The organism is Streptomyces sp. NPDC001194 (assembly GCF_042896985.1).
Lineage (GTDB): Bacteria > Actinomycetota > Actinomycetes > Streptomycetales > Streptomycetaceae > Streptomyces.
In genome coordinates, this window is the sequence record NZ_JBIAXU010000003.1 from 278,026 (window position 1) to 505,408 (window position 227,383).

Annotated in this window: 207 protein-coding genes, 3 tRNA genes, 2 pseudogenes and 1 riboswitch (2 of these 213 running past the window's edge); of the genes and pseudogenes, 104 read left to right on the forward strand and 108 right to left on the reverse strand. The window is 71.4% G+C overall.

What is annotated here, in order from left to right; all coding sequences use genetic code 11:
• Nucleotides 1-195: the 5' end (the start) of a TetR/AcrR family transcriptional regulator gene (locus ACFY1T_RS09305; RefSeq protein WP_390787652.1), read on the reverse strand. 441 nt of this gene lie to the left of the window's left edge; the window shows 195 of its 636 coding nt (coding positions 1-195); the start codon lies at nt 193-195; its stop codon lies beyond the left edge, outside the window.
• Between the two features lie 127 nt (nt 196-322).
• Between ACFY1T_RS09305 and ACFY1T_RS09310 the strand changes: the two genes are divergently transcribed.
• Entirely contained in the window at nt 323-1,261 is a 939-nt protein-coding gene (locus tag ACFY1T_RS09310; RefSeq protein WP_390787653.1) for an alpha/beta fold hydrolase, read from the forward strand.
• 58 nt (nt 1,262-1,319) lie between these two features.
• Here ACFY1T_RS09310 and ACFY1T_RS09315 read toward each other — a convergent pair whose 3' ends face one another.
• Complete coding sequence (locus ACFY1T_RS09315; RefSeq protein WP_390787654.1) at nt 1,320-2,888, reverse strand: MFS transporter; 1,569 nt, start codon at nt 2,886-2,888, stop codon at nt 1,320-1,322.
• A 106-nt stretch (nt 2,889-2,994) separates the two neighbouring features.
• Here ACFY1T_RS09315 and ACFY1T_RS09320 point away from each other — a divergent pair, with 106 nt between their 5' ends.
• Together ACFY1T_RS09320 and ACFY1T_RS09325 are read left to right on the forward strand one after the other, a co-directional pair.
• A complete protein-coding gene (locus ACFY1T_RS09320; protein WP_390787655.1) occupies nt 2,995-3,714 on the forward strand; it encodes a TetR/AcrR family transcriptional regulator in 720 nt (239 codons plus the stop codon).
• Complete coding sequence (locus tag ACFY1T_RS09325; RefSeq protein ID WP_390787656.1) at nt 3,707-4,039, forward strand: DUF6204 family protein; 333 nt, start codon at nt 3,707-3,709, stop codon at nt 4,037-4,039. The genes ACFY1T_RS09320 and ACFY1T_RS09325 overlap by 8 nt, the downstream gene beginning before the upstream one ends.
• An 85-nt stretch (nt 4,040-4,124) precedes the next feature.
• Here ACFY1T_RS09325 and ACFY1T_RS09330 read toward each other — a convergent pair whose 3' ends face one another.
• Entirely contained in the window at nt 4,125-5,495 is a 1,371-nt protein-coding gene (locus ACFY1T_RS09330) for an FAD-binding oxidoreductase (protein ID WP_390787657.1), read from the reverse strand.
• A gap of 271 nt (nt 5,496-5,766) precedes the next feature.
• On the opposite strand from ACFY1T_RS09330, the gene sigJ reads away from it, so the two are divergent.
• Together sigJ and ACFY1T_RS09340 are read left to right on the forward strand one after the other, a co-directional pair.
• Nucleotides 5,767-6,723: an RNA polymerase sigma factor SigJ gene (sigJ, locus tag ACFY1T_RS09335; RefSeq protein ID WP_390787658.1), complete on the forward strand. Its 957-nt coding sequence runs from the start codon at nt 5,767-5,769 to the stop codon at nt 6,721-6,723.
• A gap of 85 nt (nt 6,724-6,808) precedes the next feature.
• Complete coding sequence (locus ACFY1T_RS09340; RefSeq protein ID WP_390787659.1) at nt 6,809-8,020, forward strand: NAD(P)/FAD-dependent oxidoreductase; 1,212 nt, start codon at nt 6,809-6,811, stop codon at nt 8,018-8,020.
• Here ACFY1T_RS09340 and ACFY1T_RS09345 read toward each other — a convergent pair.
• Nucleotides 8,010-8,888, reverse strand: a complete 879-nt coding sequence (locus ACFY1T_RS09345) for a sigma-70 family RNA polymerase sigma factor (RefSeq protein ID WP_390787660.1) — start codon at nt 8,886-8,888, stop codon at nt 8,010-8,012. The genes ACFY1T_RS09340 and ACFY1T_RS09345 overlap by 11 nt on opposite strands.
• Nucleotides 8,889-9,024: 136 nt before the next feature.
• On the opposite strand from ACFY1T_RS09345, the gene ACFY1T_RS09350 reads away from it, so the two are divergent.
• Nucleotides 9,025-10,377: an aspartate aminotransferase family protein gene (locus tag ACFY1T_RS09350; RefSeq protein WP_390787661.1), complete on the forward strand. Its 1,353-nt coding sequence runs from the start codon at nt 9,025-9,027 to the stop codon at nt 10,375-10,377.
• 230 nt (nt 10,378-10,607) lie between these two features.
• A complete protein-coding gene (gene pucL, locus ACFY1T_RS09355) occupies nt 10,608-11,525 on the forward strand; it encodes a factor-independent urate hydroxylase (RefSeq protein WP_030857495.1) in 918 nt (305 codons plus the stop codon).
• On the opposite strand, the gene ACFY1T_RS09360 is transcribed toward pucL, so the two are convergent.
• Nucleotides 11,526-11,981, reverse strand: coding sequence for a histidine phosphatase family protein (locus tag ACFY1T_RS09360; RefSeq protein ID WP_390787662.1), 456 nt, complete (start codon nt 11,979-11,981; stop codon nt 11,526-11,528).
• Between the two features lie 190 nt (nt 11,982-12,171).
• On the opposite strand from ACFY1T_RS09360, the gene ACFY1T_RS09365 reads away from it, so the two are divergent.
• The 5 genes from ACFY1T_RS09365 to ACFY1T_RS09385 all read left to right on the forward strand — a co-directional run bounded on the left by ACFY1T_RS09365 (nt 12,172) and on the right by ACFY1T_RS09385 (nt 14,815).
• Nucleotides 12,172-12,384: a CbtB-domain containing protein gene (locus ACFY1T_RS09365; RefSeq protein WP_030857499.1), complete on the forward strand. Its 213-nt coding sequence runs from the start codon at nt 12,172-12,174 to the stop codon at nt 12,382-12,384.
• A gap of 30 nt (nt 12,385-12,414) precedes the next feature.
• The gene (locus tag ACFY1T_RS09370; protein WP_390787663.1) at nt 12,415-13,170 is read left to right on the forward strand and encodes a CbtA family protein; all 756 of its coding nucleotides are present in this window, start codon (nt 12,415-12,417) and stop codon (nt 13,168-13,170) included.
• A gap of 279 nt (nt 13,171-13,449) precedes the next feature.
• Entirely contained in the window at nt 13,450-14,031 is a 582-nt protein-coding gene (locus tag ACFY1T_RS09375; RefSeq protein ID WP_390787664.1) for a hypothetical protein, read from the forward strand.
• A 161-nt stretch (nt 14,032-14,192) separates the two neighbouring features.
• Nucleotides 14,193-14,567: a hypothetical protein gene (locus tag ACFY1T_RS09380; RefSeq protein WP_158734253.1), complete on the forward strand. Its 375-nt coding sequence runs from the start codon at nt 14,193-14,195 to the stop codon at nt 14,565-14,567.
• 59 nt (nt 14,568-14,626) lie between these two features.
• Nucleotides 14,627-14,815, forward strand: a complete 189-nt coding sequence (locus ACFY1T_RS09385; protein ID WP_390787665.1) for a hypothetical protein — start codon at nt 14,627-14,629, stop codon at nt 14,813-14,815.
• A gap of 62 nt (nt 14,816-14,877) precedes the next feature.
• Here ACFY1T_RS09385 and ACFY1T_RS09390 read toward each other — a convergent pair whose 3' ends face one another.
• On the reverse strand, nt 14,878-15,294 hold the full coding sequence (locus ACFY1T_RS09390) for a hypothetical protein (RefSeq protein WP_390787666.1): 417 nt from the start codon (nt 15,292-15,294) through the stop codon (nt 14,878-14,880).
• A gap of 139 nt (nt 15,295-15,433) precedes the next feature.
• Here ACFY1T_RS09390 and ACFY1T_RS09395 point away from each other — a divergent pair, with 139 nt between their 5' ends.
• The 4 genes from ACFY1T_RS09395 (at nt 15,434) to ACFY1T_RS09410 (ending at nt 20,530) form a co-directional block, all read left to right on the forward strand.
• Nucleotides 15,434-16,261, forward strand: a complete 828-nt coding sequence (locus ACFY1T_RS09395; RefSeq protein WP_390787667.1) for a hypothetical protein — start codon at nt 15,434-15,436, stop codon at nt 16,259-16,261.
• Nucleotides 16,262-16,381: 120 nt separating this feature from the next.
• Nucleotides 16,382-18,379, forward strand: coding sequence for an FUSC family protein (locus tag ACFY1T_RS09400; protein ID WP_390787668.1), 1,998 nt, complete (start codon nt 16,382-16,384; stop codon nt 18,377-18,379).
• Nucleotides 18,380-18,471: 92 nt separating this feature from the next.
• Nucleotides 18,472-19,194: a hypothetical protein gene (locus tag ACFY1T_RS09405; RefSeq protein ID WP_390787669.1), complete on the forward strand. Its 723-nt coding sequence runs from the start codon at nt 18,472-18,474 to the stop codon at nt 19,192-19,194.
• A 16-nt stretch (nt 19,195-19,210) separates the two neighbouring features.
• The gene (locus ACFY1T_RS09410) at nt 19,211-20,530 is read left to right on the forward strand and encodes a sensor histidine kinase (RefSeq protein WP_390787670.1); all 1,320 of its coding nucleotides are present in this window, start codon (nt 19,211-19,213) and stop codon (nt 20,528-20,530) included.
• Nucleotides 20,531-20,627: 97 nt separating this feature from the next.
• Here ACFY1T_RS09410 and ACFY1T_RS09415 read toward each other — a convergent pair whose 3' ends face one another.
• On the reverse strand, nt 20,628-22,721 hold the full coding sequence (locus tag ACFY1T_RS09415; protein ID WP_390787671.1) for a PhoX family protein: 2,094 nt from the start codon (nt 22,719-22,721) through the stop codon (nt 20,628-20,630).
• A gap of 353 nt (nt 22,722-23,074) precedes the next feature.
• Here ACFY1T_RS09415 and ACFY1T_RS09420 point away from each other — a divergent pair, with 353 nt between their 5' ends.
• Nucleotides 23,075-24,601, forward strand: coding sequence for a VWA domain-containing protein (locus tag ACFY1T_RS09420; RefSeq protein ID WP_390787672.1), 1,527 nt, complete (start codon nt 23,075-23,077; stop codon nt 24,599-24,601).
• A 78-nt stretch (nt 24,602-24,679) separates the two neighbouring features.
• Here ACFY1T_RS09420 and aspS read toward each other — a convergent pair whose 3' ends face one another.
• Nucleotides 24,680-26,497 carry an aspartate--tRNA ligase gene (gene aspS / locus ACFY1T_RS09425; RefSeq protein WP_390787673.1) on the reverse strand — a complete coding sequence of 606 codons (1,818 nt, stop codon included), beginning with the start codon at nt 26,495-26,497 and terminating at the stop codon, nt 24,680-24,682.
• A gap of 136 nt (nt 26,498-26,633) precedes the next feature.
• Here aspS and ACFY1T_RS09430 point away from each other — a divergent pair, with 136 nt between their 5' ends.
• From ACFY1T_RS09430 to ACFY1T_RS09465, 8 genes are all read left to right on the forward strand, one after another.
• Entirely contained in the window at nt 26,634-28,778 is a 2,145-nt protein-coding gene (locus ACFY1T_RS09430; protein WP_390787895.1) for a SpoIIE family protein phosphatase, read from the forward strand.
• Between the two features lie 73 nt (nt 28,779-28,851).
• Entirely contained in the window at nt 28,852-29,895 is a 1,044-nt protein-coding gene (locus tag ACFY1T_RS09435; RefSeq protein WP_390787896.1) for an AI-2E family transporter, read from the forward strand.
• A 322-nt stretch (nt 29,896-30,217) separates the two neighbouring features.
• Nucleotides 30,218-30,529 carry a hypothetical protein gene (locus ACFY1T_RS09440; RefSeq protein ID WP_390787674.1) on the forward strand — a complete coding sequence of 104 codons (312 nt, stop codon included), beginning with the start codon at nt 30,218-30,220 and terminating at the stop codon, nt 30,527-30,529.
• Nucleotides 30,530-30,650: 121 nt separating this feature from the next.
• On the forward strand, nt 30,651-31,595 hold the full coding sequence (locus tag ACFY1T_RS09445) for a hypothetical protein (RefSeq protein WP_390787675.1): 945 nt from the start codon (nt 30,651-30,653) through the stop codon (nt 31,593-31,595).
• Nucleotides 31,592-32,164, forward strand: coding sequence for a hypothetical protein (locus ACFY1T_RS09450; protein WP_390787676.1), 573 nt, complete (start codon nt 31,592-31,594; stop codon nt 32,162-32,164). The genes ACFY1T_RS09445 and ACFY1T_RS09450 overlap by 4 nt, the downstream gene beginning before the upstream one ends.
• A gap of 45 nt (nt 32,165-32,209) precedes the next feature.
• Nucleotides 32,210-33,709, forward strand: a complete 1,500-nt coding sequence (locus tag ACFY1T_RS09455) for a peptidoglycan-binding protein (RefSeq protein WP_390787677.1) — start codon at nt 32,210-32,212, stop codon at nt 33,707-33,709.
• On the forward strand, nt 33,706-34,413 hold the full coding sequence (locus ACFY1T_RS09460) for an ABC transporter ATP-binding protein (RefSeq protein ID WP_390787678.1): 708 nt from the start codon (nt 33,706-33,708) through the stop codon (nt 34,411-34,413). The genes ACFY1T_RS09455 and ACFY1T_RS09460 overlap by 4 nt, the downstream gene beginning before the upstream one ends.
• Nucleotides 34,410-35,681: an ABC transporter permease gene (locus ACFY1T_RS09465; RefSeq protein WP_390787679.1), complete on the forward strand. Its 1,272-nt coding sequence runs from the start codon at nt 34,410-34,412 to the stop codon at nt 35,679-35,681. Before ACFY1T_RS09460 ends, ACFY1T_RS09465 begins: the two co-directional genes overlap by 4 nt.
• Nucleotides 35,682-35,762: 81 nt before the next feature.
• On the opposite strand, the gene ACFY1T_RS09470 is transcribed toward ACFY1T_RS09465, so the two are convergent.
• The 4 genes from ACFY1T_RS09470 to ACFY1T_RS09485 all read right to left on the reverse strand — a co-directional run bounded on the left by ACFY1T_RS09470 (nt 35,763) and on the right by ACFY1T_RS09485 (nt 38,804).
• The gene (locus tag ACFY1T_RS09470) at nt 35,763-36,749 is read right to left on the reverse strand and encodes a pirin family protein (RefSeq protein WP_030857541.1); all 987 of its coding nucleotides are present in this window, start codon (nt 36,747-36,749) and stop codon (nt 35,763-35,765) included.
• Nucleotides 36,750-36,874: 125 nt separating this feature from the next.
• A complete protein-coding gene (locus tag ACFY1T_RS09475) occupies nt 36,875-37,252 on the reverse strand; it encodes a hypothetical protein (RefSeq protein ID WP_390787680.1) in 378 nt (125 codons plus the stop codon).
• 105 nt (nt 37,253-37,357) lie between these two features.
• Nucleotides 37,358-38,317 (reverse strand): DUF5937 family protein, encoded by a 960-nt coding sequence (locus tag ACFY1T_RS09480; protein WP_390787681.1) that lies wholly within the window; start codon nt 38,315-38,317, stop codon nt 37,358-37,360.
• A gap of 28 nt (nt 38,318-38,345) precedes the next feature.
• A complete protein-coding gene (locus tag ACFY1T_RS09485; protein WP_030153025.1) occupies nt 38,346-38,804 on the reverse strand; it encodes an SseB family protein in 459 nt (152 codons plus the stop codon).
• A gap of 206 nt (nt 38,805-39,010) precedes the next feature.
• Between ACFY1T_RS09485 and ACFY1T_RS09490 the strand changes: the two genes are divergently transcribed.
• The 4 genes from ACFY1T_RS09490 (at nt 39,011) to ACFY1T_RS09505 (ending at nt 44,304) form a co-directional block, all read left to right on the forward strand.
• Nucleotides 39,011-40,840, forward strand: coding sequence for an acyl-CoA dehydrogenase (locus ACFY1T_RS09490; protein ID WP_390787897.1), 1,830 nt, complete (start codon nt 39,011-39,013; stop codon nt 40,838-40,840).
• A gap of 95 nt (nt 40,841-40,935) precedes the next feature.
• Entirely contained in the window at nt 40,936-41,685 is a 750-nt protein-coding gene (locus ACFY1T_RS09495) for a hypothetical protein (RefSeq protein ID WP_390787682.1), read from the forward strand.
• Nucleotides 41,686-41,786: 101 nt separating this feature from the next.
• Nucleotides 41,787-43,079: a M18 family aminopeptidase gene (locus ACFY1T_RS09500; protein ID WP_384711733.1), complete on the forward strand. Its 1,293-nt coding sequence runs from the start codon at nt 41,787-41,789 to the stop codon at nt 43,077-43,079.
• A gap of 193 nt (nt 43,080-43,272) precedes the next feature.
• Nucleotides 43,273-44,304 carry an SMP-30/gluconolactonase/LRE family protein gene (locus ACFY1T_RS09505; protein WP_390787683.1) on the forward strand — a complete coding sequence of 344 codons (1,032 nt, stop codon included), beginning with the start codon at nt 43,273-43,275 and terminating at the stop codon, nt 44,302-44,304.
• 12 nt (nt 44,305-44,316) lie between these two features.
• Here ACFY1T_RS09505 and ACFY1T_RS09510 read toward each other — a convergent pair whose 3' ends face one another.
• Genes ACFY1T_RS09510 through ACFY1T_RS09520 form a run of 3 tightly spaced genes read right to left on the reverse strand, consistent with a single transcriptional unit; the run spans nt 44,317 to nt 47,579 of the window.
• The gene (locus tag ACFY1T_RS09510) at nt 44,317-46,155 is read right to left on the reverse strand and encodes an NHL domain-containing thioredoxin family protein (RefSeq protein WP_390787684.1); all 1,839 of its coding nucleotides are present in this window, start codon (nt 46,153-46,155) and stop codon (nt 44,317-44,319) included.
• 46 nt (nt 46,156-46,201) lie between these two features.
• Nucleotides 46,202-46,735 (reverse strand): DUF4240 domain-containing protein, encoded by a 534-nt coding sequence (locus tag ACFY1T_RS09515; protein ID WP_390787685.1) that lies wholly within the window; start codon nt 46,733-46,735, stop codon nt 46,202-46,204.
• A gap of 40 nt (nt 46,736-46,775) precedes the next feature.
• Nucleotides 46,776-47,579 (reverse strand): hypothetical protein, encoded by an 804-nt coding sequence (locus tag ACFY1T_RS09520; protein ID WP_390787686.1) that lies wholly within the window; start codon nt 47,577-47,579, stop codon nt 46,776-46,778.
• Nucleotides 47,580-47,611: 32 nt separating this feature from the next.
• Between ACFY1T_RS09520 and ACFY1T_RS09525 the strand changes: the two genes are divergently transcribed.
• On the forward strand, nt 47,612-48,133 hold the full coding sequence (locus ACFY1T_RS09525; RefSeq protein WP_390787687.1) for an LURP-one-related/scramblase family protein: 522 nt from the start codon (nt 47,612-47,614) through the stop codon (nt 48,131-48,133).
• Here the strand turns inward: ACFY1T_RS09525 and ACFY1T_RS09530 are convergent.
• Together ACFY1T_RS09530 and ACFY1T_RS09535 are read right to left on the reverse strand one after the other, a co-directional pair.
• Nucleotides 48,069-48,416, reverse strand: coding sequence for a hypothetical protein (locus ACFY1T_RS09530; RefSeq protein WP_390787688.1), 348 nt, complete (start codon nt 48,414-48,416; stop codon nt 48,069-48,071). The two genes, ACFY1T_RS09525 and ACFY1T_RS09530, sit on opposite strands and share 65 nt — an antisense overlap.
• A 125-nt stretch (nt 48,417-48,541) precedes the next feature.
• Nucleotides 48,542-49,318, reverse strand: a complete 777-nt coding sequence (locus ACFY1T_RS09535) for a carbon-nitrogen family hydrolase (RefSeq protein ID WP_390787689.1) — start codon at nt 49,316-49,318, stop codon at nt 48,542-48,544.
• A gap of 149 nt (nt 49,319-49,467) precedes the next feature.
• Here ACFY1T_RS09535 and ACFY1T_RS09540 point away from each other — a divergent pair, with 149 nt between their 5' ends.
• Both ACFY1T_RS09540 and ACFY1T_RS09545 read left to right on the forward strand, forming a co-directional pair.
• Nucleotides 49,468-50,304 (forward strand): maleylpyruvate isomerase family mycothiol-dependent enzyme, encoded by an 837-nt coding sequence (locus tag ACFY1T_RS09540; RefSeq protein WP_390787690.1) that lies wholly within the window; start codon nt 49,468-49,470, stop codon nt 50,302-50,304.
• Nucleotides 50,305-50,497: 193 nt separating this feature from the next.
• Complete coding sequence (locus tag ACFY1T_RS09545) at nt 50,498-51,523, forward strand: helix-turn-helix domain-containing protein (protein WP_390787691.1); 1,026 nt, start codon at nt 50,498-50,500, stop codon at nt 51,521-51,523.
• Between the two features lie 192 nt (nt 51,524-51,715).
• On the opposite strand, the gene ACFY1T_RS09550 is transcribed toward ACFY1T_RS09545, so the two are convergent.
• Nucleotides 51,716-53,068, reverse strand: coding sequence for a nitrate/nitrite transporter (locus ACFY1T_RS09550; RefSeq protein WP_390787898.1), 1,353 nt, complete (start codon nt 53,066-53,068; stop codon nt 51,716-51,718).
• Nucleotides 53,069-53,100: 32 nt separating this feature from the next.
• Complete coding sequence (locus ACFY1T_RS09555; protein WP_390787692.1) at nt 53,101-53,766, reverse strand: GntR family transcriptional regulator; 666 nt, start codon at nt 53,764-53,766, stop codon at nt 53,101-53,103.
• Between the two features lie 144 nt (nt 53,767-53,910).
• On the opposite strand from ACFY1T_RS09555, the gene ACFY1T_RS09560 reads away from it, so the two are divergent.
• The gene (locus tag ACFY1T_RS09560; protein ID WP_390787693.1) at nt 53,911-55,104 is read left to right on the forward strand and encodes a DUF418 domain-containing protein; all 1,194 of its coding nucleotides are present in this window, start codon (nt 53,911-53,913) and stop codon (nt 55,102-55,104) included.
• Here the strand turns inward: ACFY1T_RS09560 and ACFY1T_RS09565 are convergent.
• The 3 genes from ACFY1T_RS09565 to ACFY1T_RS09575 form a co-directional block, all read right to left on the reverse strand.
• A complete protein-coding gene (locus ACFY1T_RS09565; protein WP_390787694.1) occupies nt 55,070-55,402 on the reverse strand; it encodes a protease inhibitor I42 family protein in 333 nt (110 codons plus the stop codon). The two genes, ACFY1T_RS09560 and ACFY1T_RS09565, sit on opposite strands and share 35 nt — an antisense overlap.
• 17 nt (nt 55,403-55,419) lie before the next feature.
• Nucleotides 55,420-57,315: a C1 family peptidase gene (locus tag ACFY1T_RS09570; RefSeq protein ID WP_390787695.1), complete on the reverse strand. Its 1,896-nt coding sequence runs from the start codon at nt 57,313-57,315 to the stop codon at nt 55,420-55,422.
• Nucleotides 57,316-57,485: 170 nt separating this feature from the next.
• Nucleotides 57,486-58,562, reverse strand: coding sequence for a hypothetical protein (locus ACFY1T_RS09575; RefSeq protein WP_390787696.1), 1,077 nt, complete (start codon nt 58,560-58,562; stop codon nt 57,486-57,488).
• Between the two features lie 293 nt (nt 58,563-58,855).
• Between ACFY1T_RS09575 and ACFY1T_RS09580 the strand changes: the two genes are divergently transcribed.
• Nucleotides 58,856-60,076, forward strand: a complete 1,221-nt coding sequence (locus ACFY1T_RS09580) for a DUF1266 domain-containing protein (protein WP_390787697.1) — start codon at nt 58,856-58,858, stop codon at nt 60,074-60,076.
• An 80-nt stretch (nt 60,077-60,156) separates the two neighbouring features.
• Entirely contained in the window at nt 60,157-60,573 is a 417-nt protein-coding gene (locus tag ACFY1T_RS09585) for a PPOX class F420-dependent oxidoreductase (RefSeq protein ID WP_390787698.1), read from the forward strand.
• A gap of 17 nt (nt 60,574-60,590) precedes the next feature.
• Here the strand turns inward: ACFY1T_RS09585 and ACFY1T_RS09590 are convergent, their stop codons facing one another.
• The 6 genes from ACFY1T_RS09590 to pdhA (ACFY1T_RS09615) all read right to left on the reverse strand — a co-directional run bounded on the left by ACFY1T_RS09590 (nt 60,591) and on the right by pdhA (ACFY1T_RS09615) (nt 66,108).
• Nucleotides 60,591-61,355, reverse strand: coding sequence for a hypothetical protein (locus ACFY1T_RS09590; RefSeq protein WP_390787699.1), 765 nt, complete (start codon nt 61,353-61,355; stop codon nt 60,591-60,593).
• Nucleotides 61,356-61,398: 43 nt separating this feature from the next.
• Nucleotides 61,399-61,782 carry an Imm50 family immunity protein gene (locus ACFY1T_RS09595; RefSeq protein ID WP_390787700.1) on the reverse strand — a complete coding sequence of 128 codons (384 nt, stop codon included), beginning with the start codon at nt 61,780-61,782 and terminating at the stop codon, nt 61,399-61,401.
• Nucleotides 61,779-62,279 (reverse strand): hypothetical protein, encoded by a 501-nt coding sequence (locus ACFY1T_RS09600; RefSeq protein WP_390787701.1) that lies wholly within the window; start codon nt 62,277-62,279, stop codon nt 61,779-61,781. Before ACFY1T_RS09600 ends, ACFY1T_RS09595 begins: the two co-directional genes overlap by 4 nt.
• A 181-nt stretch (nt 62,280-62,460) precedes the next feature.
• The gene (locus ACFY1T_RS09605) at nt 62,461-63,879 is read right to left on the reverse strand and encodes a dihydrolipoamide acetyltransferase family protein (RefSeq protein WP_390787899.1); all 1,419 of its coding nucleotides are present in this window, start codon (nt 63,877-63,879) and stop codon (nt 62,461-62,463) included.
• A 34-nt stretch (nt 63,880-63,913) separates the two neighbouring features.
• Nucleotides 63,914-64,894, reverse strand: a complete 981-nt coding sequence (locus ACFY1T_RS09610; protein ID WP_030857582.1) for an alpha-ketoacid dehydrogenase subunit beta — start codon at nt 64,892-64,894, stop codon at nt 63,914-63,916.
• The gene (pdhA, locus tag ACFY1T_RS09615; protein WP_030857584.1) at nt 64,894-66,108 is read right to left on the reverse strand and encodes a pyruvate dehydrogenase (acetyl-transferring) E1 component subunit alpha; all 1,215 of its coding nucleotides are present in this window, start codon (nt 66,106-66,108) and stop codon (nt 64,894-64,896) included. The genes ACFY1T_RS09610 and pdhA (ACFY1T_RS09615) overlap by 1 nt, the downstream gene beginning before the upstream one ends.
• 326 nt (nt 66,109-66,434) lie before the next feature.
• Here pdhA (ACFY1T_RS09615) and ACFY1T_RS09620 point away from each other — a divergent pair, with 326 nt between their 5' ends.
• Complete coding sequence (locus tag ACFY1T_RS09620; RefSeq protein WP_390787702.1) at nt 66,435-67,097, forward strand: response regulator; 663 nt, start codon at nt 66,435-66,437, stop codon at nt 67,095-67,097.
• A gap of 135 nt (nt 67,098-67,232) precedes the next feature.
• Nucleotides 67,233-67,649, forward strand: coding sequence for a pyridoxamine 5'-phosphate oxidase family protein (locus ACFY1T_RS09625; RefSeq protein ID WP_390787703.1), 417 nt, complete (start codon nt 67,233-67,235; stop codon nt 67,647-67,649).
• A 14-nt stretch (nt 67,650-67,663) separates the two neighbouring features.
• On the opposite strand, the gene ACFY1T_RS09630 is transcribed toward ACFY1T_RS09625, so the two are convergent.
• Nucleotides 67,664-69,244 carry a protein kinase gene (locus tag ACFY1T_RS09630; RefSeq protein ID WP_078859971.1) on the reverse strand — a complete coding sequence of 527 codons (1,581 nt, stop codon included), beginning with the start codon at nt 69,242-69,244 and terminating at the stop codon, nt 67,664-67,666.
• A gap of 229 nt (nt 69,245-69,473) precedes the next feature.
• On the opposite strand from ACFY1T_RS09630, the gene ACFY1T_RS09635 reads away from it, so the two are divergent.
• The 10 genes from ACFY1T_RS09635 to ACFY1T_RS09680 all read left to right on the forward strand — a co-directional run bounded on the left by ACFY1T_RS09635 (nt 69,474) and on the right by ACFY1T_RS09680 (nt 81,365).
• On the forward strand, nt 69,474-71,156 hold the full coding sequence (locus ACFY1T_RS09635) for a protein kinase (RefSeq protein WP_390787704.1): 1,683 nt from the start codon (nt 69,474-69,476) through the stop codon (nt 71,154-71,156).
• Nucleotides 71,157-71,351: 195 nt separating this feature from the next.
• The gene (locus tag ACFY1T_RS09640) at nt 71,352-71,912 is read left to right on the forward strand and encodes a hypothetical protein (protein ID WP_390787705.1); all 561 of its coding nucleotides are present in this window, start codon (nt 71,352-71,354) and stop codon (nt 71,910-71,912) included.
• A 107-nt stretch (nt 71,913-72,019) separates the two neighbouring features.
• Complete coding sequence (locus ACFY1T_RS09645) at nt 72,020-72,670, forward strand: PadR family transcriptional regulator (RefSeq protein ID WP_390787706.1); 651 nt, start codon at nt 72,020-72,022, stop codon at nt 72,668-72,670.
• A 26-nt stretch (nt 72,671-72,696) separates the two neighbouring features.
• The gene (locus ACFY1T_RS09650) at nt 72,697-73,464 is read left to right on the forward strand and encodes an ABC transporter ATP-binding protein (protein WP_051804994.1); all 768 of its coding nucleotides are present in this window, start codon (nt 72,697-72,699) and stop codon (nt 73,462-73,464) included.
• On the forward strand, nt 73,461-76,283 hold the full coding sequence (locus tag ACFY1T_RS09655) for an FtsX-like permease family protein (protein WP_390787707.1): 2,823 nt from the start codon (nt 73,461-73,463) through the stop codon (nt 76,281-76,283). The genes ACFY1T_RS09650 and ACFY1T_RS09655 overlap by 4 nt, the downstream gene beginning before the upstream one ends.
• A 93-nt stretch (nt 76,284-76,376) precedes the next feature.
• Nucleotides 76,377-76,910: a bacterial proteasome activator family protein gene (locus tag ACFY1T_RS09660; RefSeq protein WP_030857605.1), complete on the forward strand. Its 534-nt coding sequence runs from the start codon at nt 76,377-76,379 to the stop codon at nt 76,908-76,910.
• A gap of 121 nt (nt 76,911-77,031) precedes the next feature.
• The gene (locus tag ACFY1T_RS09665) at nt 77,032-77,952 is read left to right on the forward strand and encodes an NTP transferase domain-containing protein (protein WP_390787708.1); all 921 of its coding nucleotides are present in this window, start codon (nt 77,032-77,034) and stop codon (nt 77,950-77,952) included.
• Nucleotides 77,949-79,253, forward strand: coding sequence for a molybdopterin molybdotransferase MoeA (locus ACFY1T_RS09670; RefSeq protein ID WP_390787709.1), 1,305 nt, complete (start codon nt 77,949-77,951; stop codon nt 79,251-79,253). Before ACFY1T_RS09665 ends, ACFY1T_RS09670 begins: the two co-directional genes overlap by 4 nt.
• On the forward strand, nt 79,241-80,341 hold the full coding sequence (locus ACFY1T_RS09675; protein ID WP_390787710.1) for a potassium channel family protein: 1,101 nt from the start codon (nt 79,241-79,243) through the stop codon (nt 80,339-80,341). The genes ACFY1T_RS09670 and ACFY1T_RS09675 overlap by 13 nt, the downstream gene beginning before the upstream one ends.
• 46 nt (nt 80,342-80,387) lie before the next feature.
• A complete protein-coding gene (locus ACFY1T_RS09680) occupies nt 80,388-81,365 on the forward strand; it encodes an NAD(P)H-quinone oxidoreductase (protein WP_390787711.1) in 978 nt (325 codons plus the stop codon).
• Nucleotides 81,366-81,465: 100 nt separating this feature from the next.
• Here ACFY1T_RS09680 and ACFY1T_RS09685 read toward each other — a convergent pair whose 3' ends face one another.
• The 3 genes from ACFY1T_RS09685 to pdhA (ACFY1T_RS09695) are packed head-to-tail and all read right to left on the reverse strand — an operon-like array spanning nt 81,466 to nt 84,904.
• Nucleotides 81,466-82,773: a dihydrolipoamide acetyltransferase family protein gene (locus ACFY1T_RS09685; RefSeq protein ID WP_390787712.1), complete on the reverse strand. Its 1,308-nt coding sequence runs from the start codon at nt 82,771-82,773 to the stop codon at nt 81,466-81,468.
• On the reverse strand, nt 82,773-83,741 hold the full coding sequence (locus tag ACFY1T_RS09690; protein WP_199813601.1) for an alpha-ketoacid dehydrogenase subunit beta: 969 nt from the start codon (nt 83,739-83,741) through the stop codon (nt 82,773-82,775). Before ACFY1T_RS09690 ends, ACFY1T_RS09685 begins: the two co-directional genes overlap by 1 nt.
• A 26-nt stretch (nt 83,742-83,767) precedes the next feature.
• Complete coding sequence (gene pdhA / locus ACFY1T_RS09695) at nt 83,768-84,904, reverse strand: pyruvate dehydrogenase (acetyl-transferring) E1 component subunit alpha (protein WP_030857619.1); 1,137 nt, start codon at nt 84,902-84,904, stop codon at nt 83,768-83,770.
• 201 nt (nt 84,905-85,105) lie between these two features.
• Here pdhA (ACFY1T_RS09695) and ACFY1T_RS09700 point away from each other — a divergent pair, with 201 nt between their 5' ends.
• Complete coding sequence (locus ACFY1T_RS09700; protein ID WP_390787713.1) at nt 85,106-85,687, forward strand: Lrp/AsnC family transcriptional regulator; 582 nt, start codon at nt 85,106-85,108, stop codon at nt 85,685-85,687.
• Nucleotides 85,688-85,777: 90 nt separating this feature from the next.
• On the opposite strand, the gene ACFY1T_RS09705 is transcribed toward ACFY1T_RS09700, so the two are convergent.
• The 3 genes from ACFY1T_RS09705 to ACFY1T_RS09715 form a co-directional block, all read right to left on the reverse strand.
• Nucleotides 85,778-87,352 carry a PKD domain-containing protein gene (locus ACFY1T_RS09705; RefSeq protein ID WP_390787714.1) on the reverse strand — a complete coding sequence of 525 codons (1,575 nt, stop codon included), beginning with the start codon at nt 87,350-87,352 and terminating at the stop codon, nt 85,778-85,780.
• 240 nt (nt 87,353-87,592) lie between these two features.
• Nucleotides 87,593-88,183, reverse strand: a complete 591-nt coding sequence (locus tag ACFY1T_RS09710; protein ID WP_030857624.1) for a TetR/AcrR family transcriptional regulator — start codon at nt 88,181-88,183, stop codon at nt 87,593-87,595.
• Nucleotides 88,180-89,721 carry a 3-hydroxyacyl-CoA dehydrogenase gene (locus ACFY1T_RS09715; protein ID WP_390787715.1) on the reverse strand — a complete coding sequence of 514 codons (1,542 nt, stop codon included), beginning with the start codon at nt 89,719-89,721 and terminating at the stop codon, nt 88,180-88,182. Before ACFY1T_RS09715 ends, ACFY1T_RS09710 begins: the two co-directional genes overlap by 4 nt.
• Nucleotides 89,722-89,888: 167 nt before the next feature.
• Here ACFY1T_RS09715 and paaN point away from each other — a divergent pair, with 167 nt between their 5' ends.
• Both paaN and ACFY1T_RS09725 read left to right on the forward strand, forming a co-directional pair.
• Nucleotides 89,889-91,571 carry a phenylacetic acid degradation protein PaaN gene (gene paaN, locus ACFY1T_RS09720; RefSeq protein ID WP_390787716.1) on the forward strand — a complete coding sequence of 561 codons (1,683 nt, stop codon included), beginning with the start codon at nt 89,889-89,891 and terminating at the stop codon, nt 91,569-91,571.
• 94 nt (nt 91,572-91,665) lie between these two features.
• Complete coding sequence (locus tag ACFY1T_RS09725) at nt 91,666-92,691, forward strand: MerR family transcriptional regulator (RefSeq protein ID WP_390787717.1); 1,026 nt, start codon at nt 91,666-91,668, stop codon at nt 92,689-92,691.
• Here ACFY1T_RS09725 and ACFY1T_RS09730 read toward each other — a convergent pair.
• From ACFY1T_RS09730 to ACFY1T_RS09740, 3 genes are read right to left on the reverse strand one after another with little or no spacing between them, the layout of a single operon-like run.
• Entirely contained in the window at nt 92,675-93,445 is a 771-nt protein-coding gene (locus tag ACFY1T_RS09730; RefSeq protein WP_390787718.1) for a TrmH family RNA methyltransferase, read from the reverse strand. The two genes, ACFY1T_RS09725 and ACFY1T_RS09730, sit on opposite strands and share 17 nt — an antisense overlap.
• A complete protein-coding gene (locus ACFY1T_RS09735) occupies nt 93,438-94,712 on the reverse strand; it encodes an HTTM domain-containing protein (protein ID WP_390787900.1) in 1,275 nt (424 codons plus the stop codon). The genes ACFY1T_RS09730 and ACFY1T_RS09735 overlap by 8 nt, the downstream gene beginning before the upstream one ends.
• On the reverse strand, nt 94,709-95,548 hold the full coding sequence (locus ACFY1T_RS09740; RefSeq protein ID WP_390787719.1) for a DUF5819 family protein: 840 nt from the start codon (nt 95,546-95,548) through the stop codon (nt 94,709-94,711). The genes ACFY1T_RS09735 and ACFY1T_RS09740 overlap by 4 nt, the downstream gene beginning before the upstream one ends.
• Nucleotides 95,549-95,683: 135 nt before the next feature.
• Between ACFY1T_RS09740 and paaA the strand changes: the two genes are divergently transcribed.
• The 6 genes from paaA to ACFY1T_RS09770 all read left to right on the forward strand — a co-directional run bounded on the left by paaA (nt 95,684) and on the right by ACFY1T_RS09770 (nt 100,649).
• The gene (gene paaA, locus ACFY1T_RS09745) at nt 95,684-96,703 is read left to right on the forward strand and encodes a 1,2-phenylacetyl-CoA epoxidase subunit PaaA (RefSeq protein ID WP_384704783.1); all 1,020 of its coding nucleotides are present in this window, start codon (nt 95,684-95,686) and stop codon (nt 96,701-96,703) included.
• Nucleotides 96,700-96,984, forward strand: coding sequence for a 1,2-phenylacetyl-CoA epoxidase subunit PaaB (paaB, locus tag ACFY1T_RS09750; RefSeq protein WP_030857641.1), 285 nt, complete (start codon nt 96,700-96,702; stop codon nt 96,982-96,984). Before paaA ends, paaB begins: the two co-directional genes overlap by 4 nt.
• Entirely contained in the window at nt 96,981-97,721 is a 741-nt protein-coding gene (paaC, locus tag ACFY1T_RS09755) for a 1,2-phenylacetyl-CoA epoxidase subunit PaaC (protein ID WP_390787720.1), read from the forward strand. Before paaB ends, paaC begins: the two co-directional genes overlap by 4 nt.
• Nucleotides 97,715-98,269, forward strand: a complete 555-nt coding sequence (gene paaD, locus ACFY1T_RS09760; protein ID WP_390787721.1) for a 1,2-phenylacetyl-CoA epoxidase subunit PaaD — start codon at nt 97,715-97,717, stop codon at nt 98,267-98,269. Before paaC ends, paaD begins: the two co-directional genes overlap by 7 nt.
• Entirely contained in the window at nt 98,270-99,397 is a 1,128-nt protein-coding gene (locus tag ACFY1T_RS09765; protein ID WP_390787722.1) for a 2Fe-2S iron-sulfur cluster-binding protein, read from the forward strand.
• 109 nt (nt 99,398-99,506) lie between these two features.
• Nucleotides 99,507-100,649: an acyl-CoA dehydrogenase family protein gene (locus ACFY1T_RS09770; RefSeq protein ID WP_390787723.1), complete on the forward strand. Its 1,143-nt coding sequence runs from the start codon at nt 99,507-99,509 to the stop codon at nt 100,647-100,649.
• A gap of 9 nt (nt 100,650-100,658) precedes the next feature.
• Here ACFY1T_RS09770 and ACFY1T_RS09775 read toward each other — a convergent pair whose 3' ends face one another.
• The 6 genes from ACFY1T_RS09775 to ACFY1T_RS09800 form a co-directional block, all read right to left on the reverse strand.
• Nucleotides 100,659-101,003: a rhodanese-like domain-containing protein gene (locus ACFY1T_RS09775; protein WP_030857649.1), complete on the reverse strand. Its 345-nt coding sequence runs from the start codon at nt 101,001-101,003 to the stop codon at nt 100,659-100,661.
• Nucleotides 101,004-101,040: 37 nt separating this feature from the next.
• Complete coding sequence (locus ACFY1T_RS09780; protein WP_390787724.1) at nt 101,041-101,850, reverse strand: J domain-containing protein; 810 nt, start codon at nt 101,848-101,850, stop codon at nt 101,041-101,043.
• 71 nt (nt 101,851-101,921) lie between these two features.
• Nucleotides 101,922-103,391, reverse strand: a complete 1,470-nt coding sequence (locus tag ACFY1T_RS09785) for a DUF2252 domain-containing protein (protein ID WP_390787725.1) — start codon at nt 103,389-103,391, stop codon at nt 101,922-101,924.
• A gap of 90 nt (nt 103,392-103,481) precedes the next feature.
• The gene (locus ACFY1T_RS09790) at nt 103,482-104,141 is read right to left on the reverse strand and encodes a response regulator (RefSeq protein ID WP_390787726.1); all 660 of its coding nucleotides are present in this window, start codon (nt 104,139-104,141) and stop codon (nt 103,482-103,484) included.
• Between the two features lie 8 nt (nt 104,142-104,149).
• Complete coding sequence (locus tag ACFY1T_RS09795; RefSeq protein ID WP_390787901.1) at nt 104,150-105,826, reverse strand: sensor histidine kinase; 1,677 nt, start codon at nt 105,824-105,826, stop codon at nt 104,150-104,152.
• Nucleotides 105,827-106,050: 224 nt separating this feature from the next.
• Nucleotides 106,051-106,133, reverse strand: a tRNA-Leu gene (locus tag ACFY1T_RS09800).
• A gap of 292 nt (nt 106,134-106,425) precedes the next feature.
• On the opposite strand from ACFY1T_RS09800, the gene ACFY1T_RS09805 reads away from it, so the two are divergent.
• The 6 genes from ACFY1T_RS09805 to pknB all read left to right on the forward strand — a co-directional run bounded on the left by ACFY1T_RS09805 (nt 106,426) and on the right by pknB (nt 114,543).
• A complete protein-coding gene (locus ACFY1T_RS09805) occupies nt 106,426-107,241 on the forward strand; it encodes a DUF3662 and FHA domain-containing protein (protein WP_030857658.1) in 816 nt (271 codons plus the stop codon).
• Nucleotides 107,242-107,251: 10 nt separating this feature from the next.
• Nucleotides 107,252-107,755, forward strand: coding sequence for an FHA domain-containing protein (locus tag ACFY1T_RS09810; protein WP_030857660.1), 504 nt, complete (start codon nt 107,252-107,254; stop codon nt 107,753-107,755).
• 141 nt (nt 107,756-107,896) lie between these two features.
• Entirely contained in the window at nt 107,897-109,357 is a 1,461-nt protein-coding gene (locus tag ACFY1T_RS09815; protein WP_390787727.1) for a Stp1/IreP family PP2C-type Ser/Thr phosphatase, read from the forward strand.
• Nucleotides 109,358-109,391: 34 nt separating this feature from the next.
• Nucleotides 109,392-110,816: an FtsW/RodA/SpoVE family cell cycle protein gene (locus ACFY1T_RS09820; protein ID WP_030857665.1), complete on the forward strand. Its 1,425-nt coding sequence runs from the start codon at nt 109,392-109,394 to the stop codon at nt 110,814-110,816.
• Nucleotides 110,813-112,288, forward strand: coding sequence for a peptidoglycan D,D-transpeptidase FtsI family protein (locus ACFY1T_RS09825; RefSeq protein WP_390787728.1), 1,476 nt, complete (start codon nt 110,813-110,815; stop codon nt 112,286-112,288). Before ACFY1T_RS09820 ends, ACFY1T_RS09825 begins: the two co-directional genes overlap by 4 nt.
• Before the next feature lie 215 nt (nt 112,289-112,503).
• The gene (gene pknB, locus ACFY1T_RS09830) at nt 112,504-114,543 is read left to right on the forward strand and encodes a Stk1 family PASTA domain-containing Ser/Thr kinase (protein ID WP_390787729.1); all 2,040 of its coding nucleotides are present in this window, start codon (nt 112,504-112,506) and stop codon (nt 114,541-114,543) included.
• A 142-nt stretch (nt 114,544-114,685) separates the two neighbouring features.
• Here pknB and ACFY1T_RS09835 read toward each other — a convergent pair whose 3' ends face one another.
• The 6 genes from ACFY1T_RS09835 to ACFY1T_RS09860 form a co-directional block, all read right to left on the reverse strand.
• Entirely contained in the window at nt 114,686-115,402 is a 717-nt protein-coding gene (locus ACFY1T_RS09835; protein ID WP_390787730.1) for a class E sortase, read from the reverse strand.
• A 13-nt stretch (nt 115,403-115,415) separates the two neighbouring features.
• Entirely contained in the window at nt 115,416-116,228 is an 813-nt protein-coding gene (locus tag ACFY1T_RS09840) for a class E sortase (protein ID WP_390787731.1), read from the reverse strand.
• On the reverse strand, nt 116,225-116,863 hold the full coding sequence (locus ACFY1T_RS09845) for an aminodeoxychorismate/anthranilate synthase component II (protein ID WP_053687828.1): 639 nt from the start codon (nt 116,861-116,863) through the stop codon (nt 116,225-116,227). The genes ACFY1T_RS09840 and ACFY1T_RS09845 overlap by 4 nt, the downstream gene beginning before the upstream one ends.
• Complete coding sequence (locus ACFY1T_RS09850; protein ID WP_030857677.1) at nt 116,860-117,036, reverse strand: hypothetical protein; 177 nt, start codon at nt 117,034-117,036, stop codon at nt 116,860-116,862. The genes ACFY1T_RS09845 and ACFY1T_RS09850 overlap by 4 nt, the downstream gene beginning before the upstream one ends.
• Before the next feature lie 89 nt (nt 117,037-117,125).
• The gene (locus ACFY1T_RS09855; protein WP_390787732.1) at nt 117,126-117,911 is read right to left on the reverse strand and encodes a class E sortase; all 786 of its coding nucleotides are present in this window, start codon (nt 117,909-117,911) and stop codon (nt 117,126-117,128) included.
• Nucleotides 117,868-118,656 (reverse strand): DUF881 domain-containing protein, encoded by a 789-nt coding sequence (locus tag ACFY1T_RS09860; protein ID WP_390787733.1) that lies wholly within the window; start codon nt 118,654-118,656, stop codon nt 117,868-117,870. The genes ACFY1T_RS09855 and ACFY1T_RS09860 overlap by 44 nt, the downstream gene beginning before the upstream one ends.
• 91 nt (nt 118,657-118,747) lie before the next feature.
• Here ACFY1T_RS09860 and crgA point away from each other — a divergent pair, with 91 nt between their 5' ends.
• Complete coding sequence (gene crgA / locus ACFY1T_RS09865; protein WP_030857683.1) at nt 118,748-119,002, forward strand: cell division protein CrgA; 255 nt, start codon at nt 118,748-118,750, stop codon at nt 119,000-119,002.
• A 141-nt stretch (nt 119,003-119,143) separates the two neighbouring features.
• On the opposite strand, the gene ACFY1T_RS09870 is transcribed toward crgA, so the two are convergent.
• Complete coding sequence (locus ACFY1T_RS09870) at nt 119,144-120,019, reverse strand: rhomboid family intramembrane serine protease (protein ID WP_390787734.1); 876 nt, start codon at nt 120,017-120,019, stop codon at nt 119,144-119,146.
• Nucleotides 120,020-120,147: 128 nt separating this feature from the next.
• Nucleotides 120,148-120,675 carry a peptidylprolyl isomerase gene (locus tag ACFY1T_RS09875; RefSeq protein WP_389010246.1) on the reverse strand — a complete coding sequence of 176 codons (528 nt, stop codon included), beginning with the start codon at nt 120,673-120,675 and terminating at the stop codon, nt 120,148-120,150.
• A gap of 175 nt (nt 120,676-120,850) precedes the next feature.
• Here ACFY1T_RS09875 and ACFY1T_RS09880 point away from each other — a divergent pair, with 175 nt between their 5' ends.
• Nucleotides 120,851-121,534 (forward strand): DUF5324 family protein, encoded by a 684-nt coding sequence (locus ACFY1T_RS09880; protein ID WP_390787735.1) that lies wholly within the window; start codon nt 120,851-120,853, stop codon nt 121,532-121,534.
• A gap of 160 nt (nt 121,535-121,694) precedes the next feature.
• Here the strand turns inward: ACFY1T_RS09880 and ACFY1T_RS09885 are convergent, their stop codons facing one another.
• Nucleotides 121,695-122,117: a LysM peptidoglycan-binding domain-containing protein gene (locus ACFY1T_RS09885; RefSeq protein WP_051804999.1), complete on the reverse strand. Its 423-nt coding sequence runs from the start codon at nt 122,115-122,117 to the stop codon at nt 121,695-121,697.
• A 150-nt stretch (nt 122,118-122,267) separates the two neighbouring features.
• On the opposite strand from ACFY1T_RS09885, the gene ACFY1T_RS09890 reads away from it, so the two are divergent.
• The gene (locus ACFY1T_RS09890; protein WP_390787736.1) at nt 122,268-122,792 is read left to right on the forward strand and encodes a GNAT family N-acetyltransferase; all 525 of its coding nucleotides are present in this window, start codon (nt 122,268-122,270) and stop codon (nt 122,790-122,792) included.
• 82 nt (nt 122,793-122,874) lie between these two features.
• Here the strand turns inward: ACFY1T_RS09890 and ACFY1T_RS09895 are convergent.
• Nucleotides 122,875-122,947: transfer RNA gene (locus ACFY1T_RS09895), tRNA-Ala, on the reverse strand.
• A gap of 164 nt (nt 122,948-123,111) precedes the next feature.
• Here ACFY1T_RS09895 and ACFY1T_RS09900 point away from each other — a divergent pair.
• Together ACFY1T_RS09900 and ACFY1T_RS09905 are read left to right on the forward strand one after the other, a co-directional pair.
• Nucleotides 123,112-123,660 carry a transcriptional regulator gene (locus ACFY1T_RS09900; RefSeq protein ID WP_030857694.1) on the forward strand — a complete coding sequence of 183 codons (549 nt, stop codon included), beginning with the start codon at nt 123,112-123,114 and terminating at the stop codon, nt 123,658-123,660.
• Between the two features lie 52 nt (nt 123,661-123,712).
• Nucleotides 123,713-124,948: a serine/threonine-protein kinase gene (locus ACFY1T_RS09905; protein WP_390787737.1), complete on the forward strand. Its 1,236-nt coding sequence runs from the start codon at nt 123,713-123,715 to the stop codon at nt 124,946-124,948.
• A 75-nt stretch (nt 124,949-125,023) separates the two neighbouring features.
• Here ACFY1T_RS09905 and ACFY1T_RS09910 read toward each other — a convergent pair whose 3' ends face one another.
• The 12 genes and pseudogenes from ACFY1T_RS09910 to dnaA (ACFY1T_RS09965) all read right to left on the reverse strand — a co-directional run.
• The gene (locus ACFY1T_RS09910; RefSeq protein ID WP_390787738.1) at nt 125,024-126,328 is read right to left on the reverse strand and encodes a hypothetical protein; all 1,305 of its coding nucleotides are present in this window, start codon (nt 126,326-126,328) and stop codon (nt 125,024-125,026) included.
• Between the two features lie 121 nt (nt 126,329-126,449).
• Nucleotides 126,450-126,584 carry a DLW-39 family protein gene (locus tag ACFY1T_RS09915; RefSeq protein ID WP_208809277.1) on the reverse strand — a complete coding sequence of 45 codons (135 nt, stop codon included), beginning with the start codon at nt 126,582-126,584 and terminating at the stop codon, nt 126,450-126,452.
• Nucleotides 126,585-126,729: 145 nt separating this feature from the next.
• Nucleotides 126,730-126,803: transfer RNA gene (locus ACFY1T_RS09920), tRNA-Ile, on the reverse strand.
• Between the two features lie 94 nt (nt 126,804-126,897).
• A complete protein-coding gene (locus ACFY1T_RS09925; RefSeq protein WP_390787739.1) occupies nt 126,898-127,626 on the reverse strand; it encodes a DUF3566 domain-containing protein in 729 nt (242 codons plus the stop codon).
• Nucleotides 127,627-127,629: 3 nt separating this feature from the next.
• Nucleotides 127,630-130,236 (reverse strand): DNA gyrase subunit A, encoded by a 2,607-nt coding sequence (gyrA, locus tag ACFY1T_RS09930; protein ID WP_390787740.1) that lies wholly within the window; start codon nt 130,234-130,236, stop codon nt 127,630-127,632.
• Nucleotides 130,237-130,280: 44 nt separating this feature from the next.
• Entirely contained in the window at nt 130,281-132,338 is a 2,058-nt protein-coding gene (gene gyrB, locus ACFY1T_RS09935; protein WP_390787741.1) for a DNA topoisomerase (ATP-hydrolyzing) subunit B, read from the reverse strand.
• A gap of 285 nt (nt 132,339-132,623) precedes the next feature.
• On the reverse strand, nt 132,624-133,163 hold the full coding sequence (locus ACFY1T_RS09940; RefSeq protein WP_390787742.1) for a DUF721 domain-containing protein: 540 nt from the start codon (nt 133,161-133,163) through the stop codon (nt 132,624-132,626).
• Entirely contained in the window at nt 133,160-134,308 is a 1,149-nt protein-coding gene (recF, locus tag ACFY1T_RS09945; protein WP_390787743.1) for a DNA replication/repair protein RecF, read from the reverse strand. Before recF ends, ACFY1T_RS09940 begins: the two co-directional genes overlap by 4 nt.
• A 73-nt stretch (nt 134,309-134,381) precedes the next feature.
• Entirely contained in the window at nt 134,382-135,257 is an 876-nt protein-coding gene (gene gnd / locus ACFY1T_RS09950; protein WP_030857710.1) for a phosphogluconate dehydrogenase (NAD(+)-dependent, decarboxylating), read from the reverse strand.
• A gap of 188 nt (nt 135,258-135,445) precedes the next feature.
• A complete protein-coding gene (gene dnaN / locus ACFY1T_RS09955) occupies nt 135,446-136,576 on the reverse strand; it encodes a DNA polymerase III subunit beta (RefSeq protein ID WP_030153167.1) in 1,131 nt (376 codons plus the stop codon).
• Between the two features lie 896 nt (nt 136,577-137,472).
• A pseudogene (gene dnaA / locus ACFY1T_RS09960) lies at nt 137,473-138,600 on the reverse strand (chromosomal replication initiator protein DnaA); the annotation flags it as partial.
• A 146-nt stretch (nt 138,601-138,746) separates the two neighbouring features.
• Nucleotides 138,747-139,266, reverse strand: a pseudogene (dnaA, locus tag ACFY1T_RS09965) (chromosomal replication initiator protein DnaA); the annotation flags it as partial.
• A 355-nt stretch (nt 139,267-139,621) separates the two neighbouring features.
• Between dnaA (ACFY1T_RS09965) and rpmH the strand changes: the two are divergent.
• The 9 genes from rpmH to ACFY1T_RS10010 all read left to right on the forward strand — a co-directional run bounded on the left by rpmH (nt 139,622) and on the right by ACFY1T_RS10010 (nt 146,103).
• Nucleotides 139,622-139,759 (forward strand): 50S ribosomal protein L34, encoded by a 138-nt coding sequence (gene rpmH, locus ACFY1T_RS09970; protein WP_008741645.1) that lies wholly within the window; start codon nt 139,622-139,624, stop codon nt 139,757-139,759.
• A 21-nt stretch (nt 139,760-139,780) separates the two neighbouring features.
• A complete protein-coding gene (gene rnpA / locus ACFY1T_RS09975; protein WP_385585722.1) occupies nt 139,781-140,155 on the forward strand; it encodes a ribonuclease P protein component in 375 nt (124 codons plus the stop codon).
• Entirely contained in the window at nt 140,152-140,433 is a 282-nt protein-coding gene (gene yidD, locus ACFY1T_RS09980) for a membrane protein insertion efficiency factor YidD (RefSeq protein ID WP_078613072.1), read from the forward strand. The genes rnpA and yidD overlap by 4 nt, the downstream gene beginning before the upstream one ends.
• Nucleotides 140,434-140,436: 3 nt before the next feature.
• Complete coding sequence (gene yidC, locus ACFY1T_RS09985; protein WP_390787744.1) at nt 140,437-141,540, forward strand: membrane protein insertase YidC; 1,104 nt, start codon at nt 140,437-140,439, stop codon at nt 141,538-141,540.
• A 15-nt stretch (nt 141,541-141,555) separates the two neighbouring features.
• The gene (locus ACFY1T_RS09990; protein WP_030153171.1) at nt 141,556-142,068 is read left to right on the forward strand and encodes a R3H domain-containing nucleic acid-binding protein; all 513 of its coding nucleotides are present in this window, start codon (nt 141,556-141,558) and stop codon (nt 142,066-142,068) included.
• A gap of 112 nt (nt 142,069-142,180) precedes the next feature.
• Nucleotides 142,181-142,921: a 16S rRNA (guanine(527)-N(7))-methyltransferase RsmG gene (gene rsmG / locus ACFY1T_RS09995; protein ID WP_037835282.1), complete on the forward strand. Its 741-nt coding sequence runs from the start codon at nt 142,181-142,183 to the stop codon at nt 142,919-142,921.
• Between the two features lie 246 nt (nt 142,922-143,167).
• The gene (locus ACFY1T_RS10000; RefSeq protein ID WP_078859986.1) at nt 143,168-144,253 is read left to right on the forward strand and encodes an AAA family ATPase; all 1,086 of its coding nucleotides are present in this window, start codon (nt 143,168-143,170) and stop codon (nt 144,251-144,253) included.
• Nucleotides 144,250-145,380 carry a ParB/RepB/Spo0J family partition protein gene (locus ACFY1T_RS10005; RefSeq protein WP_390787745.1) on the forward strand — a complete coding sequence of 377 codons (1,131 nt, stop codon included), beginning with the start codon at nt 144,250-144,252 and terminating at the stop codon, nt 145,378-145,380. The genes ACFY1T_RS10000 and ACFY1T_RS10005 overlap by 4 nt, the downstream gene beginning before the upstream one ends.
• A 105-nt stretch (nt 145,381-145,485) precedes the next feature.
• Nucleotides 145,486-146,103, forward strand: coding sequence for a GNAT family N-acetyltransferase (locus tag ACFY1T_RS10010; protein WP_030857720.1), 618 nt, complete (start codon nt 145,486-145,488; stop codon nt 146,101-146,103).
• An 85-nt stretch (nt 146,104-146,188) separates the two neighbouring features.
• On the opposite strand, the gene trxA is transcribed toward ACFY1T_RS10010, so the two are convergent.
• From trxA to ACFY1T_RS10045, 7 genes are all read right to left on the reverse strand, one after another.
• Nucleotides 146,189-146,527 carry a thioredoxin gene (gene trxA, locus ACFY1T_RS10015; protein ID WP_390787746.1) on the reverse strand — a complete coding sequence of 113 codons (339 nt, stop codon included), beginning with the start codon at nt 146,525-146,527 and terminating at the stop codon, nt 146,189-146,191.
• 53 nt (nt 146,528-146,580) lie between these two features.
• On the reverse strand, nt 146,581-147,540 hold the full coding sequence (gene trxB / locus ACFY1T_RS10020; protein WP_030857724.1) for a thioredoxin-disulfide reductase: 960 nt from the start codon (nt 147,538-147,540) through the stop codon (nt 146,581-146,583).
• 125 nt (nt 147,541-147,665) lie between these two features.
• Nucleotides 147,666-148,601: an anti-sigma factor family protein gene (locus tag ACFY1T_RS10025; protein WP_390787747.1), complete on the reverse strand. Its 936-nt coding sequence runs from the start codon at nt 148,599-148,601 to the stop codon at nt 147,666-147,668.
• A complete protein-coding gene (sigM, locus tag ACFY1T_RS10030; RefSeq protein ID WP_390787748.1) occupies nt 148,598-149,299 on the reverse strand; it encodes an RNA polymerase sigma factor SigM in 702 nt (233 codons plus the stop codon). The genes ACFY1T_RS10025 and sigM overlap by 4 nt, the downstream gene beginning before the upstream one ends.
• Before the next feature lie 101 nt (nt 149,300-149,400).
• Complete coding sequence (locus tag ACFY1T_RS10035; protein WP_390787749.1) at nt 149,401-151,134, reverse strand: protein kinase family protein; 1,734 nt, start codon at nt 151,132-151,134, stop codon at nt 149,401-149,403.
• Nucleotides 151,135-151,251: 117 nt separating this feature from the next.
• Complete coding sequence (gene murJ / locus ACFY1T_RS10040) at nt 151,252-153,426, reverse strand: murein biosynthesis integral membrane protein MurJ (protein ID WP_030857732.1); 2,175 nt, start codon at nt 153,424-153,426, stop codon at nt 151,252-151,254.
• A gap of 46 nt (nt 153,427-153,472) precedes the next feature.
• Nucleotides 153,473-155,740, reverse strand: a complete 2,268-nt coding sequence (locus tag ACFY1T_RS10045; protein WP_390787750.1) for a DUF6049 family protein — start codon at nt 155,738-155,740, stop codon at nt 153,473-153,475.
• Between the two features lie 185 nt (nt 155,741-155,925).
• On the opposite strand from ACFY1T_RS10045, the gene ACFY1T_RS10050 reads away from it, so the two are divergent.
• Nucleotides 155,926-157,368, forward strand: a complete 1,443-nt coding sequence (locus ACFY1T_RS10050; RefSeq protein WP_390787751.1) for a CCA tRNA nucleotidyltransferase — start codon at nt 155,926-155,928, stop codon at nt 157,366-157,368.
• Between the two features lie 62 nt (nt 157,369-157,430).
• Here the strand turns inward: ACFY1T_RS10050 and ACFY1T_RS10055 are convergent, their stop codons facing one another.
• The 3 genes from ACFY1T_RS10055 to ACFY1T_RS10065 all read right to left on the reverse strand — a co-directional run bounded on the left by ACFY1T_RS10055 (nt 157,431) and on the right by ACFY1T_RS10065 (nt 160,535).
• Nucleotides 157,431-158,696, reverse strand: coding sequence for an MFS transporter (locus tag ACFY1T_RS10055; RefSeq protein ID WP_390787752.1), 1,266 nt, complete (start codon nt 158,694-158,696; stop codon nt 157,431-157,433).
• 104 nt (nt 158,697-158,800) lie between these two features.
• On the reverse strand, nt 158,801-159,883 hold the full coding sequence (locus ACFY1T_RS10060) for an inositol-3-phosphate synthase (RefSeq protein ID WP_030857738.1): 1,083 nt from the start codon (nt 159,881-159,883) through the stop codon (nt 158,801-158,803).
• Nucleotides 159,884-159,932: 49 nt separating this feature from the next.
• The gene (locus ACFY1T_RS10065; protein WP_030857740.1) at nt 159,933-160,535 is read right to left on the reverse strand and encodes a PadR family transcriptional regulator; all 603 of its coding nucleotides are present in this window, start codon (nt 160,533-160,535) and stop codon (nt 159,933-159,935) included.
• 273 nt (nt 160,536-160,808) lie between these two features.
• Between ACFY1T_RS10065 and ACFY1T_RS10070 the strand changes: the two genes are divergently transcribed.
• On the forward strand, nt 160,809-163,403 hold the full coding sequence (locus ACFY1T_RS10070; protein ID WP_390787753.1) for a transglycosylase domain-containing protein: 2,595 nt from the start codon (nt 160,809-160,811) through the stop codon (nt 163,401-163,403).
• 86 nt (nt 163,404-163,489) lie between these two features.
• The gene (locus ACFY1T_RS10075) at nt 163,490-164,950 is read left to right on the forward strand and encodes a glycosyltransferase family 87 protein (RefSeq protein ID WP_390787754.1); all 1,461 of its coding nucleotides are present in this window, start codon (nt 163,490-163,492) and stop codon (nt 164,948-164,950) included.
• Nucleotides 164,951-164,954: 4 nt separating this feature from the next.
• Here the strand turns inward: ACFY1T_RS10075 and ACFY1T_RS10080 are convergent, their stop codons facing one another.
• From ACFY1T_RS10080 to ACFY1T_RS10090, 3 genes are all read right to left on the reverse strand, one after another.
• The gene (locus tag ACFY1T_RS10080) at nt 164,955-165,986 is read right to left on the reverse strand and encodes an alanine racemase (protein WP_030857746.1); all 1,032 of its coding nucleotides are present in this window, start codon (nt 165,984-165,986) and stop codon (nt 164,955-164,957) included.
• Nucleotides 165,987-166,055: 69 nt separating this feature from the next.
• The gene (locus ACFY1T_RS10085; RefSeq protein ID WP_030857748.1) at nt 166,056-167,174 is read right to left on the reverse strand and encodes a peptidoglycan bridge formation glycyltransferase FemA/FemB family protein; all 1,119 of its coding nucleotides are present in this window, start codon (nt 167,172-167,174) and stop codon (nt 166,056-166,058) included.
• 131 nt (nt 167,175-167,305) lie between these two features.
• Nucleotides 167,306-167,620: a hypothetical protein gene (locus tag ACFY1T_RS10090; RefSeq protein ID WP_030857750.1), complete on the reverse strand. Its 315-nt coding sequence runs from the start codon at nt 167,618-167,620 to the stop codon at nt 167,306-167,308.
• A 247-nt stretch (nt 167,621-167,867) separates the two neighbouring features.
• Between ACFY1T_RS10090 and rpsF the strand changes: the two genes are divergently transcribed.
• From rpsF to rplI, 4 genes are all read left to right on the forward strand, one after another.
• Entirely contained in the window at nt 167,868-168,158 is a 291-nt protein-coding gene (gene rpsF, locus ACFY1T_RS10095) for a 30S ribosomal protein S6 (RefSeq protein WP_004950685.1), read from the forward strand.
• Nucleotides 168,159-168,230: 72 nt separating this feature from the next.
• Nucleotides 168,231-168,824, forward strand: coding sequence for a single-stranded DNA-binding protein (locus ACFY1T_RS10100; RefSeq protein ID WP_030857752.1), 594 nt, complete (start codon nt 168,231-168,233; stop codon nt 168,822-168,824).
• Between the two features lie 43 nt (nt 168,825-168,867).
• A complete protein-coding gene (rpsR, locus tag ACFY1T_RS10105; protein ID WP_005315025.1) occupies nt 168,868-169,104 on the forward strand; it encodes a 30S ribosomal protein S18 in 237 nt (78 codons plus the stop codon).
• An 18-nt stretch (nt 169,105-169,122) separates the two neighbouring features.
• A complete protein-coding gene (rplI, locus tag ACFY1T_RS10110; RefSeq protein ID WP_030292603.1) occupies nt 169,123-169,569 on the forward strand; it encodes a 50S ribosomal protein L9 in 447 nt (148 codons plus the stop codon).
• 97 nt (nt 169,570-169,666) lie between these two features.
• Here the strand turns inward: rplI and ACFY1T_RS10115 are convergent, their stop codons facing one another.
• Nucleotides 169,667-171,004, reverse strand: coding sequence for an MATE family efflux transporter (locus ACFY1T_RS10115; RefSeq protein ID WP_390787755.1), 1,338 nt, complete (start codon nt 171,002-171,004; stop codon nt 169,667-169,669).
• A 452-nt stretch (nt 171,005-171,456) separates the two neighbouring features.
• Between ACFY1T_RS10115 and dnaB the strand changes: the two genes are divergently transcribed.
• Nucleotides 171,457-172,920, forward strand: coding sequence for a replicative DNA helicase (gene dnaB / locus ACFY1T_RS10120; RefSeq protein ID WP_030857756.1), 1,464 nt, complete (start codon nt 171,457-171,459; stop codon nt 172,918-172,920).
• 9 nt (nt 172,921-172,929) lie between these two features.
• Nucleotides 172,930-174,315: a serine hydrolase domain-containing protein gene (locus ACFY1T_RS10125; protein ID WP_390787756.1), complete on the forward strand. Its 1,386-nt coding sequence runs from the start codon at nt 172,930-172,932 to the stop codon at nt 174,313-174,315.
• Between the two features lie 14 nt (nt 174,316-174,329).
• Here ACFY1T_RS10125 and ACFY1T_RS10130 read toward each other — a convergent pair whose 3' ends face one another.
• Genes ACFY1T_RS10130 through ACFY1T_RS10140 form a run of 3 tightly spaced genes read right to left on the reverse strand, consistent with a single transcriptional unit; the run spans nt 174,330 to nt 176,944 of the window.
• The gene (locus tag ACFY1T_RS10130) at nt 174,330-175,505 is read right to left on the reverse strand and encodes a winged helix DNA-binding domain-containing protein (protein WP_390787757.1); all 1,176 of its coding nucleotides are present in this window, start codon (nt 175,503-175,505) and stop codon (nt 174,330-174,332) included.
• 54 nt (nt 175,506-175,559) lie between these two features.
• Entirely contained in the window at nt 175,560-176,021 is a 462-nt protein-coding gene (locus ACFY1T_RS10135) for a GNAT family N-acetyltransferase (protein ID WP_390787758.1), read from the reverse strand.
• Between the two features lie 29 nt (nt 176,022-176,050).
• Complete coding sequence (locus ACFY1T_RS10140; RefSeq protein WP_390787759.1) at nt 176,051-176,944, reverse strand: GNAT family N-acetyltransferase; 894 nt, start codon at nt 176,942-176,944, stop codon at nt 176,051-176,053.
• 155 nt (nt 176,945-177,099) lie between these two features.
• Between ACFY1T_RS10140 and ACFY1T_RS10145 the strand changes: the two genes are divergently transcribed.
• Together ACFY1T_RS10145 and ACFY1T_RS10150 are read left to right on the forward strand one after the other, a co-directional pair.
• Entirely contained in the window at nt 177,100-177,750 is a 651-nt protein-coding gene (locus tag ACFY1T_RS10145) for an HAD family hydrolase (RefSeq protein WP_390787760.1), read from the forward strand.
• Entirely contained in the window at nt 177,744-179,075 is a 1,332-nt protein-coding gene (locus ACFY1T_RS10150; RefSeq protein WP_390787902.1) for a globin domain-containing protein, read from the forward strand. Before ACFY1T_RS10145 ends, ACFY1T_RS10150 begins: the two co-directional genes overlap by 7 nt.
• A gap of 102 nt (nt 179,076-179,177) precedes the next feature.
• Here ACFY1T_RS10150 and ACFY1T_RS10155 read toward each other — a convergent pair whose 3' ends face one another.
• The 5 genes from ACFY1T_RS10155 to ACFY1T_RS10175 form a co-directional block, all read right to left on the reverse strand.
• Nucleotides 179,178-179,657 (reverse strand): NUDIX domain-containing protein, encoded by a 480-nt coding sequence (locus ACFY1T_RS10155; RefSeq protein WP_030857770.1) that lies wholly within the window; start codon nt 179,655-179,657, stop codon nt 179,178-179,180.
• Nucleotides 179,658-179,731: 74 nt separating this feature from the next.
• Entirely contained in the window at nt 179,732-180,637 is a 906-nt protein-coding gene (locus ACFY1T_RS10160; RefSeq protein WP_390787761.1) for a LysR family transcriptional regulator, read from the reverse strand.
• 175 nt (nt 180,638-180,812) lie between these two features.
• Entirely contained in the window at nt 180,813-182,015 is a 1,203-nt protein-coding gene (locus ACFY1T_RS10165; protein ID WP_390787762.1) for a cystathionine gamma-lyase, read from the reverse strand.
• Nucleotides 182,012-182,503, reverse strand: a complete 492-nt coding sequence (locus tag ACFY1T_RS10170) for a low molecular weight protein-tyrosine-phosphatase (RefSeq protein WP_390787763.1) — start codon at nt 182,501-182,503, stop codon at nt 182,012-182,014. Before ACFY1T_RS10170 ends, ACFY1T_RS10165 begins: the two co-directional genes overlap by 4 nt.
• Before the next feature lie 10 nt (nt 182,504-182,513).
• Nucleotides 182,514-182,894: a phage holin family protein gene (locus ACFY1T_RS10175; protein ID WP_030857778.1), complete on the reverse strand. Its 381-nt coding sequence runs from the start codon at nt 182,892-182,894 to the stop codon at nt 182,514-182,516.
• An 89-nt stretch (nt 182,895-182,983) separates the two neighbouring features.
• On the opposite strand from ACFY1T_RS10175, the gene ACFY1T_RS10180 reads away from it, so the two are divergent.
• From ACFY1T_RS10180 to ACFY1T_RS10195, 4 genes are all read left to right on the forward strand, one after another.
• Entirely contained in the window at nt 182,984-183,301 is a 318-nt protein-coding gene (locus ACFY1T_RS10180; RefSeq protein WP_030857779.1) for a cupin domain-containing protein, read from the forward strand.
• 162 nt (nt 183,302-183,463) lie between these two features.
• Nucleotides 183,464-183,691, forward strand: a complete 228-nt coding sequence (locus tag ACFY1T_RS10185; protein ID WP_030857780.1) for a DUF5326 family protein — start codon at nt 183,464-183,466, stop codon at nt 183,689-183,691.
• A 273-nt stretch (nt 183,692-183,964) separates the two neighbouring features.
• Nucleotides 183,965-184,735, forward strand: coding sequence for an IclR family transcriptional regulator (locus ACFY1T_RS10190; RefSeq protein ID WP_390787764.1), 771 nt, complete (start codon nt 183,965-183,967; stop codon nt 184,733-184,735).
• Between the two features lie 97 nt (nt 184,736-184,832).
• Nucleotides 184,833-185,282 carry an SsgA family sporulation/cell division regulator gene (locus ACFY1T_RS10195; RefSeq protein ID WP_030857783.1) on the forward strand — a complete coding sequence of 150 codons (450 nt, stop codon included), beginning with the start codon at nt 184,833-184,835 and terminating at the stop codon, nt 185,280-185,282.
• Nucleotides 185,283-185,376: 94 nt separating this feature from the next.
• On the opposite strand, the gene ACFY1T_RS10200 is transcribed toward ACFY1T_RS10195, so the two are convergent.
• Nucleotides 185,377-186,798, reverse strand: a complete 1,422-nt coding sequence (locus tag ACFY1T_RS10200) for a YibE/F family protein (RefSeq protein WP_390787765.1) — start codon at nt 186,796-186,798, stop codon at nt 185,377-185,379.
• Nucleotides 186,799-186,870: 72 nt separating this feature from the next.
• Nucleotides 186,871-187,016, forward strand: a riboswitch (TPP riboswitch).
• On the opposite strand from ACFY1T_RS10200, the gene thiC reads away from it, so the two are divergent.
• Nucleotides 187,011-188,798, forward strand: a complete 1,788-nt coding sequence (gene thiC / locus ACFY1T_RS10205; RefSeq protein ID WP_390787766.1) for a phosphomethylpyrimidine synthase ThiC — start codon at nt 187,011-187,013, stop codon at nt 188,796-188,798. (Overlaps the previous riboswitch by 6 nt.)
• Before the next feature lie 117 nt (nt 188,799-188,915).
• Here thiC and ACFY1T_RS10210 read toward each other — a convergent pair whose 3' ends face one another.
• The 3 genes from ACFY1T_RS10210 to ACFY1T_RS10220 all read right to left on the reverse strand — a co-directional run bounded on the left by ACFY1T_RS10210 (nt 188,916) and on the right by ACFY1T_RS10220 (nt 192,470).
• Nucleotides 188,916-189,752 (reverse strand): hypothetical protein, encoded by an 837-nt coding sequence (locus ACFY1T_RS10210; RefSeq protein WP_390787767.1) that lies wholly within the window; start codon nt 189,750-189,752, stop codon nt 188,916-188,918.
• 150 nt (nt 189,753-189,902) lie between these two features.
• Complete coding sequence (locus ACFY1T_RS10215) at nt 189,903-191,138, reverse strand: metallophosphoesterase (protein WP_390787903.1); 1,236 nt, start codon at nt 191,136-191,138, stop codon at nt 189,903-189,905.
• A gap of 216 nt (nt 191,139-191,354) precedes the next feature.
• A complete protein-coding gene (locus ACFY1T_RS10220) occupies nt 191,355-192,470 on the reverse strand; it encodes a LacI family DNA-binding transcriptional regulator (RefSeq protein ID WP_030857788.1) in 1,116 nt (371 codons plus the stop codon).
• Nucleotides 192,471-192,832: 362 nt separating this feature from the next.
• On the opposite strand from ACFY1T_RS10220, the gene hisC reads away from it, so the two are divergent.
• Nucleotides 192,833-193,915, forward strand: coding sequence for a histidinol-phosphate transaminase (gene hisC / locus ACFY1T_RS10225; protein WP_390787768.1), 1,083 nt, complete (start codon nt 192,833-192,835; stop codon nt 193,913-193,915).
• A 29-nt stretch (nt 193,916-193,944) separates the two neighbouring features.
• Here hisC and ACFY1T_RS10230 read toward each other — a convergent pair whose 3' ends face one another.
• Nucleotides 193,945-194,313: a cyclophilin-like fold protein gene (locus ACFY1T_RS10230; RefSeq protein ID WP_229337969.1), complete on the reverse strand. Its 369-nt coding sequence runs from the start codon at nt 194,311-194,313 to the stop codon at nt 193,945-193,947.
• Between the two features lie 189 nt (nt 194,314-194,502).
• Between ACFY1T_RS10230 and ACFY1T_RS10235 the strand changes: the two genes are divergently transcribed.
• The 4 genes from ACFY1T_RS10235 to ACFY1T_RS10250 are packed head-to-tail and all read left to right on the forward strand — an operon-like array spanning nt 194,503 to nt 202,402.
• Nucleotides 194,503-196,008, forward strand: coding sequence for a cytochrome ubiquinol oxidase subunit I (locus ACFY1T_RS10235; RefSeq protein ID WP_030857792.1), 1,506 nt, complete (start codon nt 194,503-194,505; stop codon nt 196,006-196,008).
• Nucleotides 196,009-196,026: 18 nt separating this feature from the next.
• On the forward strand, nt 196,027-197,028 hold the full coding sequence (cydB, locus tag ACFY1T_RS10240) for a cytochrome d ubiquinol oxidase subunit II (protein ID WP_390787769.1): 1,002 nt from the start codon (nt 196,027-196,029) through the stop codon (nt 197,026-197,028).
• Between the two features lie 58 nt (nt 197,029-197,086).
• On the forward strand, nt 197,087-200,641 hold the full coding sequence (gene cydD, locus ACFY1T_RS10245) for a thiol reductant ABC exporter subunit CydD (protein ID WP_390787770.1): 3,555 nt from the start codon (nt 197,087-197,089) through the stop codon (nt 200,639-200,641).
• 24 nt (nt 200,642-200,665) lie between these two features.
• Complete coding sequence (locus tag ACFY1T_RS10250; RefSeq protein ID WP_390787771.1) at nt 200,666-202,402, forward strand: GAF domain-containing sensor histidine kinase; 1,737 nt, start codon at nt 200,666-200,668, stop codon at nt 202,400-202,402.
• A gap of 49 nt (nt 202,403-202,451) precedes the next feature.
• Here ACFY1T_RS10250 and ACFY1T_RS10255 read toward each other — a convergent pair whose 3' ends face one another.
• The gene (locus tag ACFY1T_RS10255; protein WP_390787772.1) at nt 202,452-203,336 is read right to left on the reverse strand and encodes a Cof-type HAD-IIB family hydrolase; all 885 of its coding nucleotides are present in this window, start codon (nt 203,334-203,336) and stop codon (nt 202,452-202,454) included.
• A 148-nt stretch (nt 203,337-203,484) separates the two neighbouring features.
• Between ACFY1T_RS10255 and ACFY1T_RS10260 the strand changes: the two genes are divergently transcribed.
• The gene (locus ACFY1T_RS10260; RefSeq protein WP_390787773.1) at nt 203,485-204,390 is read left to right on the forward strand and encodes an LLM class flavin-dependent oxidoreductase; all 906 of its coding nucleotides are present in this window, start codon (nt 203,485-203,487) and stop codon (nt 204,388-204,390) included.
• A 50-nt stretch (nt 204,391-204,440) separates the two neighbouring features.
• Here the strand turns inward: ACFY1T_RS10260 and ACFY1T_RS10265 are convergent, their stop codons facing one another.
• The 3 genes from ACFY1T_RS10265 to ACFY1T_RS10275 all read right to left on the reverse strand — a co-directional run bounded on the left by ACFY1T_RS10265 (nt 204,441) and on the right by ACFY1T_RS10275 (nt 210,021).
• Nucleotides 204,441-207,488, reverse strand: a complete 3,048-nt coding sequence (locus ACFY1T_RS10265) for a tetratricopeptide repeat protein (protein ID WP_390787774.1) — start codon at nt 207,486-207,488, stop codon at nt 204,441-204,443.
• Nucleotides 207,485-209,362: an HSP90 family protein gene (locus tag ACFY1T_RS10270; RefSeq protein ID WP_390787775.1), complete on the reverse strand. Its 1,878-nt coding sequence runs from the start codon at nt 209,360-209,362 to the stop codon at nt 207,485-207,487. Before ACFY1T_RS10270 ends, ACFY1T_RS10265 begins: the two co-directional genes overlap by 4 nt.
• Before the next feature lie 119 nt (nt 209,363-209,481).
• The gene (locus ACFY1T_RS10275; RefSeq protein WP_030857801.1) at nt 209,482-210,021 is read right to left on the reverse strand and encodes an RNA 2'-phosphotransferase; all 540 of its coding nucleotides are present in this window, start codon (nt 210,019-210,021) and stop codon (nt 209,482-209,484) included.
• A gap of 143 nt (nt 210,022-210,164) precedes the next feature.
• Here ACFY1T_RS10275 and ACFY1T_RS10280 point away from each other — a divergent pair, with 143 nt between their 5' ends.
• On the forward strand, nt 210,165-210,944 hold the full coding sequence (locus ACFY1T_RS10280) for an aquaporin (protein WP_390787776.1): 780 nt from the start codon (nt 210,165-210,167) through the stop codon (nt 210,942-210,944).
• A gap of 138 nt (nt 210,945-211,082) precedes the next feature.
• Here ACFY1T_RS10280 and ACFY1T_RS10285 read toward each other — a convergent pair whose 3' ends face one another.
• Genes ACFY1T_RS10285 through ACFY1T_RS10300 form a run of 4 tightly spaced genes read right to left on the reverse strand, consistent with a single transcriptional unit; the run spans nt 211,083 to nt 214,807 of the window.
• On the reverse strand, nt 211,083-211,997 hold the full coding sequence (locus ACFY1T_RS10285; RefSeq protein WP_390787777.1) for a MerR family transcriptional regulator: 915 nt from the start codon (nt 211,995-211,997) through the stop codon (nt 211,083-211,085).
• 10 nt (nt 211,998-212,007) lie between these two features.
• A complete protein-coding gene (locus ACFY1T_RS10290; protein ID WP_390787778.1) occupies nt 212,008-212,166 on the reverse strand; it encodes a hypothetical protein in 159 nt (52 codons plus the stop codon).
• A complete protein-coding gene (locus tag ACFY1T_RS10295; protein ID WP_390787904.1) occupies nt 212,163-213,944 on the reverse strand; it encodes an SDR family oxidoreductase in 1,782 nt (593 codons plus the stop codon). Before ACFY1T_RS10295 ends, ACFY1T_RS10290 begins: the two co-directional genes overlap by 4 nt.
• Nucleotides 213,945-213,949: 5 nt before the next feature.
• Nucleotides 213,950-214,807 (reverse strand): M24 family metallopeptidase, encoded by an 858-nt coding sequence (locus ACFY1T_RS10300; protein WP_390787779.1) that lies wholly within the window; start codon nt 214,805-214,807, stop codon nt 213,950-213,952.
• A 263-nt stretch (nt 214,808-215,070) separates the two neighbouring features.
• Here ACFY1T_RS10300 and ACFY1T_RS10305 point away from each other — a divergent pair, with 263 nt between their 5' ends.
• The 5 genes from ACFY1T_RS10305 to ACFY1T_RS10325 all read left to right on the forward strand — a co-directional run bounded on the left by ACFY1T_RS10305 (nt 215,071) and on the right by ACFY1T_RS10325 (nt 219,327).
• A complete protein-coding gene (locus ACFY1T_RS10305) occupies nt 215,071-216,054 on the forward strand; it encodes an ABC transporter ATP-binding protein (protein ID WP_390787780.1) in 984 nt (327 codons plus the stop codon).
• Nucleotides 216,044-216,931 (forward strand): ABC transporter permease subunit, encoded by an 888-nt coding sequence (locus ACFY1T_RS10310; protein WP_030857810.1) that lies wholly within the window; start codon nt 216,044-216,046, stop codon nt 216,929-216,931. The genes ACFY1T_RS10305 and ACFY1T_RS10310 overlap by 11 nt, the downstream gene beginning before the upstream one ends.
• Nucleotides 216,928-217,839, forward strand: coding sequence for an ABC transporter ATP-binding protein (locus ACFY1T_RS10315; protein ID WP_390787781.1), 912 nt, complete (start codon nt 216,928-216,930; stop codon nt 217,837-217,839). The genes ACFY1T_RS10310 and ACFY1T_RS10315 overlap by 4 nt, the downstream gene beginning before the upstream one ends.
• 14 nt (nt 217,840-217,853) lie before the next feature.
• Nucleotides 217,854-218,573 carry an ABC transporter permease gene (locus ACFY1T_RS10320; protein WP_390787782.1) on the forward strand — a complete coding sequence of 240 codons (720 nt, stop codon included), beginning with the start codon at nt 217,854-217,856 and terminating at the stop codon, nt 218,571-218,573.
• Nucleotides 218,574-218,658: 85 nt separating this feature from the next.
• A complete protein-coding gene (locus ACFY1T_RS10325) occupies nt 218,659-219,327 on the forward strand; it encodes a rhomboid-like protein (RefSeq protein WP_390787783.1) in 669 nt (222 codons plus the stop codon).
• A 154-nt stretch (nt 219,328-219,481) separates the two neighbouring features.
• Here ACFY1T_RS10325 and ACFY1T_RS10330 read toward each other — a convergent pair whose 3' ends face one another.
• From ACFY1T_RS10330 to ACFY1T_RS10360, 7 genes are all read right to left on the reverse strand, one after another.
• Nucleotides 219,482-220,294: an HAD family hydrolase gene (locus tag ACFY1T_RS10330; protein WP_351775704.1), complete on the reverse strand. Its 813-nt coding sequence runs from the start codon at nt 220,292-220,294 to the stop codon at nt 219,482-219,484.
• Nucleotides 220,291-221,568, reverse strand: coding sequence for a serine--tRNA ligase (gene serS, locus ACFY1T_RS10335; protein WP_390787784.1), 1,278 nt, complete (start codon nt 221,566-221,568; stop codon nt 220,291-220,293). Before serS ends, ACFY1T_RS10330 begins: the two co-directional genes overlap by 4 nt.
• 527 nt (nt 221,569-222,095) lie before the next feature.
• Nucleotides 222,096-223,031, reverse strand: coding sequence for a prephenate dehydratase (pheA, locus tag ACFY1T_RS10340; RefSeq protein ID WP_229338015.1), 936 nt, complete (start codon nt 223,029-223,031; stop codon nt 222,096-222,098).
• A 42-nt stretch (nt 223,032-223,073) separates the two neighbouring features.
• Nucleotides 223,074-224,429 carry an iron uptake transporter deferrochelatase/peroxidase subunit gene (gene efeB / locus ACFY1T_RS10345; protein WP_390787785.1) on the reverse strand — a complete coding sequence of 452 codons (1,356 nt, stop codon included), beginning with the start codon at nt 224,427-224,429 and terminating at the stop codon, nt 223,074-223,076.
• The gene (locus ACFY1T_RS10350; protein WP_390787786.1) at nt 224,354-226,366 is read right to left on the reverse strand and encodes a copper resistance CopC/CopD family protein; all 2,013 of its coding nucleotides are present in this window, start codon (nt 226,364-226,366) and stop codon (nt 224,354-224,356) included. Before ACFY1T_RS10350 ends, efeB begins: the two co-directional genes overlap by 76 nt.
• A 22-nt stretch (nt 226,367-226,388) precedes the next feature.
• A complete protein-coding gene (locus ACFY1T_RS10355; RefSeq protein ID WP_390787787.1) occupies nt 226,389-226,874 on the reverse strand; it encodes a copper chaperone PCu(A)C in 486 nt (161 codons plus the stop codon).
• On the reverse strand, nt 226,871-227,383 hold the 3' portion of the coding sequence (locus tag ACFY1T_RS10360) for an SCO family protein (RefSeq protein ID WP_390787788.1). The gene runs 141 nt beyond the window's last position; the window shows 513 of its 654 coding nt (coding positions 142-654); the start codon falls outside the window, past its right edge; its stop codon occupies nt 226,871-226,873. Before ACFY1T_RS10360 ends, ACFY1T_RS10355 begins: the two co-directional genes overlap by 4 nt.

The following is a 227,383-nucleotide window of genomic DNA, read 5'->3' on the forward strand; positions in this document are numbered from 1 at the left end:
GGTCAGGTGCCGGAGGCCGTAGAAGAGCAGCTTCTCCTTGGTCTCGAAGTAGTACTGCACGAGCCGCAGCGAGACGCCCGCCTCCGCGGCCACGTCGCGCATGCCGACGGCGTGCAGCCCGCGCCGCCCCGCTACCTGGATGAGCGCTTCGGCGATCTGGGCGCGCCGCTCCTCGTGATCCACCCGCTTCGGCATGTTCCCGTGTCTCCGCCTGTCGATGGTGGGTTCGTACTCCGCTGCCCCAACTCTTTCATGATACCGATGTACCACATTGATGGTACGGTCGTACCACGAAGAACGGATCTTCACAGGAGGTGCCGCCGTGCCCGAGAACACCGCCCGCGTACGCCGCGATGTGGGCCGCTACGTCAACGACGCCCAGCGCGACCGCTACTTCGCCGCCGAGGACGTGCTCCGCGCGATGGGGGCGCCCGCCCGCTCCGAGACGGACGTGGAGACGAGCTTCGGCACCACCCACGTCTACCGGTACGGGCCCGCCGATCCCGCCGCCGAATCCCGGACGCCGATCGTCCTGATCCACGGCGCGGCCTACTCCTCCGCCATGTGGTTCCCCAACACCCCCGGGCTCAGCCTCGACCGCCCCGTCTACGCCCTCGACACCCCGGGCGACGCGAACCGCAGTGTCCACCGCGAGCCCATGTGGCAGCCCGAGCGCGCCGCGCAGTGGATGGACGAGGCGCTCGACGCGCTCGGCCTCGACCGGGTGCACGTCGTCGGCTCCTCCTACGGCGGCTGGCTCGTCCTCAACCAGGCTCACCGGCGGCCCGGACGGCTCGCCTCCGTCACCGCCCTCGACCCCGGCGGCCTGGAGAAGGTCGGCCTGCGCTTCTTCGTCTGGATCTTCGTGAGCCTGTTCGCCACCTTCGCCCCGAAGGCGCTGCGCCCCCGGCTCGCCAAGTGGCTGGACCAGCCGGTCCTCGCCATCCCCGAGATGCGCAAGTGGATCCAGCTGGGCGCCCGCGCGTACCGGATCCGCCGCCCCGCGCCGCTGCCGCTGGCCGAGGACGCACTGCGGTCCATCCGGACCCCGCTGTACGTGATCATGGGCAGGCACAGCCTGCTCGTGCACCCGAAGCGCCAGCTGGAACGCGTACCGCGCCTCGTCCGCGGAGCCCGCGCCGAGATCATCACCGCGACCGGTCACGGCCCGCAGATCGACCACCCGGACGTGGTCAACGCCCGGATGCTCTCCTTCATGGAGGACGTCGACTCCCTCGACCCCGCCGCGGTCGACGCATAGGGCTGCGGCAGGGGGAAGCGGCGCCGACGGAGCGGATCCGTCGGCAGTGGCGCCGGTGTCACTGCGGGGGGCGGGAGACCGCGGACTGTCGACATGGCGCTTGCGGGTGGGGGGACGGGGCGGCGTCGGTGAGCGGCGACGTGACGCCCCGTGGGCGGCGCAGGAGCAGGGCGACGGCGAGCGCCGCGGCTGCCAGGGCGGCGCTGCCGCAGCGCAGCGCCAGGTGCAGGGCGTCGATGAAGGCGGCGTCCACGGCGTCGCGGACCGGGGCGGGCAGGACCGCGGCGCCGTCCGGGGAGGAGCCGGGGAAGGGGTGGTCGAGTGCGGAGGGCGCGCCGAGCCGGTGCAGCGCTTCGGTCAGGGTCGCGGTGAGCCGGCCGCTGAGGACGGCTCCCAGTACGGCGACCCCGATGACGCCCCCGATCTCGCGCAGGGTGTTGAGGGTCGCGGAGGCCATGCCGGCCCGTGCCGGGTCGACGCGCTGCATGACCGTGATCGACACCGGGGCGAAGGTCATGCCCATGCCGAGACCCATGGTGAGCAGTACCCAGACGTACTGCGGGTAGCGGGCATGTGCGCCGTAGAGCGAGAGGGCGCCGAGGGCCGTGGCGCACAGGGCCAGGCCGGTGACCAGCGGGAGGCGGGGGCCCAGGCGTGAGGTGAGCGCGCTCGACAGCGGCGCGGCGACGACGATCATCGCGGTCATCGGCAGGCCCGCCAGGCCGGCGTCCGACGGGGACCAGCCCATCACGTCCTGCATGAGGAGGGGCAGGAAGAAAGCGGCTCCGAACATGCCGAAGCCGGTCATGAACCCGCACACCGCGGCGCCGGTGAGCACCCGGTCCCGGAAGAAGCGCAGGTCGAGCATGGGGTCGGCGCTGCGGGCCTCGACGAAGACGAACGCGGGCAGGGCGAGCGCCGCGACGGCGGCGAGCGTGAGCACCCGGGTGTCGGTCCAGCCCCGGCCGGGCCCCTCGATGAGCGCGTACACCAGCGCACCGAATCCCAGGGCGGAGAGCGCCTGGCCCGGCAGGTCCAGCCGCTTGGCGCGGGCCGCGAACTCGGGGAGCACCCGGGCCGCGAGCAGCAGGCCCGCCACCCCGACGGGAACGTTGATCCAGAAGACGGCGGCCCAGCCGAAGGCGTCCACGATCGGCCCGCCCAGGACCGGGCCGACGGCCAGGCCCAGCGCGGAGACGCCGGACCAGAGGCCGACCGCCCTGGCCCGCTCCCTCTCGTCCGTGAAGACGTGGCGCAGGATGGACAGGCTGCCCGGCGTGAGGAGTGCCGCGCCGAGGCCCTGGACCATCCGGGCCGCGATCAGCGTGCCGGTCGTACCGGACAGCGCCGCGGCCGCCGAGCCCGTGGTGAAGACGGCCAGGCCGGTGAGGAAGATCCGCCTGCGGCCGTACCGGTCGCCGAGGGTGCCGCCGGTGAGCAGCAGGGCCGCGTAGACGAGGCTGTAGCCCTCGACCACCCACTGGAGTCCGCTGACGCCGGAGTGCAGCTGCTGCCCGATGCGGGGCAGGGCGTTGTTGACGATGACGTTGTCGAGCATCGCCATGAACATCGTGGCGCACAGCGTGGCGAGCACGAGCCCTTTGTGTCGGGCGGGCGGCTTCGTCATCACACTCCCTAACAGTGTTAGTCGACGGTCGGTGCGCTTAGACTGCCCCTAACACTGTTAGTCGCGCAAGCGGGATTCCCGGCGGACCCGCGTACGGAGGTGGCCGATGGCCCTGGAGAGCAAGAGCGACGACGCCACGCCACAGCCGGGGCTGACCCGGCAGGCGCTCGCCCAGGCCGCCCTGCGGGTGCTGGAACAGGAGGGCGTCAACGGCCTGTCGATGCGCAAGGTCGCCGCCGATCTGGGGGTGAAGGCGGCCTCGCTGTACTGGCACGTGCGCAACAAGGAGGAACTGCTCGACCTGCTCACCGACGAGCTCATGGCCGACGCCGAGGCCCCGCCCCGGGAGGGCGGCTGGCGAGAGCAGTTGCGCGAGTACTGCGTGCGCTACCGCCGGCATCTGCTCGGCAAGCGCGACGCCGCCAAGGTCGTCGCGGGCCGGCTCGCACCGGGCCCCCACCTGCTGCGCCTGATGGAGGACCAGCTCGGCCGCCTGCGGGAGGCCGGGTTCTCCGACGCCGACGCCGCGATGGTCAACTACGCGCTCGGCGCGTTCGTCCAGGGCTTCGTGCTCCAGGAGCAGGGGCCCCTCTCGGCTTCCGAGGCCATGGGCGCCGGCCGCCGGGAGGTCGCCACGGCCGCGGGGGAGGAGCTGCGCCGACTGCCGCAGGAGACCTTCCCCCACCTGGTCGCGCTCGCCGACGCCCTGACCGGTCCCTCCATGGAGGAGCGCTTCTCCTTCGCCCTCGAACGCCTCCTGGACGGGCTGTCCACCCTGCTGGAGCAGGGATCCGACGTACGAAAGGAAGGAACGTCCGATGAGTGACCGCACCTACCGAGTGACCGTCCGCGGCGTGTTCGCCGACCTCGACGACACCCTGCGCGCAGGGCTTCTCGCCGCCGCCGACGAACACGACATCCTCAGGGCCGCGTTCACCGACGACGGCACCCTCATCTACGACCGTGAGCTGCGCGCCTTCTCGTTCCGCTGCGTGGTCCGCCAGGCGGCCGACCTCGACGACGGGGCGGCGGGCGGCGCCGGCTGCGACCGCGCGGCCGCGCTCGCCGAACGCGGCATCGGCCACGACGTGTTGCGGGCCCAGGTCACCAGCGTGGACGACATGAAGATCCGCCGGCCCCGCCGGGGCTGACTCGCCTGGACCGACCCGCCCGGACCGACCCCTGCGGAGACGAGCCGGAGCGCCTGCGTCTCCCGGGGCGTCGGCAAGACACCCGCTAGGGGGCGATGTTCTGGTTCAGGTGGAACACGTTGCCCGGGTCGTACTTCCGCTTGACCTCGACGAGGCGGTCGTAGTTGCCCTTGTAGTTGGCCCGGATCCGGTCCTGGTCGTCGGCGGCCATGAAGTTGATGTATCCGCCTTCCTCCGCGTGCGGGGCGGTCGCCTCGTAGTAGTCGCGCACCCACGCGATGTTCGCCTCGTTGGCGGAGGGGTCCGGCCACATGCCGGCGATGACGGGGGCGAAGGAGCAGTCCCGGTAGGCGAAGGCCGTCGCATCCGGCGCGACCCGGTGGCAGGCACCGTTGATGGGGTAGATGTGGACCGTCGAGTTCACGGCCGGCAGCCGTGGCCCGTACTTCACGTGCGCCGCGATCGCGGCCTCGCTGAGCTCGCTCACAAAGTTGGCCTTCCAGTAGTGCTGGAGGCCGGGCGGTACCAGCGCGTCGAAGGCGCTGTTGAGCGCGGGATACGGCATGGGCCCCACGTGCTCGGCGACCACCGGCGCGAAGTCGTGGAAGGCCTGGAGTGCGCGCTCCCCCTCCTCCAGCGGCCCCGCCCAGCAGGCCACGATCAGGATGAAGGGGTCGCCGTGCCGGTCCTCGGGGATGAACGGGAGCGGCGGGGCCAGCTGGAAGGCCGGGAAGCCGCCGAGTTCCTCCGGCGCATCGGCGATGTACTCGCCGAAGGAGCGCAGTACGGTGGCGGCGTCGTCGAGTTCGTAGAGGATCGGCCCTCCGTAGACGTCCTTGACGGGGCTGAGGCGGAACTCCAAGGAGGTCACCGCGCCGAAGTTGCCGCCGCCTCCGCGAAGGGCCCAGAAGAGGTCGTCGTTCTCCTCCTCGCTCGCGACGAGGAACCTGCCGTCCGCGGTCACCACGTCGGCGGAGATCAGGTTGTCGCAGCTCAGACCGAGGCCGCGGGCCAGATAGCCGATGCCGCCCCCCAGGGTGAGCCCGCCGACGCCCGTGGTCGAGATGATCCCCCCGGTCGTCGCCAGGCCGAAGGCGTACGTCGCCGCGTTGAAGTCGCCCCAGGTCGCGCCGCCTTCGGCACGCGCCGTCCGGCGCGCGGGGTCGACGCGCACGCCGCGCATCCCCGACAGATCGGCCACGACGCCCCCGTCGCAGGTGCCGAAGCCGGGCACGCTGTGGCCGCCACCGCGCACCGCCAGGTCGAGCCCGTTCTCCCGCGCGAAGCCGACCGTGGCCATGACGTCGCCCGCGTTGGCGCAGTGCACCACGGCGGCCGGCCTCTTGTCGATCATGGCGTTGTGGACCGTGCGCGCCCGGTCGTACCCATCGTCGTCGGGGGTGGTGACCGCCCCGCGGACGCCTTCACGCAACTGCTCGATCGAGAGCTTGCCCATAGCGATCGCTCCTCGTGCCTCTGCCCTCGCCGGCTCGGCCGTGAAGGGGGGCGCGACGCCTGCGGAAACGGGCGTCGGGGCTCACTGCGAGATGTCGCACCCCGCGAGGCACCCCGCCTCGCGCCCTGTCCCCGACCCCGGCTCCTTCCACGCTACGCCGATGGCGCGCCGCCTCAACTCGAGATCCGCGGCGGCCCTCCCGGCCGGCTCAGCGGGTCCCCGTGCACGGGGTGGGTGGACGTGGATCGCGGGCGTGGCCGATCATGGCGTGATGTCGCTCCGTACGTACGAGGCCGAGCTGTTCGAGTGCTCCAGGGGCCGCCTGGAGGCGATTGCCTACCGGCTGCTGGGTTCGGCCGGTGACGCCGAGGACGCGGTGCAGGAGACGTACCTGCGGTGGCATGCCGCGGACCGGGAGCGGATCGAGACGCCCGAGGCGTGGCTGACGAAGGTCCTCACCAACCTCTGCCTCAACCAGCTCACCTCGGCCCGCGTCAGGCGGGAGACCTACGTGGGGCAGTGGCTCCCGGAGCCCCTGCTGGCCGGGGACCGGATGCTCGGTCCGGCCGACACCGCCGAGCAGCGCGAGTCCGTGTCCCTCGCGATGCTCACCCTCATGGAGCGGCTGTCGCCCAATGAGCGCGCGGTGTACGTGCTGCGCGAGGCGTTCGGGTACGCGCACCGCGAGATCGGGGAGATCCTCGACCTCACCGAGGCGAACTGCCAGCAGATCCACCGGCGCGCCAAGCAGCACCTCGCCACCGACCGGACCCGGACCGAGATCGACGCGGCCGCCGCGCGGAAGGTCGTCGAGGAGTTCCTCGCCGCGGCCCTCAGCGGCGACACCGAGCCGCTGATCCGGCTGCTCACCCACGACGCGGTCAGCGTGGCCGACGGCGGCGCCCGGGTTTCGGCGCGCCGGACCCCGGTCGTCGGCGCCCTCCGGATCGCGCGCTACCTGCGCGGTCTGTTCCGGCCCAACGCCGCCAAGCTGGCCCACGCCGGTGGAAATCCCGCCCTCCATGCCGGCGTCGTCAACGGCGGTCCTGCCGTGCTGATCTCGGTCGGGGAGCAGATCATCGGCGTCATCTGCCTCGACGCGACCGCCGCCGACGGCGTGGAGGCGGTCCGGGCGCTCCGGATCCAGGTCAACCCCGACAAGCTGGAGCGCATCACGCGCCGGTGGGCGGCCTCCGGCCCCCATCACCCCCTCACCGAGATGTGGTGACCCACGTCACATCCGATTCCTGTCAGGGATCGCGGGGCTGTCCGGTTCAGGAGGTGAGTCCAACCGGATAGGGAGCGAGCCAGCCATGAAGCACCGCATTGTCGTCCTCGGGGCGGGGTACGCCGGAGCCATCACCGCCGGTCGTCTCGCCAGGCGGCTGCACCACGACGACGTCGAGATCACCCTGGTCAACGGCGACGCCGAGTTCGTCGAACGGATCCGTCTGCACCAGCTCGCGAGCGGCCAGGACCTGCCGCGGCGCCCGCTGGCCGGCATCTACGCGGGCACCGGCGTGCTGTTCCGGACGGCGCGGGTCATCTCCGTCGACGTGGACCGCAAGACCGTCGCACTCGCCGACGAAGACGGCGGCGAACACGGCCGCGAGACCACCGTCGGCTACGACACCCTCGTGTACGCCCTCGGGAGCACCGCCGCCGACCACGGCGTCCCCGGTGTCGCCCAGCACGCCCACAGCGTCTCCGGCAAGCAGGGCGCGCTGCGTCTGCGGGCGCGGCTGGGCGAGGTGGAAGCGGGTGGGACCGTACTGGTCGCAGGCGGCGGCCTGACCGGCATCGAGGCGGCCACCGAGATCGCCGAAGCGCACCCGGGACTGAAGGTCGCCATCGCCGCACGCGGCGGTGTCGGCGACTGGCTGAGCGACAAGGCCCGGCGGCACCTGAGCGGCACCTTCGACCGGCTCGGCATCACGGTCCACGAGCACGCCGACATCACGCGGGTCGGGGCGGACGGCGTGGTCACCGCCACGGCCGGGACGATCCCGGCCCAGGTGACCGTGTGGACGGCGGGCTTCACCGTGCACCCGATCGCGGCCGCCACCGCCCTGGAGGTGTCCGACACCGGCCGGATCGTCGTCGACGGCACCATGCGGTCGGTCTCCCACCCCGATGTGTACGCCGTCGGCGACGCCGCGTTCGCCGAAGGAGTGGGCGGCAAGCCGCTGCGGATGTCGTGCGCCGCGGCGACCCCGATGGCGTGGCACGCCGCCGACGCCCTCGCCGCCCGCCTGACCGGCCGCAAGGTCTCCGCGACCAGGATCGGCTACGCCAGCCAGTGCATCAGCCTCGGACGCCGCGACGCAATCGTCCAGCGCGTGACCCCCGACGACCGGCCCACGTCCACCGTCATCACGGGCCGGACCGGCGCCCGCATCAAGGAACTCATCTGCTCGGCCACGACCTGGAGCATCGCCCACCCGACCATGATGGTGCCCAGCCGTCGCCGCCGTCTCGCGGCGACCGCCGAAGCCGGTGAAGCGCAGCTCCGCGTCACCCCGTGATCCGCTCCAGGCGGTCGGGATCGGTGAGGATGTCCAGGGCGACGATCTTGCCGTTCCGGACGGTGAACGCCATCAGGGACAGGGGCTTGCCGTCCGCCATCGCGAGTGCGCCGGGGATGCCGTTGACCAGGACCGGGACGGCGGCCGCGGCGAAGCGGGCGAACATGATCGCGTTCGAGGCCACGTCGCCCGCACCGCGCCGGACCGCGCTCGGGCGCAGCGCGCCGCCATCGGAGCGGGCCACGACATCCGGGTCGAGGAGGTCCACGAGTGCGTCGAGGTCTCCGCCTCGGGCGGCGGTGAGGAAGGCGTCCACGATCTCGCGGGTGCGCACCAGGTCGCGGTCGGGGGCGGGTGCGGCGCCCTCGACCCGGCGTCGGGCTCGGCTGGCGAGCTGCCGCGTCGAGGCGGCCGTACGACCGAGGACCGGGGCGATCTCGTCGAACGGGACCGCGAAGAGGTCGTGCAGGACGAAGGCGAGCCGCTCGGCCGGGGCCAGCGTCTCCAGGACGACCAGCAGGGCGATTCCCACGGAGTCGGCGACGAGTACCTCGCGCTCCGGATCGATGCAGCTGAGCCCCGTGACGACGGGGTCGGGCAGGCGGACGAACCCGTCCTGGTCGTCCAGCGGGTCCTCGCGCCGCGAGGTGCGTGAGCGCAGCATGTCCAGGCACACCCGGCCGACGACGGTGGTCAGCCAGCCGCCGAGGTTCTCCACCGCGGAGACGTCCGAGCGGCTCAGCTTCAGCCACGCCTCCTGTACCGCGTCCTCGGACTCGCTGAGCGAGCCCAGCATGCGGTAGGCCACGGCCCGCAGGTGGGGGCGGTGCTCCTCGAAGCGCCGGGCCAGGGTTTCCTGCTCGCTCACCTGTCACTTCCTCGCGTCCTGATCGTCAATGCACACCAGGACGCTAACCGGATGCCGCCGCGCCGAGGCCGTGTTTCACGTGAAACATCGTCCGACCCTCCCAGGGGTCCACATCATGGACAACTACGCTCGGGACATGAACGCAGAAGCCGCCGACGTGCTCGCCGCCGTGAAAGACGCCGACCGGAAGCACGTTTTCCATTCCTGGTCGGCGCAGGAGCTCATCGACCCGCTCGCCGTGGCCGGGGCCGAGGGCTCGTACTTCTGGGACTACCAGGGCAATCGCTTCCTCGACTTCTCCAGCGCCCTCGTCTACACGAACATCGGCTACCAGCACCCCAAGGTGACCGCTGCCATCCAGGAGCAGGCGGCCAAGCTCTGCACCGTCGCGCCCGGCTTCGCCGTCGACGTCCGCTCGGAGGCGGCCCGGCTGATCGCCGAGCGCACGCCCGGCGACCTCGACAAGATCTTCTTCACCAACGCGGGAGCCGAGGCCGTCGAGAACGCCGTACGGATGGCACGGCTGCACACCGGTCGGCCCAAGGTGCTGTCCGCGTACCGCTCGTACCACGGGGCCACCTCCACCGCGATCAACCTGACCGGTGACGCCCGCCGCTTCGGCAACGACAGCGCGACCGCCGGTGTCGTGCACTTCTGGGGGCCGTTCACCTACCGCTCGCCGTTCTACTCGGCCACCGAGGCCGAGGAGTGCGAGCGCGCGCTGCGCCACCTCGAGGACACGATCGTCTTCGAGGGTCCCCAGTCCATCGCCGCGATCATCCTGGAGACCGTCGGCGGCGCGCCCGGCGTGCTCGTCCACCCGGACGGATACCTCGCCGGGGTCCGCGAGCTCTGCGACCGCTTCGGCATCGTCTTCATCCTCGACGAGATCATGGTCGGCTTCGGCCGCACCGGAAAGTGGTTCGCCTCCGAACACTGGGGCGTCACCCCCGACCTGATCTGCTTCGCCAAGGGCGTGACCAGCGGATACGTCCCGCTGGGCGGGGTCGCCATCTCGGCCGCCATCGCCGAGACCTTCGCCCGCCGGCCCTACCCGGGCGGGCTGACGTACTCCGGGCACGTGCTGGCCTGCGGAGCCGCCGTGGCGACGATCAACGTCATGGAGGAGGAGGGCATCGTCGAGCAGTCCGCCCGCACCGGCGCGGAGCTGCTGGGCCCGGGCCTGCGCGCCCTCGCCTGGAAGCACCCCTCGGTCGGGGAGGTGCGCGGGCTGGGCACGTTCTGGGCGCTGGAGCTCGTACGGGACCCGCGGACGCGCGAACCGCTCGTCCCGTACAACGCCTCGGGAGCGGACAACGCCCCGATGGCCGAGTTCGGGGCCGCCTGCAAGAAGGGCGGGCTGTGGCCGCTGCTCGCCGGCAACCGCATCCACGTCGCCCCGCCCTGCAACATCGCTCCCGAGGACGTGGCCAAGGGGCTGGCGATCCTCGACGAGGCCCTCTCCGTGGCGGACGCACACATGGCCTGACCTGCACGGACGTAAGGTCGCCCAATCCGTGGGTGCCTGTCTTGGACGTTCCGCGACATTCCGAACACCACGTGAACGTGCTGGAATCCGACAGAGCACCTACGGACCGGGATGCACGTCAGTCCCGGGGCGGTCTTCCGTGACCGAACGGCGGGGAGCGGGCCGACCGCTGGACGCCAGGCGTACGGGATCCAGTCAGCCGGACTCCGTGTACCCGAAGGAATACAGCCATGAGCAAGCACGTCCTCGCGCAGAACCAGTACGGCAAGGCCGAGAACCGCATCGTGAAGGTCACCCGCAAGGGATCCGACGGGTCGTGGCACGAGATCCGCGACCTCAATGTGTCGGTCGCGCTCCGCGGCGAGTTCCGCGACGTCCACCTGACCGGCGACAACGCCAACTGCCTGCCGACCGACACCACCAAGAACACGGTGTACGCCTTCGGCAAGGAGCACGGCATCGCCTCGCCCGAGGCCTTCGGCATCCTGCTCGCCAAGCACTTCGTCTCCTCCCAGTCGCCCATCCGCGAGGCGCAGATCCGGATCGAGGAGTACGCCTGGGAGCGGATCCCGGTCCCGACGCGCAAGGAGCAGCACTCCTTCGTCCGCAAGGGCCAGGAGGTGCGCACGGCGCAGATCACGTACAGCGAGACGACCGGCCTCCAGGTCATCTCGGGTCTGAAGGACCTGACGGTGATGAACTCGACGAACTCCGAGTTCCACGGCTACATCAAGGACAAATACACGACGCTGAAGGAGGCGTACGACAGGATCCTGGCGACCAAGGTCACCGCGCGCTGGGCGCACTCGGCGCTGGCCGCCGACGACGCCGCGTTCGACTGGGACCAGTCGTACAAGAAGGTCCGCAAGAACATGCTGGAGGCCTTCGCCGAGACCTACTCGTACTCGCTCCAGCAGACCCTGAACCAGATGGCCGAGCGGGTGCTCGACAACTGCCCGCGGGTCAACGAGGTGCGTCTCAACCTCCCCAACAAGCACCACTTCCTGGTCGACCTGGAGCCCTTCGGCCTCAAGAACGACAACGAGGTCTACTTCGCGGCGGACCGGATGTACGGCCTGATCGAGGGCACCATCCACCGCGACGGCGTGCAGCCGGTCATCGCGACGAGCGACTGGATCGTCGCCTAGCTAAGGGGTGTCGAGCGGCCGGCCGAGCTGGAGGTTCCACCGGCCGAGCCGCCCGCTGAGGGTGGTCACCGTGTCCGGCCGTACGTCGAGGCGCCAGAAGGCGGCGGCCGGGAGCTCCAGCGCGTGCACCACGCCCGCCCGGACGACGGCCTGGTCGACCACGACGCGATGCGTTCCGGGGGCCAGGCCCGCGAGCGCGGCCCCTACGCGGGCGATCAGCGCGGTGACGGACTCCCCGCCGGGCGGTGCGTAGTCGGGTTCGGTCAGCCACCGCTGTACGGCGGCCGGTTCCTCGGCGGAGACCTCGTCCAGGGTCCGGCCCGCCCAGGCGCCCGTGTCCGGGCCGCGCAGGCCCGCATGGCCGGGGCAGGACGCTCCGTGGCCGAAACGAATCTGCCGTGAAGCGGGGTCGAACGGACGTGTCACGAACTGAACTCGTACCACGGCACTCTTCATAAGGGGAGCGTAAACGCGGTACGGTCTCGGACGACAACCAAAAAAAAGACGACGGTATGACGGAAGTACCGGTGAAAATCCGGCACGGTCGCGCCACTGTGAATCCTCCCGGAGGGGGAGGAAAGTCAGACCCGCCATGTCGTCGCGAGCACCACTGACCGGGACGCGTGTTCCCTCTGGAGGTACTGCCATGGCTCACTCCGCCGTGCCCACGACGGCCCCTGCCGTCGCCCCGATCTCGCTCTCCGCGCTCGCCCCCTGGGCCGTGTTCGTCGGCGTCCTGATGCTGGTCCTGCTCTACCTCGTCGGTGCCGAGCAGGGCGCCACCGCGCTCTTCGAAGGCGACACCGTCCACGAGTGGATGCACGACGGTCGCCACCTCCTCGGCTTCCCCTGCCACTGATCTCCACCCCAGCAAGGGAAGAACCGAACCATGAACCCCATTTCCCCCCGCGTCCTGCTGGTCCGGGGCATGCTGGCCGGCCTGCTCGCGGGCCTGGCCGCCTTCCTCGTCGCCTACGTCCTCGGTGAATCCAAGGTCGACGCGGCCATCGCCATCGAAGAGGCCGGCCACGCCGCCCACGACCACGGCGAGGAAGCGGCCCCGGTCAGCCGGGCCCTCCAGGCCACGGCCGGTCTCGGCACCGGCACGCTGCTGTACGGCATCGCGCTCGGCGGCATCGCCGCGCTCGTCTTCTGCTACGCCCTGGGCCGCATCGGCCGCTTCGGCCCGCGGGTCACGGCCCTGCTGGTCTCGGGCGGCCTGTTCGTCGCCCTCAACCTCGTGCCGTTCCTCAAGTACCCCTCCAACCCGCCGGCCGTCGGAGACCCCGACACCGTCGTCCGGAGGACCACCCTCTACGTCCTGATGATCGCGTTGAGCGTGCTGCTGTCCTCGGCGGCGCTCATCCTGGGCCGGCGCCTGGCGCCCAAGCTCGGGAACTGGAACGCGTCGATCGTCGCCTCGGTGGCCTTCGTCGCGGCGGTCGCCATCGCCTACGCCTCCCTGCCCGGCATCAACGAGGTCCCGGCGGACTTCCCGGCCGCCCTCATCTGGCAGTTCCGCCTCGCCACCCTGGCCATCCAGGCCGTGATGTGGACGACCTTCGGCCTGGTCTTCGGTGTCCTCGCCGAGCGCTCCCTCACCCCGGCCACCGCCCCCCTGGAGGCGGCGCAGCCCGCGAGCTGACGCCGCGCCCGGCATCCCCACGGCCCTGACCGCCCACCGGCGGCCGGGGCCGCGGTCGTTTCCGCGGTCCACTCATTCGGTCGTATCTTGCGCAATCCACGGAATGGCGGTGGCTCACCCGTCGCCAGCTGCGAAGACGTCCGGGGCGGGGTGGCGACACGCCTGTGACGCGACGTCACTCTCAGGCGTTGTAAGCGGTACTGACGGGCGGGGAGAGGGTCCACTGCTCTCAGAAGACCCGGCCGCCGGAGCCGGGGGATCGCACCAGGAGGGAATTCCATGCCCCACGCCAAGTGGGTGGCCGGCGTGCTGACGGTGGCTCTGCTGGGAGCCGGCGTAGGAATGCTGCGGAGCACCGAGGGCGCCAGGCCCACGGCGGCCACCGCCGCCGACGCGCTGCCCTCGCGCGCGCTGGGTCTGTCCGGCCACCGCCGGCTCGTCGAGCAGCTGGAGCACGCCGGGCAGCACGCACCGGGCAAGGGGTCCCGGCCCTCCCGGGCCCTCGCCATCACACCGCTGCGGATCTCGCGGCCACTGCGGCTGCACATTCCGAGCCTGGGCGTCGACCTGCCGCTGGGCGGGGACGCCGAGGAGGCCGCCTGGGACCACGACAGCCCGGCCCCGGGCTCGGCCGGCACCGCCGTGGTCACCGCCGCCGATCTGCGCCTCGCCGAGCTGCGGCGGGGGCTCACCATCGAGATCGCGCGCGCCGACCGCCGTACAGCCGTGTTCACCGTGGACCGGGTCTCGCCCGCCGGGGTCAGCGGTCGCGGGCAGCGGCCCGGGCGCGCCCAACTGCGGCTGGTCAGTGGTGAGACCACCGTCCTGGCCCGGCTGACCGGGCAGCGCCGCACCGGCTGACCGAGCCGGACGACCGGGCCGGACGACCGGGCCGACCGCACCGGCCGATCCGGCAACCGGCGGGGCCTCCTGTCAGCCGAGGGGGGTGTCTTCGTCCCCCGGTCGGGGGCTTCTGGGGTCCGGTCGGGGAGTTGTCCGGCGTGTCGGGGCAGACCCCTCGCATGAGCGGGACTCGGTACGCGCGCACGCCATGGGCCAGGGCCCTTTCGGCGGCCTGTGTCGTACTGCTGTGCCTGTTCGCGTCCGGTCCCGCCGTCACGACGGCCGCAGCGGCGGCCGCCGCGGTCGAACGCACCGCCTCCGGCGCGCCGAGCGAGCCGGGCACCCCCGCCGAGGGCGAGTCCGATCCGGCCGCGGAACCCGAAGTACGGGGCACCGTACGGCTCGTCGTGCGCGGGCTGCCGGGTGTCCGGCAGCTGCCGCGGCCGGTGTTTCACGTGAAACACCCCGGTCAGGCCGTACGGGCCGACGGGTACGGGACGGACGGGCCGATGCTGTCCGCGTGGACGGAGCGGAGTGTGGTCCTGCGCTGCTGAGCGGGTCGAGCAGCAGCGCACACCCCCCACACACCCCCCGAACACCGTGAGGTTCCGGCATGCCCATCGACCCGTACGCCGCCCTGAACGCCATGCTCCGCGCCGAGGCCGCCCGCTACACCCCGCCGGCCCCGAAGCCCCCGCGCCGCGGGACCGACGGCGAGGACGCCCCGGCCGTTCCCGCCCCCACCTCTGCCGTGGCCGCGACGGGGGCGGTGAACGGCTCCGATACCCCGTCCGAGGGCTGAGCCCGCGAACACGCGCAGGCGCCGGTCCCCGATCGGGACCGGCGCCTGCCGCGGCTTCCGGATCAGGGCTCGCGTTGGTAGTAGCGGTAGAACGCCGCCAGGCCGACGCCGATGCCGGTGATGAGGCCGACCCAGCAGGAGCGGAGGATGGAGTGGTCGGCCAGGCTGTACAGATAGCCCACCGCGATACCGCCGAACGCTCCGTACGCCGCGGCGTGCACCTCCCGCATCAACCGCGGGCCGACGCGGGCGAGGGTGTACATGATGGCGGCGAAGACGACGCCGCACAGGATCCCGTAGAAGACGTTGCCCGCGTCGACGGGTCCCGTCTGGCGCTTCATGAAGGCCGCCCAGACGCCGTAGACCAGTCCGAGGAGCAGCGCCCGCACCAGCGGGCCCTTGCTCACGCTCTCCGTGCCCGTCCTCGTACCGCTCGTCCGCAGGTGCCGCCCGGGGGCGGTGGGTGCCGCATGTGCCATGACAGGGCTCCTCTCTCCCATCATCCAGGGCACACCCGCCACCCCTGACCGGCAAGTGGATCAGTGGATCGGCCGGTGCGGCCACCCGCCCGCAGCAGCACCGCTCGCGCCGCCCGCCGCCGCGGCTTTCCCTGGTGACGTGCGCACCTTCCTCTCGGCAGTACTCATCGTGCTGGTGGCCCTCCTGGTGCCCGCCGGCGCCGTCGCGTACTGGGCTGACCACGAGTTGGGCGACGCCGACCGGTACACCGCCGCGATGTCCCCACTGGCCGAGGACCCGGCCGTGCAGGGCGTCGTCGTCACCCAGGCGAGCCGCGCCCTCGCCGGGCAGATCGACGCCGGGCCCTTCCAGGGCGGCGTCGACGCCCTGCTCGGCGAGGCCCTGCACTCCTTCGCCGGCACACCGGCCTACCGCACCGCCTGGGACGCTGCGAACCGGGCCGCGCACGCCGCGTTCCTCAAGGCGCTCACCACCGGCGACGGCGACGCCGTCTCCATCGACCTCGCCCCCGTGATCGAGCAGGTCAAAGGGGACCTCGTCGCCGACGGCGTGCCGTTCGCCGACCGCATCCCGGTGACCCACGTATCGGTCAAGGTCATGGAGTACGACGACCTCAGAGCACTCCGGAAGGGCTTCCGCATGCTGCAGATCGCCGGCATCTGGCTCCCCGTGCTGACCGTGGTGCTCGCCGCGACGGCGATCGCCGTCGCCGTCCGCCGGCGCCGCGCCGTGGTCGCGACCGGGCTGGGAGTGGCCGTCGGCGCGGTACTGCTGTGGATCGCGGTGGCCGTCTGCCGCCGACTCACCCTCGACGACCTGCCGGCCGACATCGACCGGGCGGCCGCCGCGGCGGTGTACGACGCGCTCACCGCGTTCCTGCGCACCACCGCCTGGGTGGTGCTGGCGATCGGGCTAGGCGCCGCGCTCGCCGCCTGGCTGACGGGCCGGCTACGCCGCACCCCATAAGCTCGGAAGGTACCGGCACGCGCAGAACGCCCCAGATGAGGCCGAGAAGAACCCAAGAAGAACGCAAGACCCCGGAACAGCGCAGAAGAACCGATTCACGAGCGGCCGCACGGAAGCTGAATGAGCACCGAACGCACCGAACAGATACCCTCCGGGCGCCCCCGGCACCGTCCGCTGACTCCACCCGCCTGGCTGCTCAAGGGACTGCGGCCGAACACGGCCCCGATCCCCTGGGCCGCCGCCGCTCGCGCCGGCGTGGCGATGGCCGCCCCGCTCGCCGTCGGCTTCGCCCTGAACGAGCCCGAGTACGGTGCCCTCGTCTCGATGGGCGCCCTGTCCGGGGTGATCGGAGACACCGCCGACGCCTACCGGATGCGGGTCCTGAACATCGCCGTGCCGCAGCTCTTCGGCGCGGTCGGGGTGGCCCTGGGCACCCTGGTCTTCGGCCACGGCTGGCTCGCGGTCGGCGCCCTGACCCTGATCGCCCTCGTCTCCGGGATGATCTCCTCGATCGGCACGGTCGCGTCCGTGTCCGGACTGCTGCTGCTCCTCAACGCCGTGGTCGGCGCCGGTCTGCCCCTCCCCCAGCCCTGGTGGACGGCCCCGCTGCTGCTCAGCGCGGGCGGACTCTTCGTCCTCCTGCTGTCCCTGCTGGGCTGGCCGCTGCGCGGGCGGCAGCCGGAGCGCGTCGCCGTGGCGGCCACCTACCGGGCGCTCGCCGACGCACTGGAGGCCGCGGGCGGACCGGACTACGACGAGCGGCGCCGACAGGTCACCCACGCCCTCAACCAGGCCTACGACCTGATCCTGGGCCGCCGCGCCCGGGTGCACGGCCGCAGTCCCGCGCTCGTACGGATGCTGGCCCAGCTGAACGTGGTGATCCCGCTGGTGGAGGCCGCACCCGCCATGCACCTGCGGGGCAAGGCGCTGCCGCCCGAGATCCCGGCGGCCGTACGGGACCTGGCGCGGGCCGTGGAGGAAGGGCGCACCGGGAAGCCCGTACTGGATCTGCCCGCTCCGCACACCCCCGCCGAACGGGCCCTCGACGCGGCGCTGCGCCACGCCGCGGCCATCGTGCACGTGCCGGAGCCCGACCTGCACAACGTGGACGACCGGCTCGGCCGCCCCGCCGCGCTGACGGTCCGCGCCCGGCGGGCGGTGCGCGACATGATGATGTCCAGCGCCTCCTGGCGGTACGGGCTGCGCCTCGCCCTGTGCATCGGGCTCGCCCAGACGCTGGTCTCCGTGGTGGAGGTCGAGCGGTCCTACTGGGTCGCGCTGACCGTCACCTTCGTCCTCAAGCCCGACTTCGGATCGGTGTTCTCCCGGGCCGTGCTGCGCGCCCTGGGCACGGCGGTGGGGCTGGTCGTCGCCGCCGCCGTGCTCGCCGAAGTACCGCGCGGCTGGTGGGACGTGCCGGTGATGGTGGTGCTCGGCGCCCTGATCCCGGCGTTCTCCGCCAAGGGGTACGCCTTTCAGACCGCCGCGATCACCCCGGTGATCCTGCTGCTCTCGGACCTCCTCAACCACCAGGGCTTCGACCTGATCCGGCCGCGGCTGCTGGACAGCCTGATCGGCTGCGCCATCACCCTGATCGCCGGCTACCTGCTGTGGCCCGAGAGCTGGCACACGCGGATCGGCGACCGGCTCGCCGACACCGTGGACGACGCCGCCCGGTACGTGGAGCGGGCCTTCGGGGCCCCTCCCGACACGGAGGCCGGGCAGCGGGCGGCGCGGACCGCCCGGCTCCAGGCCCGGCGGCGGATCTACCGTGAGATGTCGGGCGTACGCACCGAGTTCCAGCGGGCGCTGACCGAGCCGCCTCCGACGGGGGCGCGGGCCGCCGCCTGGTGGCCGCTGGTCGTCGCCGTCGAACGCATCGTGGACGCGACCACCGCCGCCCGGGTCCGGGTCAACCACGGCGCCGAAGCCCCCCGCGCCGAGGAAGTGGCGACCGTCATCGCCGATCTGCGCGCCCTCGCCGAGGGGGTGCGCAAGGCCAGGACCCCCACCCAGCTGCACCCCCCGGCGCTGCCTCCCGGGGACGAGGGCTCCGTCCTGGCCCCGGTGCGCCACGAGCTCGCCGCGGCCCGCGCGATCGCCGCCGACGAGCACTGACGCGGGACCGCCCTCCCGTGGCCCCCGGGAGGGCGTCGCCCGAATGGCCCCGGGACCGGGCCCGCAGGGCCCCGGCGGGAGAGCATCGGTGCATGAAGCCCCTCCCCCGGCGCGGCCGCGCGGCGGCCCCGGTCCTCGCCGCCGTCCTCGCGGCGGCGTCCGGGTGCGCCGACGTGGACGGGCTGCGCGACGACGGCAACCTGGGCACGGTCCACGCCCCGCAGTCCCTGTGGGCGGACATCCACCCGGACCCGCCCGGGCCGGGCCAGAACCCCGGTACCGCCGCCGTGGTCCCGGGGCTGCCCAAGGTCGCGGGCCTCAGCATGCGGGGCGTGAACGCGCTGGAGGTCCTACGGGCCGACATCACCGCCGCCACCGCCCAGGACCAGGGGACCGGGCGCCTCGTCGACCCCCGGGCGGTGCAGCGGCTCGCGCTGTGTACACAGGCTGTGGACGGAGGTCCGCGCTGCCCGGTGCGGCCCGCGGTGCTGCACGACGTGACGGGCAACGGCCGCGACGAGCTGATCACCGCCCTGGACATCGACGGCAGGGTCAGCGAACTGCGCGTCTACACCGTTCAGGACGACGGGTCGATCGCCCGGATCCTGTCCCGGCGCGGGGTGCTGGAGGGCGTGGAGGTGGCCGCCGAACACCTGGCGGTCCGCGAGCCGACCTCGAATCCGGAGAAGGTCTCGGTCTCCGACTACGTGTGGGACCCCGAGGCCGGGATCATGAACCTGTCGCAGCTCACCCTCGACGAGTGCCCGGGCGCGAAGGACAGCCCCACCCCGTGCTCCTCCGCGAGCCGGGGCTGAGCGGGGCCGGGGCGCCATGCGGGTGACGAGCAGTCTGCGCTGGAAGATCGCCCTGACCACCACGGCCGTGTGCTGCGCCGTCGCCGCGGTCCTCGGGATCCTCGTGCACAACGTGGTCGCCCGCCAGATCGTGGGGGAGGTCCGCAAGGACGTGGACCGGGACCTGGACCACGCCCTCGCCCAGTACCAGTACGGCACCTCCCACGGCGATGTGAACGTCGCCCTGAACCCGCCCGGACTCCCCGAGCCGCTGCGCAGACTCGTGGCCCGCGGACGCACCGGCAGCATGGTCGGCGAGCACGCCGGCAAGCCCGTCATGTGGGCCGCCGGACCCGCCGACGACAAGGTCCTCGCCGTCTGGCTCCCGTACGAGAGCACCCGCCACCGGCTGCGGGACATCGACACCGCGATCCTCGCCTCCGCCGCGCTCGCCGCGGGAGTGGTGGCGCTGGCCGGCCTCTTCCTGGCCAACCGGATCAGCCGCCGGCTGACCACCACGGCCGCCGTGGCCCGCCGGATCAGCGCCGGAGACCTGGACGCGCGCGTGGGGTTCCCCACCGAACAGGACGGCGGGGACGGGACGGAGGGCACGACCGGAGCCGGCGGCCGGCGACGGCCGCGCCACCACGACGAGGTCCGCGACGTCGCGCAGGCACTCGACCTGATGGCCCGCTCGCTCCAGGAGCGGATCGAGGCGGAGAAGCGCTTCACCGCCGACGTCGCGCACGAGCTGCGCACCCCGCTCACCGGCTCGCTGGCCGCGGCCGCCCTGCTGCCGGAGGGGCGCCCCAAAGAGATGATCAACGACCGGCTCAAGGCCATGCACCTGCTCACCGAGGACCTGCTGGAGATCTCCCGGCTGGACTCGGGGGTCGAGCACGCCGACCTGACCCGGATGGAGCTCGGCGAAGCGGTACGGCGGGCCGTCGCGAGTACCCGCCTGGAAGTCTCCGTACGGATCATCCGGGACGTGGTGGTCTTGACCGACCGGCGGCGGCTGGACCGGATCCTGGCCAACCTCCTGGTCAACGCCGACAAGCACGGGGAACCGCCGGTCGAGGTGAGCGTGGAGGGCCCGGTGGTGGTCGTACGCGACCACGGGCCCGGCTACCCGCCCGAGCTGATCGAGCAGGGCCCGCAGCGCTTCCGCACCGGGGACCCGGGCCGCGGCCGGGGCCACGGGCTGGGCCTGACCATCGTGGTCGGCCAGGCGTCGGTCCTGGACATCGACCTGAACTTCGCCAACACACCCGACGGCGGGGCGGTGACCACGCTCAGGCTCCCTGTGGGACGTCTGGCCGACGAACGCTTCACCGGGGACACCTCCCAGCGGTAGCCGAGGGGAAACGCCCATGGGCGGTGGGTGTTTCACGTGAAACACCCACCGCCCAAAACGGGTTCAACCGGTCAACTGACCACACCCACCGGCCGGATCAGACGCCGATGTTCTTGCCGTCCTTGCGCCAGACGGACACGACCGCCGGGCGGACGATCTTTCCGGGGCCGTCGGGCCACACCGACTGGGGCTTCTCGACGGACGCGCCGTCGATCTCACCCGGGTGCTGGACGGCGACGAGGACGCGCTTGTCCTGGACCAGCGGGCCACAGGTCTCGGCACCGCGGGGGACGGTCAGGAACTGCTTCAGCTCACCGCGGCGCTCACCGGCGGTGGCGACGCCGAACAGGCCGTCGTGGGAGCCGAGCTGGTTGCCGTCCGTGGAGATCCACAGGTTGCCGTGCGGGTCGAAGGTCACGTTGTCCGGGCAGGAGATCGGGCTGACCTTCTCCTTCGGGAAGCCGGCGAAGAACGTGGACGGGTCCTTCGGGTCACCGGCGACCAGGAACAGGCGCCAGGCGAAGCCGTCACCGGCCGGGTCGTCGAAGTTCTCGGCGAGCTCCAGGATCTGGCCGTGCTTGTTCGCGTTGCGCGGGTTCGCCTCGTCCGCTCCGGCCTTGCCGGCCTTGCCGCGGTCGCTGTTGTTGGTGAGGACGACGTACACGCGGCCGGTGCGCGGCGAGGGCTCGATGTCCTCGGGGCGGTCCATCTTGGTGGCGCCCACCTTGTCGCCGGCCTCACGCGTGAAGACGGCCACCTCTTCGGCGCTCATGCCCTCGACGTGCGAGACGTTGCCGGAGGGGGAGGAGGTGAGGAGCTTGATCCACACGCCGGAGCCGTCGAACCGGCCGTCGGAGGGGAGCTTGCCGGTGCCGTCGAACTCGGCCGCCGGAGAGTCACCGGTCAGCTTGGCGACGTAGAGGGCGCCCTCGTCGAGCAGCGTGAGGTTGTGCTCCTTCGCCGCGCGCGAGTCGCCCTTCTTCATCTGCTTCGAGGAGACGAACTTGTAGAAGTAGTCGAACTTCTCGTCGTCGCCCATGTAGACGACCGGGCGGCCGTCCTCGGTCAGGCGGGGCTGGGCGCCCTCGTGCTTGAAGCGCCCCAGCGCGGTGCGCTTGCGCGGGATGGAGTGCGGGTCGTACGGGTCGAGCTCGACGACCCAGCCGAAGCGGTGCGACTCGTTGGGCTCCTGGAGCACGTCGAAGCGCTTGTCGAAGCGCTCCCACTTGCGCTCGGTGGCGCCGGTGGTCACGCCGTAGCGCTTCAGGCGGGCGGCCTCGGTGGCGTCGGTGACCTGGCCGGCGTTGGCGAAGTACTGGTTGAAGTTCTCCTCGCCGTGCAGCGTGGTACCCCACGGGGTGGTGCCGCCGGAGCAGTTGTTGAGCGTGCCGAGGACCTTGGTGCCGGTCGCGTCGACGGAGGTCTTCACGAGGGCGCTGCCCGCGGCCGGGCCGGTGAGCTTGAACTCGCTGGTCGCGGTCAGGCGGCGGTTCAGCTGGTGGCGGTTGACCGCGGTCAGCTTGCCGCTGCGGTGGTCCTCCTGGACGACAACGACGCCGAGACCGTGCGCGGCCCAGGCGATCTCGACCTGCTCGCGGGTCGGGTTCGCCGGGTCGTAGCCCTTGAACATGAGGATCTCGTCGGTGTACTCGTGGTTGGCCACGAGCAGCTGCTGGCGCTCGTAGTCACCGCCGAGCGGGAGCAGCGAGAGGAAGTCGTTGTTGTAGCCGAACTGACCGGCCTGGGCGGCGGCGGTCTGCTTGTCGGCATTGAACCCGGGAGCGCCCTTCACGATCGGCTCGCCCCAGCGGATGACCACGTTCTGCTCGTAGCCCTCGGGGACGGTGACCCGGTCGTCGGTGTTCGGCGCGACGGCCTTGAACCGCAGGCCGCGGGCACCCGCGGCGTCGGCGGCGGCGCCCTGTGCGTCGGCGGCGGGGGCGGCGGTGGCCGAGGAGCCGTTGCTGCCGAGGGTGATCGCGGTACCGGCGGCGGACGCGACCGTGACGACGGCGGCGGAGCGCAGCATCGAGCGGCGCGAGTACGCGCGGGCGATGACATCGCCGACGTACTCGTTGTCGCTCTTGTTCGGCACCTCGTGGAAGCAGGCGTCGCCGCAGCGGTAGCGGCAGGTGAGGGCGGAACGGCCGCCCCCATGCGAGTTGCCTATGAGCGGCAGGAGCTTGCGCACGAGTGTCCTCCGTAGATGCACGGGTGCCGACAGCATGTCGGTCGAATCCAGCCGTGACGGTAGGCGCGGGTTGCGCCGAAGCGGCGGCGGCGGAATGAACGCCCGGTGAACCGGGCACGTCGGTGCGGGAGTTCGGCAAGATGGGGTGTGTGCTGGTTGGGCCGGGCGCCACGAAGGGCGCCCCTGCCGAAGTTCCAGCCAAGCGGCCGATAACCTTACGTGTCCACTCTGGGCAGGGATCATCCGCGCAGCACGGACAAATGACGCACGCACTCATGCGAAAGGCCTGGCCCATGGGTATTCGGAGCTTGTTGCGCAAGGTGTTCGGACGGTCTGCCGAGCCGGTTCCGGAGATGACGGACGCCACTTCGGCCGCCGTCCCGAGCCAGGCGGAACGGACCCCCTTGGACGTGGCGGCCGAACTGGTCGCCGCTTCCTTCGACAACCCCACGGTTCCCCCGCAGTCCGCTCCGCGGGACCGTGAACCGGGGACCCTTCTCACCGCCACGGCGCCGGACCCCACGGTCCCGGAGGCGCGGCGCCCCCAGCCGGATGCACCGGCCGCCGAGGCGAAGCCCGAGGCCGCCGCGGCCGAGGTGGTCGCGGAGCCGGAGGCCGAGGTCGTGGCCGCCGAGGCCCCAGCGGCCGAAGCGGAGGTCGTGGCCGAGACCGAGACCGAGGTCGTGGCCGAAGCCGTCGAGGCCCCCGAAGCCGAGGCCGTCGAGGCCGAGGCGGAGGAGCCCGCACCGGAGCCGGTGGCCGAGGCGGTCGCCCCGGTCGTGGCCGAGCCCGAGGTGCAGCCGGAGCCCGAGGTCGTCGCGGAGCCCCTGGCCGCCGAGGCGCAGACCCCGGAGGCGGAGCCGGTCGCCGACGTGGCCGAGGTCGAGCCGGTGGCCGACGTGATCGTCGAAACCGAGCCCGAGGCCGAGGCCGAGGCCGTCGCCGAACCGGTCGCAGTGGTCGAGGTTGTCGAGATCGCCGCCGAGCCCGAGCCCGAGGCCGTCGTCGAGGTTGTCGAGGCCGTCGTCGAGCCCGAGCCCGAGGCCGTCGTCGAGGTCGTCGAGGCCGCCGCCGAGCCCGAGCCCGAGGCCGTCGTCGAGGTCGTCGAGGCCGTCGTCGAGCCCGAGCCCGAGGCCGTCGTCGAGGAGCCGGTCGTCGACGTGGCCGAACCCGAGCTCGCCGTCGTCGCCGACGTCGAGGGTCCTGGTACCGAGACCGCCGGGCCGGCCCACGCGCTCGCCGACGTGAAGCGGACGGCTCCCGGGGTGGCCGCGGCCTACAAGGCCGCCGGGCAGGTGCTCCGGGGCAAGGGCAAGGCCGGTGCGCGGGCCAAGGTGTACCTGGTCCTGGACCGGTCCGGGTCGATGCGCCCGTTCTACAAGGACGGCAGCGCCCAGCGCCTCGCGGACCACGCCCTCGCCCTCGCCGCGCACCTCGACGGCGAGGCGACCGTGCACACCGTGTTCTTCTCCACGGACGTGGACGGCACCGCCGACCTGACCCTCGATGCCCACGACGGCACCTGGGTCGAAGCCCGCCACGCCGAACTCGGCCGCATGGGCCGCACCAGCTACCACGTGGCCGTGGAGGCCGTCGTCGAGCGGTACCAGAAGGACGGCGGCGAGGGTCCCGCCCTCGTCGTGTTCCAGACCGACGGTGCCCCCGACAGCGTCCGGCCCGCGAAGCAGGCCCTCGCCGACGCCGCCGCCTCCGCCCCCGGCGTGCACTGGCAGTTCGTCGCCTTCGGCGACCACGACGCCAAGGCCTTCGACTTCCTGCGCAAGCTGGACGCCGAGAACGCCGGCTTCTTCCACGCCGGCCCGGCCCCGGCCGAGCTGACCTCCGCCGCACTGGCCAAGGGGCTGCTCCAGAGCTTCTGAGCGCCGCAGCCGCCCGCGCACGACGAAGGGCCCGGGATCCGCAATGGATCCCGGGCCCTTCGTCTCACCTACGGGCGATCAGCGCGCGGCGTCCGGGTGGACGGCCTCCGCGATCGGCTTGGCGTCGGCGGCCTTCGTCTCCACCGGCTTGCGCAGCGCGATGTTCAGCTCGCGCAGGCGGGACTCCTCCAGGACCGTGGGCGCGCCCATCATCAGGTCCTGCGCGTTGCCGTTCAGCGGGAAGGCGATGGTCTCGCGGATGTTCGGCTCGTCGGCGAGCAGCATCACGATGCGGTCGACGCCCGGGGCGATGCCGCCGTGCGGCGGGGCGCCGAGACGGAAGGCGCGCAGCATGCCGGCGAACTCGCGCTCGACGGTCTCCGCCTCGTAACCCGCGATCTCGAAGGCCTTCAGCATGACCTCGGGCTCGTGGTTGCGGATGGCGCCGGAGGACAGCTCGATGCCGTTGCAGACGATGTCGTACTGCCACGCCAGGATGTCGAGCGGGTCCTTCTCCTCCAGGTCCTTCATGCCGCCCTGCGGCATGGAGAAGGGGTTGTGCGAGAAGTCGATCTTGCCGGTCTCCTCGTCCTTCTCGTACATCGGGAAGTCGACGATCCAGCAGAACCGGAAGACGTTCTCCTCGAACTGGCCGGCGCGCTTGGCGGCCTCGACCCGGACCGGGCCCATGATCTTGGAGACCTCTTCGAACTCGCCCGCGCCGAAGAACACGGCGTGGCCGGGGACCAGGCCCAGGCGCTCGGTGAGGACCTTGACGTTCTCCTCGGTGAGGAACTTGGCGATCGGGCCGGTCAGGGAGCCGTCCTCGCCCACGCGGACCCACGCCAGGCCCTTGGCGCCGAGCGAGATCGCGTACTCGCCGAGGCCGTCGAAGAACTTCCGCGGCTGCGCGGCGGTGTCCGGGACGGCCAGCGCACGCACGTGCTTGCCGGCGAACGCCTTGAACTCCGAGCCCTCGAAGACGTCGGTGATGTCGACGAGCTCCAGCTTGGCGCGCAGGTCGGGCTTGTCGTTGCCGTACTTCAGCATCGACTCGCGGAACGGGATCCGCGGGAACGGCGAGGTGACCTCGCGGCCGTTGCCGAACTCGGTGAAGAGCTCGGTCATCAGGCGCTCGATCGGCTGGAAGACGTCCTCCTGCTCGACGAACGACATCTCGACGTCGAGCTGGTAGAACTCGCCCGGCGAGCGGTCGGCGCGGGCGTCCTCGTCGCGGAAGCAGGGCGCGATCTGGAAGTACCGGTCGAAGCCCGAGATCATCAGCAGCTGCTTGAACTGCTGCGGGGCCTGCGGCAGGGCGTAGAACTTGCCCGGGTTGAGGCGGGACGGGACGACGAAGTCACGGGCGCCCTCGGGGGAGGTCGCGGTGAGGATCGGGGTCGCCATCTCGTTGAAGCCGAGGGCCACCATCTTGTGGCGGATCGCCGCGATGACGGCGGAGCGCAGCATGATGTTGCGGTGCATGCGCTCGCGGCGCAGGTCGAGGAAGCGGTACTCCAGGCGCCGCTCCTCGTTCACGCCGTCGTCGGTGTTGATCGTGAAGGGCAGCGGGGCGGCCGCGCCGAGCACCTCGACCTCGACGGCCTCGATCTCGATCTCGCCGGTGGGGAGGTCGGCGTTGACGTTCTCGGCGCCGCGCGAGACGACCTTGCCGTCGACGCGGACGACGGTCTCCTTGGAGAGCTTGTCCAGGACGGCGGCCGCGGCGGTGCCGGGGCGGGCCACGAGCTGCGTGATGCCGTAGTGGTCGCGCAGATCGATGAAGAGGATGCCGCCCAGGTCTCGACGGTTGTGCAGCCAGCCGCTCAGCCGGACGTCGGCGTTGACGTCAGAGGCGCGGAGCTCGCCGCAGGTGTGGGACCTGTACCGATGCATCAGTCATCCAGTTCTTCGCGATACCAGGGTGGATTCAACCCTCACAAGGTTACCGTCCGGGCAGGGGACCGTGCTGGCGTGCCCGGCAGCGCCCGAGAACAGGCACTCCGGGGGGATGACCTGTAAAGATGACCGGGTGCGCACCGAGGACGTCCTGGCCGCCATCGCGACGGGCCTGTGGCGATGGGACAACGCCTCCGGGACGGTCACCCTCGACGGCGAGGCCGCCCGGCTGCTCGGGCTGCCCGCGGAGCCGGCCGTGCTGCCCGAGGTCGTCGTGCGGTCGCGGTTTCACCCGGTGGACTGGAACGAGATCAACGGGATCGTCAACCTCGCGGTGGCGGAGGACACCCTCGCCGAGGCCCGGCTGCGGATCATGGACGAGGACGGGCGGGTGCTGCGGACCGTACGCAGCCGCTCCAAGCCCGTGGAGAACCGGTCCCCCGAGGGCCGCGTCGACTACGAGCTGATCGGCACGATCCAGGAGATCGCCGAGCCGCAGCCGGGCACCACCGCCGTGCACACCCCGATCACCGGCGACTGGCGGCGCTCCCGGGAGGCCTTCCTGCTGGACGCGGGGCGGGCGCTCGCCGAGGCCCGGTCGACGGCGGAGGTGCTGCGGGTCGCCGCCTCCCTGTCGATGCCCGGCTTCAGCCCCGACGGGCTGGCGGTCTTCGGGGTGGCCGGGGACCGGCTGTCGATCATCGGGCACCACGGGCACGGCCCCGGGGACGAGGCCCCCTTCTCGGACATGCGGCTGGACACGGACTACCCGGCCGCCGAGGTCGTCCGTACGGGGCGGGCGATCTACCTCCCCAGCCCCGAGGAGTACAAACGGCGGTTCCCGGCCACCTGGCCGCTCGCCCAGCGCTTCGGCCGGGCCTCCTGGGCCTTCGTCCCCCTGATCGTCGCCGGGCGCACCATGGGCGCCTGGATGGCCGCGTTCAAGCACCCGGTGTCCTTCTCCCCGGACGAGCGGTCCGTCCTGACCACGGTGGCCCGCATGCTCGCCCAGGCCCTCCAGCGGGCGGGCGTGGCCGAATCCGAACGGGAACTCACCTCCGACCTGCAACGGTCGATGATGCCCATGCTGGGCCCCGACATCCCGGGCATGCAGATCGCCGCGCGGTACGTCCCGACCGGCGGCGGCCTGGAGGTCGGCGGCGACTGGTACGACATGATCCCGCTCCCGTCGGGACGCTTCGCGCTGGTCATCGGGGACGTCCAGGGGCACGACGTACGGGCCGCCGGGCTGATGGGCCAGCTGCGGATCGCGGTGCGCGCGTACGCCTCCGAAGGCCACCGGCCGGACGCGGTGCTCTCCCGCGCCTCGCGCTTCCTGGCCGGCATCACGGACTCGTACGAGGACTGCGACTTCCGCAGCCCGCGCTTCGCGACCTGCCTGTACGTGGAGTGCGATCCGGCGACGGGGCTGCTGGAGGTGGCCCGCGCCGGCCACCCCGACCCGGTGATCCGGATGACGGACGGCACGGTGCTGATGCGGCCGACCGCCGGGGGCCTCCCGCTCGGCATCGTCGCGGACACGGACTACCCCACGACGCGGTTCACGCTGGAGCACGGCGAGACGATGATGCTGTGCACCGACGGGCTCATCGAGACCGGCGGGCACGACCTGGAGACGGGCTGGGCGCGGCTGCGGGCGATCCTCGAGTCCGAGACGCAAGAGCCGGACGGGAGCCACGGGCCCGAGGGCCTGGAGACGCTGGCCGACCTGCTGGTCCAGGCCGTGCACGGGCCCTCCTCGCACCACACCACCGGCCCGCTGGCCGACCGGCGCGAGGACGACATAGCCGTCGTCCTGCTGCGCCGGGAGGGCGCGGATTGCGGCCGCGGGGCCCCCGCACGGCACCCGGCACGGCCGGCGCGCCGCACGATGCTGACCGTGGCGCAGGCGGAGCCGGAGCGGATCGCGGGCGCGCGCCGGCAGATCCGGGAGCTGCTGCACGACTGGGCGGACGCGGAGCAGGTGGACTCGGCGGTGCTCATGGTCTCCGAGATGGTCACGAACGTCCTCGTGCACACGGACGGGGACGCGCTGCTGGTCGCGGAGGCGGTGGGCGAGCTGGGGACGCGGCGGCTGCGCATCGAGGTGGCGGACGCCAGCGACGAGCTGCCGCACAAGCGGCACCCGGGCGAGATGGCGTCGAGCGGCCGGGGCGTCCTTCTGATGGAGATGCTGGCGGACACCTGGGGCGTGGACCCGCGCGGCGAGGGCAAGTCGATCTGGTTCGAGATGGACGAACAGGCCAAGGACGACTGAGCGGCGACCGGGCCCCGGCCGCGACGCCCTCCCGAGCCGCCGTCCGGAAACGCCGTGGTTGGATGCACGGGTGCTGACTCTGCTCCCCCCGCCGGTCAGGCGGCTGGCCGCCTGGTGCGTGGTCGCCCTGCTCGTCACCGGCGTGGTCGCCGTCGGCGTGTGGCTCTGCATCACGTTCAAGACCGCCGTCACGCCCGTCCTGCTCGCGCTGCTCGGAGTCGCCCTGCTCGGGCCGATGCACCGGCGCCTCGTACGGATGGGGGTGCACCCCTCGCTGTCCGCCGCGCTCACCTGCCTCGGCGTGGTCGCGGTGTTCGGCGGGGCCGGGTACGTGGTCGTGCACGCCCTGATCAGCACGGGCGACCAGATCCTCGACTCCCTCAAACAGGCCGGACAGGACCTCACCGACCGCTTCGGGCCCGCCGGGACCTCCCTGGAGGACCTGGCCTCGAACGCCAAGGAGCTGCTGGCGAAGTTCGGCGGTACGGCCGCCTCCGGCGTCATCACCGGCATCAGCGTCGTCGGCGAGGTGATCGCCACCTCCGTCCTCGCCCTGCTGTTGATGTTCTTCTTCCTGCGCGACTCGCACCGCGCGGCCGGCACCCTGCGCTCGCTCGCGCCCCGCGCGGCCGGCGACACCGTCGAGGCGATGGCCCGCCGTGCCTTCGAGGCCGTCGAGGGCTTCATGCGCGGCACCACCTTCATCGCCCTGATCGACGCCGTGTGCATCACGGTCGGCCTGCTCGTGCTCCGCGTCCCCGGCGCCGTCGGCCTCGGCGCCCTGGTGTTCGTCGGCGCGTACATCCCGTACCTGGGCGCCTTCATCTCCGGCGCGGTGGCCGTCCTCGTCGCCTTCGCCGAGCGGGGATGGTTCATCGGCCTGTGGGCGGTGGGCGTGGTGATCGCCGTACAACTGCTGGAGGGGCACATCCTGCAGCCCGTGATCCAGAGCCGGACCGTCCAGATGCACCCCGCCGTGGTCATGCTCGCCATCACCGCCGGAGCCAGCGTCGCCGGGATCCTCGGCATGCTGCTCGCCGTACCGCTCACCGCGGCCGCGTTCGGCGTGGTGTCGGAGATCCGCAGACGCTACGCCGCGGTAGAGCGCGCCGAGTAGCAACTTTTTCCGGACAACCGTGAAACGGTTCCCGATCATCCGGTCGGGGAGGAGGGAAGGCGGCCGTTTTACGGCAACCGTCCTCTCCTGCGCATTTCCGGAAATGGATCGGTCACGTCCGTGTGGACGGCTCCCGCGCGCCCCCGGACCACATTCGGCCGCTCTCGCCCGCAGCCCCGGAACCCACTGGTACGGAATTCGTCTTCGTGCCATCGTCTTTCACCGGACCGGGGGGACCAGCTCAGCGCTCGTGGCTCAAACGGGCGCGGCAATTCCTCTCGGCTGCACGAACGATCTGTCGGCTCATCGAGAGGATGACAACGTGCGTCGCAAGGCAGTTCAGTTCCTGGCCATCGCCCTTTCCACCGCCGCGTTCGGCATCGGGGCGGCCACCGCCGCCCACGCCGGCGACTACCTGGACGACGGGGTGCGCATCCGCCAGACCCCGTCCACGAGTGACAACCGCGTCAACGGCCTCGGTTACCGGAGCCAGACGATCACGCCCATCTGCTACTCGGAGGGCACGAACGTCAGCGGCAACCCGTACTGGACCAAGCACCGGAACAACAACACCGGCGCGGTCGGGTTCAGCTCGGAGACGCTGCTCGCCAAGATCGCCAACCCGCACTGCTGACGGCCGACAGCCGTATGTGAACCAGCCCGCGGGCACCTGGTGCCGGGACCGCTGGAATCGGTCCCGGCACCGGGCTCGCCCGGCAGTTTAGGGCCACCCGCACACCACGGAAAGGTCGATCGTGTCGCGCTCCGTCCGGTCCTCCCGCCGCCCGCTCGGGTCCCCCGGCTCCTTCGGATCCCTGGCCGCACTGCTCCTCGCCGCCGCCTTGACCGCCTGCACCGGCGGCTCCGGCGGCTCCGGGTCGACGGGGGCGGCGTCCCTGCCCGGCGCGGAGCCCGAGGTGAGCGTCACGCCGCAGGGGGATCCCGTACACGCCGGACTCCCGCTGGACGCCTATGCGTTCGACAAAGAGCAGCTGAAAGTCATGCAGCAGGCACAGGACATTCTCACGGACGCGTGCATGCACCGGCTCGGATTCGCGGCGTTCAAGAACTCGAATACGTACGCCAATACCGGAGGAGAACGCGGAAGTACCGGAATCGGTCTGGTCGACGCGGAATACGCGATGAAATTCGGCTACCGGACGGGCGCCGCGCCGGACCGCCCGAGGGACACGAAGAAGCAGGACCCGAACGAGACGGCGGCCCTTTACGGTCCGCAGGACGGAGCGCCCGCACAGCCCGGCGCCCCGGAGGGCGGTTGCTCGGGTGAGGCGACGCGCAAGCTCTACCCGCAGAGCGGGAAGGCCGGCACGAAACTGCTCGACGAGCTGACGCAGCAGACCAACGACCGCGCACGCGGGGACAGTCGGGTCGTGGCCGCCATCGGCCAGTGGAGCGTCTGCATGCGGGACGCCGGATTCCAGGTGAAGACCCCTTGGGAGCTCCAGGACATGGAGGGCACGCGGTGGACGGGCCCGGTCACCTCCGAGGAGATCACCGCCGCCACCACGGACGTGTCGTGCAAGCACAAGAGCAAGCTGGCCGACACCTGGACCGCGGTGCTGACGGCGTACCAGAACACCGCCGTGGAGAAGAACAAGGACGGGCTCGCGCAGGAGAAGAAGAACCTGGCGGAGCAGGTGAAGACCGCGGGCAAGGTCCTCAAGGACGGTACGGCGTGACGCGCCCCGCCGGAGCCGTGCCCGGCCGTTCCGTGCCCGCCCGGGCCGCGGCGGTCGCGGCCGTCTGCGCGTGCGCGGTGCTGGCCCTCACCGCCACCGGATGCACCGCGCCCGCCGCCGGTACGGCCGCCCGGGCCACGCCCTCGGCGAGCGGGAACGGGCTCGTCGAGCCGACCCCCGACGTCCGGCGGGCGTACGACGCCTACTGGACCTCCTGGCTGGCGGCAGGCCAGAAGGCCGACCCCGCCGATCCCGTGCTCGACCAGATCGCCACCGGGGCCCAGTTGGACGACATGCGCGCCATGCTGAAGCACTTCGGCGAGGGCGGAAAGGTACTCCGCGGCGAGGTCGGGCACCGGATCGACGGCATGGACGTCTCCGGCGAGCAGAGCCGTGTGGTCCAGGACTGCGTGGATCTCGACCGCTGGCTCATCTACGACCGCGCGAGCGGCGCGCTCGCCGACCAGTTGCAGGACAAGCCCTCCCAACTGTCCGCGTTCACCCTCGTCCGCGAACGGCTGGGCGCGCCCTGGAAGGTCACGTCGGTCTCGGTGCTGGGCGACTGCTGACGACACCTGCCGACGGCAGCCGTCGAACGGAGAAGTGGGTTTCACGTGAAACATCAAGAGGCCGCCGCCCCCGGGAAGTCGGACGACGCCGACGAACCGGAGCCCGACGACGTACGGGCCTCACTCGGCCGGCGGCGACGGATCCTGATCCGGGTCGTCGCGGGCGCCGTCGCCCTCACCGGAGCCGGGGTGGTCCTCGCCGCCACCATCCGCTCCCCGGCCCAGGTCGCGGCCGATGCCGCGCCGCCGCCCGCCTCCGTCCTGGCCGACCGCGTCGAACGGCGTGTGCTGACCTCCTCGGTGGTCGTACGGGGCACGGTCGCCGCCGAGCAGTCCCTCACGGTGTCCCCGGGGGCCGGAGCCGCCGCGGCCGCCGGAACGGGCGGGAAACCCGTGGTCACCCGGATCAACAAACAGCCCGGGGCCGCCGTGCAGGCCGGCGACGTACCGGTCGAGGTGTCGGGGCGGCCGGTGTTCGCCCTGGCCGGCGCCCTGCCCGTGTACCGGGACCTCAAGCCCGGGGCCACCGGCAAGGACGTCGGGCAGCTCCAGGAGGGACTCAAGGCACTGGGCCACCCCACCGGCAAGGATCCGGCGGGCACGTACGGCGCGGGGACCAAGACCGCGGTCGCCGCGCTCTACGCGGCGCTCGGCTACACGCCTCGGCCCGCCGACCCCGGCGACGCCGAGAAGCTCCGGGCGGCGGAGGACGCCGCCGACATCGCGCAGCGGGGGGTCACCACCGCCAAGAGCGCCCTCGCCAAGGCCAAGGCGGGCGGCGGGACGGACACCACCGAGGCCCAGCAGCAACTCACCTTCGCCCAGCAGGACCTGGCCAAGTCCACCGCGCGCCTGGAAGCGGCCCGGGCGGCGGCCGGCCCCATGGTCCCGGCGGACGAGCTCGTCTTCGTCAAGGGCTTCCCCGCCCGCGTGGACGCGGTGAAGGCGGCGGTCGGGGAGGCCGTCCCGGACGGGCTGCTCACGCTGTCGGCGGGCGCGCCGATGATCCGGGCCTCGCTCCCGGCGCACCAGAAAGACCTGGTCAAGACCGGGATGAAGGTGCAGGTGCTGTCCGAGGCCACCGGGCTGACCGCCACCGGCACGGTCGCCTCGGTCGCCACGGCCCCGACCTCGGCCGCGGGCGGAGCCGCGCCGGGCGGCGGCACGGGCTCCGGCGGCTCCGGTGCGGGAGCGGGTTCCGGTGCGGGGGAGAACGCCGCGCAGGACCCCGGCGGGTACGCGCTCACCGTCACCCCCGACCAGGCGCTCGACGCCCGGCTCTCGGGACAGGGGGTCCGGCTCACCGTGACCGCCGCCTCCTCGGGAGACCCGGTGCTGGTCGTGCCGCTCTCCGCCGTCTCGGCGGGCGCCGACGGCCGGACCACCGTCACGGTGCTGGGCAAGGACCCCGGCGCCGCGGACGCGCGGCGCCGGGTGGAGGTCCGGGCGGGGATGTCCGCCGACGGAATGGTCCAGGTCGAGCCGGTGGGCGGCGGATCGCTCGCCGACGGCGACCGGGTCCTGGTCGCGCAGGCGAAGCCGTGACCGGCCCGGCACCCGCTCCGGCGCACCCCCCGGTCGTCCGCTTCGAGGGCGTCGGGCTCACCTACCCCGGACCGCCGCCCGTCCCGGCGCTGCGGCCCTGCGAACTGACCGTGGAGCGCGGCGAGTACGTCACCGTGGTCGGCCCCTCCGGCTCCGGGAAGTCGACCTTCCTGAACGTCGCCGGACTCATCGACGCCCCGACGGCCGGCCGGTACCTCCTCGACGGCATCGACACCGGCGCCCTGCGCGACCGCGGCCGGACCGCCCTGCGCGGCCGGCGCATCGGCTTCGTCTTCCAGTCCTTCCACCTCCTGCCGCACCGCAGCGCCCTGGAGAACGTCCGCCTCGCCATGGTCTACAACGGCATCCCGCGCGCGGAGCGCGCCGGGCGGGCCCGTACGGCGCTGGAGCGGGTCGGTCTCGGGCACCGCACGGGCCACCTCCCGACGCGGATGTCGGGCGGTGAGCGCCAGCGCGTGGCCATCGCCCGCGCGCTGGTCGCCGAGCCCTCGCTGCTGCTGTGCGACGAACCCACGGGGAACCTGGACACCGCCACCGCCGCAGCCGTACTGGCCCTGCTGGACGAGCTGCACGCCGACGGGCTGACCCTGCTGGTCATCACGCACGACCCGCACGTGGCGGCCCGGGGCCGTCGGACGGTGTCCATCCGCGACGGGGTCCTGAGCGAGGTCGTCCCCGCATGAGGAACCCCTTCAGGAGCATCGGGCGGCGGCGGAGCGCCGACGCCGGGATCGCGCCCTCCCGGCTGTCCCCGCGCGACCTGCTCTCCGAGGCCCTGGCCGGGATGCTCCAGCGGCCCGCCCGCTCGGCGCTCACCGGCCTCGGCACGGTCCTCGGAGTGGGCACGTTCGTGGCGATCCTGGGCCTGACGGCCACCGCCTCCTCGCAGATCGACGGCCGCTTCAACGCGCTGACGGCCACCGAGGTCGGCGTCCAGGACACCGCGGGCGGCGCCGACCCCCGGCTCGCGCAGCAGGTGCCCCTCGCCTTCCCCCGCGACGCGGACGCCCGGGCGGGCGCCCTCAACGGGGTACGCGCGGCAGGGGTGTTCTGGCCGGTGCCGCTGGGCGGCACCACCGTACGGTCCGCCCCGGTCGCGGGGGCGGCCGGCGAGCGGATCCCGGTCGTCGCGGCCTCCCCGGGAATGCTGCGCGCCGCCGGGCTGGCGCTTGGCTCGGGCCGGGCGTACGACGCCTTCCACGACGGGCGCGCCGAGCAGGTCGCGGTGGTGGGGTCGGCGATGGCGGCGCGGCTCGGGATCACGACGCTGGAGAGCCGCCCGGCGGTGTTCATCGGCGAGCACCCGTTCACCGTGATCGGCATCGCGAGCGGCGCGGACCGCAAGCCGGACCTGCTGCTGTCGGTGATCGTGCCCCGGGGCACCGCCGAAAGGCTGTGGGGGCCGCCGGAGAACGCCCAGCGGGCCCGGATGCTGGTGGTGACCGAGCTGGGGGCGGCCCGGCAGGTGGCCGCGGAGCTTCCGCTCGCCCTGCGCCCGGACCATCCCGACTGGCTGACGCCCGCGCCGCCGCCGGACCCGAAGACGCTGCGGGCGGGGGTGACTTCGGACCTGGACCAGCTGTTCCTGCTGCTGGCGGCGATCTGCCTGGTCATCGGAGCGGTCGGGATCGCCAACACCACGCTCGTCGCGGTGCTGGAGCGGACCGGGGAGATCGGGCTGCGCCGGGCCCTGGGCGCGCGGGGGCGGCACATCACCGCCCAGTTCCTGGCCGAGTCCGCCGCGCAGGGCGCGGTGGGCGGGCTGGTGGGCACCACGCTCGGCACCCTGACGGTGGTCGGGGTGGCGGCGCTGCGCGACTGGACCCCGGTGATGTCGCCGCTCACCGTCGCCGTGGCGCCGCTGATCGGACTGGTCACCGGGGTCCTGGCCGGCCTGTACCCGGCGTGGCGGGCCTCCCGTACGCAACCGGCGGAGGCCCTGCGCCGCTAGGCGGTGTCTTGCCGACCAGGCCGGCCCGCCCGATCCGCGAGACGGGTCCCGGCGGCCACCCGGCGGCGGCGCCGGGTGCGGTCAGGAGTGCTGGTCCGCCGACTTCGTGCGCTCCCGGGCGGTGGTGGGGATGGTTCCCAGCCGGCCCGCCTGGAAGTCGTCGAAGGCCTGCTGGAGCTCCTGCCGGCTGTTCATGACGAACGGCCCGTAGTGCGCCATCGGCTCCCGGATGGGCCGACCGCCCAGGAGCACGACCTCCAGGTCCGGGGTGTTCGCGTCCTGGGACTCGTCCGCCCGCACCGTGATCGAGCCGCCCTCGCCGAAGACCGCCGTCTGCCCGGTGTGGACCGGCCGCCGGTCGGTGCCGACGCTGCCGCGGCCGGCCATGACGTACGCGAGGGCGTTGAAGTCCTCGCGCCACGGGAGGGTGATCTGCGCGCCCGGGGTGACGGTCGCGTGGATCATCGTGATCGGGGTGTGCGTGATGCCGGGGCCGGCGTGGCCGTCCAGTTCACCGGCGATCACGCGGAGCAGGGCGCCGCCGTCGGGGGTGGACAGGAGCTGGACCTGACCGCCGCCGATGTCCTGGTAGCGCGGGGGCATCATCTTGTCGGAGGCGGGGAGGTTCACCCACAGCTGGAGGCCGTGGAAGAGGCCGCCGGACACGACGAGGGACTCCGGCGGGGCCTCGATGTGCAGGAGGCCGGAGCCGGCGGTCATCCACTGGGTGTCACCGCCGTTGATGACTCCGCCGCCGCCGTTGCTGTCCTGGTGGACGAAGGTTCCGTCGATCAGGTACGTGACGGTCTCGAAGCCGCGGTGGGGGTGCCAGGGGGTGCCCTTCGGCTCGCCCGGCGCGTACTCCACCTCGCCCATCTGGTCCATCATGATGAACGGGTCGAGGTACTGGTAGTTGATCCCGGCGAACGCGCGGCGCACCGGGAACCCCTCGCCCTCGAACCCACCCGGGGCGGTCGTGACGGCCAGCACCTTGCGGGCGGCGGTCTCCTGAGCGGGCTCCGCGACGCGGGGGAGCGTCAACGGGTTCTCCACAGTCACTGCAGGCATGGTCGGAACCTCCTTCTGCGTCGAGTTTAGTTGAAACTCGAACTTCCTGCCACACCCCACAGAACAGAAGGGGCCCCGAGGGAATTCCCCCCGGGGCCCACCGCCTCTCACCTGCACACATGCGGTTACGGCGTGACGACGACCGAGTTGATGGGCGTCAGGTCCACCCACCAGAGCTCGTCCTGGCTCATGGTGTAGCAGGTCCCCGTGCCGTTCCACCCGGTGCACAGCTTGAACTTCCAGCCGCCGGTCTGGTTGTTCTTCACGTAGTGGTAGTTGTTCTGGTTGCTCAGGTTGTAGGTCCGCGCCTGCCGGTAGGCGTTGGTCGGGCCGGTTTCGAGCGGCGCACCCGCCCCCCAGATGCAGGCGTCGCCGGACGCGCAGCCGTAGAACACCTGGTCCGAGGCCGTCGCAGGTGATGCCGCCAGGACCCCCGTACCCAGCGCCATGACCCCGGTGGCCGCCAGCGCGGCGAGCTTCGTGCGTAAGGACGTGACGGACATGGCAGTCTCCCCTGTCGGTAGGAGCGGGATTCCCCCGCGGCACCGATGTTCGACGCCCCCGCCGCCCGCCGCGATCCTTTCGGGCGTGCCCGAAAGGATCCGCGGTCAGCTGCCGCTGCGCAGCAGGTCCACACCGAGTCCGGTGGCCGAGTGGAGGACGGCCTTGCCGTCCCTCTCCGTCGTGATGAGCCCCGCCGCGCGCAGCGTGCGCGTGTGCTCCGACACCGACGGCAGGCTGATGTCCAGGTCCCGGGCCAGTTCGCTCGTGGTCCGCCGCTCGATCAGCAGGTGCAGCACGGCCGCCCGGGTCCGGCCCAGCAGCGCGTCCAGCGCGCCCTCCGCCCGGCCCGGCTCGACCAGGGGCAGCGGGGTCATCGCCGGGTAGTGCAGGACGTGCGAGCCGTCCGGCAGGCCGGCCAGCAGCGGGCGCCCCGTCCAGAACGCCGAGGGCATCAGCGTCAGGCCGCCGCCGCCGAGCCGGACCTCGTAGTCCGGCTCGAGGTCCACCTCGAAGACGGTGTCCGACCAGGCCGCCGCCGGATGGACGCTCGCCAGGCACGCCCTGATGCCGTGGGCGGCCAGCAGCCGGGTGCGCCAGGCGACGTCCGCCCTGAAGGACTGCCGGATCCGCGGCCACTGCGGGGCCACGACCGCCTCGTGCGCGCAGCGGATCGCACGGTCCAGCAGGTCCCACGCCTCACGGTCCTGACCCCAGAGCGCACGCAGCCAGGACGCCGGGCCGGGGGCGCGGGCGACGGTACGGCGCAGCTGCTCGGCGGTCAGCAGCGGACCCGCGTTCCGTACGGCGTCGAGTCCCTCCTCCAGGCTCCGCACGGCAGGCTCGACGAATTGCGGATTGTCGCCGTCCGGCCGCAGCAGATCGAGAAGCGGGCGCGCCCGGTCCGGTAACTCCCGGCTGACGCGGCTGCGCCAGCGGCCGAAAACCGCCTGCTCGTCCACGCGCTGCCAGGCGATCAGCGCCATCGACAGCTCCACCAGTGGCAGGGGCTCGCTCGCGAACGTGACGTTGAGCAGGTCCTCCGCCGTGAAATGCACGCGCAGCACGTTCGCCCCCCCCCGGCCACGGCCCCGGTCAGCCGTACATGCGCCGCATCGCGTAGTCGACCATCTGCTCCACGGCCTTCGCGTCGAAGACCATGCGGTGGTCGCCCTCCATGTCGAGGACGAAGCCGTAGCCGGTCGGCAGCAGGTCGATCACCTCGGCACCCGTGATCACGAAGTACTTGGACTCCTTGCCGGCATACCGGCGGAGCTCCTTGAGCGTGGTGAACATGGGGATCACCGGCTGCTGCGTGTTGTGCAGCGCCAGGAAGCCCGGGGTCTCACCGCGCGGGCAGTAGACCTTCGACGTGGCGAAGATCTGCTGGAAGTCCTCGGCGGACAGCGACCCGGTCGTGAAGGCCCGCACCGCGTCGGCGAGCGACGGCGGCGAGGGCTCGGGGTACAGCGGCTGCTCGCCGTACCCGCCGGCCATCTGCTGCGGGGCGGCGTACTGCTGCCCTGCGCTCACGTTCTGGTCGTAGCCGTACATAGGGCGAAGCCTACCGAGCGCCCCGGACCCCGTGGACGCGCATTCCCGCCAGGGTTGCGGCCCGTGGCCGGCGGGTGCGCCGCTTGACCCTGGTCACAGTCGCCACGTCAGGGGTTGCGTCTTATTACCCGTGGGTAGCATCATGAACGTTACCGATTGGTATGTACGAGGAACCTGTCTTCCCGAGCCTTAACGGAGCCGTCGCCATGGGGCACTACAAGTCGAATCTCCGCGACATCGAGTTCAACCTCTTCGAGGTGCTCGGCCGCGACAAGCTGTACGGCACCGGACCGTTCGGTGAGATGGACACCGAGACCGCCAAGAGCGTCCTGTCCGAGATCGCCCGCCTCGCCGAGAACGAGCTGGCCGACTCCTTCGCGGACGCCGACCGCAACCCGCCGGTCTTCGACCCGGCCACCAACACCGCGCCGGTCCCGGCTTCCTTCAAGAAGAGCTACGAAGCCTTCATGGACTCCGAGTACTGGCGGCTCGGCCTGCCCGAGGAGATCGGCGGCACCACCTCGCCCCGCTCCCTCATCTGGGCCTACGCGGAGCTGCTGCTCGGCTCGAACCCGGCCATCTGGATGTACTCCTCCGGCCCGGCGTTCGCCGGCATCCTCTTCGAAGAGGGCAACGAGGCGCAGAAGAAGGTCGCGCAGATAGCCGTCGAGAAGCGCTGGGGCTCCACCATGGTCCTTACCGAGCCGGACGCCGGCTCGGACGTGGGCGCCGGCCGCACCAAGGCCGTCCTGCAGGAGGACGGCTCCTGGCACATCGAGGGCGTGAAGCGCTTCATCACCTCCGGTGAGCACGACATGGAGGAGAACATCCTCCACTACGTCCTCGCGCGCCCCGAGGGCCACGGCCCGGGCACCAAGGGCCTGTCCCTCTTCCTCGTCCCGAAGTTCCACTTCGACTGGGAGACCGGCGAGCTGGGCGAGCGCAACGGCGTCTACGCGACGAACGTCGAGCACAAGATGGGCCTCAAGGCCTCCAACACGTGCGAGATGACCTTCGGCGACCAGCACCCCGCCAAGGGCTGGCTGATCGGTGACAAGCACGACGGCATCCGCCAGATGTTCATGATCATCGAGTTCGCCCGCATGATGGTCGGCACGAAGGCCATCGCGACGCTCTCGACCGGCTACCTGAACGCCCTGGAGTACGCCAAGGAGCGCGTGCAGGGTCCGGACCTGGCCAACTTCATGGACAAGACGGCCCCCAAGGTCACCATCACGCACCACCCGGACGTGCGCCGCTCGCTGATGACGCAGAAGGCGTACGCCGAGGGCATGCGAGCCCTGGTGCTGTACACCGCCTCCGTCCAGGACGCGATCCAGCTGAAGCAGGCCGCGGGCGAGGACGCCTCCGCCGAGATCGGCCTGAACGACCTGCTCCTGCCGATCGTGAAGGGCTACGGCTCGGAGCGCTCCTACGAGCAGCTCGCGCAGTCGCTGCAGACCTTCGGCGGTTCCGGTTACCTGCAGGAATACCCGATCGAGCAGTACATCCGCGACGCCAAGATCGACACCCTGTACGAGGGCACCACGGCGATCCAGGGCCAGGACTTCTTCTTCCGGAAGATCGTCCGCGACCAGGGCGCCTCGCTGAACGTCCTCTCCGAGACGATCAAGAAGTTCCTGGCCGAGGCCGTCGGCGGCGAGGAGCTGGCCGGTGCCCGCGACGCGCTCGCCAAGGCCGCCGTGGACCTCGAGGGCATCGTCGGCCAGATGATCGTCGACCTCACCGCCACCGGCGAGGACGTCAAGAACATCTACAAGGTCGGCCAGAACACCACCCGCCTACTGATGGCGTCCGGTGACGTCGTCGTCGGCTACCTGCTGCTCAAGGGCGCGGCCGTGGCCGCCGAGAAGCTGGCCGCCGGCGCCCCCGCGAAGGACGTCGCCTTCTACACCGGCAAGATCGCGGCGGCGAAGTTCTTCGCCTCGCAGGTGCTGCCGAACGTCTCGGTCGCCCGCGCGCTGGCCGAGGCCGTCGACAACTCCCTGATGGAGCTCGACGAGGCCGCGTTCTAGCCTCCACGGTCACCCACCCGCCGGCCGGGCCCTCCCAGGGGGGCCCGGCCGGCGGCATTCACAGGTTGTCGGTGGTTCGTGGCACGCTCGTAGACATGAGTCCGGCAGAGCAGCACAACCACAGCAGGGGGTACTCCGTCCCGACCGGGCGGCCGTACGCCCTCAAGGAGCTGCAGGCCGCCCTGGGCAGCCTGGGCGACCATCTGCGGGAGCTGTACGACGGCGCCCACCCCGCCGAGTACGAGGCCGTCGCCGATGCCCTCTACACCGCCTTCCAGACCGCGGCCGGGCTCGCACCCGCCAAGAGCTACACCGGCTGCTCCGAGCACCCCAACGGGGCCCTGGACCCCGAGGCGCCCGACGGCTGGGGCCGCTGCCTGATCTGCAACGACCGGCGCCGGCTCGGACTGCGCTCCCCGGGAGGGCGCGGGGCCCGCCCCGCGGCCGCCGCCCCGCCCGCGGGGGAGCAGCGCCGGCTGGGCTATCCCGTACCGGAGCCTCCGTACACGCTGCAGTCCCTGCGCGACCACCTCCGCACGGTCGAGGACCGCCGCTTCCACCTGGGCTTTTCCTCCCCCGCCGAGGAGTTCGTCCGGATAGCGGACGATCTCCATCGCGCATTCATCGTGGCCCGCGAGCTGTCCAGGCCCCGCAACGCCTCCGGCTGCTCCGAGCACCCCGGCGCGCCCATCGACCCGGACGCGCCGCCCGGTGAGGCCTGTATCTTCTGCGCCGGACGCAAGAGACGCGCGCAGCGCTCCGCGACGACCCCGGAGATGCTCCCGCGCATCCGCCGGGGCGAGCGCAGGCAGCTGCAGCGCAGATTCGAGCGCCCGCCGGGCTGACAAGCCGCCGGGAAGTGGACCACACGGCCCGCGGTCCCGGCGTTTCGGCTATCCGCCGCAGTCCGACCATGGCGAACACGACCGTCGTTAAGGTGAACCACATGAGCTCTCCCGCCCGCTTCGACCGCGGCCACACCGACGATCTGATGACCTTTTTGACGGCCAGTCCGTCGCCGTACCACGCCGTGGCCAATGCGGCCGAGCGGCTGGAGAAGGCAGGCTTCAGGCAGTTGTCGGAAACGGACGCCTGGGACTCGGGCAGCGGAGGCCGGTTCGTCCTGCGCGGCGGCGCGCTCATCGCCTGGTTCGTCCCGGAGGGCGCGACCGCGCACATGCCGTTCCGGATCGTCGGCGCGCACACCGACTCCCCCAACCTGCGCGTCAAGCCGCTCCCTGACACGGGCTCACAGGGCTGGCGGCAGATCGCGGTCGAGATCTACGGCGGCACCCTGCTCAACACCTGGCTGGACCGGGACCTGGGCCTGGCGGGCCGGCTGACCCTGCGCGACGGCAGCGAGCGGCTGGTGAACGTGGACCGCGCTCTGCTGCGCGTCCCGCAGCTGGCCGTGCACCTGGACCGGTCGGTCAACAGCGAAGGGCTCAAGCTCGACAAGCAGCGCCACATGCAGCCGATCTGGGGCCTGGGCGAGGCGCACGAGGGCGACCTCATCGCCTTCCTGGAGGAGGAAGAGGGCCTGCCGCAGGGCTCGGTGGCGGGCTGGGACCTGATGGTCCACTCGATCGAGCCGCCGTCGTACCTGGGGCGCGACCGCGAGCTCGTGGCCGGCCCGCGCATGGACAACCTGGTCTCGGTGCACGCCGGCGTCGCGGCACTGGCGGCCGCCTCGACCGCCGACAAGCTGGACCACATCCCGGTGCTGGCCGCGTTCGACCACGAGGAGAACGGCTCGCAGTCGGACACGGGCGCGGACGGGCCGCTGCTGGGGAACGTGCTGGAACGTTCCGTCTTCGCACGTGGGGGCACGTACGAGGACCGCGCACGGGCCTTCGCGGGCACCATCTGCCTGTCCTCGGACACCGGTCACGCCGTGCACCCCAACTACGCGGAGCGGCACGACCCCTCGCACCACCCGCGCGCCAACGGCGGCCCGATCCTGAAGGTCAACGTCAACCAGCGGTACGCGACGGACGGCACCGGACGCGCGGTGTTCGCGGCGGCCTGCGAGCGGGCCGGCGTGCCGTGGCAGACGTTCGTCTCCAACAACTCGATGCCGTGCGGGACGACGATCGGCCCGATCACGGCCGCCCGGCACGGGATCCAGACGGTGGACATCGGCATCGCGATCCTGTCGATGCACAGCGCCCGCGAGCTGTGCGGTGCGGACGACCCGTACCTGCTCGCGAACGCGCTGGTGGCGTTCCTGGAGGGCTGACGCCGCACGGCCGCGCCGCCCGCCGGATCACGGCGTGCGGCGCGGGTCTCGGCCGGGCCGTGCTCGCGCCGGGCGGCGCGGGCTTCGGCCGGGCGGGTCGATCTCGGGCGGCGACGCGGTGCGATGAACGTATGGTGACACTCCGTCATGTTGTGCTGGGGCTCCGTCCTTCCCGGCCGACGAGGAGAGTCCCGTGCTCCGCCTGTTCCGCCTGTTCCGCCTCTTCCCCCCGATGCGCATCGCGGGCGCCGTGGGCATCGCCCTCGCCCTGCTCCTGGCCGCCCCCGCGGCCGCTGCTCCGAAGCCGCCGAAGTCCTCCGACGCCCCGCTCCCCCTCACGGACCCGCGGATCATCGCGCACTTCGACTTCGATGCCGGCCAGACGCCGGAGAACATCGCGCTGGAACCGGACGGCTCCGCCGATCTGACCCTGGCCATCGCCCGCCAGGTGGTCCGGGTGGACCGGCACGGCGGGAAGCAGGTCCTCGCGACCCTGCCCGACGTCGCGGACCCGCGGACGCCCCTGCTCGGCGTCGCCGTCGTGAGCGGGATCGTCCGCACCCACGACGGGACCCTCTACGTCGGCTACAACACGGGAACGGCCGAGACCGGCATCTACCGGATCACCCCCGACCGCGAGGTCACCAAGCTCGTCGACATGTCCCCGAAGGGCTTCGTGAACGGCCTCGCCCTCGACGAGCACCTCGGCCTGATCTACGCCGCGGACTCCGTCCTCGGCACCGTCTGGCGCGTCTCCCTGGACGAGGAGCCCGAGGTGACGGCCTGGGCCACCGGCGCGGCGCTGGAGCCGACCGCCTTCATCGGCGCGAACGGCATCAAGGTACGGGGCCACGCGGTCTGGGTGTCGAACTACGACCGGGCCACGCTGCTGCGGATCCCGGTCGGCGAGGACGGGTCCGCGGGAAAGACCACGACGCACGCCACCGGGCTGACGGGGATCGACGACTTCGCGTTCGCCGGGCACGGCGAGACGGTGCTCGCCGCGCTGAACACCACCGCGAGCGGCCTCGCCCTGATCCGGCCCGACGGCACCCACACCGTCGTGCTGACCGGGAAGGACGGGCTGTCCGGACCGACCTCCGTGGCGGTCCGCCACCGCAGGGTCTACGTCACCAGCGGCGCCTTCCTCGACGGCATCGACCCGAACCTGCTCGTCGCCGACGCGGGGAAGCGCGCCAAGGCCGCACCACGCCCTTCCCCGTGACGACCGTCCGGCCTAGGCGTCCATCCCGGCGAGCACGAGCGGGAGCCGGGTGGCGCCGTCGGGCGTGACGGTCACCGGCACGCCCCAGTCCTGCTGGTGCACGTGGCAGGCCGGGTACTCGTTCGCCGGGTCGTCGTCGCACGAGGCCGCCATCGCCGAGACGTGCAGCACGCCCTCGGTGACCTCCGGGTTCAGGGCCAGCTCCCGGAACAGGTCCGTCCCGGTCCCCTCGCCGCCCACCAGCAGCTCCGGCGGGGTCGAGGACACCAGCAGCCGCGTCGACGGCCCGTAGCGGGTGTCGAGCTTCTGGCCGGTCGGCGCCTGGAAGACCACGTCGAGCCGGAGCGTGCCCGGAGCGACCTCGGTGGCGGCCCGCTGCGTGCGGTGCGCGACCGCGTCGACCCGTACGGCCTCCTCCGGGAGGCGCAGCCGGGTCAGCCGGTGCCGGGCCGACTCGACGACCACGATGTCCTCGCCGACGAGCACCGCGTCGCTGGGCTCCCGCAGGTCGGTGGCGAGCGTGGAGACCTGGCCGGTCGCCGGGTCGAAGCGGCGCAGGGCGTGGTTGTACGTGTCGCACACCGCGACCGAGCCGTCGGGCAGCGCGGTCACCCCGAGCGGGTGCTGGAGCAGGGCCTGGGCGGCGTCGCCGTCCCGGTGGCCGAAGTCGAACAGGCCGGTCCCGACGGCGGTCCGTACGGCGTACCCCTCGCCGCCCTCGCCCTCGGGCTCCACGTACCGCAGGGCGCTGTTCTCGGAGTCTGCGATCCACAGCCGGTCCCCGGCGGCCGCGAGCCCGGAGGGCTGGGCGAGCCAGGCTTCCAGGGCGGGCCCGTCGTGCAGGCCCTCGCTGGTCGTGCCGGCGCAGACGGCGACCGTCCCGGTCTCCGGGTCCCAGGTCCACAGCTGGTGCACGCCCGCCATGGCGATCCACACCCTGCCCCGCCACCAGGCGACGTCCCACGGCGAGGACAGGTCCACCTCCAGGGCCGGGCCGGAGGTCGGGGAGCCCTGCCACCACTGGCGGCCGGTCCCGGCGACGGTCTCGACGGCGCCCGTCGCGGGGTCGAAGCGGCGCAGCGCGTGGTTGACGGTGTCGGCGACGACGACCGAACCGTCGGGGAGCAGGGCCAGGCCCTGGGGTTCGCTGAAAGCGTCCGGTCCGAAGCCGCGCTCGCCGCTCCCGACGCGGCGCACGACGCTCTCGCCGTCGGGGCCCAGCTCCACGAGCTGGTGCCGCGTCGAGTCCGACACGAGGAGGTTCCCGCTCGGCAGCAGCAGCGCCTTGCCGGGGAAGCGGAGGTCGGTGGCCACCGGCTCGGGCGCCACGTACGGCCCGTCCCCGCGGCGCAGCGTGCCCTTGGCCTCGTGCTCGGCTTCGAGCTCCTCCACGAGCCGGGCGATGGCGTGCGCATGCCCCTCGCCGGCGTGCTGGGCGACGATGTACCCCTCGGGGTCGATGACGACGAGCGTCGGCCAGGCGCGTACGGCGTACTGCTTCCAGGTGGCCAGCTCGGGGTCGTCGAGGACGGGGTGGTGCACCTCGTACCGCTCGACGGCGTCGACGACGGCCGCGTGCTCCGCCTCGTGCACGAATTTCGGCGAGTGGACGCCGATGATCACGACGGTGTCGCGGTGCTTCTCCTCCAGCTCGCGCAGCTCGTCCAGGACGTGCAGGCAGTTGATGCAGCAGAAGGTCCAGAAATCGAGGATCACGATCCGGCCGCGCAGCTCGGCGAGACACAGATCCTTCCCGCCCGTGTTCAGCCAGCCCCCCTTCCCGACCAGCTCGGGAGCGCGGAGACGGGCACGGCGGGGCGCGGTGGTGTGCGCCGGGGCGGCATCGTTCATGCTTCAAGCTTGCCATCCGCGCGGGGACACCCCCTCACGGGTGCCGTCACCGCCCCGTCTGGTCGAAGAGGGCGCTCAGGCGCGGCAGGCGGGTGGCGGTCTGCGCCGTGTCGTCGAAGTCGAAGTCCCAGGACGGGTCCAGCGCCGGGTAGCTGATCGTGAAGCACTCCGCCGGGAGCTCTCGGCCCGTGGCCGACTCGTACGCCGTCCAGGCGATCGAGAGGGCCTCCTCGTCCCAGAGCTCCAGACCCTCCGCCGCCGCCTCGCGGACCGCGGGGTGGTCCGCGAGGGAGTCGGGGTCGGCCAGCGCCAGGGAGAAGGCCTCCTCGCCCTGGGTCAGGAGCCAGCCGCGGAAGTAGTCGAAGCCGTCGTCCGAGCAGCCGCCGTTGATCACGTACGCCGCGGCCCAGAGCGGGCTGCGGTAGGACTCCGCCAGCAGGTCCCACAGCACCTGCTGGGCGGCGGCTATCTCGGGTCCGGGGCGGCGCGCCAGCAACTCCGAGGCACGCGCCGCCACCTGGTCGGGCCCGGACTCCGTACGGGCCGTGTCGATCAGCTTCCAGAACGTTTGCTTGTCCATGGGGAAAGCGTGGCATTCCCCTCTGACATCGGACGCGTCGTCAGACCGTGAGGAAGGAGTGGAGGGATTGCGTCAGAGCGGTGATGAACGCCTCCTGCGTCTCCGGAGACACGAGGTCCAGGGAAAGGTACGGGTTCAGGTCCTCCAGCTCGACGAGCAGGAGCTCGCCGGAGGGGGCGCGGCAGGCGTCCACCCGCTGGATGCCGTGCGACAGCGTGTTCCACGCGATGAAGGAGCGGGCGAAGTCCAGGTCGGCCGCCGTGGCCTCGTACGGCTCCAGCTCCCAGCGGCGGTCCGGGTCCGGGGCGTACAGGGCGTACTGGAAGGCGTCGTCGACGAAGTAGAAGGAGACCTCGTACGCGAAGTCGATGCGCGGCTGGATCAGGTTCACCCCCGCCGGGCCCTCCGGGTGCGGGGTGAAGGTCAGGCCTATGGAGTCCGCGCCCTGCTTGGGCTTCACCGCGTACGAGGGCACCGCGGGCAGCAGCCCGAGCTCGGCGGGGTCGTCGATCGTGGGGATGACGGGGTGGCCGGCGGCCGTGAGGTCGAGGAGGTACTGCTTGCCCGCCATGTCGCCGCGGCCCGTGAGCGGGTTGTAGACGCGGGTGCCGGCGGCGAGGGCGGCCGCGCGGAAGGCGTCGTACGCCTCCTGGTAGTGCAGGACCGGCCCGCTGTTGCGGACGATCACCGCGTCGAAGTCCGCCATCATCCCCGCCGCGTCCAGCGGATGGCACAGGGCGAGCGGGAAGTGCTCGCGCAGCCGGGAGGTGAGGAGGATGTCCTCGTCGCAGTAGCGGCGGCCGCGTGCCGGGTACGCCAGGTCGGTCACATAGAGCAGAGGCATGGCGGCAACCTATCGCGGGCATCGATCCCGGCATGAAATACCTGGTTCGGGACAAAATGCTGGCCGTCGGGGACGACTACTGGATCGAGGACGAGGACGGGAGGCACGCCTTCCTCGTCGACGGCAAGGCGCTGCGCATCCGGGACACCCTGGAGCTGAAGGACCCGGACGGGCACATCCTGATCACGCTGCGGGAGAAGCTGTTCAGCCTGCGCGACGCGATGACGCTGGAGCGCGACGAGCGCCGGCTCGCCGTGATCCGCCGCAAGCGGCTCTCCCTGCTGCGGGGCCACTACCTCGTGACGCTGGTCGAGGGCACCGAACTGGACGTGAGCGGGCGGCTCCTGGAGCGGGAGTTCAAGATCGAGTACGAGGGGGAGCTCCTCGCGCTGGTCTCGCGCCAGTGGTACCGGATCCGCGAGACGTACGCCGTGGACGTGATCCGGGAGGACGCGGACGCGGCGCTGCTGATCGCGGTCGCCGTGTGCGTCATCCGGCTGGCCGAGAAGGAGCGGGAGGACGGGGCCGGTCCCGGTGGTGATGGCGGGCCGTGAGCTGCCCCTGGACGTAGGCGTCGGTGTCCGGCGCGTACGGGCCGCCGTGGTCCAGCAGGTGGTCGGTGATGCGCTGCCACTCGGCGGCCCCGGCGCGGACGACGTCGTCCGCGGACTCCAGGTCGCCGGCCGCGGCGAGGACGGCCTCAAGGGCGGCATGCGCCTTGTGGTGGGTCATGCCGGTGGCCCGTTCCCGGACGCGCCGGCGGGCATCGATCTCCGCGGCGGTGGGCTCGTGCGGCTCCAGGGCAGCCTCCAGCACGTCCTCTGCGTCACCCGTCACGGCGCACCCGCCTCCTCGTCGTCACCTCGTCGCGGAACCGGTGCCGGCTCCGCCTGCTCTCCCTGTGCCCGCAAAGCCCGGCGTCAACCGGGGCCGTCCGGGGCGCCGGGACGCCGGGACGCCGGTCAGCGCAGGCGGCGGTCCTTCAAGGCCGGGAACTGCTCGCGGGTCTCGGCCACCTTCGCCGGGTCCAGGTCGACGGTGAGGACGTCCTCGCCGGGGCCCGCCTCGGCCAGGACCTCGCCCCAGGGGTCCACGACCAGGCTGTGCCCGGCCTGCTCGACGCCCGCGTGCGTACCGGCCAGCCCGCAGGCGAGCACGTACGACTGGTCCTCGACGGCCCGCGCCCTGTTCAGCAGGGTCCAGTGGGCCCGGCGCCGGGCCGGCCAGCCCGCGGCCACCACCATCGTGGTGGCCCCGGCGTCCACCAGACCGCGGAACAGCTCGGGGAAGCGCAGGTCGTAGCAGGTGGCGATGCCGAGGACCTGCTCGGGCAGGGTGACGGTGGTCAGGGAGTCCCCGGCCGACATCAGGACGGCCTCGCCCTGGTCGAAACCGAAGCGGTGGATCTTGCGGTACGTGGCGGCCAGCTCGCCGGCCGGGGACAGGACGAGGGCCGTGTTGTAGAGGGAGCCGTCGCCCGCCCGCTCCACGACCGAGCCCGCGTGCAGCCAGACCCCGGCGTCGCTCGCCGCCTTCGACATCGCCTCGTACGTCGGACCGTCCAGCGGCTCGGCCTCGGTCTCGAACTGCTCGTAGGCGAAGGCGCCCACCGTCCACAGTTCGGGCAGCACGACCAGGTCCGAGCCGGCCTGCTCCCGAACGATATCGGCCACTCGGGCCCTGCGTGCGGCGACCGACTCCCCGTCGGACACAGCGATTTGGATCAGCGAGGCGCGCACAGTACCACCGTCCTGGCATTCAAGCCGTCAACTCGGGCCTACGATCGTCACACGAAAGCACTGCCGGGGTGCTCACCGGCAGCGTAGTTTTGGAAGCAGTCCACACGCTTCCAGAAAACGCGCCACTGAACAGCACGCGAGGGGTCCCGTTGACCGTCCAGCCGCATCCCAGCCTCCAGCCCTATGCCGACGCGTGGACCCACTCCATCGAGGCGATATCCGAGCTGGTCCTCCCCCTGGCGGAGGGCGAGTGGAACCGGGCGACCCCGTGCCCCGGCTGGTCCGTCCGTGATGTGGTGTCACACATCATCGGCATCGAATGCGAGCAGCTGGGGGACCCTCGGCCGATCCACACCGTCGCGAGGGACCTGCGGCACGTGGTCGACGAGTTCAGCCGGTACATGGAGGTCCAGGTCGACGTCCGGCGCCACCACACCGCACCGGAGATGACCTCGGAGCTGGAGTACACGATCATCCGGCGCTCGCGTCAGCTGCGGAACGAGAAGCGGGATCCGGCCACCATGGTGCGGGGGCCGCTGGGCGACCAGGTGACCCTGGAGCACGCTCTGCGGCTGCGGGCGTTCGACGTGTGGATCCACGAGCAGGACCTGCGGGCGGCGCTGGGCGTGCCGGGGAACTGGGATTCGCCGGGGGCGTACGTGGCGCGGGACATCCTGCTGGCCGGGCTGCCGAAGGTGGTCGCCAAGCTGGCCGGGGCGCCGGCGAACTCCGCGGTCGTGATCGACGTGCACGGGCCGGTGGAGTTCATGCGGACGGTACGCGTGGACGCGCAGGGACGCGGGACGGTGGACGGGACGCCCTCGCTGGGCCCGGCCGTGACGCTGACGACGGACTGGGAGACGTACGTACGCCTCGCGGCGGGGCGGGTCCGCGCGGGCGCGGGCTCCGTCGCGGACCGGGTGAAGGTCGAGGGCGACGCCGAGCTGGCGGACGCGATCCTGGCCCACTTCGCCGTGACGCCCTGACCCCGTGAACCATTGACCCCGTGACCATTGCCCCCTTGCCTCCCCTGACACCCGGGCGCCGTGACGTCGTGACCCCGTAGCCGCCGGGCGGTCGGGGCGCCCTCGGTGAGAACCACTCCCGCGATTGTCGCGTCCCTGTCATGGGACGGCCAACGCGGATCGGGAGAAGGGGGTTTCGGGGATGTGGTCCAGGATGTCGGCTGCCGGGGTGCCCGCGTCGGAGCGGCTCGACTGGTTCACCGACGTGATCGCGCAGGAGCTCGTACCCACGGCGATCCGCAGTGAACGCGTCCGGGACTTCTGGGCCGAGGCGTCCGTCCTGGACCTCGGCGGCGTGCAGGTGTCCTCGTTCGAGTTCAGCTCGCTGCGCTCCCTGCGCACCGCCGCCCACGTGCGGCGCAGCGATCCCGAGCAGTACCAGCTGGGGCTCGTGACCACCGGAGCCATGTCGCTCGCCCAGAACCGGAACGAATCGGGTCTGTTCACCGGTGACATGGTGCTCTGGGACACCTCGCTGCCGATGGAGTCGGACGCCGTTCCGGAGGCGGACGGGGGCCGGGTGCGGGCGATCGTCCTGTCCTTCCCCCGCGAGGCGATGCCGCTGCGCGGCGCCCGGGTCGAACGGCTGCTGGCCCACCGGATCGCGGGCGGCCACGGCATGGGGGCGATCCTCGCCCAGTACATGCGGTCGCTGGCGGCGCACGCGGCCGACTGCGGGCCGGCGGAGCTGAACCGGCTGGGTACGGTCGCCCACGACCTGGTCGGCGCCTGCCTGGCCGGGCACCTCGGCGCGCAGGACGCGCTCTCGCCCGAGGCCCGCACCCGCGCCCTGCTGGAGCGGATCGAGGTCTTCGTCAACCACAACCTCGGCGATCCGGAGCTGACCCCGTCCGCCGTCGCCGCCCGGCACGGGATCTCGCTGCGCCATCTCCAGCAGCTGTTCCGCGACCGGGGCGAAGCGGTGGCGGCCGGGATCCGGCGGCGCCGGCTGGAGCGGTGCCGGGCCGATCTCGCGGACCCGGGGCTCCTGAACAGCGCGGTCCACACCGTGGCGGGGCGGTGGGGGTTCACCAACGCCTCGGTGTTCAGCCGGTCGTTCCGGGAGGCGTACGGGACGAGCCCCACCGAGTTCCGCCGCCACGCGGTCCGGGAGGCCCTTGCGCGCAAGATCAACGAGCCCTGCGCGTCCGGCACATCCGGGGGCCTCTCGCCGCCGTAGGGTCTGCATTCGTCGGCCGCGCCGTGCGAGTGGCGGCGGCTGCGCCGGGGTGGTGGCTCCGGCGGGACTGGACGGGGGTCTGTCCCGCCGGGCCCCTGCCCGGGAAGCCGGACGCGGGTGCCGCGCCGTCGTACGAGCCCACCCGGCCGCTCCGGGTGCGCCGGGTGCGCCCGGGTGCGCCCGGGTGCGCCGCTACGCGGGCGTCGGACGCGGGGAGTCGGCCGGGTCCGCCGGCGCGGCGGAGGGTACGGAGGCGGACGCGGGCCGGGCCGGGGCCGCGGCCCGGGTGCGTTCGCGGGCCAGGGCCCGGGGGCGCAGGCGCAGGATCTGGGTCAGGCCCAGGAGTTCCACCACGAAGACCGACGAGAAGGCGATCCGGTAGTTGTCGCCGGTGGCGTCCAGGAGGAGGCCCACCGCCAGCAGGGTCGTCATCGAGGCCAGGAAGCCGCCCATGTTCGTCAGCCCCGACGCGGTGCCCTGGCGGTCGGGCGGGTTCGCGGGGCGGGCGAAGTCGAAGCCGATCATCGAGGCCGGGCCGCAGGTGCCCAGGACGGCGCACAAGGTGACGAGGAGCCACATCGGGGCCTGCGGGCCGGGGTAGGCCAGCGTCGCGGCCCACAGCAGCGCCGTGAGCGCCACCGTGCCCAGGGCCAGCGGGATCCTCGCCGACTGGCGGCGGCCTATCAGCTGGCCGTAGACGAGGCCGAAGCCCATGTTCGAGGCCACCACCAGGGTCAGCAGCCCCGCCGCGGTGGTCCGCTCCAGCCCCTGGTCCTCGACCAGGAACGGCATGCCCCACAGCAGCAGGAACACCATCGCCGGGAACTGCGTCGTGAAGTGCACCCACAGGCCCAGGCGGGTACCGGGTTCCTGCCAGGAGTCCCGGATCTGGCGGCGTACGAAGCCACCGCCGCCCGCGCGCGCCGGTGGTTCGTGGCCCTCGGGGTGGTCCTTCAGGAAGAGGACCAGCGGGATCAGCACGACCACGCCCGCAGCCGCACTGCCCGCGAAGGCCTGCACCCAGCCGACCCCGTGCAGGACGGGGGCCAGCACCAGCGTGGAGACCAGGTTGCCGGCCATGCCGACCAGCCCCGCCAGCTGCGCCATCAGCGGGCCGCGCCGGGCCGGGAACCACCGGGTGCCCAGCCGCAGCACGGAGATGAAGGTCATCGCGTCGCCGCAGCCCAGCAGGGCGCGGGCCGCGAGGGCCATCCCGTACGAGGGCGAGAGCGCGAAGCCGATCTGGCCGGCCGTGAACAGGACAGCGCCCAGCGTCAGCACCTTCTTGGTGCCCAGCCGGTCCACCATCAGCCCCACCGGCACCTGCATGCCCGCGTACACCAGGAGTTGGAGGATGGAGAAGGTCGAGAGCGCGGAGGCGTTCACGTGGAAGCGGTCCGCCGCCTCCAGTCCGGCCACGCCCAGGCTCGTACGGAAGATCACCGCGACGAAGTAGACGGCCACGCCGATGGACCAGACGGCCACCGCCTTCCGGCCGCCCGGAGGATCCCGGAAGACGCCGTTCCCCGTCACCGTCCCGCTCACCGTGACCTGCCCGCTCACCGGTCCGTGCCCGCTCACCGGCCCGCTCCCCGCACCAGCGCCTCGACCCGGCCCACGTGGCCCCGTACGGTCGCGGCCGCCGCCTGCGCGTCCCCGGCCCGCAGGGCCTCCAGGATCTCCGCGTGCTCGGCCAGCGACCGCTCCACCCGCTCGGGGTGTGCGTGGAACAGGGCCACGCCCATCCGCAGCTGCCGGTCGCGGAGCTGGTCGTAGAGGCGGCAGAGGATCGCGTTGCCGGCACTGCGCACGATCTCGGCGTGGAAGCCCCGGTCGGCGGCCATCATCGCCGCGAGGTCGCCCTCGGCGGCGTACCGGCGCTGCTCCTCCAGCAGTTCGGCGAGCCGCTCCAGCAGGCCCGGCGGCGCCGGCACCGCCCTGCGCACGGTGAACTCCTCGACCAGCAGCCGGGTTTCTATGACATCGGCGATCTCCTGCGCGGAGACCGGCAGCACCAGCGCGCCCTTCTTCGGGTACAGCTTCAGCAGTCCCTCGGTCTCCAGACGCAGCAGCGCCTCGCGGACCGGCGTACGGGACACCCCCACGGCGTCGGCGAGTTCACCCTCGGTCAGGAGGGTTCCGCCCTCGTAGCGGCGGTCGACCAGCACGGCCTGCTTGACGTGCCGGTACACGCGCTCGGCGGCGGGGACGGCGGCTGGGGCGGGGGACGCGGTTGACGGCATGCGCACAGGATAGATACATGCCGGGTACATCTGTCATCCTGTCCGAGATGTGGACGTCAACTCGCACGGCTGCATCGAAGGGTGTACCGAAGCCTCGTCCGGCCGCAGGACGCAACGGGTCCCGCGCGCCGGGACGCTGAGGTCATGGCCCACACCACCCTCGCCGCCCCCGGAGTGACCGCGACCCGGCTGCCCCTCCTCGACGTCCTGCGCGGTGCCGCCATCCTCGGCACGCTCATGACCAACGTCTGGATCTTCGCCTCGCCCGGCTCCGAGTGGGGCGTGCTGAACGGCGGCCTGGACACGCCCGACCCACTCGCCGACCCCACCGCCGCGAACATCGCCGAGACGGTCTTCCGCTTCCTCGCCGACGGGAAGTTCCTCTCCCTGCTGACGATCCTGTTCGGGGTGGGCCTGGCCATCCAGTACGACTCCGCCGCGCGCCGCGGCGAGCCGTGGCCCGGGCGCTATCCGCGGCGGGCCGCGTTCCTCTTCCTGGAGGGGACCCTCCACTTCGTCCTGATCTTCGCCTGGGACGTGCTGATGGGGTACGCCGTCACCGCCCTGCTGGTGGCCCGGCTGCTGGCCCGCTCCGAGAAGGTGCGGACGGTCGCGCTGTGGACCGCGGGCGGACTGCACCTGGCCCTGATCGGCCTCGTGACGCTCGGGGACCTGGCCAAGGCGGACTCCGGGCCCAAGACCCCGGATCCCGCCGCGGCCCGGCTCTACGCCCACGGCGGCTACCTCGACCAGGTCTCCTTCCGGCTCGACCACGCCCTCGCCCTGCGCATCGAACCCGTCTTCACCTTCGGACTCCTCGTCTGCCTCTTCCTCCTCGGCGTCCGGCTGCACCGCGCGGGCGCCTTCGCGGCGAGCGCCGAGGGGCGCCGGATCCGGGTCCGGATGGCCGCGTGGGGACTCGGCGCCGGACTGCCGCTGGGCGCCGCCGCCGCGCTCGGCGGCCACGACTTCTTCGTCCTGGGGCGCTACGGCATCGCCCCGCTGATCGCCGTCGGGTACATCGGCCTGATCGGCTGCGCCCTGGACCGCTTCCGGATCCCCGGGGCCGGCGCCCTCGGCTGCGTCGGGCGCACCGCCCTGTCCTGCTACGTCGGCCAGAACCTGCTCTGCATGCTGCTCTGCTACGGCATCGGGCTGGGGCTCGCCGACCGGCTCGGCGGGAGCGGGCCCTGGTGGGTGATGGGCCTGTGGGCGGGGGTGAGCCTCGTCCTGGTCGCCGCCTCGCGGCTCTGGCTGCGGCGCTTCGAGCGGGGCCCGCTGGAGGCCGTGCAGCACCGGGTGCTCAGTCCCCGCGGGCCGCGCCGGCCGCGGCCGTGACCTCCACTTCCAGGACGAACTCGTCGTACGGGGCCTCCTGCGGGTAAGGCGGCCGGACCTGCGCGAAGCGGATCCGGGCCCGCCCGCCGGGGCACCGGCCCCGGACCACGTACGTCCGCTCCAGCGGGGCTCCGGGCAGGACCTGCGCGGGGGGCGGCGGCCCGCTCACGTCGCTGACGGAGACGGCGTCCGCGTCCCCCGTCACCTGCCAGGTCCACACGTAGCCCCGTGCCCCGCGCCCGGTGAGCCGCAGTTCGTACGACTCGCCGGCGCCGAGGGCGATGCTGCGTACCTCCACCCGCGCGACCTCCCGGCTCAGGCGGGGCCGATCACCGGCCCCTCGTGCCAGCCCGCCCCGTCACGCCAGTAGTGCTGCAGCTGCCGGTCCGTGCGCAGGACGATGACCTCCAGGTTGAACCCGAAACTCCCCTGGAGCATCCCGGTGACGGCGAGCGCGTCGTGGCCGAAGACGGCGCTGCGGTTCCAGGCGGAGCCGGCGGCGTTGCCGCGCCACCAGTGCTCGACGCGGCCGCCCGCGCCGACCGCGCAGAGCTCGTAGTTCCCGGCGGTGTCCTCGTCGGCCGCCCCGTACTGGGCCTCGATCAGGCAGGGCGCGGAGGTGATCGCACTGCCGAAGACCTCTCCCGGGCGCCAGGCGAAGCCGTTCGGGTCGTCGCGCCACCACAGCTGCATCCGGCCGTCCGTACGGGTGGCGACGAGGTCGAGGTGGCGGCTGCGGGTCTGGACCAGGGCGGGCCCGTAGTGGGCGATGCCGGAGGCGAAGCGGCCGCCGTCGTTCCAGGTCCAGGGGGCTCCGTTGATCCGCCACCAGTGGTTGAGCCTGCCGTCGGCGGTGCGGACGACCGCCTCGAAGTTGCCCGGCTTGCCGTAGTCGCTCTGGATGAACGCCGGGGTCGAGCCGATCGCGGCGTCGCCCGGCCCGAAGGCGCCGCCGTCGCGCCAGACGCCGGCGGACTGCTCGTAGTACCAGTGGCGCAGCCGGCCGCCGGTGGTCACGTGCAGGGACTCCATGTTCCGGTTGTAGGTGGTGCCGGTGAAGGCGGGCTGGCCCGAGGCGTCGTTCGCGTACGACGTGGCGCGGGCCCACGGGAAGGGGGCGTCGCCCTCGCGCCACCAGTGCTGGAGGCGGCCGCCGCCGCCCGCGGCGGTGGCGAGCATCTCGAAGTTGCGGTGGGCGCGGCCGTTGCCGCTCTCGTAGACGTTCCCCGCGTGCAGGCGGCGCTTGCTCCACGGGTCGATGTTGGTGCCGCGCAGACCGCACTTGGCCCAGTGGTCGATGCCGACCTCGCCGTAGGCGATCCGCCCGTGGCCGCCCACGTGGTAGCCCGTCCCCCAGGAGTTCTTGAACAGCCAGCAGCCCGCGGCGTCGTCGTAGCCGGTGATCAGTACGCAGTGGCCGCCCGCGAGGCGGTCGCTGGTGCGGTGGTAGACACCGGAGCCCAGGCCGAAGAAGTCGTCGTACACGTCGAAGCAGGCGGTGAGCGGGCCGACGGTGTCGAGCCAGACCTTCTGCTGTTCCACGTCGCCGAGGCGGACGTAGTCGGTGATCCGGACGGTGCGGCCGGACCGGTCCCAGCTGGGCGTGTACTCGGCGCGCCAGGCGTCGCGCCGGTCGGCCGGGACGGTGGGCGGGGGCGGGGAGTAGGGCCAGCAGTCGGGATCGGCGAGGCCGCCGTTGTCCTTGACCCAGTCGAGGGCGGTCTCGGGGTTGGAGCCTTGGCCGCAGGTGAACTTCAGACCGTCGTGGACGTCCCCCTCGGAGCGTTTCGCCCAGACGTCGTGCTCGATGCGGGCCATCGACTCGACGAGACCCGCGGCCCCGAAGGCCCAGCAGGAGCCGCACGGGTTCTGGTCCTTGACCTTGGTGATCCAGGGCCAGCCCCAGCGGGTGCGCCAGTCGACGGCGGCGGGGCGGGCTCCGGGTCCTGCCACCGGCGTGCCGGGCAGCAGGCCGTGGGCGGCCCGGCGGCGGGTGAGGTGCGGGTTGGCGCTCTCGTGGCCGATGAGCGCCCGCAGGTCGATGGCGCCGATCTCCTCGGCGGGCGTGAGGTTCGCCCCGGGTTCGAGGCCGAGGGAGGGCCGGGGTACGGGCTCCTCGTCGGCGAGGTGTTCGATGACGGACCAGCGCGCTCGCCGCGATACGAGCTGCGCGCGTAGCTCCCCCACCGTCTGGACAGACCGCTCCGGCATGACCGCCCCCCAGCGTCAAGCATTGTGTGCAGACCCGGGAGCGTCCATCGGGCGGCGGGGCGCGTCAAGGGTGTCCGCACGGTCGCGCGGTCGCACGGGGGTCGTACGGGACAGCCGTCCGCCCCCGGCGTCGGAGGGACGCCGGGGGCGGGGGCGGGGCCGGGTGGTGCCTATTCAGCCGGGGCGGGGGCGGCGGCCGGCGTGCCGGGCAGGCCGAGGCCGGTGAACAGGGCCATCACGGTGGTGCCGAGGTCGTTCACGACGTCGGTGGCCTTGGCCTTGGCATCGGTGGTGCAGCCGCAGGGGCCGGCGGCCTTGGCGACTTCGTCGACGGAGGCCTTGAGGTGGTCGACCGCGGCGGCGACCAGGTCCACGCGGGCACGGTCCGCGGCCTTGGGCTTCGCCGCGACGACCGGGGCGACGGCCGGCAGCGTGACGGGCTGCGCCTCGACGGCGGGCGGCTTGGCAGCGTCGACCGGAGGCTTCGCCGCTTCCACGGGCGGCTTGGCGGCCTCGACCGGAGGCTTGAGCACGTCGACCGGAGGCTTCGCCGCTTCCACGGGCGGCTTCGCAGCCTCCACCGGAGGCTTCGCCGCTTCCACGGGCGGCTTCGCAGCCTCGACCGGAGGCTTCGCCGCTTCCACGGGCGGCTTCGCAGCCTCGACCGGAGGCTTCGCCGCTTCCACGGGCGGCTTCGCAGCCTCAACCGGAGGCTTCGCCGCTTCCACGGGCGGCTTGGCAGCCTCGACCGGAGGCTTCGCAGCCTCCACCGGAGGCTTCGCAGCCTCCACGGGCGGCTTCGCCACCGCCCCCGGCGGCTCGTCCGCGGGCTGCTTCGGCAGGACCACCGGGGTGACCACCGGAACGCTCGCCGGAGGCTTGGCCACCGCCTCCGGTACGGCGGGAGCCGCCGGGGCCGCCGGGGCAGCCGCAGCGAAGGTCCTCTTCATGGAGGCCAGCGCCGCGTCGATCTTCTGCTTGTGCGCGGCCAGGTCGGCCTCCGGAAGCTTCCCGTCCGGCGACTTCAGCACCTCCCCGAGGAAGTTGGTCACGGGCGTGATCAGGCTGCCGGCCGCCCCGAGGGACGCCACCTGCGCGGTCAGCGCCTCGGCACCGGGGACGGCCTTCTTCGCCACCGGCGCCGACGCCTTCGTCGGGGTGTCGGCCGCACCGGCCAGAGCGGGGGACACGGACATCAGCGTCACGCACAGGGCGGCGGGGAGGGTGTAGCGGGTGATGCGGTGCAAGATCTCTCTCCTGTTTCAGAGTCGCGGGGCAGGGGGTGTGCCCCTGTCCACTCACCGCCACCCGGTCACATTCGGCAACCGGAGGGCGGCCCGCCCATCCCCGAAACCACCACTCCCAAGGCCACCACCTGCACGGATACCGTCCCCGTTCCGTTCCGCCGGCGGTGCTGCACCCTCGTGAAGCGATCACCTTGAGTAATCACTCCCGCGAAGTGGTGGGAGCCGCCGACAGGGCCGTCGGCAAGACCGTACGGGCCGCCCCCGGCATCGGAGGGCCCGTTAGGGTTTCCCGCATGGGGACCTGGATCGCGCCGAGCGCCATAGAACGAGAGCTGTACGAAGCCAAGCTCAGGAACGACTGGCCCGCCTACTTCGACGCCCTGGCCCGCGCCTGGCTCTTCGTCCCCATGGCCCGCGCATACGTCGACGCGCACCCCACCTCGGTCCTGCTCGAACCCGCGTACTTCCCGCAGGTACGCGCCCGTTGCTACGTGGCGTACACGGCGGGCATGCTGCCCGCCCCCACCGCCGACGGGGTCTTCACCCGCCAGAGCCTCGCCTGGTTCGCCGCCAATTTCGGGCCCGGCGATCCTCCGTACCTGGCCGTCAACCCCGGCAGCCCCTGCGAGGCCTTCCTGCCCGCCGGCCCCGGCGACCGCGCCGTGTGGAACGCCCACTGGGACCGGGCCCCCACCTACGGCCTGGAGCAGAACAAGGTGCACGGCCTGCACGTCGGGGGCCCGCTGCGCGGCCCCGCCGCCTTCGGGCTCGCCTGCGGCGCGCACCTCTCCGTACGCAACGGACTGTTCTGGAACGCCCTGGGCTACCACGGCGAGGGCTACATGAAGGAGCGCGAGAAGCTCAAGGAGTACTGGGGCATCACCACCCGCGAGGAATGGCTGCTCGGCACCGAGCGGCTGCTGACGGCCGACATGGTCAGCGCGGTCTGGGAGTTCACGCTGCGGATCCGCACGGCCCTCTCCAAGGAGTTCGCCGGGCCGGTGGACATCGAGCACTGGAGGCACGCCACCGAGGCGACCCTCCGGGCCAACGCGGAACGGGCGGCCGAGCCCCGGATCACCCCCGAAGGCGTCACCGTCGCCAGGCCCCGCTCCGCGGCGGAGGTGGAAGGGGAAGTCGCGGGCGTGCAGCGGGTCATCGGCCGCATCGCGCGCTACGAGCAGCGCTTCCGGGCCGACGGGATCCTCGGCGAGGGCAGGTTCGTCCGGTCCGTCGAGGCCTGGGACTACGGGCGAGCCTCCCAGATGGCCCGCTGGGGCCTCGGCGCCCGCCTGTGCACGCTCCAGGAGGCCGAGGACGCCGTCGTCAGGGCCGGGAGGGCCTGCCGGCTCTCGTACCGCTCCTGGGAGGACCTCTCCGCCGGGTTCATCCTGGGCCGCTGCCTCCAGTTCGACGAGGAGGAGTACGGGCACTGGTACACCGACATGGCCGCCACCCACCAGGCACTGATGAGCGATCCGGGCAGTCCGTGGCTCAACATCCCCTGGAACTAGGGGAAGCGGCACCAGTCGACTTTCCCCAGTAGCGGTGAAAGCTTGGACGGTCCGGGAAGGCCGCAACTAGCCTCGCCCGCATGACCATTGTGCTGAACGAAACGGTACGCAAACTGCTCGACTCCCCGCATCCGGCGGTGCTCACCACCCTCAACCCCGACGGCGGCCCGCAGAGTTCGGTGGTCTGGGTGGCCCGGGACGGCGACGAACTGCTGATCTCCACCGAGCAGGGGCGCCGCAAGCAGCGCAACATCGCCCGTGACGCGCGCGTCGGGCTGACGGTCTTCGACACCGCCAACCCGTTCGTGTACGTCGAGATCCGCGGCACGGCCGCCGTCACCGAGGACACGGGCCGCGAGGTGGCCGTCCTCATCGCGGAGCAGTACATGGGGCCGGGCGGCGGAAAGGAGTACGCCGAGGCCCCGGCCGAGAACGTCCGCCTCGTCGTGCGCATCACCCCGACCAAGGTGCTCGGCAACGCGGCCAAGGCCGGCTAGCCGCTTCCCGGCCGGCGCTACGGCAGGTGCGGGCGGACCTCCGACCAGGCGTCGACCGCCACGGCGAGCGGGTCGCCGTCCGCCAGATGGGGCCGTACGAGGGCCATCCAGGGCAGCAGGAGCTTGATGCGCCGCAGGTGCTGGATGCGGGGCCGCGGCAGGTCGCGCCAGGTGCGGGCCTCCGCGGCCGCCTCGGCCGGGGTCAGGTCGATCAGCGCCAGCGCGTCGCGGCACAGCCGCTCCGGGTCGCCGCCGCGGCCCGGGCCGAACTGCCCGATCAGGTAACCCCGTACGGCGGCCACCTCGACCGCGCGGTCCAGCGGGTGCGAGCCCTCCCAGTCCGCCTTGCGGTGCGTCGCGGCCAGCGCCACCGCACCCCAGCGCAGCCGGGTCTCCTCGGGCAGCCAGTCCCCCTGCATCCGGCCCACGGCCAGGGTCCGCAGGGTCAGCGGAAGCGGCTCGTCGAGCAGCGGCGGGCCGGTGGCCAGCCATGCCTCGATGTCCTCCAGCGAATGCCCGCCGGGCGGGACGGCCGTCAGCACCTGCCCCCGGGTGAGCAGTGCCACCAGGGCTCCGGTGAGGTGGACCTTGGCCACGTGCCCCGCGTCGAAGAAGGCCACGCTGCGCCCGTACCGCTCGATCCGCCGCAGCCCGAGCCGCAACTCCCCGACGGCGTAGACCTGCCCGGCGCGCGCCACCCCGCCGAGGCACCGCACCACGCACACCCCGCCCGTGACGTCCGCCTCCTCGACGGAGTACACCTGCAGCTCGGCGATGGCCACTCCCGCCCCCCTTCCCCGGCCGGGAGGCTACCGCCTGCGGGTGTCAGAGCGCCCCCCGGAGCCCGGCCCTGACCCGGGTCACGCGCGAGCCGGCCGCCGAGAAGCGGATCGAACGCACGACGCCGTCCACCGCGACCTCCCACCGGCCCGCGGCCGCGCCGGTGATGCGGACCGTGCGTTCGGCTTCCGCGAGGATCCCCGAGATCCGCAGGTCCCGTATGCCGGTGAACACGAGGGTGAAGTAGAGGGTGTTGTACGCGGTTCCCGGCTCGCCCCATGCGGGGAGCGGGTGCTCGGGGAGGTGCGCCGTCTCGAAGCCGAGGGTGACGGAGGTGTCCCGCTCGTCGATGTGGACGTCGTGGAGGGCGCAGGAGCCCAGCTCCGGCAGGACCTCGTAGAGAGCCGTCAACTCGGGCCAGTCGTTCATCCCATGACCCGTATGAAGTAGGTGTTCTCGTACGTCGGCGGCACCGTCGGGTGGCGGCGCTGCCAGAACGCGTTCGTGCGGTGGTGCGGTCCGTCGTCGGCGCCGTCGTCGGAGCGGGTGAAGACGCTCAGGGTGCCGGCCAGGACCGATGCGTTCGCCGTGAACGACACGTCCGCGCCCGCCGCCGTGATCCGTACGGCCAGCCGGTGGCGGGGCAGGGCGGTCAGGGCGACGTCGGCGGTGACCGGCGGCTGCCAGCCCGTCATCTCGAAGTCCTCCACGTGCGAGAACGCGAGCTGGCACTGCAGGGTGTCGCCCGGCCCGCCGCCCTCCCAGCGGTCCGGGTACCTCGGCAGGTCGAGCCGCAGGACGACGGACGGGGCCCAGCCGTCCAGGTGCACCGACCGCAGCCGGACGCCGGCCAGATCGGGCACCTCGTCGTAGTACGGCGCGAAGACGTCGCCGTTCGCGACGTACCGGTCCCATCGCAACGTCACGCCTCCGGCTCCGGGACCGGGCGGATCCGCGTGCTGTCCGGAAGGCCGGCCGGGCGACGTCTCATACGGTGATCATCCCCCGGGGCCGGGGGTCTTGCCCAGCAGGTCCGCGGCACGCCGAAGCCCCCCTCGCGGTGCGGTGGCGAGGGGGGCTTCGGGTACCGGATCGATCGGGACCGGGCTACGCCCAGGTGACCAGGCGGCGCGGGTGCTCCAGGACGGACGCGATGTCCGCCAGGAACTTCGAGCCGAGCTCGCCGTCGATGAGGCGGTGGTCGAACGACAGCGCCAGGGTGGTGACGTGGCGCGGCTTCACCTTGCCCTTGTGGACCCACGGCTGGAGCTTGATCGCGCCGACCGCGAGGATCGCGGACTCGCCGGGGTTCAGGATGGGCGTACCGGTGTCGACGCCGAAGACGCCGACGTTGGTGATGGTGATGGTGCCGTTCTGCATGTCGGCCGGGGAGGTCTTGCCGTCGCGGGCCGTGGCGACCAGCTCGGACAGGGCCGTCGACAGCTCGCCGAGGGTCTTGGCGTGCGCGTCCTTGATGTTCGGGACGATCAGGCCGCGCGGGGTGGCCGCCGCGATGCCCAGGTTGACGTAGTGCTTGAGCACGATCTCCTGGGCCGCCTCGTCCCAGGACGCGTTGACGTCCGGGTTGCGGCGGATGGCCACGAGCACCGCCTTGGCGATGAGCAGCAGCGGGTTGATCCGCAGACCGGCGAGGTCCGGGTCTTCCTTGAGCTCCTGGACCAGCTTCATCGTGCGGGTCACGTCGAAGGTGATGAACTCGGTGACGTGCGGCGCGGTGAACGCCGAGCCGACCATCGCCTGCGCCGTGACCTTGCGGACGCCCTTGACCGGGATGCGGGTCTCCCGGGCGCCCCCGGCCACCGCCGCCTCGGCCTGGACCGGTACGGGTGCCGGTACTGCCTGGGCCGGCGCGGGCACCGCCGCCTGCGGGGTGATCGCGGCCGCCGCGGCGGCGTGCACGTCTTCGCGGGTCACGACCCCGCCCTCGCCGGTGGGCACCACGGAGGCCAGGTCGATGCCGAGGTCCTTGGCCAGCTTGCGCACCGGCGGCTTCGCCAGCGGGCGCTCCCCGGCGGCGTGGCCGGTGCCGTTGCCGTTCAGCCCGGCGGCGGCCGGAGCCGCCTCCGGCTGGGTCGGTACGGCCGGCAGCGCCACCGGGGCGCTGCCGTTCTGCGCGGCCGGCGCGGCCTTGCGCGGGCGGCGCTTCGTCGAGGCCTGGGAGACCCCGTAGCCGACCAGGACGGGCTGGCGGGCGGCGGCGGCCGGCTCCTCGGCGGCCTCGGCCACGGCGACGGCCGCGGCAGGGGCCTCGACGGCGGCAGCGGCGGCCGCGGGAGCCTCCGCCTCACCCGTCTGCACCGAGATGATCACCTGGCCGACGTCGACCGTGGTGCCCTCCTCGAACAGCAGCGCGTGCACGACACCGTCGAACGGGATCGGCAGCTCCACGGCCGCCTTCGCCGTCTCGACCTCGCAGACGACCTGGCCGTCGGTGACGGTGTCACCCGGCTGGACGTACCACTTGAGGATCTCGGCCTCGGTCAGGCCCTCGCCCACGTCGGGCATCTTGAATTCGCGGATCGTCACGGGAACGCTCTCCTCAGTACGCAAGCGAGCGGTCGACGGCGTCGAGCACCCTGTCCAGGCCCGGCAGGTACTCGTCCTCCAGGCGGGCCGGCGGGTACGGGGCGTGGAAGCCGCCCACGCGCAGCACCGGCGCCTCGAGGTGGTAGAAGCACCGCTCCGTGATGCGGGCGGCGATCTCCGCGCCCGTGCCCAGGAACACCGGGGCCTCGTGGACGACCACGAGCCGGCGGGTCTTCTCCACCGAGACCTGCAGCCCGTCGAAGTCGATCGGGGACATCGAGCGCAGGTCCACGACCTCCACCGACTTGCCCTCCTCGGCCGCCGCGGCCGCCGCCTCCAGGCAGACCTTCACCATCGGGCCGTAGGCCGCCAGGGTGATGTCGGAGCCCTCGCGCGCCACGCGCGCCTTGTGCAGCTCGCCGGGGATGGCGTCGGTGTCGACCTCGCCCTTGTCCCAGTAGCGCCGCTTCGGCTCGAAGAAGATCACCGGGTCGTCGCTGAGGATCGCCTGCTGGAGCATCCAGTACGCGTCGCTCGCGTTCGAGGGCGAGACCACCTTCAGGCCCGGGACGTGCGCGAACAGCGCCTCGGGGGATTCCGAGTGGTGCTCCACCGCGCCGATGCCGCCGGCGTACGGGATGCGCACGACGACCGGCATCTTGACCTTGCCCAGCGCCCGCGCGTGCATCTTCGCGAGCTGCGTGACGATCTGGTCGTACGCGGGGAAGACGAACCCGTCGAACTGGATCTCCACCACGGGCCGGTAGCCGCGCAGCGCCAGGCCGATCGCCGTGCCGACGATGCCGGACTCGGCGAGCGGGGTGTCGATGACCCGCTCCTCGCCGAAGTCCTTCTGCAGGCCGTCGGTGATCCGGAAGACACCGCCCAGCTTGCCGACGTCCTCACCCATGATCAGGACCTTCGGGTCCTGCTCCAGGGCCTTGCGCAGGGACTCGTTGAGCGCCTTCGCGATCGACATCTTCTCGACAGCCATCAGTGACCCTCCTCGAAGGACGCGAGGTAGGCGGCGAACTGGGCGCGCTCCTCGTCGACGAGCGCGTGCCCGTCCGCGTAGACGTTCTCGAAGATCGCCATGGTGTCCGGGTCGGGCATGGCGCGCACGACCTCGCGCACCCGCTTGCCCAGCGTCTCGCTCTCGGCCTCCAGCGACTCGAAGAAGGCCTCGTCGGCCCCGCCGCTGGCCAGCAGGTAGGTCTTCAGGCGCAGGATCGGGTCCTTCGCCTCCCAGGCCTGCGTCTCCTCGTCCCGCCGGTACTTCGTCGGGTCGTCGGAGGTGGTGTGCGCGCCCATGCGGTACGTGAACGCCTCGACCAGGGTCGGGCCCTCGCCCGCGCGGGCCCGCGCCAGCGCCCAGCGGGTGACCGCGAGGCAGGCCAGGACGTCGTTGCCGTCCACGCGGACGCCCGGGAAGCCGAAGCCCTGGGCGCGCTGGTACAGCGGCACGCGCATCTGGCGCTCGGTCGGCTCGGAGATCGCCCACTGGTTGTTCTGGCAGAAGAACACCACGGGGGAGTTGTAGACGGCCGAGAAGGTGAACGCCTCGGCCACGTCGCCCTGGCTGGAGGCGCCGTCGCCGAAGTAGGCGATGACCGCGGAGTCCGCGCCGTCCTTGGCCACGCCCATCGCGTAACCGGTCGCGTGCAGCGTCTGCGAGCCGATGACGATCGTGTACAGGTGGAAGTTGTTGGTGTTCGGGTCCCAGCCGCCGTGGTTCACGCCGCGGAACATGCCGAGCAGGTTCGTCGGGTCGACGCCGCGGCACCAGGCCACGCCGTGCTCGCGGTACGTCGGGAAGACGTAGTCGTCGTCGCGCAGCGCGCGGCCGGAGCCGATCTGGGCGGCCTCCTGCCCGAGCAGCGAGGCCCACAGGCCCAGCTCGCCCTGGCGCTGCAGGGCGGTCGCCTCACCGTCGAAACGGCGGGTCAGGACCATGTCGCGGTAGAGCCCGCGCAGGTCCTCGGTGGTGATGTCCTCGACGAAGGAGAGGAACTCCGCGGCGTCGGGATTGTCCGCTGCGCTGACCCGTTCCCCTTCGGGCGTCAGCAGCTGTACGAGCTGGGGCTCGGCGTTCTGCGCGGTGGCGGCAGCCTTGGCAGCGGGGGCCTTGGCGGCGCTCGCCGCGCCTGCCGCCCGCTTGGTGCCGCTGCTGCGTCGCGGCTTGCGCGCGGCAGTGCTCTCCACGGTCACGTGTTGCTCCTCCGTCGGTCCGGCTCCCGGGTTCTCCGGGGTCCAGTGCGGCTCACCCGGATCCGTACCGGCACACAAGGGTGGGTGCGCGTCATGTACGGATTCGGGCGTGACAGGTGCCCCGGCAAGTGCCCTGCGCAATGCACGTTACCCAGTGCGCCGCATAACTGCGAAACCCCACTTGACCTGCGTTTTTGCTTGGATTTCCAAGTAAATCGGCAGGGCGGGGAACAACCACTGGTCACAGCCTTGCAGGGGGCCGGAACAACGGCACGTTATCCCGGGTAACGACGTCAGGGAAGGGGTGAGTGTGTGAAACTGAGTTCGTGCGCGAAGACGGAAAAATCAAGGTATTCCTCCTGGACGACCACGAAGTGGTACGCCGGGGTGTCCATGAGCTCCTTTCGGTCGAAGACGACATCGAGATCGTCGGCGAGGCCGGCACCGCCGCCGACGCCCTGGTTCGCATCCCCGCCACCCGTCCCGACGTGGCCGTGCTCGACGTGCGCCTGCCGGACGGCAGCGGTGTGGAGGTCTGCCGCGAGGTCCGTTCCCAGAACGAGGACATCAAGTGCCTGATGCTCACCTCGTTCGCCGACGACGAGGCCCTCTTCGACGCGATCATGGCCGGGGCCTCGGGCTACGTGCTCAAGGCGATTCGCGGCAATGAGCTGCTCAGCGCCGTACGGGACGTGGCGGCCGGAAAGTCGCTGCTCGACCCCGTCGCCACGGCGCGGGTGCTGGAGCGGCTGCGCGACGGCAAGAACGGCAAGGGCGACGACCGTCTGTCGAACCTCACCGAGCAGGAGCGGAAGATCCTCGACCTGATCGGCGAGGGCCTGACCAACCGCGTCATCGGCGAGCGGCTGCACCTGGCCGAGAAGACCATCAAGAACTACGTCTCGAGCCTGCTGTCCAAGCTGGGCATGGAGCGCCGCTCCCAGGCGGCGGCGTACGTGGCCCGGCTGCAGGCCGAGAAGCGCGTCTGACCGGCGGCGCGCCCGGCCGGCACACGTGCCCGGCACACCCGGTCGACGTGGGGCCGTTCCACTCGGGACCAACGTCCCCGATCATCGGGGCGGCTGCCTCTTTTCGGCGGAGCGTCCGTACCGGACAGTGGACGCATGTCTCCGGAGGAACTCCACGCCATCGAACTGCTGCGCCGGGTGCCGTACGGCAGGGTGGCCACCAGCATGCGCGCGCTGCCCTTCCTCGCCCTCGCCCGCCACATCGTGGTGGGCGGCGACGTCGTGCTGAGAATGCACGCGGGCTTCGGCTACCACCAGGCGTGCAACGGCAGCGTGGTGGCCTACGGCGCCGACAACTTCAATTCTGCGGATCTCCGGCTGTGGTCCGTGCAGTTCACCGGAACGGCCCAGGTCGTCGAGCCGACCACGCAGGAACTGGAACTGTTCGGACCGGTTCCGCATTTCGTGGACGGCGCGGTCTTCGACCCCGTCTACATGCGCATCGAACCCCAGTTCGTCACCGTGCACTCCCTGGCCGGAAATCCGGACAGGGAGTACCAGCACGCCCTCTGAGCTGCGAATTCCGCTTACTGATCTTCCAGCGGGTTATTCGGCGGGTCCACCGGCGGAGACACGCTCTTCGACGGCGACGCCGACTTCGACGGGGACTTCGACGGACTGCTCGACGCGGAAGTCGAAGGGCTGGTCGAAGGCGACGTGGACGGCGTGGCGCTCTGGGTGAACTTGCTGCGGCTCGGCGACGGCACGTGCTCCTCCGACTGACGCGTCGACGGCGTCTCCTGCGAGGGGGTCACCTGCTGGTCGGACGGAGTGCTCTGCTGCCCGCTCGAAGAGCTCTGGACGGCCGGCGGAGTGCTGTCGTCGTTGTTCTTGCCCGACACCGAGTTGACGGCGTACGCCACGCCGCCGGCGATCGCGACGATGGCCAGCACCGCGAACAGCCACAGCTTCCAGCGGCTGCCGCCGCGGTCGTCGTAGCCCTCGTACCCGTCACGGCCGCCCTGCCCGCCGCCGTGGTTGTCGTACCCGCCCCCGCCGGGGAAGGCCGAGCCGTCGTCCGGGTTCAGCGGCGGCACCATCGCCTGCTGGAACTGCGAGGTCGTGGCGTGCGCCCCGTACGGCTGCTGCCCGCCGGTCTGGCCCATCGGCATCGCCGTGGTCTGCGCGGCCCCGCCGCGCCCGTGCGGCAGGGCCATCGTGACCGGGCCGGTGTTCCAGGTGCCGGTGTTCGCGCCCTGGTCGTGCAGCATCTGGAGCGCGTACTGGACCAGCCCGCGCATCTCCTCGGCGCTCTGGAACCGGTCGTCCGGGTCCTTGGCGAGGGAGCGCATGACGAGCCCGTCGAGCTCCTGCGGGATGTGGTGGCCCTCCGGCAGCTGCGAGGGCGGAACCGGCGCGTCCTGCACGTGCTGATAGACCACGGACAGCGGGGTCTCACCGGTGAACGGAGGCCGCAGCGCGAGCAGTTCGTACAGCAGGCAACCGGTCGCGTACAGGTCGGAGCGGTGGTCCACCGCCTTGCCGAGCGCCTGCTCGGGCGACAGGTACTGCGGGGTGCCCATGACCATGCCGGTCTGGGTCATCGTCGACTGGGCGCCGTGCAGGGCGCGCGCGATGCCGAAGTCCATGACCTTGACCGCGCCGGTCTCGGTGATGATGACGTTGGCGGGCTTGATGTCGCGGTGCACGATGCCGTGCTGGTGCGAGTACGCGAGCGCTTCGAGCACGCCCGAGGTGATGATGAGCGCCTGCTCCGGGCCCGGGGCCTCGGCGCTGATCAGCAGATCGCGGATGGTGCGGCCCTCGACCAGCTCCATCACGATGTACGGGACGGTGTTGGGGCCGACCTTGTCCTCGCCGGAGTCGTACACGGCCACGACGGCGTGGTGGTTGAGGCCGGCGACCGACTGCGCCTCACGCGTGAAGCGGGCCTTGGAGACCGGGTCCTCCGCGAGGTCGGCGCGCAGCAGCTTCACGGCGACGGTCCGGCCCAGGCGGACGTCCTCGGCGGCGAACACCTCCGCCATGCCGCCGCGGCCCAGGCGGTGGGTGAGCCGGTAGCGGCCGTCGCCGACCAGGCCGCCGGCGCCCCAATGCTCAGGACCATCGGCCATCCCGGCGCCGTTTCCCTCGGGTTCGGGTGCCATCAGTCCTCGCCGTCGTCTCTCTCGGCCGCCGCTCAGCGGTAGGTCCTTTTCGGGTGCTCCGATGAACGCTACAGCCTCGGAACAGGTCGCCGTTCGGACAATGGCGCGCCGTGCCCCCGTGGTCACGGAACGGGCACCTGGCTTGACGTGTGCTTGCCCTCCGGCAGACTGGGCGCCACATGCGCTCAGCCAGAGGCGTTGGGACACATCCCGAGGGGAAGCAACAGTCATGAGCCAGGACGGCACTCAGGGCCAGTACGCGGGCGGCTCTCTGGCCGGTGGCCGTTACCAGCTAAGGGACTTGCTGGGTGCGGGCGGCATGGCGTCCGTCTACCTGGCGTACGACTCGGCGCTCGACCGGCAGGTAGCCATCAAGACCCTGCACAGCGATCTCGGCCGGGAGCAGTCGTTCCGCGAGCGCTTCCGCCGTGAGGCGCAGGCTGTTGCGAAACTGTCGCACACGAACATCGTCTCGGTCTTCGACACGGGCGAAGGCGAAGTGACGTTCAGCGGTCCCGGGGCGGGCGACGCCGCGGTGATGCCGTACATCGTCATGGAGTACGTGGAGGGCCGGCCCCTGGGCTCGGTCCTGGAGGCGGACATCCACCAGTACGGGGCGATGCCGGCCGACAAGGCGCTGAAGGTGACGGCCGACGTGCTGGCCGCGCTGGAGGTCAGCCACGAGATGGGCCTGGTCCACCGTGACATCAAGCCCGGCAACGTGATGATGACCAAGCGCGGCCTGGTCAAGGTGATGGACTTCGGCATCGCCCGCGCCATGCAGTCGGGGGTCACCTCGATGACGCAGACCGGCATGGTCGTCGGCACCCCCCAGTACCTCTCCCCCGAGCAGGCGCTGGGGCGCGGGGTCGACGCCCGCTCCGACCTGTACTCGGTCGGCATCATGCTGTTCCAGCTGCTGACCGGCCGGATCCCGTTCGACGCGGACTCGCCGCTGGCCATCGCGTACGCGCACGTGCAGGAGGAGCCGGTCGCTCCCTCCTCCATCAACCGCTCGGTCACCCCGGCGATGGACGCGCTGGTGGCGCGGGCCCTGAAGAAGAACCCGAACGAGCGCTTCCCCACGGCCGCCGCCATGCGCGACGAGGTCGCGCGGGTGATGTCGGCCGGCCAGGCCGGGGCGCCGGCCATCGTTCCGGGCGCGCACACGGGCGGCAGCGGCGCGGGCGTCGGCTCGGCCGTCTTCCCGCCGGTGGACTCCGGGTTCCAGCCGCCGGCCCAGTCCGTGCAGCAGCCGTACGCGCCGACCCCGCCGCCGTCCCCGTACGCCCCGCAGACCGCCGCGCCGACGGCGCAGCAGCACGCGCAGGGCGGGTACGCCTATCCGCCGCAGCAGCAGCCCGTCTCGCACCAGCAGCAGTACGCCCCCCAGACCCCGCCGCCGTTCACGATCTCGCCGGCGGGCTCCACGACCGCCTCGGGCGGGGGCGGCGACAAGCGGAACATGCCGGTGGTCGTCGGCGCGATCGCGGTGGCGGTGCTGGCCATCGGCGGTCTGATCACGGCGATCTCGATGAACGGCAACGGGGACAAGGACAAGGCCGGCGACACGGCCTCGTCGCCGGGGGCCTCCGCGGCCGCCTCGGGCTCGGCCAAGGGCGGCTTCAAGGGTCCGGACACCTCGCGCACGATCGACCCGGCCAAGTGCAAGGACCCGGTGAAGTCCTACAACGACGCCAACAAGTACTCGGCGCCGGACCTGACCTACAAGAACCTGCTCTCGGTCAAGGCGTGCATCCAGGCCTCCGGCGGCAAGTACAAGATCGTCGAGAAGGACGAGGCCGTGTACGGCAAGGACACGGTGCTCGAGCAGAACCCCCGCGCCGGGGAGAAGATCGACAAGGAAGGCACGGAGTACACGCTGACCGTGTCGACCGGCAATCCGGAGTAGTACCGGAGCAGCCCGGAGCGGCCCGGAGCGGCCTGCCGGAGCAGCGGTGCGGAGCGGCCTTCCGGAGCATCGCGGTGCAGTTGGTCCGTCCCGGCATCCCGGGCGCCCCTGATGGGGCGCCCGGGATGCCTGTTTTGTCCCGGTATGTGAACCTGAGCCCAACATCTCGGCTGCTCGGGACGGGAGGGGCTCCCCGTGACTCAACGCCTCCGCGCGCAGCGCTGGCTGGCCGGGGCGGCAGTGGCCGCCGCGGCGCTGTCCCCCGCCGCCCCTGCCGCCTCCGCCGTGTCCGCGGCCTCCTCCGCCGCCTCGTCCCCGGCCGGCCGCACCTCGGCCGTCCCTCCCCTCGCCGAGGCCCTCCCGGGCAGGGCTCCCGCCGCCGCGCCGAAGACCGACGGCGCCGACCCCGACCGGGTGGCCGACGTACCGCACGAGGCGTACGAGGAGCTCGCCGGCAGCGCCGCCGGGGTCGGGCGGGAGCGGCCCGGGAGGCCCGCCGCCGAGCCCGCGAACCCGGAGACCGTGCTCGCCGCCCGCCCCCTCCTCCCGGTCCGCCCGCACCACCGTCCGGCCGCCCCGCAGCCGGTGCGGCCGTCACCCCCGCCGAGCCCCCCGCCCGTGGTCACCGCGATCGGCACCGGGCCGAACGAGCGCGCCGCCGACCTGGCCGCGCACATACTGCCGCTCGGCACCGGATTCGCCCTGATGGGGCTGGGGCTCGGCTACCTCGGACTGCGGCTGCGCAAGGGCCTCTGACGCCCCCGCGGACCCGTCGCGAGCCGGAGGCCGGGGCGCCCGTCCCCCCTGCGGCGTACACCTCAGGATGGTTGCGCGGCCCTGCATACTCGGTATACATACTGAGTATGTCGATCCGCCACGGCCTGCTCGCCCTGCTGGAAAGGGGTCCTCGGTACGGCTCTCAGCTGCGTACCGAGTTCGAATCCCGCACCGGCTCCACCTGGCCGCTCAACGTCGGGCAGGTGTACACCACCCTGGCCCGCCTCGAACGCGACGGCCTCGTCGCACCCGGCGGCGAGGACGCCGCCGGGCACACCCTCTACGCCATCACCGATTCCGGACGCGCCGAACTGCACCAGTGGTACGAGCGCCCCGTCGACCGCACCAACCCGCCCCGTGACGAGCTGTCCATCAAGCTCGCCATGGCCGTGGGCGCCCCCGGAGTGGACATCCGCGCCGTCATCCAGGCCCAGCGGCACGCCACGATCAAGGCGATGCAGGACTACACCCGGCTCAAGGCGCAGGCACTCGCCGCGATCGAGAGCGGCAAGTCCCGCGAGCGCGACGACGTGGCCTGGCTGCTGGTCCTGGAGCAGCTGATCTTCCAGACCGAGGCCGAGGCCCGCTGGCTCGACCACTCCGAATCGCGCCTCGTACGGCTCTCCCTGCCGGCCGACCGGAGAGCCGAACCCGAACCACCCCAGGCCGCAGACACCGACGCCCCCGCGGCCGCCGCCGCACCCGAGCCCCGCGCCTTCCGCACACCGCGCGGCTGAAGCCACCACCGTCCCAGGGGGGACCCATGCCCGACCAGCAGTCCGCGCCCCACATACCGCCCGCGCCGTCGGAACGGCCGGTGCTCCAGCTCACCCGGCTCGTCCGCACGCACGGCAGCGGCGCCACCGAGGTACACGCCCTGCGCGGCATCGACCTGTCCGTCTACCCCGGCGAGCTCGTGGCCGTCATGGGCCCCTCCGGCTCCGGCAAGTCCACGCTGCTCACCCTGGCCGGCGGCCTCGACACGCCCACCAGCGGCCACGTCATCGTCGAGGGCACGGACATCACCACCGCGAGCCGCAAGCAGCTGGCCGCGCTGCGCCGCCGCAGCATCGGGTACGTCTTCCAGGACTACAACCTGATCCCGGCCCTCACCGCCGCCGAGAACGTGGCACTGCCCCGGGAGCTCGACGGGACCTCCGCCCGCAAGGCCCGCACCTCGGCCCTGGCCGCGCTGGAGGAGATGGGCCTCGGGCAGCTCGCCGACCGCTTCCCCGACGAGATGTCCGGAGGCCAGCAGCAGCGCGTGGCCATCGCCCGGGCCCTCGTCGGCGACCGCCGTCTGGTCCTCGCGGACGAGCCCACCGGCGCCCTCGACTCCGAGACCGGCGAATCCGTCCTCGCCCTGCTGCGCTCGCGCTGCGACGCGGGCGCCGCCGGAATCCTCGTCACCCACGAACCGCGGTTCGCCGCGTGGGCGGACCGCGTGGTCTTCCTGCGCGACGGCAGCGTGGTCGACGAGACCCTGCGCAGCCAGGCCGACTCCCTGCTCTCCGGGCAGGCCGGCCGGTGAAGTCCTCGTACCACGCGTGGATCGCGGCCATCCGGATCGCCCGCCGCGATGCCTGGCGGGCCAAGGGCCGCAGCGCCCTCGTCCTCGCGATGATCGCCCTGCCGATCGTCGGCGTGAGCGCCGCCGATCTCACCACGCGCAGCGCGCAGCTCTCCCCCGAGCAGACCGTCTCCCGTGCGATCGGCGCTGCCGACGCCCGGCTGAAGGACTCGGAGCTGAGCGGGCCCGTCTACCAGGACGTCGAGGGCAAGAACTCCATGCCCGTCGGCGGCTACGACAAGTACACCCCCAGGTCGGATTCGGATCCCAACCTCCTGACCTCGGCGATCCCGCCGGGTGCCCAGTCCCTCAAGGACAGCACGGCGCACACCAAGATCCGCACCCGGTACGGCCTGCTGGAAACCGACCTGCGGGAGATCGACGCGGCCAGTCCGCTGGTCAAGGGCATGATCGAGCTGAAGCGGGGGCAGCTGCCGCAGGAGGCGGGCGAGGTCGTCGCCACGACCGCCTTCCTGGAGGAGTCCGGGTTCTTCGTCGGCTCCGAGTTCCGCGCGCGCGGCTCGGACGCCTGGTACCGGATCGTGGGCGCGTACGAGCTGCCGTCCGAGCTGAGGAAGAGCGAGGTCCTCGCCCCGCCCGGCACCCTGCTGGCCCCGCTCGACAAGGCCTTCCAGGCCGCCGGGGTCCCCGGCGTGGTCGCCACCGACACCTACCTGGTCAAGGTCGGCGGCGATGGTTTCACGTGGAACATGGTCAAGGCGCTCAACACGAAGAGCGTCCAGGTCGTCTCCCGCGCCGTGCAGCTCGACCCGCCGGCCGAGTCCGACGTGCCGTACATCGTCCAGCAGAAGGAACTGGGCTACTACAACCGGGACAACGGGCTCCCGACCACCGAACTGGCCGTCCTGGCCACGGTCGTCGGCCTCGCGATGCTGGAGATCTGCCTGCTGGCCGGTCCCGCCTTCGCGGTCGGCGCCCGGCGCTCGCGCCGCCAGCTCGGCCTGGTCGGCGCCAACGGCGGCGACCGGCGCCACATCCGGGCCATCGTGCTCTCCGGCGGGCTCGTCATCGGCGCCGCGGCCGCCGTCACCGGCACGGTCCTCGGCGTCGCGCTCACCCTGGGGCTGCGGCCGACGCTGGAGGAGTATCTCGGCGCCCGCTTCGGCGGGTTCACCTTCCGCCCGCTGGAGATCCTCGGCATCGCCCTGCTCGCCGTCGTGACCGGCCTGCTGGCCGCGATCGCCCCGGCCGTCACCGCCTCCCGGCAGACCGTGCTGGCCTCGCTCACCGGCCGTCGCGGGACCCGCCGGGCCAACCGGGTACTGCCCGTCCTCGGCCTCCTCGCCCTCGCCGGCGGCGCCGCGATCGCCCTCTACGGCACGGCCTCCCGGATGGGCTCCACCGTCGTCGCGGGCGGCAGCGCCATCGCCGAACTGGGCATCGTCGCCCTCACCCCGGTGCTGGTCGGCCTGTTCGGGCGGCTCGGCCGCTGGCTGCCGCTGTCGCCGCGGCTCGCGCTGCGCGACGCCGTGCGCAACCGGGGCCGTACGGCCCCCGCCGTGGCCGCCGTCCTGGCCGCCGTCGCCGGCACCGTCGCGGTGGCCACGTACCAGCACAGCGCGGAGGTCCAGGCCCGCCACGAGTACGTCGCCGATCTCCCGGGCGGCGCGGGGATGGTGGCGATCCACGAGCTCGGCCGCAGCAAGGACATGCCCGCCGTCCGCGAGGCCCTGACACAGGAACTCCCGCTGGCCGTAAGGGCGGACGTGGACCACATCTCGTACGGCAAGCCCGGCTGCGAGCGGTTCACCGGCCCCGAGGGCTGCGGCCGTGCCGAGATCATGCGGCCCAAGGAACAGCGCTGCCCGCTCTACGAGGCCAAGGACGGGATCGACTCGTTCGACCGCGCCGAGCAGAGGAGGCTGCGCAAGGACCCGCGGTGCGTGTACAACCGCCACTCCGCGCAGTTCGACGTGGTCGTCGCCGACGAGAAGCTGCTGACGGCGCTCGCGGTCACCGATCCGGGTGCGGTGTCCGCGCTGAAGGAGGGCAAGGGCGTCTCCTTCGACAAGCGCAACGTCAAGGACGGCAAGGTCACCCTCCGGCTGATCGACAACAAGCAGGACGGCTTCGAGCCGGGGGTCGACCCGAAGGGGGAGGACAAGGTCTTCGCCGTCCACCAGGCGCCCGACACCGCCGAGGGGTACGGCCTGGAGCTCGTCCTGCCGCCCGCCGCGGCCAAGAGCGCCGGGCTGACCACCCTGCCGTACGCCTCGTACTTCACCGTGGACGGCACGGCCACCAGCCGGCAGAAGCAGCGGGTGGCGGCGCGGATCGACCAGATCGGCGTGGAGGCCCCCGTCACCATCGAGGCCGGCTACCAGGCCCAGGCCGACCTCACGATGCTGGCCCTGACCATCTTCGCGGGCCTGGTCACCATCGGCGCAGCCGGCATCGCCACCGGCCTCGCGCAGGCCGATGCCGAGGCCGACCTGAAGACCCTGGCGGCGGTCGGCGCACCGCCGCGGGTGCGGCGCACGCTCAGCGGCTTCCAGTGCGGGGTGGTGGCCCTGATGGGCGTGGTCCTGGGCTCGGTGGCGGGCATCCTGCCGGCGGTCGGCCTGCGGCTGGTCCAGCGGCGGGAGACCGAACACCTCCTGGAGATGGCCGGCGACGCGAACGACAGGCTGTACGTGCCGATCGCGGTGCCGTGGGAGACCCTCGGCGGGCTGCTCGTCGTGGTCCCGCTCGGCGCGGCCCTGCTGGCCGCCCTGGTCACCAAGTCCAGCGGCGCGATGGCGCGGCGCGAGGCGGGCTGACGGTCACTGTGCGTTCTCGCCCCCGTACAGGGTGGATCACGCCCGTACGGGGGCACACCGTGTGAGTAAGACGGTGTGCGAGAGAATGACGGCATGGAGATGCCGAGGAGTGAACGGTCGCAGGACAGCCCCCCGCCCGGCCTGATCGTGGGACAGGACGGGATGCCGGTCGGCGGCGCCGATGACGAGTCGCGCGAGGTCCCGGTGACGGAGATGGTCGAACAGCCCGCCAAGGTCATGCGGATCGGCAGCATGATCAAGCAACTTCTGGAAGAGGTCCGCGCCGCACCTCTGGACGAGGCCAGCCGGGTCCGTCTGAAGGACATCCACGCAGCGTCCGTGAAGGAGCTGGAGGACGGTCTGGCTCCGGAACTGGTGGAGGAACTGGAGCGCCTGTCGCTCCCCTTCACCGAGGAGGCGATCCCCTCCGAGGCGGAACTGCGGATCGCCCAGGCCCAGTTGGTGGGCTGGCTGGAAGGCCTGTTCCACGGCATCCAGACGGCGCTGTTCGCGCAGCAGATGGCCGCGCGGGCCCAGCTGGAACAGATGCGCCGCGCCCTCCCGCCGGGCGCCCCGACGGACGAGGAAGACGGCCACGGCGCCATCCGGTCGGGCCCGTACCTGTAAGCGAAGACGTGGCACGAGGACCGGGGTCCCGGGGCTTTGGCCCCGGGACCCCGGTCCCATAAATAAGCCCGTGGTAAGTGCGGCTCCCCGCCGGGGACATGGGCCGCGCATACTCACAGGTATGACCTACGACGCGATCGTCCTGGCCGGCGGCGCCGCGCGACGACTCGGGGGCGCGGACAAGCCCGCCCTCCAGGTCGGCGGGCGCGCTCTCCTGGACCGCGTCCTGGACGCCTGCGCCGACGCCGCCACCACCGTCGTGGTCGGCGGCCGCCGCCCCACCGCCCGCCCGGTCCGCTGGACCCGGGAGGACCCGCCCGGCGCCGGCCCCGTCGCCGCCCTGGACGCCGGACTGCGCGCGACCACGGCCGAGCTGGTCCTCGTCCTCTCCGCCGACCTGCCGTTCCTCGACCGGGACACGGTCCGGACGCTGCTGCGGGCCCCGGCCGCCGGAGGCGACGGCGCCCTGCTGCGCGATCCCGGCGGCCGCGACCAGCCCCTCGTCGCCGCCTACCGCGCCGAGCCCCTGCGCCGTGAGATCGCGCTCCTGGCGACCGAGCACGGCACCCTCTCCGGCCTCCCCCTGCGGGCTCTCACCGCGGAGCTCGACCTGGCCAAGGTGACCGACTCTGCGCCACTCGCCTCCTTCGACTGCGACACCTGGGAGGATCTCGCCGTCGCCCGAGCACGGATCAGGGAGCATGGAAACGTGCTGGACCAATGGATCAACGCCGCCAAGACCGAGCTGGGCATCGACGTCCCCGTCGACACCAAGATCCTGCTCGACCTCGCCCGTGACGCCGCACACGGCGTCGCCCGGCCCGCCGCCCCCCTGACCACCTTCCTGGTCGGCTACGCGGCCGCCCGGGCCGAAGCCGCAGGTGCCGACCCCGCCACCGCGGTCGCCGAGGCCTCCCGCAAGGCCGCCGACCTGGCGCTGCGCTGGGCCGCCGAAGCCGAAACCGAAGCCGAAGCCGGGGCCGCCGGGGGCAAGTCCGACGCCGAGGGCAAGACCGAGGCCCGAGAGAACGGCTCAGGATGACCCCCACCGACGCCGACCACGCCCTCCGGGCCCTCGACGAGGCCCTGGCCCTGGTCAGCCGCGACCCCCACGCCGCCGACGCCGCCGGCGGCCACCGTGCCACCGCCTGGCCGCGGGCGCGGGAGGCCGCGGTCCGCGCCGGCTCCGGCATCAGGCCGCGCACGCACCTGGTCCCCCTCGGGGACGCGCTCGGCGAGGTGCTGGCCCAGTCCCTGGACGCGCTCACCGACCTGCCGTCCTTCGACAGCTCGGCCATGGACGGCTGGGCCGTGGCCGGCCCCGGTCCCTGGACGATCCGCACGGGCGCCGGGGTACTGGCCGGGTCCGACCGCCCCGAGCCGCTGGCCGACGGCGAGGCCGTACGGATCGCGACCGGCGCGCGGATCCCCGCCGACACCACCGCCGTGATCCGCACCGAGCACTCGCGCGAGTCCGGCACCCAGCTCCACGCCGACCGGGCCGTCCTCACCGGCCAGGACATCCGCCCGCGCGGCCAGGAGTGCCGCTCCGGCGATCTGCTGCTGCCCGCCGGCTCCCTCGTCACCCCGGCCGTCCTGGGACTCGCCGCGGCCGCCGGGTACGACGAGCTCACCACCCGGCCCCGGCCCCGCGTCGAGATCCTCGTGCTCGGGGACGAACTGCTCACCGAAGGCCGCCCGCACGACGGCCTGATCCGGGACGCCCTCAGCCCCATGCTCGGCCCCTGGCTCACACGGCTCGGCGCCGAGGTCACCGCCACCCGGCGGCTCGGCGACGACCCGGCCGGGGCCAAGGCCCTGCTGGCCGCCGTCACGGACTCCGAGGCCGACCTGGTCGTCACCACCGGCGGCACCGCCTCCGGCCCCGTCGACCACGTCCACCCCGTCCTGCGCGAGGCCGGCGCCGAACTGCTCGTCGACGGGGTCGCCGTACGCCCCGGACACCCGATGCTGTTGGCCCGGCTCGGCGACCGCACCGACGGACGCCACCTGGTCGGCCTGCCCGGCAACCCGCTCGCCGCCGTCTCCGCGCTGCTGACCCTCGCGGAACCGCTGCTGCGCGCCCTGGCCGGCCGCCGCCAGCGGCCCCGGTACACCGTCCCGGTGCAGGGCGACGTACCCGGACACCCGTACGACACCCGGCTCGTGCCGGTGCTGCTGACCGACGAGCACGCCGTACCGCTGCGCTACAACGGTCCTGCCATGCTGCGCGGCGTCGCCGCGGCCGACGGGCTGGCCGTCGTACCGCCGCACGGCGCGCGTGACGGACAGGACCTGGAGATCCTGGATCTGCCGTGGGTCTCAGGAGGATGTTTCACGTGAAACTCCACGGCCACGACGCGATGGCCAGGGCCGCCGACGAGAAACTCGTCTCACGACGCATCAAACTGCCCAAGCGCGTCGTGGAGAAGCCGCTCCGGCAGGTCGGCAAACGCCTGTTGATGGCCCTGTTCGTCCTGTTCCTGACGGTCATGATCGTGTGGCTCGACCGCGACGGGTACCACGACAACGCCAACGAGAGCGTCGATTTCCTCGACTGCGTCTACTACGCCACGGTGACCCTGTCGACGACCGGATACGGCGACATCGTCCCCTACAGCGACAGCGCGCGGCTGACCAACATCCTGCTGATCACGCCCCTGCGCGTGCTCTTCCTGATCATCCTGGTCGGAACCACGCTGGAAGTCCTGACCGAGAAGACCCGCGAAGAGTGGCGGCTGAGCCGCTGGAGGAAGAACTTGCGTGAGCACACGGTCGTCGTCGGCTTCGGCACCAAGGGCCGCTCGGCCCTGCAGACGCTGCTGGCCACCGGCCTCCGGAAGGAGCAGGTCGTCATCGTGGACCCGAGCGCCAAGGTGATCGACACGGCCAACGCGGAGGGCTTCACCGGAGTCGTGGGGGACGCCACGCGCTCCGATGTACTGCTCCGCGCCGAGCTGCAGAAGGCCCGTCAGATCGTCATCGCGACGCAGCGGGACGACACCGCCGTGCTGGTCACGCTGACGGCACGGCAGATGAACCGCGGCGCGAAGATCGTCGCGGCGGTCCGCGAGGAGGAGAACGCGCCGCTGCTGCGCCAGTCGGGTGCGGACGCGGTCATCACGAGCGCGAGCGCGGCCGGCCGGCTGCTGGGGCTCTCGGTGCTGAGCCCCAGCGCGGGCACGGTGATGGAGGACCTGATCCAGCAGGGCAGCGGACTGGACCTGATCGAACGGCCCGTGCGGAAGGCCGAGGTCGGCAAGGGCGTACGGGAGACGGAGGACCTGGTGGTGAGCGTGCTGCGCGGGCACCGGCTGCTCGCGTACGACGACCCGCACGCCAGCCCGCTCCAGCTGACGGACCGTCTCATCACCATCGTGCGCGCGGCATCACTCGCCTCGCCGCCGATGGCCAAGGGGCCCACCGACTAGACCTGTCACGGCCTGTGGGGCGCCCGGGTGGCGTACCCTCCGGGCCATGCATGCGATCACCATCGAACAGCCCGGCGGCCCCGAGGCCCTCGTCTGGGCCGAGGTACCCGATCCGGTGGCCGGCGAGGGCGAGGTCCTCGTCGACGTCGCGGCGAGCGCCGTGAACCGCGCCGACGTCCTCCAGCGCCAGGGGTTCTACGATCCCCCGCCCAGCGCCTCCCGCCACCCCGGCCTGGAGTGCTCGGGGCGGATCTCCGCCCTCGGGCCGGGCGTGTCCGGCTGGGCGGTGGGCGACGAGGTGTGCGCCCTGCTCGGCGGCGGCGGGTACGCGGAGCGGGTGGCCGTCCCGGCGGGCCAGCTGCTGCCGGTCCCGGCCGGCGTGGACCTGGTGACGGCGGCGGCGCTGCCCGAGGTGGCCTGCACGGTGTGGTCGAACGTGTTCATGGTGGCGGGCCTGCGCCCCGGCGAGACGGTGCTCGTGCACGGCGGATCCAGCGGCATCGGCACGATGGCGATCCAGCTGGCGAAGGCGGTCGGCGCGACGGTGGCGGTGACCGCGGGTGGCCCGGAGAAGCTGGCGCGCTGCAAGGAGCTGGGCGCGGACATCCTGATCGACTACCGCGAGCAGGACTTCGTGGCGGAGCTGCGGGCCGCGACCGGCGGCGCCGGGGCGGACGTGATCCTGGACATCATGGGAGCGAAGTACCTGGCGCGGAACCTGGACGCGCTGGCCGTGAACGGCCGGCTCGCGGTGATCGGGCTGCAGGGCGGGGTGAAGGCGGAGCTCAACCTGGGCGCGCTGCTGGCGAAGCGTGCGGCCATCACCGCCACCTCGTTGCGGGCGCGGCCGCTGGAGGAGAAAGCGGCCATCGTGGCGGCGGTACGGGAACACGTGTGGCCGCTGGTGGCCGCCGGCCGGGTGAATCCGGTGGTCCACGCCACCTTCCCCATGGCGGACGCCTCCGAGGCCCACCGCACGATGGAATCGAGCACGCACGTGGGCAAGCTCCTGCTCACCACCTGACCGGTCCCGCCGCGCGGCTCCTTCTCCCCGCCCCGCCTTTCCGCCCGTTCCCGGGGAACGGGCGGAGGGCGGGCGGGGGAGAAGGCCCGCGGGGATCGCGTTACAGCGTGCGCAAGAGCACCGCGGGGGACTCCACGCAGTCCGCCACGTAGCGGAGGAAGCCGCCCGCCGTGCCGCCGTCGCAGACCCGGTGGTCGAAGGTCAGGGACAGCTGGACGACCTGGCGGACCGCCAGCTCGCCCCGGTGGACCCACGGCTTCGCCATGATCCGGCCGACGCCGAGCATCGCCGCCTCCGGGTGGTTGATGATCGGCGTGGAGCCGTCCACGCCGAACACCCCGTAGTTGTTCAGGGTGAACGTGCCCCCGGTGAGGTCGGCCGGGGCCAGTTTCCCGGCCCGGGCGACCTCGGTGAGGCGGGCGAACTCCGCCGACAGCGACTCCGGGTTCCGCGTCTGCGCGTCCCGGACGACCGGGACGACCAGCCCGCGCTCCGTCTGCGCCGCGAAGCCCAGGTGCACGGAGGGCAGCCGTACGATCTCGTTCGCCGCGAGGTCCACGGTCGAGTTGAGCTCGGGGTACTTCGCCAGCGCGGCCGTGCAGATCCGGGCCAGCAGCGCCAGCACGGAGATCTTCGGACCGCCCACCGCGTTCATCGCGGCCCGCGCCGCCATCAGCTCGGTCGCATCGGCGTCGACCCAGCACGTGGCGTCCGGGATCTCCCGGCGGCTGCGCGACAGCTTCTCGGCCACCACGCCGCGCAGGCCCTTCAGCGGTACCCGCTCGCCCTCCGGGGCAGCCGCCGCCGCGGGGGCGGTGACGGGAGCCTGCTCCGGCGCCCGGCGCGCCGCCTCGACGTCCGCACGCAGGATCAGCCCCTCGGGACCGGACCCGCGCAGCGCGCGCAGGTCGATCCCGTGGTCCCGGGCCAGCTTGCGCACGAGCGGCGAGATCACGGCCACCGGCCCCGTCACGACGGGACTCGTTGCCACGGGACCCGTCACGACGGCAGCGGGAGCGGGCGTGGGTGCGGCGGCGGCAGCCGGCGCTGCGGAGCCGGGTCGCACCCGCCTCCGACGCGCCGTGCGCGAGTGGTCCGTCCCGTAGCCGACCAGGACGTTGCCCGAGCCGGAGTCCTCGGGCTCCACCGCCTCGTCCGCCCCCGCGCCCACCGCCACCGTGATCAGTGGTGCTCCGACGGGGAGTTCCGTGCCCTCCTCCCCGAACCTGGCGGTGACCACACCGCCGTAGGGGCACGGCACCTCCACCATCGCCTTGGCCGTCTCGACCTCGACCACCGGCTGGTCGATGGCGACGACGTCGCCCACCGCCACCAGCCAGCGGACGATCTCGGCCTCGGTCAGTCCCTCCCCGAGATCGGGGAGCTTGAACTCCATTACCTGCGGCATCAGTTCTCCCACTGCAGGCGGGCCACGGTGTCCAGGATCCGGTCCACACCGGGCAGGTGGTGCTTCTCCAGCATCGGCGGCGGGTACGGGATGTCGAAGCCCGTCACCCGCAGCACCGGCGCTTCCAGGTGGTGGAAGCACTTCTCCTGGATGCGCGCGACGATCTCCGCGCCCGGTCCGCCGAAGCCGTTCGCCTCGTGGACCACCACCGCGCGGCCCGTGCGGCGTACGGAGGCCACGACCGCCTCCTCGTCGAACGGGACGAGGGAGCGCAGGTCCACGACCTCCAGGTCCCAGCCCTCCTCGCGCGCCGCCTCGGCCGCCTCCAGGCACACCGGCAGCGAGGGCCCGTACGTGATCAGCGTGGCGCTCGTGCCGGTACGCCGGACGAGTGCCTTCCCGATCCCCGGCACGGCCGCCGGCGCCGCCGGGTCCCACTGCGCCTTGGACCAGTACAGCCGCTTCGGCTCCAGGAAGATCACCGGGTCGTCGCTGGCGATCGACGCGCGCAGCAGCCCGTACGCGTCCTCGACGGTCGCCGGGGTCACCACGTGCAGACCGGGCGTGGCCACGTAGTACGCCTCGGAGGAGTCGCTGTGGTGCTCCACCCCGCCGATCCCGCCGCCGTACGGCACGCGGATGGTGATCGGGAGCGGCATCGCGCCGCGCGTCCGGTTGCGCATCTTCGCCACGTGCGAGATCAGCTGCTCGAACGCCGGGTAGGCGAACGCGTCGAACTGCATCTCCACGACCGGCCGCAGCCCGTACATGGCCATGCCCACCGCGGCGCCCAGGATCCCGGCCTCCGCGAGCGGGGTGTCCGTGCAGCGCTCCTCGCCGAACTCCTTCGCGAGGCCGTCCGTGATCCGGAAGACCCCGCCCAGCGTGCCGACGTCCTCGCCCATGACGTGGACCGTCGGGTCCTCCGCCATCGCGTCGCGCATGGCCCGCTGCAGCGCCTGCGCCATCGTCGCCGGCTTCACGGCCACCGTGGTCACGACTGCTCCTCCGCGTCGAGCTCGGCGCGCAGCATCTCCGCCTGCTCGCGGAGCCGGCCGGTCTGCTCCGCGTAGACGTTTTCGAACAGGTCCATCGGGTCGAGCACGGGCTCGGCGTTCATCCGGTCGCGCAGGGTCGCGGCCATCACCTCGGCGGCGTCCTTGGCCTCCTGGATGCCCGCCTCGTCCAGCATCCCGCGGGCGGTCAGCTCGCGCTCCAGCAGCTCCACCGGGTCGTGCGCCTTCCATGCCTCGACCTCGGCGTCACCGCGGTAGCGGGTCGCGTCGTCGGCGTTCGTGTGGGCCTCGATGCGGTACGTGACCGCCTCGATCAGCGTCGGTCCGCCGCCGGCCCGGGCCCGCCGGACGGCCTCGGACAGCACCTCGTGCATGGCGGCGATGTCGTTGCCGTCGACGAGGCGGCCGGGCATCCCGTACCCGACGGCCTTGTGGGCCAGGGTGGGGGCGGCCGTCTGCTTGGCCAGCGGGACCGATATGGCGAAGCCGTTGTTCTGCACGAGGAAGACCACCGGGGCCTGCCAGACGGCGGCGAAGTTCAGCGCCTCGTGGAAATCGCCCTCGCTGGTGCCGCCGTCGCCCACCATGGCGAGCGCGACCACGTCGTCGCCGCGCAGCCGGGCCGCGTGCGCCAGGCCGACCGCGTGCGGCAGCTGGGTGGCGAGCGGGGTGCTCAGCGGTGCGATGCGGTGCTCGCGCGGGTCGTAACCGGTGTGCCAGTCGCCGCGCAGGAGGGTCAGCGCCTGGACGGGGTCCAGGCCGCGCGCCACGGCCGCGAGGGTGTCGCGGTAGCTCGGGAAGAGCCAGTCCTGCTCCTCGAGGACCAGCGCGGCCGCGATCTCGCAGGCCTCCTGGCCGACGGTGGAGGGGTACACGGCCAGTCGGCCCTGCCGGGTGAGGGCGGTGGCCTGGGCGTTGTACCGGCGCCCGCGCACCAGCTCGGCGTAGCAGCGGCGCATCAGCGCGGCGTCGAGCTTCTCGGCGGCCGGCGTGCCCAGCACCCGGTACGGCTCGGGGTCCGGGAGCAGCGGGGCGGCATCCGTACGGGGCCTCCAGGCGGGCGGCGGGGTGGATCGGTGGGACGCACCGGCACCGGGCAGCTCTTGGACCGTCATGGCGGCGTACACCTCCTCGTGGGAAGTCGTCTGGGCGCCCGGGGGGTACCCCCGGCGGTGACCGGGGGCTGTGAGGCGCCTCACCAACCGATTGTTCGGTCGATGGCGCAATTTGGCTACAGGCGGCTCCAGGCTGTGGACAAAGTGGCGCCGGGGCCCTGGGATGGGTGCAGGACGTCCAGGAGAGGGAGGCAGTGGGCAATGCCGGATGAACAAATGGCCGCATCGGGTTCCACGCCGGGTTCCGTGCCGGTGCCACCGGGCGGTGCACCTTCGGCCCCACAGACCCCGCCCACGCCGCCGCGTCCCCTCGATCCCATCGACCGTTCGATCATGCGCCTGCTCCAGGCGGACGGCCGCGCGTCGATACGTTCGGTGGCCGAGCAGGTCCACGTCTCGCGCGCGAACGCCTACGCCCGGATCAACCGCCTGATCGACGACGGCGTGATCCGCGGGTTCACGGCCCGCGTCAACCACGAGAGGGCGGGCCAGGGCGCCTCCGCGTACATCACCCTGAAGATCGTCCAGAACTCCTGGCGCACGGTCCGCGAGAAGCTCCGAGAGCTCCCGGGCGCGGCCCACATCGCCCTGGTAAGCGGGGACTTCGACGTCCTGCTGCTGGTCCACACCCCGGACAACCGCACGCTGCGCGAGCTGGTCCTGACCCGCCTCCAGTCCATCCCGGAGGTCCTGTCGACGCGCACCCTGCTGGTGTTCGAGGAAACGGACCTGCTCGATGCCGGCCCCGGCCCGAACGGCGCGCAGGCCATCTCCGAGGAGTAGCCGGGCCCGGGAGGCCGCCGGGGGGAACGGCAGAGCCCCGGGAAGGCCGTGAGGGCCTTCCCGGGGCTCCGTACGAGACCGGTTGCGCGATTACTTGGTCTCGTAGTAGCCGAACATGTCGACGATCAGGTCGGTGGTGTCCCAGCTCTGGTTCCAGAAGTCGACGACGCCGTTGACGCCGCCCGAGCTCGCCTGGACCAGGTTCGGGACGGTCTGGCCGGCCGTCCAGTTGAGGGTGGACGACGTGGGCCGCGCCGGGGTGACGTCGGTGCCCTTGTCGTAGTCGTTGGGGTGGTTCGGGTCCGGGGCGACCGACAGGAACCCGTCCTGCTTCGTGTTGGTCACCGTCGTGTTCAGGACGTAGCCGGAGATGCCCTCCTCGTCCGTGGAGATCGGCATCCAGATGTAGCCGCGGGCGTACATCGGGCCGTAGCCCCAGGCGCGCGTGTCGAGCATGCGGCGCGGCGCGAGGGACATGAAGGCCCCCGAGCTGTCCGGGCTGTAGTAGCCGACGACGTCGACGATGACGTCGGTGCCCGCCCAGGCGCCGTTGAAGATGTTGACCTTGCCGTCGGCACCGACGGGCACGATCACCGAGTTCGCGACGGTCTGCTTGGCCTTGAAGTTCACGTTGGACGTGTTCGGGGCCGACTGACCGCTCGGGTAGGCCGTCAGGTGGCCGTCCTCGCGCGGGTTGGTGACGGTCACGTTCAGCGCCACGGCGGTGGCGTTGTTCGGCACGTACCAGCCGCCGAGCTGCACGCCGATCGACTTGCGGCCGCCGACCTGGCCCTGCGGCGCGCCCTGGCCGGAACGGGTGTCCACGGCGCGGACCGGGGTCATCGGCGTGTAGCCGCTGGCCGCGGTGCGGGTGAAGTAGCCCGTGATGTCGGCGATCAGGTCGACCGGCGACCAGCTGCCGTTGTAGAGCTCGACGGTGCCGTCCTTGCCGACCGGCACGATCACCATGTTCGGGACGGTCTGCGCGGCCACGAAGTTGACGTTGGACGTCGTCGGACGCGTGGTGCCGCCGGGGTACACGGTGATGTGTCCCGGGTTGGAGGTGTCGGTGGCGGTGACGTTCAGGGCCACGGCCGTGACGCCCGCCGGGATCTTGCCGTTGCCGGCGACCTTCAGCTTGACCGTGGAGTAGGCCTGGACCATGCCCCGCGGGGCTCCGGTGCCGTCCCGGGTGTCCAGGAGGCGGGTCGGGGCGTACGGGGTGAAGTCCGAGCCGACCGTCGAGAGCGGCAGCTCGTTGACGGACTCGGCCTGGTTCACGGTGTCCGTGACGGTGACCTTGACCTTGTACTCGCCGAGCTCGGCGTAGCTGTGCTTGAGCGACACCTCCTGGCCCGGGTAGGCGTCGGTGCCGTCGGTCGTGCCGTCGCCCCAGTCGTAGGTGACCTTGAGGGTGGCGCCCGCGACGCTGACGACCTGGGCGCGCAGCTCGATGCCGTGCGCGGAGAAGCTCTTCGCGTCGAGGACGAGGCCCAGCTCCGGGTTGCCGGCGGCGGCGGTCTCCGCGCCCTGCGCGGTGGCGCTCGCGGCGGCCTTGCCCTTGGCCGCGGGCAGGGCCTTGCGGACCGAGTTCCCCTTCGGGCTGTGGAAGGTCTTGGCATCAGCCGTGCCGAGCTTGGCCAGGTCCGCTGCGGGAGCGGACACCCCCTTGGCCACCGGCGCGGACGAACCTGCGGCCGGACCGGCCGCCTGGGCCGCACCCGGGATGAAACCAACGCTGGCCGCGACGACAACGGCAGCGGAAACTACAAGACGGCGACTGCGCACCGGCCCCCCATTTTCTGTTACTGCTTGAACGCGTTCGAAAGCTCGCTCATCGTACAGAGTTCGCACAGCAGTTCATCAGAAAATATTCGCCAAGATCGTACGGCTCGTGACGGGGAGCTAGCCGCGAACCGTCCGCAGACCGTCCAGGGCCATGTGGACCACCGCGTCGGCCAGCTGGTCCGCCGTCGTACCGGGGTGCGGGCGGTACCACTCGACCAGCGAGTTCACCATCCCGAACAGCAGGCGGGTGGCCAGCCGGATGTCCACGTCCGCCCGCAGGTCCCCGTCCGCCGCCGCGGCCTTCAGGAGCTCCGCGACCTGGTGGTCGAACTCGCGGCGGCGCTCCAGGGCCCAGCGCTCGGTCCGGGTGTTGCCCCGTACCCGCAGCAGCAGCGTCACGTACGGGAGCTCGGCGACCAGGACCTCGACCGTGCGGCGGGTGACGTACTCGACCCGCTCGACCGCCCGGCCGCGCACCGCGCCCGGCTCCTCCAGCACGGCGAAGAGCCCGTCGAGCGCCCGGCTGACGGCCCGCTGCAGGAGCTCCTCCTTGCCCGCCACGTGGTGGTAGATCGAGGACTTCGAGATGCCCGCCGCCTTGGAGAGGTGCTCCATGGAGGTGCCGTCGTACCCGCGCTCGTTGAAGACCTGGACGGCGACGGACAGGAGCGTCTCGGGGGTGTAGGTGTCCCGCTTGACGGTGGTCATGCAGTCTCCTCCGCGGCGCTCTCGTCGCTGTCGTCGTCGCCTTCTGCGCCCTCGGCGTAGCCGAGCTTGAACAGCGCCAGCGAGGGCGCGTAGCGGCCGCCGGGACAGCGCTCGTCGAGGTGGTGCAGCAGGTCGTACGCCCAGTCGCGGCCGAGCCGGTCGTGCCATTCGGACGGACCCAGCGGGTAGTTGACGCCGAGCCGCATCGCCGTGTCGACGTCCTCGGCGGTGGCCGCGCCGCGCGCGACGGCGTCGGCGGTCAGGTCGATCAGCATCGCGACGGTGCGGGCCACGATCATGCCGGGCACGTCGCCGATGACGGAGACCTTCTTGCCGAGCTTCTGGAAGAGGCCGACCGCCTCGGCGAGGGTGCGCTCGCTGGTGTCCTCGCCGGCGGAGAGCGCGATCCGGGTGGCCCCGCGGTAGTCGAGCGCGAGGTCGAAGTAGACGACGTCGGCGAACTCGATCGAGGTCTTGCCGTCCGCGAGCACCAGCTGGCCCTCTCCGGGCAGCTGGATGTACGGACCTCCGTGCCCGGTGGAGGTGACCGCGATCCCGGCCTCCTCCAGCAGCTCGACGAGCCCGGCGGCGGGACCGAGGTCGCCGACCACGGTGACCTTCTCCGGGGCCTCCTCGGGACCGGCGGTGTGCGGGGCCGCGGCCTCGGCGTCCGGACCGTACGGGAACCAGCCGTGTCCCGATTTGCGGCCCAGACGGCCCGACTGGACCAGCCGGCGCTGCGCGAGGGACGGGGTGAACTTGGGGCTGCGGAAGAACGACTCCCACACGGAACGGGTGACGGCCTCGTTGACGTCCTGGCCGATCAGGTCGGTCAGCTGGAACGGGCCCATCTTGAAGCCGCCGCTCTCGCGGAGGACGGCGTCGATGGTGGCCGGGTCGGCGCCCTGCTCCTCGTACACCGCGAAGGCCTCGGCGTAGAAGGGGCGGGCGATCCGGTTGACGATGAAGCCCGGGGTGTCGGCGCAGCGGACCGGCGTCTTCCCCCAGCCCAGCACGGTGCGGTACGCGCGCTCGGCGGCGGCCGGGTCGGTCGCGAACCCGCTGACCACCTCGACGAGCGGCAGCAGCGGGGCCGGGTTGAAGAAGTGCAGGCCGAGGAAGCGGCCGGGGTGCGCGAGACCGGCGGCGAGCTCGGTGACGGAGAGGGAGGAGGTGTTGGTGGCCAGCAGGGCGTCCGGCGAAACCACCTCTTCGAGGGTTTCGAAGAGCGCGCGCTTGATGGTGGCGTCCTCGACGACGGCCTCGATGACGAGCGCGGCATCCGCGAGGTCGGCGAGGGCGGAAGCCGCCTCGATCCGGCCGATCGCGTCCTCGGCGTCGGCGCGATCGAGGCGGCCCTTCGCGGCCATGCGGTCGACGCGGTCCTGGACGATCCCGACGCCGCCGGCGGCGAGGCTGGCGTTGATGTCGTAGATCAGCACCCGGTGACCTGCGAGGAGGGCGACCTGGGCGATGCCCTGCCCCATGGTGCCGGCGCCGACGACCGCCACAGTGAGGGACCGCTCGATTGCTGTCATGTCCTGATCCTCCCGCACCGGGTTATCCACAGGCCCGCCGGGCCCTCTTGTCCCGACCGATCGTTCGGTTACTCTAACTCCAGTCTGCTCTTCTTCACCCGCCCCTGCCTGATCTCAGTCTGCGAACCAGCCTGATCTTGCCCGGCTCAACGAGGAGTTGGTCCCTGATGGCCGCCGAGCTCACCGTCCCCCTGCTGTCCGACAAGCACCGGTCCACCCTGGACCAGGCCCTGGCGGCCATCCGCAGCCGCGCCTACTGGTCCCCGCATCCGGAGCACCCCAAGGCCTACGGCGAGACCGCCCCGGCCGACGGGCTGGCCGCCTTCGAGGCCGTCCGCGGCACCCGGTTCGACCTGGACCAGCCCGGAACCGACGGCTGGACCGGCGCGGAGGTCTCCCCGTACGGCCCCGAGCTGGGCGTCGAGTACCCGCACGCCGACCCGGACGTGCTGCTGCCCGCGATGAAGGCCGGCATGGGCGCCTGGCGCGACGCCGGACCCGAGGCCCGCGCCCTGGTCTGCATCGAGATCCTGGCCCGGATCGGCGCGCGGACGCACGAGTTCGCGCACGCGGTCATGCACACCAGCGGCCAGGCCTTCATGATGGCGTTCCAGGCCGGCGGCCCGCACGCGCAGGACCGCGGCCTGGAGGCGGTGGCGTACGCGTACGAGGAGCAGACCCGCGTCCCCGGCCAGGCCGACTGGTCGAAGCCGCAGGGCAAGAAGGACCCGCTGGATCTCGGCAAGACCTTCACCGCCGTCCCGCGCGGCATCTCGCTCATGATCGGCTGCAACACCTTCCCGACCTGGAACGGCTACCCGGGCCTGTTCGCCTCCCTGGCCACGGGCAACGCGGTGCTGGTCAAGCCGCACCCGCGCGCCGTGCTCCCGCTGGCGCTGACCGTGAAGGTCGCCCGCGAGGTCCTCGCCGAAGCGGGCTTCGACCCGAACCTGGTGGCGCTGGCCGTGGAGCGGCCGGGCGAGGGCATCGCCAAGACCCTGGCCGTCCGCCCCGAGATCAAGCTGATCGACTACACCGGCTCGACCGAGTTCGGCGACTGGCTGGAGACCAACGCCCGCCAGGCCCAGGTCTACACGGAGAAGGCCGGCGTCAACACGGTCCTCGTCGACTCGACCTCGAACTACAAGGGGATGCTCTCCAACCTGGCATTCTCGCTGTCCCTGTACAGCGGCCAGATGTGCACCACCCCGCAGAACCTGCTGATCCCGCGGGACGGCATCGAGACGGACGCCGGCCCCAAGACGTACGACGAGGTCGTCGCCGACCTCGCGGCCTCGGTCGGCGGCCTGCTGGGCGACGACGCCCGGGCCAACGCACTGCTCGGCGCCCTGGTCAACCCGGACGTCAAGACCCGCCTGGAGGCGGCGGCCGGCCTCGGCGAGGTGGCGCTGGCCTCGCGCGAGGTGGTGAACCCGGAGTTCCCGGACGCGGTGGTCCGCACCCCGGTCATGGTCAAGCTGGACGCGGCCAAGGCCGACCCGGAGGCCCCGTACCTGTCGGAGTGCTTCGGCCCGGTGTCCTTCGCGGTGGCCGTGGACTCCACGGCCGACGCCCTGGACCTCCTGCGCCGCACGGTGCGCGAGAAGGGTGCGATGACGGTCGGCGCCTACACCACGTCGGCGGAGACCGAGCGGGCCATCGAGGAGGTCTGCCTGGAGGAGTCGGCGCAGCTCTCCCTGAACCTGACGGGCGGGGTCTACGTCAACCAGACCGCGGCCTTCTCGGACTTCCACGGCTCGGGCGGCAACCCGGCGGCCAACGCTGCCCTGTGTGACGGCGCCTTCGTCTCGAACCGCTTCCGCGTGGTGGAGGTCCGCCGCCAGGCCTGACGGCGACGGCAGGAGCGGGCCCGGCGTGGCGGCGCCGGGCCCGCTTGACCCTCGACCTGGTGGAGGTCCCAGAGTCGTGGGTGTGGAGAGCGACATGCGCAGCATCGGCGAGATGGGCCGGGACAGCGGGCTGGGGGTGAGCGCCCTGCGGTTCTACGACCGCGCGGGCGTCCTCGTACCGGCGTGGGTGGATCCGGCGACCGGGTACCGCTGGTACGCGCCCGAGCAGTTCGGCGAGGCCCGGCTGCTGGCCCGGCTGCGGCGCTCCGGAATGCCGCTCGCGGACATCCGGCTGGTCCTGGCGGGCTGGGCCGGCGGGGACACCGGCCTGGTGCCCCGGCTGCTCGACGGGCATCTGCGTCGGCTCGAACGCGGGCTGGCCGACGCCCGCGAGGAACTCTCCACGGTACGAGCCCTACTCGGACACAAGGAGACCTCCATGACCACCGCCACCACCGGCACCCGGCTGACCGTGCCGGGCAGCGAGCTCGCGGCCGCCCTGGACGCCGTGCGCCACGCCGCCGGAACCGACCCCGAGCTGCCGGTGCTCGGCGGGATCCACTTCGACATCGAGGGCGACGCCCTGCACGTCGTGGCCACGGACCGCTACCGGATGGCCGTCGCCCGTACGCCCACCGCCGGCCACGGCGGCGGCCGGGTCCGGGTGACCGTGCCCACCCCGCTCGCCGACGCGATGCGCGCCCTGCTGACCGGCGGAGCCCCGGCCCGGCTCACCGTGGACGGGGACAGGGTGGACCTGGAGACCGAGGGCCGCCAGGCCGCCGGGCAGAGCCTCGGCGAGGAGTTCCCCGACTACCGGCGCCTCACCCGGCTGCCCGAGGGCCGCCGCCTCACCCTGGACGTGCCCGCCCTGCGGCAGGCCCTCGGCGAGCAGGAGGGCGAGGTGTGCGTCCTCGTGCTCACGGACACGGTGGCCGTCGGCGACGAAGACGCGGCCGGGGACCGGGTGGGGGTCAATCCCGCCTTCCTGCTGGACGCGCTGGCCACCGGGGACGAACTGCTGCTGGAGTACATCGGGCCCAGGGCCCCGCTCGTCCTGCTGCGCCCCGACGTCGAGGACGCCTTCTCGCTCCTGATGCCGGTCAGTCTCGAGGCATGACCTCCGGCCCGCCCCAGTGGAAGAGGGCCATGGCCACGCTGGTGGCCAGGTTGTAGCTGGAGACCTGCGGACGCATCGGCAGGGAGACCAGGTGGTCGGCCCGTCCGCGCAGCTCGGGCGAGATGCCGTGGCGCTCCGAGCCGAAGGCGAGCAGGGCGTCGTCCGGGAGGGTGAGGGCGCGGATGTCCTCGCCCTCCGGGTCGAGCGCGTACAGCGGCCCGGCGGGCAGGGTGTCGAGGTCCACCCGGTCCACGGTGGTGGCGTAGTGCAGACCGGCTCCGGCGCGGACCACGTTGGGGTGCCAGGGGTCGAGGTCGCCCCGGGTGACGACGCCGGTGGCGCCGAAGCCCGCGGCGAGCCGGACGACGGCGCCGACGTTGCCGAGGTTGCGGGGGTTGTCGAGCACGACCACGGGCGCGGTCCGCGGCCGCCGGTCGAGCCGGGCCCGCCCCTCGGCCCGGTCGGGCCGCACGGCCAGCGCCGCGACCCCGGTGGGATGCACCCGGTTCACGAGCGTCCGCAGCTCCCCCGCGCTCACGAGCCGGGCCACGTCCGCCGCCACGTCCGGAGCCAGCTCGGCGGCCAGCGCCCGTACGCCGTCGGGATCGTCGGCCACGACCATCCGCACGTCGGCCCCGAACCGCAGCGCGTGCTTCAGCGCGTGGAACCCGTCGAGGAGTACGAGGTCCTCCCGCCCGGCGGCCTCCCGCCACTGCCGTGCGGTCTCGTCGGGGCTCCCGTGCTGCTCAGTCATACCGCCGAGCGTACGGGCCGCGGCCGGCCGCCTCCGCCCCCTGCCCGTCCTCGGCCCCGCGCAGGCCCGGCCCCGCCGGCGCGACGGCCGCGACGGCCGCGGCGGCGTCCGGCGCCGCGTCCGGCGCGGGTACCACCCGGCGCACCCCGCCGGAGGCCCTGGCTCCCAGCCAGACCAGGAACGCCGTCGGCAGGAACACCGCGTCGGCGGCGATCATCGCCAGAGAAAAGAACGGCAGCCCCAGGAGCACCGCGATCCCCGCGTGCTCCAGCATCATCAGCGCCAGCAGCACGTTCTTGATCCGCCGGTTGAACACCGTGAACGGGAACGCGACCTGCACCGCCACCGTCCCGTACGACAGCAGCATCACCATCGTCCCGCTCCCCGCCAGGACCCCGGACAGCCCCGGCCACGGCGAGAAGTAGTCCAGCCCGAGCGGGTAGTACAGCGCGGTGCCGTCCTGCCACCGCGACCCCTGGATCTTGTACCAGCCGGCGGTCGCGTAGATCAGGCAGACCTCCGCCATGATCACCAGCAGCCCCGCGTTGTGCACCAGGTTCGCCAGGACGTCCAGGACGGCCCGTCCCTCGCCCTGCGGCTCGTACCGGTCCACCATCCACCACAGCGCGCACACGACCCACAGCGCCGCGAACGCCGCCAGCCAGCCGTAGCCGAACCGCTCCGTCACCGCCCCGTACGCGAACACCGCGCCCAGCACGCCCCACAGCACCGGCCCGGCCGCCCCCGCCGAAGCCGACCCCCGAAGCCGCGCGCGCCGCGCGTCCAGCGACCACACCCGCGCGCACCGCGTCAGCACCAGGTAGATCGCCATCAGGTGGATGACGTTGTCCCCGCCGTCGCCCATGAACACGCTGCGGTTCTGCAGCGACAGCACCCCGACCATGAACACCACGGACGTCGCCCGCGTCCGCCAGCCCAGCATCAGCAGCAGGCTCGACAGCACCGACACCGCGTAGACGGTCTCGAACCACAGCCCCGAGTCCGACCACATCAGCACCGAGAAGGCGTGGTTCGAGGCGATCAGGCGCTCCGCCAGCCCGAAGCTCCAGGGCCCGTCCGGCCCGTACAGCTCACCGCGGTGCGGGAGTTCCCGCAGCAGGAAGAACAGCCAGGTCGCCGAGAAGCCGATCCGGACGACGGCGCTCTGGTACGGGCCCAGCGCCCGCCCGCTGACCCGGGCGACGGCCCGCCCGGCGGCGGCGCGCGCCCGGGCGGCGGCCCGCGCGGCGGCCGGTGCCCGCCTCACAGCGTCCACCACGGCAGCTCCCGGTAGTACGTCTGGGTGTCGGTCTTCTCGTCGCTCCACGGCGGCGCCGGCACCGCCCGCGTCGCCGAGCGCAGCTGGATCCGTACGATCTCGCCCCGCGCCCCGGTCCCGTCGTCCGCGAGCCGGTTCAGCGCGATCCGGCGCAGGTACTGCTCCGACAGCTCGCCGCGCTCGCCGACCGGCATGTTGTCCTCGTCGTGCGAGCCGGTGAAGAAGTCCCAGGCCCGGCGCAGCTCGTTCTGCCGGGTGTGGCTCGGCAGCAGGCTGTGCCGGATGGCCGCGCCGTCCTCGGCCGACAGGTCCCGCCAGCCGACGGGAACCAGCTCGCCGCCGGGGCCGGAGCGGACCTCGGCCCGTACCTCCACCGCGATGTTCTGCTGCAGCGGGTTGGGGGCGAAGAGCTTCCAGTTCTGCTCGAACTCGGGGTAGATCCAGTCGTCGACCGCCTGCGCGTGGCGCTTGCTCACCGTGTTGGACGGGGCGACGTGCAGGAAGACCAGCGCCAGGTGGGCGCATGCGGCGAGGCCCACGGCGGCCAGGGCGAGGGCCGTGACGACGCGGTACGGGGCGGACAGGCCCGCGATCCCGGGAGCCCGCGGCGTCGTCGCCCGTTCGGCGGGCGGTCCCGCGGACGGCTCGGCGGCGGGCTCGGCGGCCGCTTCGGCGGGGGGCACGGCGGCGGGATCGACCGGCGGATCCGCCGGCGGACGGGCCCCCGGGACCGGGGCGGCCGACGCGGCGGCGACCGGTGGATCGATCGGCGGGACGGCCGGCGGAACAGCTGCTTCCGCGGGCTCGCGCTCGTTCGATTCCATCCCGCCCCGATCATCCGGCGTCCACAGGGTTGACCTCAGAGGTTGACACCCTACGGGCCGCCGACCCACCATTGAAGAGTACGAACCGAACGATCGGTCGGTCGGGCGGTCAACAATCTCTGGCAGGGGGCCGGGATGGTGGCAGTGACCCCGGAAACGGGGCAGGACTCAGGCCTCGAGGCTGACCTCGGGGCACAGCTCGCGGCGGCCTTCGACGCCGCCGTGGCGGCCGAGGAGCGCGTCGAGCCGCGGGACTGGATGCCCGAGGCGTACCGCGCCTCGCTGGTCCGCCAGATGGCCCAGCACGCCCACTCCGAGATCATCGGAATGCAGCCCGAGGCCAACTGGATCACGCGCGCGCCCTCGCTGCGCCGCAAGGCGATCCTCATGGCCAAGGTCCAGGACGAGGCCGGTCACGGCCTCTACCTGTACAGCGCCGCCGAGACCCTGGGCACCAGCCGCGACGAGCTGCTCGACAAGCTGCACTCGGGCAAGCAGAAGTACTCGTCGATCTTCAACTACCCCACCCTGACCTGGGCCGACGTCGGCGCGATCGGCTGGCTCGTGGACGGCGCGGCGATCACCAACCAGGTGCCGATCTGCCGCTGCTCGTACGGGCCGTACGCCCGCGCGATGGTCCGGATCTGCAAGGAGGAGTCCTTCCACCAGCGCCAGGGATTCGAGCTCCTCATGGCCCTGTCCAAGGGCACCGAGGCGCAGCACGCGATGGCGCAGGACGCCGTGGACCGCTGGTGGTGGCCCTCGCTGATGATGTTCGGCCCGCCGGACGACGAATCGGCGCACTCCGCGCAGTCCATGGCCTGGCGGATCAAGCGACATTCCAACGACGAGCTGCGCCAGCGCTTCGTGGACATCGCCGTTCCGCAGGCCGAGGCGCTGGGCCTGACCCTGCCCGACCCGGACCTGAAGTGGAACGAGGAGCGCGGGCACCACGACTTCGGCGCGATCGACTGGGCCGAGTTCTGGGACGTGCTCAAGGGCAACGGCCCGTGCAACGAGCAGCGGATCGGCCAGCGGCGCCGGGCCCACGAGGAAGGCGCCTGGGTCCGCGAGGCGGCCGCGGCGTACGCGGAGAAGCACAGCGCACACCACGCCGTACAGAGCACGGCGACGAACGAGGAGGCAGGGGTATGACGCAGAACTGGCCACTGTGGGAGGTGTTCGTGCGCTCGCGCCGCGGTCTTTCGCACACGCACGCGGGCAGCCTGCACGCACCCGACGCGGAAATGGCCCTGCGCAACGCCCGCGACCTCTACACCCGGCGCAACGAGGGCATTTCGATCTGGGTGGTGCCCTCCACCGAGATCACCGCGTCCTCGCCGGACGAGCGGGACCCGTTCTTCGCCCCCTCGGCCGACAAGCCGTACCGGCACCCGACCTTCTACGAGATCCCCGAGGGGGTGCACCACCTGTGAGCAGCATCGATGCCACTTCTCCCGACGTCACGGCGTCGGCTGCCCTCGCGCTCGGGGACGACGCGCTGATCCTCTCCCACCGCCTCGGCGAGTGGGCGGGGCACGCCCCCGTCCTGGAGGAGGAGGTCGCCCTCGCGAACATCGCGCTCGACCTGCTCGGCCAGGCCCGCGTCCTGCTGTCCATGGCCGGCGACGAGGACGAGATGGCCTTCCTGCGCGAGGAGCGGTCCTTCCGCAACCTCCAGCTGGTCGAGCAGCCGAACGGGGACTTCGCGCACACCATCGCCCGCCAGCTCTACTTCTCCTTCCACCAGCACGAGCTCTACGCGGAACTCGCTGCCGGCGACGGCCCGTTCGCCCCGCTCGCGGCCAAGGCCGTCAAGGAGACCGCGTACCACCGCGACCACGCCGAGCAGTGGACCCTGCGGCTCGGCGACGGCACGCAGGAGAGCCGCGCCCGCATGCGGGCCGCCCTCGACGCGCTGTGGAAGTACACCGGCGAGATGTTCCAGCCGGTCGACGGAGTCGACGGCGTGGACTGGGCCGCCCTGGAGGGCCGCTGGCTGGCCGCCGTGGGCGGCGTACTGGAGCGGGCCGGGCTCGCGCTCCCCGAAGGCCCGCGCTCCGGCGCCTGGGCCGCCGGGGCGGGCCGCGAGGGCCTGCACACCGAGTCCTTCGGCCGGCTGCTCGCCGAGATGCAGCACCTGCACCGCAGCCATCCGGGGGCGTCATGGTGACGGACCGGCCGCGCACCGCGGCCCCCGAGGCCGGGACCGGGGCGCCCGCGGCCCCCGAGGCCACGAGCCGCCTGGAGGCGGAGCTGGCCGAGCTCGCCGGCTCCGTCCCCGACCCCGAGCTGCCCGTCCTCAGCCTCGCCGAGCTGGGCGTGATGCGCGGAGTGCGGATGTACGAGGACGGCCACGTCGAGGTCACCCTGACCCCGACCTACACCGGCTGCCCCGCCATCGAGGCCATGTCCGCCGACATCGAGCGCGTCCTGACCGGCCACGGCATCCCGGACGTGCGGGTGCGCACCGTCCTGGCCCCGGCCTGGTCCACCGACGACATCAGCGCCGAGGGGCGGCGCAAGCTCGCCGAGTTCGGCATCGCCCCGCCCCGCCCGCACGCGGCCGGCGGGCCGGTTCCGGTCACCCTCTCGGTCCGCTGCCCGAACTGCGGATCGACCGACACCGAGCTGCTCAGCCGGTTCTCCTCCACCGCATGCAAGGCGCTGCGCCGCTGCACCGCCTGCCGTGAACCGTTCGACCACTTCAAGGAGCTGTAGATGGCCGCGTCCACGCCGTCGCCCACGTCGGGCTCCGGGCGCCCCGCCCGCCACGGCGCCTTCCACCCGCTGACGGTGGCGGCGGTCGACCGGCTCACCGACGACTCCGTGGCGCTGACCCTGCGCGTCCCCGAGGAGCTGCGCGGCGAGTACCTGCACGCCCCCGGCCAGCACCTCACCCTGCGCCGCCGCACCTCCGAGGGCACGGAGGTCCGCCGTACGTACTCGATCTGCTCGCCCGCCCCGGACCCCGCGGGCCCGGGCCCGGCGGCGCTGCGGGTGGGCGTGCGGCTGGTGGAGGGCGGCGAGTTCTCCACGTTCGCCCACAAGGAGATCGCCGCCGGCGACGTGCTGGACGTGATGGTCCCGGCCGGACGGTTCGTCCTGGAGCCGGCCGCCGCCCCGGCCGGCGGACACTACGCGGCGATCGTCGGCGGCAGCGGGATCACCCCGGTGCTGTCGATCGCCGGCTCGCTGCTGGCGGCGCGGCCCGACGCCCGGTTCTGCCTGGTCCGCAGCGACCGTACGGCCGCGTCGACGATGTTCCTGGACGAGGTCGCCGACCTCAAGGACCGCTTCCCCGACCGCTTCCAGCTGGTGACCGTCCTCTCCCGCGAGGAGCAGGAGGCGGGGCTGCCGTCCGGCCGCCTCGACGAGGAGCGGCTGAAGGCGCTGCTGCCCGCGCTGCTGCCGGTCGCGGAGGTGACGGGCTGGTTCCTGTGCGGCCCGTACGGGCTGGTCATGGGCGCGGAGCGGGCCCTGGGCGCGCTCGGCGTGGTCCGGACCCGGATCCACGAGGAGATCTTCCACGTCGAGGACACGGCCGCACCGGCCCCCGCCGCGGCCCCGTCGCACGTACGGGTCACGGCCCGCCTCGACGGCCGCTCGGGGACCTGGCCGGTCCAGGACGGCGAGTCCCTGCTGGACGCCGTGCTGCGCAACCGCGCGGACGCCCCGTACGCCTGCAAGGGCGGGGTCTGCGGCACCTGCCGGGCGTTCCTGGTCACGGGCGAGGTCCGGATGGAGCGGAACTTCGCGCTGGAGTCGGAGGAGACGGAGGCCGGATTCGTGCTGGCCTGCCAGTCGCACGCGGTGACCGAGGAAGTGGAGATCGACTTCGACCGCTGAGGCAGTCGCCCTCCCGCGCTGTCCATTTCCCTCGTCCTGCTCTATCTTGACGCACCGTCAGGTCCGGAGCGGGCCTGACCGGGAACCGGTGCGCGCGGGAGGACAGGCAGTGGACTTCACCTTCACCGAGGAGCAGCAGGCCGCCGTCGAGGCGGCGAAGGCCGTCTTCGCGGACGTCGCCCCGGACGGCGTGCCCAGCCCCGCTCTGACCCCGGGAGCCGTCGCCGAGGACTTCGACCGGCCGCTGTGGGCCAAGCTCGCCGCGTCCGACCTGCTGAGCCTGGTCCTCGCGGAGGAACACGGCGGCGCCGGCCTCGACGCGATCGCCCTGTGCCTGGTGCTGCGCGAGGCGGCGAAGGTGCTGGCCCGGGTTCCGCTGCTGGAGCACTGCGCCACCGCCATGGCCGTCCAGGCCCACGGCAGCCCCGAACTGGCCGCCGCCCTGCTGCCCGGCGCGGGGCGCGGAACGCTCGTCCTCACCGCTGCCGCGCACGGCCGCAGCGGCCACGATCCCGCCGAACTCGCCGTCACCGCCCGCCGCGAGGGCACGCGGTGGACCCTCGACGGAGTGCAGACGGCCGTCCCGTGGGCGCACGGCGCCGACTGGATCGCCGTACCGGCCCACACCGGCGAGGGGGAGGCCGTCCTGGCGCTCGTCCCGCGCACCGCCGAGGGGCTCACCCTGGCCGACCAGGTCTCCACCAGCGGGGAAAGGCTCGCCGAACTCGCCCTGGACGGGGTACGGGTGCCCGCGAGCCACCTCATCGAGACCCCGGGCGTCTGGGAGCGACTGCGCCAGCTCCTCGCCACCGGAACCTGCGCCCTGGCGCTCGGCCTCGGCGAGAACGTCCTCACCATGACCAGCCAGTACACCGGCAAGCGGGAGCAGTTCGGCTTCCCGGTGGCCACCTTCCAGGCCGTCGCCGTCCAGGCCGCCGACCGCTACATCGACCTGCGTGCCATGGAGGTCACCCTCTGGCAGGCCGCCTGGCGGCTCGACGCGGCGACCGGCGGAGCCGGCGGTCCGCTGCCCAGCGCGGGGGACGTCGCCGTCGCCAAGATCTGGGCCTCCGAGGGGGTACGCCGGGTCGTGCAGACCGCGCAGCACCTGCACGGCGGCTTCGGCGCCGACACCGACTACGCCCTGCACCGCTACCACGCGTGGGCCAAGCAGCTCGAGCTCCAGCTGGGCCCGGCCGCGGCCCACGAGGAGGCGCTGGGCGACCTGCTGGCCGCCCACGCCCTCGCCTGACGTACGGAACTAGAGCACGAAGGCCGGGTTCCCGTTGTCGGTCACCATCGGGCGCCCGGCACCGTCCCAGGCCTGCATGCCGCCGTCGATGTTCACGGCGTCGATGCCCTGGCGCACCAGGTACTGGGTGACCTGGGCGGAGCGCCCGCCGACCCGGCACATCACGTGTACCCGGCGGCCGTCCTCGACGGCTTCCGTCACCTCACCGAAGCGGGCCACGAAGTCGCTCATCGGAATGTGCAGGGCACCTTCCACGTGTCCGGCAGCCCATTCGTCGTCCTCGCGGACGTCGAGGACAAAACCTTCGGAGGGCACCGCGGCGGCGTCCACCGAGGGAAGCGGTCCGAAGTTCATACGTCGCCTTCTCTCATCGCAGATCTGTTTCCCAAACCTATCCAACGAGCGCGGCGAGCTCCGCCTCACGCTTCGCGACATCCGCGAGCAGCTGCTCGGCGATCTCCTCCAGCAGCCGGTCCGGGTCCTCCGGAGCCATGCGCAGCATCGATCCGATCGCGCTGTCCTCCAGCTCGCGCGCCACCGTCGACAGCAGCTCCTTGCGCCGCGCCAGCCATTCCAGCCGGGCGTAGAGCTCCTCGCTCTCGTTGAGCTGCCGTACGGCATCCGGAACGGGACCCGCCGCCCACTCCTCGGCCAGCTCGCGCAGCAGCTGCTCCTCGCCCCGCCCGTACGCCGCGTTGACCCGCGCGATGAAGGCGTCGCGGCGTTCCCGCTCGGCTTCGTCCCGGGCGAGGTCCGGGTGCGCCTGGCGGACCAGCTCGCGGTAGATGCGGCGTACCTCCTCCGTCGGCCGCACCCGCTGCGGGGGCCGCACCGGACGGTCGGTGAGCATCGCGGACGCGTCGTCGGAGATGCCCTCCGAGTCCATCCAGTCGTGGAACAGCTCGTCCACACCGGGCATCGGCATCACCAGCGAGCGGGCGTCCCGGGCCCGTCGCAGATCCTCGGGATCACCGCTGCGCTCCGCCTTCGCTTCGGCGATCAGCGCATCCAGCTCGTCGAGCCGCGAGTACATCGGGCCGAGCTTCTGGTGGTGGAGCCGGGAGAAGTTCTCCACCTCCACCCGGAAGGTCTCCACCGCGATCTCGAACTCGATCAGCGCCTGCTCGGCGGCCCGGACGGCCCGCTCCAGGCGCGCCTCGGGTCGCTCGTCGCCCGTCTCTTCGTTCTGCTGCTCGCTCACCCGGCCAGCCTAAGGCCGGTCGGCCCGGGTCGATGTTTCACGTGAAACATCGACCCGCGAACGTGACCCGCTCAGACCCCGGCCTCCGCCTCGATCCGCCCGGACTTCACCGCGGCGACCAGGTCCGCGTGGTCCGCCTCACTCCGGTCCGCGTAGGCCACGGCGAAGGTGGCCATCGCCTCGTCCAGCTCGTCGTTCTTGCCGCAGTACCCGGCCAGCAGCCGAGGATCGGCGCTGTGCGCGTGCGCCCGGGCCAGCAGGGCGCCGGTCATCCGGCCGTAGTCGTCGATCTGTTCCGGAGCCAGTGCCGCCGGGTCCACGCTGCCCTTGCGGTTGCGGAACTGCCGCACCTGGTACGGCCGCCCCTCCACAGTGGTCCAGCCCAGCAGGATGTCCGAGACCACCTGCATCCGCTTCTGCCCGGCCACCACCCGGCGGCCCTCGTGCTCCTCGGGCGCGCTCTCGAAGCCCAGCGCGGGCAGGTACGGCAGCAGCACCGACGGCCGCGCCTCCTTCACCTGGAGCACGAGCGGCTCGCCCCGGTGGTCCAGCAGCAGCACCACGTACGAGCGGGTGCCGACGCTCCCGGTACCCACCACCCGGAAGGCCACGTCATGGATCGCGTACCGGGCCAGCAGCGGCAGCCGGTCCCCCTGGAGGGTCTCCAGGTACGGGCCCAGCGCGGCCGCGACGGCCGCCGCCTCCCCGTCGCCGACCCGGCGCAGCACCGGCAGCGCGTCCACGAAGCGACGGGCGCCGTCCGCGCCGGCCTCGGTGGACTTGGCGGCGAACCGCGCCGAGGTGTTGTTGCGGGCCTTCTCCGAGACCCGCTCCAGGGTGCCCAGCAGGTCGCGGGCGTCGGTGTGCGAGACGAGCTCCTCGTCCGCGATGGCGTTCCAGGCGTCCAGCGCCGGCAGCTTGGCCAGCAGCCGCATGGTCCGGCGGTACGCGCCGACGGTGTCGTGCGCGGCGGCCCGGCAGGTGTCCTCGTCCGCGCCGGCCACCCGTCCGGCCAGGACCAGCGAGGTCGCGAGCCGCTTCAGGTCCCACTCCCACGGGCCGAACACGGTCTCGTCGAAGTCGTTCAGGTCGATGACGAGCCGGCCCCGGGCGTCCCCGTACAGGCCGAAGTTGGCGGCGTGGGCGTCACCGCAGATCTGCGCGCCGACACCGGTCACCGGGCCGCCGGACAGGTCGTGCGCCATCAGACCGGCCGCCCCGCGCAGGAACGCGAAGGGGTTCGCGGCCATCCGGCCGACCCGGATCGGCGCCAGCTCGGGGACCCGGCCGACGTTGGACTCCTCCACCGCCCGCACCGCGTCCGGCCGCCCGGCCGGGGCCTCGAAGTGCGCGTGCGCCGAGCGCGGCACCCGCAGGCGCAGGGCCTTGCCCGCCTCCTTGGGCGAGCCGGCGACGACCCGCGCCGCGAACCCGCCGACGGCCGGTATTCGCCCACCGGACGGCGCTCCCGCCGCCCTGGAAACCGTCCGGCTTCTCGCCCCGTCCGGCTCCGCAACCCGCTGCTCCGGTACCGCCACCATCCGTGCCGCCCCCGCCCGTACCCGTCGTGCTTTTCGGCCTGACCCCATGCATTCGCCCGGCCGGACAACATCAAGTTGGCCTGACCGTATCTACAGCCCGGCGTCCCTGGCCAGCAGGGCGGCCTGAACCCGGTTCTCACAGCCCAGCTTCGAGAGGATCCGGCTCACGTACGTCTTAACCGTCGCCTCGCTCATGTGCAGCCGGCGGCCCGCGTCCGCGTTCGACAGTCCCTCGCCCAGCAGTGCCAGCACCCCGCGCTCCCGCTCGCTCAGCTCCGCCACCCGCCGCCGGGCCGCCTCGCCGCGCGCCGCGCCCTGGCCCGAAGCCAGCTGGTCGACCACGTGCCGGGTCGCGCCCGGCGAGAGGTACGCGTCCCCCGCCGCGGCCGCCCGGACCGCGCCGATCAGCTCGCCCGGCGCCGTGTCCTTCAGCAGGAACCCCGCGCCGCCCGAGCCCAGCGCCCGCAGCACGTTCTCCTTCTCCCCGAACGTGGTCAGGACCAGCGCCCGGACCTCCGGCGCCGCCCGCCCCAGCTCGCCGAGTGCGGCGAGCCCGTCCATCACCGGCATCTGGATGTCGAGCAGCATCACGTCCGGCGTGTGCGCGAGGGCCAGGTCCACGGCCTCTCGGCCGTTCGCCGCCTCGGCGACGACCTCGATGTCCGCGGCCGAGGTCAGGATCATCCTGATCCCCGCCCGGATCAGCGGCTCGTCGTCAGCGATCACCACGCGGATCACCTTGGCTGTCACCCGTGCTCCTACTGCTCGGACTCGTACGCCTGCTTGTCGACGAGCTTGCCGTCCTTGAAGCAGAACCGGAAAACAGTATTGGTGGTCAGCCCCGAGTCGTCCGTCGACAGCAGTGCCAGACAGTCCGTACCCGCGGGCCGCTCGGGGCCCTTGCGGTCCAGGCCGTCGGTCATGAAGCTGTTGCCGTCGGGCAGCTGCTTGCGGACCGCCTCCTCCGACTCGCCCACCCGGACCTTGTCGTAGTCGGCCTGGCTGATCATCGCGCTGCCCGCCGAGCCCACGAGCAGCACCATCCCGGCCCCGATCACGATCACCAGCAGCACCACCGCCGCGACGGCGATCCCGCAGCCCATCGCGACGCCCCCGGCCCGGCTGCGGCCCCGTACGGCCAGCTCCCGGTCCACGGCGGCCCAGTCCATCGGCGGCGGCGCCACCGCGAACCCCCCGGCCTGGGCCAGGGCCTGCGCCTGCTGCCCGAAGTCGTCGGCGATGTCCTCCACTCCGGCCGGCTCGGCCCCGTACGGGAGCACGCCGGCCACCCGGAACCCTCCGTCCTCGGTCCCGCTCGCGTGCACCATCCCGCCGACGAGCCGGGCCCGCTCCCGCAGACCGGTGAGCCCCTGCCCGCCCGAGACCGCCGCGCCGACGCCCGGCCCGGCCGCCGGTCCGTTGGCGATCTCCACCACCAGCGAATCGTCCTCGTACCGCAGTTCCACCGTGATCGGCGCCCCCGAGGCGTGCTTGTACGCGTTGGTCAGCGCCTCCTGCACGATCCGGTACGCCGCGTGGTCACAGGCCGCGACCAGCGGCCTCGGCCGCCCCGACACGGCCATCCGCACGTCGGTCCCCGCGCTCCGCGCCGCCTCCACGATCCCGGCGATCCCGGCCACCCCGCGCGCCGCGGGCTGCGCCTCCTCGGCCGGGGCCGGAGCCTCGACGCCGTCCCGCAGGATCCCGACGACCTCGCGCAGCTCGTGCATCGCCGCGACCGAGGCCTGCCGCAGGACGCCCACCGCCTCGCGCTGGCGGTCGGTGAGCTGCGGGTCCACCTCCAGGGCGCCGGTGTGCACCGCGATCAGCGCCAGCTGGTGCCCCAGGCTGTCGTGCATGTCCTGGGCGATCCGCTGGCGCTCCCGCAGCCGCGCCTGCCCGGCGACCATCACGCGCTCCCGCAGCAGCTGCCCGTTGCGCTCCTGGAGCGCCTGGAGCAGGGTGCGGCGCTGCGACCAGTAGCGGCTGGCCAGACCCGGCATGACCGTCATGGCGAGGAACATCAGGGTGGAGAACACGATCACGAGTACGGGCCGTTGGTCGGACCACGCCTGCAGCACGCCGAAGGAGACGGCGGCGAGGAAGGCCACGGTGAACGCGGTCAGCGCCCGGCCCACCCCGACGATCCGGCGCCCCGCCGACCAGCCCAGCAGGATGGTGATCAGGAACGAGCCGGGCAGGAACGGGGAGACAGCCGACGCGACGATCAGCGTCGCCGCCGGCAGCCGGCGCCGCCCCAACGTGAGCAGCACCACAGCCGCGGCGCTGGCCGCCATCCGCTGCACGCCGCCGTTGTCGAGCTCTTCGACCCCCAGCCCGAGCAGCGCGATCACCCCGGCGAGCACCAGGTCGCCCGCCAGCATCCGCGGGGTCCACGGCTCGGGCCCCTTCAGCCAGTCCCAGCCCGCTCGCATCCTCGCCGTCGCATCCACGCGCCCGACCCTAGACACCGCCGCCCCCGCGGGACCGCCCTCTTTCGTCGTGCCCTCCGCGACGAAAGTCGTCCGGCGGACACCGGGTAGCCCCAACTCCCCGCGTACTGCCCGGGATCGCCGCGCACGCGATCAACACCCCACGGGGGGACGGGAAATGCGAAACGGCCGCCACCGCTTTCGCGATGACGACCGTTTCGTCGATGTGGGCGAGGGGGGATTTGAACCCCCACGTCCCGAAGGACACTGGCACCTGAAGCCAGCGCGTCTGCCGTTCCGCCACTCGCCCGAGCAGCTCTCCAGTGGATCTTCCCTTTCGGGCCGTTCCCCTGGCGACGTCGAAACATTAGCACGTCGGACGGGGTGGATTCACATCGCTTTCCCGGCACCTCCGAGCCCGGGTCCGATTGCCCCTCCCGCACCGCGCTCCCGGTGCGGGACACTGTCCCCTGAGCGCCCCTACGATCCCTTGTGAGTACCAACACTCATGCGCATGGGACCCAGGGGGAACCAGCCGAATCCGCCACGCGTGGATACGATCAGTAAGCAGTACAGGGCGACAACGACGGAGGAGGTGCCCCATGGGAGTCCTGAAGCGGTTCGAGCAGCGACTCGAAGGTCTGGTGAACGGCACCTTCGCCAAGGTGTTCAAGTCCGAGGTCCAGCCCGTCGAGATCGCCGGCGCCCTCCAGCGCGAGTGCGACAACAACGCGACGATCTGGAACCGGGAGCGGACGGTCGTCCCGAACGACTTCATCGTCGAGCTCAGCACCGGCGACTACGAGCGCCTGAGCCCCTACTCCGGGCAGCTCGGCGACGAGCTCGCGGGCCTCGTCCGCGACTACGCCAAGCAGCAGCGCTACAGCTTCATGGGCCCGATCAAGGTCCACCTGGAGAAGGCCGACGACCTCGACACCGGTCTCTACCGGGTCCGCAGCCGCACGCTCGCCTCCAGCACCTCCCAGGCGCCGCCGCAGGCAGCCCCCCAGAACCAGCCGGGCGGCTACGGCTACCCGCCGGTCTCCGCACCGCCGATGCCGGCCGGACCGCCCCCGGGCGCCGCCGCGCGCCGGCCGGGCGCCGCCGGACCGGCCCCCGTACCCGCCGGAGGCGCCACCCGGCGCCACTGGATCGAGATCAACGGCACACGCCACCAGATCTCGCGCCCCACGCTCGTACTCGGCCGAAGCACCGAAGCCGACGTGCGGATCGACGACCCCGGCGTCTCGCGCCGGCACTGTGAGATCCGGACCGGAACGCCCTCGACGATCCAGGATCTCGGGTCCACCAACGGCATCGTGGTGGACGGGCAGCACACCACCCGCGCTACGCTCCGCGACGGCTCGCGGATCGTCGTGGGCAGCACCACCATCATTTACCGGCAAGCCGAAGGGTGAAGCGGGGGCAATGTCAGAGCTGACCCTGACGGTCATGCGGTTGGGTTTCCTGGCCGTTCTGTGGCTGTTCGTCATCGTGGCCGTCCAGGTCATCCGCAGCGACCTCTTCGGTACGCGCGTCACGCAGCGCGGCTCACGCCGCGGCGGGAACGCGTCCGGAGCGCCGGCGCAAGGCGGCCGCCAGGCCGCGGCGCCGCCACAGCAGCGCCAGCGCCGCGGAGCGCCGACCAAACTCGTCGTCTCCGAGGGCACCCTCACGGGCACCACGGTCGCCCTCGCGGGGCAGACGATCACGCTCGGCCGGGCACATGACTCAACGATCGTGCTGGACGACGACTACGCGTCCAGCCGCCATGCCAGGATCTACCCCGACCGTGACGGCCAGTGGATCGTCGAGGATCTCGGGTCCACCAACGGCACGTATCTCGACCGGACCCGGCTGACCACCCCGACGCCCATTCCGCCGGGCGCCCCGATCCGCATCGGCAAGACCGTCATCGAGCTGCGGAAGTAGTACGAGAATGAGCGAGCGGAGCGAGCGAGCCGCGGCAGTCCGGACCACCCAGGACACGGACCCGAGCGCGCTCCCGACCGGAGGGTGGGCAGTGTGGCTCGAGACCGGTTGTACCCGGAGGAATCGACTGGGCAGGTGCGCATGAGTCTGTCCCTGCGGTTCGCCGCCGGATCCCACAAGGGCATGATCCGCGAGGGCAACGAGGACTCCGGCTATGCCGGTCCCCGTCTCCTCGCGGTCGCCGACGGAATGGGCGGCCAGGCCGCCGGCGAGGTCGCCAGCTCCGAGGTGATCTCCTCCCTCGTGCAGCTCGACGACGACGTCCCGGGCTCCGACATCCTCACGTCGCTCGCCACCGCCGTGCAGCGCGCGAACGACCAGCTGCGCGTCATGGTCGAGGAGGACGCCCAGCTCGAGGGCATGGGCACCACCCTGACCGCGCTCCTGTGGACCGGCCAGCGCCTCGGTCTCGTCCACGTCGGCGACTCCCGCGCCTACCTGCTCCGCGACGGCGTCCTCACGCAGATCACCCAGGACCACACCTGGGTGCAGCGCCTCGTCGACGAGGGCCGCATCACCGAAGAGGAAGCCACCACCCACCCGCAGCGCTCCCTCCTCATGCGGGCGCTCGGCAGCGGTGACACCGTCGAGCCCGACCTCTCCATCCGGGAGGTCCGCACCGGCGACCGCTACCTCATCTGCTCCGACGGGCTGTCCGGCGTCGTCTCCCACCAGACCCTGGAAGAGACCCTCGCCGACTACCACGGCCCCCACGAGACCGTGCAGGCCCTGATCCAGCTCGCCCTGCGCGGCGGCGGACCGGACAACATCACCTGCATCGTCGCGGACGTCCTCGACACCGACAGCGGCGACACCCTCGCCGCCCAGCTGAACGACACCCCGGTCGTCGTCGGCGCGGTCGCCGAGAACCAGCACCAGCTCTTCGACGGCAACGCCATGCAGACCCCGGCGGGCCGCGCCTCCGGCCTGGGCCGCCAGGCCCCCCCGCCGGGCGCCTTCGGGCCCCCCGGAAGCGGCGAGGCCCCCGGCTACGGATACCCCGACCAGAGCCAGGGCGGCGGCGGCACGTACGGCAGCTTCGGCGAACCCGACCCGTACGAGGACGACTCGCGCTACGAGGACACGTACGACCGCCCCCGCCGGCGCCGCAGCAAAGGGCGCAAGTGGACCACCCGCACCCTGATCCTGCTGATCGTCGCCGGTGTGGCCGGAGGCGGTCTCTACGCCGCCCACCGCTGGACCCAGACGCAGTACTACATCGGCGTCAAGGGCGAGCACGTGGCGCTCTTCCGCGGCATCAGCCAGAACCTCGGGCCGCTGGAGCTCTCCAAGGTGGAGACCGACCGCACCGACATCGAACTGAAGTACCTGCCGCCCTTCAAGCGGAAGCTGGTCGAGGCCACCATCACCGAGACCAGCCTCGACGGCGCCCGTCAGAAGATCGACGAACTCGGCGTCCAGGTCACCGCGTGCAAGAAGGACGAGGAGCGCCGCGCCGCGGAAGCGCAGAACCCACCGGCACCCGGCCCCAGCCTGTCTCCCACGGAGCAGTCGCTGGTCGGCCTCTGCGGCAAGCAGTAGTACACACCCGCGGGCACAGGGGGCCTGCCACACCATGAGCGTTGTCACCAACACGACCACCATCGGCGCCATCGAGCTGCCGAGCCGGCGGAACACCGAGCTCCTGCTGCTCGCGTTCGCCGTGGTCATCCCGATCTTCGCCTACGCCAACGTGGGCCTGTCGATCCACGGCAAGCTGCCGCCGGGCATGATCGCGTACGGGGGCGGCCTGGCCGTCCTCGCCGGCATCGCCCACCTCGTGGTGCGCCGCTACGCGAAGTACGCGGACCCGCTGCTGCTGCCGATCGGCACGCTGCTCAACGGGCTCGGCTGCGTCCTGATCTGGCGGCTCGACCAGTCGGAGCGGCTGCAGAACCTGGCCAAGCGCCAGTTCGGCCAGTTCTCCGAGTCGGCCCCCCGGCAGATGATGTACACGGCGCTCGCCATCGCCCTGTTCGCCGCCGTGCTGCTGCTCCTCAAGGACCACCGCACGCTGCAGCGCTTCACGTACATCTCCATGGCCGCCTCGCTGGTGCTGCTGATCCTGCCCGTCATCCCGGGTCTGGGCGCCGACGTCTTCGGCGCGAAGATCTGGATCAGCGTCGCCGGCTTCTCCATCCAGCCCGGTGAGTTCGCGAAGATCGTCATCGCGATCTTCTTCGCCGGCTACCTGATGGTGAAGCGCGACGCCCTCGCACTGGCCAGCCGCCGCTTCATGGGCCTCTACCTGCCGCGCGGCCGCGACCTCGGCCCGATCCTGATGATCTGGGCGATGAGCCTGCTCGTCCTGGTCTTCGAGAACGACCTCGGCACCTCGCTGCTCTTCTTCGGCATGTTCGTGATCATGCTGTACGTGGCCACCGAGCGCACCAGCTGGATCGTCATCGGCCTGGTCATGAGCGTGGCCGGCGCGGCCGTCGTCGGCGCGACCGCCAGCCACGTCAAGGCCCGTGTCACCGCCTGGCTCGACCCCTTCGCCTGCTACAGCAAGTCGGGCGCCTGCGAGCAGGTCGGCCAGTCGATCATGAGCTTCGGCTCCGGCGGGGTCCTCGGCACCGGCTGGGGTCAGGGCAACTCCGACCTCATCGGCTTCGCCGCCAACTCCGACTTCATCTTCTCCACGGTCGGCGAGGAGCTCGGCCTCGCGGGCGTCATGGCCTTCCTCCTGCTCTACGGCCTGATCATCGAGCGCGGTGTGCGCACCGCCCTCGCCGCCCGCGACCCCTTCGGCAAGCTCTTCGCCATCGGTCTCTCCGGCGCCTTCGCCCTGCAGATCTTCGTGGTCGCCGGCGGAGTCATGGGCCTCATCCCCCTGACCGGCATGACCATGCCCTTCCTCGCGTCCGGCGGTTCGTCCGTCCTCGCGAACTGGGCCCTCATCGGGATCCTCATCCGGATCAGCGACACCGCACGCCGCCCCGCCCCGGCACCGGCACCGTCCCCCGACTCCGAGATGACCCAGGTGGTCCGTCCGTCATGAACAAGCCCCTGCGCCGCATCTCGATCTTCTGCGGGCTGCTCGTCCTCGCACTGCTGATCCGGACCAACTGGCTCCAGTACGTCCAGGCCGAGGACCTCAGCACCCGCAAGGAGAACCGCCGGGTCCAGATCGCCCAGTACGCCACCCAGCGCGGCAACATCATCGTCGCGGGCGGCCAGGCCATCACGGGCTCCGCCGCCACCGACGGCAGCGACTACAAGTACAAGCGGGTCTACAACGACGGCGCGCTGTGGGCACCCGTGACCGGGTACGCCTCCCAGGCCTTCGGCTCCACCCAGCTGGAGTCCCTGGAGGACAAGATCCTCACCGGCAACGACGACCGGCTGTTCTTCGACCGCACCATCGGCATGTTCACCGGCGAGAAGAAGGCCGGCGGCAACGTCGTCACCACGCTGCTGCCCGACGCGCAGAAGGCCGCGTACGAGAAGCTCGGCGACAAGACGGGCGCCGTCGCCGCGATCGACCCGCGCACCGGCGCCATCCTCGCGCTGGTCAGCACCCCCTCGTACGACCCCTCCCTCTTCGCCGGCAACTCCAAGACCGACGAGAAGAACTGGGTCGAGCTGAAGGACAGCCCGGAGAAGAAGCTCGTCAACCGCGCCCTGCGCGAGACCTACCCGCCCGGCTCGACCTTCAAGGTCGTCACCGCCGCGGCCGCGCTGGAGCACGGCGTCGTCACCGACATCAACGCGCCGACGGACACCCCCGAGCCGTTCTTCCTGCCGACGACCAAGACCCCGATGGTCAACCACGCCAAGAACTGCGAGAAGGCGACGCTCAACTTCGCGCTCCAGGTCTCCTGCAACTCCGTCTTCGCCAACGTCGCCGACAAGGTGACCAAGGACAAGATGCTGGAGACGGCGCAGAAGTTCGGCTTCAACAACGACAAGATCGACACCCCGGTCCGGGCGTTCGCCAGCGTCTACGACAAGAACATGGACCGTCCGGGCAACTCGCTCTCCGCGATCGGCCAGTTCAACACCGCCGCCACCCCGCTGCAGATGGCTATGGTCGCCGCGGCCGTCGCCAACGACGGCAAGCTGATGAAGCCGTACATGGTCGACCAGCTCACCGCGCCGAACCTCGACGTCATCGAGAAGCACGAGCCGCAGGAGATGAGCCGCCCGCTCTCGCCCGCCAACGCGCAGAAGCTCCAGCAGATGATGGTCAACGTCGTCGAGAACGAGAACGGCACCGGCGGCAAGGCCAAGATCAAGGACGTCACCGTCGGCGGCAAGACCGGCACCGCGCAGCACGGCGAGAAGAACGCCAAGCGCCCTTACGCCTGGTTCATCGCCTACGCCAAGACCGACAAGGGCTCCCCGGTCGCCGTCGCCGTCGTCATCGAGGACAGCGACGCCGACCGCGAGGACATCAGCGGTGGCGGTCTCGCGGCCCCCGTCGCGAAGGCCGTCATGGAAGCCGTGCTCAAGAACCAGAACAAGGGCTGACGGAAGGGACGCAAGGGGCCGACAGCGGCGCGAGAGCCGAACCGGAGTGATCCACATCACTGTTCCCGCCCGGATCCGAGCGTACGGTACCGGTCCGGTATCAGGCTGTGGTCACGAACCGATCACCGACGATCGGCCGGTAGCCTTTGCGCGAACAGCACACCGCCGGACCACACACGGGTGCGGTCGGGACTGACGGAGAGGGCTGCAACGTTATGGAAGAGCCGCGTCGCCTCGGCGGCCGGTACGAGCTGAGCCACGTGCTCGGCCGCGGTGGCATGGCCGAGGTCTACCTCGCCCACGACACCCGGCTCGGCCGTACCGTCGCCGTCAAGACCCTGCGCGCCGACCTCGCCCGCGACCCGTCCTTCCAGGCCCGGTTCCGTCGCGAGGCCCAGTCGGCCGCGTCGCTCAACCACCCGGCGATCGTCGCGGTCTACGACACCGGCGAGGACTACGTCGACAACATCTCCATCCCGTACATCGTGATGGAGTACGTCGACGGCTCAACCCTGCGCGAGCTCCTGCACTCCGGGCGCAAGCTGCTGCCCGAGCGCACCCTGGAAATGACCATCGGCATCCTCCAGGCCCTCGAGTACTCGCACCGCGCCGGCATCGTGCACCGTGACATCAAGCCGGCCAACGTGATGCTCACCCGCACCGGCCAGGTCAAGGTCATGGACTTCGGCATCGCCCGTGCCATGGGCGACTCCGGCATGACCATGACGCAGACCGCAGCCGTCATCGGCACCGCCCAGTACCTCTCCCCCGAGCAGGCCAAGGGCGAGCAGGTCGACGCGCGCTCCGACCTCTACTCCGCGGGCTGCCTGCTGTACGAACTCCTCAGCGTCCGGCCGCCGTTCATCGGTGACTCGCCGGTCGCCGTCGCATACCAGCACGTACGGGAAGAACCGCAGCCGCCGTCGAACTTCGACCCCGAGATCACGCCCGAGATGGACGCGATCGTGTTGAAGGCGCTGGTCAAGGACCCCGACTACCGCTACCAGTCCGCCGACGAGATGCGCGCCGACATCGAGGCCTGCCTCGACGGCCAGCCCGTCGCGGCCGCGGCCGCCATGGGCGCGCCCGGCTACGGCTACCCCGACCAGGGCCACGGGTACGGACACCAGGGCTACGACCAGCCCACCACCGCCCTGCGCGCGGCCGACTCCGGCCAGACCTCCATGCTCCCGCCGATGCCCCCGGGCGACGGCGGATACGGCTACGGGGACCAGGGCCAGGGCGGCTACGACCAGGGCGGCCACGGCCGCCGTCAGCAGAAGAAGAGCAAGGCCTCGACGATCCTGCTGGTCACGGCCGGCATCCTCGTCCTGGTCGGCGCGATCCTCATCGGCCGCTCACTCTTCAGCAACAACGCCGACAACCGGCCCAACGTGCCCAAGCTCATCGGCCAGACCCTCGAACAGGCGCAGAGGACCGGCGACAACGTCGGACTCAAGGTCGAGAAGGAAGCCGACGAGGCCTGCGACAACCAGCCCAAGGGCAACATCTGCTCGCAGAACCCGGAGCCCGACACCAAGGCCGACAAGGGTTCGACGGTCAAGGTCAAGATCTCCTCGGGCGCCCCGAACCTGCCGGTGCCCAACGTCGTCAACCTGAAGTTCGAGGACGCCGAGAAGGCGCTCAAGGACAAGGGCTTCGCCGTCGAGAAGAAGACCCAGGAGTCCGAGCGGCCCGCGGGCACCGTCCTGGACCAGGACCCGAAGAGCGGCCAGGCCCAGAAGGGCTCCACCGTCACGCTGACGGTCGCCAAGGAGCAGGCCAAGTCCGAGATGCCGGACCTCCTCGGGAAGACCCGGGAGCAGGCGATCAAGGCGCTGAACGACGCCAAGCTCAAGCTCGGCAGCCAGACGGAGATCGACTCCCCGGGAGCCGCTCCGAAGACGATCGTCCAGCAGCAGTACCCGGCGGGCGAGCAGCTGGCGGTGGGCACGACGGTCAACGTCCAGATCGCCAAGGCCTCGCAGCAGACCCAGGTCCCGCAGCTGATCGGCAAGACCGTCGCCCAGGCCAAGGCGGAGCTCGCCAGCCGGGGCCTGAGCCTGCAGGTCATCGCGGGCTCGACGGACGACAAGGCGGTCATCGTGCAGACCGATCCCCCGGCGGGCACCCCCGTCGAAGGGGGCCGGGTCATCAACGCCCAGACGCTGGGCGGCCAGCAGAACGGCGGCAACAACGGCGGCAACGACGGCGGGACGCTCTTCGGCGGCCTGACGGGCGGCGGACGGCGCTAGTCGGCAGTCTTTCCCGCAGAGACACGGAAAAGCCCCTGTGGGCGGCCTCAGAGCCGCTCACGGGGGCTTTTCCGTATCAGCCGTCCCGGCCGTCCCGGCCATCCCAGCCGTCCCGGCCGTCCCGGCTCGTCCCGGCCACGCGTCAGCGCAGCTCGGCCGGGAGCGTCCGCTGCGCGTCCACCTTCTCCGTGCGCACCAGCTCGCCCCACACGACGTACCGGAACTTCGACGTGTACACCGGCGTGCAGGTCGTCAGCGTGATGAAGCGGCCCGGCGCCGTCCGCCCCGACTCCTTCGGGACCGCCGAGATCACGTCCACGTTGTACTTCGACGTCTGGCGCAGCTCCGCGAAGACCTTGTACACGTACCAGGTGTCCCGCGTCTCGAAGACGACCGCGTCTCCGTTCTTCACCTTGTCGATGTTGTGGAACTTGGCGCCGTGCCCGTCCCGGTGCGCGGCGAGCGAGAAGTTCCCCGACGCCTCCCACGGCAGGGCCGCCTTCACGGGGTCCGTGTAGTACCCGGCCACGCCGTCGTCGAGGACGTCCGGGGCCGTGCCCTTCTTGACCAGGACCTCGCCGTTCTTCATCGCCGGTACGTGCAGGAAGCCGATGCCGTCCATGGTGTCCAGCGCCCCCGGCGCCGCGGACCCGTTCGCCCCCGGGGCCGTCTGCCACTGCTGGCGGATCTCGTCGCCGCGCGCCTGCGCATGCCGGTCGGCGAGCACGTTCGTCCACCACAGCGAGTACACGACGAACAGGCCGAGGACGAGGCCCACGGTGATCAGGAACTCGCCCAGCAGGCTCAGGAAGCCGGCGAGCACACTGCGGTTCTGGGGCGGCGACGCGGCACGTGACACTGCTTGTTCGTCCTTACGGGGTGGCCAGCGCGGGCGGAGCACCCTGGCTGCGGGGGCGTTCGTCGGTCATCCTGCCCCATACGATCATCCGGTAGGTGCTGGTGAACTCAGGGGTGCAGGTCGTCAGCGTGATGTACCGGCCCGGGGCGGTGAAGCCCGAACCCACCGGCACCGGTTTGATCACCGAGACGTTCGTCGGCGGGGTCTGCGCCAGCGACGAGGTGATCTCGTACGTGTAGTAGGCGTCCCGCGTCTCGACCACGACCGGGTCCCCCGGCACCAGCCGGTTGATGAAGCGGAACGGTTCGCCATGGGTGTTGCGGTGGCCCGCCAGGGCGAAATTGCCCTGCTTGTCGGCCGGCATCGCCGACTTCAGCGCGCCGTCCGCGTAGTGCCCGACCATGCCCTTGTCGAGCACCTTCGGCTTGCTGACGCCCTCGGCCACCGGAACCTTCACGTCCAGCTTCGGGATGTGGAGGATCGCGAAGCCCTCCCCGGGTTCGAACGCCGCGACCTGCGGGGCGGCGGCCCCGCCCGGGCTGCGTTCCCAGTTCTGCCGCAGCGAACCGGCCGCCCCGTCCGCCGTCCGCTCCGCCAGTACGTTCGTGTACCAGAGCTGGTAGGCGACGAACAGCAGCATCACCAGGCCCAGCGTGATGAACAGCTCGCCGGCGAGCCGGCTCGCCACGATCACCGGACCGCCCGACGCGGGCCGCCTGCGCCGACGGCCCCCGCTGCGCCTGCGCGTGCGCCGCGCGGCCTCCTGAGCTGCCCTGCGCCGCGCGGCCCGGCCCTCCGTGGGCGCGGACGGCGCGACCGCGGTCACGCGACGGCCTTGCCCACCACCGGGGCGAGCCCCACCGAGCGCTCGACGGCCCCCGCGTCCCCGCAGCGCACCAGCCAGTTCGCGAGCATCCGGTGGCCCCACTCGGTCAGCACCGACTCGGGGTGGAACTGCACGCCCTCGACGTCGTGCTCCCGGTGCCGCAGCCCCATGATGATCCCGTCCTCGGTGCGCGCGGTGACCTCCAGCACGTCGGGCAGGGTCGCCGGCTCGGCCGCGAGCGAGTGGTAGCGGGTCGCGGTGAACGGCGACGGCAGCCCCTCGAAGACGCCGAGGCCCTCGTGCACCACCGGCGAGGTCTTCCCGTGCAGCAGCTCGGGCGCCCGGTCCACGACGCCGCCGTACGCGACGGCCATGGACTGCATGCCGAGGCACACGCCGAAGACCGGGACGCCGGTGTCGGCGCAGTGGCGGACCATGTCGACGCAGACGCCCGCCTGCTCCGGCGTACCCGGTCCGGGCGACAGCAGCACGCCGTCGAAGCCGTCCTGCGCGTGGGCGAGTTCGACCTCGTCGTTGCGCAGCACCTCGCACTCGGCGCCGAGCTGGTACAGGTACTGGACCAGGTTGAAGACAAAGCTGTCGTAGTTGTCGACAACCAGAATGCGCGCGCTCACGGAGTGGCTCCCGATCCCTCGTCCACCGTTACGTCGTTGAACGGCAGGAGCGGCTCGGCCCACGGGAAGACGTACTGGAAGAGCACGAAGACCACTCCGAGGACCAGTACGAGAGAGATCACCGCGCGAACCCACGCGTTGCCCGGCAGATGCCGCCAGATCCAGCCGTACATGCCGTCTGTTTCCTATCCGTCCACGATCGACCACCGCACCGCGGGGGCGGTACGCGAACAGACTAAAGGCAGCGGCCCGGCCGGGTGGGTCAGCTCGGCAAACCCTCGGGCCGGCCCTGGGCGACCGTGCGGGTCTGCGTCAGCTCCGCCCAGACGACCAGCCGGTGGCTGTGGCCCCACTCCGGATCGCAGGTCGTGAGCGTCAGGTACCGCCCGGGCGCGGTGAAGGGGGACCGGCGCGGCACCGGGTCGACCACCCCGATGTCGGTGGGCACGGTGCGCAGCGGTTCGCTGCGGACGGTGTACGTGTACCAGGCCGTCGCGTCCTTGAGGATCACGGCGTCTCCGGGGCGCAGCTCGGGGAAGTCCTTGAAGGGGTCGCCGTACGTCCTGCGGTGTCCGGCGACCGAGAAGTTCCCCGTGCCGCCGAGGCGGGCGGTGCCCTCGTAGTGGCCGAGGCCCTTCTTCAGCACTTCGGCGGCGGTGCCCTCCAGGACCGGCTTGTTCCAGTCCGGGCCGAAGCGCGGGATGTACATCTCGGCGAAGGCCCGGCCGGACTCGTACCCGGGCGGCCGCTCCTGCGCCGGCTGCCCGGTCTGCGGGGCGGGCGCCGGCTGCGGCGGGGCGGCGGGGACGGGATCGGCGGGGGCGGCGGGCGCGGCGGACGGCGCCGCGGCCCAGCCGTCGCGCAGCCGGGCCATCTCCCCGTCCATGGCCCGGTCGGCCTTGACCCCGGTCCACAGCAGTACGTACGCCACGAACAGCACGATCAGCGTGCCCGCCGTCAGGCACACCTCGCTGAACGTCCGCACCACCAGGCGCAGTACGGCGTCACGGCGTACTGCTCGCGGAGGCGGCGTCCAGCGGCTTCGCATAGTGGAGGTCCACTGTGCCGGAGTAGCCGGGGAGTGTCAGCTCCTTGTGCTCGTCCACTTTCCAGCCCAGCCCGTACGCCGACACGTACAGCTGGTAGTTCTGCAGGGCCGGGGAGGCCGCCAGCGCCTTGCGCAGGGCCGCCGGGTCGCCGACCGCGCTCACCTTGTACGGGGGCGAGTAGACGCGGCCCTGGAGGATCAGCGTGTTGCCGACGCAGCGCACCGCGCTGGTGGAGATCAGCCGCTGGTCCATGACCTGGATGCCCTCGGCGCCGCCCTGCCACAGGGCGTTCACGACGGCCTGGAGGTCCTGCTGGTGGATCACCAGGTCGTTGGGCTGCGGCTCGGGCACGTTCGGGATGCGGGCGGTGGCGTTCGGCGGGGCGTCGTTCAGGGTGACCGTGAGCCCCTTGCCGGACAGCGGCTCGGTGCCCGAGGCGGCCCGCAGCGCGGCCAGCTTGGCGTCCTCCGCCTTGGTGCTGCCGTCGTCGCGGTCGGCGAGGGTGTCCACCCGGCCGCGGACGGCCGCGGTGCTCTGTTCGAGCAGTGCGTTGTTCTGGCTGCGCTCGTGGATGAGGTCCGAGAGCTTCAGGAGCGACGCGTCCGTCCGGATGTTCGTACCCTTGGAGGTGTTGAAACTGGTGACGAAGATGAGACCGGCCAGGGCGAAAACGGCGGCCGTCAGCAGCCGGACCGGTCTGGCCCGGCGACGGGGACCCGCGGAGGAGTCGTCGGAATTGCTCAACGTACCCTTCTCCTTCAACGCCACAGGTCCACTACGCTAACGGACGCCCGGGGCAGGCAAGGTCCCCAGCGCATCGACAGGAGAGCCCCTCGTGCCGAAGTCACGTATCCGCAAGAAGGACGACTACACGCCGCCGCCGGCGAAGCAGGCGCAGCAGATCAGGCTGGGGAGCCGCGGCTGGGTCGCCCCGGTCATGCTGGCGTTCTTCCTGATCGGTCTCGCGTGGATCGTCGTCTTCTACGTGACCGAGACCCAGCTGCCGATCGAGGCGCTGGGCAACTGGAACATCGTGGTCGGATTCGGCTTCATCGCGGCGGGATTCGGCGTCTCCACGCAGTGGAAGTGACCGGCCCCTGATCAGGCGCCGGAAGCACAGGCGCACCAGCTCCGGCAAGCTCTCCCCATGAGTTATCCACAGCGTCATCCACACCTGAGGAAAAGACAGAAGATCTGTGGATAACTCTGTGGAGTGTTGACGCCGGTGTGATCAGGTGAGTTCGGCCGTACGCAGCAGTACCACCGCCGCTGCCAGCAGGAACGCCGCCGCGCAGGTACCCCACTGGATCAGTGTGCGCGTCCTGCCGGCGGCCGGTCCGACCATGCCCAGACCGACCAGCAGGCCGGTCACCAGGCCGCCGATGTGGGCCTGCCAGGACACGGACAGGCTGCCGCCGAAGGGCACGAAGGTCAGCACCAGCATGAGCACGACCATGGTGATCACCGGCCGCATCTCGTAGCGCAGCCGGCGCACCAGCACGACCGTCGCGCCGAGCAGGCCGAAGATCGCGCCGGAAGCTCCGAGGGTCGGGGTGTTCGGCGCCGTCAGCAGATAGACGAGGGCGCTTCCGCCCAGGCCCGACAGCACGTACACGGCGAGGTAGCGGACCCGGCCCAGGGCCGCCTCCAGCGGGCCGCCGATCACCCACAGGGCCAGCATGTTGCCCCCGATGTGCCACCACTCCACATGCAGGAACACCGAGCTCAGCAGCCGGTAGTACTGGCCGGTGGAGACCCCTTCGACGGGGCCGCCGAAGTATTCGACGTACCGCCCGAGCAGCTCCAGCTGCACGACGACCGCCGGCGCCAGCAGACCCACCAGGAACACCGCGGCGTTGATCCCGATGAGGATCTTGGTGATGAGGTGCGGATCGGCGGCGACCACCCCGCCCGCGATGGTGCGCGGCACGCTTGCGGCCGGGGCGTGCCCCGTGCCGGAGCCGTCACGGACGCATTCGGGGCACTGGAAGCCGACCGAGGCGCTGATCATGCACTCGGGGCAGATGGGGCGCTCGCAGCGCGTGCAGCGGATCCCCGTGTCGCGGTCCGGGTGGCGGTAGCAGCCCGGCAGACGGTCGGTGTCCATCGGTCCCCTCGATCAGCGGCGGGGCAGGCGGTGCACCCCGCCGGTCGTCCGGCTGTGGCCCCATCGGTTCCCACGCAAGCAGGACGGACGGGCGGGGCGGAAAGGTTCCCGGTGCGGCTCGGGGGCGGTCAGCGCTTCTCGACGACGACGGACTGGATGATCACGTCGTCGAGGGGGCGCTCGGTGCGCGGGTTCGTCTTCAGGCCCGCGATGTCGTCCACGATCTTCTGGCTGGCCTTGTCGGTGACCTCGCCGAAGATGGTGTGCTTGCGGGTCAGCCAGGCGGTGGGCGCGACGGTGATGAAGAACTGGGACCCGTTGGTGCCCGGCCCGGCGTTGGCCATGGCGAGCAGGTACGGCTTGGTGAAGGCCAGGTCGGGGTGGAACTCGTCGGCGAACTGGTAGCCGGGGCCGCCGGTGCCGTTGCCGAGCGGGTCTCCGCCCTGGATCATGAAGCCGCTGATGACGCGGTGGAAGACGGTGCCGTCGTACAGCGGATCGGTGGTCTTCTGGCCGTCGGTGGGACGGGTCCATTCGCGGGCGCCCGTGGCCAGCTCCACGAAGTTCTTGACCGTCTTCGGAGCGAAGTTCGCCAAGAGCTCGATCTCGATGTCGCCGTGGTTGGTCTTCAGGGTGGCGTAGAGCTTCTCGGCCACGGATCTGCCTTCCATAGTCATCACTGTCGGTTCCAGATCCTCCCACGGAGCGCTGCGCGGCACAGAAATCCTCCACCCGTATGCCCTGTCACGCATGCCGCCCGACGGTATGGCAGGCATGATCCGACAAAGGGTGGAAAGGTGAACTGTGTCCGCCACCGAGGAGGAGGATCCTGTGACCCGCAAGGACAGCGTGCACCTGGCCGCCGAAAGCGCCAGGGAATCGGCGAGGCACGCAGCGGAAGCGGTGGCGCCGTACGCAGCGGCCGCCAGGGAAGCCGCTGCGCACTACGCGGCCGAGGCGAACGAGCGGCTGGCACCGAAGGTCTCGTACGCGACCGCCGAGGCGGCCCGCCAGGCCCGTACGGCGTACGACGAGCATCTGCACCCGAGGATGAGAGCGGCCCGCACGCACGTGCCCCCGAACGTGGACCGGGCGGCGACGATGGCCGTGCACCACACGCGCCGCGCGGCGCGGCAGGCGGCCGAGTACACGCAGCCGAGGCTGGAGAGCGCCCTGGCCGCGGCCCAGCCGGTGGCCGAGGAGGCCGCGTCCCGGTCGACGGCGGCGCTCGCCGCGCTGCGCGGCCAGGTGTCGGCCAAGGAGGTCCAGCGGCTGGTGAAGCGCCACGAGCGGCGGTGCCGGGCCGGCCGGGCGTTCAAGTTCGTCGCGGTGGTCGGCGTACTGGCCGGCGGCGCGTACCTGGCGTGGCGGTGGTGGGACCAGCAGTCGAACCCGGACTGGCTCGTCGAGCCGCCGGCCGCGACCGAGCTCTCGCGCGAGCGCGAGCCGGCCAGCTTCGACGACGAGCTGGCGGCGAAGGAGCGCGAGTCCTCCTCGGGCCCGACGGACGAGTGAGCGGACCCTGACCGCGGGACGGTTCCCGACCGCGGACGGGAAGAGGGCCCGGATCCGGCGGATCCGGGCCCTCTTGCCTGCCCTCGGGTCCTCAGGTCAGGTCCTCGGGCCGTCAGGTCCTCAGGCCGTCAGGTCCTCAGGCCGTCAGGTCCTCACGCCGTCAGTTGGGGAGGGTGAGCACCTGGCCGGGGTGGAGCAGTTCGGGGTTCGAGCCGACGACCCCCCGGTTCATGGCGTAGAGCTCGCGCCAGCGGGCCTCGTTGCCCAGCTCCAGGCGGGCGATCGAGGAGAGCGAGTCGCCGGACCGGACCGTGTAGGTGCGCTTCTCGACCGCCGGCATCGCCATCGGCATCGGCTTCGGCGCCGGAGCCGACGGAACCGCCTTGTGCGCGGCGGACGTGGGCGTCGGGGTGTGCGGCATCGGCTTCGGCCGTGACGCCGCGGCCATGCGCTCGGCGGCGGCCTTGGTGGCCGAGACGGCTTCGGTGTACTTGGCCGCGTAGTCGGCGGACGCGGCCGCCGCGGCCTTCTCCGCGGCCTCGTGCTTCTTCTTGTCGGACTTGAGGAAGTCGAAGAGTCCCATGGTCTGTACGCCTCCGGCGTGGTGTCGCCCCCTGGCTCGGTGCCTTCCCCCACTGTCGGACAGCCGGGGCCGCCCGGCCCTGTGACAGGGCCAACCGGGGGACCCCGGCACGGCCCGCCCCGCCGTCCGCCCGGCTGTTACCGTCGACGGATGCCCGAGCTCGTCTTCCCCTCCCCCCGACTGCACGCCTCCTGGCTCGAAGCCCGTGGGGAATGGGGCCCCGACGCCCACATGGACGGCGCCGGACTCGGCTCCGACGACGACGTGGACAGCCCCGCGGGCTTCGCCTCCTGGACGGAGCGGCTGCGCGGGTACGGGGACCGGACCCGCCCCGTCGAGCAGGGCCGCGTGCACGCCACGTACTGGTGGATCGCCGAGGGGGACACCTATCTGGGCGCCATCGACCTGCGCCACTACCTGAACGGCTTCCTCCTCGACGCCGGCGGCCACATCGGATACGGCATCCGGCCCTCGGCGCGACGGCGCGGACTGGCCGGATGGGCGCTCGGCTCGGTCCTGTACGAGGCCCGGCTCCTGGGCATGGACCGGGTACTCCTGACGTGCGACCCCGGCAACACGGGCTCCGTGCGCACGATCGAGCGGGGCGGCGGCGTCCTGGAAGACGTCCGCGACACCCTCATAGGCCCCAAGCGCCGCTACTGGATCGACCTCTAGCCGGGCCGCCACGGGGCGCACCGCACCACGCAAAGAGGCCATCCGACCTGCGTTTCCGCTGGTCAGATGGCCTCTGATGCTGTGGAGCTTAGGAGATTCGAACTCCTGACATCTGCCTTGCAAAGGCAGCGCTCTACCAACTGAGCTAAAGCCCCGAAAAGATGGACGCGACCGCCTCCCGTGAAGGTGTGGCCGTTCCGCAGAACAGAGTACCGGGTGTACCCCCGCATCTCGCAAAATTATGGGGGCTCCCGCCGCGCGACCACTCTCCGTAAGATGCTCGCGAGGTTCGCACGAGCGAAGTAGGGGAGTAGTAAGAGTGGACGCTGTTCAGCAAGAGGCCACGGCCAGAGCCAGAGAGCTTCAGCGGAGCTGGTACGGGGAGCCCCTGGGCGCTCTCTTCCGCCGGCTCATAGATGACCTCGGCTTGAACCAGGCCCGCCTCGCTGCGGTCCTCGGACTGTCGGCGCCCATGCTGTCCCAGCTGATGAGCGGCCAGCGAGCCAAGATCGGGAACCCGGCCGTTGTGCAGCGCGTACAGGCCCTCCAGGACCTCGCGGGCCAGGTGGCGGACGGAAGCGTCAGCGCGGCCGAGGCCACCGACCGGATGGACGAGATCAAGAAGACCCAGGGAGGCTCCGTCCTCAGCAACAGCGGCCAGACCACCACCGGTTCGGGCGCGCCCACCGTCAAGCGCGTCGTCCGCGAGATCCAGTCGCTGCTGCGCTCGGTCTCCGCGGCCGGCGACATCATCGACGCGGCCGACTCCCTCGCCCCCAGCCATCCCGAACTGGCAGAGTTCCTCCGGGTCTACGGCGCGGGCCGCACCGCCGACGCGGTCGCCCATTACGAGTCCCACCAGAACTGACGCGACACCACGCGCACGGGACGCACGCACGGGACGGGGGACGGGCGCAGCGATGGGTGAGATCTTCGCCGGTCGGTACGAACTGATCGATCCGATCGGGCGCGGTGGCGCGGGCGCCGTCTGGCGGGCCTGGGACCACCGGCGCCGCCGGTACGTCGCCGCGAAGGTCCTCCGGCAGAGCGACGCCCACACCCTGCTCCGGTTCGTCCGGGAGCAGGCCCTGCGCATCGACCACCCGCACGTGCTGGCCCCGGCCAGCTGGGCGGCGGACGACGACAAGGTCCTGTTCACGATGGACCTCGTCGCCGGGGGCTCCCTCGCCCACGTGATCGGGGACTACGGCCCGCTGCCGCCGCGCTTCGTGTGCACGCTGCTCGACCAGCTCCTGTCGGGTCTGGCGGCGGTGCACGCGGAAGGCGTCGTCCACCGCGACATCAAGCCGGCCAACATCCTGATGGAGGCCACCGGACGCGGACGGCCGCACCTGCGGCTGTCCGACTTCGGCATCTCGATGCGCAAGGGCGAGCCGCGCCTCACCGAGACCGACCACGTGGTGGGCACGCCCGGCTACTTCGCCCCGGAACAACTGCTCGGCTCCGAACCCGACTTCCCCGCCGACCTCTTCGCCGTCGGGCTGGTCGCCCTCTACCTCCTGCGGGGCAGCAAGCCCGATTCCCGGGCCCTGGCCGAGCACTTCTTCGCCCACGGCACCCCCGCCGCCCCCGAGGGCGTTCCGGCACCGCTCTGGGACGTCATCGCGAACCTCCTCCAGCCGGAGCCCCGGAACCGGTTCAAGACCGCCACAGGGGCCCGCAAGGCCCTTGCCGAGGCCGTGGAGCTGCTTTCTCCGCCCGTGCCGGACGAGGATCCGGTGGAGGTCTTCGACCAACTCGGCCCGCTCCCGCCCGGTTTCGGCCCCCGGGGGCCGCAGAGCACGGCCGCGGTGACCCCCGAGTCGCCCACCGCGGCGGCGGTCCCGGTGCAGGCCCGCGAGGCAGCGCCGGCCTCCGTACCGGCCGCGCCCGGGGGCTTCGGGCCGCCGCCGGCCGGGGCGTTCGGGCCCTCGGAGACGGGCAGCTTCCACCTCCCGCCGCCGGAGCGTTCCGCAGCGCCCGGCGCGACCGGAGCCACCGCCACCGCGCCCGACCACGAGGCCGCCGCCGCGCCCCTCCCGGCGCCCGTACGGACCGGCGGCATCGCCCCGCCGTCGGCGAGGGTCACCGCCGGGCTCCTCGGCGCCGCGCTGCTGTGCTTCGCGGTGGGCGTCTGGGCCCTGACCCGGCTCTAGAGCGGCACCCCCGGGCCGTACGCCGTGTCCGCGCACCGCGCGCCGCGCGCCCGGACCGTACGCCGCACCCCGCCGCTACGCCCTCCGCCCGCGCCGGCCCAGCAGCGTCCAGCCGCCCAGTACGAGCAGCAGCGCGGTCCCCGCGCCGAAGCCCGCGGCGGCCACCACCCGCATCGCCGAGCGCCCCTCGGCGGCCTCCGCCGCCTCGGGGGCGGTGAGCCCGTCCTCTGCCGCGGCCCGCTCGTCCGCGCCCACCCCGAACCCGGCGGCGGTCAGGCTCTCCTTGTACGCCGGCCCCTTGGCCGGGCCGCCGGTGACGTCCATGCGCAGCGTCAGCGGCACCGGGCTCGAGTCCCGGGTGAACTCGGCGACCTTCCCGCCCAGGGTCACCGCGATGTAGTACCAGCCCGCCAGCCGCGCTCCCCGCACCGCGTCGGCGTCCGAGAAGCGGTTCTCGTACGCCACCGGCGCCGTCTTCGGCAGGGTGAGCCCCGCCTGCTTGCCGCCGTACGAGGTGTCCTTGTCCTCGACCAGACCCCGGTACGGGCTGTACAGCGCGACGCTGAGCCCGCCCGCGGCCGAGCCGTACGACTTGGTCATGCTGGCGTCGGCGAGCTCGGCGCTGAGCCCCAACTGCTGTCCCCAGTCGAGCGGGACCCGGTAGAAACGGGTCTGCCCGGGCCGCAGGTCGTCCCGCCAGACCCCGCTGGCCAGCGCCCGGGCGTCGTTGAAGCCGGTGCCCCCGCTGCGCGCAACCGGCTCGCTGCCGGGCAGCGTCGGCGAGGCCGAGGGCCAGACGCCGGGCGCGGTGGTGGGGGCGCTGCCGGTGGTGAGGCCGGGCTCGCGCTGCAGCAGCAGTTCCACCGGCCACGCGCCCGGGTCGGAGCCCTTGGCGGCGGTGCGGGTGACCTTCGCGAAGTAGACGCCGGCGCCCTGGCATTCGGCGTCCTCCTCGAGCCGCCGGACCGCGACCGCGCCGAGGGGGACCGGGTCGTATCCGAAGCCGGCCCGGCCGGGGTTGTTCGGGCAGCGCCGGCCCTCCTTGGACATGATCTCCACCTCGAGGCCGTCGCCGTAGGCGACCTTGGCGCCGTGCGGGGGCTGGAGGACCGCGGAGAAGTACATGCTGGAGGCGTCGTCGAGGTTGAGCCGGTAGAAGCGCTCGCCCGGGCCGACGGTGTCCGCGTAGGCCTGCCCCGCGGCCACGAGCGGGGCGTCCGCGCTGCCGGGCGCGCCCTCGATCCTCTTGGCGTCCGCGGCTCCCCGGTAGGCCGGCACCGGCTGCGGGGGCGCCGCGGCGGCGTGCACCGCCCCGGGAAGGGCCCCGGCCAGCCCCAGGGCCGCCGCCCCCACCAGCACCGTCGTCCGTACCCGCCCCATCACGCCACCCCGATTTTGCTAGCGCAAGCCAAATCTTTGCATAACGTAACTATTCGTCACAGAACAGCACAAAGCCCCGGCAGCAGCGGCAGCCGGGGCCTCATGAGATCAGCTTTGGGTCTCACACACCGGAACCAGAGGGCACGGAGTCAGTTGCCTCCGTCCACAGGTCCTGCTCGGCGCGGTCCGCCTGGATCTGGCGGTACACGAGGAGCCCGCCGATGGCGGCCAGTGCGACCAGGAGCAGCTTCTTCACCGCGCGACCTCGTCTTTCGTTGACGTTGGGGACTTCTGACGGCCAACAATACACACGCACCGATACCGTTCGGTGACCTGGGAAGCCCTCAACTGACCCTACGAAGAAGACCCCCAGGCCGGGGGCCTGGGGGTCTTCTTCACTGTGGGGCTAACAGGATTTGAACCTGTGGCCTCATCCTTATCAGGGATGCGCTCTAACCAACTGAGCTATAGCCCCATCCGCGCTGCGCGCTGACTCCTGAAGATTAGCGCACAGACACGGTCGAGCCAAAATCCGTTCCCCGGGGCAGTCCCCGCAGGTCAATCAGCGGTCATTCGTCCTCGGCGAGCGTGAGCTCCACACCGCCGACGAAGCCCGCCGACAAGTTGTAGATGAACGCGCCCAGCGTCGCCAGCGCCGTCGCCAGCACCACGTCGATGACCGCGATCACCGACGTGAAGATCAGAACGCGCGGCAGCGACAGGAACGACTGGAGGTCGAAGCCGTTGCTCTCGTTCGATCCGGTCGCCTCGCTGATGGTGCCGCCGACGGTCGAGAAGACGCCCATGGCGTCCATGACCATCCACAGCACCGCCGCAGCCACGATCGTGCACACGCCGAGCGCGATCGACAGCAGGAAGCTGACCTTCATCACCGACCACGGGTCGGCCTTGGCCACCCGAAGCCGCGCCTTGCGCGTCCTGGGCGTCGTACGGGCCCCCGTACGCGCCTTGCGCTGCGCCCCGGCGTCCCCGGCACCCCGGGGCGCACCCGGGGCCGCAGGCGCCGCGTACGCCTGCGGCGGGTGGTACGGCTGCTCCGCCGGCCGGGCGGGCGCGGCGGTGGCCGCCGCCGCTGCGGGCGCGGCCGGCGCGCCAGCGCCCGCCCCGGCCGCCGCGGTCTGCTCCGGCTTCGACTTCGACTTCGGCTTGCGGGTGTCCGTCACGGTTCTCCCCCTGCCCTCGGCGGCCCCGGCGCCCCCGTCCGGGGAGTCCGCGGCGGGGCCACGGGTACCGTCCTCCCCAGTCTTGGCCGGTCCGGCGCCCGTGGCTCCACTCACGACTTACTCCTCGTGCTCCCCGGCCGAGGGCTGCGTGCCCTCGGCGGCCTCGGCGGCCTGTCCTTCGGCTGCGTCGGTCTCCTCGACCTCGTCAGCTTCCTGACCGGCCTCGGCGTTACGAGCGATACCGACCACGGCATCGCGCTTGCCCAGGTTGATCAGCTGGACGCCCATGGTGTCACGGCCGGTCTCCCTGACTTCGTTGACTCGCGTACGAATCACACCACCGCCCAGCGTGATGGCGAGAATCTCGTCCGTCTCGTCGACCACGAGCGCCCCGACGAGCGAACCGCGGTCCTCCACGATCTTGGCGGCCTTGATGCCCAGACCGCCACGGCCCTGGACGCGGTACTCGTCGACCGGCGTCCGCTTGGCGTAACCGCCGTCGGTCGCGGTGAAGACGAACGTACCCGGCCTCACAACGCTCATCGAGAGCAGTTCGTCACCTTCGCGGAAACTCATGCCCTTCACGCCCGAGGTGGCACGGCCCATCGGGCGCAGCGCGTCGTCGGTCGCCGTGAAGCGGATCGACTGCGCCTTCTTGCTGATCAGCAGCAGGTCGTCCTCGGCGGACACCAGCTCGGCGCCGATCAGCTCGTCGGCGGTTCCGTCGGCGCCGTCGGCGCCCGTCTCCCGGAGGTTGATGGCGATGACGCCGCCGGAGCGGGGCGAGTCGTAGTCCTTGAGCGCCGTCTTCTTCACCAGGCCGCCCTTGGTGGCCAGGATCAGGTACGGAGCGGCCTCGTAGTCGCGGATCGCGAGGATCTGGGCGATCTTCTCGTCCGGCTGGAAGGCCAGCAGGTTCGCCACGTGCTGCCCGCGGGCGTCGCGGCCGGCGTCCGGCAGCTCGTACGCCTTGGAGCGGTAGACCCGGCCCTTGTTCGTGAAGAACAGCAGCCAGTGGTGGGTGGTGGACACGAAGAAGTGGTCGACCAGGTCGTCCTGCTTCAGCTTCGTGCCGCGCACGCCCTTGCCGCCGCGCTTCTGCGAGCGGTAGTCCTCGGTCTTGGTGCGCTTGACGTAGCCGCCGTGCGTGATCGTGACGACGATGTCCTCTTCGGCGATCAGGTCCTCCATGGACATGTCGCCGTCGAAGGGGACCAGCTTGGAGCGCCGGTCGTCGCCGAACTTCTCGACGAGGGCCGCCAGCTCCTCGCTGACGATCGAGCGCTGCTTCTCCGGCGAGGCCAGGATCGCGTTGTACTCGTTGATCTTCGCCTGGAGCTCGTCGTGCTCGGCGACGATCTTCTGCCGCTCCAGGGCCGCCAGGCGCCGCAGCTGCATCTCGAGGATCGCGTTGGCCTGGATCTCGTCGATCTCCAGCAGGCCCATCAGGCCCTCGCGCGCGATCTCGACCGTGTTGCTGCGCCGGATCAGCGCGATGACCTCGTCGATCGCGTCCAGCGCCTTGAGCAGACCGCGCAGGATGTGCGCCCGCTCCTCCGCCTTGCGCAGGCGGAACTTCGTACGCCGGACGATGACCTCGATCTGGTGCTGCACCCAGTGGCGGATGAACGCGTCGATCGACAGCGTGCGCGGCACGCCGTCCACCAGCGCCAGCATGTTCGCGCCGAAGTTCGTCTGCAGGTCGGTGTGCTTGTACAGGTTGTTCAGCACGACCTTGGCGACGGCGTCGCGCTTGAGCACGATCACCAGGCGCTGGCCCGTGCGCGACGAGGTCTCGTCGCGGACGTCGGCGATGCCGCCGATCTTGCCGTCCTTCACGAGGTCGGCGATCTTCTGCGCCAGGTTGTCCGGGTTCGTCTGGTACGGAAGCTCCGTGACCACCAGGCACTGGCGGTTCTGGATCTCCTCGACCTCGACCACCGCGCGCATCGTGATGGAGCCGCGCCCGGTCCGGTACGCCTCCTCGATGCCCTTGCGGCCCACGACCAGCGCGCCCGACGGGAAGTCGGGGCCCTTGATCCGCTCCAGGAGCGCGTCGAGCAGCTCCTCGTGCGAGGCGTCCGGGTGCTCCAGCGCCCACTGGGCGCCGGCCGCGACCTCGCGCAGGTTGTGCGGCGGGATGTTGGTGGCCATGCCGACCGCGATGCCGGCGCTGCCGTTGACCAGCAGGTTCGGGAAGCGGGCCGGCAGGACGGTCGGCTCCTGGTTGCGGCCGTCGTAGTTGTCCGTGAAGTCGACGGTCTCCTCGTCGATGTCCCGGAGCATCTCCATGGCCAGCGGCATCAGCTTGCACTCGGTGTAGCGCATCGCGGCCGCCGGGTCGTTGCCCGGGGAGCCGAAGTTGCCGTTGCTGTCCACCAGCGGCATGCGCATCGACCACGGCTGGGCCAGGCGGACCAGGGCGTCGTAGATGGAGCTGTCGCCGTGCGGGTGGTACGTGCCCATGACGTCACCGACGACGCGGGCGCACTTGTAGAAGCCCTTCTCGGGCCGGTAGCCGCCGTCGTACATCGCGTACAGCACGCGGCGGTGCACCGGCTTGAGGCCGTCCCGTACGTCGGGCAGCGCGCGGGACACGATGACGGACATCGCGTAGTCGAGGTAGGAGCGCTGCATCTCCGTCTCGAGCCCGACGGGCTCGATGCGCAGCACGGGCTGCTCCTCCGCGGGATTCTCGGCGGTGGGGGTGGTTTCGTCGGCCATTGCTGGTCAGAAGTCCTTTCAGGCGGCGGTCAGCGGAGGCCGACTCAGATGTCGAGGAACCGAACGTCCTTGGCGTTGCGCTGGATGAAGGAGCGCCGGGCTTCGACGTCCTCACCCATGAGCACCGAGAACAGGTCGTCGGCCTGGGCCGCGTCGTCGAGGGTGACCTGGCCGAGCACGCGGTGGTCCACGTCCATGGTCGTGACGCGCAGCTCCTCGGCGTTCATCTCGCCCAGACCCTTGAAGCGCTGGATCGAGTCTTCCTTGATCCGCTTGCCGTTCTGCTTGCCGAGTTCGACGAGGGCGTCGCGCTCCCGGTCCGAGTACGCGTACTCGAAGTCGTCCCGGCCCCACTTGATCTTGTACAGCGGCGGGCGGGACAGGTACACGTGGCCCGCCTCGACCAGCGGCCGCATGAAGCGGAAGAGGAAGGTGAGCAGCAGGGTGTTGATGTGCTGGCCGTCGACGTCGGCGTCCGCCATCAGGATGATCTTGTGATAGCGGAGCTTCTCGATGTCGAAGTCCTCGTGCACACCGGTGCCGAAGGCGCTGATCAGCGCCTGGACCTCGGTGTTCTGCAGGATCTTGTCGATGCGGGCCTTCTCGACGTTCAGGATCTTGCCGCGGATCGGCAGGATGGCCTGGTACATCGGGTTGCGGCCGGACTTCGCGCTGCCGCCGGCGGAGTCGCCCTCGACGATGAAGATCTCGCACTTGGTCGGGTCGTTCGACTGGCAGTCGGACAGCTTGCCCGGCAGCGAGGCCGACTCCAGCAGGCCCTTGCGGCGGGTCAGGTCGCGGGCCTTGCGCGCCGCGACGCGGGCCGTGGCCGCCTGGATCGACTTGCGGATGATGTCCGCGGCCTCGACCGGGTTGCGGTCGAACCAGTCGTTGAGGTGCTCGTGGACGACCTTCTGCACGAAGGTCTTGGCCTCCGTGTTGCCCAGCTTGGTCTTCGTCTGGCCCTCGAACTGCGGCTCGCCCAGCTTCACCGAGATGATCGCGGTCAGACCCTCGCGGATGTCCTCGCCGGCGAGGTTGTCGTCCTTCTCGCGGAGCAGCTTCTTGTCGCGCGCGTAACGGTTCACCAGACCCGTCAGCGCGGCCCGGAAGCCCTCCTCGTGCGTACCGCCCTCGTGCGTGTGGATCGTGTTCGCGAAGGAGTAGACCCCCTCCGTGTACTGCGAGTTCCACTGCATCGCGATCTCGACCGAGAGCATGCGCTCCTTGTCCTCGGCCTCGACGTCGATGACGGTCGGGTGGATGAGCTCGCCCTTGCGCGAGTTCAGGTACTTCACGAAGTCGACGATGCCGCCCTCGTAGTGGTACTTGACCGTGCGGGCCTGCTGCTCGTCGGCCTCCTCGGCCGAGTCCGCGCCCACCGTCGCCTTCGCCGACTCGCGCTCGTCGGTCAGCGACAGGGTCAGGCCCTTGTTGAGGAAGGCCATCTCCTGGAAGCGCCGCGACAGCGTCTCGAAGGAGTACTCGGTCGTCTCGAAGATGTCGCCGTCGGCCCAGAACGTCACCGACGTGCCGTGCTCGTCGGTCTGCTCGTTCTTGGCCAGCGGGGCCGTCGGCACGCCCAGCTTGTAGTCCTGGGTCCAGCGGTGGCCGTCCGTCTTGACCTCGACCGCGACCTTGGTCGACAGGGCGTTCACGACGGAGACGCCGACGCCGTGCAGACCGCCGGAGACGGCGTAGCCGCCACCGCCGAACTTGCCGCCCGCGTGCAGGACCGTCAGAACGACCTCGACGGCCGGCTTCCCTTCGGACGGCACGATGCCGACCGGGATGCCGCGGCCGTTGTCGATCACGCGCACCCCGCCGTCGGCGAGGATCGTGACGTCGATGGTGTCCGCGTGCCCGGCCAGCGCCTCGTCGACCGAGTTGTCTACGACCTCGTAGACGAGGTGGTGCAGACCACGCTCGCCCGTCGAGCCGATGTACATACCCGGCCGCTTGCGGACCGCGTCCAGGCCCTCGAGGACCTGGATCGCGCTGGCGTCGTACGAGGCGGTGACCTCGCCGTTCTCGCCGGCTGTGGACTGGTTGTCGTTGGGGTTGCCGGAATCGGCCACGAAGCGCCCTTTCTGGCACAGCACAGGCCGTACTCCGGGCCAGCAGGCATGCAAGCAGGAGCGGCTGCGTCGATCTGCGTTGTCAGCGTGTATCAGCTAGATCCCGCAAGCGGGCGGGATTCGCTTCAGTCTACCGGTACCACGGACATGAATGGGGGTTTGCCGGTACCTCAGTCCGCATGTGCCGCCCTGAACCTCCTCTCTCCGACTCCCCATATCCGGGAAGGGGCTCAAAGAGGCTCACGCGGGCGTCCAGCGCTTCGGCCTGTCAAGCTCCGGCTACCGTGAGGGACGCCACGCGATCCGCGGCTATCCGTACGTGTCCCCCGGGCCCGTGCTGCCCGGCGCGCGCAGCGGCCCGTACCGCTTCGGGCGCCCGCCCGGGCCCTGGACCTTGATCATCCGGACCGTTCCCTGGCCCAGGTCCGCGTTGAGCCGCGCCACCAGCTGAGGGGCCAGCAGCTTCAGCTGCGCCGCCCAGGCCGAGGAGTCACAGCGCACGACCAGTTCACGGTCCTCGTACCGGTCCGGTTCACAGTGCGCCGCGATCTCGGGCCCGACGATCTCCGGCCAGCGCTCCATCACGCCCGCGACCGCCATCGGCATCTCCCAGCCGCGCTCGGTGCGCAGCCGGTCCAGCGCCGCCATGAGGGGCATCGGGTCGCGGCCGTCCGCGCGGGCGCCCGAGCGCAGGCCGGGCCGGTGCCGGTTCTTCCCGCCGGCCGCGTTGCCCCGGGCCCGCGCCTGCTCGCGGGCGGCCGCCAGCGCCTGGCGGGCGAGGTCCACGCCCGAGGGCTCGGGGACCTTGCGGGGTCCGGTCGTACCGGCTTCCTTCTCGTCCTCGCTCACAGCCGGGTCACCTCACCTCCGGACACCCCGAACCGGGTCCCCGCCAGCACCCCCGGAACGTCGTCGTCCACCGCCGCGGTCACCAGTACCTGCTCGCCCGCGGCCACCAGCTCCGCCAGCCGCTCCCGGCGCCGCGCGTCCAGCTCGGCGAACACGTCGTCCAGGATCAGCACCGGCTCGGCGCCCTCCGAGCGCAGCAGCTCGTACGAGGCCAGCCGCAGCGCCAGCGCGTACGACCAGGACTCGCCGTGGCTCGCGTACCCCTTCGCCGGGAGGTCGCCCAGGCGCAGCAGCACGTCGTCCCGGTGCGGGCCGACGAGGGTCACCCCGCGCTCGATCTCCTGCTTGCGCACCTCGGCCAGGGCCGACAGCAGCACCTCGTACAGGGCTTCGCGGGTGCGGACCTCTCCGCCGTCCACGCTCAGGCCGGCCTCGCCCGCGGCCGAGGACTTGTACGCGAGCCCCAGCGGGCCGCCGCCGGGCGCGAGCTGCTCGTACGCCTTGTCCGCGAGCGGCAGCAGCGTCGCGATCAGGTCGAGGCGCTGCGCCAGCAGCTCCGCGCCCGCGCGCGCGAGGTGCTGGTCCCAGACGTCCAGGGTGGAGAGGTCCATGGAGCGGCCTCCGTGCCGGCGGGCCATCGCCGCCGACTTCAGCAGGGTGTTGCGCTGCTTGAGCACCCGCTCGTAGTCCGAGCGGACCCCCGCCATCCGCGGCGAGCGGGCGGTGACGAGCTCGTCGAGGAACCGCCGGCGCTCACCGGGGTCCCCCTTCACGAGGGCCAGGTCCTCCGGCGCGAACAGCACCGTCCGTACGATCCCCAGTACGTCCCGGGGCCTGACCTGCGAGGACCGGTTGATGCGGGCGCGGTTGGCGCGCCCCGGGTTCAGCTCCAGCTCGACCAGCTGCTGGCGCGCGCCGTGGGTGACGGCCGCGCGGATGACGGCGCGGTCCGCGCCCATCCGGACCAGCGGGGCGTCCGAGGAGACGCGGTGGCTGCCGAGGGTCGCCAGGTACCCGATGGCCTCGACCAGGTTCGTCTTGCCCTGGCCGTTGGGCCCCACGAAAGCCGTGACGCCCGGGTCGAGGGGAACCTCGGCCCGGGCGTACGAGCGGAAGTCGGCCAGTGAGAGATGCGAAACATGCATACGGCGCCGACCTCCCCCGGCTTCCTGCTGCTCTGCTCTGTACTTCTGCGTGCGGTGGTGGACAGGCTGTGGATTACGCCTTCTCGACCGCGTGGCCGCCGAACTGGTTGCGCAGCGCGGCGATCATCTTCATCTGCGGGGAGTCGTCCTGGCGGGACGCGAACCGCGCGAAGAGCGAGGCGGTGATCGCGGGCAGCGGCACGGCGTTGTCGATCGCCGCCTCCACCGTCCACCGGCCCTCGCCCGAGTCCTGCGCGAAGCCGCGCAGCTGCTCCAGGTGCTCGTCCTGGTCGAGGGCGTTGACGGCCAGGTCCAGCAGCCAGGAGCGGATGACGGTGCCTTCCTGCCAGGAGCGGAAGACCTCGCGGACGTCGGTGACCGAGTCCACCTTCTCCAGCAGCTCCCAGCCCTCGGCGTAGGCCTGCATCATGGCGTACTCGATGCCGTTGTGGACCATCTTGGCGAAGTGGCCCGCGCCGACCTTGCCGGCGTGCACGGCGCCGAACTCGCCCTCGGGCTTGAGGGCGTCGAAGACCGGCTGGACCCGGGCGACGTGGTCCTTCTCGCCGCCGTACATGAGCGCGTAGCCGTTCTCCAGGCCCCACACGCCGCCGGAGACACCGCAGTCGACGAAGCCGATGCCCTTGGCGGCCAGCTCCGCGGCGTGCTTCTCGTCGTCGGTCCAGCGCGAGTTGCCGCCGTCGACGACGATGTCGCCGATCGAGAGCAGCTCGGCGAGCTCGTCGACGGTGGACTGCGTCGCCGCACCTGCCGGGACCATCACCCACACGACGCGGGGGGCCTGCAGGCTGTCCACAAGTTCCCGCAGGCTGTGGACATCGGCAAGGTCCGGGTTGCGGTCGTATCCGATGACGGTGTGGCCTGCGCGGCGGATGCGCTCGCGCATGTTGCCGCCCATCTTGCCGAGACCGACGAGACCAAGCTCCATCAGGTGGTTCCTTAAGCGTTGTGGCCGTCTGTGCCGGGTTCCCCGCAATCACCGGGGCACCCAGGCTCCGAGCCTACGCCGGGCGGTGGCGCCGGGCGCCACGGGCGCTCCAGGGACGGCCGTGCGGGGGCGGACGGCGTCGGGCCCGGCCCCGCGCCTGCGAGACCGGGCCCGACGTACGCCGCGTGTCAGCCGGAGAGGCGCACCGGCATGATCAGGTACTTGTACGCCTCGTCCGCCTCGGCGTCGACCGCGGGACGGCCGCTCAGCAGCGCCGGCTTGGTGGACGTGGTGAAGCTCAGCTGCGCGGCCGGCGAGTCGATCGCGCTCAGGCCGTCCAGCAGGAAGGTCGGGTTGAAGGCGATCGAGATGTCGTCGCCCTCGAGCTTGGCGTCCACACGTTCCACAGCCTGTGCGTCGTCGGAGGAGCCCGCCTCCAGGATCAGCACGCCCTGCTCGAAGCTGAGGCGGACCGGGGTGTTGCGCTCGGCGACCAGGGCCACGCGCTTGACGGCCTCGACGAACGGGGCGGTCTCGATGACGGCGATGGAGTTGAACTCCGTCGGGAAGAGCGTGCGGTACTTCGGCAGGTCGCCTTCGAGCAGCCGGGTGGTGGTGCGGCGGCCGGCGCCCTCGAAACCGATGAGGCCCTCGCCCGCGCCGGAGCCCGACAGCGCCAGGGTGACGGTGTCACCGCTGGTCAGGGACTTGGCCGTGTCCAGGAGCGTCTTCGCGGGCACCAGGGCCACGGCGGATGCGTCCGGGTTCTCCGGCTTCCACAGGAACTCGCGGACCGCGAAGCGGTAGCGGTCGGTGGAGGCCAGGGTGACGCGGTCGCCCTCGATCTCGATGCGGACACCGGTCAGCACGGGCAGCGTGTCGTCGCGGCCGGCGGCGATGGCGACCTGGGCGGCGGCGGAGGCGAAGACCTCACCGGGCACGGTGCCGGTCGCGGTCGGCATCTGCGGCAGCGCCGGGTACTCCTCCACAGGCAGGGTGTGGAGTGTGAATCGCGAGGACCCGCAGACCACGGTCGCCCGTACACCGTCTGTGGAAATCTCCACCGGGCGGTTGGGGAGGGCGCGGCAGATGTCGGCGAGCAGCCGGCCGGAGACGAGGACGGTGCCGTCCTCCTCGACGTCGGCCTCGACGGAGACGCGGGCCGAGACCTCGTAGTCGAAGCCGGAGAGGGACAGCGTGCCCTCCTCGGCCTTCAGCAGCAGGCCCGCGAGAACGGGCACCGGCGGCCGGGCCGGGAGGCTACGGGCAGCCCAGGCCACCGCCTCCGCGAGTACGTCGCGCTCCACCCGGATCTTCACCGGAACCGCCTCCTGCTGTTGCTCGCTCGTCTGCCGGCCTTCGTTCTCGGCGCCGGTGCCTCGATGCCGTCGATGGCTCGGAGCCTCGGTGCCGGGCACCAGTCTGACGTACGGCGCCGACAGTCGTTGCTGCCGGAGGTCAAGTCGGGAGCGAGGTGTCGGGGAGGCGTCCCCACCGAGTTGTGCACAGGACCCGCTTGAAAACCGAAACCGGGCTAACTCTCTATGGGGGTAGTAGTAGGGCCTGTGGAAACGGTGGATAAGCCCGTTGTCCCAGGTCAGCCCGCGTTTTTTATCCACCGACCCTGTGGGTGACACCGGTGGACAACACCGTGTGTCTGTGGAGAACAAAAACTTCTGCACAGGCCGTCCCCAGACGACCCCGACTACTCCACAGGTGTGTCCCCAGGTTTCCCCCAGTACTCCACAGCCCAAACGTCGTCTTCCGTGTGACGGCTTTCACTCCGGGTGGTGACGGGAGGTGCAATGTTGCCGAACAGTGGACAGCGGTGTGGGTAACTCGTCGGATCCTGTGCACAGAGTGCGGCAACCTGTGGGTCGGCGGTGGACAGAGGAGTGGACGAGCCTGTGGACGAAGATTCTGTCCACAGGCTGTGGATGACGCTTGCGCACAAATCCACAGGGTTCTGACCAGTGCTGATGGTGCCTCATCCCGCGGCCCTGTGGACAGATTGTGGGTGACGGAACCCGTCCCCACCCTGTGGACGGAAGAAAGTCGGGGAATCTGTGGATGAGTTGCTCCACAGGGGGCGTATTCGAACAGACCAGGGGCGCGCGGACGAAGAAGGGCGCCCCCGAAGTACCCCGGGAGCGCCCTCTGAAAGCGTTTGGAGAGGCTCGGCCGGGCCCGCCGGCGCGGCCGAGAGGTCCTCGGCTCAGCCGTTCTTGATGCGGTTGGTGAGCTCGGTGACCTGGTTGTAGATGGACCGTCGCTCCGCCATCAGGGCCCGGATCTTGCGGTCCGCGTGCATGACCGTGGTGTGGTCGCGGCCGCCGAACTGCGCCCCGATCTTGGGCAGGGAGAGGTCCGTCAGCTCCCGGCACAGGTACATGGCGATCTGCCGGGCGGTGACCAGCACGCGGCTGCGCGAGGAGCCGCACAGGTCGTCCACGGTGAGGCCGAAGTAGTCCGCGGTCGCCGCCATGATGTCCGTCGCCGTGATCTCGGGTGCGGAGTCCTCGCCGCCGGGGATCAGGTTCTTGAGGACGTCCTCGGTCAGGCCCAGGTCGACCGGCTGCCGGTTCAGGCTCGCGAAGGCCGTGACCCGGATCAGCGCCCCCTCCAGCTCGCGGATGTTGCGCGAGATGCGGGAGGCGATGAACTCCAGTACCTCCGGCGGGGCGTTGAGCTGCTCCTGTACGGCCTTCTTGCGCAGGATCGCGATGCGGGTCTCCAGCTCGGGCGGCTGGACGTCGGTGATCAGGCCCCACTCGAAGCGGTTGCGGAGCCGGTCCTCCAGGGTGACGAGCTGCTTGGGCGGCCGGTCGGAGGACAGCACGATCTGCTTGTTGGCGTTGTGGAGCGTATTGAAGGTGTGGAAGAACTCCTCCTGCGTCGACTCCTTGCTCGCGAGGAACTGGATGTCGTCGACGAGCAGGATGTCCATCTCGCGGTAGCGCTTGCGGAACGCGTCGCCCTTGCCGTCGCGGATCGAGTTGATGAACTCGTTGGTGAACTCCTCGGAGCTCACGTACCGCACGCGGGTGCCGGGGTACAGGCTCCGCGCGTAGTGCCCGATGGCGTGCAGAAGATGCGTTTTGCCCAGACCCGATTCCCCGTAGATGAAGAGGGGGTTGTAGGCCTTGGCCGGTGCCTCGGCGACGGCCACCGCGGCCGCGTGCGCGAAGCGGTTGGACGCGCCGATGACGAACGTGTCGAACAGGTACTTGGGGTTGAGGCGGGCGGTCGGCTCCAGCGGGCCCGACGTCGAGCCGCCCGAGGAGGACGGGGGCGGCGCGGGCCGGCCGGGCGCCGGGCGCGGGGCCGGCTGCTCGTACTGCTGCTGCTCGTACTGATGGGACTGCTGGGGCTGGCGGGGCTCGTACTGCTGCTGCTCGTACTGCTGCTGGTCGAAGGAGCCCTGCTCGTACCCGCCGGGGTCGGACTGCTGGAGGTAGCCCGGCTGCGGGGAGGCGTACGGATCGCGCTCGGGAAAGCCGCCGAGGCGCGGCTGCTGCCAGCCGTAGTCGTCCTGCTGGCCGCCGCGGGGCCAGGAGCCGGGCTCGGGGCGCGACTGCTGGTAGTCCGGGTAGGCGGGGCGTGCGGTGGGGAGCTGGTCGTCGGAGGGCCCGCCGGGGCCGTTGTGACCGTTGTGGCCGCCGCCGCGCTGGTTGCCGTACGGCTCGTACGACTCGGAGCGCTGCTGGGTGGCCGCGGGCAGGGGCGCGGGCTCGCCGGCGGAGTCGTCCACGGTGATGGCGATGCGGATGGGGCGGCCGCATTCGCGGCTGAGCGCATCGCTGATCAGCGGGGCGAGCCGGCCCTCGAGGACGCGCTTGCCGTATTCGTTGGGGACGGCGAGCAGTGCGGTGTCGGCGACGAGGGCCAGGGGCTGGCAGCGCTCGACCCACTGCTTGTCCTTGGGCTCGATGGCCTGCTGTCCCTCCCCGAGGAGCTTTTCGAGCACCCTTGGCCACACTGCGGCAAGATCGGCAGGTACGTCAGCCACAGAGCACGCTCTCTCACAGGGGTCCCACGAATGTGTGGTTCTTTGGGACGGTCGGGACAAAAAAACCGGGATCAGACAACGGTAGTCAGGCCGACGGGTACGGTTCAAGTCGTTGTCCACAGCCTGTGCACAGTGTGGGGGCACGTCGCCTCGGTTTGACCGGATGGCGTAGCCGCGCGTACCGTAACGAGGTCGAGTTGTCGATGGCTGCTGCCGCCTGCCTACCGATGGGCGAAGATCACCTTTTGTGATCGTTTAGCGGTGCCACTCGGGCGAACACGCGAGTTTCCTCGTGGGCGCACGGTGACAGCCAGGCGATGTCCCGCCACAACGATTCATTCTCTGGAGCCCCCGAGTGAGCAAGCGCACCTTCCAGCCGAACAACCGCCGTCGTGCCAAGACCCACGGCTTCCGTCTCCGGATGCGTACCCGTGCCGGTCGCGCGATCCTCGCGAACCGCCGTGGCAAGGGCCGCGCAGCCCTTTCCGCGTAACAACGCGCAGGTCGTGACGTCGTGCTGTCTCCCGAAAATCGGCTGAGGCGGCGCGAGGACTTCGCGAGCGCGGTACGCCGAGGGCGTCGGGCTGGTCGCCCGCTCCTCGTCGTCCACCTACGTACAAGCGGTGCAACGGACCCGCACGAGCCGGGGGAGATCGATCCCTCGACGCGTGCGGGTTTCGTCGTCAGCAAGGCCGTGGGTGTCGCCGTCGTCCGTAACCGGGTAAAGCGCCGTTTGCGCCATCTTGTCCGCGAACGCCTCTCACAGCTGCCCGCCGGTAGCCTGGTGGTGGTGCGGGCATTGCCCGGCGCGGGTGATGCCGGTGTCGACGAACTGGCCCGGGACCTGGATGCCGCTCTGATGCGGCTCCTGGGAGGCGTGGCTCGATGAAGTACCCGCTGCTCGCATTGATCAAGCTGTACCAGTGGACCATCAGTCCGCTGCTCGGGCCGGTGTGCCGTTATTACCCCTCGTGCTCGCACTACGGGTTCACGGCCATCGACCGGCATGGTGCGGTGAAGGGGACGGTTCTGACCGGCTGGCGGATCCTGCGGTGCAATCCGTGGTCCGCCGGTGGTGTCGATCATGTCCCACCCCGTAAACGCCCGCGTTGGCACGAGCAGCTGCGCAGTGCGTTGCGTAGATCTCGCAATGCTCAAGGAGCCTGATTAGTGGACACGATTGCCAGTCTGTTCAGCTTTATCACCACGCCCGTCTCGTGGGTCATCGTCCAGTTCCACAGTCTGTACGGTGCGATCTTCGGCCCGGACAGCGGTTGGGCCTGGGGCCTGTCGATCGTGTCCCTGGTGGTCTTGATCCGTATCTGCTTGATCCCGCTCTTCGTGAAGCAGATCAAAGCGACGCGGGGCATGCAGGCGCTCCAGCCGAAGATGAAGGCGATCCAGGAGCGCTACAAGAACGACAAGCAGCGCCAGTCCGAAGAGATGATGAAGCTGTACAAGGAGACGGGTACCAACCCGCTCTCCTCGTGCCTTCCGATCATCGCGCAGTCCCCGTTCTTCTTCGCGCTGTACCACGTGCTCTCGGCCATCGCCAACGGCAAGACCATCGGCGTGATCAACGAGTCGCTGCTGGAGAGTGCCCGCCAGGCACACATCTTCGGTGCCCCGCTGGCGGCGAAGTTCACGGACAGCGAGGAGAAGGTCGCCGCGCTCGGTGCCTCTCTGACCGACGTCCGGATCGTGACCGCGGTCATGATCGTCCTGATGTCGCTGTCGCAGTTCTACACCCAGCGTCAGCTCATGCAGAAGAACGTCGACCTCTCGGTGAAGACGCCGTTCATGCAGCAGCAGAAGATGCTGATGTACATCTTCCCGCTGATCTTCGCCTTCATGGGCATCAACTTCCCCGTCGGCGTCCTCGTCTACTGGCTGACCACCAACGTGTGGACCATGGGCCAGCAGATGTACGTGATCAACCAGAACCCGACCCCCGGCAGCAAGGCCCAGGACCAGTACCTGACCCGCCTGCTGAAGCACGTCACCACGCACGGAGACGTCAAGGGCCGGGGCAAGAAGAAGATCGTCGCGGCGATCGTGGCCAAGGGCCCGGACCGCAACGACAACGAGCGCAAGTTCATCGCGGCTCTCACGAAGCAGGGTCTGGCTGCGCAGGCGGACGGGTCTGTGATCAAGAGCGCCGAGGCCACGGCCGACTCGGACGCTGCGAGCGGCGGTGCCGCCAAGCGGCAGCAGCCGAAGCGGCAGACGAAGTCGCAGCGCCAGACGCCCCCCAAGCCCTCTTCCAAGAAGTAAGAAGGAGTCCCTCCCGTGACGGAAGGCACCACCACCGCCGCCGCTGAGAGTGGCGACACCCTGACCCGCCTCGAGCAGGAGGGTGAGATCGCGGCCGACTACCTCGAGGGTCTGCTGGACATCGCCGACCTGGACGGGGACATCGACATGGACGTCGAGGCCGACCGGGCCGCGGTGTCGATCGTCAGTGACTCCGCCAGCCGCGATCTCCAGAAGCTCGTGGGCCGTGACGGTGAGGTCCTGGAGGCTCTGCAGGAGCTGACCCGCCTCGCCGTGCACCGCGAGACCGGGGACCGCAGCCGGCTGATGCTGGACATCGCGGGCTTCCGTGCGAAGAAGCGCGAGGAGCTGGCGGCGCTCGGTGCCCAGGCGGCGGCGGACGTGAAGGCTTCCGGTGAGCCGCTGAAGCTGGCGCCCATGACCCCCTTCGAGCGCAAGGTGGTCCACGACGCCGTGGCGGCCGCCGGTCTGAAGAGCGAGTCGGAGGGCGAGGAGCCGCAGCGCTTCGTCGTCGTGCTCCCGGCCTGATCGCAAGCCTGAGTGTTCGGCCCCGTCTGTGTCGCAGACGGGGCCGAAGTTTGTCAGCCTGGCAGTGCCGGTCCCGGCGGTGCCAGTTCGAGCAGTGCGTTTTCAACGATCCATGCGGTACGGAAGGACGGTCCCCGTGACGGAGGCAGCGGAGCTTCCCCCGGCGCCTGAAGAGGCGCGCGCGGTGTTCGGCGAGTTTTTCCCGGAAGCTGTGCGGTATGCGGAGCTGCTGGCGGACGCGGGGGTCAAGCGCGGCCTGATCGGCCCGCGCGAGGTGCCGCGGCTCTGGGAGCGGCACCTGCTGAACTGTGCGGTGCTCTCGGAGGTGGTGCCCGAGGGCGTCACCGTCTGCGATGTCGGCTCGGGTGCCGGCCTGCCCGGCATTCCACTGGCTCTGGTGCGGCGCGATTTGAAGATCACGTTGCTGGAGCCGCTGCTGCGGCGGACGACTTTCCTCCAGGAAGCCGTGGAGCTGCTGGGCCTGGACCACGTCACGGTGGTGCGCGGCCGCGCCGAGGAGATGCTCGGCAAGGTGCAGCCGGTGCACGTGGTGACGGCACGGGCCGTGGCTCCGCTGGACCGGCTGGCGGGCTGGGGCGTGCCCCTGCTGCGTCCGTACGGCGAGATGCTGGCGCTCAAGGGCGACACCGCCGAGGAGGAGCTGGTGGCGGCGAAGACCGCACTGGCGAAGCTCGGTGTGGTGAAGACCTCGGTGCTGCAGGTGGGCGAAGGTGTGGTGGATCCCCTGTCCACCGTCGTCCGGGTGGAGGTCGGAGAAAGCCCCGGTGGGGTGAGGTTCGCGGCCAAGCGGGCTAAGGCCGCGCGCACCAGCCGGACCCGTCGGCGCCGCTGATTTCCGGGGCATTGAGCCCTATAGGTATGGATTTCGGAGTGTCGTAGCGGCCCGAAGACCCTGTCTGGGCACTGTCCGGGCATCGTGTTTCACGTGAAACATCGCTCTCTGCTGCACGGAATCATCAGCCGCGGCCGTGCGGCCGCGTCCCCCCGTTCCCGTAAGGGAGACGGGGGGACGGAGTTGTCCACAACGGTGGATTCATCCACAGGAGTACGGGCCCCGCTGGTTCGCGACCCGGGTGTCATGGCAGGCTCTGTTCATCGCGAGCCTGATGTGGAGGAGAGTGACACCGTGCGGTCCGACGCCAACCTCGCGGGGCCGATGGCCGACCCGGTCCCCGGTCCCCGCTCTGAATCAGCGGGGGACGATGTTTCACGTGAAACATCGTCGCCTCTTGTAGACAACGACACGCCCATCGGCCGTGCCGCCCAGCTGGCGGTCGAGGCGCTGGGGCGTGCCGGCGCGGGGCTCCCCCGGCCGGCGCAGACCCGGGTCATCGTGGTCGCCAACCAGAAGGGCGGCGTGGGCAAGACCACGACGACCGTGAACCTGGCTGCCTCCCTGGCCCTGCACGGTGCGCGCGTTCTGGTGGTCGACCTCGACCCGCAGGGCAACGCGTCCACGGCGCTCGGTATCGACCACCACGCGGATGTGCCTTCGATCTACGACGTGCTCGTGGACAGCCGACCGCTGCTGGAGGTCGTCCAGCCGGTGGTGGACGTGGAGGGGCTCTTCTGTGCTCCTGCCACGATCGACCTCGCGGGCGCGGAGATCGAGCTGGTGTCCCTGGTGGCTCGCGAAAGCCGGCTCCAGCGGGCCATCCAGGCGTACGAGCAGCCGCTGGACTACATCCTGATCGACTGCCCGCCCTCGCTGGGGCTGCTGACGGTGAACGCGCTGGTGGCCGGCGCCGAGGTGCTGATCCCGATCCAGTGCGAGTACTACGCGCTGGAGGGACTGGGCCAGCTGCTGCGCAATGTCGACCTGGTGCGGGCTCACCTGAACCCGTCGCTGCACGTGTCGACGATCCTGCTGACCATGTACGACGGCAGGACCCGGCTGGCTTCGCAGGTGGCGGAGGAGGTGCGCACTCACTTCGGCAAGGAGGTGCTGCGCACGAGCATCCCGCGTTCGGTCCGCATTTCCGAGGCGCCGAGTTACGGCCAGACGGTGCTCACCTACGATCCGGGTTCGAGTGGTTCTCTCTCCTATCTGGAAGCGGCGCGCGAGATCGCGCTGCGGGGGGCCGGAATTTCGTACGACGCCCAGCACGCCCATCTGGGCACGGGCATGAACAGCACGCAGAGTGTGGCGGAGGGGATCCAGTGAGTGAGCGACGTAGGGGTCTGGGGCGGGGGCTCGGCGCGCTGATCCCCGCCGCTCCCCAGGAGAAGACGCCGCCGGTGATCGGTGCCGGCTCGACGTCTCCGTCGGCGGTGCCGACGTTGCCTTCGGAGCGCGGGGTCGCGGCGGCGAAGCTGGCTTCGCTGGCGCAGGCCGATGTGTCACTGGGGGCCTCCCCAGCGGTGGCCGGAGGGGAAACATCGTTTGCGGCGACGACTGCGGTTGCCGTCGTGGATGAGCCGGCGACGCTGGAGCCCGAGGCCAATGTGGTGGCCGGAGCGACGTTCGCCGAGCTTCCGATGGACTCGATCACGCCGAACCCGCGGCAGCCCCGCGAGGTGTTCGACGAGGACGCGCTTGCGGAGCTGGTCACCTCCATCCAGGAGGTGGGTCTGCTTCAGCCGGTGGTCGTGCGGCAGTCGGCTCCGGACCGCTACGAGCTCATCATGGGTGAGCGTCGCTGGCGCGCCTGCCGTGAGGCTGGGCTGGAGCGCATTCCTGCGATCATCCGGGCGACGGACGACGAGAAGCTGCTGCTGGACGCGCTGCTGGAGAACCTGCACCGGGCGCAGCTGAACCCCCTGGAGGAGGCGGCCGCGTACGACCAGCTGCTCCAGGACTTCAACTGCACGCACGACCAGCTGGCGGATCGGATCGGGCGTTCGCGTCCGCAGGTGTCGAACACGCTGCGCCTTCTGAAGCTCTCGCCCCCGGTCCAGCGCCGGGTGGCCGCGGGCGTGCTGTCCGCCGGACATGCGCGGGCCCTGCTGTCGGTGGAGCACTCCGAGGCGCAGGACAAGCTGGCGCACCGGATCGTGGCCGAGGGACTCTCGGTGCGAGCGGTCGAGGAGATCGTCTCGCTCATGGGCTCCGAGCCCGAGGGGCCCGTGAAGCCGAAGGGGCCGCGTGCCGGTACCCGGGTGGCTCCGGCGCTCAGTGAACTGGCGACGCGGCTGTCGGACCGGTTCGAGACGCGCGTGAAGGTGGATCTGGGCCAGAAGAAGGGCAAGATCACCGTCGAGTTCGCCTCGATGGAGGATCTGGAGCGGATTCTGGGGACGCTGGCGCCGGGCGAGGGCCGGGTGCTGGAACAGGGTCTGTCCGGGGAGTGAGTCCCCGGCCGCCGAGGGGCGGATCGTGCCGGTGTGAACCGGGGCGGTCCGCCCCTTTGCCTTGTCGCGGTTTCGCCCGATTCGGGCTGTGGATACGATGCGCTCATGGGGCGTCGGTTGGTACCACTCACGCTGGACAACCTGCAGGACCTGCCTCGGCGTTGCCGGTCCTGTGTGTTCTGGGAGTTGGATCCCGTCAGCGGTGAGGCCGCCGTGAAGGCGGGGACTCCTGCGCTGGAGAAGGAGGCGTGGATCTCCGCCGTCCTGCTGGAGTGGGGCTCCTGCGGCCGCGTGGTCTACGTGGACGAGATCCCGGTGGGGTTCGTGCTGTACGCGCCGCCGGCGTATGTGCCGAGGGCCGCTTCGTTTCCGACGAGTCCGGTGTCCCCGGACGCGGTGCAGCTGATCACGGCGTGGATCATGCCGGGCTATCAAGGCCAGGGCTTGGGGCGGGTGATGGTCCAGACGGTGGCCAAGGACCTTTTGCGGCGCGGGTTCCGGGCGATCGAGGCGTTCGGGGACGCGCGCTGGGAGGGCCCGGCCTGCCTGTTGCCGGCGGACCACCTGCTGGCCGTGGGCTTCAAGACGGTGCGGCCGCACCCTGTCCATCCGCGACTGCGGCTGGAGATGCGCTCGACGCTCTCGTGGAAGGAAGACGTGGAGCTCGCGTTGGACCGGCTGCTCGGCGCGGCACGGAAGGAGCCCGCGCTGCGGCCGCTGTGATGTGCGAACGGGGCCGCCCCCTCGAGGGAGCGGCCCCGTTTCACGTGAAACATCCGCGGCTGTCGCCGGGCGGAGGTTCCAACCGTCAGACGGCGGGCTTGATGGTCACGAAGCCGTCGAGGTCACGCAGGATGGCGGCCTTCGGCTTGGCGCCGACGATGGTCTTGACGACCTCGCCGCCCTTGTAGACGTTGAGGGTCGGGATGGACATGACGCCGTACTTGGCGGCCGTGTCCGGGTTCTGGTCGATGTTGAGCTTGACGATCTCGATCTCGTCGCCGTACTCGGCCGCGATGGCCTCCAGGGACGGGGCGATCTGGCGGCACGGGCCGCACCACTCGGCCCAGAAGTCCACCAGGACGGGCTTGTCGCTGTTCAGGACTGCGGCGTCGAAGTCGGCGTCGGTCACGCTCTTGAGGGCCACTGCGGCCTCCTTGTTCTTTCCTGCGGGGTGTGGGGTGTGAGAGTGGGTGAGGGTCAGACCGTCGCGTGCGCCTTCTCGGCGTCCGCGAGGGCCGAGAGGAAGCGCTCGGCGTCCAGGGCTGCGGAGCAGCCGGTGCCCGCGGCGGTGATGGCCTGACGGTACGTGTGGTCCACGACGTCTCCTGCGCCGAACACGCCAGTGAGGTTGGTCCGCGTCGAGGGGGCGTCGACCTTGAGGTAGCCCTCCCCGTCGAGCTCCAGCTGGTCCTTGAACAGCTCGGTGCGCGGGTCGTGGCCGACGGCGATGAACAGGCCCGTCACGGGGAGCTCGGAGGTCTCACCGGTCTTGGTGTTGCGCAGCGTGAGACCGGAGAGCTTCTGCTCGCCGTGGATCTCCGCGACCTCGCTGTCCCAGGCGAACTTGATCTTCGGGTCGGCGAAGGCGCGGTCCTGCATGGCCTTGGAGGCACGCAGGCTGTCACGGCGGTGCACGATGGTGACGGACTTGGCGAAGCGCGAGAGGAAGGTGGCCTCCTCGATGGCGGTGTCGCCACCACCGACGACGGCGATGTCCTGGTCCTTGAAGAAGAACCCGTCACAGGTGGCGCACCAGGAGACACCGCGGCCGGACAGGGCGTCCTCGTTGGGGAGCCCGAGCTTGCGGTGCTGGGAGCCGGTGGTGACGATCACGGCCTTGGCGCGGTGCACGGTGCCGGCGGTGTCGGTGACGGTCTTGATGTCACCCGTGAGGTCCACGGAAACGACGTCGTCGGGGACGAGCTCGGCGCCGAAGCGCTCGGCCTGGCCGCGCATGTTGTCCATGAGGTCCGGACCCATGATGCCGTCCTGGAAGCCGGGGAAGTTCTCGACCTCGGTGGTGTTCATCAGCGCGCCACCCGCGGTGACCGCGCCTTCGAAGACCAGCGGCTTGAGCGAAGCGCGTGCGGTGTACAGGGCGGCGGTGTAGCCGGCCGGCCCGGAACCGATGATGATCACGTTTCGAACGTCGCTCACGGGTTTCTTCCTCGTCTCTGTGGACTGCACGCTGCTGCCGGAGGGGCCGGTGTGTTGTCTCACCCCACCCAACGGATCCTACGGCGCATGCATTCCCGACCCGCTCCCTTGCGGTCCCGAAGGTGTCAGCTTCGAGGATATGTCCTGGTCAGCAGTGGTTTGTCAGATCCGGCGGACGGGGTCTTCGTGCACGCGGCAGCCACCAGGTAGGCATCCACACGGGCTGGGTCGCCGGGGTGCGGCAGGACGAGGAGGTAGGCCTCGGCGCCCTGGTAGCTGCCCTGTTCGGCCGCGAGCGGGGTGTCGGGGCGACCGGTGGCCTGCTGGACACAGGCCGGCACCGAGGAGGCGGTCGTGCGGTTGCCTTCGCCCGGAGCCAGGTCCGGCGGGGGCGTGGTGCTCTTGTCCAATCCGTACGTGTTGTTCTGCTGCTCCTCCTGAGGGACGGCGGTCTTCGCCCCCGGTCCGGAGGCCAGGAGCCGGCGCACGTTGTCCTGGAGGCCCTGCGCGGTGTACGTGCCGTCGGCGGGGGCCGCGGCTGCCGTGCTCGTCGCGGAGCTGCGGGCGGCGGTGTCCGGAGAGCCGGTCCCGAGCAGGTTGGCGGCGAGGAAGATGCCGAGGGCGCAGGCGGCGGCTCCGGACAGGCCGGCGATGACGGCGATCCGGCGGCGGGCGCGACGGCGCCCGGGACCGGTTGCTCCGGCCGGGTGACCGGCGGGTCGCCCGATACCGGGACCCGAAGGTGAGGCAGGCGATGTTTCACGTGAAACATCGGAGGCGGGGGCCGCCTCCGCCCGCGGCGCGGTGGAGTCGAGGAGGGCTTCGGCGGCGAGGGCCGCGTCGATGCGGCCGGCGATGTCGGAGGGCATCCTGGGCGGCCCCGGCAGCGTGCCGAGGAGTCCCCGGATCTCCTCCAGGGAGGCGAGGACGTCGGCGCACAGGGGGCAGTCGCCCAGGTGGCGGCGTACCTCCCCGGCCCTCACCGGGGAGAGGAGCCCTTCGGTCAGGTCGGAGATCTCCGAGACGTCAGGGTGCCGGATCGTGCCGGTTGTGGGAGTCACGTTCGTCCACCTCCGCCCTTCACCGTGTCTGCGTCTGGGGCTGGCTGACTGGGGTCTGCCGCTGGTGGGACGGCTGTCCCCGGCGTCCGGTTCCTTCCCCGCTCGGCGGCGGTGTTATCCCCGGCATTCGAGCGCAGATGAGTGAGCATCGGGAGGAGTTTCGCCCGGCCGCGCGCGCACCGGCTCTTCACGGTGCCGGTGGGGACGTCGAGGATGCGGGCGGCCTCGGCGACGGGGTATCCCTGCATGTCGACGAGGACCAGGACGGCCCGCTGATCGGCCGGGAGGGTGCTGAGAGCGGCCAGGAGCTGCCGATGGAGGTCGTGGCGCTCCGCCGGTGCCTCGGCGGACTCGTGGGGCTCCAGGAGGCGCTCCAGGCGCTCCGTGTCGTCCAGCGGCGAGGTCTTGCGGGAGGCGGCTTTGCGGGCCCGGTCGAGGCAGGCATTGACGGTGATGCGGTGCAGCCAGGTGGTGACGGCCGATTCGCCGCGGAACGTGTGGGCGGCCCGATAGGCGGAGACGAGGGCGTCCTGCACGGCGTCGGCGGCTTCCTCGCGGTCGCCGAGGGTGCGCAGGGCCACGGCCCACAGTCGATCACGGTGCCGCCGGACGAGTTCCCCGAAGGCATCGGGATCACCGGCGGCGTGCAGCGCCAGCAGCTCCTGGTCGCTCCGGTCGTCTCCCGTTGCTGAATGCATCACACCTCCCCTCCGGAAGGGAGCGTACGGGTCGGGCGGGACGAATACGAGGGACCGCTGCCCAGTTGGCGCAGCGGTCCCGTATCCGTGGCGGCCCGGTCCTACTCGGCCGTGCCGAGCACCTTGATCTCGTTGATGCCGCCCCGGTAGCCGCCGTCCGAATCGGAGGGCAGCGAGGTGATGTGGATCACCAGGTAGCGGGTCTTCAGCGGGGTTTCCAGGGTGGTCTTCAGGTTCTTCCCCGCGGTGGTCAGCTTGACGACCTCGTGGGAGAAGCCCGAGAGGGACCGGGGCTGATTGGCCTCCGGAGAGGCGGCCCGAACCTCGACCTTCTGCCCGGCCGCGTACAAGTCGACGCTGAGGCCCGCCACCTCCTGGACGCTGCCGAGGTCGACGATGATGCCGCTGCCGTCGTCGTAGCTGTCCAGGTTGCCGAAGTTGGGGTAGCCGTAGAACACCTTGGTGATCCAGGCGGAGTCGCCGTTGCCGTCGACGGCCTTGTCCGCGTCCTCCGGCTTGATCGGGTCCTTGCCGAAGGTGGTGGCGTTGGCGATCTGCAGGGGCTTGCCCGGGTTGCTCGGCTTGGGCCCCTTGGAGGACTCGTCGGGATTGGGCTGCTGGGTGGAGCCGTTGCTGCCGGTGTCGCCCTTGACGCGTTCCAGGAGCGTGTCGGCGAGCTGCCAGCTGCCCAGGCCGAGCGCGGCGATGAGCAGGGCGGCCACGCCCCACTTCAGGACGCGTCCGGTGCGGCTCTGCAGCGGGGGCGGCGGCGGGATGGCCATGGTGTGGCTGCCCGGTCCGCCGGGGTGCGGCTGCGGACGGCCGTAGCTGCCCTGCTGATAGGTGGTGTGCTGGTACTCCGGCGGAGCGGTGAAAGCGGGCTCCGGCGGCCGGATGCGGGGCATCGCGGCGACGGCCTTCGCCAGTTCCTCCGGGGTGGTGCAGGGCGGCTCCTGCCGGGAGGCGGTGGCCCCGTCGTTGGCGAGGGCTCGCATGGCGAGCTCCCCCAGCCCCCGGTGCACTCCGGCACGGACCTGGTCGGGCGCGATCAGGCCGACGCCCTTGGGCAGGCCGGTCAGACCGTACGCGTCCTCCTCGTACGGCCAGCGCTGCGTCAGAGCGGCGTACAGGAGGGCGCCGATGGCCTCGGTGTCCGAGCGCTGCGGGGTGTCGCTGGTGATGCCGCGCAGGGCGGCGTTCACGGCGAGCCCGCGGATGCGGTACTGGCCCGTGGAGGTCCGCAGTATGGCGCTGGGCGTCAGCCGCAGGTGGGCCAGGCCTTCGCGGTGCGCGGCGGCCATCGCCTGGGACACCTGGGTGACGAGCTGGTAGGCCTCGTGGGGCTCCAGAGGGCCCGAGGCCAGGATCGCGGTCAGCTCGGTGGCGTCGGGCAGCCACTCGTGGACGACGTAGACGAGGTCGTTCTCCTCGACGGCGTCGAGGACGTGGACGAACCTCGGGTCGCCGAGCAGCGCGGAGGAGCGGGCCGCGGCCAGGACGGCGCGGGCCCGCGGGTGGTCGGCGGGCAGCAGGTGGACGCCCACGGCACGGCGCAGCTTCTCGTCCATGGCGCGCCAGCTGCTGAATCCGTCCAGACGGGTGACGCACTCTTCGAGGCGGTAGCGCCTGGCGAGCTTGTGGCCGCTGTGGAGTTCGGGGGCGGCAGCAGGAGCCGCTTTCCTGCGTTCGCCGTCCTTTTCGGGCATGGGTCCGTCCGCGGCTCGTCCGTTCTGGGTGTCCACCCCGTCGGCCGTGGCCTTCGCCGCATCTGCGGCCGGCGGCTCGTCGCCGCCGTTGTCGGCCACGTCGACGGCAGCCGTGCTACGTTCCGCCACCGTCGTTCCTGCCTCCCCATCCGTTACGCGCTGTCGGCCAGTCTGCGAAGCCATGCCAATTGTGCCCACAGTCCGGCGCTATGCACGACACGCGAACGGGTCCGACGGTTGTGCGCATCAGCGACCCAAGCGGCCGCGGACCATTCCGACCATGGCGTTGAGCTCTTCGATGCGCATCCGCTTGGCCGCCACGAGGAATACGGCGGCCAGTGCGACACCGCCGGCGGCCAACGCGGCGAGGGAGCCGGTGACTCCGCTGCCGAGCCACTGGGTGACCGCGTAGGCGGCGGCGCCGCCCACGGCGGCCGCGGGGACGCAGGCGCCGGTGAGGCGGGCGTAGGTGCGCATCACGTGGGCGCCGTCGAGGTCGCCGCCCAGCCGGGTGCGCAGCCGTCGCCAGGCGACGCCCACGCCGACCGTGTAGCCGAGGCCGTAGGCGGCGGCCATGCCGACGACGGCCCAGCGCGCGGGGAGCACGAAGAACGCGGCGGTGGAGACGGCCGCGTTGACGCCGGCGACGATGACCGTGTTGTAGAAGGGCGTCCGGGTGTCCTCGTAGGCGTAGAACCCGCGCAGGACGACGTACTGGACGGAGTACGGGATGAGTCCGAGGCCGAAGGCCATCAGGACGTAGCCGATGTTCTGGGCGCCGGATCCGGAACCGGCGTACAGCAGCGTGGCCATGGGGACGCCGAGGGCGAGGAACGCGAAGGCGCAGGGCACGATCGCGACGGCCGAGGTGCGCAGCCCGTACGAGATGTCGTCGCGGACGGCGGCTGCGTCCCCGTCGTGGGCGGAGCGGGAAATGCGCGGCAGCACGGCCGTCATGACGGAGACGGTGATGATGGCCTGCGGCATCTGCCAGAGCAGCAGTGCGTAGTTGTAGGCGGTGATGCCGGTGCCGGGGTGGCCCTGCTTCTCCGCCACGGATCCGGCCCAGGTGGCGAGCTGCGTCACGACGACGAGGCCGATCTGGTTGGCCAGGACGAAGAAGAACGTCCACTTGGCCAGGCGGGCGGCCTTGCCGAGGCCGTGGCCCCGCCAGTCGAAGCGCAGGCGCGGCCTGAAGCCGGCGTCGCGCAGGTAGGGCAGCATCGCGAGGGCCTGGACGGTGAGGCCCAGGAGGGTGCCGAGGCCCAGCAGGCGGACGCCCTCGGGGGTGACCGTGGTCGCGCCGACCCCGGAGGTGGTGAAGCCGCCGAAGGCCCAGATGAAGGCGCCGAACGTGGCGATGACGACGATGTTGTTGAGGACCGGGGTCCACATCATCGCGCCGAACCGGCCGCGCGCGTTGAGGATCTGACCGAGGACCACGTGCACGCCCATGAAGAACATGGTCGGCAGGCAGTAGCGGGCGAAGGCGACCGCGACGTCCATCTGCTGGGGGTCGGACGCGAGCTTCGGCGACATCATCGTGATGAACACCGGCGCCGCGAGGACGCAGATCGTGGTGATGGCGGCCAGCAGCACGACGACGAGCGTCAGGAGGCGGTTGGCGTAGGCCTCGCCCCCGTCGTCGTCCTGCTTCATGGCCCGTACCAGCTGCGGGATGAAGACGGCGTTGAGCGCGCCGCCGCCGACCAGCACGTAGATCATCGTCGGCAGGGTGTTGGCGATCTGGTACGTGTCGTTGAACGTGCCGACGCCGATGGCACCGGCGATGACGAGGGTCCGCAGGAAGCCGGTGATGCGGGAGACGATCGTGCCGGCGGCCATGAGGGCGCTGGACTTGAGGAGGCTGGAGGCGCGGCCGGCGGGCTTGCTCGGCGCCGGGGCGGCGACGGGGACGTCCTCGGCGGGGGTGCCGGGCGTGCCCTGCTGGTCCCGGTAGAGGTGCGCGAAGGCGTCCGGCTCGGGCTTCTCGTCCGCCGCCTGGGTGACCAGGGAGTCCACGCCGACGAACTGGGTGGTCGTCGCGTGGTCGCCGTAGGGCAGGTGCCGGGAGGGACCGTCCGGCTCGGGCGGCGGGGTCTGGGCCCAGACCTGCGGGTCGGGGGCGTGCACGGGGGCCTGCGGAGCGGCGTAGAGCGGTCCGGGCTCCTGGTAGGTGCCGGGCGGCGGCGGAGGGTGCGAGGCACGGTCGTAGAGGACCTCGGCCACGGGGTCCTGGGCCGACAGGTCCTGGGACCGGTACGGGTCGTGGTCGTAGGCGTCCTGGACGTACGGGTCACGGTCCGGCGCGGGCGCAGGCGCGGGGACCTGCCCGGCCACCGGGGTGCCCGGGGCAGCGCCCTGGTAGGGCGCGGGCCCACCAGTGCCCTGCGCGCGGTCACCGTCGTACGGCGCGTTCATCGAAACCCCACCTCATCGTCCCCAGGCCGACCGGCCACGGCATCGCTCAACGGTCCACTGTCTCACCCGTGCCGGACGGCCCGGTGCTTTGCGGTCCGGTGTCCGGGGTCTCGTCACTCGGCTGCGTGCTCTCGTCGGCGGCCGCACGGGCCGCGACGCGCTTGCGGCTGGCGTACATCTTGATGCCCGCCAGGACGAGGAGGAGAACGCCACCCGCGATGACGAGCATGACGGTCGGAGTGATCTCGGTGGCTTCCACGGTGAACTTGCGTGCCTTTCCGTAGGGCACGCCGTCCGTGGTGAAGAGCTGCGCGGTGACCTCGACGGGGCCGCTCGCGGTGGCGTTGGCGGTGAACTTGACCGTCTGGCTGTGTCCGCCCGTGACGGTCACTTCCTGTTCGGCCTGGCCGCTGTCCCCGAACATCAGGCGGGTCGGGTTGGCGGACTTCACGCGCAGGACGAGGTTGTGCACGTCCTGGACGAGGCTGTTCTGGACGCTGACCGGGATGGTCGCGCTGTGCCCGGACAGGGTGGCGTCGGACTTGGGGACGACCTTGACCTTCTCGGTGAGACCGAGCAGGTACTCCTGCACCTGCTCCCGGTAGAGCCGCGCCTCATCGGGGCGGCCGCGCCAGGAGGTGGACATCTCGCGGTTGGTGGTGTTGCCGAAGGGGATCTCCACGCGGTCGGGCGCGCTGAGGATCACCTTGAAGTGGTCCAGGGTGTTCTGGGTGGTGCGGATCTTCTCGAAGGCGGAGACCGGGAGCTCCGTCTTGCGCAGTGCCTCGGGGTACTGGCCGGCGCCCGGGACCTGGGTGTTGACGCCCGGGTCGGGCTTTGCCGCGGCCGCGGTGTCGAGGTCCGCCGGCTGGGTCCAGCGGCCCGCCTGCAGGCCCCGTACGGCGGCCGCCATCGACTGCGCCTGGCTGGTGGTCGGCATCCGCTGCGGGGTGACGACGAAGCTGCGCTGGTTGTCGGTCTTCTGCAGGTTCAGGGCGAGGCTCTGGGCGAGGAAGCGCTGCACGGCCAGCGTGGCGTTCCCGGCGTTCAGCATGTCGCCCTGGAAGGCGGTGGACAGGTCGGCGTCGGCGACGACGGCCGTGGCGCCCGCGCCGATGGGTCGGGCGGCGGAGGGCGTGTAGCCGAGGGCTCCGGTCTCCTGGAGGCTGTCGCTGCGCGTCAGGACGTTGTGGGCGCCCGCCGAGGTGGCCACGTTGACGATCGACGGGTCGATGGCCCCGTCCACGGGCCAGGAGAAGTCGGTGGACGGAGTGACGTGCAGGACGGTCTCCACGGCCTGCTTCGCCTTGTCGGTGGCCGGCCGCAGCTGGCCGAGGGTGCCCGAGACGTCCTTGCCCTGGTGGGCGAGGGAGGCGATGTCGGGGTCGGCGAACGGCAGCGCGACGATCTTCTTGCCCTGGACCGCGGTTTCCAGGGCGCTCAGCCACTGCTCGGCGACGGCCTTGTTCTTGCCCTGGACGATCCGGCCGTCCGGCGTGCGGTACCGGTAGCCCTTGGTCATGGCGTCGACCGTGTACAGCAGGTCGGGGTCGATGACCCAGGTGACGGGCAGGTCCTTGCCGAGGGTGACCATCTGCTGGAGGCGCCCGCCGGACTTGAGCTCATCGGCGAGGGAGTCGTCGAGGAAGACGGGGGTCTGCAGCTCGTCCGAGCCGGTCTCCGCCGTCACGTGCGTGGTGGAGATCAGCGGCCACAGGTACGTGAGCTGCGAGCGCTTGGCTGCGGCCTCGGGCTGCCAGGGGAGGAAGGTCCGCTTGATGCCGAGCACCTGCTCGTACTGGCGGCTCTCGGTCTCCCCGGACAGCGAGACGCCGAGCTGGTAGACGCCGTCCTTGTCCAGCTCCAGCTTGTTCACCGGGATGGTGAGGGTGAAGTCCTGCTTGACCTTGGACGGCAGCGAGGGGATCTTCACGGCGTAGGCCGGGTCGATCTCTCCGGGATCCGTGCCGGCCCGGAACCCGGCGCGTTCCGCCGCCTCGTCGATGGAGGCCCGGTCGCCCAGGGCGGGCCCGACCCGCAGCCCCACGTGCGCGCCCGTGATCGTCTCCCGGCCGTTGTTGACCACGCTGCCGGAGATGGTGAGCGTGTCGCCCTTGACCGGGGCCGCGGGAGCCATACCGTCCAGCTGTACGTCGACGGTGCCCGCCTCGGCGGCCTGGGCGGCCTGCGGGGCGGGAGAGTAGACCAGAGCGGCGAGCACGGGGGTCCCCGCCAGCAGAACGACTGCGCGGCGCAGCCAGCGGCGCCGGGCAGGTGCGGGGGGTCCCCCCTGGATGTCTGCCGCCTCGGCCACGCGCTAGCCCGTCCCTCGAAGTGTCAGTGGTCGTCGTTCGTGCGTCCACGAATGGTAACGAGGTGCGCTGTGCGCGAGTGCCGCGCCTTGCTCCACATGATCGGGGGCGCCCCGGCGGCGCCGTACGCGGGGGCGCCCACAAACAGGGAAGCCCTCGCCGGGCGGGGCACGTACCCTTTTCTGTTGTGCCGAACGCCAACGAAGACAACCCCAGTGCCCTGAGTCAGGTGCAGCGCCGCGCGGTCAGTGAACTGCTGCGGGTCGCCCCTGTCGCCGACGAGCTCGGCCGCCGGTTCCAGGAGGCCGGCTTCCGCCTTGCCCTGGTCGGCGGGTCCGTACGCGATGCGCTGCTCGGGCGTCTCGGCAACGACCTCGACTTCACCACCGACGCCCGGCCCGAGGCCGTCCTGAAGATCGTCCGGCCGTGGGCCGACTCGGTCTGGGACGTCGGCATCGCCTTCGGCACGGTCGGAGCCCAGAAAGAGGGCTTCCAGATCGAGGTGACCACGTACCGCTCGGAGTCGTACGACCGCACCTCGCGCAAGCCGGAGGTCTCCTACGGGGACTCGATCGAGGAGGACCTGGTCCGCCGGGACTTCACCGTGAACGCGATGGCCGTCGCACTCCCCGAGAAGGAGTTCGTGGACCCCCACGGGGGCCTGGAAGACCTCCAGGCGGGCGTTCTGCGCACCCCCGGCACTCCGGAGGACTCCTTCTCCGACGACCCGCTGCGGATGCTGCGAGCGGCGCGCTTCGCCGCGCAGCTCGACTTCGAGGTCGCCCCCGAGGTCGTGGCGGCGATGAAGGCGATGTCCGACCGGATCGAGATCGTCTCGGCGGAGCGGGTGCAGGGCGAGCTGAACAAGCTGCTGCTGTCCGCGCACCCCCGCAAGGGCCTGGGCCTGCTCGTCGACACCGGGCTGGCCGACCACGTGCTGCCCGAGCTGCCCGCCCTGCGGCTGGAGAGTGACGAGCACCACCGGCACAAGGACGTCTACGACCACTCGCTGATCGTGCTGGAGCAGGCCATCGCGCTTGAGCACGACGGCCCGGACCTGGTGCTGCGGCTGGCGGCCCTGCTCCACGACATCGGCAAGCCGCGCACCCGCCGGTTCGAGAGCGACGGCCGGGTCTCCTTCCACCACCACGAGGTGGTGGGCGCGAAGATGACCAAGAAGCGCATGACCGCGCTGAAGTACTCCAACGACATGGTCAAGGACGTGTCCCGGCTGGTGGAGCTGCACCTGCGCTTCCACGGCTACGGGGACGGCGAGTGGACCGACTCCGCGGTGCGGCGCTACGTCCGTGACGCCGGCCCGCTCCTGGACCGCCTGCACAAGCTCACCCGGTCCGACTGCACCACGCGCAACAAGCGCAAGGCCAATGCCCTCTCCCGTACCTACGACGGTCTGGAGGAGCGCATCGCCCAGCTCCAGGAGCAGGAGGAGCTCGACGCCATCAGGCCCGACCTGGACGGCAACGAGATCATGCAGGTCCTGGGCGTCGGTCCCGGGCCGGTGATCGGCAAGGCCTACGCGTTCCTGCTGGAGCTGCGGCTGGAGAACGGTCCGATGGAGCGCGACGCCGCGGTCGCCGCCCTCAAGGAGTGGTGGGCGGCTCAGGCCTGATCCGCGGTCGACCGGGTCGATGTTTCACGTGAAACATCGACCCGGCCGACGCGTCGGCCGCGTCACGATTGCGCTTCCCGACGCCTCAGGTAGAGCGCCGTCACCGCGTAGAGGACGGCCACGCTCACGATCAGCGTGACGGACCGCCCGTCCGGGGGGAGCATCAGCGCGGCCACGGCGGCCGCGCCCACGAACGCGATGTTGAAGAGCACGTCGTAGACGGAGAACACCCGGCCGCGGAAGTCGTCGTCCACATGGGACTGGATGGCCGTGTCGGTGGAGATCTTCGCGCCCTGGGTGGCGAGGCCCAGCACGAAGGCCGCGACCAGCATCGGTCCGGGCGTGAAGAACAGCCCGAGCGGGGGCACCAGGACGGCTGCCCCGCCGGAGCAGGCCGTGATCCAGCCGCGGGTCCCCAGCCGGCCCACCATCCAGGGGGTGACGACGGCGGCCGCGAAGAACCCGGCCCCGGAGACGCCGACCGCGATGCCCAGCAGGGCGAGGCCGGCGGACTCGCTGTCCGACCAGGAGTACCGGCAGAGCATGAGCAGCATCACGAACAGGGCCCCGTAGCAGAAGCGCATCAGGGTCATGGCGGTGAGCGTCTGGGCCGCCTCGCGCCGGGAGGCCAGGTGCCGCAGCCCCGCGACCATGCCCCGGACGGTCAGGGCCACCCCCTGGGCCACCGAGGGGTGGACCCGTCCCGCGGGATGGTCCGGGCCGAGCAGGCCCACGGCCAGGCGCAGTGAGACCAGGGCCGCACAGAGGTAGAGCCCGGCGCCGAGCAGCACGGTCAGGGCGTTGGAGTCGGAGGCCAGCACCCGGACGAGGAAGGCGAGTCCCCCGCCGGCGACCGCCGCGAGCGTCCCGGCCGTGGGGGAGAGCGAATTGGCGGTGACCAGCTGGGCGGGGGCGACGACGCGGGGCAGGGAGGCGGCGAGCCCGGCCAGCACGAAGCGGTTGACGGCGGTGACCGACAGGGCCGAGGCGTAGAAGAGCCAGTCGGGGACGTGCGCGACGATCAGCAGGCCCGTGACGCAGGCCAGGACCGCCCGCAGCAGGTTGCCGTAGAGGAAGACCTGGCGGCGGCGCCAGCGGTCGAGCAGCACCCCGGCGAAGGGGCCGATCAACGAGTACGGCAGCAGCAGGACCGCCATGGCCGAGGCGATGGCCGCGGGCGAGGTCTGCTTCTCGGGGGAGAACACCACGTACGTGGCGAGCGCCACCTGGTACACGCCGTCGGCGGCCTGGGAGAGCAGCCGTACGGCGAGCAGGTTGCGGAAATCCCTCAGGCGCAGGAGTACGCGCAGATCACGTACGACAGGCATGAGGGCAAGGGTCACATACGCGGAGGGTCCCCGGGCACATTGCCCGGGGACCCTCCGCGGAAGAACAGTCGAAGACCAGGTGTCCGAAGACCCGTGGGTCCGACTTAGCGCTCGACCTCGCCCTTGATGAACTTCTCGACGTTGGCCAGCGCCTCGTCGTCGAAGTACTGCACCGGCGGGGACTTCATGAAGTAGCTCGAAGCCGACAGGATCGGGCCACCGATGCCGCGGTCCTTGGCGATCTTCGCGGCGCGCAGGGCGTCGATGATGACACCGGCGGAGTTCGGGGAGTCCCACACCTCGAGCTTGTACTCGAGGTTCAGCGGGACGTCGCCGAAGGCGCGGCCTTCGAGGCGGACGTAGGCCCACTTGCGGTCGTCGAGCCACGCCACGTAGTCGGACGGGCCGATGTGGACGTTCTTCTCGCCGAGCTCGCGGTCGGGGATCTGCGAGGTGACGGCCTGCGTCTTGGAGATCTTCTTCGACTCCAGGCGGTCGCGCTCCAGCATGTTCTTGAAGTCCATGTTGCCGCCGACGTTGAGCTGCATGGTGCGCTCAAGACGGACACCGCGGTCCTCGAACAGCTTGGCCATCACGCGGTGCGTGATGGTGGCGCCGACCTGCGACTTGATGTCGTCGCCGACAATCGGGACACCGGCCTCGGTGAACTTGTCGGCCCACTCCTTGGTGCCGGCGATGAAGACCGGGAGGGCGTTGACGAAGGCGACCTTGGCGTCGATGGCGCACTGGGCGTAGAACTTCGCCGCAGCCTCGGAGCCGACGGGCAGGTAGCAGACCAGAACGTCGACCTCGCGGTCCTTCAGGACCTGGACCACGTCGACCGGAGCCTCGGCGGACTCCTCGATCGTCATGCGGTAGTACTTGCCCAGGCCGTCCAGGGTGTGGCCGCGCTGGACGGTCACGCCCGCGTTGGGGACGTCGCAGATCTTGATGGTGTTGTTCTCGCTGGCGCCGATGGCGTCCGAAAGGTCGAGGCCGACCTTCTTCGCGTCGACGTCGAACGCGGCGACGAACTCGACGTCACCCACGTGGTAGTCGCCGAACTGGACGTGCATCAGACCGGGGACCTTGGCCGCCGGGTCGGCGTCCTTGTAGTACTCGACGCCCTGCACCAGCGAGGCGGCGCAGTTGCCCACGCCGACGATGGCTACGCGAACCGAACCCATTCCGGTTGCTCCCTGTTCGTTCTTGGACGAGGCCTGCGAGATGCAGGCCTCACTTTGCAGTTTCGTCGGGCGGACCGGGTCGTCTCCGATCCCGTCCCGCCCGCTCACTCTCGATGAGCTCGTTCAGCCAGCGCACTTCGCGCTCCACGGACTCCATACCGTGCCGCTGCAGCTCAAGCGTGTAGTCGTCGAGGCGCTCCCGCGTACGGGCGAGTGAGGCGCGCATCTTCTCCAGGCGCTCCTCCAGCCGGCTGCGGCGGCCCTCCAGGACCCGCATGCGCACTTCCCGCTCGGTCTGACCGAAGAAGGCGAAGCGCGCGGCGAAGGACTCGTCCTCCCAGGCGTCGGGGCCCGTGTGGGACAGGAGCTCCTCGAAGTGCTCCTTGCCCGCTGCCGTCAACCGGTAGACGATCTTGGCGCGGCGCCCTGCGAGTGAAGTGGCGAGAGCGTCTTCCGGGGCGTTGCCCGGTTCTTCGATCAACCAGCCGTTGGCGACCAGCGTCTTGAGGCAGGGATACAGCGTTCCGTAACTGAACGCCCGGAACACCCCCAGCGAGGTGTTGAGCCGCTTGCGGAGCTCGTACCCGTGCATGGGGGATTCGCGAAGCAGGCCGAGGACGGCGAACTCGAGGATGCCTGAGCGCCTGCTCATCCGCCTGCCTCTCCCTCGCCCCTGAGTTTTATACCGAGCTGATGTATCGGCTCGATACATCCAGACGATAGAACGGGCCGTCTTCAACGACAAGGGGTGACGTGGTGACCGGCATCACATCACTAATTCGCACCAAGCGAGTTGCCTGATTTGGGGTGAACTTCGGCACTGTTCGGGTTTTGAGCGTGCGTAGTCTGTGGGCCATGACAACGGGGGGACCGGAATTCACCTGCCGCTTCCAGGCCACTCGCCTGCCCGAGGAGTAGTCGTTCGATGAGCGAGCACCGCCGCAAACCGCCGCAACCCGAAGGCAGCGGACGTGCCGCGGCCCGTCGGGCCGCCCAGCAGCACCCCGGCCGGGGTGCCGGACCCGCACGCGACGTCCCCACCGCGTCGCCCAGCGGGCCGTACGCAGAGCCGCCCGGCCACGGCGGCCGGGCCGGCTCGCGCCGCGCCGCCCCCCGTGGATCCGGAGGGCGCGGACGCGACGCCGCCGTCGCGGGTCGCGGCCCGGGCCGCCCGGACAAGCGGCTGATCAACTACCCGCGCTCCGACAAGGACGGCTGGCAGCGGTTCGTACCGTCGTGGAAGCTGGTCTGCGGCACGGCCCTCGGCTTCTTCGCCGTCGTCACGGCGGGCGCCGGCATCGGCATCGCGTCGGTGAACACCCCCGACCCGAACAAGGCGGCCCAGGCCCAGAACAACGTCTTCTTCTGGGCGGACGGCACCCAGATGGTGGCCACCGGCGGCTCGATGAACCGCCAGATCGTGCCCATCGACAAGATCCCCAAGTCGATGCAGAACGCGGTGATCTCCGCGGAGAACGAGTCCTTCGAGACGGACAAGGGCGTCGACCCGATGGGCATCGCCCGCGCCGTGTGGAACATGGCCAAGGGCGGCTCCACCCAGGGTGGCTCGACCATCACCCAGCAGTACGTGAAGAACACGTACCTGGACTCCGACCAGACGCTGAAGCGCAAGGTCACCGAGCTCTTCATCTCGATAAAGCTGGGTGTGTCCGAGGAGAAGGACACGATCCTCGCCGGCTACCTCAACACCGCCTACTACGGCCGTGACGCCTACGGCATCCAGGCGGCCTCGCGGGCCTACTTCGGCAAGGACTGCAAGGACCTCACACCGTCCGAGAGCGCCTTCCTGGCCTCCGTGCTCAAGGGGCCCAACCTCTACAACCCGGACGGCGGCGTCGGTACGGCGGCCACCCCCGAGAAGAACACCGAGCGGGCCAAGGAGCGCTGGGCCTGGGTCCTGGACCGCGAGGTCGCGGTCGGCCGGATGCAGAAGGCCGAGCGGGACCAGTTCACGGAGTTCCCGAAGATCGTCGACTCCGAGCAGGCCCGCAGCCTGTCCGGTCAGACCGGCTACCTGGTCGACACGGCCAAGAAGTACGTGATGAAGGTCACCGGCCTCACGGCCGAGGAGATGGCCCGCGGCGGCTACCAGATCAAGACCACCTTCCAGAAGCCCAAGGTGGACGCCCTGGTCAAGGCCGTCGAGGACACCCGCAACAACTTCCTGGACGAGAAGGCCCGGCCCGAGTACGACACCTTCGTCCAGTTCGGGGCGGCCTCGGTGGACGTCAAGAGCGGGGCGATCGTGGCCCTGTACGGCGGCCCGGGCATGGACAAGAAGTACTTCAGCAACAACGCCGACACCCTCGGCGTCCCGGTCGGCTCGACCTGGAAGCCGTACGTCCTGGCGGCCGCGATGCAGTACGGCACCCAGAACTCGCACAGCCAGGGCATCTCGGCCGACAGCAAGTACAACGCGAACGACCTGACCGTGATCAACAACCGTGACGGCAAGCCGCTGCGGGACGCCTCGGGCAAGCCGTTCAAGCAGAAGAACGAGAGCACCTACCCCTACGGCTACGTGACCCTCAACGAGGCGATGGAGAAGTCCATCAACGTGCCGTTCGCGCAGCTCGTCTTCGACGTCGGCCACAACAAGGTCCGAGAGGTGGCCGAGGCCACGGGCATCCTCAAGGACTCGATGAACCCGAACAACGACGCCTCGTTCGCCCTCGGCACCTCGACGCCGAGCGCCATCCGCATGGCCGACTCGTACGCCACCTTCGCCGCCTCCGGCACCCACCACGATCCGTTCTCCGTGACCAGCGTCGAGAAGGACGGCAAGGAGCTGCCCGGCTTCGGGGCCCCCAAGGAGCAGCGGGCGATGGACGACGCCATCGCCGACAACGTCACCAAGGTGCTGGAGAACGTCGTCGACAACGGCACCGGCACCAAGGTCAGGAAGCTCGGCTTCACCCGGCCCGCCGCCGGCAAGACCGGAACCACCGACCAGAACAAGTCGGCCTGGTTCGTCGGCTACACCCCCGAGCTGTCCACCTCGGTCGCCCTGTTCCGCACCGACCCGAACTCGAAGGACAAGAAGCTCATCTCCATGAACGGCGTGGGCGGCGTCGACTCCATCCACGGTGGTGACATCCCGGCCGCGATCTGGACCGAGTACATGAAGGAAGCCCTCAAGGGCGCCCCGGTCAAGGAGTTCCCGGAGGCCGAGAAGATCGGCGTCACCGCGGACGCCTCCGGTGCCCCTTCGCCGTCCCCGTCCTTCTCCCCCTCGCCCTCCCCGTCGATGCCCTCGCCCTCGGCGAGCTCCTCCCCGCCGGTCTCCCCGTCCCCGTCGAAGGGCGGCAAGCCGACCTGCAAGCCGTGGGAGCTGTACTGCATCCCGGACACCAACGGCGGTACGAACAACGGCAACACCAACGGCGGCCCCGGCGGAGGGACCGGCGGACCCAGCGGATCACCGTCGGGAAGTCCGTCGGGCCGACCGGGACGTCCCGGCGGCACCAGCTGGGGGACCTCGATGGGCGCCTCCGGCTGACCCGCCTCCCCGCGCCCCGGTGAGGGCCGTCGCACACGGTGCGGCGGCCCTCCCGCATGTCCGGCCCCGTACGGCAGGATGAGCGCATGACGAAGGTGCACGAGGACCGGCCCGTACTGCCCACCCAGCAGGACGAGGTCGCCGCGGCCGGCAGTGAGTTCCTCGGCGGCCCGATGGGCCGCTACGCCCGGCTGGGCGGCCACTGGCTGACCCCGGTCCGCGTCGTGGTCCTCGTGGCCCTCGGGATGTTCGCGCTCGGCATGGTGCAGAAGCTGCCCTGCTACGACTGGGCGTGGTTCCGCGGAGCCGGCTCCCAGTACACGCACGCCTGCTACTCCGACATCCCGCACCTGTTCTCCGTACGCGGCTTCGCCGACGGGCTCACGCCCTACTTCGACCGCCTTCCCGGCGACATGGAGTACCTGGAGTACCCGGTCCTCACCGGGCTCTTCATGGAGGTCGCCTCCTGGCTGACCCCCGGCAGCGGCTCCATGCAGCACCGCGAGCAGATGTACTGGATGGTCAACGCGGGAATGCTGATGGCCTGCACCGCGGTCATCGCCGTGTGCGTCGTGCGCACCCACCGCCGCCGGCCCTGGGACGCGCTGCTCTTCGCCCTCGCGCCCGCCTTCGCGCTCACCGCGACGATCAACTGGGACCTGCTGGCGATCGCCCTGACCGCCGCGGGGATGCTCATGTGGTCCCGCGGCCGCACCCTGCTCTTCGGCGTGTTCATCGGCCTGGCCACCGCCGCCAAGCTCTACCCCGTCCTGCTGCTCGGAGTGCTGTTCGTGCTGTGCTGGCGGGCCGGGAAGTGGCGGGCGTTCGGCTCGGCCGTCCTCGGAGCGGCCGTCTCCTGGCTCGTGGTGAACCTGCCCGTCATGATCTACGCCTGGGACGGCTGGAAGAAGTTCTACACGTTCAGCCAGGAGCGCCCGATCGACTTCGGCTCCGTGTGGCTGCTCATCTCCCAGCGCTCCGGGAACCCCCTGCAAGACGCCAACACGTACGCCACCGGCCTGACGCTGCTGCTGTGCGCGGGCATCGGCCTGCTGACGCTGACCGCCCCGCGCCGGCCCCGCTTCGCGCAGCTGGCCTTCCTGGTCGTGGCCGCCTTCATCCTGGCCAACAAGGTCTACTCGCCGCAGTACGTGCTGTGGCTCATCCCGCTCGCGGCGCTGGCCCGGCCGCGCTGGCGGGACTTCCTGATCTGGCAGGCCGGCGAGGTCGTGTACTTCCTCGGGATCTGGTTCTACCTGGCCTACACGACCAGCGGGGACAAGCACCAGGGCCTGCCCGTGGAGGGCTACCAGCTGGCGATCGCCGCCCATCTGCTGGCGACCCTCTACCTCTGCGCGGTCGTCGTCCGCGACATCCTGCTGCCCGAGCGGGACGTCGTACGCCGCGACGGATCGGACGACCCGTCCGGCGGCGTCCTGGACGGGGCCGAGGACGTCTTCGTGCTGTCGGACGCAGCGAGGGCGCCGCAGGACGCGGCGCCCTCGGAGGGACAGCGGGTGGAGTGGGGCACGGCCCCCAGGGACTGACCGGTCAGGCGTCGAGTACCCGGTCGAACTGCGTCGTGGTGTGGCGCAGGTGCGCCACCAGCTCGTCGCCGACCTTCGGCTCGGGGGCGTCCGACGGTACGAACAGGATCGACACCTGCATGTGCGGGGGCTCCGCGAACCAGCGCTGCTTGCCCGCCCACACGAACGGAGACAGGTTCCGGTTCACGGTCGCCAGACCGGCCCGGGCCACGCCCTTGGCGCGCGGCATCACACCGTGCAGGGCCTTGGGGGCCTCCAGGCCCACTCCGTGCGAGGTGCCGCCCGCGACCACGACCAGCCAGCCGTCGGAGGCGGCCTTCTGCTGGCGGTAGCCGAACCGGTCGCCCTTGGCGACGCGCGTGACGTCCAGGACGGCGCCGCGGTACTCGGTCGCCTCGTGATCGCCGAGCCACAGCCGGGTGCCGATCCGCGCCCGGAAGCGGGTCTGCGGGAACTGCTGCTGGAGCCGGGCCAGCTCCTCGGCCCGCAGGTGGCTGACGAACATGGTGTGCAGCGGCAGCCGGGCCGCGCGCAGCCGGTCCATCCAGCCGATGACCTCCTCGACGGCGTCCGAGCCGTCCGGGCGGTCGAGCGGCAGGTGCAGGGCGAAGCCCTCCAGCCGCACGTCCTCGATCGCCGCGTGCAGCTGGCCCAGGTCCTGCTCGGAGATCCCGTGGCGGCGCATCGAGCTCATGCACTCGATCACCACGCGGGCGCCGACCAGGCCGCGGACCCCGTCCAGCGAGGACACCGAACGGATCACCCGGTCCGGCAGCGGCACCGGCTCCTCGCCCCGCCGGAACGGGGTGAGGACGAGCAGGTCGCCGCCGAAGAAGTCCTTGATGCTGGCGGCCTCGTACGTGGTCCCGACGGCCAGTACGTCGGCGCCCAGCCGGGTCGCCTCCTCGCAGAGCCGCTCGTGGCCGAAGCCGTAGCCGTTGCCCTTGCAGACCGGGATCATCCCGGGGAACTGGTCCTGGATCTGCTTCTGGTGCGCACGCCAGCGCGCGGTGTCGACGTAGAGCGTGAGCGCCATGCCCGTCCGGAGCCTCTCTCTAAAAGCTGCCTGTGCAGCGGTGCGGTGTGTGGGGGATGCGGCAGCGGGTCAGCGGCGCGACATGTAGATGTCGAGCGCCTTGTGCAGCACCTTGTTGAGCGGGAAGTCCCACTCGCCGACGTACTCGACGGCCTCGCCGCCCGTACCGACCTTGAACTGGATGAGGCCGAACAGGTGGTCGTTCTCGTCCAGCGTGTCACTGATGCCGCGCAAGTCGTAGACGCTCGCACCGAGTGCGTACGAGTCGCGCAGCATGCGCCACTGCATCGCGTTCGAGGGCCGCACCTCGCGCTTGTGGTTCGCGGAGGCGCCGTACGAGTACCAGACGTGCTGGCCGACGGTGAGCATCGTGGCGGCGGCCAGCGGCTCCCCCTCGTGCTTCGCGATGTAGAGCCGCATCCGGTTCGGGTCCTCGGAGTTGAGGGCCGTCCACTGGCGCTGGAAGTAGCTGAGCGGGCGCGGGCGGAACTTGTCGCGCTCGGCCGTGACCTCGTACAGCTCCTGCCAGACCGGCAGGTCTTCGTAGCCGCCCTGGACGACCTCGACACCGGCCTTCTCGGCCTTCTTGATGTTGCGGCGCCACAGCTGGTTGAAGCCCTTGAGGACGTCGTCCAGCGAGCGGTTGGCCAGCGGCACCTGGAAGACGTAGCGGGGCTGGACGTCACCGAAGCCGGCGCCGCCGTCCTCGGCCTGCTGCCAGCCCATGCGGCGCAGCTTGTCCGACACCTCGAAGGCGCGGGGCTCGATGACCGAGGCCTCCACGTCGCGCAGGCGCTTCACGTCCGGGTCCTGGATGCCGGCCTTGATGGCGGCCGAGTTCCAGCGGCGGATGACGACGGGCGGGCCCATCTTCACGGTGAAGGCGCCCTGCTGCTTGAGGTGGGCCAGCATCGGCTGGAGCCACTCCTCCAGATTGGGGGCGTACCAGTTGATGACCGGACCCTCGGGGAGGTACGCGAGGTACCGCTTCACCTTGGGCAACTGCCGGTACAACACGAGGGCGGCGCCGACTAGTTCGTCGTTCTGGTCGAACCAGCCGAGGTTCTCGGAGCGCCACTCGTTCTTCACGTCGGCCCACGCCGGGACCTGGCAGTGGCTAGCCGAGGGCAGGCTCTGGAGGTATCCCAGATGCTGCTCTCGGCTGATGGTCCTCAGGGACAGGCTCATGCGGGGCGTCTCCTCCGGCGGCTTCGCTGGCTATGGCGCGAAGCCTACTGCGACAAGGGCGCCACCCATCTGGGGGACGGGCCGTGCCCGGGCCGGTGAGTGACCGGCGCCCTGTCGCCGAAGAGCCCCGGTCAGCCCGCCCAGCCGCCGAAGAGACCGCCGTGTGCCATGCCGAGGTAGAAGCCCACGCCCGCGGCGCCAAGCCCGATGATCAGTGCGAAGCGCTCGCGTGTCGTCTCCGAGATGAACTGTCCGTACGCGCCGGTCAGGATGCCGACGAGCCCGGTCCACGAGCTCAGCAGGTGCAGATTGTCGAAGAATCCCGTGACGAACGCCACGATGCCGAGCACCACCGTGGCCACCACGAGGGTGTCCTGCAGCGGATGGGGCTTGCCGTCGGTCGCGAGGAGCGAGATGGAGGACTTGGGTTGCATGGCCTGTGCCATCGGAAGGCACCTCCTGGCTGAAGCAGAGCGGTGCACGGGCGCCTCCGGCAGGGGCCGGGGGCATAGCACCGAGCACACCCGATGAATACAGAGTGTGGCCTCCTCCCGCCGGATTTCAACCGGAAGGAGTCGAGCAGGTAGTCTGTACAGCTGCGCGGTGTCTGGTCACAGACGCCGTGCGCACGCATCACGACCCTCCTGCCACGGAACGACCGTGGCCGCTGAGTCCAAAGGAGGTGGGTTCCACATGCGTCACTACGAAGTGATGGTCATCCTCGACCCCGATCTCGAGGAGCGCGCTGTCTCCCCGCTGATCGAGAACTTCCTCTCCGTCGTCCGTGAGGGCAACGGAAAGGTCGAGAAGGTCGACACCTGGGGCCGTCGTCGTCTCGCTTACGAGATCAAGAAGAAGCCCGAGGGCATCTACTCGGTCATCGACCTTCAGGCCGAGCCTGCGGTCGTCAAGGAGCTTGACCGACAGATGAACCTGAACGAGTCGGTTCTCCGGACCAAGGTCCTCCGCCCCGAGACCCACTGAACTTCGGTTCAGCGGTAATCGGGACCGAGTAGCACAGCAGCCCAGCAGCAATCCCCGCCGAGAGGTTCATCCATGGCAGGCGAGACCGTCATCACGGTCGTCGGCAATCTCGTCGACGACCCCGAGCTGCGCTTCACCCCCTCGGGTGCGGCGGTCGCGAAGTTCCGTGTCGCGTCCACCCCCCGCACCTTCGACCGTCAGACCAATGAGTGGAAGGACGGCGAGAGCCTGTTCCTGACCTGCTCGGTGTGGCGGCAGGCGGCCGAGAACGTCGCCGAGTCCCTTCAGCGAGGCATGCGCGTCATCGTGCAGGGCCGGCTGAAGCAGCGGTCGTACGAGGACCGTGAGGGTGTCAAGCGCACGGTCTACGAGCTGGACGTCGAGGAAGTCGGCCCCAGCCTGAAGAACGCCACGGCCAAGGTCGCCAAGACCACCGGTCGCGGTGGCCAGGGCGGATACGGCGGCGGCGGTCAGCCGCAGGGCGGCGGCGGTGGCTGGGGCGGAGCCCCCAGCGGCGGCGCCCCGCAGGGCGGCGGAGCTCCCTCCGACGACCCGTGGGCGTCCAGCGCACCGGCCGGCGGCCAGCAGCAGCAGGGCGGCGGGGGCGGCTGGGGCGGAAGCTCCGGCGGCTCCAACGGTGGCTACTCGGACGAGCCTCCCTTCTAGGGAAGCTCGCATCCCCACTTCTTGATCACACAGGAGAGACACAATGGCGAAGCCGCCTGTGCGCAAGCCTAAGAAGAAGGTCTGCGCGTTCTGCAAGGACAAGACCGCGTACGTGGACTACAAGGACACGAACATGCTGCGGAAGTTCATTTCCGACCGCGGCAAGATCCGTGCCCGCCGCGTTACCGGCAACTGCACGCAGCACCAGCGTGACGTCGCCACGGCCGTCAAGAACAGCCGTGAGATGGCGCTGCTGCCCTACACGTCCACCGCGCGATAAGGAAAGGGTGACCGAACAATGAAGATCATCCTGACCCACGAGGTCTCTGGCCTCGGCGCCGCCGGCGATGTCGTCGACGTCAAGGACGGTTACGCTCGCAACTACCTGGTCCCGCGTGGTTTCGCGATCCGCTGGACCAAGGGTGGCGAGAAGGACGTGGCGCAGATCCGCCGCGCCCGCAAGATCCACGAGATCGCGACCATCGAGCAGGCCAACGAGGTCAAGGCCAAGCTCGAGGGCACGAAGGTCCGTCTGGCCACCCGCTCGGGTGACGCCGGCCGTCTCTTCGGCTCCGTGACCCCGGCCGACATCGCCACGGCGATCGAGGCTTCCGGTGGTCCGAAGGTCGACAAGCGCCGCGTCGAGCTGGCTGCCCCGATCAAGACCCTCGGTTCGTACCAGGTCTCCGTGCGTCTGCACGCCGAGGTCGCCGCGAACGTGGGCGTCGAGGTCGTCGCCGCCTAAGTGCTGCGAGCGAAGGGCCGCACCCCTGTGGGGGTGCGGCCCTTCGTCGTTTCCGGGACCACCGGTCGATGTTTCACGTGAAACATCGACCCGAGGATCAGCGGGTCGCCCCCGCTACCAGCCAGCGGCCGGAGCGGGCGCGCAGCTGCAGGGTGGCCATCCGAACCAGCATCATCAGGGTCATGGCCCACCACAGTGCGGTGAGACCGCCGCCGAGGGTCGGGACGAGCAGGGCGGCCGGGGTGAACACGGCGAGCGTCAGCAGCATGGCCCAGGCCAGGTAGCGACCGTCTCCCGCACCCATCAGGACCCCGTCGAGCACGAAGACGATGCCGCACACGGGCTGGGAGATCGCCACGACCAGCAGGGCGGGCAGCAGGGCGTCCTCGACCACGGGGTCGCCGGTGAAGAGCGGGATGAAGACCGGGCGGGCCGCGACCACCAGTGCGCCGAGGACGATTCCTGAGGCGATCCCCCACTGCACCATGCGGCGGCAGACGGCCTTGGCTCCCACGGTGTCGCCGGCGCCAAGGTAGCGGCCGATGATGGCCTGCCCGGCGATGGCGATCGCGTCGAGGGCGAAGGCGAGCAGGCTCCACAGGGAGAGCAGTATCTGGTGGGCCGCGATGTCCGCGTCGCCGAGCCGCGCGGCGACGGCGGTCGCGATCATCAGCACGGCGCGCAGGGACAGCGTGCGCACGAGCAGCGGGACGCCGGCCTGGGCGCAGGCCCGGATGCCCGCGGGGTCGGGGCGCAGGGAGGCTTCGTGCGTACGGGCTCCGCGGACGACCACGAAGAGATAGGCGCCGGCCATGGCGCACTGGGCGATCACCGTGCTCCAGGCGGAACCGGCGATGCCGAAGCCGGCTCCGTACACGAGGGCGACGTTCAGGGCCGCGTTGAGGGCGAAGCCCGCGATGGCGACGTAGAGCGGTGTGCGGGTGTCCTGGAGGCCGCGGATGACGCCGGTGGCGGCGAGCACCATCAGCATGGCCGGGATGCCGAGGGCGGAGATCCGCAGGTACGTGACCGCGTACGGGGCGACGGTGTCGGAGGCTCCGAAGAGGGAGACCAGCCAGGGCGCCGTCGGCAGCAGGACGGCGAGGACGACGGCGCCGATCAGGAGGGCGAGCCAGATGCCGTCCATGCCCTGCCGGATGGCCGCCCGGAGGTCTCCGGCGCCGACTCGTCGGGAGACGGCCGCAGTGGTGGCGTAGGCGAGGAAGACGAAGACGCTGACGGCGGTGGTGAGCAGGGCCGCGGCGATGCCGAGGCCGGCCAGCTGGGGAGTGCCGAGGTGCCCCACGATGGCGCTGTCGGCCATCACGAACAGGGGTTCGGCGACGAGTGCGCCGAAAGCCGGGACGGCGAGCGCGAGTATCTCGCGGTCGTGCCGTCTCGGGGCAGGCTTCAGCGGGGCGATGGCCTGTGTCATGCGCTCAATCTAATCTTCCACAGGTAATGGATGCAATGGTCTTTGGATCCTTACCTGCGAGTTGGTTCACACGTTCTCGGCACCCCATTGGAGGCGATCTCGAAACTGGGGCGGAGAAATTTCTCCCCCACAGCCGGTGGAGGAAGAAATCGCAGGTCAGGATGGGTAGATGGGGAGGCCAGGTGATTTTGTCCACAGCGCCGTCCCCCGGTCCGTGCACAGCTTCCGGCGACTTACCCACAGCATTGGGTCGGTCATCCACATCTCATCCACACAGCCTGTGGATAACAAGATTGGCTGACGTCGCTCTCGGCCCTACCGTTGTGCGTTGCCCGACTCGCCGATTGCGGTTCCGGGTGCCCCACATGTCAGAGCCGTGCCATAGAAAGAGTGGCACGGCGAGGTCCGCGTTGCGGACGGGAGGAGGCGGCCCGGTGAGTATGCCCGAGCCCATGGACGACCCCTGGGCCGACAGCGGTCCGGGTGACCGTCTGCCCGCCCGTCCGCGCCGGAACAGCGACGGCCGGGGCCGCGGGGACGAGCAGCACGACCGCGGCCGCGAGGGCGGCTCCTGGGACGGCGGTGGCGGCGGCTTCGAGCGCGTCCCCCCGCAGGACCTCGACGCCGAGCAGTCCGTGCTCGGCGGCATGCTGCTGTCCAAGGACGCCATCGCGGACGTCGTCGAGGTCATCAAGGGCCACGACTTCTACCGGCCCTCGCACGAGACGATCTACCAGGCGATCCTCGACCTGTACGCCAAGGGCGAGCCGGCCGACCCGATCACCGTCGGTGCCGAGCTGACCCGCCGCGGCGAGATCAGCAAGGTCGGCGGGGCCTCCTACCTGCACACGCTCGTCCAGTCGGTGCCGACCGCGGCGAACGCCGAGTACTACGCGGAGATCGTCCACGAGCGGGCGGTCCTGCGCCGTCTGGTCGCGGCCGGTACGAAGATCACGCAGATGGGATACGCGGCGGACGGTGACGTCGACGAGATCGTCAACAGCGCCCAGGCCGAGATCTACGCCGTCACCGAGCAGCGGACCTCCGAGGACTACCTGCCGCTGGGCGACATCATGGAGGGCGCGCTCGACGAGATCGAGGCCATCGGATCGCGCAGCGGTCAGATGTCCGGCGTCCCCACCGGTTTCACGGACCTCGATTCGCTGACCAACGGACTGCACCCGGGCCAGATGATCGTCATCGCGGCCCGACCCGCCATGGGCAAGTCCACGCTCGCGCTCGACTTCGCGCGGGCCTGCTCCATCAAGAGCAACCTGCCCAGCGTGATCTTCTCCCTCGAAATGGGGCGCAACGAGATCGCGATGCGCCTCCTGTCGGCGGAGGCCAGGGTCGCCCTGCACCACATGCGCTCCGGCACCATGACGGACGACGACTGGACCCGGCTGGCCCGCCGGATGCCGGACGTCTCGGCCGCCCCGCTCTACATCGACGACTCCCCGAACCTGTCGATGATGGAGATCCGGGCGAAGTGCCGGCGCCTCAAGCAGCGCAACGACCTCTCGCTCGTGGTCATCGACTACCTCCAGCTGATGCAGTCGGGCGGATCGCGCCGTCCCGAGAGCCGCCAGCAGGAGGTCTCGGACATGTCCCGAAACCTCAAGCTGCTGGCCAAGGAGCTCGAGGTGCCGGTGATCGCACTGTCCCAGCTGAACCGTGGTCCCGAACAGCGCACCGACAAGAAGCCGATGGTCTCCGACCTGCGTGAGTCCGGCTCGATCGAGCAGGACGCCGACATGGTGATCCTGCTGCACCGCGAGGACGCGTACGAGAAGGAGTCGCCCCGTGCGGGCGAGGCGGACCTGATCGTGGCGAAGCACCGTAACGGTCCGACGGCGACGATCACCGTCGCCTTCCAGGGCCACTATTCGCGGTTCGTGGACATGGCCAACACGTAGCATCCGATCATGGATGCCGTTTCTGAAGACCTGGATCTGCTTCCCGCTACCCGCCGTGCGTTGAGGCACCGGATCGCCGTCGCGCAGAGCGAAGGACGGGCGCCCTCGGTGGTGGCGGCCGTGGCCCGTGGCGGCGAGGTGGTCTGGGAGGGCTCCCGGACCTCCGTAGAGGGGCACGGGCCGGACGGGAACGTGCAGTACCGGATCGGTTCGATCAGCAAGACCTTCACCGCGGTGCTGGTGATGCGCCTGCGGGACGAGGGCCTGGTGCGTCTTGAGGACCCGCTGGAGAAGCACCTTGCGGGGACGGGCGCAGGCGAGGTGACCATCGCCCAGCTCCTGGCCCACACGGCCGGGTTGGCGGCGGAGACGCCGGGCGAGTGGTGGGAGCGCACACCTGCGGCGCTGCGGCCCGAACTGGCGGACGTGTTGGGTGAGGACCCCTTCCGCTTCCGGCCGGGCCGGCGGCACCACTATTCCAACCCGGGCTACACACTGCTGGGTTCACTCGTGGAAGCCGTGCGCGGAAAGCCGTGGGAAGAGGTGCTCAGGGCCGAGGTGCTGGAGCCCCTCGGTCTGGACCGTACGACGGCGCATCCGCAGGCTCCGCACGCGGGCGGATGGGCGGTGCATCCGTGGGCCGACGTGATGATGGCGGAGCCCCTGGAAGATCTGGGGCTGATGGCAGCTGCCGGACAACTCTGGTCCACTGCACGTGACTTGGCGCGATTCGCGCTGTTCCTCGCCCGGGGTGACGATCGGGTGCTGAGCGCGGAGACGGTACGTGAGATGCGGACGTCGGCTGCGCCGCCGGAGCCGGGACTCGCCGAACTCGGGTACGGGCTCGGCATGCAGCTGATGAACGCGGGTGGGCGCCGGCTCGCCGGCCACACCGGTTCGCTGCCCGGCTTCGTCGCGGGGCTGTGGCTGAGCGAGGCGGACGACGTGGCGGCCGTGGTCCTGGCGAACTGCACATCAGGGCTGCCCGCCGCGACGGTGGCCGCTGAGCTGGTGGCGATCGTCGCGGACGCGGAGCCGCGGTTCCCCCGGCCGTGGCGGCCGTTCCGGGAGGCCGATCCGGTCGCCCTGGACCTGTGCGGCCCCTGGTACTGGGGTACGTCGCCGCAGGTGCTGCGGCTGAACGCGGACGGTCTGCTGGAGCTCGCGCCGGTGGGGGCGATGGGTCGGGCGGCCCGGTTCCGGGCGGAGCCCGACGGCAGCTGGACCGGCCTCAACGGTTACTACGCGGGGGAGACACTGCGGGCGGTGCGGCGCGAGGACGGTTCGGTGAGCCATCTCGACCTGGGCTCGTTCGTGTTCACGCGGGAGCCGTACGACACACAGGCCCCGGTGCCCGGCGGCGTGGACCCGCAGGGCTGGCGGGGCATCGGCTAGCGCATCCGGTTGACTCAGACGACGAGTTCGCGTTCCAGCGGAGTGCGGAAGCGCGGGGTGATGCGGGCCTCGCCCACCCATCGGGAGAGGCGCGCCGCCTCGGCGGCGACGGCGTCCTCGGCGGCGCGGCCACGATCGCTCAGCAGCCGCCAGACGACCTCCCCGTCCGCACGCTGGGCCCAGCCCCCGACGATCTCCCCGTTCCACCAGACGGTGGGGCCGATGTTGCCGGCGTAGTCGAAGAGCGCGGGCCGGTGGGCGGGGTCGAGGTGGAAGCCGCGGTCGGCCCAGCCCATTCCACTGGGGTCCAGGCCGGGCAGCAGTGCGGCCCAGGGCTCCGGGGCGGGTTCGGGCACGGTGTCCCCGGGGCTGACCAGGGCGATCGTGGCGTCTTCGAGACGGACCTGGTCGGGGCCGACGAGCGCGAGGGCCTTGCGGACGTCGGTGAGGGTCCAACCCGTCCACCACTTGAGGTCCGCCTCCGTGGCCGGTCCGTAGGCGCGCAGCCAGCGGCGCGCGATCTCGGCGCGCGCCTCGGGTGCCGGTACGGCGGGCCAGGGCTCGGTGTGCACCCAGCGGAACTGGCTGGAGGTCCACGATCCGCGTGGCCGGTCGCGGCGGATCCGGCCGTCGGCGGCCAGGAGGCGGATCACCCGCGTGGCGACGCCGGTCTCGGCCTCGTACTTCTTGCCCCGGCCGACGGTGATCTTCCGTCGCAGCGCCGGCACGGCCGCGGAGAGCTGGCTGCCGGTGCAGGGACCCCGGGTGTCGAGGACATCGAGCGCGGCGGCCTCCGCTGCGGCCAGCCACGCGGCGTCGAGACCCTGACCGTCCTCGTCGAGGTGCTTGAGCAGGGTGCGCCGCTCCTTGACGGCGATACCCCGGGCGGTGGAGGAGTCCACGTACGGGGCCAGTTCGCCGGAGACGGCGAAGAGCGTCCTGCGCATGCTGAGCAGGCGGACGAGGGAGACGTCCTCGTACAGGGCCTGTTCGACGGCTTCGGGGCCGCCTTCCGCGAGCCTGGCGCGGGTCGAGAGGAACAGGGTCGTGGTGTCGGTGGCGTGCAGGGCGACGACGGCGTCCGCGGCTTCGGCGACCGTGGAGACATGTGCCGAGGGAGCCAGGCGGTGTCTGCGTCCGAGCCGGTGGCGGCGCTCGGCGGTCGTGACGAGGGGGAGGCTGGGGCTCATCCTCCCGATCGTAGGCCGGGCCGCGGACACCGGCCCGGCCTGCCGTGCGGGCGATCAGAGGGAGAGCTTGAACCCGACGTGGGACGCGGTGAACCCGAGCCGCTCGTAGAAGCGGTGGGCATCGGTGCGGGTCGCGTCCGAGGTGAGCTGCACGAGCCGGCAGTTCTGGCGGCGTGACTCCTCGACGGCCCACTGGACGAACCGTGTCCCCAGGCCGCTGCCGCGTTCGTCGGCGTGGACGCGGACACCTTCGATGATCGAGCGTGTGGCTCCCTTGCGGGACAGCCCGGGGACGATGGTGAGCTGGAGGGTGCCCACGACGCGGCCCTCGCGGACCGCGACGACCACGTGCTGGTGGGGGTCATCGGTCAGGCGTCTGAACGCCGCGAGGTACGGGGTGAGGTCGTCCGGTGATTCGCGCGTGGCGCCGAGCGGGTCGTCCGCCAGCATGGCGACGATGGCGGGCAGGTCCTCCTCGGTGGCGGGGCGGATCGCAGTCTCGTCGAGATCGGTCATGGAGAGGTTCCTTCCTCGGCCCGTCGCTCTCAGCCCGCCGCCACGGTGAGCGGGGCCCAGCGGCGGGTCCAGTCGCCGGGCAGTCCCGGGATGTCGCGGGTCATGACGGCGTTGAATGCCACGGAGTCGAGGCCACGGTCCTTGAGCCAGGAGAGGAGCTCTTCGTGGCGTACATCGATGTCGGTGCGCAGCGGGCGGTCGGTGGCGGCGGCGAGTGCCGTGATGAGGGCCCGGGCGCCGGCCGTGTCGTGCGCGATGAGCGGCCCGATCACATGGGTCTCCATGTTGGGCCAGATCGCGGCGTAGCCGACGAGCTCGCCCCGCCCGTCTTCGGCGACCAGCAGCCGGTCCGCGAAGGCGGGAAGCCGCGTGATCATGTGTGTCCGGTCCGCGCCGAAGACCTCGGTGTCCAGGCGGACGATCCGCGGGATGTCCTCGCCGGTCGCCGGCCGGACCGCCACCGAGCCCGACGTGGGCGCCTGGTCCGAGGGCTCCGCACGGAAGGTGCCTCGCAGCATCTCCGCACGGCCGGTGGTGTCGAAGCCGAGCTCTTCGTAGAGGGGGCGGCCGTAGGGGGTGGCGTGCAGGGTGAGCGGGATCCCCTTGAGAGCGTCGTCGCAGATGTACGTCATGAGGCGGCGGCCCAGGCCCTGGCGGGCGTAGCGCTCGGCAACGAGGACCATCCCGATGGCGGACAGCTCCGGGCCGGTGGGGGTGTGCCCGTACGAGGTGACGACGCAGGCGGCCGCGAGTCCTCGTCCGTCGGGAGCATCGATGCCGTAGCCGTTGCCCGCGGCGAGAAGCAGCCCCCACTTGTGGTCCTCGCGCGGCCACCCGCGGTCTTCGGAGAGGTCGGCGCAGTAGCGGAGATCATCCACGGTCAGCGCACGGATCGGCAGGTCGGTGAGGTGTGGTGGTGTCACGGGCCCAGACTGGATCATCAGCCGGGGGCCGTCCAGAGGATTTGGGCTCGATGTTTCACGTGAAACATCGCGATGCCTCTCCCGGGCCGTGGTGGTGGGGTGGCTCGGTCGGAGCGGGCGATGTTTCACGTGAAACATCGCTAACCTCGTCTTCCATGACCCGTCTTCACCTCTTCGATCTCGACGGCACGCTGATGTACGGCTCGGCCGCACCGGCCGAGATCTCCCGACAGCTGGGCCTGAGTACGGAGATCGCCGAGCTGGAGCGGGCGTTCGGTGCGCAGGAAATGGAGCCGCACGATTTCGCGGTGGCAGTGCACGCGCTGTGGGCGGGGCTGACCCCCGGGCACGTCCGGACGGCGTTCGACGGAGCACCTTGGCTGACGGGGATCCGCGAGGTGTGGCGGGAGATCAGGGAGCGCGGGGAGTACTGCGCGGTGGTTTCGTTGTCGCCGTCGTTCTTCGTGGAACTGCTGCTGGAGTGGGGCGCGCATGCCGCCCACGGCTCGGTGTTCCCCGAGGTGCCCTTCACCCGGCCCGTGGAAGCGGCCGGGATCCTGACACCCGAGGGCAAGGTCACGGTGGCGGACCGGCTCTGCGCACAGTTCGGGGTGAGCCGGGACGACTGCGTCGCGTACGCGGACTCTGCGACGGACGCGGTGCTCTTCGAAGCGGTGTCGGTGTCCGTGGCGGTCAACGCACGCCCGTTCCTGGCGCAACGGGCGACACACGTCTACCAGGGCCGGGACTTGCGCGAGGCCTATCAGCTGGTTGGGGCGGCACGCCCGGAAGTCCGAGCATCTTAAGAGGAAAGTGGGTTCGAAACGCGGACTTTCCGGGTTTTCCCGCGAGTAGCGGAGGCGGCTGGCAGGCTCTGAGGCCCGGAACCACGGATTCGAAGGCCGTGGCGTGCTTACCGACCGAGATGTTCGAAGCGAGGCACCGCATGGACGCTCCGCCCACCAGATCGGCCAGACGGACGGCCCGGATACCGTCCGGGGGCGGTGAGGTCGAGCCCTCCCCGGACGCGGTCCTCATCCGCCGGACCCTCGAAGAGGTCGCTCCCATCGCCGACAGGGTGACCTCCTATTTCTATGCCCTGGTGTTCACCGGGCACCCGGAGGTGCGGGGCATGTTCCCGGCCGCCATGGACGTACAGCGAGACCGGCTGCTGAAGGCACTGCTGACCGCCGCCGAGCACATCGACGACCCGGAGGTGCTCGTCCCGTACCTGCGTCGGCTGGGCACCGGGCACCGGAAGTACGGGACGATGGCCGGGCACTATCCGGTGGTGGGCGAGGCCCTCATCGGCGCCCTGTCCCGGTACGCACAGCAGACCTGGGGGCCGGAGACGCAGGCCGCGTGGGTGCGGGCCTACACCGTGATGTCCCAGACCATGATCGACGCCGCGGCGGAGGACGAGGTGAAGAGCCCCGCGTGGTGGCACGCGGAGGTGGTCTCGCATGACCTGCGCACCCCGGACATCGCGGTGCTCACCGTCCGCCCCGACCAGCCGTATCCTTTCCTCGCAGGTCAGTACACGAGCCTGGAGACGCCGTGGTGGCCCCGGGTGTGGCGGCACTACTCGTTCGCCTCGGCACCGCGTGCCGACGGGCTGCTGTCCTTCCACGTCAAGGCCGTTCCGGCGGGCTGGGTGTCCAACGCGCTGGTGCGGCACGCCCGGCCCGGTGACGTGCTGCGACTCGGCCCGCCGGCCGGGTCGATGGTGGTGGACCACACCACCGACAACGGGATGCTGTGCCTGGGCGGCGGAACCGGCATCGCCCCGATCAAGGCGCTGATCGAGGACGTGGCGGAGCACGGCGAACGCCGCCCGGTGGAGGTGTTCTTCGGGGCACGCAGCGATGGCGGCCTGTACGACAAGGACACTCTGCTCGGGCTGCAGCGCTCGCACCCGTGGCTGTCGGTGCGCCCGGTGGTGGGCGAGGGCCTCGCCGGCCAACTTCCCCAGGCAGTCGGCGAACACGGGCCGTGGAGCTCGTACGACGCCTTCGTCTCGGGGCCGCCCGCGATGATCCGCAGCGGCGTGAGCGAGCTCAAGCGCATCGGGATCCCCGGCGACCGGATCCGCTTCGACGCGGTGGAGGAGCTGGTGGGCGCCGCGGGATGAGAACCGGGCCACCGGCCCCGGGCCGTCGGCCGGAGCCCGAGCCACGGCCGGTGGCCCGGGCCGAAGCGACCCGGGCCGAACGGACCGAAGACCGGGCCGGGATCAGCCCAGGTCGGGGGCGTGCATGGCGCGTACGCCTTCGATGTTGCCGTCGAGGTAGTGCCTCAGGGACAGCGGGACGAGATGGACGGCGGCGATGCCGACCCGGCTGAACGGCACCCGGACGATCTCGTACTCACCCGCGGGCTCGTCGATTTCGGGGCCGTGCCGCTGACTGGGGTCCATGGATTCGAGGTGGCAGACGAAGAAGTGCTGCACCTTCACTCCGGTCACCCCTCCGTCGGCGATGTGCTCGACGGTGTCGACGAAGCAGGGCACCACATCGGTGATCTTCGCCCCGAGCTCCTCGTGGAGCTCTCGGTGGAGGGCGTCGACGACGGTGGCGTCCGAGGACTCCACTCCCCCGCCGGGGGTGAGCCAGTAGGGATCGACGCCGGGCTTGGTGCGCTTGATGAGGATCAGGTCGTCACCGTCGAGCAGGATCGCGCGGGCGGTGCGTTTGACCACGGGACGTTCGGTCATGGGAGAAGAGTGGCCCGGACGGCGGTGTCTGAAACGCGAGTGGGCGAAACCCGCCGTACACCGGAAGCGGAGCCTCACCAGTGGGCGGCTGCGCGCAGCAGCCGGTCGTGCGCACGGGCGAGGTGGGCGAGGGCGAGGCTGCCGGTCCGTACGGCGAGGAACCAGGTGCGCAGCGGCGGTACGGGTGGCTCCAGCAGGGCGACGATCTGCCCGCGGTCGAGGGCGTCCTGGCACAGATACCGAGGCAGGACGGCCAGTCCGGCGCCGGCCCGGACGCACTCCAGTACGGCACGGAGGTCGGGGGCGACGACGGTGGCGGCATCGGGCCGGGTGCCGGGCCGGGTTTCGAAGACGGCGGCCCAGTAGCGGGCGACGAGCGGCAGCGTCTCGTGGACCTCGACGAGCGGAATGCCGTCGAGGACGGCGGGGCCGGCCTCGCGCAGCCGGTCCGGATCGACGAGTGCCGCCCAGTAGGGCGCGGCGACCAGGACGTGCTCCTCGTCGCACAGGGCGGTCGCGCTGAAGAGTCCGCCGCGCGGGCGGGCGGTCGTGACGACGAGGTCGTGGTGGCCGGCTGCGAGCCCGTCGAGGGCTTCCTCGGCGCCGGCCTGGAGGACCGTGCGCAGGGTGTGGCCCTGTCCGACGAGCGGGGCCAGGGCGGGCAGGACGCGCAGGCACAGGAACTCGGGCGGACCGGCGAGGTGCAGCGTGCGTAATGCGCCCGCGGCTGCGCGTTCCGCCTCGGTGATCCGCAGCAGGGCGTCGAGGTGGGGTGCGGCCTTGTGGGCGAGTTCGTCGCCCACGGCGGTGGGGGTGACCCCGCGGGCGCGGCGGTGGAACAGCGGCCGGCCCAGCTGGCGTTCGAGGGTGCGGATCTGTGAGGTGACGGCGGGCTGTGACAGCCCGAGGAGCGCGGCGGCCCGGGTGAAGGAGCCCGCCCGGTGGACGGCGACGAAGGTGCGCAACAGGGCCAGGTCCATGAAGGCCCCTCTCGGTGGGGGCCTTCAACTATAAATATGCCGATAGGACCCTGTCGTTACCGTGATTGGACTCTGACGTTGAGTCAACTAGCCTTGTGCGAGTGGTTCTTCGCGCGGAACCCGGAGCGGTCCGAGCCACTAGGGGGGAGGCTCGGACCGCTCTCGTCCCTGCTGCTCAGCCGCCCGTGCCCGCCACGTCGAGGGCTCGCAGCACGTCCGTGACCAGGTCGTCGGTGTCCTCGGCCCCGGCGGACAGACGGATGAACCCCTCCGGCACGGGGTCGCCGCCCCACCGTCGGCGCCGCTCCGCGGTCGACCGTACGCCGCCGAAGCTGGTGGCGTCCTCGACCAGGTGCAGGGCGGCCATGAACCGTTCGGCGTGCGCGCGGTCCGGCAGGGTGAAGGAGACCACGGAGCCGAAGCCCCGCATCTGCCGGGCGGCCGTCTTGTGTGACGGGTCCGCGGGCAGGCCGGGGTAGCGCAGCCCGGTGACGTCCTTGTGGTCGGACAGTGCCTCCGCCACGGCCAGCGCGTTGGTCCACTGGCGCTGGGCGCGCAGCTGGATGGTGGCCAGGGAGCGATGGGCCAGCCAGGCCTCCATCGGGCCCGGGATCGCACCGACGATCTTGCGCCAGCGCCGGACGGCGGCGGCGAGCTCGGGGTCGCGGCAGACGACGTAGCCGAGCAGGAGGTCGCCGTGGCCGGTCAGTCCCTTGGTGCCGCTGGCGACGGAGAAGTCCGCGCCGAGTTCCAGGGGCCGCTGGCCGAGCGGGGTGGCGAGGGTGTTGTCGACGGCGACCAGGGTGCCGCCCGCGTGGGCGGCCTCGACCAGGCGCCGGACGTCGCACACGTCGAGCCCGGGGTTGGAGGGGGTCTCGATCCACAGCAGCCTTGCTCCGTCGAGGACGGTGAGCTGCGCGTCGTCCCCGGTCGGGGCGGTCCGGACGTGGATCCCGTACGCCTCCAGCTGCTCGCGGACCAGCGGCAGGGCCTGGTAGCCGTCGTCGGGCAGGACGACGGTGTCGCCGGTGCGGGCCTGGGAGAGCAGGACGGCGGAGACCGCGGCCATGCCGGAGGCGAAGACGATGGTGTCGACGTCCTGGCCGGGCGCTTCGAGCTCCCCGATGGCCCGCTCCAGCAGGGTCCAGGTGGGGTTGGTGTCCCGGCCGTACGTGTACGGGCCCGTCGCCTCGCCCGGGAGGTGGAAGTGGGCGGCGAAGACGGGGCCGGGCAGGGGCGGTTCGTTCTTGACCGGCTCGGGCAGCCCGGCACGTACGGCCCGGGTGCCGTCGCCGATCCCGTTCCCCGAGGCCGACCCGGTCCTCGCACCGGCCCCGGTCCCCGCTCCGGCCGCCGGCTCGTCGGCGTGGTCGTTCATGCGGTCTGCTCCTTCACTGCCTCGCGTACGGCGTCCAACAGGCCCGGGCTCGCCGCCTCGACGAGCTCCAGGCACTGCTCGAACCCGTCGAGGGAGCCGTAGTAGGGATCCGGTACGTCGGCCTCCGCAGCCGTCGCCGCCGGGTCGTAGGAACGCAGCAGTCGTACCTTGGCGGCGTCCTCGGGGGTGGGCGCGAGCGCCCGCAGGTCCCGCAGGTGCCCGGCATCGAGCGCGATGACGAGGTCGAGGCCGGCGAACCACGAGGCGCGGAACTGCCGCGCCCGGTGGCTCTGCTCGTACCCGGCGGCCTCCAGGACGGTGACGGTGCGCGGATCGGCGCCGTCTCCCTCGTGCCAGCCGCCGGTTCCGGCGCTGTCCACCTCGACGAGGGCGTCGAGCCCCGCCTCGATGACGCGGGCGCGGAAGACGGATTCGGCCATCGGGGAGCGGCAGATGTTGCCCGTGCAGACGAAGCACACGCGGTACATGGCGTTCGTCTCAGTCGTTGTCGGGCAGGGCCATGTTCACGGCCCAGGAGACGACGGAGATGATCAGGCCGCCGATCAGCGCGGTCCAGAAGTTGTCGACATGGAAGCTGAGGTCCAGCTGCGCGGCCAGCCAGGAGGTCAGAAGCAGCATCAGGGCGTTCACCACGAGGGTGAACAGTCCGAGGGTGAGGACGAACAGCGGCAGCGAGAAGAACTTCACCACGGGCTTGACGATCAAGTTGACCAGGCCGAAGACCAGGGCGACCAGGATCAGGGTGAGGGTCCGGCGGCCCAGGGAGCTGTGGTCGTCGAGCGTGATGCCGGCCAGCAGCCAGATGGCGACGGCCAGGGCCGCCGCGTTCGCGAGCGTCTTGACTACGAAATTTGTCATGTGTCTGATCGTGGCAGAGAAGATCCCGGTGGGACATCAGCAGATCAGCGGATGCCAGGGAACGCGAGAGAGCAAGGGGCACAACGACGATGAAGGCCTTCCGGCTGGACGAGCTCGAGGCGGAGCGGCTCGCGAACGACGGCGCCTACCTGCAGTTCCTGCGCGAGCGGAACATGTCGGTCGGGCTGTACGCCCTCGACGCCGGCCAGAGCGACCCGCAACTGCCGCACCGCCAGGACGAGGTGTACTTCGTGGTGAGCGGCAGGGCCTCGATCACGGTCGGGGAGGAGACGACGACGGTGGCACGCGGCAGCGTCGTCTACGTGCCCGCCGGGGTGGTGCACAAGTTCCACCACATCACCGAGGACCTGCGGGTATTGGTGGTCTTCTCCCCGCCGGAGGCCTAGCGCGGCAGCCGTGACCCAGGGTCGGACCCCCTGATCCCCCTAGGGGGCGGATCAGGGGAGTCCGGGGGCTCGCGGGTCCCCGTACGGTTGTGCGGCCTCCTAGCATCGAGAGCAGGAAGTCACGGCTCAGGAGCTCGAGGAGCTCAGGAAGAGGTTGAGGACATGGACGGCATCCGAGAGACATTCGCAGGCATGCCCTGGTGGGTTAAGTGGGTCGCGATCCCGCTTCTGGTGCTCTTCGTCTTCGGTGGTGTCATCACGAGCATCCTCGGTGCCCTGATCTCGTTCGTCTTCAAGCTGCTGCTCTTCGTCGCCCTCGTCGGCGGCCTGGTCTTCATCGTGAAGAAGTTCTCCGGCAGCGGTTCGAAGTCCTCCTCCCGCGACTGGTAGGTCCCGGAGCCCGGGCCCCTGGGCCCCGGGTCAATCCCGGGTGTTAGCCCGGGCGGGGGAACGTCAGGTGGCAAACCGCCCACACCGCGGGAATCGGCGGATAGAGTGGCAATCTGTGCCGTTCCCTGGGCATCGGACGCCGATGGTGCCGCACTGACCTGCGGTTTTATCCAGTGCCGGCTGAGCACGACCCCCAGGATTCACGGCGCGTGCGGGGGCGGCCCCCGCAGGGCGGACCCTCCCCAGGTCCGCTGCCACGGCTGGGGGTGGGCTTTGTCTTCGGTTCACAATGCCGGTGTGCCGACGCTGATCGGTTCGGTGCAGCGCGCGTTGAGGCTGCTCGAAGCAGTGGGTTCCCACAGCGAGGGGGCCCCGGCGAAACAACTGGCGCGCGAAGCCGGGCTCCCCCTCCCCACCGCGTACCACCTGCTGCGCACCCTCACCCACGAGGGCTATCTGCGGCGTGAGGGCGGAGTGTTCGTGCTCGGCGCCGCCGCCGGGCGGCTGGCGGGCGGCGGGCTGCAGCAGAAACGTCGCAGCATGATCCTCGACTCCCTCGCGCACTTTCGCGACGCGGTCGGGGCCCCCGTCTACTTCGCGGTGTTCCGTGAGGGTGAGATCGAGCTCGTGGGAGTTTCGGACACCCCGGCCAGCCCCGCCGTCGAGGAGTGGGCCGATTTCCGCGCGACCGGGCATGCGCACGCCATCGGGCAGTGCCTGCTGGCCCAGCTCGACGAGAAGACGCGCAAGGACTACTACGTGCGGCGCCCCGTCGAGGCCGTCACCCAGTACACCGTCCGGGACCAGAGCGCCCTCGAACACCGCATCGGCGCCCTCGGACGCATGGAGCCGGTTACGGAGCGTCAGGAGTACGCGCTGGGCACTGTCTGTGCGGCCATCCCCATCACCGCGGGCGATACCGCAGCAACAATGGCGATTTCCCTCCCTTTGCACCAGGAGGAACGATTGCTGTATGTGGTCGATCGACTACGGAGTGAAGTAGGCGCGCTGTTGAGCACCCTCTCGTTCTCTATCAGTATCTGAAAACTCACTCCTTGTGATCTGCATGACCTTCCACCACCCTTGTCAAGAGGGCCCTGGGGGTTCATTCCTGGCCACTTCCACTACAGCGGGGTAGTCCATGCGCGAGTCGGTACAGGCAGAGGTCATGATGAGCTTCCTCGTTTCCGAGGAGCTCTCCTTCCGGATCCCGGTGGAACTCCGGTACGACACCCGTGACCCCTACGCAGTGCGCCTGACGTTCCACCTTCCCGGAGACGCCCCCGTGACCTGGGCATTCGGCCGGGAGCTGCTCCTCGACGGCATCAACAAGCCGTGCGGCGACGGCGATGTGCACATCGCCCCCACCGATCCCGAGGAGTTGTCCGACGTCCACATCCGGCTCCAGGTCGGCTGCGACCGGGCGCTGTTCCGCGCCGGAGCGGCCCCGCTCGTCGCGTTCCTCGACCGTACCGACCGGCTTGTTCCGCTCGGTCAGGAGCGCAACCTGGGCAACTTCGAGGAAGACCTCGACGAGGCACTGGACCGGATCCTGGCGGAGCCGCAGCAGAACGAGCAGAACGCGGGCTGAGGGACCCGACCGGAAGAGCCGGTCAGGCCGACCGCGCGAGCCGGACGGACCGCACGAGCCGAGTCGCCCCGGGCCCCCGAGCCACCCGGGTCGCTCAGCGCTTGCGCCGCCGCCCCCGGCCGCCGCGGGCCGGCACCGAAGCCGCCGCTCCGGCCGGGGATCCCGGCCGGTCGGCGGAGACCACCAGCGCGGCGAGCGCGGTGGTCACCGGGACCGAGGCCACCAGGCCGATCGACCCGACGAGGGTCCGCACGATCTCCTCCGCGACCAGCTCGCTGTTGGCCACCGATCCCATGCTGCTGTTCGCGATCGAGAACAGCAGCAGCAGCGGAAGTGCCGCGCCCGCGTAGGCCAGCACCAGGGTGTTCACCACCGAGGCGATGTGGTCGCGGCCGATCCGGATGGCCGCCCGGTACAGGGCGCGGGACCCCATCGACGAATCGGCCTGGTGGAGTTCCCAGACCGCCGATGTCTGGGTGACCGTCACATCGTCGAGCACACCGAGCGATCCGATGATCACGCCCGCGAGCAGCAGACCGCTCATGTCGATGTCCGGGTAGAGCCCGTGGATCAGCCCCGTGTTGTCGTCGGTGTTGCCGCTGAGGAACGCCCAGTCGACGAACACCGAGCCGAGCAGCCCGATCAGCAGCAGCGAGACGAGCGTGCCCAGGACGGCGACGGACGTACGGGCGCTCAGGCCATGACACATGTAGAGCGCGATGAGCATGATCGCGCTGGCCCCGACGACCGCGACGACCAGTGGGTTCGAGCCCTGCAGGATCGCCGGGAGGATGAAGAGGGTCAGCACGCCGAAGCTGACGACCAGCGCGATCAGCGCGAACATGCCGCGCATCCGCCCGACGACGACCACGGCGACCGCGAAGATGCCGGCCAGCACCGCCAGGGGGAGCTTGCGGTTCACGTCGACCACCGAGTACTGGAGGTCCCGGGGAGCGTCCGGCGCGTACGCGACGACCACCTCCTGGCCGTTCTCCAACTGCCGTGGCGCTCCGGGCTGCACGATCTCGACGAACGTGCGGCCCTTGTCCGGCCCGGTGGCGACCTCGACGGTGGCCTTCTTGCAGTCACCGGTCTGCTGGGCCCGGGCCTCGCGGCCCTCCGGAGTGGAGACGCTCCCCGTGGTCGGCACCTGTGAGGCGTTCACCGATTTGCAGTCGACCTGTTCGAGCGCGACGACCGTGCCCTGCTGGGTCTGCCGGTCGAAGCCGACCCCGGAGCGCTCGTGGGCGGGGGCGCCGCCCGGCCAGAGCACCACCATGCCGACGAAGACGGCGACGGCGAAGGGGATCAGGACCGCGGCGATGACCTTGCGCAGGTGCTTCGAGACGGGAGCAGCCGGTCCGTGGCCGTGGGAATGACCATGGGAGTGGCCCTGGGGCTGACCCTGGGACGGGCTCTGGTCATGCCCGTGGTCATGCCCGTGGCCCACGTGTGCGTGGTCGGCGTGACCCGGGTGCTCGGTGGGCGTGGAGGGAGGCTGCGGCGAGGACGTCACCGGCAGATCATCGCAAGAGTTGAGGGGGCCCACTGTTCAGCACGCCACAAATGACGCTAGCGTGGGGGCACCTTTGCACAACGCGGGAGCTCGGAGCACCGGGCTGAGAGGGCGCTGATCACCGTACGCGCAGCACATATGCGTACGGGAAGAGGCTGCGTCGACCGCCGAACCTGTTACCGGGTAATGCCGGCGTAGGGAGATCAGGTCTCATGACCATTCAGGACGCACGCACGCCTGCCGTCAGCCAGGACGCCGACGGCCAGACCGAGCGCCAGCCCGGCTGGCACAAGGGATACCTGGCCGGCTCCCGGCCCGACCTCCGGGTGCCGGTCCGCCAGGTCCACCTCACCAACGGCAAGGACGTGACGCTCTACGACACGTCCGGGCCGTACACCGACCCGCAGATCGAGACCGACGTACGGCGCGGCCTGGCCCCGCTGCGCGAGAACTGGATCATCGGCCGCGGCGACACCGAGGAGTACGCGGGCCGGCCGGTGCGGCCCGAGGACGACGGCATCAAGCACACCTCGCCGCGGGGTGGCCTCAAGAACCTCGACGCGGTCTTCCCGGGCCGCCCGCGTCAGCCCCGCCGGGGCCGTGACGGCGCTGCCGTCACACAGCTCGCGTACGCCCGACGCGGCGAGATCACCCCGGAGATGGAGTACGTCGCGATCCGCGAGAACGTCTCCCCCGAGGTCGTCCGCGAGGAGATCGCCGCAGGTCGCGCGGTGCTTCCCGCGAACGTGAACCACCCGGAGATCGAGCCGATGATCATCGGCAAGCGGTTCCTGGTGAAGGTCAACGCCAACATCGGCAACTCCGCGGTCACCTCCTCCATCGAGGAGGAGGTCGACAAGATGACCTGGGCCACCAAGTGGGGTGCCGACACGGTCATGGACCTCTCGACCGGCCGCAACATCCACACCACCCGCGAGTGGGTGCTGCGCAACTCCCCGGTCCCGATCGGCACCGTGCCGCTGTACCAGGCGCTGGAGAAGGTCGACGGCCGCGCCGAGGAACTGACCTGGGAGATCTACAAGGACACGGTCATCGAGCAGGCCGAGCAGGGCGTCGACTACATGACGGTCCACGCCGGCGTGCTGCTGCCGTACGTGCCGCTGACCGCCCGCCGCAAGACCGGCATCGTCTCCCGCGGCGGCTCGATCATGGCCGCCTGGTGTCTCGCGCACCACAAGGAGAACTTCCTCTACACGAACTTCGAGGAGCTCTGCGAGATCCTCGCGACGTACGACGTCACGTACTCGCTGGGCGACGGCCTGCGCCCCGGCTCCATCGCCGACGCCAACGACGCGGCGCAGTTCGCGGAGCTGAAGACGCTGGGTGAGCTGAACACGATCGCCAAGCGGCACAACGTGCAGACCATGATCGAGGGCCCGGGCCACGTCCCGATGCACAAGATCAAGGAGAACATCGACCTCCAGCAGGAGATCTGCGAGGAGGCGCCGTTCTACACGCTCGGCCCGCTGACGACGGACGTCGCCCCGGCGTACGACCACATCACCTCGGGCATCGGCGCCGCGATGATCGCCTGGTGGGGCACTGCGATGCTCTGCTACGTCACGCCGAAGGAGCACCTGGGCCTGCCCAACCGCGACGACGTGAAGACCGGTGTCATCACGTACAAGATCGCGGCGCACGCGGCGGACCTCGCCAAGGGCCACCCGGGTGCCCAGGAGTGGGACGACGCCCTGTCGGACGCGCGCTTCGAGTTCCGCTGGGAGGACCAGTTCAACCTGGCCCTCGACCCGGACACGGCCCGCGAGTTCCACGACGAGACGCTCCCGGCCGAGCCGGCCAAGACCGCGCACTTCTGCTCCATGTGCGGTCCGAAGTTCTGCTCGATGAAGATCTCGCAGGACATCCGTCGTGAGCACGGCGGGGACCTGAAGGCCAATGAGATCGAGGCGGGCATGGCGGAGAAGTCCGCCGAGTTCGCCGCGAGCGGGAATCGGGTGTACCTCCCGTTGGCGGACTGACCCGCCCAAGGCGGCCGGCGCTGCTCTGGGGAGGATGAGGGGGCTTCCCAGGGCAGCGTTCCGGCCGTGGCGCGATGTTTCACGTGAAACAGGGGCGGTCGGCCTGCCGCGGCGGCGTTACTGCGTGCCGCCGTCCGGGCTGGTGAAGTCCGGGCTCGTGAAGTCCGGAGGCGTGTAGCCGGGGCGGGGGCCCTGTGAAGGGGACCCCGGACTGGTGAAGTCGGGCCGGCTGTATCCCAGGTTGGGGATGCGACCGGCCTTCGGCGTGTGCGGGGCCGGATAACCCGTCCCTGCCGGCGCCGCGCTCGGGTCGGCCAGAGCGTCCCGCAGGAACGGCAGGATGCCCCGCTCCAGCAGGGCGTGCCGCCAGGCCTCGCGGGCCCGCGCGACGTCGTCGGGTATCGCGTCGACCTCGTCCCCGGCCCCCACCTCGGTCGCCCGGTTGCGGACGGCGGTCACCAGCAGCCCGATCACGGCGAACAACAGCGACACCACGGTGAGCGCGCCGAACAGCCAACCCGCCGTCAGCATGGTGTTCGCGAAAGCCGGTTCGGGTTCGATCGCCTTCAGGACGTAGCCCACCAGCAGGAATATCACCATCGCGGTGCCCGCCAGGACCGGCGCGAGCACCGCGACGACGGCACTGACGCCCGCGCCGTCCTCGCCCTCGCCCTGCAGTCCGGCAGTCTGGTCCCGGGCCGCACCGGGGGTGGACAGGACCTCTTCGCGCCGCTCTCCGCGCAGTTTCACGTAGCGGTCGTACTCGGCCGCGGCCGCGGCCGTCAGCAGCGCACTGGCCCCGATGGCCATCGTGCGCAGTTGTTCGGCGTTCAGGCGCTCACCGAGAGCGGCGAGCTCGGGCCGTTCGTGCGCGGTGCGGAGCGCCTCGTCGAGGAGCCGATCGAACTCGGGTCGGTCTTCGGTCAGCAGGTGCGGAGCGCTGTTCATGTGCATCCCCCGATGCTCCGTAGGGACCGGTTTGCCCGCGTAGACCCGGGCGCCGGCACAAACGGAGGAGAGCCTGCTACGGATAGGGCGATGGTAGAGCGCCCATGCCACGCCGTGACAGGGGCTTTCCCGAAATTACCCCCCTTCTGATAACCGTCAGTCGTTCAAGGGGAGTTGCACCACCAGGAGTTTGCCCGCCATCGTGACCCCGCCGTCCATCGCGATGGCGAGCCCCTCCGCGTACACGTGCGGGCCGTTCACGGCCTCCGGTCCGCGCGATTCGTCGCCGTCCTCGGTGCCCACCTCGCCCAGCAGGTACGGGATGGGGCTGTGCCCGTGGACGACGCGGCCGCCGCCGTAGGTGTCGAGGAGTTCACGTACGGCCTGGGGGCCGGTCTCCTCGTCGCGGAACGCGAACCGCTTGGTGAACTTGCGGAACAGGTCCCAGGTGATGTCGGCGTCGTTGCGGTTGAGCAGCTCGTGGATGGTGTCGTTGACGTCCTCGACGGAGTCTCCGTAGTCGAGGTACGCGGTGGTGTCGGAGTGCAGCAGCAGGTGCCCGTCCTCCAGGACGGCCGCGTCCAGCCGCTGCATCCACTGCAGGTGTACGTCCTCCAGGCGCTCCATGTCGGTGCGCTGGCCGCCGTTGAGGAGCCAGGCGGCCTGGAAGGTGGCGGTGCCGGCGCCCGAGGCGACGGGGGTGTCGCCGAACCGCTTGGCGCCGATGAGCAGCAGCTCGTGGTTGCCCATCAGGGCCTTGCAGTAGCCGCCCGCTGCGGCGGCCTCGGCGGACAGCCGCATGACGAGGTCGATGACGCCGATGCCGTCGGGGCCGCGGTCGGTGAAGTCGCCGAGGAACCAGAGGCGGGCGTTGCCGGCCGACCAGCGGCGGTCGGCGTCGATGAGGCCCTGGGCCTGGAGTTCGTGGACGAGTTCGTCGAGATAGCCGTGGACGTCGCCGACGACGTACAGCGGTCCGGGGCCCGCGGCCGCGGGCTCCTGGGGTACGTACTGGACCTGGACGGTGTCGCCCGGCCCCCCGCGGCCGATGATCGGCAGATCCCGGTGCGTGGGGGTGTAGCCCTCGTCGATCTCGTCCCCGTCGGCCGGAGCCGGCCCGTCCGCGGCCGGGACCCCGCCCATCGGCGGCTGCGGCGGTACGGACGGCTGCGGCGGCGCGGGGGGCTGAGGCGGCACGGAGGGCTGCGGGGGCACCGGCGTGCCCTCCCCGTAGTACGCGGGGTACTCGCCGTACACCGGGGCCTCTTCGGGAAGCGCGCCGGGCACGCCGTACGGGACGGGCTCGGTGACCGGAACTCGGAAGTCCCGCAGCGTCTCCGTCCGCATCGCGGGTCCCTGACCGGCCCCCTGAGTCATCGACCCCTCCACCACCGTCGCGCTGCCGTACACCTGCGGACCCTCTTGGCCTCCTGAGCGGAGGGTCCGTGATGTCGTGCGCCCATCATAGGAATGCGGCTCGCGCTCTGTGACGCACCAGGGGTGGTGAATCCTGGGCGGAACCAATAGTTCCTGCCGCTTTCTCCCGAAATAGGTGTTGCGGAAATCCCCGGCGGGGCCGTCGGCCCCGCCGGTATCGCGCTGCGGCGGTCAGTCCTTGGCCGGTGAACGGGGCGGGCTGACGGTCGTACGGGGCTGCCTGCGCTGCGAGGAAGTGCGGACGATCAGTTCGGTCGGGACCACCTGCTCGACCGGGCGGCCGGTGTCGACCCCCTCGATGGCGTCGATCAGCAGCTGCACGACGGCGGTGCCGATGCGGCGCGGTTTGAGGGAGAGGGTGGTGATGGGCGGTTCGGTGTTGGCGTACACGGTGGACTCGCTGCAGCACACGAGCAGCAGGTCCTCGGGGACGCGCAGGCCGTAGCGCCGGGCGGCGGCCAGCAGATCGGTCCCGTTGGGGTCGAAGAGCCCGTAGACGGCGTCGGGCCGGTCGGGCCGGGCGAGCAGCCGGTCCGCGGCGACGGCGCCCGCGCACGGGTCGTGTGCGGGGTAGGACTCGTAGACGGGGTCCTGGCCGACGCGCTCGCACCAGCTGAGGTAGGCGGTGGTGGACAGCCGGGTGTAGGTGTCCGTGGTGGTGCCCGTCAGCAGCCCGATCCGGCGGGCGCCGGCGGCGGCGAGGTGGTCGAGCAGGTTGAGTACGGCGGCTTCGTGGTCGTTGTCGACCCAGGCGGTGACGGGGAGCGAGCCGGCCGGGCGGCCGTCGGAGACGACGGGGAGCCCTTGGCGGACCAGTTCGCTGACGACGGGATCGTGGTCGGAGGGGTCGATGACGACGGTGCCGTCGAGGGCCACGTTGGACCACACGTCGTGTCGGGAGGTGGCGGGGAGGATGACGAGGGCGTAGCCGCGGGCGAGCGCGGCGGAGGTGGCGGCCCTGGCCATCTCGGCGAAGTACGCGAATTCGGTGAAGGTGAAAGGTTCATCCCCGTACGTGGTCACGGTCAGGCCGATGAGGCCCGACTTGCCGGTGCGGAGGGTGCGGGCCGCTGCGGAAGGGCGATAGCCCAGCCGGTCGGCGACCTCGCGAACGTGGCGGCGGGTGGCGTCCGGCAGCCGCCCCTTGCCATTGAGGGCGTCGGAGACTGTCGTGATCGAGACGCCCGCCGCGGCGGCCACGTCCCTGATGCCGGCCCGGCCCTGTCGGCCGGCGGCCCGCCGGGTGGTCTCGGTCCGGCTCACCTGATGCTTCCCTGCTGCTGTCATGGCGAGCCGATAGTAGGGCTCGGCGGGGTGGGTGGTCCGGGTGCATATGCACGGGTTGACAGGCACGATTCTGCATGGTTCGCCACCCCCAATGACCTTGGAAACGAAGGGGTTTGAGTGCGGAGAGTGAGTGGGCCGTTTGTCGTCGGGTACGGGCATGCCAAAGAGGTGTGGTTTCGGGGCGGTCTCAACTCACCTGTACGAGGGATGCGCGCCACGGCGTGGGCCACCGGCGTGCGCATATATGCGTGCGCTCCCCCGCAATCCTGGCGCCGCCCATTTTCGAGAGAGCGGAATCCTCATAAGGTGAGCAGTATTGAGTCGACGGCGACGTCGTACGGGACGGTCGAGGAGGACCTGCGGTGAGCGAGAAGAGCCCGAAGCTGCGCGCCGAGCTGGACGGCATTCCCACCTACAAGCCCGGGAAGCCCGCTGCCGCGGGCGGGCCCGTCGCGTACAAGCTGTCCTCGAACGAGAACCCGTACCCGCCGCTGTCCGGGGTGCTGGAGAGCGCGGTCGCGGCGGCCGGACAGTTCAACCGCTACCCCGACATGGCCTGCACGGGCCTGGTGAACGAGCTCGCCGAGCGGTTCGGGGTGCCGGTCGAGCACATCGCCACCGGCACGGGCTCCGTGGGTGTGGCCCAGTCGCTGATCCAGTCGACGGCCGGCCCGGGCGACGAGGTCATCTACGCCTGGCGGTCCTTCGAGGCCTACCCGATCATCACGCAGATCTCGGGTGCCACGTCCGTCCAGGTCCCGCTGACCGACGGGGACGTGCACGACCTCGACGCGATGTTCGACGCGATCACCGAGCGGACCCGGCTGATCTTCGTTTGCAACCCCAACAACCCCACCGGCACCGCGGTGCGCCGCGCCGAGCTGGAGCGCTTCCTGGACCGGGTGCCCTCGGACATCCTGGTGGTGCTGGACGAGGCGTACCACGAGTTCGTCCGGGACACCGAGGTGCCGGACGGCATCGAGCTCTACCGCAGCCGCCCGAACGTCTGCGTGCTGCGTACGTTCTCCAAGGCGTACGGGCTGGCCGGCCTGCGCGTCGGCTTCGCGGTGGCACACGAGCCGGTGGCGGCGGCGCTGCGCAAGACGGCGGTGCCGTTCGGCGTCAGCCAGCTCGCCCAGGACGCGGCGGTCGCATCGCTGCGGGCCGAGGATGAGCTGATGGGCCGGGTCGGGGCACTGGTGGGCGAGCGTGCCCGGGTCCACAGGACGCTGCTCGGCCAGGGCTGGACCGTGGTGCCGGACACGCAGGCGAACTTCGTGTGGATGCGGCTGGGGGAGCGGACCGCCGAGTTCGCGGCGGCCTGCGAGAAGGCCGGTGTGGTGGTCCGGCCCTTCGCCGGCGAGGGCCTGCGGGTCACGATCGGCGAGCCCGAGGCGAACGACATCTTCCTGCACACGGCCGAGGCCTTCTTCAAGGAGATGTGACCCCGTGGGAGCGCGCGAGCCCTGAGCGGCTACGCGAGTTCCACGCGGATCGGGTCGCCGTCGCGGACGGTGGACAGCAGGCGGGGGTCGCCGTCGAACGAGCCGAGCACGTTGCACGGGCTCGCCAGGCGGCTCTCGCCTCCGCGCGATATGGGTGTGGGGCCGTAGGGCAGCGCGAGTGCGTCGCCCTCGGTCCAGAACGCGACCGTGCCCGGGTCGACGACCTGCCTGGCGTCGTGTTCCAGGGCCACCGAGACGCCGGTGTCGAAGTAGACCTCCTCGCCCCATGTGTTGGCGGAGGCGGAAATCGGGAGGGCCTCGGCCAGCGCCTTGCTGGTCGGGGTCTCGTCAAGGGTTGCCGTGAGCTGGCCCGCGGGCCAGGAGATACGAATCCTCATGGGCGGCATTCAACAATCTGTTGAATGTGTTGGCTAGGGGTACCCCGGCTGAAAGCGGTCGAAGGCCGTGCGACATAATGCTTGTGAATGTGAACGCGTTCACAAGCGTGTCCTGCTTCATCCCGTATTGAGTAGGACGCGCCAGGCAAACTGCGGCAGTGACCACGGCGCACCGAAGGAGACGACGACGTGGACGTAGCTTTGGCGCCAGAGACGTTGGCGCGATGGCAGTTCGGCATCACCACCGTCTACCACTTCCTCTTCGTCCCGCTGACGATCTCGCTCGCGGCGCTCACGGCAGGCCTTCAGACCGCCTGGGTGCGCTCGGGGAAGGAGAAGTACCTCAGGGCCACCAAGTTCTGGGGCAAGCTCTTCTTGATCAATATCGCCATGGGCGTCGTCACGGGCATCGTGCAGGAGTTCCAGTTCGGCATGAACTGGTCCGACTACTCGCGCTTCGTCGGTGACATCTTCGGAGCGCCGCTGGCCTTCGAGGCGCTCATCGCCTTCTTCTTCGAGTCGACCTTCATCGGCCTGTGGATCTTCGGCTGGGACAAGCTGCCGAAGAAGATCCATCTCGCCTGCATATGGATGGTCTCCATCGGCACCATCCTCTCCGCGTACTTCATCCTCGCGGCCAATTCCTGGATGCAGCACCCGGTCGGCTACCGGATCAACGAGGAGCGGGGCCGGGCCGAGCTCACCGACTTCTGGCTGGTCCTCACGCAGAACACCGCGCTGACCCAGTTCTTCCACACCATCACGGCGGCCTTCCTGGTCGGCGGCGCCTTCATGGTCGGCATCTCCGCCTTCCACCTGGCCCGCAAGAAGCACATTCCCGTGATGCGGACCTCGCTGCGGCTCGGCCTGGTCACGCTGATCATCGCCGGCATGGGCACGGCCATCAGCGGAGACCTGCTCGGCAAGGTGATGTTCAAGCAGCAGCCGATGAAGATGGCCGCCGCGGAGGCGCTCTGGGACGGCGAGGCGCCGGCGCCCTTCTCCGTCTTCGCCTACGGAGACGTCGAAAAGGGCCACAACAAGGTCGCGATAGAGATCCCCGGTCTGCTGTCCTTCCTCGCCAACGACGACTTCACCTCCTTCGTCCCCGGCATCAACGACGTCAACAAGGCCGAACAGGAGAAGTTCGGCCCCGGCGACTACCGGCCCAACATCCCGGTCGCCTACTGGGGCTTCCGCTGGATGATCGGCTTCGGCATGGCCTCGCTCGGCGTCGGCGTGCTGGGACTCTGGCTCACGCGGAAGAAGTTCATGCTGCCGCCGGGGCTGCGGACCGGTGAGGACGAGGTCCCGCACCTGGTCCTCTTCAAGAAGGCGCTGAGCCCCCGGTTCGCCACGTGGTACTGGATCGTCGCCCTCTGGACCATGGGCTTCCCGCTCATCGCCAACTCCTGGGGCTGGATCTTCACCGAGATGGGCCGCCAGCCCTGGGTGGTCTACGGAGTCCTGCGCACCCGCGATGCGGTCTCGCCCCACGTCTCCCAGGGTGAGGTGCTGACCTCGATGATCGGCTTCACGCTCCTGTACGCCGTGCTCGCGGTGATCGAGGTCCGGCTGCTGGTGAAGTACGTGAAGCTCGGTCCGCCCGAGCTCACCGAGGCCGACCTGAACCCGCCCACCAAGATCGGCGGGGACGACAAGAACCCCGACCGGCCGATGGCCTTCTCGTACTGAGGCTGAGGGGACCACACCATGCAACTCCATGACGTCTGGTTCGTGCTCATCGCCGTCCTGTGGACCGGCTACTTCTTCCTGGAGGGCTTCGACTTCGGAGTCGGCGTCCTGACCAAGCTGCTCGCCCGCGACCGCAAGGAGCGCCGGGTCCTGATCAACACGATCGGACCCGTGTGGGACGGCAACGAGGTCTGGCTGCTCACCGCCGGCGGGGCCACCTTCGCCGCCTTTCCCGAGTGGTACGCCACCCTCTTCTCCGGGTTCTACCTGCCGCTCCTGCTCATCCTGGTCTGCCTGATCATCCGCGGTGTCGCCTTCGAGTACCGGCACAAGCGGGACGAGGAGCGGTGGCAGACCAACTGGGAACACGCCATCTTCTGGACCTCGCTGATCCCCGCGTTCCTGTGGGGCGTGGCCTTCGCGAACATCGTGCGCGGAGTGAAGATCGACGAGGACATGGAGTACGTCGGCAGCCTCTTCGACCTGCTCAACGTCTACTCCCTGCTCGGCGGACTCGTCACCCTCAGCCTCTTCACCTTCCACGGAACGGTGTTCACCTCGCTCAAGACGGTCGGGGACATCCGCGAGCGCTCGCGCGCGCTGGCGACCCGGCTGGGCGTGCTCACCGCCGTACTGGCCCTCGTCTTCCTGATCTGGACGCAGGTCTCGCGGGGTGACGGCAAGAGCCTGATCGCCATGGCCGTCGCGGTCCTGGCGCTGGTCGGGGCCCTGGGCTGCAACCTCGCGGGCCGCGAGGGCTGGTCGTTCGCCCTGTCCGGGATCACCATCGCCGCCGCGGTCGCGATGCTCTTCCTGACGCTGTTCCCGAACGTGATGCCGTCCTCGCTGAACGACGCCTGGAACCTCACGGTCACCAACGCCTCGTCCAGCCCGTACACCCTGAAGATCATGACTTGGTGCGCGGGAGTGGCCACGCCGCTCGTCCTGCTCTACCAGGGATGGACGTACTGGGTGTTCCGCAAGCGGATCGGTACGCAGCACATCGCCGATGCGCACTGAGCTGCCGAGTACGGATGCCTGACCCTTCCGCCCGACCCTGCTCTGGGGGATGTTTCACGTGAAACCGATCGACCCGCGCCTGCTTCGGTACGCCCGCTCCACCCGCCTCTTCCTGGCGGCCGTGGTGGCCCTGGGGCTTGCCGGGGCAGGGCTGGTCGTCGGTCAGGCGATGCTGATCGCCGAGATCGTGGTCGGTGCCTTCGAGCAGGGGCTGGACGGCGAGGCGCTGCGCACGCCCCTGCTGCTGCTCGCTGCGGTCGCGCTGGGGCGCGGCCTGCTCGCCTGGCTCACGGAGCTGGCCGCCCACCGGGCCAGTGCGGCGGTCAAGTCGCAGCTCAGGGGGCGACTGCTGGACCGCGCCGTGGATCTGGGACCCGGCTGGCTGAGCGGTCAGCGGACGGGATCACTGGTGGCACTGGCCACCCGGGGCGTGGACGCCCTCGACGACTACTTCTCCCGCTACCTGCCCCAACTGGGGCTGGCGGTGGTCGTCCCGGTGGCGGTCCTCGCCCGGATCGTCACCGAGGACTGGGTGTCGGCGGCCATCATCGTGGTCACCCTGCCGCTCATCCCGCTGTTCATGGTGCTGATCGGCATGGCCACCCAGTCCCGGATGGACCGCCAGTGGCGGCTGCTGTCCCGGCTTTCGGGGCACTTCCTGGACGTGGTGGCCGGGCTGCCGACGCTGAAGGTCTTCGGCCGGGCCAAGGCCCAGGCCGAGTCGATCCGCAAGATCACCGACGACTACCGGCAGGCGACGGTGCGGACCCTGCGCATCGCCTTCCTGTCCTCCTTCGCCCTGGAGCTGCTGGCGACGCTGTCGGTGGCGCTCGTCGCCGTGACCATCGGCATGCGGTTGGTCCACGGAGAGCTCGACCTGTACACCGGGCTGGTCATCCTGATCCTGGCGCCCGAGGCGTATCTGCCGCTGCGCCAGGTCGGGGCGCAGTACCACGCGGCCGCCGAGGGGCTGGCGGCCGCGGAAGAGATCTTCGAGGTGCTCCAGACGCCTGCCGCCGCCTCCGGTGGCGTGGCGCCGGTGCCGGCCGCGGGGCTGCGGATCGAGTGCGACGGGGTCGCGGTCCGCTACCAGGGCCGGGGCGAGGATTCGCCGGGACCGGTCTCGCTGGAGGTCGGACCCGGGGAGTGCGTCGCCCTCACCGGGCCGAGTGGGGCAGGCAAGTCCACGCTGCTCCAGGTACTGCTGGGCTTCGTCGAGCCCACCGCGGGGCAGGTGCGGATCGCAGGCGTGGACCTCGCCTCGCTGTCGCTCGAACAGTGGCGGGAGCGGATCGCGTGGGTGCCGCAGCGACCCCATCTGTTCGCCGGGACCATCGCGCAGAACGTACGGCTGGTACGGCCGGACGCGTCCGCGGACGCGGTGGCCGGGGCGCTGAAGGACGCCGGGGCATGGGAGTTCGTGGCTGCGCTGCCGTGCGGTGTCGACACGGAGCTCGGCGAAGGCGGGATCGGGCTGTCCGCCGGGCAGCGCCAGCGGCTGGCACTGGCGCGGGCGTTCCTCGCGGACCGGCCGGTGCTGCTGCTGGACGAGCCGACGGCCGCTCTCGACGGGGAGACCGAGGCGGCGGTGGTCGATGCCGTACGACGCCTGGCGGTGGGGCGGACCGTACTGCTGGTCGTCCACCGGCCGGCGCTGCTGGCCGTGGCCGACCGGGTGGTGCGGGTGGGCGCGGTGGGGGTCCGGCCGACTCCTTCCGCGGTCCGGCTCGGGAAGGGCGAACCCGCGGCCTCCCCGAGCCTCGCCGGGAAGGGCAACGGGCCGTCCGGTCCCGGGGAGTGGATCCTCGGCAGCGCCCCGGAGAAGGCGGCCCAGGCGGGCGGCGCCGACTCGGGCGGGGGCGATCCGCTGCGGCGGGTGCGCGCCGTGGCCAAGGCGTGGCAGGGGCGGTTCCGCCTCGGCCTGCTGCTCGGTGCCCTGGCCGTCGGGTGCAGCGTCGGGCTGATGGCCGTCTCCGGATGGCTCATCTCTCGGGCTTCGGAACAGCCGCCGGTGCTCTACCTGATGGTGGCGGTCACGGCCACCCGGACCTTCGGGATCGGGCGGGCCGTCTTCCGGTACGCGGAGCGGCTCGTCTCCCATGACGCCGTGCTGCGGATGCTCGCCGACCTGCGGGTGTCGGTGTTCCGCCGGCTGGAGCGCATCGCGCCCGCCGGGCTGCGCGAGCAGCGGCGCGGAGACCTGCTGGCCCGCCTGGTGGCCGACGCCGACTCCCTCCAGGACTACTGGCTGCGCTGGCTGCTGCCGGTCGGCACCGCGGTGCTCGTCGGCACCGGGTCGGTCGCCTTCACCGCCTGGCTGCTGCCCGGGGCGGGAGCCGCGCTCGCCGTCGGGCTGCTCGCCGCCGGGGTCGGCGTGCCGCTGGTCAGCGGAGCCTGTTCCCGGCGTGCGGAGCGGCGGCTGGCGCCGGCCCGGGGAGAACTCGCCACCCGGGTGGCCGATCTGCTGACCGGGACCGCCGAGCTGACCGTCGCCGGCGCTCTGGCCGGGCGCAAGGCATCCGCGAAGGAGAGCGATCGGGCCCTGACCGGCATCTCCGCACGGGGAGCCGCCGCCACCGGACTCGGGAGCGGGCTGACCGCCCTGGTGTGCGGGCTGACGGTGGTGGTCGCCGCGGGCCTCGCCGCCGACGCCGTGCACGGCGGACAGCTGTCCGCCGTGGCCATGGCCGTGGCCGTGCTGACCCCGCTCGCCGCCTTCGAGGCGGTCAACGGGCTGCCGCAGGCCGTCCAGTACCGGCAGCGGGTGCGCCGCAGCGCCGAGCGGATCTACGAGGTCATCGACGCTCCCGCCCCGGTCGCCGAGCCGGAGCGGCCGGCCGCGGTGCCGGCCTCCCCCTTCCCGCTGCGGCTGACCGGACTCGCCGTCCGGCACCCCGGGCAGGAACAGGACGCGTTGCGGGGGCTGGACCTCACTCTGGAGGCCGGCCGGCGGGTCGCGGTCGTCGGCTCCTCGGGTGCGGGCAAGACCTCGCTGGCCCAGGTCCTGCTGCGGTTCCTGGACCCGTACGACGGCACGTACACCCTGGGTGGAGCCGACGCACGCACGCTCGACGGCGACGAAGTCCGCCGGATGGTGGGTCTGTGCGCGCAGGACGCGCACCTCTTCGACAGCTCGGTACGGGAGAACCTGCGGCTGGCCCGCACCGGGGCGAGCGAGGAGCAGCTGCGGGAGGCCCTTGCCGCGGCCCGGCTGCTGGAGTGGGCCGACGGCCTCCCGGACGGACTGGACACGCTGGTCGGCGAGCACGGCGAGCGGATCTCCGGGGGCCAGCGCCAGCGGCTGGCCCTGGCCCGGGCGTTGCTCGCCGACTTCCCCGTCCTCGTACTCGACGAGCCGGCCGAGCACCTGGACCTGGCGACGGCGGACGCGCTGACGGCGGATCTGCTCGCCGCGACCGAGGGCCGCACCACCGTACTGATCACGCACCGGCTGGCCGGCCTGGAGACGGTCGACGAAGTGCTCGTACTGGATCAAGGAGCGGTCGTGCAGCGCGGTACGTACGCCGAGCTGGCCGCCGTCGAGGGTCCCCTGCGGAACCTGCTGGAGCGGGAGCGTGCGGCCGACGGAGCCCTGGCCGACTTTCCCCGGTAAAAGGGACTAACTAGGCTCAAGGGCATGTCGTTGCAGGAGTCGCAGGAACCGCCGGAATCAACACCCGGAACACCGGACCCGCTGGAGGCAGCCACCCAGGCCACCCGGAGTCTGCAGGGCCTCTCCACCGAGCTCACTGCCCGGGTGCCACAACTGCTGGAGGCCATGCGTTCCGTGGGCACCGGTCTCGAACTGCACTCCACCCTCGACCGCATCTGCGAAACGGCGGCCGAGCTCGCGGACGCCCGGTACGCGGCGATCGGGGTCGTCGACACCGAGGGCCGCGGGCTGTCGGACTTCGTCACCTTCGGCATCGACGCCGAGACGGCCCGGAAGATCGGGCACCGGCCGGACGGGAAGCGCGGTCTGCTCGGCGCGCTGATCTCCCATCCCGACACGGTGCAGCTCGCCGATCTCACGAAGGACCCGCGCTCGGCCGGGTTCCCGCCGCACCACCCGCCCATGAAGACCTTCCTCGGTGTCCCGATCCGGGTGCAGGGGGAGATCTTCGGCAATCTGTACCTCGCCGAGAAGAACGGCGGCGGCCGGTTCAACGACTACGACGTCCACATGGTCCGGGTCCTGGCCACCGAGGCGGGCATCGCCATCGGCAATGCCCGGCTGTACGAGGCCGCCACCCAGCGGGAGCGGTGGATCGACGGCTCGGTGGCCGTCACGACCGCCCTGCTGTCGGGCGGGGACGCGGACGACGCCCTCTCGGTGGTGGCCGAGCAGGCCCGCCACCTGGCGGATTCCGCCGCCGGAATCGTGATGCTGCCGGCCGAGGAGGGCGGCATGGAGATCGTCGCCGTCTCCGCCGAGAACGCGGCCACCTCGCTCGGCCTGGTGATTCCGGCCGAGAGCCCGGTGGTGGCGAAACTGCTCGAGGGCGAGCCGGTCTTCGTGGAGGACGCTGCCGGCGATCCCCGCATGATCAGCCGGCTGACCAGCCAGTACGGCCCCTGCATGATGCTGCCGCTGCACAGCGGCGGGCGGGTACTGGGTGCGCTGGTGACACCGCGGGCCCGCGGCAAGCGGCCGTTCAGCGAGGCGGAACGGACCCTGGCCACCCAGTTCGCCTCCCAGGCGGCGCTCGCGCTGATGATGGCCGAGGCACAGCGCGACCGGGAGCGGCTCGCGGTGTTCGAGGACCGCGACCGGATCGCCCGGGACCTGCACGACCTGGTCATCCAGCGGCTGTTCGCCACCGGGATGATGCTGGAGGGCGCCCAGCGGCGGTCCGTCGTCCCCGAGGTCGTCGACGGAGTGGGCAAGGCCGTGGACGAGCTGGACGTGACGATCCAGGAGATCCGCACCGCGATCTTCGCGCTCCAGCAGGGACCGGCCGAGGCTCCGTCGGGCCTGCGCACCCGGGTCCTGCGCGAGATCAACATGGCCGCCGTGCCGTTGGGCTTCAAGCCGGCGCACCGGTTCCTCGGCCCGATCGACACGGTGGTCGGCGAGCTGGTGGGCAAGAACCTGATCGCGGCGCTGCGCGAGGCCCTGTCGAACGCCTTCCGGCACTCGGAGGCGTCACGGATCGAGGTGGTCGTGGACTGCACCGGCACACTGGCCGACGGGCGGCCCGGCGTGCGGCTGGAGGTCGCCGACGACGGTGTGGGCATCCCCGAGGGCGGCCGGCGCAGCGGGTTGCGGAATCTTCGCCGGCGGGCCGAGTCGCTGGGCGGGTCCAGCTCGTACGGTCCCGGCATCGGGGAGGACGGCAGCGGGACCACCCTGGTGTGGGAGGCCCCGCTCTGATGTCCCCGTGCCGGTCCTCGCTCCGGCGCGCAGACGCCTTGGCGCGGTCCTAGTACTGGTGTGCGGAGCGCTCCGCGAGGATGCGCTCGATGACGACGGCGACGCCGTCCTCGTTGTTGGCGACCGTACGGCCGGAGGCGGCCGCGATCACGTCCGGGTGGGCATTGCCCATCGCGTACGAAGTGCCCGCCCAGCGGAGCATCTCCACGTCGTTCGGCATGTCACCGAAGGCGACGACCTCGGCGGGGGAAATACCGCGCTCGGCGCAGCACAGCTCGAGGGTGCTGGCCTTGGAGACCCCCGGTCCGCTGATCTCCAGCAGGGCGGTGGGGCTGGAGCGGGTGATCGAGGCGTAGGCCCCGGCGGCCGAGCGGGCGAGTGCCAGGAATTCGTCCGGGGCGAGCTCGGCATGGTGCGCGAGCAGCTTGAGGACGGGAGCGGAGGTGTCGTCCGCCTCCTCCTTCAGCAGCTTCTCGGCGGTGGCCACGTGCGCACCCGGGTCCTGGAAGAAGGGCGGGTACAGCGGTTCGTAGTTGATGCCGGTGGTCATCTCGACCGCGAAGGAGGTGCCCGGCGCGGCAGCGCGCAGGGTCTCCACGACCGTCAGGGCCGTAGCCCGCGGCAGCGCGCGGACCTGTACGAACTCCCGGCCGGCGTGGAGATCGACCACCGCGGCCCCGTTCGCGCAGATCGCCAGGCCGTGGCCGTGGACGTGGTCGCTGACCACGTCCATCCAGCGGGCCGGGCGGCCGGTCACGAAGAAGACCTCGATCCCGGCCTCCTCGGCGGCGGCGAGCGCGGCGACCGTGCGGTGCGAGACGGATTTGTCGTCGCGCAGCAGGGTGCCGTCGAGGTCGGTGGCGATGAGCCGGGGAGTGGGGGTTGGCCCGTCCGGGCGCTGGGGAGCCGAGGTCACGGATCCATCTTCGCCCATGGCCTTGCCGCAGCCGACCAGAGCGGGCCGGGCTCAGGCGCCGGATGGCGATGTTTCTCCCCCGGCAGCGACCGGGCGGGTGCCTGCGGTGAGCCGGGGACGGGCGATGTTTCACGTGAAACATCGGCGGGGCCGTAGTCTCGAATGCATGAGTCTGCTTCTGAGCACTGTGATCCTCCCGGTACGTCCGTGGCGTGAGGGCGGCCGTGACCAGTGGGTGCGAGCCGAGCGGCTCGGGTTCCACACCGCGTACACCTACGACCACCTGACCTGGCGGTCCTTCCGCGACCGGCCGTGGTTTGGCGCGATCCCGACCCTGACCGCGGCGGCCGCCGCCACCGAGAAGATGCGCCTGGGCACTCTCGTCACCTCGCCGAACTTCCGGCACCCGGTGACGCTGGCCAAGGAGCTGATGTCGCTGGACGACATCTCCGGAGGCCGGATCACCCTCGGGATCGGCGCCGGCGGCAACGGGTTCGATGCCACCGCCCTGGGTCAGGAGCCCTGGACCCCGCGCGAGCGCGCGGACCGCCTGGCGGAGTTCGTACCGCTGCTGGACCGGCTGCTCACCGAGACCGAGATCACCGAACGGGGCACCTTCTACTCCGCCGAGGAGGCCCGCAACCTCCCCGGCTGTGTGCAGCGGCCGCGACTGCCCTTCGCCGTCGCCGGAAACGGCCCGCGGGGCATGAAGCTGGCCGCCGCCCACGGCCAGGCCTGGGTGACCACCGGCGATCCGAAGCTCTTCGACGACGGCACCCCCGAGCAGTCGCGGGAGGCCATCCGAGGCCAGCTGGGCCGGCTCGACAAGGCATGTGCCGAGACCGGGCGCTCCGCCGAGCCGATGGGGAAGATCCTGTTGACCGGGTTCACCCCGGACCGCAACACGATGCTGGACTCCGTCGACGCGTTCGTCGACTTCGCGGGCCGCCACCGGGAGCTCGGCATCACCGAGATCGTGATCCACGCGCCGATCCCGGACTCCGAGTTCGCCGCCGACGAGAAGGTCTTCGAGCAGATCGCCACCGAGGGCCTGGCCCAGCTGAACAGCTGAAACGGCGGGGATGGCCCCCGTCGCCGCCGGGCGACGGGGGCCATCCCCGCTCAGGACCGCAGGCTGTCCAGGGAGGACTGGGCGCGCTCCAGCAGCTCGTCCGGGACCCCCTCGGGCATGGCCCGGAACTCCTCGATCAGTGCTGCGAGCCGAGCGGCCCCCGCCTCTTCGCGACCGATCTCCTGCTCGGTCCAGGCGGCGTACTGCACGCACTGGAGCCGGTCCCCCAGATGCTCCCGGCCCAGTTCCGCGTAGAGGTCACCGGCCCGCGCGGTCAGTTCGATCTCCTCCAGCCGCAGCGCCTCGGTGTCCACCTCGACGCGACGAGAACCCCCGCCGTCCCCGCCGCCCCCGCCGTCCTCGCCGTCCTCGTCCTCCTCTTCGGTCTGCTCGTACGAGGTGACCCGCCAGTCGAGCAGCTGCGCCAGCTGCAGCCAGGTCTGGGCGAGCTCCCCCCTCAACTGCGCGGCGGCCCGGTCCTCCCCGGCTTCCCCGCTCCCGGTCGGCGCGACCTCGGCCAGAGCGACGTCCAGGACCGCGGCGGCCTGGTCCATCAGGTCCCGCGCCCGCGCCCACGCCGCCTCGTTGGCGTCCCCGCGCGGAGCCATCCAGGCCAGGGAGCGCAGGATCCGTACCTCGGCGACCGGGGCGTCCCCCGTCACCCGGTACAGCTCCAGGGAGCGCTCGTACGCGGCCCGTGCCTCCTGGTCCAGGCGCGCGGCGGACAGCTGTTCCGCGGCCGCCTGCGCCAGTGCGGCCTGCGGGCGGGTGTCCTCCCAGCCCTTGGCCACCTCCGCCGCCAGCAGGTACTGCTCCGCCGCCGCCCGGGAGTCGCCCAGCTGTCGCAGCAGATCGCCGAGGAACTCCCGTACGGACACGGCCTGTCCCTCGCCGTGCTCCAGCAGATCGGGCAGGGTCGACTGCAACACCTCCGCCGCGTCGGCGTGCCGGCCCTCCCGCGCGTACGCCCGGGCCAGCACCAGCCGGGCCTGCGCCCCGCCGTCGGCGGTCAGACCCGCCTGGTCGAACCAGTGCGCCGCGGTGAGGGCGTGCTCGGCCGCTTCCGCCGCGGCACCGGTCCGGCGCAGCAGGATGTCCGCGAGGGTGAGCCGTACGACGCCCTGCGTCTCCGCCTCCGTCACCTCCGCGGCATGCTCCAGCGCGGAACGCGCCGCCTCCTCGGCCTCCTCGGGCCGCTCCACGGACATCAGCACACCGGCCCGCAGCACCAGCGCGTCCACCGCCTGCCAGGGCAGACCGGCCGACACCGCGCGCGCCGCGGACGCGGCCAGGAGCGGCAGGGCCCGCTCGGGATCACCCTGTGACAGCGCGACGCGGCCCAGCATCTCCTCGGCCTCGGCCGCCAGATCGGGCAGATCCTGCTCGTAGGCGGCGACGAAGGCGTCGAGTTCGGCCGCCAGCTCACCGTGCCCGTGGTCCTGACCCGGTTCGTGGAGGTGCTCGTGCCCGGGGCCGGCCTCCACCGAGCGCAGGTACGACTCCACGCGGATCGACGACAGCTCCGCCAGTGCGATCCGGCGCCCGCGCAGCGGCTCGTCCGCGTCCAGTGCCTCGGCGGCCTTCAGCGCCGCCGTCAGCAGCTCGCGGATCCGCTGCGGTTCGGCGCCGGACTGCGCGGCCGCGCTGGCCAGCCGCAGCTCGGCCAGTGCGGCGCGCTCCGACCGGCCGAGCTCGCGGTAGCGGTCGCGGACCGCCTCCAGCAGCTCGGCCGCGTTCGCGGCCCCGCCGCGCGCCGCCGTCAGGGCCCGCTGGTCCGCGACGTCGGCCGCGAGCAGCGGGTCCACCTCGTCCTCCGGGCGCGCGTCCACCCGTACGCCGATCTCGGCCCAGAGCGCGTCCGCCGCCGGGTGCCGCTGTTCCCGGGCCTGCCGGGCGCGTTCCACCAGCTCCTCGACATCGGCCGCGGGCGGCGCGGGCACGGTCGCGGCCGCAACCGCGCTCACGCCGGCGGTCGGCCGCGGCAGCGCGCTGCTGCGCACCCCCAGCGGCAGTACGCCGACCAGCGGCTCCCGCCCGATCCGGGCCAGGAAGCGGTCGGAGACCCGGGTGGTGCCGTTGCGGGCGTCGAACCGGCGGGCGATCTCGAGCGAGTCCGCGCGCAGCACCTCGTACAGTTCGGAGACCGTGTGCGGGACGCCCTCGTAGGGGACGGCCGGGCTCTGGCCGTGCCCCAGCTCCGTCAGCCGGCGCAGCAGTACCAGGATGCCGCCGTGGAAGGCCATCTGGTCGTCGACGTTGACCAGCGGGCTCATGTGGGCGGCGTGCTCGGCGAGGATCTCCAGGCCGCGCGACTCGTTGCCGCTCAGGGCGCAGAACTCGATGTGCTTGCCGATCGAGGGCAGCAGGCTCTCGTTGCCGCGGGCCATGCGGTAGCCGCGTACGTGGTGCGAACGGGCCTCGTCGAAGCGGCCCAGGCGCAGCAGGGGAAGGAGCGAGGTGGCCAGCAGCCGGTGGGGTTCCTCGGCGCAGGTCCGCTCGCCCGCCAGGACGGGCTGCCAGAGCTCCAGGGCCCGGGCGTCGTCCCCGCGCAGCACGGCGTACGCGCCCTGGCCGTTGAGCTCGCAGGCGTGGCAGTCGCTCATGTCGTCGCGGTCGGCCGCCAGCCAGGCGCGGTGGGCCCGCTCGGCCCGGTCGTCCTCGCCGATCGCGTCGGCGAGCCACAGCTCGGCCTCGCGCACCGGCCGCTCGCTGTAGCCGGCGATCCGGTAGCGGCGCTCCATCTCGTCCAGCCAGCCGACGGCGGACTCCAGCGGGATCTCAGGGGAATCGCTGATGGCCGTGGCCACCCACTTGAACTGCCAGAACAGCGAGTGGGCGTCCCACCGGTCGAAGGAGGCGGGGTCCTTGTCGTACTCCTGGAGCAGCCGGGCGAAGGGCACCAGCATCTTGGAGGACTCGGCGCTCCAGAGGTAGGCGTTGATCAGGTTGTCCAGGGCGGTACGGAACAGGGCCCCGTCACCGACCGCCTCCGCCGCGCCCACGAGCGCCTCGGCGTGCGCGTTGCGCGCGGCTCCGTTCGGGGAGCTCTTGTTCTCGGCCAGCCCCTGCTCGATCTCCTCGCGCGTCAGCATGGTCACTTCTGTCCCTCCGGGGAGTCGGTGGAGTGGGTCGCCCATTCCAGGAGCCCGAGGAAGGCCCGGTTGAGCAGCGTGGAGTCGGCGGGGCGCAGCGGCCGCTGGGACATCAGCAACGCCTGCCCGTAGAGCGATTCGACGGCGGTGCCGGTCAGCGCTTCGTCGGGCAGGGCCGAGATCCGGCGGATCAGCGGGTTGTTGTGGTTGAGCACCAGGCGGGCACGCGGTGCGGAGCCGCGCAGCGCGCCGAGGATTCCGCTCCACAGGGAGTCGGCGCTGTCCAGCGCCGCGGTGCGGTCGCGCTCCTGCCGGGCCTGGCGGTCGTCGAGGTAGAGCGCGGGGACGGACACGGGCTGGAAGGCACGCAGCACGACATCGCAGCCCTGCGCCTCCAGCCGGGTGCGGGCCGTGGACAGGAAGGGCGCGAGGGCCAGTTCGGCAGAGGTCGGGACCGGGTCGAGGCGTTCGGTGACGGCCCCGGCGTCCAGCTCCGTGACCTTGAGGTCCGGCCGGACGGCGGGCAGCAGGGCGAGCAGGTCGGCGTCGTAGGTGTATCCGGCGTTGATGACGCCGAGGCCGTGGGCCGCCGCGATCGGGGCGATCTGACGGAACTCCTCGACGGTGCGCGTGAAGTGGATCTCGGTGTGGGCCGCCGTGAACTCCTGGAGGCTCATCGAGCCCTCGCTCGTCTCGAACGGCAGCCAGGGCAGCATCAGGCCGAGCAGCTCGGCGTCGTGCCGGGCCAGGGACTTCACGCCGAGGTGGTGGACGCTCAGGAAGGCGGCCAGGCGCTCCGGTTCGCTCGCGGCGAGCTCGGCGAGCCAGGCCCGGACCCGGGCGCCGAGGGCCTCCCGTACGGCGGACAGGGTCTCGTCGTCGTACAGGTTCTCGCGCGAGGCGGTGGGCCGCAGGGTGTCCGTGTCGATGACCGCGCGGACGAAGAACGCCCAGTCCGGCAGCAGGTTGTCGGCGTGGTCGGTGAGCAGCATGCCCTTGAGGTGGACGCGGTGTCCGGCCCGGTGGGCGGGGCTGGTCGGCTCGGGCAGGACGTACGCCACTCCGCGCACCCCGGCGACGGGCAGGTCGAGGTCGATGCTGTCGAGCGGGGTGAAGCCGAAGAGCTGCGAGCAGTGGCCGGCGAGCGCGACGCGGCGCGCGGCGGGAGTGGGGAAGGGGCGGTCCCACACGGCGGGCCGGTCGGTGATGCCCCGCGGCTCGCCGCCCGCGGCGCCCTCGCGCTCGCCCTCGGTGAAGGTGATGTCGTAGGGGAGCAGGGAGCCGTAGTCGCGGGCCAGCTGCTCGACCCTGGCGGGGACGGTCCACTCCTCGGCGCCCGGGCGGGCTTGGAGGATCACGGTGGTGCCGGGCTCCCGGCGGGCCTCGTCGGGCAGTTCGCGGACGGTGTACGAGCCGTCGTCCGTGGCCAGCCATTCGACGGGCGCGGCCTGGGGGTCGCGGGCGGAACGGGTGACGACGCGGATCTGGCGGGCCACGACGAAGCAGGCGAGCAGGCCGATGCCGAACTGGCCGAGGAACTCCCGGCGGGTGGTCTCGAGGCCGTGGTCGCCGCCGCGCTTGGAGCTGCGGCCGATGGTGGCGAGGAGGGAGTGGGCCTCGGCGGCGGTCAGGCCGATGCCGCTGTCCTCGATGGTCACCCGGCCCGCGGAGGCGGACAGGCGGATGCGGATCTCCGCCTGCGGGTCGAGTGCCTGGCGGGCGGTGACGGCGTCCACCGCGTTCTGCAGCAGCTCGCGGACGTAGACGCGCGGGCTGGAGTAGAGGTGGTGGGAGAGCAGGTCGACCAGGCCGCGCAGATCGACTTGGAAGCTGTTGGCGGAAGGATCGGAAGGGGTGGAGGAAGAGGACGTGGACGTCATGGGGCGTCACCTCGCATACGCGCATGGATGGTTCGGCGATCGCGAGGTACCCCCCTCACGGATCGGAATGAGGAACAGAGTAGGGGGATGATCTGACAATCTCGTCTTGAATTCCCGGGCTAGGAGAAGCGCAGGAATTGCGGCGGCACGGCCTCCGCCAGCCACACCCCGTTGGCGCTGATCCGGAACACGTGCCCGGCCGCGCGCATCGCCCCGGCGTCCACGGAGAGCACGACGGGCCGGCCGCGGCGCGCGCCCACGCGGGTCGCGGTCTCCCGGTCGGGGGACAGGTGGACGTGGTGGCGGGCCATGGGGCGCAGGCCTTCGGCGCGGATCGCGTCCAGGGCGGCGGCCACGGTGCCGTGGTAGAGGTACGCGGGCGGTTCGGCCTCCGGCAGGTCCAGGTCCACGGGAACGGTGTGGCCCTGGTTGGCGCGGATGCGGGTGCCTTCGACGGCGAACCGCTGCTTGTCGTTGGCCGCCACGACGTGGTCGAGCTCGGCCCGGCTGATGGGGAAGCGGTGGGCGGCGGCCGCGTGGAGGAGATCGTCGATCTCCACCCAGCCCTGGGGATCGAGCACCAGTCCGATGCGTTCCGGCTGATGCCGCAGATGTTTCGAGACGTATTTGGACACCTTCACGGTGCGTCTGTCGTCCATGGACCCAGCTTGCCGGGTCGGGCGGGGGGCGAGCAGGGATTTTTCGGCGCTCCGCCGGTCCGGGCCACTGTGGGACACCCTCTATCGCGTTTCCAAGATACGGAATACATTTTCCGCTGTACTGCTGCCCAGGGGGAGAACCCATGACAATCCACGCTTCCCTGCCGCGCCGCGCGGTCGCCGAGCTCGTCGGCACCGCCGGCCTTCTCGTGGTCGTGATCGGTTCCGGTATCCAAGCCGCCGACCTCAGCCGTGACACCGGTGTGGCCCTCGTCGCCAACTCGCTCGCCTCGGCCATCGGCCTCGGCCTGATCATCACCCTCTTCGGGCCGCTGTCCGGGGCCCACCTCAACCCGGTCGTCACCCTCACCTCCTGGTGGGCCCGGCGGACCGGCGGCGAGGGGCTCGGCGGCCGGGAGGCCCTCGTCTACACCGCCGCCCAGACCGCCGGTGCCATCGGCGGGGCCGTCCTCGCCGAGGTGATGTTCGGCCGTGCACCCGGCACCTTCTCCACGCAGATCCGGGCCGGCGGCCACCTGCTCGTCGGCGAGATCGTCGCCACCGCCGGGCTCGTCCTCGTCATCCAGGGCCTGGAGCGCATCGGGCGCCCGAAGCTGATCCCGACCGCGGTCGCCGCGTACATCGCCGCCGCGATCTGGTTCACCTCGTCCGGCTCCTTCGCCAACCCGGCGGGCACCATCGGGCGCGCCTTCAGTGACTCCTTCACCGGGATCGCCCCGCAGTCGCTGCCCGGGTTCGTCGCGGCCCAGGTGGTCGGCGGCGTCCTGGGCCTGGCCCTCGCCGCCCTCCTGTACGGGAGCACCCGGCGCGGTGATCAAGTGGCCCCGGCGGATGTCGTCGGAGTCACCGGGCCCGCCGGCGCCGTCAGCCCGGTGGGCCCCGCGTACGAGACCATCGGCTGACCCGGCCACACGGGCTTCCACAGGACCGTCCACAGAGTTGCCCACAGGCAACACCGACTTGTCCACAGCTGGTTGGGTTGGTTTTGGGGGCAAACGGGTGATCCGCCCTGTGGACTACTGACCGGATGCCGCAGGCCGTTACCCGCCGCCCCGGCGGGCCAGCTCGTTCATCGTCCGGGCCTGGAGTTCCCGCTCCGTCGCGGCCCGGACGAACTCCCCCACGTACTCGGCGCCGACCAGCTCCTGCACCGCCCGTACCGTCTCCGCCGGCAGGGCCACCGACGCGGGACCCGAGGGCTGCGGGGCCCCGGCCGCCCCCAGGTGGCTCTGTAGATGCCGGGTCGCGAACAGCCGCATCGCCCGGGCCAGCTCGGCGTCCACCGTCTGCTGGGCCAGGGGCCGCAGTCTCCGTACCATCGTCGCCGCCTCCGCCGCGTCCGCGTCCGTCGGCGGGACCTCCCCGAGGTAGCGGGCGAAGACGTGCTCGGTGGTGAACTCCAGGAAGCGCGAGGCGATGTGCTCCACCTGCCCGCGCAGCTCCCGCAGGTGCCCGGTGATCGCCGACAGCGGTACCCCGGCCGCGTACAGCTCGGCGGCCACCGTCAGCTCCTGCGGGGAGGGCACCAGGAACTCGTCCGGGCGCCCCGGGATCGCCTCCAGCACACCCAGCTCGCAGGCCTCGGCCACCGCGTCGTCGTCGGGCAGGCCGCCGAACCGCTCGTTCAGCTCGGCCCGGCTGATGCGCGCGGCCTCCTCGTCGGTCCACGGCCCGTGCACCTCGGCGACGAGCCCCAGCACCCCGCCGAGCCCGCGCCCGGCGTCCCAGGCCTCCAGCAGCTCCTTGATGGAGGCCAGGGTGTAGCCGCGGTCCAGCAGATCGGCGATCTGGCGCAGCCGCGCCAGATGCGTGTCCCGGTAGACGTTGGAGCGGCCGCGCCGCTCCGGCTTCGGCAGCAGCCCGCGGTCCTGGTACGCCCTGATGGTGCGCACCGTCGCCCCGCTGTGGTGCGCGAGATCCTCGATCCGGTACTCGGCCACCGCCTGTTCTGACAATCCCGGCTCCCTACGACATGGCGGCTCGGCCGCCCGCGGCCGCCGCGGCCCGGGCGGCAGGCGAAGCCGCAAGGCACTCGACCGCCCTGCGCAGCGAGACCTCCTGCCAGGGATGGTACGACCGCAGGAAGGAGCGGGATATGGCCGTGCCGGGCTCTGTCGCGCTCACAGCCGGGGCTCCAGTTGCGCCAGCCGCCGCAGGGCGCCCGGCGCGAACCGGGACATCCACAGGGCGCCCTTCGACTCGGGGGTCACCGGCACCACGGCCTCGTTGCGCACCACCGCCCGCAGGATCGCCTCGGCGACCTTCTCCGGCGGGAAGTTGCGCAGCCCGTACAGCCGCGAGGAGCGCTCCTGGCGACGCTTCTCCTCCGCCGCGTCCACCCCGGCGAAGCGCGAGGTGGCGGTGATGTTGGTGTTGACGATGCCGGGGCAGATCGCGGAGACGCCGATCGACTGCGAGGCGAGCTCGGCGCGCAGGCATTCGCTCAGCATCAGCACGGCGGCCTTCGACGTGCTGTACGCGGGCAGGGTCTTGGACGGCAGGTAGGCGGCGGCGGAGGCGGTGTTGACGATGTGGCCGCCCTGGCCGCGCTCGGCCATCTGCCGGCCGAAGATCCGGCAGCCGTGGATGACACCCCACAGGTTGACGTCGAGGACCTTCTTCCAGTCCTCCGAGGTGGTCTCCAGGAAGGGCCCCGAGAGGCCGATCCCGGCGTTGTTGACCAGGACGTCCACGACGCCGTACTCGGCGGCGGTCCTCGCGGCGAGCTTCTCCATCGCCTGCTCGTCGGCGACGTCGACGCACTCGCCCCAGGCCTCGGGGGCCCCGACGAGCCGCGCCATGTCGGCCGTACGGGCCGCGCCCTCCGCGTCCCGGTCCACGCACACCACCCTGGCCCCGGCCTCGGCGAACGCGAACGCGGTGGCCCGGCCGATGCCGCTGGCGGCGCCCGTGACCAGTACCAGCTGACCGCCGAACCGGTCGGCGTACCTGCCCGGGGCCTTCTGCTCCGGCGCCCGGGTCGCGGGCTCCTCCCGGGCGGTGACGAACTCCGTGATCCACGCCGTCAGCTGGTCGGGCCGGGTGCGCGGCACCCAGTGCTTGGCGGGCAGGGTGCGCCGCACGAGATCGGGGGCCCACCGCTCCAGGTCGTCGTAGAGCCGCTCGGAGAGGAAGGCGTCCTCGGTGGGGGTGATCAGCTGGACGGGTACGTGCGCGTACGCGTCGGGGCGCGGCCGGCGCATCCGGGGCCGCACGTTGTCGCGGTAGAGCCAGGCTCCGTGCGCCGCGTCCGAGGGCAGCGAGGCCGTCGGGTAGGCGCCGGACGGGACCTTCTCCACGCGCTCCAGCATCCGCGGCCACCGCTTGCCGAGCGGCCCGCGCCAGGCGAGCTCGGGCAGAACGGGGGTGTGCAGCATGTACACGTACCAGGACTTGGCGCCCTGGCCGAGGAGCTGCGCGGCCCGGCGCGGGGTGGGCCGGGACATCCGTTTCTTGATCCAGTGACCGAAGTGGTCCAGGGAGGGGCCCGAGATCGAGGTGAAGGAGGCGATCCGGCCCTCGGTGCGGGCGACGGTCGCGAACTCCCAGCCCTGTACGGAACCCCAGTCGTGGCCGACCAGGTGCACCGGACGGTCCGGGCTGACCGCGTCCGCCACCGCCAGGAAGTCGTCGGTCAGCTTCTCCAGGGTGAAGCCGCCGCGCAGGGGCACCGGAGCCGTGGAGCGCCCGTGGCCGCGCACGTCGTAGAGCACCACGTGGAAGCGGGCCGCCAGCCGCTGCGCGACCTCCGACCAGACCTCCTTGCTGTCCGGGTACCCGTGCACGAGCACCACGGTCGGCCGGTCCGTCTCGCCGAGCTCGACGACGCACAGCTCGATGCCGCCGGTGCTCACCCGGCGCTCGCGCGCTCCCGCGAGGCCCGACCCGTTGATCCCGCTCATGCCGCTCATGCTGCCCTCTCCTCGGCCCAGCGCCGCACGTGCGGCAGATCGTCGTCCAGCCAGAACGCACTCTCCCCGGGATCCCGCGAGTCGGTGACGACCAGGATCTCCTCGAACTTCGCACCGGTGCCCCGGAACCCCAGGTGCGGCTCCACCGCCCACAGCCCGGGCTGCGGCGGGTGGTCGGAGAAGCGGTACGGGCTCCACAGCGGGGACCAGCCCTCGCGGTGTCCGTGCAGGGCGTCGGAGGCCAGCCCCTTGAGGGACTGCGTCCCGAACCCGAAGGCGGTCGGGGACCAGCGCCGCTCCTTGACGCGGTCCACCTTGTGGGCGATCACGCCGAAGGGGTAGGCCCGGTGCCGGTTGGCGTACCCCTGGCGGATCATCAGCCGCTCGACGTTCTCGTAGATCTCGCGCAGCGGGCGGCGCTCGCGGACCTGGTCCAGGATCAGCTCGCGGTGCACGCGCAGGTCGGACATGAGCCGGTCCTGCACCGGGTTCAGCCCGAGGCTGCCCGAGTACCCGATGTCGGCCGCGTACCCCTTGTACACGGGCGCCATGTCGAGGATGAACGGCATCCCCGGCTCCAGCCTCCGGTTCGTCGGGAAGAACTGGAGGGGGATCTTGAAGTTCGCGAAGGCGGTGCGGTCCCCGAACCACGCGAACGGCAGGTGGAACCAGTCCCGCACCCCGCGCTCGCGCAGCCACTCCCGCTGCATCCGCGCCGCCTCGCGCTCGGTGACCCCCGGCCGCAGCTGCGCCGCGACGGTCTCCGCGCACTCGTACGAGAGGCGTTGCACTTCCCTGAACCCGCGCAGGTCCGGCGAGAGTTGCGCGGTGCGTTGCCTGGTGTCCGCAGCCATGACAGCCGTCCGTCCGTAGAGCCGTACGCGCTACGCGCCCGTAACTTGACACTGATGAATGTGACAATGACCGGAGATCACGTCAAGGGTCGTGCACGGACCTGTGGACAACTTGTCCGATCCACCGCGTACGGTCCGCTTCGCCGGTCCGCTTTGACCGGTCCGCATCAGCCTTTCGTCAGGGTGTGTAGTCCTGAAGGCGGAGACGGGATGACGCTCCAGGTCTGACGATCGGCGCGGTCCGCACCACTAACGTCGAAGCCGTGACTGTCATCGCGACCGAAAGCCTGAGCAAGCGGTACCCCCGAGTGACCGCAATCGACCGGCTCTCCCTGGACATCGGGCCCGGAGTGACCGGCCTCGTGGGTGCCAACGGAGCCGGCAAGTCCACGCTGATCAAGATCCTGCTTGGACTGTCCCCCGCCACCGAGGGCCGCGCCGCCGTGCTCGGACTCGATGTCGCCACCCATGGCAGCGCCATCCGCGAACGCGTCGGCTACATGCCCGAACACGACTGCCTGCCGCCCGACGTCTCGGCCACCGAGTTCGTCGTGCACATGGCGCGCATGTCCGGACTCCCGCCGACCGCCGCCCGCGAGCGGACCGCCGACACCCTGCGCCACGTGGGCCTGTACGAGGAGCGCTACCGCCCCATCGGCGGCTACTCCACGGGCATGAAGCAGCGCGTCAAACTGGCCCAGGCGCTCGTCCACGACCCCCAGCTGGTCCTTCTCGACGAGCCCACCAACGGCCTCGACCCCGTGGGCCGGGACGAGATGCTCGGCCTGATCCGCCGCGTCTACACCGACTTCGGCATCTCCGTCCTCGTCACCTCCCACCTCCTCGGCGAGCTGGAGCGGACCTGCGACCACGTCGTGGTCGTCGACGGCGGCAAGCTGCTGCGCTCCAGCTCCACGAGCGACTTCACCCAGATCACCACGACCCTCGCGGTCGAGGTCACCGACACCGACGCCCACCCGGACGGCACCACCGCCCTGCGCAAGGCGCTCGTCGACCTGGGCCTGACCCTGCACGCGGGCGAGGAGCAGGGGCTGCCCGGAGCCGGCCACATCCTGCTGCTGGAAGCCACCGGCGAGGAGACCTACGACATCGTGCGCGACACCGTCGCCGACCTCGGCCTCGGCCTGGTCCGCATGGAACAGCGCCGCCACCACATCGCGGAGGTCTTCCGCGACAACGACCAGCAGCAGCTCGTCCGGAAGGGAGCCGGTTCCGATGGCGCCTGACACCTCGACCCAGATCCACAACATCGGCTACCGGTCCTACGACGGAGCCCGGCTCGGCCGCGCCTACGCCCGCAAGTCGCTGTTCTCGCAGTCCCTGCGCGGGGCGTACGGACTCGGCCGGTCCGCCAAGTCCAAGGTCCTCCCGATGCTCCTCTTCGCGGTGATGTGCGTCCCGGCGCTGATCATCGTCGCGGTCGCCATCGCGGTGCCCGGCTCCACCAGCCTGCCGATCAAGTACACGACGTACGCGCTGACCACCCAGGTGATCATCGGCCTGTACCTCGCCTCGCAGGCACCGCAGTCGGTCTCCCGGGACCTGCGCTTCAAGACCGTGCCGCTCTACTTCTCACGGCCGATCGAGCGCGTCGACTACGTCCTCGCCAAGTTCGCGGCGATGGCCTCGGCGCTCTTCATCCTCACCGCCACCCCGCTGCTGATCATGTGGATCGGCGCGCTGCTGGCCAAATTCGACTTCGCGGACCAGACCAAGGGGTTCGCCCAGGGACTGGTCTCCGTGCTGCTGCTCTCGGTGCTGTTCGCCGGCCTCGGCCTGATCATGGCCGCGCTCACCCCGCGCCGGGGCTTCGGTGTCGCCGCCATCATCGCCCTGCTCCTGATCCCTTACGGCGCCGTGACCGCCGTCCAGGGCATCGCGTACAACACCGGCTCGACCGGTCCCATCGAGTGGATGGGCCTGTTCTCCCCGATCACCCTGATCGACGGCGTGCAGACGGCCTTCCTCGGCGCCACCTCCGCCTTCCCCGGCGGGGACGGCCCCTCGGCCGGTGTCGGATTCGTCTACCTGCTCGTCGTCCTCGGCCTCATCGCCGGCTCCTACGCCGCTCTGATGGCCCGCTACCGGAAGGCCGGGCTGTGACCACCATCGACATCGACCACACCTCCCGCTGGTTCGGGAACGTCGTCGCCGTCAACGACGTGACCATGCACATCGGCCCCGGCGTCACCGGGCTGCTGGGCCCCAACGGCGCCGGGAAGTCCACCCTCATCAACATGATGGGCGGCTTCCTCGCCCCCTCCACGGGCACCGTCACCCTCGACGGCGCGCCGATCTGGCAGAACGAGAAGGTCTACCGGCAGATCGGCGTCGTCCCCGAGCGCGAGGCCATGTACGACTTCCTCACCGGCCGGGAGTTCGTCGTCGCCAACGCCGAGCTCCACGGCCTCGACGACGCGGCCGCCCAGCGGGCGCTCGCCACCGTCGAGATGGAGTACGCCCAGGACCGCAAGATCTCCACGTACTCCAAGGGCATGCGCCAGCGCGTGAAGATGGCCTCGGCCCTCGTCCACGACCCGTCCGTGCTGCTCCTCGACGAGCCGTTCAACGGCATGGACCCGCGCCAGCGCATGCAGCTCATGGACCTGCTGCGGCGCATGGGCGACGACGGCCGCACCGTGCTCTTCTCCTCGCACATCCTGGAGGAGGTCGAACAGCTCGCCTCCCACATCGAGGTGGTCGTCGCCGGCCGGCACGCCGCATCCGGCGACTTCCGCAAGATCCGCCGCCTGATGACGGACCGCCCGCACCGCTACGTGGTCCGCTCCTCCGACGACCGGGCCCTCGCGGCGGCCCTGATCGCCGACCCCTCCACCGCGGGCATCGAGGTCGACCTCAAGGAAGGCGCGCTGCGCATCCAGGCCGTCGACTTCGGCCGCTTCACCGAGCTGCTGCCACGGGTCGCCCGTGCGCACGGCATCCGGCTGCTGACGGTCTCGCCCTCCGACGAGTCCCTCGAGTCGGTCTTCTCCTACCTCGTCGCGGCCTGAAGGAGCTGGCACCCATGTACAACCCCACCGTCGCCCGGCTCACCTACCGCGCGCTGCTCGGCCGCCGCCGTGCGCTGATCCTCTGCGGACTGCCCGTCCTGCTGATCGTCATCTCCATCGCCGTCCGCGCCTTCACCGGACTGGACGACAAGGTCGCCGCCGACCTCCTGGGCGGCTTCGCCCTCGCCACGATGGTCCCGCTGATCGGTGTCATCGCCGGCACCGGCGCCATCGGCCCGGAGATCGACGACGGCTCGATCGTCTACCTGCTCTCCAAGCCGGTGAAGCGCCCGACGATCATCATGACGAAGCTGATCGTCGCGATCGGCGTCACGATGGCCTTCTCCGCGATCCCGACCCTGATCGCCGGGTTCATCCTCAACGGCAACGGCCAGCAGATCGCCGTCGCCTACACCGTCGCGGCCCTCGTCGCCTCGATCGCCTACAGCGCTCTGTTCCTGCTGCTGGGCACCGTCAGCCGGCACGCGGTCGTCTTCGGCCTGGTCTACGCCCTGATCTGGGAGTCGCTCTTCGGCAGCCTGGTCTCCGGAGCCAAGACCCTCAGCGTCCAGCAGTGGGCCCTGGCCCTCGCCGAGAAGGTCGCCGGCGAAGGCTACGTCGACGCCACCGTCGGCCTGCCCACCGCGGTGGTCCTGCTCTGCGTGGTCACCGTGGGCGCCACCGTCTACGCCGGCCAGAAGCTGCGCCGCCTGACCCTGGCGGGCGAGGAGTAGACACCCGCCGTACCGGCTCCACACCCAGTGCCCCGCACGGCCCACAGGCCGGGCGGGGCACTGCCGTACGGGGCAAAATCAGGGCATGGTCGAGCACCCCGAGCCCGAGCCGTCCAGGCCCGTACGGTCGTGGATACGCTCCTCGCCGGGTACGCACATATGGCTGCTGCTCCTCGCCGTCACGAGCGTCATCGTCGTGATCGCGCCCGACCATCTCGAGCACGTCCTGCTCCACCGCCACAGCAGCAACATCCACGAACTGACCCGGCACCCCGTGCGGGCCCTGCTCTCCAGCGCCTTCTGGATCGAGAACCCGGCCTCGCTCGCCCTGTACGCCGTCCTCTTCGAGCTCTTCCACGCGCCCGTGGAACGCTGGCTCGGCACACTGCGCTGGCTCGCCATCGTCGCGACCGCCCACATCACGGCCACCCTGATCAGTCAGAAGGTGGTCCTGATGGCCATTCAGGACCACCGGGCCCCGCACAGCATGGTCCACGTCGTCGACGTCGGCGTCAGCTACGGCCTCGCGGCCTCGGCCGGGGTCCTCACGTACCGGCTCCCGAACCCGCTGCGCTGGCTCTACCTCGTCGGTGTCGTCGCCTTCTTCGGGCTGCCGCTCCTCACCGGGGGGACCTTCACCGACCTCGGGCACGCCATCTCGCTCGCCGTCGGTCTGCTCGCCTGGCCGCTCACCCGCCACCCGCACCCCAGGCATGTTTCACGTGAAACAGAGCACCACACCGGCGACGGCTGACCCGCGGAAATTGACTGGTACGCGGCCTGCGCCCCGGGCAGAGTGAGTCGTGCGGGGAGCAACAAAAAAGGTCCGGAGCAGCCACTTCGAGCGCGCCTCGCGGCGCGGGCTGTTCCGGACCTTCCCCGTTTCGTACCCGTTGCCGGGCTGACCGTCAGGCAGCGCCCAGCAGTCGCTCCAGCACCACCGCGATACCGTCCTCCTCGTTGGAGGTCGTCACCTCGTCGGCCACCGCCTTCAGCTCCGCGTGGGCATTGGCCATGGCCACTCCGTGCGCGGCCCAGCCGAACATCGGGATGTCGTTGGGCATGTCGCCGAAGGCGATCGTCTCCGCCGCCTTCACACCCAGCCGGCGCGCGGCCAGCGAGAGCCCGGTGGCCTTCGTCAGCCCCAGGGGCAGGATCTCCACTATCCCCGGACCCGCCATGACGATGTCGACCAGCGAGCCCACGGTCTCCCGGGCCACCTTCACCAGAGCGTCGTCGCCGAGCTCCGGGTGCTGGATGTAGAGCTTGTTCAGCGGAGCCGTCCACACCTCCGCGGTGTCCGCCAGGTAGAGGGCCGGCAGGCCCCCCTGCACCTGGTAGCCGGGGCCGAAGAGCACGTCGCCGTCCACCCCGTCGCGGCTGGCCGCGAGCGCCAGCGGACCCACTTCGGCCTCGAGCTTCGACAGCGCCAGACCGGCGAGCTGCCGGTCCAGCGTCACCGAGGTCAGCAGCCGGTGCGCCCCCGCGTCGTAGAGCTGTGCGCCCTGTCCGCACACCGCGATCCCCTTGTAGCCGAGATCGTCCAGCACGCCCCGGGTCCAGGGCACGGCCCGGCCGGTGACGATGATGTGTGCCGCGCCCGCCGCGGTGGCCGCGGCGAGCGCTTCACGGGTGCGTTCCGAGACGGTGTCGTCGCCACGCAGCAGCGTGCCGTCGAGATCGGTCGCGACGAGCTTGTACGGGAACGGGACCGGGCTCACTTGGCGATCGGCTCCAGGACCTCGCGGCCGCCCAGGTACGGGCGGAGCGCCACCGGCACGTGCACGGAACCGTCGGCCTGCTGGTGGTTCTCCAGGATCGCGACGATCGTGCGCGGTACGGCGCACAGCGTGCCGTTCAGCGTCGAGAGCGGTGCGGTCTTCTTGCCGTCGCGGTAGCGGATCGACAGGCGGCGGGCCTGGAAACCGTTGCAGTTCGACGCCGAGGTCAGCTCGCGGTACTTGCCCTGCGTCGGGATCCACGCCTCGCAGTCGAACTTGCGCGAGGCGGAGGCCCCCAGGTCACCGGTGGCGACGTCGATCACCTGGAAGGGCAGCTCCAGGCTGGTCAGCCACTGCTTCTCCCACTCCAGGAGGCGCTGGTGCTCGGCCTCGGCGTCCTCCGGCGCGACGTACGAGAACATCTCGACCTTGTCGAACTGGTGGACGCGGAAGATGCCGCGGGTGTCCTTGCCGTACGTACCGGCCTCGCGGCGGAAGCACGGCGAGAAGCCGGCATAGCGCAGCGGCAGCTTCTCGGCGTCGATGATCTCGTCCATGTGGTACGCGGCGAGCGGGACCTCGGAGGTGCCGACCAGGTAGTAGTCGTCCTTCTCCAGGTGGTACACGTTCTCCGCGGCCTGGCCGAGGAAACCGGTGCCCTCCATGGCGCGCGGGCGGACCAGCGCCGGGGTCAGCATGGGGATGAAGCCGGCCTCGGTGGCCTGCGCGATCGCCGCGTTGACCAGGGCGAGCTCCAGCAGCGCGCCGACACCGGTCAGGTAGTAGAAGCGCGAGCCCGACACCTTGGCGCCGCGCTCGACGTCGATGGCGCCGAGCGACTCGCCGAGCTCCAGGTGGTCCTTGGGCTCGAAGCCCTCGGCGCCGAAGTCGCGGATCGTGCCGTGCGTCTCGAGGACGGTGAAGTCCTCCTCGCCGCCGACCGGGACGTCCTCGTGGACGATGTTGCCGAGCTGGAGCAGCAGCCGCTTGGCGGCCTCGTCGGCCTCGTTCTGCTCGGCCTCGGCGGCCTTGACGTCCGTCTTGAGCTGCTCGGCCTTCTTCAGCAGCTCTGCCCGCTCCTCCGGAGAGGCCTTGGGGATGAGCTTGCCGAGCGACTTCTGCTCATTGCGCAGTTCGTCGAAGCGCATGCCGGAGGACCTGCGGCGCTCATCGGCGGAGAGCAGCGAGTCGACGAGGTCGACGTCCTCTCCACGGGCGCGCTGCGAGGCGCGGACACGGTCAGGGTCTTCACGGAGCAGCCGGAGGTCAATCACCCCTCCAGGCTACCGGGCTGGGCTTCCTGGCCTCACACCGATATAACGCTGCGTGTCGCTATGTCCCAATTGTGGAGAATGGAAAAGCCGGATCCCGCTGGCCGGAAGTGACCGTTCCTGTTCGGTCAATAAAAGCGGCCCATTCCCTGAAAAGGGGCACAAGCACGGTATCCGGGCGCCCCCTGAGCAGGGCGGGAAGGTCTTCCTTGTCCACAGGAATTGTCCACCGCGGGGACTTGTCCACAGGCTGTGCGCCGGATCTGTGGACACGGAAATAGATCAATCCCCACCCGTGACCCGTCGGGACGATTCAGGGTTCAAACCACCCTCACACACTCATTCGGGTGGGAATGGCTCGCTCCAAAGAGTTGATCGGCGATGCAGGGGTGACGCCGTTCACCTTCCGCTCCCCAGCGCGAAACCCGGGGTCCCCGACCGATTTGTCGACCTTGTCGCGCCGTGATGTCGACTAGTCCACAGGTCCCCATCTCCACCTGTGGATAACTCTGTGGACAGTGGAGGAAGAGCTACGCCCGGCCGTCGAGGCAGCGCGTCAGCCAGTCGGAAGCGGCCATGAAGTCCCCGTCGGAGGTACCGGGCCGCGGGGCGCGCACGTCACCCTGAGCGACACCGGCGCGCGGATACGAGCCGAGGAAGCGGACCTGGGGACAGGTGCGCTTGAGACCCATGAGCGCCTCGCTGACCCGGCGGTCGGAGATGTGGCCCTCGGCGTCGACCGCGAAGCAGTAGTTTCCGATGCCCTCGCCCGTCGGCCGGGACTGGATCAGCATCAGGTTGACCCCGCGGACGGCGAATTCCTGGAGGAGCTCCAGCAGCGCACCGGGGTGGTCGTCGCCGAGCCACAGCACGACGGAGGTCTTGTCGGCGCCCGTCGGCGCGGCCGGCCGGGCGGGCCGCCCGACGAGTACGAACCGCGTCTCGGCGTTCTCCGCGTCGTGGATCTCGGTGACCAGCGGGACGAGCCCGTACGTGGCCGCCGCGAACTCGCCCGCGAAGGCGGCGTCGAAGCGGCCCTCCTGGACCAGCCGGGCCCCGTCGGCGTTGGAGGCGGCCGACTCCCACGTCGCGTCGGGCAGGTTCGCCCGCAGCCAGTTGCGCACCTGGGGCTGGGCGACCGGGTGCCCGGTGACGGTCTTGACGTCCGACAGCTTGGTACCGGGTCGCACGAGCAGCGCGAAGGCGATGGGCAGCAGCACCTCGCGGTAGATCATCAGAGGTTCGCCGGAGGCCAGCTCGTCCAGGGTGGAGGTGACGCCGCCCTCCACCGAGTTCTCGATCGGCACCAGGGCGGCCGCTGCCTCCCCGTTGCGTACGGCGTCCAGGGCGGCCGGGACCGACACCATCGGGACGAGCTCCCGGGTCGCGGCTTCCGGCAGTGTGCGGAGGGCGGCTTCGGTGAAGGTGCCCTCGGGACCGAGGTAGGTGAAGCGGGTGGCCGACATGTGATCAGCCTAATGCCGGGTCCCCGACCGCCGGGTCGCTGTTCATCCTTCGAGCAGACGCTGCCCCACGTACTCCCCGTCGCGGGGGCCGGGCGGGACCGCGTACAGGCCGCTGGACTCGTGCCGGATGAACGCCGACAGGGCGTCACCCCGGTCCAGCTTGCGCTGGACGGGGACGAAGCCGCGCAGCGGATCGGCCTGCCAACAGATGAAGAGGAGCCCCGCGTCCGGGGTGCCGTCGGCGGCGATCCCGTCGTGGAAGGAGAACGGGCGCCGGAGCATGGCGGCCCCGCCGTTCTGTTCGGGGGCGGAGATCCGGGCGTGCGCGTTGGACGCGATGACGGGCTTGCCGTCGGGGCCGATCTTGTCGAGAGCCATCTTCGTGGTCTCGGTGCCGCCGGTGAGGGGCGCGCCGGTGGCCTTGGTGCGGCCTATGACCTGCTCCTGCTGGGCCAGGGACTGCTTGTCCCAGTCGTCGAGGAGCATGCGGATGCGCCGTACGACGGCGTACGAGCCCCCGCCCATCCAGGCGTGCTCGGCGGGCCCGGGGCCGGCGGCGGGGACGAAGATCCGCTTGTCGAAGTCGGGCTGCGCGGGCTTGGGGTTGCCGGTGCCGTCGATCTGACCCATGAGGTTGCGGGCGGTCATCGGTGCGGCGGTGGCGCCGGGGGACCGGTTGAAGCCGTTCATCTGCCAGCGGACCCGGGCCGCCTCCCCGGCCTCCTTCTGGAGGGTGCGCAGGGCGTGGAAGGCGACGAGCCCGTCGTCGGCGCCGATCTGGACCCAGAGGTCGCCGTTGCTGCGCTGGGCGTCGATCCGGTCGGCGGAGAAATCGGGCAGCGGGTCGAGGGCGGTGGGGCGGCGGGCGGCGAGCCCGGTGCGCTCGAAGAAGGAGTGGCCGAAGCCGAAGGTGAGGGTGAGGGAGGAAGGGCCGGCGTCGAGGGCGATACCGGAGTCCGCGCCCGATGCGGGCTTGCCCGCCATCAGCAGGCGCGCGGTGTCGGACCAGCGCCGCATCAGGGCGGCGGCCTCCTTGCGCCCGGCCCCGGGGGCCAGGTCGAAGGCGAGGACGTGGCCCTTGGCCTGGAGCGGGTCCGTGATGCCGGCCTGGTGCTCGCCCTGGAAGGCGATGCGGGTGGCGCCGAGGGAGGCGAGGCCCCCGGAGGCACCGCCGGCACCGGCCGGGGAGTCGGCGAACGCGGAGTGCACGAGGGCGCCGCCGGTCGCGCCGAGCGCGAGCCCGGCGGCGCCCGCGGCGCCGACGGTGCCCAGCAGTCGGCGCCGGGAGATCTCGATGTCGGGGTTGCTCTCGGTCACGCTGGTCAGCCGATCTTCACGTTCTTCTGCACGGTCGTCTGGTCGATGTCGGAGGTACGGACGGTCACGTCGATCCGCCATTCCCCGGCCAGCGGCAGCTGGACGCCGGACGCGCTCCAGTGTCCGGGGGCCGCGCGCTCCGGGAGGAGCGGCAGGGGGCCGATGTCCTTGGCGGGGAGGGTGAAGGCGACCTTGATCTCGGGGATGTCGAGGGGCTGGCCCTGGGGGTCGTCCACCCAGACGTGGAGCGAGTTGGCGCCGACCCGGCCCGGGTCGACCTCGATACGGACCGATCCCTTGCCGTTCTGGCCGCCGGTGTCGAACGGCAGGGTGATCTTGATGGCGCGGTTGGGGACGGCGGTGGCCGCGGAGTCCGGCCCGCTCGCCTGCTGGGCGGTCCGGCCGGGTTCGGTGCTGGTGAGCACGGTGGTCACGGCGAGCAGGGCGATGGCGACACCTGCCTCGGCCAGGACGGAGCGGCGCAGTCCTGCCCGGGCCGGATCGGCGTCGCGCACCTGCTTCTCTCGCGCGTTCTCACGGGCGGCGCGCTGTCGGGCGAGCTGGGCGGCGCGCTTGGGGTCCTCGGGGACGGTGACGGAAGCCGGCGATGTTTCACGTGAAACATCGCGTTGCCGGGCGATCTTGGCCGGCTTTGCGGCGGGTGCATCGGTGAGCCGGGCGGTCCACGAGCGGGAGACGTAGGCGATGCCGACGAGGACGGCGACGAGCCCGACCTTCACCAGCAGCAGCTGTCCGTAGCTGGTCCCGGTGAGCGCCGACCAGCTGCCGACCTGGCGCCAGGACTGGTAGACACCGGTGACGGCGAGGACCAGGACGCTGACGAAGGCGACCCGAGAGAACCGCCGGACCGCCTCCCGCTCGATGTCCGGGACCTTGTGGAGGGCGACGAGCAGTGCGGTGAGACCGCCGAGCCAGGCGGCGACGGCCAGCAGGTGCAGGATGTCGGCGGGCATGGCGATACCGGGCTGGATGCCGGTCGAGGCGTGCTCGGACAGGGCCCAGGTGGCGGCGATGCCGCCGGCCACGACGGTTCCGCCGATGCCGAGGCCGAAGAGCAGGTCGTTCGCTTCCTTGTCCGGCCCCGATCCCGAACCGGATCCGGACCCCGGCGCCTTGTCCGCCCCGCGGTCCTTCTGCTTGCCCTTGCCCTTGGGCTTCTCCGCTTCTGCGGCTTCGGCGGTCTTGCGCGCGTAGGTGCCGAACAGCACGGCGATGAACAGCGCGGCAGCGCCGAGGAGCAGCAGCCGGGAGACGAGGGAGGCGCCGGTCTTGGTCTCCAGGACGGCCTTCAGACCGTCGAGGTCGAGCGCGTCCGCGAACTTCCCCGACCCCGTGTACGGGGTGCGGAGCACCAGCATCACGAGGGTGGCGGCGGTCAGCGTGACCCACGCGCGCACGATCAGCTTCTGCAGCGGGCGCTGTGCCGCGCCGCGCCGCCAGCACAGCAGGATGAAGGCCGCGCCGCCGACGAGGACGGTGAAACCGCCGTAGGCGGCATAGCGCGCGATGTCGTACGCGATGCCCACCGGTCCGCCGCCCGCCTGGGCGGTGGGCAGCGCCACGCTGGTCTCCGAGGGGGCGCCGATGGAGAAGGTGAAGGCTCCGGAGACGGGGTGGCTGTCGGCGGACACGGCCTGCCAGGCGACGGTGTAGGTGCCGTCCGGCAGTCCGGAGTGCAGTGCGGTGCCGTAGCGGATGGTGGTGCCGCTGCACATGTCGCGCAGCTCGCCGGTGTCCACCCGCTTGCCCTGCGGGTCCATGACGCGGATGGAGTCGTCGCCCATGGCGACCTGCTCCGAGAAGGAGAGGGTGACCTGGGCGGGTGCCGTGGCGACCACCGCCCCGTCCTTGGGGTCGCTCGCGGTGAGCGCGGCGTGTGCCGAGGCCGGGCCGGCCGCGGTGAACAGGGCCGCCAGCAGGGCTGCGAGGACCAGCACGAGCCGCGGCAGGAGTGCCGGGGCCCGGACGCGGGCCGGGGAGGGGGCGATGGCCGTCATGGCGTGTCAGTACCTCGGTCCGTCAGTGGGCGCTGGTGTTCTGGGCGTTGTACGTCCGTTCCTTGACGTCCAGCTCGACCTTGACCGGGTCGGCCTTCTCGAAGCGCAGCTCGACGGTGACCTTGTCGCCGACCTTCGGCGTGCTCTTCAGCCCCATGAGCATGACGTGGCTGCCACCACGCTCCAGCCGGAGCTCGCCGTTGGCGGGCACGGGCATGGCCGCGACCTGCTGCATCTTCTGGTCCTTGGTCTCGTGGATCTGCAGATCGTCGGAGATCGGGCTGGTGACGGCCGTGAGCTTGTCGGGCGTCTTCGACTCGTTCTTGATGACCATGAACGCGCCGGCCATCTTGTCGTTCACCGGCTCGGGCATGAAGGCGCCGCTGACCGTCATCTTCGGCTTGTCCGCGCCGGCCTTGGCGTCGGAGTCCGAGGAGCAGCCGGATATGGCGAGCGCTGCCGTCAGGGAGAGGGCGGCGGCGAGGGTGCGGGTGGTGCGGGCGTTCACGGGTTCTCTCCCTTGACGATCTTCGGCAGGTCCTTGGTGTAGTCGTCGACGGTCGTGCCTTCGCCGTAGAGGAGGTACCCCTCGTCGGTCTTGGGCGAGAACGCGATGACCTGGGCACCGTGCATGGAGACGACCTTGCCGTCGGCCTCCTTCTTCGGTGCCTCGATGCCGATGCCGAGCTTGCGCGCGGCTGCCTGGATGGTGGCGAAGTCCCCGGTCAGTCCGGTGAAGGACGGGTCCTGGGCCTTGAGCCACGCGCCGAGGGAGTCGGGAGTGTCCCGTTCGGGGTCGGTGGTGACGAACACGACCTGGAGGTTGTCCTGGTCGGCCTTCGGCAGTGCCTTCTTCGCGACGGCGATGTTGCTCATCGTCAGGGGGCACACGTCGGGGCAGTTGGTGTAGCCGAAGTAGATGAGCGTCGGCTTGCCCTTGGTCTGCTCGCGCAGGTTCCACGGCTTGCCGGTGGTGTCCGTCAGGACCAGCTCCGGCTTGTCGAAGGGGCGGTCGAG

Coding starts and splice junctions, on each gene's coding strand:
- ACFY1T_RS09315 (WP_390787654.1), bottom strand. CDS start 2,888: ATGACGAAGCCGCCCGCCCGACACAAAGGGCTCGTGCTCGCCACGCTG.
- ACFY1T_RS09320 (WP_390787655.1), top strand. CDS start 2,995: ATGGCCCTGGAGAGCAAGAGCGACGACGCCACGCCACAGCCGGGGCTG.
- ACFY1T_RS09325 (WP_390787656.1), top strand. CDS start 3,707: ATGAGTGACCGCACCTACCGAGTGACCGTCCGCGGCGTGTTCGCCGAC.
- ACFY1T_RS09330 (WP_390787657.1), bottom strand. CDS start 5,495: ATGGGCAAGCTCTCGATCGAGCAGTTGCGTGAAGGCGTCCGCGGGGCG.
- sigJ (WP_390787658.1), top strand. CDS start 5,767: ATGTCGCTCCGTACGTACGAGGCCGAGCTGTTCGAGTGCTCCAGGGGC.
- ACFY1T_RS09340 (WP_390787659.1), top strand. CDS start 6,809: ATGAAGCACCGCATTGTCGTCCTCGGGGCGGGGTACGCCGGAGCCATC.
- ACFY1T_RS09350 (WP_390787661.1), top strand. CDS start 9,025: ATGAACGCAGAAGCCGCCGACGTGCTCGCCGCCGTGAAAGACGCCGAC.
- pucL (WP_030857495.1), top strand. CDS start 10,608: ATGAGCAAGCACGTCCTCGCGCAGAACCAGTACGGCAAGGCCGAGAAC.
- ACFY1T_RS09360 (WP_390787662.1), bottom strand. CDS start 11,981: ATGAAGAGTGCCGTGGTACGAGTTCAGTTCGTGACACGTCCGTTCGAC.
- ACFY1T_RS09365 (WP_030857499.1), top strand. CDS start 12,172: ATGGCTCACTCCGCCGTGCCCACGACGGCCCCTGCCGTCGCCCCGATC.
- ACFY1T_RS09370 (WP_390787663.1), top strand. CDS start 12,415: ATGAACCCCATTTCCCCCCGCGTCCTGCTGGTCCGGGGCATGCTGGCC.
- ACFY1T_RS09375 (WP_390787664.1), top strand. CDS start 13,450: ATGCCCCACGCCAAGTGGGTGGCCGGCGTGCTGACGGTGGCTCTGCTG.
- ACFY1T_RS09380 (WP_158734253.1), top strand. CDS start 14,193: ATGAGCGGGACTCGGTACGCGCGCACGCCATGGGCCAGGGCCCTTTCG.
- ACFY1T_RS09385 (WP_390787665.1), top strand. CDS start 14,627: ATGCCCATCGACCCGTACGCCGCCCTGAACGCCATGCTCCGCGCCGAG.
- ACFY1T_RS09390 (WP_390787666.1), bottom strand. CDS start 15,294: ATGGCACATGCGGCACCCACCGCCCCCGGGCGGCACCTGCGGACGAGC.
- ACFY1T_RS09400 (WP_390787668.1), top strand. CDS start 16,382: ATGAGCACCGAACGCACCGAACAGATACCCTCCGGGCGCCCCCGGCAC.
- ACFY1T_RS09405 (WP_390787669.1), top strand. CDS start 18,472: ATGAAGCCCCTCCCCCGGCGCGGCCGCGCGGCGGCCCCGGTCCTCGCC.
- ACFY1T_RS09410 (WP_390787670.1), top strand. CDS start 19,211: ATGCGGGTGACGAGCAGTCTGCGCTGGAAGATCGCCCTGACCACCACG.
- ACFY1T_RS09420 (WP_390787672.1), top strand. CDS start 23,075: ATGACGGACGCCACTTCGGCCGCCGTCCCGAGCCAGGCGGAACGGACC.
- aspS (WP_390787673.1), bottom strand. CDS start 26,497: ATGCATCGGTACAGGTCCCACACCTGCGGCGAGCTCCGCGCCTCTGAC.
- ACFY1T_RS09465 (WP_390787679.1), top strand. CDS start 34,410: ATGAGGAACCCCTTCAGGAGCATCGGGCGGCGGCGGAGCGCCGACGCC.
- ACFY1T_RS09470 (WP_030857541.1), bottom strand. CDS start 36,749: ATGCCTGCAGTGACTGTGGAGAACCCGTTGACGCTCCCCCGCGTCGCG.
- ACFY1T_RS09475 (WP_390787680.1), bottom strand. CDS start 37,252: ATGTCCGTCACGTCCTTACGCACGAAGCTCGCCGCGCTGGCGGCCACC.
- ACFY1T_RS09485 (WP_030153025.1), bottom strand. CDS start 38,804: ATGTACGGCTACGACCAGAACGTGAGCGCAGGGCAGCAGTACGCCGCC.
- ACFY1T_RS09490 (WP_390787897.1), top strand. CDS start 39,011: ATGGGGCACTACAAGTCGAATCTCCGCGACATCGAGTTCAACCTCTTC.
- ACFY1T_RS09495 (WP_390787682.1), top strand. CDS start 40,936: ATGAGTCCGGCAGAGCAGCACAACCACAGCAGGGGGTACTCCGTCCCG.
- ACFY1T_RS09500 (WP_384711733.1), top strand. CDS start 41,787: ATGAGCTCTCCCGCCCGCTTCGACCGCGGCCACACCGACGATCTGATG.
- ACFY1T_RS09510 (WP_390787684.1), bottom strand. CDS start 46,155: ATGAACGATGCCGCCCCGGCGCACACCACCGCGCCCCGCCGTGCCCGT.
- ACFY1T_RS09515 (WP_390787685.1), bottom strand. CDS start 46,735: ATGGACAAGCAAACGTTCTGGAAGCTGATCGACACGGCCCGTACGGAG.
- ACFY1T_RS09520 (WP_390787686.1), bottom strand. CDS start 47,579: ATGCCTCTGCTCTATGTGACCGACCTGGCGTACCCGGCACGCGGCCGC.
- ACFY1T_RS09525 (WP_390787687.1), top strand. CDS start 47,612: ATGAAATACCTGGTTCGGGACAAAATGCTGGCCGTCGGGGACGACTAC.
- ACFY1T_RS09545 (WP_390787691.1), top strand. CDS start 50,498: ATGTCGGCTGCCGGGGTGCCCGCGTCGGAGCGGCTCGACTGGTTCACC.
- ACFY1T_RS09555 (WP_390787692.1), bottom strand. CDS start 53,766: ATGCCGTCAACCGCGTCCCCCGCCCCAGCCGCCGTCCCCGCCGCCGAG.
- ACFY1T_RS09560 (WP_390787693.1), top strand. CDS start 53,911: ATGGCCCACACCACCCTCGCCGCCCCCGGAGTGACCGCGACCCGGCTG.
- ACFY1T_RS09570 (WP_390787695.1), bottom strand. CDS start 57,315: ATGCCGGAGCGGTCTGTCCAGACGGTGGGGGAGCTACGCGCGCAGCTC.
- ACFY1T_RS09580 (WP_390787697.1), top strand. CDS start 58,856: ATGGGGACCTGGATCGCGCCGAGCGCCATAGAACGAGAGCTGTACGAA.
- ACFY1T_RS09585 (WP_390787698.1), top strand. CDS start 60,157: ATGACCATTGTGCTGAACGAAACGGTACGCAAACTGCTCGACTCCCCG.
- ACFY1T_RS09595 (WP_390787700.1), bottom strand. CDS start 61,782: ATGAACGACTGGCCCGAGTTGACGGCTCTCTACGAGGTCCTGCCGGAG.
- ACFY1T_RS09605 (WP_390787899.1), bottom strand. CDS start 63,879: ATGCCCGACGTGGGCGAGGGCCTGACCGAGGCCGAGATCCTCAAGTGG.
- ACFY1T_RS09610 (WP_030857582.1), bottom strand. CDS start 64,894: ATGGCTGTCGAGAAGATGTCGATCGCGAAGGCGCTCAACGAGTCCCTG.
- ACFY1T_RS09625 (WP_390787703.1), top strand. CDS start 67,233: ATGTCTCCGGAGGAACTCCACGCCATCGAACTGCTGCGCCGGGTGCCG.
- ACFY1T_RS09630 (WP_078859971.1), bottom strand. CDS start 69,244: ATGGCACCCGAACCCGAGGGAAACGGCGCCGGGATGGCCGATGGTCCT.
- ACFY1T_RS09635 (WP_390787704.1), top strand. CDS start 69,474: ATGAGCCAGGACGGCACTCAGGGCCAGTACGCGGGCGGCTCTCTGGCC.
- ACFY1T_RS09645 (WP_390787706.1), top strand. CDS start 72,020: ATGTCGATCCGCCACGGCCTGCTCGCCCTGCTGGAAAGGGGTCCTCGG.
- ACFY1T_RS09650 (WP_051804994.1), top strand. CDS start 72,697: ATGCCCGACCAGCAGTCCGCGCCCCACATACCGCCCGCGCCGTCGGAA.
- ACFY1T_RS09660 (WP_030857605.1), top strand. CDS start 76,377: ATGGAGATGCCGAGGAGTGAACGGTCGCAGGACAGCCCCCCGCCCGGC.
- ACFY1T_RS09665 (WP_390787708.1), top strand. CDS start 77,032: ATGACCTACGACGCGATCGTCCTGGCCGGCGGCGCCGCGCGACGACTC.
- ACFY1T_RS09670 (WP_390787709.1), top strand. CDS start 77,949: ATGACCCCCACCGACGCCGACCACGCCCTCCGGGCCCTCGACGAGGCC.
- ACFY1T_RS09675 (WP_390787710.1), top strand. CDS start 79,241: ATGTTTCACGTGAAACTCCACGGCCACGACGCGATGGCCAGGGCCGCC.
- ACFY1T_RS09680 (WP_390787711.1), top strand. CDS start 80,388: ATGCATGCGATCACCATCGAACAGCCCGGCGGCCCCGAGGCCCTCGTC.
- ACFY1T_RS09685 (WP_390787712.1), bottom strand. CDS start 82,773: ATGCCGCAGGTAATGGAGTTCAAGCTCCCCGATCTCGGGGAGGGACTG.
- ACFY1T_RS09690 (WP_199813601.1), bottom strand. CDS start 83,741: ATGGCGCAGGCGCTGCAGCGGGCCATGCGCGACGCGATGGCGGAGGAC.
- pdhA (WP_030857619.1), bottom strand. CDS start 84,904: ATGACGGTCCAAGAGCTGCCCGGTGCCGGTGCGTCCCACCGATCCACC.
- ACFY1T_RS09700 (WP_390787713.1), top strand. CDS start 85,106: ATGCCGGATGAACAAATGGCCGCATCGGGTTCCACGCCGGGTTCCGTG.
- ACFY1T_RS09710 (WP_030857624.1), bottom strand. CDS start 88,183: ATGACCACCGTCAAGCGGGACACCTACACCCCCGAGACGCTCCTGTCC.
- ACFY1T_RS09715 (WP_390787715.1), bottom strand. CDS start 89,721: ATGACAGCAATCGAGCGGTCCCTCACTGTGGCGGTCGTCGGCGCCGGC.
- paaN (WP_390787716.1), top strand. CDS start 89,889: ATGGCCGCCGAGCTCACCGTCCCCCTGCTGTCCGACAAGCACCGGTCC.
- ACFY1T_RS09725 (WP_390787717.1), top strand. CDS start 91,666: ATGCGCAGCATCGGCGAGATGGGCCGGGACAGCGGGCTGGGGGTGAGC.
- ACFY1T_RS09730 (WP_390787718.1), bottom strand. CDS start 93,445: ATGACTGAGCAGCACGGGAGCCCCGACGAGACCGCACGGCAGTGGCGG.
- ACFY1T_RS09740 (WP_390787719.1), bottom strand. CDS start 95,548: ATGGAATCGAACGAGCGCGAGCCCGCGGAAGCAGCTGTTCCGCCGGCC.
- paaA (WP_384704783.1), top strand. CDS start 95,684: ATGGTGGCAGTGACCCCGGAAACGGGGCAGGACTCAGGCCTCGAGGCT.
- paaB (WP_030857641.1), top strand. CDS start 96,700: ATGACGCAGAACTGGCCACTGTGGGAGGTGTTCGTGCGCTCGCGCCGC.
- paaD (WP_390787721.1), top strand. CDS start 97,715: ATGGTGACGGACCGGCCGCGCACCGCGGCCCCCGAGGCCGGGACCGGG.
- ACFY1T_RS09765 (WP_390787722.1), top strand. CDS start 98,270: ATGGCCGCGTCCACGCCGTCGCCCACGTCGGGCTCCGGGCGCCCCGCC.
- ACFY1T_RS09775 (WP_030857649.1), bottom strand. CDS start 101,003: ATGAACTTCGGACCGCTTCCCTCGGTGGACGCCGCCGCGGTGCCCTCC.
- ACFY1T_RS09785 (WP_390787725.1), bottom strand. CDS start 103,391: ATGGTGGCGGTACCGGAGCAGCGGGTTGCGGAGCCGGACGGGGCGAGA.
- ACFY1T_RS09795 (WP_390787901.1), bottom strand. CDS start 105,826: ATGCGAGCGGGCTGGGACTGGCTGAAGGGGCCCGAGCCGTGGACCCCG.
- ACFY1T_RS09805 (WP_030857658.1), top strand. CDS start 106,426: ATGGGAGTCCTGAAGCGGTTCGAGCAGCGACTCGAAGGTCTGGTGAAC.
- ACFY1T_RS09810 (WP_030857660.1), top strand. CDS start 107,252: ATGTCAGAGCTGACCCTGACGGTCATGCGGTTGGGTTTCCTGGCCGTT.
- ACFY1T_RS09815 (WP_390787727.1), top strand. CDS start 107,897: ATGAGTCTGTCCCTGCGGTTCGCCGCCGGATCCCACAAGGGCATGATC.
- ACFY1T_RS09820 (WP_030857665.1), top strand. CDS start 109,392: ATGAGCGTTGTCACCAACACGACCACCATCGGCGCCATCGAGCTGCCG.
- ACFY1T_RS09825 (WP_390787728.1), top strand. CDS start 110,813: ATGAACAAGCCCCTGCGCCGCATCTCGATCTTCTGCGGGCTGCTCGTC.
- pknB (WP_390787729.1), top strand. CDS start 112,504: ATGGAAGAGCCGCGTCGCCTCGGCGGCCGGTACGAGCTGAGCCACGTG.
- ACFY1T_RS09850 (WP_030857677.1), bottom strand. CDS start 117,036: ATGTACGGCTGGATCTGGCGGCATCTGCCGGGCAACGCGTGGGTTCGC.
- ACFY1T_RS09855 (WP_390787732.1), bottom strand. CDS start 117,911: ATGCGAAGCCGCTGGACGCCGCCTCCGCGAGCAGTACGCCGTGACGCC.
- ACFY1T_RS09870 (WP_390787734.1), bottom strand. CDS start 120,019: ATGGACACCGACCGTCTGCCGGGCTGCTACCGCCACCCGGACCGCGAC.
- ACFY1T_RS09885 (WP_051804999.1), bottom strand. CDS start 122,117: ATGGGACTCTTCGACTTCCTCAAGTCCGACAAGAAGAAGCACGAGGCC.
- ACFY1T_RS09890 (WP_390787736.1), top strand. CDS start 122,268: ATGCCCGAGCTCGTCTTCCCCTCCCCCCGACTGCACGCCTCCTGGCTC.
- ACFY1T_RS09905 (WP_390787737.1), top strand. CDS start 123,713: ATGGGTGAGATCTTCGCCGGTCGGTACGAACTGATCGATCCGATCGGG.
- ACFY1T_RS09910 (WP_390787738.1), bottom strand. CDS start 126,328: ATGGGGCGGGTACGGACGACGGTGCTGGTGGGGGCGGCGGCCCTGGGG.
- gyrA (WP_390787740.1), bottom strand. CDS start 130,236: ATGGCCGACGAAACCACCCCCACCGCCGAGAATCCCGCGGAGGAGCAG.
- recF (WP_390787743.1), bottom strand. CDS start 134,308: ATGCATGTTTCGCATCTCTCACTGGCCGACTTCCGCTCGTACGCCCGG.
- gnd (WP_030857710.1), bottom strand. CDS start 135,257: ATGGAGCTTGGTCTCGTCGGTCTCGGCAAGATGGGCGGCAACATGCGC.
- yidD (WP_078613072.1), top strand. CDS start 140,152: ATGAAGTACCCGCTGCTCGCATTGATCAAGCTGTACCAGTGGACCATC.
- rsmG (WP_037835282.1), top strand. CDS start 142,181: ATGCGGTACGGAAGGACGGTCCCCGTGACGGAGGCAGCGGAGCTTCCC.
- ACFY1T_RS10000 (WP_078859986.1), top strand. CDS start 143,168: ATGGCAGGCTCTGTTCATCGCGAGCCTGATGTGGAGGAGAGTGACACC.
- ACFY1T_RS10010 (WP_030857720.1), top strand. CDS start 145,486: ATGGGGCGTCGGTTGGTACCACTCACGCTGGACAACCTGCAGGACCTG.
- sigM (WP_390787748.1), bottom strand. CDS start 149,299: ATGCATTCAGCAACGGGAGACGACCGGAGCGACCAGGAGCTGCTGGCG.
- murJ (WP_030857732.1), bottom strand. CDS start 153,426: ATGAACGCGCCGTACGACGGTGACCGCGCGCAGGGCACTGGTGGGCCC.
- ACFY1T_RS10055 (WP_390787752.1), bottom strand. CDS start 158,696: ATGCCTGTCGTACGTGATCTGCGCGTACTCCTGCGCCTGAGGGATTTC.
- ACFY1T_RS10060 (WP_030857738.1), bottom strand. CDS start 159,883: ATGGGTTCGGTTCGCGTAGCCATCGTCGGCGTGGGCAACTGCGCCGCC.
- ACFY1T_RS10065 (WP_030857740.1), bottom strand. CDS start 160,535: ATGAGCAGGCGCTCAGGCATCCTCGAGTTCGCCGTCCTCGGCCTGCTT.
- ACFY1T_RS10070 (WP_390787753.1), top strand. CDS start 160,809: ATGAGCGAGCACCGCCGCAAACCGCCGCAACCCGAAGGCAGCGGACGT.
- ACFY1T_RS10075 (WP_390787754.1), top strand. CDS start 163,490: ATGACGAAGGTGCACGAGGACCGGCCCGTACTGCCCACCCAGCAGGAC.
- ACFY1T_RS10080 (WP_030857746.1), bottom strand. CDS start 165,986: ATGGCGCTCACGCTCTACGTCGACACCGCGCGCTGGCGTGCGCACCAG.
- ACFY1T_RS10085 (WP_030857748.1), bottom strand. CDS start 167,174: ATGAGCCTGTCCCTGAGGACCATCAGCCGAGAGCAGCATCTGGGATAC.
- ACFY1T_RS10090 (WP_030857750.1), bottom strand. CDS start 167,620: ATGGCACAGGCCATGCAACCCAAGTCCTCCATCTCGCTCCTCGCGACC.
- rpsF (WP_004950685.1), top strand. CDS start 167,868: ATGCGTCACTACGAAGTGATGGTCATCCTCGACCCCGATCTCGAGGAG.
- ACFY1T_RS10100 (WP_030857752.1), top strand. CDS start 168,231: ATGGCAGGCGAGACCGTCATCACGGTCGTCGGCAATCTCGTCGACGAC.
- rpsR (WP_005315025.1), top strand. CDS start 168,868: ATGGCGAAGCCGCCTGTGCGCAAGCCTAAGAAGAAGGTCTGCGCGTTC.
- rplI (WP_030292603.1), top strand. CDS start 169,123: ATGAAGATCATCCTGACCCACGAGGTCTCTGGCCTCGGCGCCGCCGGC.
- ACFY1T_RS10115 (WP_390787755.1), bottom strand. CDS start 171,004: ATGACACAGGCCATCGCCCCGCTGAAGCCTGCCCCGAGACGGCACGAC.
- dnaB (WP_030857756.1), top strand. CDS start 171,457: ATGGACGACCCCTGGGCCGACAGCGGTCCGGGTGACCGTCTGCCCGCC.
- ACFY1T_RS10125 (WP_390787756.1), top strand. CDS start 172,930: ATGGATGCCGTTTCTGAAGACCTGGATCTGCTTCCCGCTACCCGCCGT.
- ACFY1T_RS10130 (WP_390787757.1), bottom strand. CDS start 175,505: ATGAGCCCCAGCCTCCCCCTCGTCACGACCGCCGAGCGCCGCCACCGG.
- ACFY1T_RS10135 (WP_390787758.1), bottom strand. CDS start 176,021: ATGACCGATCTCGACGAGACTGCGATCCGCCCCGCCACCGAGGAGGAC.
- ACFY1T_RS10145 (WP_390787760.1), top strand. CDS start 177,100: ATGACCCGTCTTCACCTCTTCGATCTCGACGGCACGCTGATGTACGGC.
- ACFY1T_RS10155 (WP_030857770.1), bottom strand. CDS start 179,657: ATGACCGAACGTCCCGTGGTCAAACGCACCGCCCGCGCGATCCTGCTC.
- ACFY1T_RS10160 (WP_390787761.1), bottom strand. CDS start 180,637: ATGGACCTGGCCCTGTTGCGCACCTTCGTCGCCGTCCACCGGGCGGGC.
- ACFY1T_RS10165 (WP_390787762.1), bottom strand. CDS start 182,015: ATGAACGACCACGCCGACGAGCCGGCGGCCGGAGCGGGGACCGGGGCC.
- ACFY1T_RS10170 (WP_390787763.1), bottom strand. CDS start 182,503: ATGTACCGCGTGTGCTTCGTCTGCACGGGCAACATCTGCCGCTCCCCG.
- ACFY1T_RS10175 (WP_030857778.1), bottom strand. CDS start 182,894: ATGACAAATTTCGTAGTCAAGACGCTCGCGAACGCGGCGGCCCTGGCC.
- ACFY1T_RS10180 (WP_030857779.1), top strand. CDS start 182,984: ATGAAGGCCTTCCGGCTGGACGAGCTCGAGGCGGAGCGGCTCGCGAAC.
- ACFY1T_RS10185 (WP_030857780.1), top strand. CDS start 183,464: ATGGACGGCATCCGAGAGACATTCGCAGGCATGCCCTGGTGGGTTAAG.
- ACFY1T_RS10195 (WP_030857783.1), top strand. CDS start 184,833: ATGCGCGAGTCGGTACAGGCAGAGGTCATGATGAGCTTCCTCGTTTCC.
- thiC (WP_390787766.1), top strand. CDS start 187,011: ATGACCATTCAGGACGCACGCACGCCTGCCGTCAGCCAGGACGCCGAC.
- ACFY1T_RS10210 (WP_390787767.1), bottom strand. CDS start 189,752: ATGCACATGAACAGCGCTCCGCACCTGCTGACCGAAGACCGACCCGAG.
- ACFY1T_RS10220 (WP_030857788.1), bottom strand. CDS start 192,470: ATGACAGCAGCAGGGAAGCATCAGGTGAGCCGGACCGAGACCACCCGG.
- ACFY1T_RS10230 (WP_229337969.1), bottom strand. CDS start 194,313: ATGAGGATTCGTATCTCCTGGCCCGCGGGCCAGCTCACGGCAACCCTT.
- cydB (WP_390787769.1), top strand. CDS start 196,027: ATGCAACTCCATGACGTCTGGTTCGTGCTCATCGCCGTCCTGTGGACC.
- ACFY1T_RS10250 (WP_390787771.1), top strand. CDS start 200,666: ATGTCGTTGCAGGAGTCGCAGGAACCGCCGGAATCAACACCCGGAACA.
- ACFY1T_RS10255 (WP_390787772.1), bottom strand. CDS start 203,336: ATGGGCGAAGATGGATCCGTGACCTCGGCTCCCCAGCGCCCGGACGGG.
- ACFY1T_RS10260 (WP_390787773.1), top strand. CDS start 203,485: ATGAGTCTGCTTCTGAGCACTGTGATCCTCCCGGTACGTCCGTGGCGT.
- ACFY1T_RS10270 (WP_390787775.1), bottom strand. CDS start 209,362: ATGACGTCCACGTCCTCTTCCTCCACCCCTTCCGATCCTTCCGCCAAC.
- ACFY1T_RS10275 (WP_030857801.1), bottom strand. CDS start 210,021: ATGGACGACAGACGCACCGTGAAGGTGTCCAAATACGTCTCGAAACAT.
- ACFY1T_RS10280 (WP_390787776.1), top strand. CDS start 210,165: ATGACAATCCACGCTTCCCTGCCGCGCCGCGCGGTCGCCGAGCTCGTC.
- ACFY1T_RS10295 (WP_390787904.1), bottom strand. CDS start 213,944: ATGAGCGGGATCAACGGGTCGGGCCTCGCGGGAGCGCGCGAGCGCCGG.
- ACFY1T_RS10300 (WP_390787779.1), bottom strand. CDS start 214,807: ATGGCTGCGGACACCAGGCAACGCACCGCGCAACTCTCGCCGGACCTG.
- ACFY1T_RS10310 (WP_030857810.1), top strand. CDS start 216,044: ATGGCGCCTGACACCTCGACCCAGATCCACAACATCGGCTACCGGTCC.
- ACFY1T_RS10320 (WP_390787782.1), top strand. CDS start 217,854: ATGTACAACCCCACCGTCGCCCGGCTCACCTACCGCGCGCTGCTCGGC.
- ACFY1T_RS10325 (WP_390787783.1), top strand. CDS start 218,659: ATGGTCGAGCACCCCGAGCCCGAGCCGTCCAGGCCCGTACGGTCGTGG.
- pheA (WP_229338015.1), bottom strand. CDS start 223,031: ATGTCGGCCACCCGCTTCACCTACCTCGGTCCCGAGGGCACCTTCACC.
- efeB (WP_390787785.1), bottom strand. CDS start 224,429: ATGGCGGATCGACGTGACCGTCCGTACCTCCGACATCGACCAGACGAC.
- ACFY1T_RS10350 (WP_390787786.1), bottom strand. CDS start 226,366: ATGACGGCCATCGCCCCCTCCCCGGCCCGCGTCCGGGCCCCGGCACTC.